Genomic DNA, 230,686 nt, shown 5'->3' with positions numbered 1-230,686 from the left:
CGGTTACCTCCTGATCGGGCGAGGGGACTCGGCCCGCCGGCGGTTCGGGGTCGTCCGGCCGGCGCCGGACAGGCAAGGCACCCGGACGGTCCAGGGATTCCGCGGTTTCCCGACCGGACGACGGATCAGTGCCGGGCAACGATCCCGGATCGTCCGTCTGATGCGGACCGGGATACAGATCAGTGGCGGGCCACGATCCCGGATCGGCGGCCTGATACGGACCGGGATCCGGATCACTACCGGTCGGCGATCCCGGATCGTGCGCCCGTTGCGGCCGGGAGCCCGGTCCGGTCGGCGCGCCGCCTTCGGGATGTGGGAGCGGGTCGGGTGCGGTTCCGGGCCGGAGGCCGTGTTCGGCGAGGCCGCCCAGCGCGCGAACCCAGTGCTCGGCGAAGGTTTTCACATCATCACCGAGGAAAACCGCGGTCGCGTAGTCGAAGCGGCACAGCAGGCCCTCGTCGGTGACATCGACCGTCAGCGCCAGCGGTACGCCGTCGGCGGGGCCGTCCGTGTGTACCCGGGCGGGGCGAAGATCGCGGTAGCGCAAGGTGAACCGGCCCGAGTCGGCGGCGGCGAATTCGGCCGCGGTCTCCGCGTTCAGATAGCGCAGCAGGGCGTACCCGGCACCGTCGGCGGGTACCGAACGCATGAGGTCGCGGATCTGGGTGAGCGCGGCACCCGCGGCGGAACCGCCGACCAGGGCGTCGTCGGTATCGATATCGGCCAGCTGCACCGACAGCGGGAACTCGGTGGCGAATCCGCCGACCAGGCCGTCCCCACGGCTCACCAGGGAGCGGGCGTCGGCATCGCAGCGCACCAGCGATCCCAGCGCCTGGGCCACCGTTCCTTGCCGGCCGGTGCGCAGCGCCATGGCGACCGCCGTCAGCAGTACCTCGGGCACGGTGGCCCGGTAGGCGTCGGCCGCGGCGGTGACCGCCGCGGTGCCTTCGGCCGTGATGGCCAGCGAAACCCGGCGGCGCGGCCGGAGATCGACCGTTCCCAGCGGGGCCGCGGTCCGGGCGCTCGCCAGGTTCCGGCGCCACCAGCCCGCCTCGTCGAGGAGGTCGATCGACCGGGCACGCTGGTCCAGTGCCTGCACGAGTTGCGGCAGCCGGGCTTCCGGCGCGGCCGGCGTGGTGTCACCGGCGACCAGTTCGTCGACTATGACGCGCCAGGACCGGTCGTCGACCACGAGTCCGTTCGCCACGACCACGAGCCGCCGGGCCGGTTCGGGTCCGGTGACCACGAAGTGGATATTGCGACCGGTCGCCGGATCGAGGGCGTCGGCGGCCGCCTGCACCACATCGTCGGTGGCCACCGTGTTCTCGCCGGTTTCGGGTCCGAGCCACCAGTACTGCCGGTCACCGCGCTGTTCCCGGGGCGGAATCCACAGTGCGGGTGTCTGATCACTGCTGTCGAGCCGGGCCGACAGCATCGGATGCCTGCCCACCAGGGCCCGCACCACGGCTTCGGTCCGGTCGAGCGGCTGATCGGCGGGCAGGTCCAGCACAATGGACCGGACCTCGACGCCGGGCAGCGGATTGTCGAGCAGGCGGATCGCCGTGGGTGTCGCGGGTAGTTCCCCGGAAACTTCGGCACCGCCCGATATCTCGGTGCCGCCGGCGCCCCGCGGCGATCCCGCGGCAGGCGAAGGCACCGCTTCGGCCTCCGCGTCGAGCGCCTGCGCGGCGGGATCCGAGCCACTCGCGTCGATGCGGTCGCCGACACCACCACCGATCGCGTGGCGGTCGCCGGCGCCATCGCTGAGCGCGTAGCCGTCGTCGACGCCACTGATCGCGCCGGTTTCCCTGTGCCTGAGGCCGGCACTGCCGACTACGTCGGGGCCCTGATCGGGGCCGTCGGTGCCGATGATCGCCGTGGGCTCCTCCGGAACCACTTCGAGGGCGGGTTCGAGCACCGGCACATCGTCGGGATCCGGCAGCCGGCCACGGTCGGGCACGCCGGCGGAGTCCACCGGAATACTCTCGACCGCCAGGTATGCCACCGGCACCAGCGACGCCGGCAACAGCCGCGCGAGCGAGGCGCGGACCGCGGTGAGATCCAGGTCGTCGACGCCGTGTCCGGGAACCAGGTAAGCGACCAACCGGCCGCCCGGTGTGGTCGGATCGGCGCCCGCGGTGGAGGTTCGCGGCAGCACCGCGGCCGCGGCGATACCCGGCACGGTGTGCAGGGCGGCCGCGATCGCATCCGGACGAATGCGATGGCCACGGAAGCGGAGCTGATGGTCGGACCGGCCCAGCAGGTCCAGGCGTTGCGGCGTGGTCGCGGTGGCGTCGCGCCACAGCACCAGATCCCCGGTGCGGTACATCCGCTGGCCGTAGCCGAAGGGGTTGGCCACGAACCGGTCCGCGGTCGGCGCCGGCCGGTCCGCGTAGCTCCGGGCCAGCTGGTCACCGGCGAGATACAGCTCGCCGGGCACCCCCGGCGGGACCGGACGCAGGCGTGCGTCCAGTACGTACACGCGGGTGTTCCACTGCGGCAGGCCGATCGGCACCGGCCGTTCCGCCGAGCCCGCGGCGGGCCAGGTCGTCGCCGACACCGCGGTTTCGCAGGTTCCGTACAGGTTGTGTACTCGGGCACCGCACCGGGCCCGCAGGGCGGACACGATATCCGGCGACAGCGGTTCCCCGGTCACGAAGATTTCGCGCAGGCTCGTCACCCGATCCGGCTCGACCAGGCCGGTGAATTCGGCGAGCTGAGCCGGCCCGAAATCGGTGACTGTTACTCCGTGCGCGGCGATCGCTTCGGCGACCTGCCCGGTATCGCCGGAGACGGCGGGGTCGGCCAGCACCAGCTGGGCGCCGGCCCGCAGCGGCAGGAAGAAACCCCAGAGCGAGGTATCGCTGGTGGCCGCATTGCGCTGCAGGTAGACGTCGGTGAATCCCAGCGGATTCTGGGCGAGCATCAGGGTGATCTGGTTGTTGAGGGCGCCGTGCGAGAGCACCGCGAGTTCCGGTCCGTCCGCACCGGCCGACGCGCAGATCATGCAGGCCGCATTACCCGGCAGCACCGGACGGATCAGTTCCTCAGGGCGCACCGTTTCCGCGGAATACTGCGCAAGATCACCGGCATCTGTCACGAGAACGGGCGTGGACTGCCCGGTCGCGCGCAGCGCCGCGGTGAGCCGGAGCTCACCGGCCCGGTCCGCCAGCAGCAGGGCCGGGCGAGCGGTATCGAGGATCTGCGCGGTCCATGCCGCCGGATCGTCCGGATCGAGCGGCAGGTAGACCCCGCCCGCGGTCAGCACCGCGTAGATCGCCACCACCAGATCGGGCGAGCACCGCAGGGCCACACCCACCGGCGTTTCGGCGCCGACACCGGCGTCGATGAGCCGGCGGGCCAGCCGGTTCACCCGGGCGTCGAATTCCTGATAGGTCAGCTCGGCGGAAGCATCGGCGACGGCAACGGTATCGGGCCGGATCGCGACGGTCCGGCGGTAGCCGTCGAGCAGCAGTTCCGGCGGCACCGGATAGCGGGTGTCGTTCCACACCACCAGCAACCGGTCCAGATCGGCACGCGACAGCAGGTCGATATCGCCGACCGGCCCGTCCGGATCGCCGCCGGCCACGGTGAGCACCCGCTGGAACCGGCGCGCGATTTCGGTGACGGTGCTCCGGCCGATCCGATCCGCGGCGAAATGCAACGCGGCCGCGATCCCGTCCGGGGAACCGTCGGGCGAGCGATGCGGATCGATGACCAGCCGTAAACCCTCCCCCGTCGGCGAACCGTCGACCTCGACCGGTTCGGTAGCCAGACTCGGCATCTCCAGGCGGGGAATATCGTTGTGCCGCAGCGCAATCGCCACATCGAACAGCGGCCCGTCGACACCGAGCGCCGCGGTCAGCAGTTCGAAGGGCAGATCCGCGTTGGCGAAGGCACGGCGATCCGATTCCGCGACACGCTGGACGAGTTCGAGGAAGGATTCGGCCGGATCGATCCGGGTCCGCAGGACGACGGTGTTGGCGTAGGGCCCGATCGCGTCGTCGAGTTCCCGCTCGTCACTACCGCGTACCGAACTGCCCAGCACGATATCGGTGGCGGCCGCCGAACGGGCCAGCAGGACCGCGAAGGCCGCACGCAACACGATGAATTCGGAGGTTCCGGCCCGCTGGGCGATATCGGCGATCCGGCGATGGGTCCGGGTGCCGATATCGAAAGCGTGCACAGCGTCCCCGGTGGCACCCGGAGGGGCGGTGTCGGGCGCGAACTCCAGCTGCGGGGGCAGGTCGGCCAGGTAGTCACGCCAGTACGTGAGCCGCCGGGCGGCGAGCGATCCCGGATCGCCGATATCGCCGAGCTCGGCCCGGCGCCCGAGGAAATAGTCGAGATACTGGAACGGCAGCGGCTGCCACAGCGGCCGCGACCGGTTGCGCCGGCCGAGGAACGCCCGCAGCAGATCCCGCAGCAGCAGCCCGGCCGAAACTTCGTCGGCGAGAATCCGGTGGACCACCACCGCGACGACATGTTCCCGCGGCCCCACTTCGGCCAGCGCGAACCGCACGGGAACCTGTTCGGGGTCGGCGGCGTCGAAGTCCGTCTGCGACAGCGACCGGAGCCAGCCGGCCAGTTCGGCGGCGGGAACCGGTTCGGCGACCACTTCGGGCACGGCCAGCTCCCGCGGCAGTACCACCTGATGTGGTGCGCCGTCGGACGCCGGGTAGACGGTGCGCAGGGTTTCGTGCCGGTCGACCACATCGGCGACCGCGGCCTGCATGGCCGCGCCGTCCAGGCTCCCGGTCAAGCTCATCGCGGCGGTGATCGTCTCGGCGGCCGTCCCGGGCGCGGTCTGGTTGCGTTCCCAGAGCCGCAGCTGGCCGGGCGACAGCGGGATGGACTCCGGCCGTTCCACCACGGGCGGCTGGTCGGCGACCGGGGCCGGTTCCGGGCCGGGAGCCGGGGACGACGGCGCATCGGGCACGGTCGACCCGAAACCCGGTGTGGCGGTGCGGCTCGGCAGCCCCGGTTCCGCCGGACGCACGGCGGGCCCCCGGCCCGGGAGGCCCGTGGCACCGCGCTCCGACGGCCGGTACGGGTCCTCCTCCGCGGACAGCGGGTTTTCGTAGAACGCTGTGGCATCGCTCGGGATCGGTGCCGTCCCACCGCGGGCCGGGCGCGGATCCGCGGGACCCGGCAGCTGACGACCACTGTTCAGCCACGCGTCGGACGCCGAATCCTCCGGCTGCCGCGAGACCGCCGCGGTGGGCTCGGACACCGCCGGCTCGGACGGATCGAGACCCGCGCGCCGCGGTAGACCGGAAGCTGGGGAACCGGACCCATCGAAACCCGCGCGCTCCGGCACCGCAGACTCGGACAGATCGAGACCCGCCCGCCGCGGCAGACCGGAACCGGACCGATCGACACCCGCCCGCTCGGGCAAACCGGAAACTGCGGACCCGGACCGATCGAAGCCCGCCTGTTCCAGCGACCCCGAATCCGCTGTGCCCGGGGAATAGAAACCCGCCCGCCCGGTGTCGGCGGGCGCAAGGGAATCGGTGTCCACCGGGTCGAGGGGTTTCCCGGCGCCGCGCTTACCGCGGCCGGGCAGCGTATGCTGCCGATCCGGCATCTCGAGGTAGCCGCGACCCGGTAGGTCGAGGTCACGCTTTTCGGATGCCAGCCGGTTGTCCCTCTCGGACAAGGCATCCAGGGAAACCCGCTCGGGGATGTTGCGCGGGCCCGGATCCGGCTCGGACACGCCGTACCCGTGACCCCGCCCTTCGTGAGCCGGCGGCCCAGGATCTGCCGCCGGGACCCGAATCGGCAGGCTCTGTTCGTAATCGGGGAGCTCACCCGCCGGCCACCGGTTCGGCGGAACGGCCGTATCCCGCGGCTCCTCCGGCCACGGCGCAGCGGAGTCGACCGCCGGAGCCGGCCCGGCGTCTTCCGAACGCGAGCGCTGCCCGGCGTCGCTGGGCCACACGTCCGGGCCGGCATCACCCGGCCGCGACACCGGATCGGCGACCATCGATTCGGCGGCACCCGGCGAACCAGGCTCGGTATCGCCACGCCGCGAGAACGATTCTGCCTCGCTGCGCCCCGGCACCGGCTCGCCCTCGTCCGGCCACGGCACCGGCTCGGTACGGCTCGGCCGCGAGCGTGCGGCCGGACCGTCGAGCGCCGGCAGGGCAACCCGTCCGACATATTCCATTTCCCCGTCGGCGGAGCGACGGACCAGGTCACCGGTGCGATAGAGCCGGGAGCCGTCGTCGGCGAACGGGTCGGCGACCAAGAGCTGCGCCGTCCGGCCGGGGCGACGATGGTAGCCGCGGGCCAGTTGCGCGCCACCCAGGTACAACTCGCCCACCGAGCCGTCGGGGACCAGGGCGAGCCGGTCGTCCAGGATGCGAGCCGTGACTCCGCGGATCGGTACGCCGATGGTGCGCGGTCCGCCCGGCGTCAGCGGTGAGCTGATGCTGGTCATGACGGTGGTCTCGGCCGGGCCGTAACCCTGGTACAGGGCCCGGGCCGCGCCGCCGGCCACCGGAACGGCCCAGCGGACCACCAGTTCGGGCGGGCACGGCCGGCGGCCGGTCACCACGACGCCCAGTTCGTCGAGACCGGCCGGATCGATCAGCCGTAGCGCGTCCGGGGGTAGGTAGGCATGGGTCGCGCCGGTGCGCCGCAGCAGCGCGGTCAGTTCGTCGGCCTGCGACACCAGCGGTGAGACCACGACCATGGTCGCGGCGCCGCCGAGTGCCAGCAGCAGTTCCAGCACCGCCGAATCCGAGGGCATCGGCGCGAAGTTCAGCGTGCGATCCTCGGGTTCGACCCGGTATCGGCCCTGCTGTTCGGCACACAGCCCGGAGAGTCCGGCCTGGGTGACCACGATGCCGTCGGGCGAGGTCTCACCGTCGCTGACATAGCTGACATAGGCCGGGTGTTCGGCGCGCAGTGGGCGTACCCGGTCGGCGTAGGTGACCGCGTCGGCGGAGAACTGCTCCAGCGAACGGGCCGTGTCGACCGTGTCGACCTGCAGCCATTCGATCTCGTCGGGTAGTTCGTTGCGCACCCAGGAAACCGCCAGGCCGTACACGGCACCGGCGTCGCCCAGCAGGTGCGCGACCCATCCCGGCGGATACGCGGGATCGATCGGAACGAACCCGGCGCCGGTCTTGGCGACGGCCCAGACCGCCAGCACCGCGTCCAGTGAACGCGGAATCGCCACGGCGACGAGGTCCTCCGGGCCGATACCCCGGGCGATCAGCGAACGGGCCAGCCGGCTGGACCAGGCATCCAGATCGGCGTAGCCGACCTGTTCCAACGGGCCGGTGCCGTCGGCGAGGACGAGTGCGACGCCGTCGGGATTGGTTTCGACAGCGTTGGCGATCAGTTGCGGCAACGTGGTCACGCGGGGCCGCCGGGTTCGATGCGGCCTGGTCCGGACTGGCCGCGTCATACCGCCCTCGCCCTCCGGAGGAGGTCATACCGCTGACCGACTACCGCATCCATCTGTCCGCCTCGCCTGCCTATCGCACTTCACCGCCGCGCCTACCGTGGCCGCGGCACGATAGGCAGCCTGCCACAATGCGCCGGTACCCGGTATGGCACCCGGCAGGTTACCGCCCGAGCTGCTGTTCGACCATCCAGTGACCGAGATCGGCCACCGGCAGCCGGCCGGATCGTCCGGCTCACCCCAGCAAGGTGGACAGTTCCAGCACCCGGGCGGCCCCGGTCCAGGCTGCTCCGGGTGCGGCGGCCTCGTCCACGATCACTGCGGTGAGATCGACCAGCGTGTCCGGATCGAGCACGGCGAGGCCCTCGGTGTCGGACCACAGGTGCGTGACCCATTCATCGGCCGGCGTCACGCGCTGGATGGTGTCCGGGATCAGTACTATCGACGCCCCCGCGGCGCCGGCCGCCACCACCTCCAGCACCGCCGCCGGACCGTCGCCGCGACCGTAACGGTAGCTGCGGGCCTCGTAGGTCAGGTCGGTGGCGTTGTGCACCCGGGTCACCGCGGCCGCCAACTGGTCGTACCCGGTTCGGTACCCCGCTGCGTCCACCACGACGACGTCGCCGCCGCGGAGCGGCCGGACCCGGTGCGCGTGGGTGACCGGCCGCGGCGACCGCCGGGCGACCGCGGCCGCCACCGCCGGATCGCCGAGCGTCAGCCAGTGCACGTTCGGCAGTTCCGGTTCCGCCGTCACCGTCAGCCCGACCTCCACCACCAGACCGGCCGCCGCGGCCGCCGCCACCGCGTCGGCGGGCACCAGCGCCGCACCCGCTTTGAGGACCGCCCAGGTGGCGACCACACCGTCGACACCGCGTCCGAGTGCGGTCACCACCCCGGAACCCGGGCCGCAGCCGCGGGCGATCAGCTCTCGCGCCAGTTGTGACGAACGCGCGTCCAGCTCCTGGTAGGTCATCGCGTTCTCGCCCCACACCACTGCGGGACCGGACGGATCGTCTTCGACCGAGGCACCGAGGGTCTGGGCCAGCGCGGTTCCCGCGGTGACCGCCGGTACGGCCGTGTCGACCGTGAATGCGGCCGGATCGACGGTGAATACAGCCGGGTCGACGGTGAATACAGCCGGGTCGACGGCGAGTACTTGCGAGTCCACAGCGAGTACTTGCGAGTCCACAGCGAGTACTGCCGAGTCGACGGCGAGTACTGCCGCCGAGTTGTTTTCGGAGTCGTCGATGTCGATATCGCCGATCCGGACCCGCGGGTCGGCGGCCACGGCGGTGAGGATCCGGGCCAGCCGGCGACCGAACGAGCGCACGGTCTCCTCGTCGAACAACTCCGTGGCGTAGGTCAGAGCGGCCCGGAGTTCTCCCGGGGGACCGCCGGTTTCGCGTCCGGGATCGATATCTATCCACAGGTCGTATTCGGCCACCGGTGTGCACTGCGCCGGTCCGTGCACGATGAGACCGGGCAGTTGGAGGGTCACCTGCTCGTCCCCCCGGAACGACAGCACCACGCCGAACAGCGGATCACGCACGATATCCCGTTCGGGCGCCACGACCTCGACGACCTGCTCGAACGGAATATCGGCGTGGGCGAATGCCGCCAGATCCGTTTCGCGGGCCGCGTCGAGCAGTTCGGTGAAGGTCTGCGCCACGTGTACTTCGGTCCGGAGCAGGAGCATGCCGGCGAACAGGCCGACCGAGTTCGCCAGGTCGGGTTCGCCGCGCCCGGCGTTCGGAGTGGCGATCGCGATATCGCCGGAGCCGGTGAGCCGGTGCAGCAGCACAGTCACCGCGGCATGCACCACCGTGAACAGAGTGGCATCGCGGTCGCCGGCCAGCGCGGCCAGGCCGTCGTGCACCTGCGCGTCCACCGTGAAGTCGGTGGTGTCAGCGTGTCGCGACGGCAGGTCCGGGCGCGGCCGGTCCAACGGCAGTTCCGGTCCCCCGCTCGCTCCGTCCAATTGTTCGCGCCAGAATTCGACTTGCTGCGCCCCGACCGTGTTCTCGTCGTCCTCCCCGCCGGCCACCGCGCACTGCCAGATCGCGTAGTCCGCGTACTGCACCGGCAGCGGCGACCAGCGCGGCGACTCACCGTTGATCCGGGCGAGGTACGCGGTCATCAGATCACGGGTCAGCGGCGCCAGCGACGTTCGATCCGCGGCGATCGCGTGCACAACCAGCGCCAGCACATGCTCGTCCGCGCCGGTGGCGAGCAGCAGCCCCCGGATCGGGGCCGCGCCTGTCAAATCGAAACCGGCCGAGAGCAATTCGCCGATCCGGCCGGGCGCGTCCTCGGTGGTGTCGGTCTCCATCCCACCGCGCAGCACCTGGGCCACCGGCAGGATCTCCTGGTACGGCACACCGTCCGGGTCCGCCGGATAGCAGGTGCGCAGAATTTCGTGCCGTTCCAGTACATCCGAGAGCGCATAGCGCAGCGCCGAGGTATCGAGCGCGCCGGTGAGACCGATGGCCAGCGCGATATTGCGCCCCGCCGCCCCGGGTTCGTCCCGGTCGAGCAGCCACAGCCGATACTGGGCCGGCGACAGCGGGATCCGCTCCGGCCGGTGGACCCGCTCCAAGGTGGGCCGCGGCACGGGGACGACGACCCGGGGCGCCGCTGTCCGGGTACGCCCGGCCGGCGTCGCGTCGTGCTCCCGGCGCACGGACGCCGGGTCGGGCAGCGCCGCACGGTCGAGTTTCCCGCCGGGGGTCGACGGCAGGGCGTCGAGCAGCACGACGAGATCGGGCACCATGTACTCGGGCAGAAACTCCCCGGCCCGTTCGCGTATCCGCTCCGCGTCCACCGCAGGATCCTGATCCGCGACCGGCACCACGTAACCCACGAGCCGGTCCCCCGCAATTTCGTCGCCGCGCAGCACCGCCGCGGCCCGACCCACTCCCGGATCCCGCAGAAGTGCCGCCTCGACCTCGCCGAGTTCGATCCGGAACCCGCGCAGTTGCACCTGCGTGTCCGCGCGACCGGCGTATTCCAGCCCGGCCCGGCCGGCGAATCCGGCCCAGCGGCCGATATCCCCGGACCGGTACATCCGCGACCCGGGCGGGCCGAAGGGGTCGGCCACGAATCGGGTCGCGGTGCGACCGGGACGGCCGAGATAGCCGCGGGCCAGTTGTGCACCTGCCACATAGATTTCGCCGGGCACCCCGAATGGAGCCGGTTGTAGCCGATCGTCCAGGACGAACGCGTCCAGGCCGGGCAACGCGCGGCCGATCACACTCGCCGGGTGGTCCATCAGCTGTTCGTCCAGGGCCAGGAACGACACGTGCACCGTAGTTTCGGTGATCCCGTACATATTCACCAGCCACGGTGCCGCGGACCCCGTACCACCGGGGGTCCCGTGACGTTCGTACCAGTGGCGCAACCGGCGAATATCCAGCGCTTCGCCACCGAACACGACGTAGCGCAACGACAGCGCGCCGCTCCCGCCCGCCGTCTGCGCGACCCGATCCGCCTCGGCGAGCCGGTAGAACGCCGAGGGGGTCTGGTTGAGGACGGTGACCTTTTCGCGAATCAGCAGCTCGCGGAACTGTTCCGGCGACTGCGCGGTCGGCCGGTCCACCACCACGACGGAGCCGCCGCTGGCGAGCGCGCACCACAGTTCCCACACCGAGAAGTCGAAAGCGGACGAGTGGAACAGGGTCCACACATCGGTGTCGTCGAATTCGAACATCAGCTGGGTGTTCGCGAACAACTCCACCACGTTGCGGTGGGTCACCGTCACTGCCTTGGGCGCGCCGGTGGAGCCGGAGGTGTAGGTGGCGTACGCCGGATTGCCGGGTCGCAGGGGCGCACGCCGGTCGGTGTCGGTGACCGCGGTCGCGGCATAGTGCGCGGTGTCCTCGATGAGCACCACCGGCAGGTCACCGGAGGGCACCGCGGCCCGCTCCGGCCCGGTGGTGAGCACGGCGACCGGGCGGGCGTCGGACAGGATGTACTCCAGCCGCTGCCGCGGATAGGTGGTGTCGATCGGCAGGTAGCCGGCGCCGGACAGCAGCACCCCGAGCAGCGCGACCGGCAGTTCCTCGCTACGGGGTATCGCCACCGCCACCAGGTTCTCGGGCCCGGCACCGGCGTCGATCACACCGCGCGCCACCCGATATGCGCGGTCGAGTAGTTCCTCGAAGCTCAGTGTGGTCGCGCCGGATCGGACGGCGGCGGCCGTGGGCCGCAGCCGGGCCTGGGCCTCGATCAGATCGGCCAGCGTGACGGCCGGGACCGCGACACCGGCGCTGTTCCATTCGCGCAGCACCAGGTCGCGTTCCCCGCGGGCGAGCAGGTCGATATCCCCCACGGTGACACCCGGATCGGCGGCCACCGCGGCCAGGATCCGGACCAGCCGGTCGGCGTGATCGCCGATGGTCGGCGCGTCGAACAGGTCGCGGGCGTAGGTGAAGGTCAGGGTGGCGCCGGCAGCGGTGTCCACCAGATCCACTCGCAGATCCAGTTTTTCCGGTAGATCGCCGGGTTGGAGTTCGTCGGACAGCATCACCCGGAAAGGCGGGTGGCCGGCCACCGTGCGGACCGTATCGATCAGGTAGCCGAGCCGTTCGCCGCCCACTCCGGCGGGACCGATTCCCGCGCCTGTTCCACAGGCGGCATCCAGCAGTGCCCCGAAGCCGCGTCCCGGGTCCACCTCGGTGTGCAGTACCGACAGCCCGGCCGCGGAATCCCGGGTGGCGAAGGCGCCCACGGCGGTTTCCCGTTTCCCCGACAACCGCGCCAGTAATACGGCCAGCGCGGCCTGAACCACCGTGAGCTCGGTCGTATTCCACTGTGCGGCGACTATGTTCAAGGCATCGCACAGGTCCCCGTGCAGTTCCCGGGAGACCTGCCCGCAGTGCCGGGACGGAGCGTCGGGCCGCGGCCGGTCGGCGGGTAACTCGCCGTGCCCGGTGAGCGAGCCGGGCGCGCGCCACCAACCGGGAGCCGGCACCTGCGCCCGGGCGGGCACCGCCAGCAGTTGACCCACGAGCGCACGCAGCAGGCCGGACAGCGCCTGTGCGGAGGCTTCGGCGACCGTCTCGCGGTGGTAGCACACCCGCACCCGCAACCGGTCGGCCGGTTCCACGACCAGTGTCACCGGATAGCCCGCGGAGATCCGCGCGGCCGGGCCCGCGATCACGTGGCCGGGCATCCCGTCGCTCGTCGCGTCCACGGGATGCGGTTCGTAGACCAGCACCGTGTCGAAGAGGCCCGCGGCGGGCCCGATATCGGCCGGCAGGTGGTGTTCGAGCAGGGTTGCCTGCTCGGTCTGGATGCGGACCAGCAGATCCTGGACGGTCCAGCCGGGATCGAAACTGACCCGCACCGGAATCGGGTCGGCTGTTTCTCCGGCCGGATCCAGCGGGCGTCCCGGTACGACTGCACCGAATACGACATCCGCGCGCCCGGTCAGGCTTGCCAGCAGCAGCGCCCACAGCGCCTGCGCCACAGTGCCGACGGTGACACCGGCCGCGGCCGCATACGCCGCCATCGCAGCCGTCTCGGCCTGGCCGAGCGTCAGGTCCAGTTCCCCGATCCCGGTTCCCGGCGGTTGCGGCGGAGCAAGCACCGCGGCCAGCTCGGTCGGCCGGGCACCGCGCAACATATCCTCCGGCCGCGGACCGGCCGGCCAGGCGTCGAGTCGGTCGGGGACCGCGGCGGAACCGGGCAGAGCCCGCCCATCCGCCTGCGGGTCCTCGCTGAGCCCGGCCAGTGCGCGCACCGCGGTCAGCCAGTCCTCGGCCAGTTCGCGCACGGCAATCTCGGGGACGAGATCGGCCGCGTAATCGAACGACACCGCCAAACCACCGTCCGCGCGGGCGACGGCATCGATATCGATGACCAGCTGCACCGGCATCCGGCGATCGAATTCGGCCTCGGCACCCGGATCGCCGACCGGTGACCATGCCGTATCGCCGGGCCGGGCGGTTACCTCACCGGCCGGGATCGGCCCGCGGCAGCGGAACCCGATCTGCGCCGGGACCCCGTCGAGTTCCTCCGCGATCGCACCGGTCACCGGCAGCCGCAGCAGGCCGAAGCCGATCCCCTGGTCCGGGACGGCGCCGAGCTGCTCCTGAACCGACCGCACCAGCGCCCCGGTGTCCGCACCACCGCGCAGCGCGGCGTCGGCGTCGATATCGGACAGGTCCAGTGCCACCGGATACTCGGTGGTGAACCGTCCGACGGTACGGGTGAAATCGGCACCGGGCACGACGGCGGCGGCACGCCCGCTGCCTTCCAGCTGGATCCGGGCGACCGTGCACTCCACCCCGCGCCGGGCCCGCCAGTTCCGCAGCGCCAGCGCGAGCGCGGCCACCAGCGCCTCGTCGACGCCGGCGCGATACCGGATCGGCACCTCGGTCAGCAATCGGCCGGCAACTCCGGGGGGCACCTCGGCCGCGAACCGGCGCACCGTCGCGTAGGTATCGGCACCGGGAGCCGGTGCGCGGGAGCCCAGCAGCGGGTCGGGGGTGGCCAGAACCTTGCGCCAGTAGGCGAGTTCGGTTTCCCGTTCCGGCTGGGTCGCCTCGTCGGCCAGTGCGTGGGCCCAGCGACGGAAAGAAGTTCCGACAGCAGGCAATTCGATACGCAGCCCCGCGGCGATCTGCGCCCAGGCCACCCTCAGATCCGCGACGACAATGCGCCAGGACTCCTGGTCCGCCACAGACTGATGGACGGCGAGCAGCAGGGCGTCGCGGGCATCCGGGCGGCGCAGCCAGGTTGCCGCGACCATCCGGCCGCTCAGCGGATCCAACTGCGTAACAGTAGGATTCAGCGCGGCCGCGGCAACCTCGGCCAGACCGGCCCCGCCACTGCCCGCGGGCACCTCGACCTCGGAGATCAGCACACCGGCGGCCGGCGCGGATTCGGCCACCTCGAGCCGGTATCGGCCGCCCTCATCCAGCAGCCGTGCCCGCAACATATCGTGCCTGGCCGTCACGGCCCCCAGCGTCGCAGCCAGACCGGCGCGATCGATGCCCTCCGGCAGCGACAGTACGAGGTGCTGCGCGGACGCCGGATACGCTCCCGCCACCGAGTGCAGGTCGAGGAACAGCGGCACCTCACCGTCAGCGCCCCCGGGCAGTTCCACCGCCGGGTAGCCGCGGACCGCCACCTCGGGGTTCCCGGCGTCCGCGCGGTCCGCTACCGGAACCGGGTCGCCGGCGCGCACGGGCGATCCGGCCGGCCGGGAAACCGGCTCCGCGTGGGCGGCGCGGCCCAGCCCGCCCATCCGGCTGCTCCCGGGCAAGAGCGGGGCAGGACTCCTCTCGGCGGCCAGTGTTTCACCGGGCAAGACGGCCACCTCGGCCGCGCCGTTGCTCGCGGCGAAGCCGTCCGGCGGCACTCGGGTACCGGCGCGGCCCAGATATTCGAACTCCGCGCCATACGGGGTTTCGATGCGGCGCACCAGATCACCGGTCCGGTACATCCGGGCGCCGGGCTGACCCATATCGGCGCCGAACGGCGCGGCCACGAACCGCTCGGCAGTGTGCGCGGGCCGGTTCACGTACCCGTTCGCCAGCGCCGGGCCCGCCAGGTAGAGCTCGCCCACCGCACCAGCGGGCACCGGGCGCAACCGGGTGTCGAGAACTAACGCCCCGGCCGCGTTCAGTGCGGCGCCGATAGTGATCGGATCGTCCGCGTACATCACTCCGGTGCTGGTGGCGATGGTCGCCGCCTCGGTATGGCCGTAGGAAAGGACGATATTGTGCTCGCGCGCCCAGCGGCCGGGAAGGCCGCGGCCGAACTCCTGCACCACCGCGGCGACGAGCACCCGATCGCCGAGCCCGGCCGGATCCACCCGCGCGAGCACGGCAGCGGTGGTGATCATATGGGTCACTCGCTCACGGGCGACCAGACCGGCCACGTCCCGGCCGTCGGGCGCACCCGCCGGGGCGATCACCAGGGTCGCGCCCGAGGTAAAGGTGAGCAGTAGCTCCAGGATCGAGATATCGAGGTTCGGCGCGCACAGGTGCGCCACCCGGGAATCGCTGGTGATCCCGTAGATCTCGGCGATCGCCGCGACCACCGTGGCCGGCCCGCTGTGCGGGATCGCGACGCCGGGGCTGCCGGCAGCGTCCGGGGTGTAGACGATATACGCGGGATGCCGTTCGTCGAGCGTCCGGACCCGATCGGTGTAGGAGATGGGGTGCCGGGGCCGCTGGGCGATCCGGGCGGCCTGCACCGGGTCGTCCAGTTCGATCCAGTAGAGGGTCCGGCCGAGCGCACCCCGGAACCGCGAAGTGGTCAGGCCGAACGCGGCCCCCGAGTCGGTGGCTATGTGCTCGATCCGGTCGGCCGGGGCACCGGGATCGATCGGCACATGCGCGGCGCCGGTTTTGGCGACCGCCCACACCGCGAGCACCGACTCCGGGCTGCGCGCGATCCCGATGGCCACCACATCACCGGGACCGATACCGCGTTCGATCAGTTCCCGCGCCACCTGCGAGGACGCCTCATCGATTTCCCGGTAGGTCATTTCCCGCTGATCCGCGGGATCACCCGTCGGGTTGTAGCGGATCGCCACCTCGTCGGCGGCCGATTCGACCGCGGCGGTCAGCAGCTGACCGAAAAGTGGATGGCCCGAGCGGCGCCGGCGACTGCCACGAGAAAAACGGCGGGCAGTTTCCATTCGAGTGCATTCACCTCTCGCATCGCACCGGAACCCGGCCCCCGCGTACCCGTCTGGTGGCGCGCCATGTCGACCGGGCCGAGCACGGTCCGGCCATCATATCGACAGCACTCGATAAAGCGCGGGTTACAACCAGCCGCGACGGATGGCCTGCACCCCGGCCTGGAATCGGGTGCTGGCGCCGAGCCGCTCGAGCAGCCGGGCCGTCCGGCGGACCACCGTGCGCCGCGACATTCCGAGCCGGCGTGCGATCGTATCGTCGGTCGCGCCCATGCTCATCATGGTGAGGATGGCGCGGTCGCGTTCGTCGAGTTCGTCGGCGGCCGGCTGTACCGAGATCGGGGCGGACAGCGTCCACAGCACGTCGAAGCTGCGGATCAGCAGCTCCAACAGCGGTGACCCGCTGATTCGCAGGGCCATCGGGTCCGGACGGCGTTCATCCGTGTGCAGTACGAGGCTGGCGCGTTCGTCGTCGGCGACGATGAGTTTGAACGGCGGATCGGGCAGGGTGCGGGCCTGGGCGCCGCGCGCGTTGGTGGCCAGCGTATGCCGCAACCGGTCCGCGTCCTGATAGATCGTGTCCTGGTAGAGGATCCGGTACCGGACCCCTTCGGCCATCCGGGCCTGTTTCAGGTCGGTGATCCGGCTGTCCCGTTCGGCATCGCTGATATGCGGGCTGCGATCCACCATTTTCACGCTGGATCCGGCGCCGGCGTGCAACGCCTCGAAATCCGCCAGCAGCTCGGCCCGTTCGAAAACAGGCACTACCGCGCCGTTCCAGCCCTGGGCGCGGCGCACCGACCGGAAGGTTTCGCTGAGCCGCGCCGCGGCGGCATGCATGGTGCTGATCTGTTGCCGGCGCCGCCGGGCTTCGGCCTCCGACAGCGATTCCGGTGCGTGTGCGTCCCAGCGCGCGGTGCCGTCGGCATCGACCAGCCGGAGGACCGCGCGCAATCCGCACAGTTCGTCCAGCGCCGATTCCACGGCGGACTCGGACAGTCCGGTCTGCCGCGCGATATCGGCGACCCCGGACCGCGGCCGGTGCACCAGGGCCGCGTACACGCGGCCGTGGATCGAGTCGGGTTCGAAAATTTCCGCCAGTTCGGTCACGCCGGGAGTTCGTAGGTCTCCTTGCAGGCCGGTGGGGCCGGGAAGGATCGGACGGTCGAGCGAGCTTGTCGAACTCAGTGCGAGGGACCCCACTCCAGCGGCACCCCCTTCGATGCCATCCAGTTCATCGGATCGATTTTGTTCCCGCCCTGATCCCAGATCTCCAGATGCAGATGCGGGCCGGTGGACTGGCCACGGTTACCGACGGTGGCGATCACCTCGCCGGCCTTCACCCGCTGCCCCTGCGTGACGTAGATATCGTTCACGTGGCCGTAGACGCCGGTGGTGCCGTCGTCGTGCAGAACGCGGACCCACATTCCGAAGCCGGACGCGGGCCCGGCCTCGATCACCGTGCCGTCGGCCACCGATTTGATCGGCGCACCGAGGGCATCGGCGAAATCGACCCCGTTGTGCATGGCGCCCCAGCGGCTGCCGAATCCGGAGCTCACCGCGCCGGCCACCGGGCGCACGATCGGCGCCGGAGCGAACTGCTGGTGCAACTGTTTGAGGGTCTGCTCGGCGTGCGCCAGCGGCGCCGCGACCTCGGGCGGCAGATTGGTCAACCCGAACGGTGCGGCCACGGGAGCCGGCGCGGCGATCTCGGCGGCCTGAACCGGAGCCGGGGCCGGGGTGGCCACGGGCGCGGCCTGAGCGACCTGCTCGGCTGCCGGGGCGGCCTCCGGAGCCGACGGGGCGGGCTCGGCTTCGACAGCGTCGTCACCACCACCGGGCAGCAGCGGCGCGGCATAGGCGATGGCCGGAGCGATCTGCGAGGCGGTACCGATGAGCGCGCCGGCCGCAACAGCGGCCCCGGCGGCTGCCCGGACCTTCTCCGCCGCGGTGGCTTCGGCACGATGGCGGCGCGGGCGGACCTGTACCTCGTCACCGATGAGGCTCATAACGGTGATGGAACTGGGGCCTAGTCGATGGTGGGCCAATGTCCGTCCTCGCTATCCGGTCAACATGTTCACGAACACCGCGTGCGGTCCCAGACTCGAGCCCGGTAAACGTAACGTTTAGGCATCCGTTGTGACGGTAACTCTACCGGCCCGTGACCATATCGCAACCTTTTCCCTAAAACCCCAGCTCAAAGCCCATGCGTGCCATTGTGAAACGGTTACGATCGCCACCGTTTTCGTGACCTTGGCAGAGATATTGCCGCATCCCGGAAACACCCCGGCAACCCGCCCGCCCACCGGCAGGCCCGGCACCATACGGCGGCACAGCGAGGCACGCGGCCCGTTCGCGGCACCCACTCACGGCAGGGCAATAACCCGGCAATCCGTGAAAGTTCACCCGCTCGAAAGGCTTTCACACCCAATCCACTGTTATTGACAACCAGTTTCGATTAGACTCGGTCCGGCAGATCTGCCGCGGAGTTCCGCATCACCTGTCGCACAGACGAGTTGACCCCAGGAGGTCGCCGTGTCCTTAGATGTCCCCACCGCCTTGCTCGAACGTGCCGAGCGCGGTGAGATCACCGACGCCGAATTCGTCGAATGTGTCCGCACCTCGCTGCCCTACGCATGGGAGGTCGTGAGTCGGGTTGCCGACGAATTGGCTACCGGCACCGCGGAATTCGCTGACAACGAGGTGGCGCCGCCCGACGAGACCGCACGCGGCCAGTTGCTGCGCGCATTGGCTTCCGACGCCATCCGCGGCGGCCTGGAACGGCATTTCGGCGTGAAACTGGCCTTCCAGAACTGCCACCGCGTCGCGGCCTTCCCGCTGGCCGCGGTGGGCGGCGAGACCTATAGCCGCTTCATCAGCCCGCGCAACCAGTTACTCAACCAGAGCCCGGAACTGCGTAACTGCTGAAATGCCCGGTCCCCGGCGCAAAACCGCGCCGGGGACCGCGCATCCGGGGTTCAGTGCACCGTCGTCACGTCCAGCTCCCCGTCGGCGTGCTGCGCCCGCAGCCGCTTCTTGTCGAATTTGCCGACGCTGGTCTTGGGGACCTCCGTAATGAAAGCCCAGTACTCCGGCAGCTGCCATTTCGCGAATCGCCCGGCCAGGAACTCACGCAGCTCCGCCGGCTGCACCGAGGCCCCCTCGGCCACAACGATCGCCGCCAGCGGACGCTCGTCCCATTTCTCGTCCGGAATACCGATAACGGCCGCCTCGGCCACCGCCGGATGGCCCATGACCGCGTTCTCCAAGTCCACCGACGAGATCCACTCGCCACCGGACTTGATGACATCTTTGGACCGGTCCACGAGGGTCAGATAGCCGTTCGGGGTGATCTTCCCTACGTCACCGGTGCGCAGCCAGCCGTCGTCGAATTTGCCGGGGTCCACGGCAACACCGTCGGGCGCGTAGTACGACCCGGTGATCCAAGGTCCGCGCACCTCCAGTTCGCCCAGCGATTGTCCGTCGTTGGGCACCACGTTCCCGTCGTCGCCCACCAGCCGCGCTTGGACGCCGGCCGGGAACTGCCCTTGAGTGACCCGGTACTCCCAGGCCTCCTCCGCACTGAGCCCCCGCGGTGGGTGGGCCAGACTGCCCAGCGGGGAGGTTTCCGTCATTCCCCAGGCATGCACCACCGTCACCCCGTGTTTTTCCTCGAACGCCTTCATCATCGACGGCGGCGCGGCCGAACCGCCGACCACCACCGAGCGCAGATGGGTGATGTCCTGCGGGGCCGAAGCCAGCGCGGCGAGCACACCGCCCCAGATGGTCGGCACCGCCGCCGCGAACGTCGGTTTCAGCGCGTCCATGATCTCCAGCAGCGGCACCGGCTGCAGGAACCGGTCCGGCATGATCACGTTCGCGCCGGTCATCAGCGCCGCGTACGGCAGCCCCCAGGCATTCGCGTGGAACATCGGCACGATGCCGAGCACCGTGTCGTCGCTGCGCAGCCCCATACCGGACGGGGTGATCGCCTGCATGGCGTGCAACCAGTTGGACCGGTGCGAGTACACCACACCCTTCGGGTCGCCGGTGGTGCCGGAGGTGTAGCACATCGCCGCCGCGGTCCGTTCGTCGACAACCGGGAAATCGTAGGTGGCCGGGTATTTCGCGATCAGCTCGGCGTAGTCGTGCACGGTGACGCCGTCCGGCGCCGTCACCGCGGCGACGTCTCCGTTGACCACGATGACGTGCCGCACCGTCTTCAGGTGCGGCAGATACTGGCCGAACATCGGCACCAGACTGCCGTCGACCAGCACCACCTGGTCCTCGGCGTGGTTGGCCACATAGATCAGCTGCTCGGGCGACAACCGGATGTTCAGCGCGTGCAGCACCGAGCCCATCGCGGGGATGGCGATATACGCCACCAGGTGCTCGTTGTTGTTCCACATGAAGGTGCCGACCCGATCGCCCCGCCCGATGCCGAGATCGGTCAGCGCGTTGGCCAGCCGGGCCGAGTCCGCGCCTATCTCGCGGTAGGTCATGGTGCGCACCCCGTCGCCGGTCCAGGTGGACACCGTGGAATCGCCGACGAAGGTGGACGCGTAGCGCAGCAGCGTTGCCAGCGAGAGCTGGTCGTCCATCATGGTGCTCAACATCGGAAATACCCCTTACTGATATGGGTGGCGATCGGTTGGCGATATGAGGCGGACCGCAGCCGGTGAGACACAGAAGCGGGCATGACTCACATCACAACGCCGAAGACTACCGTGCGGTAGCCGGACGTGGTGAAGGTAGGACAAAACCGGCGAAATTCAGCGACGCCGCTGGTCAGCGGGCGCGAGAAGCGGGGAGGCGACCGAGACGGCCGGACGGGATGAGACGCAATGCCCGCGACGCCCCCTGCGGGCCACCGGCACTGCGCCATCGCCGCCGAGCACTCCCCTGTCTTAGCTGGGAATCCGGCCCGTTGCCAAGTCAGATAACGAAATGACATCGAAACGAGACACGGTCCGTGTATGTGTCCCGAATGATGGGATGAATACGACGCGCAAGAAACCCCGCAGCCACCTGTTATTCCCGATGCGAACCGGGCAGACCGGGAGAAGGCGGGATCACTTACAAATGCACGGGCAGCCCAGTTCGAAGCCGAAATTATGGCCGAAAGTATTGATTCACTGTCCTTCGTTCCCTTCGGGCGCACCGGTCGGCGACCTACCCTTGGAGCATGACAACGCCGTCGATCATCATCATCGGAGCCGGGTTCGGTGGGCTCGGTATGGGACTGGAACTCGTGCGGTCCGGGATCGACGATTTCACCATCGTCGAACGTGCCCAGGACCTCGGCGGCGTATGGCGGGAGAACACCTATCCCGGCGCCGCCTGCGATGTGCCGTCCCCGCTGTACTCCTGGTCCTACGCACCGCGTTCCGATTGGCCCCGGCGTTTCTCCGAGCAGGCCGATATCCACGACTACATGCGCGGCGTGGTCGCCGAATACGATCTCGAACGCAAGATCCGCTTCGGCACCGAGATCAGCGACGCCGAATACGACGAAGCGTCCGCAACGTGGCAGATCCGCACGACCGACGGCGACGTGCTCACCGCCGACGTCCTCATCTCCGCTGTCGGCCAGCTCTCCCGCCCCGCCATGCCCACCATCCCCGGTATCGACACCTTCGCCGGCCCGGCCTTCCACTCGGCCGAATGGGACCACTCGGTGGACCTCACCGGAAAACGGGTCGCCTGCGTCGGCACCGGCGCCAGCGCGATCCAGTACATCCCCCGGATCCAGCCGCTCGCCGAACACCTCACCCTCTTCCAGCGTTCCGCCGCCTGGGTACTGCCGAAAGCCGACGCCGAATACGTGGCCCGTCACCACGCCGTATTCAAGTACCTGCCGCCGGTCCGCTGGGCCGAACGCTTCGGCTGGTGGATCTTCTTCGAAGTGATGGCCCTGGCCCTCACCGACCTGAAAGGCATCCAGGCTCCCGTCCTGAAGGTCGCCGAGAGCCACCGCGCCAAACAGATCCCCGACCCGATCCTGCGCGAAAAACTCACCCCCGACTATGCGGCCGGCTGTAAACGCGCCCTGTTCTCCAACGACTACTTCCCCGCCCTCGGCCGGCCCAACGTCACCGTGGAAACCAACGCGATCACCGAGATCACCCCGACGGGCGTACGCACCGCCGACGGTATCCACCACGAAGTCGACGTCATCATCTACGGCACCGGCTTCAAGGGCACCGAATTCCTGGCCCCCATGAACATCTACGGCACCGACGGCCGCAAACTGGCCGACGCCTGGGCCGCCGAAGGCGCCCGCGCCTATCTGGGCATCTCGGTCCCGAAGTTCCCCAACCTGTTCATGATGTACGGCCCGAACACGAACGTCGGCTCGGGCTCCATCATCTACATGCTGGAATCCCAGGCCCGCTACATCCGCCAGGCCGTCCAACACCTCCGCCACCACCCCCGCCGCGGCCTGGCGGCCCGCGTCGAAACGGAACAGCGCTGGGACAACTGGCTGCAGAAACGCCTGAAGGACACCCCCTGGAACTTCTGCTCCAGCTGGTACCGCAACGCCTCGGGCCGCATCACCAACAACTGGCCGGGCGCAACGGTCCTCTACCGCTGGAAAACCCGCACCTTCGACCCAGCCGACTACGAAACCACCCTCGCATCCTGACCCCCACCGGCCGCCCACCCTACGATGCGGCCCCCCAGCCGCCGACCCGGTAGACTCCTGCCCACCGGCCCCCGGCCCGGCCCTCGTAGCTCAGGGGATAGAGCACCGCTCTCCTAAAGCGGGTGTCGCAGGTTCGAATCCTGCCGAGGGCACAGACCTGCGACAGCATTTCCGCAGGTCAACTGGATTTCTCGATCTGCGGCGGGCTTGTAAATCAGCAGCAGAACCGCATATATGCAGGTCGAACGGTTGCCCTGGTTCGATCCTCCATCGAAACACAAAACAAGGGCAACTGGACCGCCACGTCACCGGAATTCAGGGTCAGCCAACTTCGGAACGGCCTGCCTGCCACCTCAGCAGTGCAGCAAGAGCCTTCGCCTGAGCGGCAGCGATGCGTTCTGCTTCCGCACCACTGACATAGTGAATCGCGAAAGACGCCGTCACCCCGTCACACACCACGTCCACAGCATGTTGGACAGGTACGTCGACCTGATTGCCGTCCAGTCCCGATGTTGCCGGGCCGACAGCTCCGTCCCGGTCGCCGATCGAGGCCCCACTCACCAGAACAACCGACTCGGGCACCACCGAGACAGGATCGACGTCGTTGCTTCCAGCCATTCGAGGGATTCTCGCCCAAACCACACCGCAGCTCGGGCAGGCGCGCTGGCCTCTTGCTCGACGAGAGAACCGGCTGGTCACCGTTCGGCGGTGGGCCGGTGGCACCGGTTCCTATTGGACCGGCGTGAAGTCGGGAATTGTGAAGGTCTTGTCGTTGAACTCTGCGGTGGGCCCCATAGAACCGGACGGCGGGTAGCCGACGCTTGCCGACGGTCGGGATCCAGTTCGATTCCATACCTTCCTGCGCGGCCGGCCCGACATAGAGTCCGGGTTCTTCCTCATCGACTCCAGGCCATAGCTCGACAGTGTGGTGCGCGGCGAGTCTGGCGCCTGATCCACCTCTGCTCGACGGTCGACCGACCCGCCAATGCCGTTACATGCCGCCGGGCCGGTCTGTCCAGTTTCAGGTGTAAGTCCGTCTCCTTCCTCGGGTTATTCGGTTACGTGCGGGCGGCGGACAGGCGTCCGTCGAAGGTGATCTCGAATGCGTTCAGGGCGGCTTTCCAGCGGTTGGACCAGCGTTGCCGGGCGGTGCCGGTGGGGTCCAGGCTCATGATGGCCATGTAGACGCACTTGAGCGCCGCGGACTCGGACGGTGCGGTGTAGACGGGTTTGAGGTCTTTGGCCAGCGCTCGGACCAGTCCTTGCGGCTGGCGTAGGCAAACGAACTACGCAGAAGGTGCACGACGCAGCCCTGGACCAGCGCTTGCGGTCATACCTGGGCGATGGCGTCGGGAAGGCCTTTGAGCCCGTCGCAGACGACGATGCAGACGTCGGCCATGCCGCGGTTCTTCAGCTCCGCCAGCACTCGCAGCCAGTATTTGGCGCCGTCGCCGTGCTCGCCGGCCCACACTCCCAGGATGTCGCGGGTGCCGTCCACGGTCACGCCCATCGCCACATAGATCGGGCGATTCGCGACGTTGCCGTCTCTGATCTTCACGTTCACGCAGTCCAGAACAGCACGGGATACACCGGGTCCAGGGGCCGGTTCTGCCAGTCGGCCATGGCGTCCATGACCCGGTCGGTGATGGTGGAAATGGTTTGTTTCGATACCTCGGCGCCATAGACCTCACGCAGGTGCGCCGAGATCTCCCCGGTCGTCAATCCCTTGGCCGACAGCGAGATCACGATGTTCTCCACACCGTTCAACCTGCGTTGACGTTTCTTCACCATCTGCGGTTCGAAGCTGGCGGCGCGGTCCCGGGGCACCGTGATCTCCACCGGTCCGGCCTCATCCGGGCCAGCAGCCCGCCCTCGCCGACCAGCTGCAGCCCGTCACGGCGGGCTTCGGCAGCCCACCGCCGGATCTGCTCGTCCATCGACGATGCCACCGACCCGGCTGGATCGCCTTCCGACTTCTCTTCAGTCACAACAGCATCCATCGTTCCCAGGACTTACACCGGAGAACTTACAGACCCGCTCCACGGATACAGTGGCACGTCCGGAATGTGGTATCCGGTGGTCGGCTCGCTGGCCGAGGCGCACACAGTGATTCTGCCCGGTGCGGGGCACGGCCTCCTGGCCGACGTCGAACCTGTCCGCAGCCTCGTCCTCGAACACCTCCGGCGAAAGGACGCGCCGGCCTGATACCGCGACAGCGAACCCCGAACAGGGCCGAGAGGGCCTCACACCGCGGGGTGCCCGGTGGCGGAACAATATTCACCGCCGCAGCGGAGGTGTCACCTCTGTGAACGGTGGTGCTGGACGAGGGTTGTGCAACACCGAGGACAGTCACCACTCGTCACTCTCACCCTCGGCGTCCACAGCGAACTCAGAATGGAAAAGCTCGGCACCCAAGGCGTCGAGGACCCGGGCCGTGATGCGGTCGACATCGACGCGCTCGGCCTCCGGCAGCGGCGCGCCGGCCGACTCGCGGGCCCGCGCGGCCGTGCCCAGCAAGCGAGCGGCCAGTTCCGGACGCCCGGCGAGAATATGAGCACCGGCGAGACCCTCCTGAGCGAGTGCGACGGCCCGAGGATCGCCGCCCGCACGCGCGACGGCGAGCGCTCGACGGTGCAGGGCAAGGGCTTCGGAGGCGTCACCGCGCTCCTCGGCCAGGAAACCCAGCTCGGCGAGAAGGAGAGCGGGGCCGGGCCCGAACTCGACCTCGCGGTGCCAGGTGAGGGTTTTGTCGAGCAGCCGGGCGGCGACCTCGAAGTCGCCCTGCCGCCGAGCACCGAGGGCGAGACCGATCTCGGCGTGGATTTCACCCGCCGTATAGCCGTGCTCGGCGGCCAGAGCCTGTGCCTTGCGGTGCAACTCGGTGGCCCGAGCGAAATCTCCGGTCAGGAGAGCGACCCGGCCGAGTCCGGTGATCCGGTCAGCGGCATCGGCGAAGAACCCCAGTTCCTCCGCCAGCCGAAACCCGTCCTGGTGCAGTTGCGCCGCGAGCGCGTAGTCACCGGCGACTGCGGCCAGCGCGGCGAGCGGATAGGTGGTCTGCAATCGGCCCCAGCTGTCGCCGAGTCCGGAGAAGATAGCGTGCCCCTCCTCCGCGCAGTCCTCGGCCGCGCGGAGATCGCCCCGCAGCAGGGCCTGGACGGACCGGGTGCTCTGCGCGGCAGCGACACCCCACCGGTCGCCGGCCGCACGGGCGCCCCGGAGCGCGCGGTCCACCAGGAGCTCACTGTGCGCGAGGTCCCTCCCCGACGCGAGAAATGCGTAGCCCAGGAACCACTCGGCGCGCGCACCCTCCGCTCCGCCGTCGGCCGCCGTCTCGGACATCGCCGGCAGGCCGTCGCCTCCTTCTCCGGTGAGCAGGGCGAACCCGGCGTGCCAGAGAACGGCGCGGGAACGGAGGATGCCCTGGCGGCCTGCGCCGAGGCGCAGAACGGCTGCCAGCGAACGCCGGGCTTCGCGCAGCCTGCCCCGCAGGAACCAATACCAGGTCGAGTCGAGCGCCAGACGCAGAGCCTCGTCGACGTCCTTCCGCTGTACAGCGCGGTCCAGCGCGGCGCGGAGGTTGGCGTTCTCGGGGTCACGATGGGACAGCCATCGCTGCTGCTCGGGACCGTACAGCCCGGCCGCGGTACGGGCGGCCAGCCCGGCGAAGTAGACGTGGTGTCTCTGCCGGAGAGCCTCACCGTCGCCCGTTTCGGCGAGGCGTTCCCGCGCGTAGGCCGCGATCGACTCCGGCAAACGATATCGAGGACCTTCGGCCGGAGTGATGACCGAGCAGTCCACCAGCCGGATCAGCGCCCCGAGGACATCCGAGTCGCCGGCGCATACCGCCTCGGCTGCTTCGAGCGTGCAGCCGTCGGTGAAGACCGCCAGGCCGCGCAGCACCGCCTGCTCGTCGTCACGCAGTAGCTCCCAGCTCCAGTCGATCATTGCCCGGAGGCTGCGCTGGCGGGCCGGCACCCCGCGGTTGCCGCCGGACAGCAGCCGGAACCGGTCGTCCAGCCGGGCCGGCAACTCCATGACTCCCAGGGCGCGGACTCGGGTGGCGGCGAGCTCCAGGGCGAGGGGGATGCGGTCCAAGCGGCGGCAGACCGTCGCGACGGCCTCCGCGTTGTTACCGGTGACGGTGAATCCGGGGGCACCGGCAGCGGCCCGTATTACGAACAGCCGCTCGGCGTCCCGTTGCGACAGCGGGGGCACAGTCCACACGGATTCCCCAGCCACTCCGAGAGGTTCCCTGCTGGTAGCAAGGATTTTCAGGCCCGGCGCGGCGGCCAGGAGCCGACGCACTGCCGCGGCGGCCGACTCTATGAGGTGCTCGCAATTGTCCAGCAGCAGGAGGAGCCGCCGCGCGCGCAGTGCGTCCTCCAGCCCCGCCGGCCCCTCTTCTCGTAGGCCGAGGGCGGCACCCACCTGCTCGCCCACGCCGGTGGATCCGGCGAGGCCGACCACTCGGACACCGTCGGGGTAGTCGGCGGCTGTCCGGCGCGCCGCCTCCTCCGCCAGCCGAGTCTTACCGACTCCGCCAGGGCCGGTCAGCGTCACCAGCCGGTGGGTGGCGAGCAGGTCGCATACGGCGGGCAGCGCGTTCTGTCGACCGATCAGGCCGGTGAGTGGGGCTGCCAGTTCGCCCCGCATCGGCCGTCTCGGGGCGGGCGCGGCCAGGTCCGGTTCTGTTCCCAACGCCGCGTCGTGACTGAGGACCGCTCGGTGGACAGCAGCCAGGTCCGGCCCGGGATCCACACCCAGCTCATCCGCCAGCCGGTTTCGTACCTCGGTGTAGACGGCCAGGGCCTCGGACTGCCGCCCGGCTCGGTACAGGGCCGTGATCTGAAGTGCGCGCAGCCGTTCCCGCAGTGGATAACGGGCAGCCAGGTCCCCCAACTGCCCTACGAGGGTGCGGTGCTCGCCGAGTTCCAGCCGGGTCTCGGCGAGCACCTCGAGGGCGGTCAGCCGCTCTTCGGTCAGCTGTGTTGCCGCAGCACGCACGAACTCCGGGTCGCCGAGGCCGGAGAACGGCTCTGCCTGCCACAATGCCAGCGCTGTCGTCAGCAGATCGGCCCTGGCCGAGGGGTCCCGCTCGCGGGACGCGGCGGCGGTCAGATCGGTGAAACGCCGGGAATCCAGGTCCTGAGGGCCGATCCGGAGCCGGTATCCCTGGTGCACCGACTCGACCAGCGCCTCCGCGCCCGGCTCGGCTCCCGCCAGCGCACGACGCAGCCGTGAGACCTTGGTCTGCAGGGCGCCGCCCGGGTTCCGCGGCAGCCGGTCGCCCCACAGGTCATCGACCAGCCGGTCCGCGGAGACCGGATGCCCCGCGTCGACGAGCAGGGCAGCCAGCAGGACGCGTACCTTCACCTCCGGTACGTCGACCTCGAGTCCGGCGGTGGTCCGGGCAGTGACGGGGCCGAGCACCGAGAAGTACATGCGTGCACGGTAATCGGACCCGATGATCGGGCCCGGCCCCGACAGCGGTCCGACAGGGTTCCGACAGCCCCGGCAGGCACGGTGGAACACATCGCACGCACCGCTCAGGTGCGGCACCGAAGGAATCGGGAGCCACCACATGTCACGCAACGAGAACCCTGATCAGTCCGCGGTGTCGGTCATCGGCCTGGGCCAGATGGGGACCCGGCTCGCCCAGGCGTTCCTGGCCGCCGGCTACACCACCACGGTCTGGAACCGCTCCACTGCGAAGAGCGACGCCCTCGTCGCGCAGGGAGCCCTCCGCGCTGCCACCGTCCAAGCGGCCGTCACCGCGAGTCCGCTGGTCGTGGTGTGCCTACCGGACTACCCGACCGTGCAGGGTGTACTCGGACCGGTGGCGGAGAACCTGCGCGGCCGGACTCTGGTGAACCTGACTTCGGGGACACCGCAGGAGGCTGCCGACGCGGCGGATCGGGCGGCCGGGCACGGTGCCGCCTACCTCGACGGCGCCGCCATGAGCGGTACCCGATTGGTCGGGCGGCCCGAGGCGCTGTTCGTCTTCAGCGGCTCGCGGGATGCCTTCGACACATACGAGCCGGTGCTGCGCAGCCTCGGAAACTCCGTCCACCTCGGCGCCGATCCCGCACTGGCCCCGGTGTACGACACCGCACTGTTCGGCCTGGCCTGGGGCACGCTGGCCGGCTTCTACCACTCCCTGGCGCTCGTGGGCTCGGCCGGAGTCGACCCGGCCGCGTTCGCCACGGTGGCAACCGCCCACATGCCGTTCATTACCTCGCTGCTGACGGAGCATGCCCGGCAGGCCCAGAGTGGTGTCTTCCCCGACGACGACGGCACCGTCGAAGTGCACCGGGCCGCGATAGCACACCTCGCACACACCAGTGCAACCCACGGCATTCGCACCGAGGTGCCCGGGCTGTTCCGATCCCTGCTGGAACAGGCGGCGGCCGACGGCCACGGTGCGAGCGGTATCGCCAGCGTCGTCGAGACGATCGCGAAGGGTGCGCACAATGAGTGAACCGAGAACCTTCCGATCGGCCGAGCAGCCGAAGCCCCGCGTGGCCGTCCTCGGCCTCGGCCGGATGGGTACACCGATCGCCGCCGCGTTCCTCGACGCCGGGTACGAGACGGTCGTGTGGAACCGCAGTCCGGGGAAGACCGCCGCGCTCGCCGCGCGGGGTGCCGTCCCCGCAGCTACCGTCGCCGAGGCGGTCGCGGCCGTGCCCCTGGTGGTCGCTCCGCTGCGCGACCACGACGCGGTGTGTCAGACGCTTGCGCCCGCCACCACCGCACTCCGTGACCGTACGGTGGTGAACCTTGCCAACACCACGCCGGACCAGGCTCGGGAACTCGCCACATGGACCGCCGAGTACGGCGCCGACTATCTCGACGGCGCCCATGCTGGCGCTGCCCGAGACTGTCGCCACCGACGCCGGATTCTTTCTCTACAGCGGTACCGAGGCGGCATTCACCGCCTACCGGAGCGTGCTGGAGGTGATGGCGCCCGCACACTACTTCGGCGCCGACCCCGGCTCGGCAGAAACCCATGACCTGGCCCTGCTGGGTACCGGATACGGGGCACTCGCCGGATTCCTGCACTCGGCTGCGCTACTACGCCCGGTGGGCACCGACCCCGAGGTCTTCGCGCCGCTGGCGGCCCGCTGGCTGAACGGTATGGCCGATTTCCTCCCCGAGTTGGCCCGCGAGATCGGTTCCGCGCAGTATGCGAATGGGGTCTCCACCGTTGACCTGAACCGGGCGGCCGTCGACAGCCTCATCGAGCTCAGTAGAGCCGGCGGGATAGCCGCCGACATCCACGAGCCCCTCCGGGATCTGCTCCACGGGCGCTCGATCGACGGGTACGGTAGCGACAGCTTCTCCAGTGTGTTCGAGCTGATCCGGCCGCAGGACGGGTCGTCGAGATGATCCGGGTGCGGGCCTCACCAGGCGAGGCCGCGGTCGGCACGAACCGCAGTGGCACTCCACTATCGTGGCGTGGTCGGGTACCAGAACACGACATTGCTGGTGAGTGTGGAGGAGACCTGGATGGAGCTGCGTGATATCGAGGTCTTCCTCACGCTCGCCGAGGAGCTCCACTTCGGGCGCACCGCGGAACGGCTGCGCCTCACCCCGGCCCGAGTGAGCCAGGTCGTCAAGAAGGCCGAGCGCACAGTCGGTGGCACACTGTTCGAGCGGACCAGTCGGCGCGTTGTGCTGACACCGCTGGGTGAGCAATTACGCGACGAACTATCCAGCACGTACTCGGAGTTGCAGAATGTGCTCGAGCGTGCCGGCCGCACCGCCCGCGGCACGACAGGTGTGCTCAGACTGGGAATGATCAGCTGGAATACCGAGGTGCTCCGGCCTGCTCTCGATACCTTCGCCGAGAGCAGGCCGGGGGTCGAAGTGAAGATCCGGTCGGTGAGCTTCGGGGATCCCTTCGGCGGGCTACGTTCCGGTGATATCGACGCGGCGGTTCTCTGGCTTCCTGTCCTCGAACCCGATCTGACGGTCGGACCGTCGGTGTATACCGAGCCGATTTTGCTCGCCGTCTCGGCCTCGCATCGTCTCGCCGCGAAGGTATCCGTCTCGTTGGAGGATCTCGCGGACGATGTGGTGATGGCCGGCGCCCGGCCCGCTTACTGGCGAGAAGCACTCGTTCCGCATCGGACACCCAGCGGCACTGAGATTCCGGTCGGACCGACGGTCACGACGTTCGAGGAGATGATCCCGATCCTTGCCACCGGCGAAGCGGTCTCACCTGTTCACGCGCACGCCACCCAGTACGCACGGCGACCCGACGTCGTCTACCTGCCCATCCATGACGCACCTGTCGCCGAGTGGGCACTGGTCTGGCGCACCGCTACCGCGAATGACATGATCCGCGCTCTCGCAACAGCAATTACATCGGCACCGCGCCCCATGGTCTGAGCGCGACTCGGACGTCGCGGGTCCCTCGCTATCGCACTACGTCGTAGACGAGCTTCGCGACATCGTTCGAGTAGGTCGCGGACTCCCGGAGCCGAAGATTCCGCTTATCCCGATCCTCGCGGCCGAAGATGCTCTTCCCCGCTCCCAGCAGCACTGGGAAGACGAGCAGATTGTACCGGTCGATCAGGTCCGCGTCGGCCAGGCGACGGGCCAGTTCGGCGCTCCCGTGGATGAAGATCGCTCCGCCATCGCCCTGCTTGAGCGTCGCGACGTCCTCGGCCGAGCGCAAGATCGTGATGGGCCCCCAGTCGTCGATCAGATCGTCTTCCGCGAGTGTCGTCGACACGATGTACTTCGGCAGATCCTTGTAGGAGGCATGATCCTCGGACCCCGGCCAGATCGGTGCGAAAACGTCGTAGCTGCGGCGCCCGAACATCAGTGCCGTCGTCTCGGCCAGCTCCTCCCCTTTGAGCGAGTACGCCTCCGGCACGAATTCGGTGTGCATCACCCAGCCGCCGCTGCGGTGCCCCTCGGCCTCACCTCCTGGCGAGTCCACCACACCGTCCAGCGATACGAATCCCGTATAGACCAGCTCTCGCGTCAAGACATTCTCCTTACCGAAACAGGTGTCTCCACCTTCTGCCCATAGCTCGAGTTGATCAACGAGAATTCGGAATACGATCGTGAACTCAGGCTTAATGAAGCGACGTCCGGAGAGATGGGTGCCTGGGGTGCGCGACTCGGCTGTCACTCGAAACGGCACCCCACCCATCAGGACTTACTTGTGAGTTAGATCACTATTGAGGTTGACCTCGGGTCAGGCTGGAAGCTCGTCGCAGCGGCACAACGCCGATTCGGGCGCAACAGATTCGAAGGAGCAACCATCATGAACGTCAACCTTTCCGCCAGGACAAGAGCACCGCAACCCTCGACACCGTTGGAATGACCGCCGCAGAGAGCGGGGCTGCACCGGCGGCTGATGCCGGGCCTGATCGCCCGGAGCTACAGAAGACGATCGAGGAGATCGCCGATTCCGGTTTGACCGGGATTGCGCTGCGCGTGCACGACGAGCGAGGCGAGTGGGCCGGCAGCGCCGGGGTATCCGAGCTCGGCGGGACCGCGAAGCCGCCGGTCGACGGGCATGTCCGGATCGGCAGCAACACCAAGACCTTCACCGCTACCCTGGTGCTGCAACTGGTGGCCGAGGGCAAGCTCGAGCTGGACACCCCGGTCATGAGCCATCTGCCCGATTTCGAGCCGGACGAGCGGATCACGGTGCGAATGCTGTTGCAGCACAACAGCGGGCTGATCGACTTCACCGGCGAGGTCTACGCCGACGGGACGGTCGTGTACGGGGTCCCCGTCCCCTTCGGCACCACGGCCGGAGTGGATGCAGAACCGGTTCAAGACCTACCCGCCGATCCTGGACCGCATGTCCGCCCTCGGCTTCGGTCCCGACTACGTGGCAGCCCAACGCGAGGCCCTGGTGCTGACCCGGGAAATGGTGCCGGAGGGCTTCGACAACTTCCTGGCCCAGCTCGAACACCGGCTCGAAGACCCCGGGTACATCGATTTGACCAAACGAGCTGCGGAGGCCGAGATCTGGCAACCGGACGACCCCCGGATCGAAGAACTCGCGGCCGCCATAGCCGACCACTACCTCGCCAACCCCACACTGCTGGGAGATCTCACCCGCGCGCATATCTGGACCAACGCCTCCACCCAGCACCGGCTGATCAACAACCACCGGCAGGACCAGGCACCGATCTCAGCCCGGCTGACAGCGTTCACCGAAACGAAACTCCGCTCCGCCGGCATGCAGATCCCCAGGCCGGACTCCTACTGACCGCGCCTGACTCCGGCCCTTCGCCCCGGCGATCGGGGGTTCCGGCAGTAACCGCGTATCCGCAGGTCGCCGAGCGTCGCACTCATTACAACCCGCCGAGTGAATACACCGCCACGATTACCAGGCGTTTTCCGGTTGCCCATGTTTTGCGTTTCCTGCCGAGGGCACAATCATGGGCAACTGTGGTGGTTGCCCGTTTGTCGCTGTGCTGCATGTTGCCGTGGTTCGGGGCTGGTGGCGGTTCTGCAGCCGGTTCCGGGGTTGCGGCAGCGCTCAGCGCCGCGGCGGCGCCTGCGCGGCGGGAAGTGTTTCCGTGGTCAGCGTGGCGTGGATGGTCGCGTGTTTGTTGGTGTGGCATGCACTCGTTGAGGTAGCCGTAGCAGACGATATGTATCGTCGGCCTTTCGTTCACTCCTCGCGGGGGAGAATGACCTCGGCACGCATCCGTTCATCCGGAGTATTGATATCCCAGAAACGAGCAGTCCCGGTCGCACTCCTATATGCGCCGGTACCACCGGTAATCGCCAAATCGAGCGGGCTGGTCCCCTCGAGCCACACCGCCTGCATGGTCAGCGATCCCCGCTCCATCTGCGCGGTGAGCACGCACTGCATGGTGATCTCATCACCCTCGATGTAAATATTCTGACATGAACCACCACCGTGTCCGATCTGACGACCATCTTGTTGAATGCCGCCCGAGTAGACGACCATATCGCCGAGACTCGGTCCCGGTTTATCGAGATCTAGAGCCGCAAGTTGATCGGTCAACGCGGCTGCTTCGATGATCTCGACTCGCTGCGCCGACCCGTCCTCGCCACCGTTGTCAGCACCACAAGCGCTGAGCCCGCCACCGATGATCAGGACTCCTGCAACTGCAGCCAACCTGGTTCTGAACGGCGAGTTCGCGTAAAGCATGATCTTCTCCTCTTAAGTGGGGACTTTCGGTATCTCTCATCGAGCGGCGTCGTGACGCCCCGCCACGCCGTGTTTTCGATCGCACACACGATTTGTCTGGTCTCTGGCTACCAACTCGCGGTCAGGTGATCTCTAGGTTTGCCATCATTCCCATGTCCTCGTGCTCGGCTGTGTGGCAGGAGAACAGGTCGCGGCCTCGGTACCCGTCGAGGCGAGTGATGATCTCCACGGCTTCGCCGGGGTTGAGGGCGACGGTGTCTTTGAGGCCGGCGTCGTGGGGCGGGGGTGGGCCACCGCCGCGGGAGAGCACTGTGAACCCCACAAGGTGTAGGTGTACCGGATGGTGGACGTCGGCGATGAGCCTCCAGATCTCGATGTCACCGAGTCGGGTTGTCACATCGGTTCGCGCTGGGGCGAACACCTTGTCGCCGATCAACCATCCATGACCGCTACCCATCTGCCCCACTCCGAACGACATGTCCCTGATCTCGCGGGCCTCCGAGCGCTCCCCGGTGGGGAGATCAGATGCCAAGTGATCGGGGACCCGCACGCATACCAGAGCGGCGAGCTGATTCTCATCGAAGTGCTGGGCCGCACCCGTTCCGCAATGGTGACAGGCAGCGCCCCAGTACGGGCTTGACTGGGGCGTTCGGATCGACAACAACAGCGCGCATGCGCGATTGCTCCTGTCCGTAGACCAGCCGAGCTTGCGCCCACACTGGGGACGCGTCGAAATGCATTGCGGCACAACATGCAGGCTTCGTACGAAGCCTGCCACTCCCGGCAAGCCGGAACCACCGTGGCAGAAATGGGCCACTATGCTGCGGACCCGCTGGGGAAGCTGTCCCTGGTGGTTGCCAAGTGGTACTTGTGGTTCGGCTTGCCGAAAGTCGGGTGGCCGACGGCCCAGGCGGCGGTATCGATGATCGCCATTTTGACGCGTGCGGCTACCCGGCCGCGGAGTGCTCCCGGTTTGGCTCGCGCGTCTCCGTCGACCAGTTGGAAGAGTCCGTCGTGGCGGCCGAGGCTGATGTGGTTGCCGATGTAGGAGAAGGTGGTGGGTGCGACTGTGCGGCCGGTGAGGTGCGCGATGATCGCGGCTGTGGCCGCCTTGCTGGTGGGTCCCGCCGATGCGCACGACATGGGGTACGGCAGGCCGTTGTCGCCGATGACGAAGGCGCTGTCACCGGCGGCGTAGACGTCCGGATGGGAGGCCGACCGCATCTGCCGGTCGACGGTGATCTGTCCGTTGGGTTCGACTGCGAGGCCACTGGCTGCGGCGATCGGATGGACGGCGAAGCCGGCGGCCCAGACGATAGCGTCGGCGGGGAACACGCTCCCGTCGGCGGCGATCGCCCGGCCCACCTCGACGCGTTCGATGGGGAAGTGCTCGTGGACCTGGATACCGAACCGGTCGAAAGCGCGCCACAGGTGCTGGCAGGCCTTGTCGCCGAGCCAGCCGCCGAGTTCGCCGCGGGTGACGAGGCCGACTCGAAGCCGGGGGCGGGATTCGGCGAGTTCGGTGACGGCCTCGATCGCGGTCAGATTGCCGCCGACCACCAGCACGCGCCCGCCTTCGTCCAGCTCGTCCAGGCGTGCGCGCAGACGCAGCGCGGCCGGTCGTGCCGCCACGTGATAGGCATGCTCGCGGACGCCGGGAATGCCACGGTCGTCGATTGTGCTGCCCAGCGCGTAGAGCAGGGTGTCGTATTCGATTCGGCCGGGACCGTCGACGCCGGTCACGGTGACGGTCCGATTCTCGGCGTCGACGCCAGTGACGCGGGCTACCCGCAATCGGATTTCGGTGCCGGCGAAAATTTTTGCGAGTGGCCGGTGGCGCAGCTGCTGTCCGGCGGCGAGCTGATGCAGGCGCAGCCGCTCCACGAAATCGGGTTCGGCGTTGACGACCGTGATCTCGAAGTCGTCGGAGTGAAGCTGTCGGGCAAGAAACGTCGCGGAGAAGGCTCCGGCGTATCCGGCCCCGAGGATGACGATGCGGTGTTTCATGGTTGCGGCTCCTGTCGGTTTCGCGTGCTCGCCAAACAAGACACCGGTGGGCACGATTTCCTGACAGCGGCGAGTTGGTGACATGCATCACTCCATGGCGTCGATCGCCGAGAAAATCCGCGCACCAAAGTTCTGTGACCTGATTCACACTTTGTCAGGATTCGCGGGGTTGCGGTGTCTTGTTATCGACCCGTTCGGAGCGAAGGAGACACCATGGGCAACAGTATCGAGGTTGTCGTGGTCGGCGGTGGATACGCCGGGGTGACGGCGGCCAACCGGTTGCGGCAGCGCGATGACGTATCCGTGACCGTGATCAATCCCCGGCAGGTCTTCGTGCCACGGCTGCGTCTGCATCAGCTGCGGGCACCAAGGGCCCAGTGGTGCGGTGCGGCAGTGCACGAATCCGGCGCCCCGCACCGCGCATGGTGCATCCATAGCCGGGCCCACGATCCACTCGCGGAGAGGAAATCATGCACATAGCGGGCGAACCCGACGAACGGCAGCCGGCCGAGGACGAGGCCGTCGGCCCGAGCGACTCGCACGCCGTTCTCGCGGCGACGAGAACTTTTGTTGCGCACCGTAATTTATTGTTCACCGTCGCATACGAGATGCTCGGATCGGCGGCGGATGCCGATGATGTCCTGCAGGAGACCTGGTTTCGCTGGGTCGGCGTCGACACAGCGCAGGTCGATGACCAGCGGGCCTACCTGGTTCGGATCACCACGCGGCAAGCGCTCAACCGGCTGCGGTCGGTGAAGCGGCGACGGGAGGCATACGTCGGTTCCTGGCTTCCGGAACCGCTGCTCACCACCCCGGACGTGGCCACCGATGTGGAACTCGCCGAAAGCGTATCGATGGGGTTGATGGTCGTGCTCGAGACCTTGACTCCGACCGAACGCGCGGTCTTCGTGTTACGCGAGGCGTTCGGACTGGGCTACGACGAGATCGCGGCCGCGGTGGAAAAGTCAACCGCCGCCGTACACCAGATCGCCCACCGCGCCCGCCGCCACGTCGAGGCCCGCCGGCCGCGCCGTACGGTCTCCGCGGGCGAGGCCCGAGCGGCTGTCGACGCGTTCCGGCGCGCGCTCGAGACCCGGGACCTGCAGGGCCTGCTCGATGTCCTCGCCCCTGAAGTGGTGGCGATCAGCGACGGCGGTGGCATCAAACAGGCCAGCCCCCGGCCCGTTATCGGCGCGGACAAGGTGGCACGTTTCGTGGTCGCGGGCCTCACCAAGCACAATGTCGCGCTCACCGTCGAACCGGCCGCGATCAACGGCAGCCCCGCGCTGGCGCTGCACATCGACGGGGAACTCGACAGTGTCCTCGCGCTACGGGTCGAGGACGCCCGCATCGTCGGTCTCTATCTCGTGCGCAACCCGCACAAACTCACCCATATCGACTCCGAGACCCACCTCACCCTGCGCTGACTTCAGCGACGTAACCAAGGAGCAGACATGACCACGCGAGCACCGCTCGCCATTGACGCGCTTCCGTCCCGATGGCCGACCGTGGCCGGAGCGGTCGTCGTGCTCACGACGATTACCAGCGTCTTGCTGATCGCGTTCGCCTGGCCGTCGGTGCGGTCGTCGGTGCACGATGTCCCGATCGCCGTCGCCGGGCCGGCCACCGCCGTCGACCGGATCCGGACCGCGCTCGAGCAGCGTGCGCCGGGTGCCTTCGATATCACCGAAGTCGCCGACACCCCGACCGCCGAACAACTCATCCGCGACCGGAAAGTGTACGGTGCCATCGATGTCGGCTCTGGCACGCCGCAGGTCATAATCGCCTCCGCTGCCGGCACCGCGGTCGCCCAAACCCTGCAGACCATGGCGACCGGATTCAGACAGAACAGTAATGCCGCACCATCGGTGGTGGTTCGCGACCTCGCTGCCCTGCCCGCCGGTGACGCCCGCGGCGCCGGCCTGGCCGCGGGCGCGCTCCCGCTGGTCATGGGCGGTCTACTCGCCGCCGTGCTGCTGACCAGGCTGGTGCGCGGCACCGGCCGCCGGGTCGCCGGGGCGCTGGCCTTCGCGGTCACCGGCGGGCTGGCGATCACGGGGATCCTGCAATTCTGGTTCGGCTCGCTCAGCGGCTCCCACCTCGCCAACGCCGGTGCCGTCGCACTGAGTATCGCGGCGATCGCGCTGACCGTTCTCGGGCTGGAATCGCTGTTCGGATACGCCGGGATCGGGATCGGTGCGGTGATCATGATGCTCATCGGGAATCCGCTCTCGGGCACGGCCACCGCTCCGGAGATGTTGCCCGGCCGGTCCGGCGCACTCGGGCAACTGCTGCCGCCGGGGGCCGGTGGTCAACTGCTGCGCTCGACCGCGTTCTTCGACGGCCGCGGCGCGACCTCCGCGCTCACCGTCCTGCTCACCTGGGCCACCCTCGGCGTGGTGCTTTGCCTGATCGGCAGCCTGCGCGCACACCGCGCGGCGGCCTGGAACCCCGGACATGCACCGGTCCGTGCCCTGACACTCAACGCACAGTGATGGGCGCTTCGGCGTATTCATGGGGACTATCTCGCTAAAGGCTCTGGCCCACTTTCGGTGGTGCCTGTGAGGTGACAGCGGCACGATAGCCCGGTGGCTGAGGTGAGTGTCGGTGTCGGCGTGATGTTTTCGGGTTTGTCGCCACTGGTTGTCGAGGATGTGGGTGTGGCGGGTACACGGTTGCTGGTCCGAGCGAGGACTCCTGGTGGTGTGGCCGAATGCCCGGGCTGTGGTGCGAGATCGAGCCGGGTTCATGGAATTCACGAACGGCGGCTGGCCGATCTGCCGGTCGACGGCCGCAGCGTGGTGGTGCGGGTGCGTGTCCGGCGATTGTATTGCCCAACGCAGGGATGCCAGCGCACGTTCCGGGAACAGGTCCCCGGTGTACTGGAACGCTATCAGCGGCGCACTACCCGGTTGACCGGGCACGTGCGTGCGGCGGTGCGGGAGCTGGCCGGGCGGCCCGCGGTCCGAACGCTCGGGCGGTGGTCGGTGCAAATGTCGCGCCAGACCGCGGTGCGGGTGCTGCTCGGCATCCCGCTGCGAACCCAGAAAGTGCCGAGAGTGCTCAGCGTGGACGATTTCGCTGTACTGCGCCGCCACCGATACGGGACCGTGCTGATCGACGGCGCGACCCACCAGCGCGTCGATGTCCTGCCCGACCGGCGCTCGGCCACCCTGGAAACCTGGTTGCGGGCCCATCCCGGCGTGGAGTTCGTCGTGCGTGACGGATCGGCGACCTATGCCGAAGCCATTCGCCGCGGGGCCCCGACAGCGATCCAGATCGCCGACCGCTGGCACCTGTGGCACAACCTGGTGCGTGCGGCAGAGAAGGCGGTCGCCGCCCACGCCCGCTGCTGGGCCGCTGCCGGCCCGAAACGCCGGCAGCTGACCCGCGAAACCACCACCCTGGCCCGCTGGCACGCCGTCCATGATCTCCTCGACCACGGGGTCGGACTCATGGACTGCGCCCGCCGGCTCGGCCTCGGCTTGAACACCGTGAAACGGTATTCCCGCGTCAGTGAACCGGAGAAGCTGCGCCGCCCACCGCAATACCGGGCCAGTCTGGTCGACCCCTACCGTGATCACCTGCGCGCCCGCCGCGCCACAGAACCCGGCGTGCCGGTGACTACTTTGCTGGCCGAGATCACCGATCTCGGCTACACCGGCAGCCTGAATCTCCTGCACAAGTACCTGAATCAGGGCCGCGCCGAGTCCGACCGGGTCATGCCCTCGCCTCGGCGGCTCACCGCCTGGATCACCACCCGCCCCAGCGAACTGGGCCAGCAGCGCCACGCTCACCTCACTGAACTATTGGCAACCTGCCCGGACCTGACCGCTCTCGCGGAGCTGGTGAGCGGGTTCGCCCGCATCGTCACCGAACACCGCGGCCGTGACCTCGACGACTGGATGAGCAGCGCCCGGTCACCGTCCGCCGACGGGATCGACCTCGCCCGCCCCGCTCATCCCGGCCGGCCGAGCGTTGGCGACCCCTCATCTGTGGTTGCTGCCTGGCTGACGTCGTGTGTCGGGCCATGCCCAGACCTTCCGAATCGTGTCGTCTCCCCCCGAACGGCCGGCACCCGTCGGCGTGCATCTGCCATATCCATGCCTTGCAGCCACCTCGGCAACTACCAGCTCCCGACTGTAGCTCTGCCCGAACGTGTTGAACACGTTTCAGGTCACATGGGGCACCCGAGCCGGTATTTCCTTTCGGGCGTGTATAGGCGGCTGAGTCAAGCGTTGACCGAGCAGTTCAGCGCGAAGCGGCTCGCTGATAACACAAACCCGACTCCACGACCGCACTAACCCCTGGCAGCAAGAATCCAGCAGATAGACGTAGAATTACCGAGAAAGTTTCTCGTCCGACTGGCGATTTATTCGGCGGCGCGGCAAGTATGTGTATGCCCGGTTTAGGTGGGCGGCCGCCCTTGTTCCTTTTCTACCGATCCGTTCGGGAGGTTTGGGTCGTGCGAACCGATGGAGACACCTGGGATATCGTGACCGGTGTCGGACTCACCGCGTTAGGAGTGGCGACCTTCCGAGCACTGGAATCCGCCGCACCGGATCCACTCATCCAGGACAGTTACGCAGAACTGTTCGTCCGTGCCGCCGGTGAACCAAAATTCATGGACATACTGGCGGACCCGCCAACTCTGGCCGGCGCTCCACTCGTACCCGGATTCATGGGGATCCGGACCAAATTCTTCGACGAATTCTTCCTGTCGTCCGTCGCGGACGGAATCACACAGGCGGTGATACTGGCCGCCGGATTGGACGCACGGGCATACCGGCTCGACTGGCCCCCGGGAACAATTGTCTACGAGATCGATCAACCCGATGTGCTCGAGTTCAAGAACCGGGTGCTGGCCGAACACTCGGCGACACCGCGCACCGAACACCGCACAGTGGCCGTGGACCTGCGTTCGGACTGGCCGGCCGCGCTGGCAGCGGCCGGAGCGGATCCGGCCGCACCCACGGCGTGGTCGGCCGAAGGCCTGCTGCCGTACCTGCCCGGAGCGGCTCAGGACGCCTTGTTCGCCCATATCGGTGAACTGAGCCCGGCCGGTAGCCGGATCGCTGTGGAGGCCGCCCCTGCCGATGCGGCGAGCAGTGGTCTCGCCGAGATCGAAACAAAGTACCTGAACAAGAACCCGTTCGGAGATATCGACCCGGCCGAACTGTTCTACTACGACGACAGAACCGATCCGGAACAGTGGCTGCGGGACCACGGGTGGTCGGTGCACGCAGCCACGCCTGCCGATCTGGCCGCCACCTACGGGGTGTCGCTACCGGACCTTCCCGAAGAACTGGAACAGCACTGGCAACGACCGCGGTACCTGTCTGCGGTACGGGACCCTCACTGACCGCCACCGTGGGTGGCCTGCGCGCGATCCGGAACTCGGCGGCCTGCTGACCGGGTACAGCCGGCTGCTGCCGTTCGGCTTCGACTAGCTGTCCAGGGTAGATGCCCAGGTCGCGCGTGTTCCCATCTTCCATGTGCCCCGCCGAGGGCACAAACCTGCGACGACGTTTCCACAGTCCAGCGGCTTCGCCCCAGCGATCCCGTCGATCCCGAATCATGAAAACCCAGGTCAGTCGTGTTGCTCCGGGTGCCGTGTAGAGCACAGCAAACATGGGAACGCGCGCGCCCAGTGCGGAAATGGCCCTGCCCGACCACCGACTTCTGGGACGGCCTGCGCGGTTCTACCGGATTACCGTAGGTCTGAGGTGTGTAGCGGGTCGTCCACATTGCCTACGACTTCGATCCCTTCTTTCCGTGCTGGTCACGCACCATGCCGTGCAACGCGACCGTCTTGAACGAGGGGTTGCCCCTCGGCAGTCCCCGCCTCACTGGCCGGGACGTTGCGATGTGCCGTCGAAAAGTCTGTCGAGGTAGTAATCAATGGCGGCCGACGCGGCGTCGGGATCGATGACGCCGAGGTCGAGAAGCGGGGTGAGGCCGGTCAGCGCAAGCAGGAGGTTCGTCTCTATGACCGGATCGCGATCCGGTGGGATGCGCCCTTCGGTGATTGCTTGCCTGATCAGGCGTTCGGTCAGCGCTCTGCCGTTCCGGAGTCCGAGGCGGGCCCGGTCGTGCAACTCCGGGTCGTGCAGTGCCTCGAGAGTGTAGGCGGCACTCATGCGGCTGGTGGCGCGGGCGTCCGGGTGCAGGGGGAGCATTTCCATGAGGGTCACGCGCAGTGCGTCTCGGGGGTGCAGAGGTGAGCCGAGTCGGTCGAGGTTTCGGGTGACGCGCTGCGAGGTCTGTTCGGAAGCGAACTCCATCGCGAATACGAGCATCGCTGTCCGGGAGGTGAAATAGTGCTGGACCTGTCCGAGGGAGACGTCCGCCTCGCGGGCGACCTCACGCATCGTCGCCCGGGTCCAGCCTTGTTGTTCCACTACGCGCCACAGTGCGCGTGCGATGGTTTCGCGGCGTTCTCGGTGGTCGACCTGTTTCGGCACGAGAACCCCTTTCATTTGTTTCCATACATCTGACATAATACAGACGACTTGGAAAAAGTGGTGAGTAATGCCCCTCCGGCCGAGGAACGTCGAAGCACGCACCGAAGTCCGCTACCGGTCGAGCCGGGCGGAGGCCGACACCGCGCGGCATGCCCTCCCCTTCCCGGGCGAGCGCAGCCGATTCGACTCGAGGAGTGCGCGATGACCACATTCGCCGCCGCTGAGCTGGAGACAGCATATTTCGCGGCCTACGACGCGGTGATGGCATATTGGCCGGTACAGGCCGAGACGGTAGACCTTGCGGGTCGGTACGGAACGACACGAGTCACGTCCGCAGGCCCGACCGGAGCGCCGTCGCTGGTCCTGCTCCACGGGTACAGTGGCACGTCCGGAATGTGGTACCCGGTAGTCGGTTCGCTGGCCGAGGAGCATCACGTGCGGGCCGTGGACACCATAGGCGAGCCGGGCCGCAGTCGGCACACCGGCGCCGCCTTGACCAGCATGGACGATCTCGTGGACTGGCTGGCGGAGACTTTCGATCTGCTCGGGCTACCCGCCGCAGACCTGTGCGGCCAGTCCCTGGGCGGGCACCTCGCGTTCCGGTTCGCGCTCGCCCATCCCGAACGGGTGCGGCGCCTGGTCCTGCTCGATCCGCCGCTGGTCTTCGCCGGGCTCAGCCCCGAGTTCGAGGAGTTGGGCCGGAACCGCAACCCACACCCGACTTTCGAGGAGGCCCGCGCCGTGCTGGCACCGGGTGCCCCCGGCAGCGGACCGGCGCATGTGGAGGCATACCTCGACCTGCTCGCTCACGGAGCCGCGCACTTCCCGGCCTCGCCGATCGTTCATCCCCACCTGCCGGACGAGCTGACGCGCCTGCCGGTCCCGACCCTCGTCGCCCTGGCCGGGGCGAGCCAGGTGCACGATTCGGAGGCGGCCGCGGAGGTCGCGCGGCGTGCCGGGGCGGACACGGTGATTCTCCCCGGTGCGGGGCACGGCCTCCTGGCCGACGTCGAACCTGTCCGCAGCCTCGTCCTCGAACACCTCCGGCGAAAGGACGCGCCGGCCTGATACCGCGACAGCGAACCCCGTTGCCAACGCGACAGCAGCCGGGACGCTCCCCGATCTGCTGAATTCGCTGCAGTCGGAGACGGTCCGATGACCGGTGCACTGGTAACCGGCGGCACCGGAAAGACCGGCAGCGTAGTGGCGAAACTGTTGCGCTACAGCGCAATACCCGTCTGGGTAGCCACTCGCAACCCGGTAGCCGGCAGACCGACGAAGTGGCCGCCTTTCCGGCGTTCCGGAGCCCGTTCGACGATCACCGGCTGCCGGCCGGCCTGCCGCAGCCCGAGGGCCGCGGCCATGCCGGCGATCCCGAGCCCGACGACCGATGCGCGTTTGCGCATGATGCCGATTCCCTTCCGCTCGAATCTTCCCGGTCAATCCGGGACGATGACGGCCCGGGTACGACCCTCATGCGCCCAGGCTTCGCCGACGCGGCTGAGCGGGTACGCGGTGTACGGCGTGTCGAAGGTGCCGTCGGCGAACCGGGCGAGCATGGCGGGAACCTCGGCGATCATCTGCTCCTTCGAGACCGAGCCCAGGCCGCTGCCGCTGATCCGGATCCGGCGGCTGCGCAGTAGTGCCGCGGGCAGCAACGCCTCGGTTCCGGCGAGCGAGCCGATCTGCACGTAATCGACCGGCACGCTGTTGTCGGACGGGCCGGAACTTCCCAATGCCGCGAAGGCTGCCTCGGCGACGGTGCCCCACACATAGTCGAGGACCAGGGTGGGCTGCGCCTCGGCGACGGCCGCACCGAGGGTGGCCGACCAGGCGTCGGGTGCGTCCGGTGCGAGAGCAACGGTCACTACCCCCGGGCCGTTCAGCCGCTCCAGCGCTGCGCGGTTGCGCCCGGCCGCGACGACCTGTTTCGCTCCGAGGGACAGCGCGGCCCGCACCGCCAGGCCGCCGGATGCGCCGGTCGCGCCGAGCACGAGTACGGTGCCGAGCTCGCCCGCCTCCTCGCGCCGGGCGACCAGCGGCATCCAGCCGGAGAGGGCGGGGTTCATACCGGCGGCGACAGCGAGCGGATCGGCCCCGGCGGGAAGCTCGGCCTCGAACGGCGTGACCATCCGTTCCGCCATAGTCCCCCACGGCGCCCGGGCGAAGCCCGTGTAGACCAGCCGCCCGTCCTCGGACCGGGCCACGGCATCGACGCCCGGCACGAGGGGATGTGCCCGGCCGCTGCCGTAGTGGCGGCCGGATGCCTGCCCACGAACGACGTGGTGCAAACCGGCGCCCACCAGGCTCAACGGCGCGCGGCCCGGCCGCTGTTCCGGATCCGGGAAGTCCGCGCAGACGGGTGTCGCGTCGGGGGTGTTGACGACTGCAGCACGCATGGGATGACTCCTTAACTAAGTTAATCTCCGATGGCGGCAACAGTGCCTTAACTTTGTTAAAGTGTCAACCGTGGCAAAAGGAATCACGCGGGAGCAGATCGTGACGGCGGCACTCGAACTGCTCGACGAGCAGGGCATGGACACCCTCACCGTCCGCGCGCTCGCCTCCCGGCTCGACGTGAAGGCCCCCGCCCTGTACTGGCACGTCCGCAACAAACAGGAACTCCTCGACGAGATGGCCACATTCGTCATGCGACGCGTCACCGACGCCCTCGCGACGATCCCGCGCGGCGAAGACTGGCGTGACGACATGGCCGCCTACGCCCGCGTCCTGAGGTCGGAGTATCTGACGCACCGGGACGGGGCGCGCATCTTCAGCGGCACGCGTTTCGCCGACCCCGAAGTGGTGAAGGCGAAAGAATCGTGGCTCGAGCGCTTGACCGCGGCCGGATTCTCACTGCCCCAGGCCGACGACGCCCTCGACCTGGTCACCGCCTTCGTGGTCGGCTTCGTCATCGAAGAGCAGGAGCGCAGACCGTCCGCCGGCGCCGACCCCGCTCGATACTCGCTCGCCGGACGTGATGCGTGGCTCGGCGAAGGGGCCGAACTGGTCAAGGCCGCCGGGCATCTCCGCGACGACGGCGACCCGAGGTTCGAACGGCAGCTCGGCGTTCTCCTCGACGGGCTCGCGACCCGGCTGCACTGACGGCCGGTCAGCCGATCCGACCGTCACAACAGGCGGCTACACCGGGGTCGGAGAACTCCGCGCGCACCGGCGCGACATCGGATCCGATGACGACTGCCGCCTGCATCCTCCTTATCTAAGTTCAGTCGACTGATTGCCACCGCTCCTTAACTTAGTTAAGGTATGCCCGTCGGGGAAGGGAATCCCCCGGGAACGGACCGTGGCGGCAGCGCTGAAACGGCCCGGCCATCGCAAAGGAGCTTCCGTGAACACCACGCCGGACACCGGCCTGCCACCTGGCACGACACGGCACAGACGGTGGAACACGCGCCTCGCCGCACAGATCGCCGCACTCCTCATCGGGAACCTGATGGCGGATACCGTGATCGTGGCGCCGCTGCTCTTCCTCCCGCAGATGCTCAAGCACTTCCAGACAGATCAGGCGGCCTGGATCAGCTCCAGCGCCGTGCTCGCCGGCGCACTGTGGGCCCCGCTGCTGGGCCGGAGCGCCGACCTGCGCGGCAAACGCCGGATGCTAATCATCACGCTGCTTATCGGCTGTATCGGCTCCGTCATCTGCGTGATGGCTCCCAACCTGCTGGTATTCACCCTCGGACGCCTGGCCCAAGGCGCCGTCATCGCGTCGGTCTTCCTCTCCGCCACGATCGTCCGCGAACTCTGCGAACCACGGATCGCGATGCCCGCGGTCGGGATCGTCACCACCGGCACCGCAGTGCTCAACTTCGGCGCCGCCTTCCTCTACGAGAATCTGGTTGCCGAGTTCGGCTTCCGCGTCATCTTCGTGACGGCAGCCGCACTGGGCGCCGTCGCCGCCGTCGCCGTGCGCGTCGTCATCCCCGAATCCACGACCAGGACGTCGGGTCGGCTCGACGCCGGCGGGGCCCTGCTACTGGGCGCCGGCCTGACCGCGGTGCTCGGCTATATCAGCCTGGGGCCGGAGATCGGCTGGTTCGGTGTTATCCCGTTCACCCTCCTCAGCGCCGGTCTGGTCACGCTGGCGTACTGGGTACGGCACTCCCGGCGGACCGCCGATCCCGTGATCGACATCAGCAACCTCGGGCGGCCCCTCCTGCTCACACTGCTCGTCATCGTGCTCGCTACGGGAGCGACGCAGAGCATGGACCAGCTCCTCAGCCTGATCGCCCAGGTCTCACACGAGCAGCAGCTCGGTTACGGGCTCGACGCCCAGGGCATGCTGGGGCTGCTGTTCGGGATTCCCGCCGTCGGGGTTGTCGTCGGTGGAGTGCTCTCGGGCTGGCTCGCCACCCGGATCGGACCGGCGGCCACGCTGGCCGGCGCCACGACGGTCGGCACCGCCGGCGCCGCCGGGATGCTCACCGGGGCCTCGTGGCTGCCCGCCGCGATCGCCTGCTCTTTTCTGCTGCAATGCACAATGGGTGCGCTTCTGACCACCGGCTTCAACCTGGCGGGGTCGCTCGTGCCGGCCGATCGTCAGGCCGCGGTCTCGAGCATGGTCTCGGTCGTGGGCGCGGTCGGCTCGGTGGTCATGACGTTCGTGGGTGCAGCCGTGCTCTCGTCCACCCGGACGATCATCGACGGGACCGCGGTGAACTCCGCGACGGGCGTGTACAGCTACATCGTGATCGCGACCGCCACGCTGGCGATCGCCACCGTGCTCGCCGTCGGCCTGACCCGCCGGCGATTGTCCCGGTTCACCGCCGCCGATGGCCGGCGGGGAGTGTCACTCACGAGCCTCGGCGAGTGATCGCGGCGATGAGGCGACGTTCCGGGGTCATGATCGTGCGCAACACGGGGTCGGTGATCAGGACGGTCGGCACGACCCGCAGCGGCGAATCCGGTTGCCAGGACGGCAGTGCGTTCCGCAGTTCGGTCCAGGCCTCGTCGGGACGCCCGAACTCGACGAGTTCCCGGGCGACGGCGCAGGCGCGGCCGAAGGGCCCGGGATCGGGAACCGGATCGCCGGCAAGTGCCGCCGCGAAGGCGTCCCATGCCCGGTCGTCCTGCTCGTCGTCACCGGCCGGCCGGTCCGGTCGCGCGGCGAGGCGGGGGACGAACGAGGTGAGCCACCGCGCCCACGCGGCGGGGGGCCTGACCTGGTCGGGCCGGGTCAGGGCCAGGTACATCGGGATGAGGTCGCCGCGGAGGTGATCGTCGTCGATGGCCGCCATCACGTGGTCGTTGCCGAGTACGCCGTCGCGCAGGGTTGCCTCGTACCAGTCGCCGGGGAACGCGAACAGCCGGACCTGCGCATCGAGATAGGCCGCTACCGCCGAACCGGCGTTCATCGCGCGGTTCAGGGTTTCGTGCGCTGCTACCACGTCACCGGCCAGCGCCAGGTGACGCCCCTCGGCGAGGAAGATGCCGGCGCCCTCCGGGTGGGCGGGACGGCCCTGGTGGGCGCGGACCCGTTCGAGGGTCGTTCGTTGATCGGCCAGCATGGCGGCAAAGCTGTCGTGACGTACGGGGTCGGCGCCGTGCGCGGGATGCCAGGTGTAGGCGGCCCACTCGCCGTCGCGGACGTCGGCGGGGTCGAGGAACCAGTAGTCGCCGTCGTCGTTCGCACCGATCTGCAACGCCCGCGCCTGCGGACCGGTGTCCTCGACGAACACGCCCCAGAGGTCGAGCAGATCGGCATTCGTCTCCCGCATCCAGTCCAGCTCGGCCAGCGACCACACCTGCTCGCCGAACGCTCCGGCCTCGAGCAGGCCGTCGGTGACCTGGTAGAACGACCGCAGCGACGCGGGTAGCCGGTGCCCCAGCCGGGCCTCGGCCCGCTCGATCGCCGTAATGCCGGCCGGCGGCCGGACGAGCCCGGTGGGTGGCAGCCCGGCGACTTCGAGGTCTACATCGCTCGCCGTCCGGAACCATTGTTCGCTGTAGCCGGTGATCCAGTCCTGCCATCGCGGTGGAGCCGCCCGTACCGCTTCGGCTGCGTCCTCGGCGGGACCGGGTGGCAGCGGTGTGGACGCTGTCTCCTGCCGCACCAGGAATCCGTGCAGCGGGACGGCGGCTTCGCCGGGTCGCTGGTACCAGCCGAGGAACTTCGGTGGCGGCTCGGGCTTTTCCGCCGTGAAGAACCGCAGTCCGCCCAGCTGCAGGTGCGGCGACCCGGCATTGCCGAGGATCCGCAGCCAGTACCGTTCGCAGGTGCGCGGCCGGGCGACCGTGAACGTCCGCGACGTGCGCCGCCTGCCGAATCGTTCTCCGTGGCGTTCGTCGAGCGCGATCCAGTGACCGTCGCAGAAGCCGAGCAGTTCCCAGTCGCCGGGATCCCGGTCCGGGGCGTCGTCGGCCGAGTCCAGCTCGTAACTGACAACTGTGCGCTTCGTGGTCAGCCGCAGCACCAGGTCCGCCTCGGGGACCGGCGCGAACCACTTGGTCGCCATCGAGCCGTCGAGGAGGTTGCGAGCCACCTCGCCGACCTCGGGGTGCTCCGCCGTGGCCTGGATGTCGGCCACCTGCGCGGTGTGACCGTCCTGAAAGGGTGGCGCGAAGACGACGTGTCCGCTCTCCCCGCCGGCCGACCGCCACGACAGCCGGACGGGATGCCCCTCCCCGGTGTCCAGCAGCAGTCGCAGCGGATTCTGCGGGTGCTGTGCCAACGGCTGCTCGTTGTCGCCCTCGAACAACCGGTAGACAACAGGATCCACGAGCTCGCCCACCCTTCCCGGCGCCGGCTCGCCGCGAAGCTCCCATACCTCGCCGTCCGGTGACCGGTAGCTCCCCACGAGCTCCGGCAACGTCAAGGAAGTCTCGGCGCCGTCCTCGGCGCGCCAGCCGACTTCCGTCAAGACGGCGGCGACCCCGCCCCGCTCGATCCGGACCGAGAGCTGCCCGGCGCGAGTCCAGCCGTGCCGAGCGTCCAACGGACGCCGGAACAGCCTGCAGTGCAGAATGTCTGATCCCATGGTCTTCGATCTTTCCTCCGCCGTCCGACGTCGCCGTCGCGGGTCCCCCCGCCTGACGAACTCGGTGCACGCCGAGCACCGCCGGCAGCGGGCCGTTCCGAAGGCGCCTCGTGACCTGTCACCACCCGCGTCGCCTCGGCCGGCAGACTCGTGCGGCTACGACCCGGGCTCAGCGCTCAGCTCGCCGCCGCCAACGCCCTCCACGGCTTTCTGGAACGCGATCGAGCTCGCGGAGCGGCGCATTCGATTCGCCGGCGCGCCTCGGAGGTACTGATCCGCAGCAGATCACTCAACAGCTCCGCCGTATCGCGGTAGCCGGTGTCGGCGGCGAGACCACGGCGCTCGGCCTCGGCGACCGCGGCGACCATGGCCGCACCCAGTCGCCGCCGGTGGCGCTCGGTTTCGACGAGAGTGCGCAGCAAGTCGACATCGGCCAGTTCCGACCATCCCCGCGCCGGCGCATGCGGTGCCAATGCAGTCGAATGTGTGTTCACCCCGCCGACCCTACCCCATGAATAGAACATATGTTCGACAAACCTCCGTCAGGATATGTCGTGTCCGGGCAGCCGCAGCGGCACTACCAGAACTCGCCGCCGAAGCCGTCGTGAACGGCGCCACGCTGCCCAGCCGTGCTCAGGCCCGCGCAACTCGCCCATCGAGTCGGGCACCGCGTATGGCCTGGCCTCGCTGTAACCGAACCTCGCACGACGCCGTAAGCCCGTCTCGTACCGGACTCACACCCCTGCGGCCCAGAGACATTCGCGGGTTCGTCGAGCGGCGCCGCCGCCGACCGGGGCGCGGGTGTACAGGCCCAGCGAGAGCGGATGTTCGGAATGGTCGCCGGGCCCGCCCGCGCTAATCGCGCGGGAGCAACCTGGAGTTCGGTAGCGGCGGAGCGGGCAGTGGCGACAGATTGCCGGGCGGGAACTCGCCGAACAGGGCAGGTTTGCCGGCATCCCTCGGGTCGGCAGGTTCGAAACCGAGTTCGGCCTGGTAGCGGCGGCGGAACTCGGCGATCTCGTCGTGATCGCGTCCGATGAAGTTCCACCACATCACGATCTGCTCCCGCAATGGGACGCCGCCCAGGAGGATGACGCGGGCTTCGGTGTCGCCCGCGGCGATGACCAACGTCTCGGATCCGGGCGGTATGTAGGCGAGCGATCGATGGTCGACGGCGGCCGAGTTCACCGTGACCGCGGCGTTCTCCGCGAGGACCGCGTGTTCGAAGTCGGCCCGCACGGTGAGCCGTGCCGAGGCGCCGGGCTCGAGTATCAGTTCGGCACCGAGCAGGTCAGGGGTTCGTGTGGCGACCGGGGAGACCGATCCGAGGAGGGATCCGATGAATACCCGCGCCGTGACACCGGGGAACGTCACCGGCTCAGGTGCGTAGTGTGCGAAGGCGTTGTCGCTGAAGCGGGTTTCGTCCGGCAGCGCGTACCAGAGCTGCACGCCGTGCAGAGTGCGCGTCCCGGGGTCGCTGAGCTCCTGATGGGTGATGCCACGGCCCGCGATCATCAGGTTGAGCTCCCCCGGCACGACCGAGGCCGCGTTGCCGCCGGAATCGAGATGCTCGACGCGCCCGGTGAACAGCCAGGACACCGTCGCGAGCCCCGTGTGCGGATGCCGCGGCATCTGCATGCCACCGGTTACCGAGACGTCATCGGGACCGTAGTGATCCAGAAAGCACCACGCCCCTACCAGCGACCGCTGCCGCTGCGGGAGGGTCCGGTACACGGTCATCTCCCGCACGCCGCCGAGGGGCACGAGGCGCGGCTCGAGGATCTCGGTCGCCGTGCACGGTTGCCCGGGATCCAGGACTTCCAGGTCGGGGCGGGTGTCGAGATTGGTCATCGAATGATCTTCCCTTCGTTATCGCGGGGGCGCACCGAATGCCGGCTGAGGATCGAGATCCGGTTGAACGCGTTGATCGTGACCGCCACCCACTCGGCCGCGACGAATGCCTCCTCACCGAGAACCGATCGGGCGCCTACGAGATCGGCTTCCGACTCGTCGGTGGTGGGGAGCGAGGTGGCGGCTTCGGCCACCGCGAGCACCGCCCGCTGCCGATCATCGAACAATCCGGTCTCCCGCCACACCGGCAGCAAGTCCAGCTGCTGCTGCGCTATCCCGGCCCGTCTCGCCGCGCGCGAATGCAGATCCACGCAGAACGCGCACCCGTTGATCTGCGATGCGCGCAACTTGATGAACTCGGACTCCTGGACCGAGAGTCCGCGCTGCAACGTCGCCTCTCGAATCGCCGACGAGAACGCTTCCGCGGCCTTCCACGCCTCGGGCATCACCTTGTCCAAGGACGGACGCATCGTGTCTCCATTTCCGCGGCGACAGCACACACCCGTCTTCCGCTCTCGAGTATGTCTATCTCGACGCCGGTGCCGGATCCGTGAACATCGGGGTTTCGGCGCCGTGCTCAGCATTCTCGTCGAGCGCCGTCCACGCTCTTCAGGGTCCACCGGGGCTGTTCTCATCCCCGGTGGTGAGGTAACCCATGATTTTCCTTTTCGGCTTGTTCGATATTTCTTACGACGGTGACTCGGCCACCCTCGCCGGGATCGGGATCGGGCACGATCGCTTCCGGGTCGACGAGGTAGACCTCGTGACCGTCCAGCGTGAGCCGGCGCACGACCTCCAACAGCATGCGCCGGCCCACATCGTCGATCGAATAGACCATCGTGAGGTCCAAAGCCACCTTGGCTTCTACGGGCGCGGTGTCCACTGCCTCGCGAACTATTCGCTCGGCTGCGGCAAAGCCGATCCCGCCCTGCAGTTGGAGGACTCGGATCGCGTCCGGTCCACGGCCGACGACGTGGTTGGATCGCACGACCGCGCGCGCCGCTGCCGGGACCTCCATCACATGCAGACCCATATCCGAGGAGAATCGTTCGAACAGCGCCACCCCGCGAACGCTGTTCCCATGACGGTCCAGTCGTGGTGAGAACGTGGCGATGCCGATCTGGCCGGGGAGCGCGCCGATCAGGCCCCCGGCCACCCCGCTTTTCGCCGGAATACCGACCTGGGTCGCCCAGTCACCGGCCGCGTCGTACATTCCGCAGGTGAACATGACGCTCAGCACTCGGCGCACCACCGGTTCGGGTATCACCCGCTCACCCGAGAGCGGATTGACCCCGCGGTTGGCCAATGTCGCGGCCATCACGGCCAGGTCTCGTGTGGTGACGAGCACGGAGCACTGGCGGGTGTAGCCGTCGACGACGGCCGTCGGATCCTCGGTGAGGATGTCGTAATTGCGGAGCATATGTGCGATGGCGAGGTTGCGGTGCGCGTGCTCCAGCTCCGACGCGCACACCGCCTCGTCTATCGTCAGCCGGCGACCGGCAAACGCCGACAGGCCGTGGACGACCCGCTCCACGCGCTCTGCCGGAGTCAGTTCCGCCGAGCCGGCCAGCGAATGCGCGGTGATCGCCCCGGCGTTGATCATGGGGTTGTAGGGGCGACCGGTATCGCTTTCGAGGGAGATCTGGTTGAACGCCTCTCCCGACGGCTCGACACCGACTTTGGCGAGCACCGGCGCGAACCCGCGATCGGCCAGTGCCATCGCGTAGGCGAACGGCTTGGAGATCGATTGGATCGTGAACTCGGTATCGATATCGCCGGCGCCGTAGACCGCGCCGTCGACGGTGGCGAAGACCGCGCCGAGGCGCTCGGGGTCCGCTGCCGCGAGTTCGGGGATATACCCCGCCCGCTCTCCGGAGATGTCCGGCTCCACATCGCCGAGTGCCTCGATCAGGTAGTCGGGAACAACCGACCGCATTCGTGGTCCTCCCTGCAGGCGTGTGACCTGCTGCGCTGTGACGTCAGCGCCGAGGTCGTCATGTGCCGTCCCGACGTCGGTAAACCGCGCACCGAATCACGGCGTCGATGTGTAAAGCTAGCGGATCTCATGCCCGCTCCGGGTAGCGCGCGTGACCAGGGCGATGTCGGTGGGTGCCGGCCGACGGAACTTACCTCCGGCCGCGACGAATTCATCGCCGTGCGTCCGCAGATGGCGAGCGAACAGCGGGCACACCGGCACAACGGTGAGGTTGTTGCGAATGCTGTCTGCCAGCGCCGCACGCACCAGCAGCCCGGCCAGTCCCCGTCCGCCGAATTCCTCATCTACTTCGGTGTGAAAAAAGATCCGCTCAGCGGCTGCTCCGGGCGGGTCGACGAAATCGGCCCTGCCGACGGGTGCTCCCTCGGCGAGGCTCACGGAATAGGAGCTGACCGGGTCGGCGATATCGAGTTCGATCGTCACGGATGCACCGGTGTTGTCGATCAATACCTCGGCCATCTGGGTCTCCTCTCGTAAGACGGCGTCGCGGCTCGGGCCATGGTGTGCACCGTTGCCGAGTCGTCGTGTGGGAACCGGGAACAGACCGGATCCGGTTCGGCCTCCGGCAGCGTTGCTGACTGTCGGCTCATGGGTGCCGGGCGGGAGAACCCCGGTGATCAGCGCGATCTTTCCCGGCCCCAGGATCCCGATCGTCGTGACGGGCGGTCACCGTGTCACCCCCACTGTGACGGTGGGCTGTTCGGCCAGAATCTCGCGGACCCGGGGGATGACCCGGGTGCCGTACAGCTCGACCGACCGTAACCGGGCGGTGGCGGAAACTGTGCCGGCGGCGGAGTAGATCATGTCGAACCGGCCCACATCCAGCGCCCGGATCGCCTGGGCGATCTTGGTCGCGACCGTATCCACCGAACCGACGTGGAGCGACCCGTGTGCCACCTCGGCATCGAATTCTTCCCGGCTCAGCGGTGACCAGCCGCGCAACGCACCGATGCGGTCGCGGATTTCCCGGTACCCGGGGTAGAACAGCTCTTTGGCCTCTTCGTCGGTGGCGGCGACAAACCCGGGCGAGTGCATCCCGACCGGCTGTGCGGTGGTGCCGAGTTGCTCGTGCGCCCGCCGGTACAGGTCGATATAGGAGGCGAACCGGCTGGGGTCGCCGCCGATGACGGCGAGCATGAGCCCGAACCCGTAGTAGGCGGTGCGGAGCACGGACTGGGGTGATCCGCCGACCCCCACCCAGGTGGCGAGTCGTCCCGATTCGGTCTTCGGGTACACGTCCGCATCGTGCAGGGCGGCGCGGGTAGTGCCCTCCCACGTGACCGGCGTCTCGTCCAGCAGCTTGTGGAACAGGTCGATCTTCTCCTCGAACAGCACCTCGTAGTCCTTCAGGTCGTACCCGAACAGCGGGAACGACTCGGTGAAGGACCCCCGTCCGAGGATCACCTCCGCCCGGCCGCCGGAAAGTGCGTCCACGGTGGCGAACCGTTGGAAGACCCGCACCGGATCGTCCGAGGACAGCACCGTCACGCCCGAGGCGAGCCGGATCCGCTTCGTGGCGGTCGCGATCCCGGCCAGGACCGTTTCCGGGCTGGAGATCGCGTAGTCCGGCCGGTGGTGCTCACCCAACGCGATCACGTCGATGCCGGCCTGATCGGCCAGCACCGCCTCGGTCACCACGGCGCGGATCGCCTGCGCATGCGAGACGATCTCACCGCGATCGTTGCGGGGCAGGTCGCCGAAGCTGTCGATACCGAACTCGAGCTGCGAAACGTCCATCGTGTGCAATTCCTCCGGTTCAGCGGCCGCCGACCCGACCGGCCGGCAACGTCTCGCGTGGCCTGAAAACGACCGTACGGCGGCCATCCAGCGGGCGTCCAAGACTTGTTCGGACGCCCATCGGTAGGATTTGCCTATCGATATCAGCCCCCGCCTGCTCCGCTACTTCATGGCCGTAGCCGAGGAACTCCACTTCGGTCGCGCGGCCACGCGTCTCTACATCGCCCAGCCGTCCCTGAGCCATCAGATCCGCAAACTCGAAGAGACCCTCGGAACCCCGCTCTTCACGCGTTCCAGCCGCCGGGTGCAGCTCACCGCCGCAGGCCGGACACTGGTCCGCGAGGCACCGAAAGCCCTGGCAGCACTGGAACAAGCCGTCCAACTCACCCGGCTGGCCGGGTCCGGGATCGCGACAACGATCCGGCTGGGCTACACCCCCGTTACCGGCTTCGACACGCTCACCACACTTCTGGACGCCCTCCGCGAAGACCACCCCGATCTCGTAGTTGACCCGCGAGAGTACTTCAGCGCCGAGATTCCCGAACGAGTCCGGGCCGGCGACCTGGACATCGGTCTCGCCCTCTCACCACAGCTCGTCGACGGGGTAGCCGGCGAGATCCTCCGCGAAGAGCCCGTTTCCGCACTCCTCAGCACTCGACACCGCCTCGCCGGCACACCGCGAATCCCGGTGACCGCCCTCCGCGACGAGACGCTGCTGCTCTTCCCGCGCCAGCTCGCGCCCGCCTACTACGACGGCATCGTCACCGCATTCCACGAAGCGGGCTTCACACCCGAGATCTGCGCGTTCGAAGAACCGCCGGTATACGCCATGCTCGCCCGGCTCGCCGGCGGACGCGAGGTCGGCTTGGCCCCCGCATCGTTCGCCGAACACGCCGCGAAGACCGGAACCGGCATCATCCTCCGCGATATCGTCGACCCGCCGATCCTGGCGGAACTCTCGGTGGTCTGGCCCGCGAACGATCCCTCGCCCGCCATTGCCAACGTCCTCACCACCGCCCGGCGATGCGCCGAACACAACAAGTGGCTACGCAACCCGATCACGGCGCCACCCCGGTAACGGGTGAACGGTCACTGCAGCAGGTCGCCGGCGCCGTCGGGGTGCAGGGTGTCCCGGCCGGGTCACGCGGCCAGGTGGTTGCGGTAGAAGGGGACGAGGCGGGCGATCGCTCGGTCGATATATTCGGGCACGTCGTACATTTCGTAGTGACCCGCACCTTCGACCACGTACAGGTCGACGGGGTTCGGTGCCATCTCCCAGAGCCGCATACCCGCTTCGTAGGAGCCGGTGTTGCCTTTGCGTCCGGCCAGGACGACCGCGAGCGGCTGCGTGAGCAACTCCGCCACGTGCGCGAACGCGTCGTAGCCGAGGGTGAGTGATTCGCTGCGTGCGAGGCGCCGGTTGGTCGAGTGCGGGCTGTGGCCGCGCGGGGTGCGGTAGTAGGTGATCGCCTGCGTGGTGTCGATATCGGTGATGCCGGCCGCCTGGGCGTCCGCGAGCGTGTCGGGTAGCCAGTTGACGCGGTTCAACTGGCCGGCGAGGACCTCCCTGGTGCGCGCCTCGGCCAGCTCGTCCAGCGCTGCGGCCGGGCCGTTCGGGGTGAAGCTCCGGAAGGCGGCGCCCATATCGGCGGCCACGACAGTGCCGACGGCTTTGATGCGGTGGTCGGTGCGGGCGGTGTGCACGGCGTAGCCGCCGCCCGCGCAGATCCCGAGAACGCCGATACGGGCCGGGTCGACGCCGGGGACCAGGGTGAGGGCGTCGATGGCATAGGAGATGTCCTCGCCGCGGCGGTACGGGTCTTCCAGGTCGCGTGGCTCGCCGCCGCTCTGTCCTTGGTAGGCGGGATCGAATACGAGCGCGACGAGGCCGTTGTCCGCGAGCCGGGCGGCGTAGTTCGCGCCGATCTGCTCTTTGACGCTGCTTCCGGGCGTGGCGAGCACGACGGCGGCGTGCGGTCGGGAGGCATCGAAGTCGCCGGGGAGATGGAGATCTGCCGCGAGATCGAAGGAGCCTCGCGGAATGGCGATGTGCTGCAGCGGCATGAGCCGGGAACCTTCCCCTATCCTGTACAGGAAGTAGACAGTTCACTGTCAAACTTAGTTCATTATCGAACTAGTTTAATACTGTACCACTTCGAGAGGGGCGGGCCATGCCGGCGGACGATGCGGCGCAACTGTGGAAGCTGAACCAGCGGCTCCTGACCGTGGTGATGAACTCCTGCGTTGACACCTTCGACGAACTGGGACTGGAGACAAAGGAATTCTTCGTCCTCGACGAGGTGGACAGCTGCCGATACCCCGCGGTCCTGGCGGCGAAGCTGATGCTCCCGAAGGCGAGCGTGACCATGTATCTGCGCAGCCTGGTCGGCAAGGGTTTCGTGCAGCGGGAAATCGACGAAGAGGACCTGCGCCGCCACCGCCTGGCGACCACCGAACGCGGCCGTCAGGTGCTCGACCGGGCACTCGACGCTCTCGGCGCGGGATTCTCCGCCATCATGGAGCCCCTCGATCAGCGCGACCGCGACGAGCTGCGCCGGATCCTGGTGACACTCCTCGAGCCGGCCGAAACATGATCCGCGACCGCGCCGCCACCCGTCGCCCTGTCCGACCAGGGCGACGCCATCGGCATTCGCGACGTCAGTGCGAGTAGTCCCGGAAGGTCATCACGCCACCGACCAGGAAAACCAGCACCGCGAGGATGTACACGGTGACGCGGAACCAAGTCGGCCCGTAGTAGCTGACCGCCATCGCCGCACCGAGCGCCACGAGAATCAACACCACCCCGTAGAAAGGTGTGCGCTGCTCTCTGTCAACCATTCCTCCAGTGTCCGCCCACGACGCCCCGGGTAGCAATGCCGCCGCACGGATCGTGTCCTGGACCTGGGGTACGCAAACGGCCCGGCTCTCGCATCGACGAGAGCCGGGCCGGCGTAGTCACTGCGGTCAGGCCGCGGACAGGCTCGACAGCATTGTTGCCAGCTGCTGCATCGCCTGCGCTTCGTTGGCCGAGGAGCCCGGCGCGGTGGGCAACTGCACCGCTTCGGCGGACGGTGCGGTCACATTCGTCGCCGGCTGCAGCGGCAGCCCGGTACCGGCACTGGCCTGCGCCGCACCGGCTACGGCGCCGATCGCGATCGCCGCGACGGCGATGCTGCCCGACAAAAGACGTGTCATCGTGGTATCTCCCAATGGTTCTTGCCGCGGTTGCGGAATATTCCCGACCCGTTCCCATCCAACCCGCTCGGCCGTTGCCGGGCAACCGACTTCAGCTCTCGGCGTAACACCGGCGCCCCCCGTGGAACGGCGCCCCGGCCGGTGAGCGCCCGCGCCGGTCGGGACTACGCGGCAACAGGTTCACCGCTGTGTGCGTTGACGCTGGGCGATGCTTGCGGGCGCCGGCTGGGCCCACCGGCCGCTCCGGGGAGCGGCCGCGCCGGTGGCGGGCTGCGGTGTGGCGGACGCCCGGTTCGCGGGGCGCGGCCGAGCACGCCGAGCGGTCGGCCGTTCACGACGGGTTTGACCGGCCTGGTTGTCGTTGCGGCGGGCTACAGCTGCCCGCGGCAGGATTCGCTGCTTGCCGGCTTCACCCGGCTGATCATCCAGGTCGGCCCGAACCGGGTGCGAGGCGTGACCGAGCGGCACGGCAAGTTCGAGCCGCTTCAGAACGTCCTCGACATCATGGGCCGCCTCCCGGCGGCGGGCCGGCGGTTCTCCGGTCCTGGACCGCTGCGAAACCTCGTTGCGGGTGCCGGCACCACTGACGATCGAACGGAACCGGTTACCCATACTGATGGCGATCACGGCCGTGACCACCGCGACCAGACCGCACGCGAATCCTTGATTCGTCAGAGCGGCGGTTGCCTGCTGAGTCGCGCCGGCTCCGGACTCCGGGCCGCCGCCGAGGAGAGTGGTCACGATATCGCCCAGAGCGGTCCGCAGTTCGTCGTGCTCTTCGGTCATCGCACGTATCTCCGGTGCCTTGTCGTGGAGATACAGCAGTGTGACCGGGACGAATACGGCGTTGGCCACGCTGGCGCCGATCATCAGCACCAGTCCGGCAGCGGACCTCCGGGACAGCCACACCCCGAAGACGACGGCCAACGCGGCGGCGCCGGACAGCACGCCCCACAGCCCGCTGAGGGAAACAACACCTTCGGTCAGGCGCTCGCCGACGGTGCGCAGTGCGGGAACCGAGCCGTCGATCCGGCCGAAAGCATCGGCGCGCACGTCACCGTGCGGGCCCGAGGCCGTTAGCCAGGGCTGGAATAGAAGGGCGAAAGTGAGCAGGCTCAGGGTCGCTACGGACCAGCATTTCCAATCGAATCGGAATTCGGAAGCCGGTCGCTCGACATTTCCGTCCCGGCCGTGGGGTGAATATTCCGACGTATTTCTGGTCTCGACCTCGAGGTCCACCGTTTCGCCTTACCGCGCGAATTGTCAGGGTGCGCATCGCATCCCGGATGAGCTCTTGTCGCTCATCGACATTCACCAGACTAGAACACCACTCTTGCAGGTCAAGTGGCATTCGGGCGATAAGAGAGCGGCGCCACAATACCTTTCGGTAACATAGCAACGGACCCGAGGTTGCCGGCTCTGCCACCACCGATCGAAACACCGTGCACTCGAACAGTTTTCACCCGGATACGAACTCCGAAATCCGCCGCGTGCCGAATAGAGCCTGTGACCGGACCCACGTCGAGTACTCGAATTCGTTTCCGTGAGCAGGCGCACTGCGGACAGGACGCGTCGGTATGCGGTGCGGTTCACCCGGCGGCGGCCCGATCGGCTGTCGGGCGGCGGCGCAGATCCGGGTGCTGAAGCTGCGGCGGGACATAGGCCACGTCGACCGGCCCGGTGTCGGTTCCCGGGGGCACGATTTCGTCGATACGATCGAGCAGGTCGGCGTCGAGGGCGACGCTTGTTCCCGCGAGCAGGGACATTGATCCCGGCATCGAGCGCCCGGTGGACGATGCGCACGCACTCGTCGTGGTCGGGATTACCGAATCGCCCGAACTTCATGGTCCCGAGGGCATAGGGACTGATTTGGATACCGGTGCGGCCGAGTGGGCGAGTGCGCATGGGGTAGCTCCTGTGGGGTCTTCGAAACGGTCGCCCGCCGGGGGCGCGGCCGCGCCCCCGGCGGAGTGAGGTGGGCGTCAGGCCCGGTCGTACTCGGCCGCGACATCGAGGACCCAGGTGATACCGAAGCGATCGGTCAGCATCCCGAAGGCGGGCGCCCACCGGGCCGGGCCGTATTCCTCGATGACCCTGGCGCCGTCGGCGAGGCGTTTCCACAGCGCGCCGACCTCGTCGACGGTCTCGCCGCGGACGGAGAGGAAGAACGGCTCCTCGGTGATGGTGGCGCCGTTCTCGCGGCGGGTGGTGGGCGTACCCGGGGCCTCCGGAGCGTCCGTGCCGGGCACGTCGTAGGCCATGACCCGGAAGCCGTTGTCGGCGACGACCTGGCCGAACGCCACATTGGGGGCGTCGGGAAGCTCGGCGGGCATCCCGAAATCTCCGTAGGTGACGACGGTGGCCTGCCCACCGAACACCGACTGATAGAACTCCAGGGCCGCACGCGCCCGACCGTGGAAGTTCAGGTGGGCAACAGCGTTTACCGACATCGTGATCCGTCCTTCGGAGGTGGTTTCGCCGCCGGTGATCTCCGGCGCCGAAAGCCACCCTGTCACCGGTACAGGACAGGGAACGTCCGCTACTTCTGGCAGTCTGACGGCATGCCGACCGCCTCATCGACGGGGACCTCCCGCCGCCTGCTTTCGCTGCTTTCGCTGCTGCAGGTCCGCCGTGACTGGCCGGGCGGGCTGCTCGCCCAGCGGCTGGGTGTCAGTGAACGCACGGTGCGCCGTGACATCGATCGACTGCGCGAACTCGGCTACCCCGTCGCGGCGGCCAAGGGGCCCGACGGTGGTTACCGGCTCGGAGCAGGCAGCGAACTACCGCCGCTGCTGTTCGATGACGAGCAGGCGGTCGCGCTGACCGTGGCGTTGCGCAATGCCGCCGGGACGGGCGCCGGTATCGAAGAGGCGGCCGCGCGTGCCCTGGCGACCGTCCGCCAGGTCCTGCCGTCCCGGCTGCGGCAGCGCGTCGACACCTTCGAGATCACCGCGATCGGCCCGGGCGGGCGCGATACGCAGGCCGATACCCAGGTCCTGCTCGCGCTGAGCGCCGCCATCCGATCCCGGGAGGAAGTGCGGTTCGACTATCGGTCGCCGGCGCAGCCGGCAGATACCGGCGCGGCACCGCCTCGCCGGATACAGCCCCACCACCTCGTTGCCCGGAGTGGCCGCTGGTACCTCATCGGATGGGCACCCGACCGTGCGGACTGGCGGGTCTACCGCGCCGACCGGATGACCCTCCGGGTCCCCAACGGCCCCCGCTTCACACCCCGGCAGCCGCCGGGTGACGATATCGCCGCATTCCTCGCCGCCCGGTTCAAAGGCTCCGGCAGTGCGAACACCTGGCCGTGCCGCGGTGAGGTGATCCTCGACCTCCCCATCACCCGGGTGGCGCCGTTCGCCGGCGACGATGTCGCCGAGGAACTGAGTCCGACGCGGACGAGGCTGCACACCGGTTCCTGGTCCTGGGCCGCACTCGCCGCCGAACTGGCGCGCTTCGACGCCGAGATAGAGGTCGTCGGCCCGCAGCAACTCCGGGACGCTTTCGCCGATCTCGCCCGTCGTGCGGGACGCGCAGCAGACCGGGCACAGCGCTCGCCGAGGCGGTCCCGTACCTGACGCTTCGCGCGCGGCGGCAGCGGTACGCTGCGGATCATGGCAGCCGAATCGAGCCGGCCGGCCGGTCGTTTCCTGCGGCCGGCACTGTGGGTGGGAGCCGGGCTCGTCATCGCCACGCTCGGTGCCCGCACCCGGCCGTTCGATTGGGCAGCAACGGCTTTGATCGCCGGCATCGCCGGTGTCCTGCTCGTGCAGGCGGTCCGCGGGCCGGCCGAACCGATCTCGGTGGGTCCACGCTTGCGTAACGGCTTGCTGCTGTGGTCGTCCCTGCTACTGGCGGTTACGGTCTGGGAGCTGTTCGCCCTGTCGCGGCAAGAGTCCTGGGACGTACCGGATCCGTCCCACCCCACCTTGTCCACGCTGCTGGACCCGGCGCTCGACCAGGGCCCGGGCCGCTGGGCGGGCTGGTTGATATGGACGGCCATCGGGTGGCGGGTGCTGCGATGACCGACCGGACACTCGTTCTCCTCGGGTTCGCGGCCCTCGCGCTCGCGGCGGTACTGGCCGAGCTCACGGCCCGCCGCCATCCACAACGGTTCACAACTCTCGGTGAAACCCTTGATCTGCTGCGGCGATCCCGCATGGCGCGAGTACTCACCGTCCTGGTGTGGGCCTGGCTGGGCTGGCATTTCCTGGCCCGATGACCGTGCGCCGCGACCCCGCTCGAGGCGCTGGTCAGCGCTCGATCCGGTCCGCGACCCGGTGGTAGCGTTTTTGTATGAACGGTGCTCGGTCGCCGGGCCGGGCCGGTAGGTACGGGTGAACCGATGTCGCCGGAACCGGCGCGGCCATGACGGTCACGGTCCTGCTGGGCGGTGACGTCATGCTCGGCCGTGGCGTCGATCAGTTGCTGCCACGATCCGGGCACCCGCGATTACAGGAGCCATGCGTCCGGGATGCCCGGCGCTACGTCGAACTGGCCGAGCAGGCCAACGGGCCGATTCCACGACCCTACGGTTTCGCCCGCCCCTGGGGCGAGGTGCTCCCCATCCTCGATGAACTCGCACCCGGCGTGCGCCTGGTCAACCTGGAAACCGCCATCACCGCGGACGGCAGTTTCGCAGACGGCAAAGGGGTCCACTATCGGATGCACCCCGGCAATCTCCCGGCGCTGGCCGCAGTCCGTCCCGACGCCTGCGCTCTGAGCAACAACCATTCTCTCGATTTCGGTATCGGCGGACTGGACGACACTCTCGACGCGCTGTCCGGTGCGAATATCCGCGCCGTCGGTGCGGGCGCGAACCTCGCTGCCGCACAGCAACCGGCGACAGTACCGGCCCCGGATGGGCACCGGGTACTGATCGCGTCGATATCGACCCTGTCCAGCGGCGTTCCCGCAGGCTGGGCCGCGGGCAGCGATCGCCCGGGAATCTGGCTGATCCATCACCCCTCCGCCCACCACGCGGATGAGGTGGCCGACCTGTTCTCGCACTGGTCCCGCAGCGGTGACGTCACCATCGTGTCGGTCCACTGGGGACCCAACTGGGGGTACGGCACCGGCCTGAGCGAGCGGCAGTTCGCCCACCGGCTGATCGACGCCGGTATCGATATCGTGCACGGCCATTCCGCGCACCACCCCCGCCCGATCGAAATCTACCGCGGCAGACCCATCCTGTACGGCTGCGGCGATGTCGTCGACGACTACGAGGGTATCGGCGGCCACGAGTCCTACCGGCCGGAGCTGCGGCTGCTGTACCTCGTCACCCTCGATCCCGGCGGACCCGCCGCCGTGCGCATGCTGCCGTTGCGTATCCGGCACATACAACTCGATCGGGCCGGGCCTGCCGATACCCAATGGCTACGAAGCATGCTCGGCGAGATCAGCCGCCGATTCGGCACGCGGATCTCCATCGGTCCCGACGGCCTGCTGACCGCCCATCGGTAACGCCCGGGCACCGGCCCGCAGTCTCACTACCTCGGTCGCGAATATCCTGGGCCTGCCGGAGGTGCGGTCAGGCCGCGATCGGGGTGTAGGTGCGGGCGTCGCTGACGAACTCGGGGCTGCCGTAGTCCGCCAGCCGGCGCTCGACGAGCCTGGTCAGATAGCGGTCGACGGCCGGTTCGAGAATCGGGATACGGCTTGCGCCGGTCGCGAGCAGCAGCCGTCCGAGGATGAACGGGGCGGTCACGGCGATCCGCGCGTAATCGGCCGGGCCGAGCGTGACCCCCATTCCCCGGGCGACCCGCCGGCTGCCGCGGCAGAACGCTATGACGAAGCCCGCCCTGCTGTAGCTCCGCTCGACCGCGTCGGCGATTCGGTCGAACCGGGTGTCGCGCGGCCGGAGGTAGGCCGCCATCGTCGACCGGATCAGCTCGCCGCAGGTGGCATCGTCGAAGCCGGCCCGCAGGAGGGCGCCGCGGGCATGGAATACGTCGATGATCGCCTGGGGCGTGGTCGGCAGTAATTCCTCGGGTAGCCCGAGCAGGAAGCATCGGTAACGACTGAATTCCACCTGGGCGCGCTCCCCCTCGGTGAATTCGGTGCGGCCCTGTCCGCGGACGCGGAGCGCGAGGAGATAGAGGTCGATCATGCCGGCCGGCATCTGATCGACCTGCGGTACCGGCACACCGTAGATATCGGGATCCCACCGGTCGGACCGCTTCAGTGCGTTGTAGCGGACCATCGAATGCATCAGCCGCACCATGGCCGCCGCCTCGAACCCCGGACCGTGCCGATCGAGCGCTCCGGGCAGCGTGGTGACCGCGAAGAAAGAGGCCGTTTCGTTGACGCGGCGGGCCGCGCGCCGGCCGGACAGCGCTCCGGTCAGTGCCATCGGCAGCGCGGCATAGGTATTGGTGAAGGTGGCGATGAACGCGCCGCGGGTCACGAAGGGCGCCAGCAGGGCGGCGGGGATGCGCGCTTCCCGGGCGCCGCGCCGGACGAGATCCGCATCGAGCCAGTCGGGTGCGTCCTCCATCGCGGAGATGAACGCCACCAGCTCCGGTGGCGTGTCGGGCACCGCTTCCAGGCCTTCCCGGCAGGCTCGGCGAACCATGGTGACCAGGCTGGTCACGCTGTGCTCGGCGGAGAGGGCCGCGAACGGGTCGGCGACGATATCGCCGAGCATGGTCGCCGTCGACATCAGTTCGACGATGCGGTCGTCGGCCAGGATCGCCGTCCGGTCGGCGGCCCAGCTCGGCAGGGACGACGGATCGTCCGGTCCGGTCGCGAGACGGTACGGCTGCTTGTCGAGGTCGAGGTCACCGTAGAGGCCGGGCTGTAGCTCGCGCTGACTGCGCACACGCTGCGCAAGCCCCGGATAGTACGTAGGCATCGCGCCCTCCAAATAACTAACAGTGTGTGAGTTAATACTCACGGACTGTTAGTTAAGCTGTCAAGTATGGATTCGCAACGCCGGCGACGGATGCCCGCGGAAGCACGGCGCGGGCAGATCCTCGATGTCGCGCACGCGATCATCGACGCCGAGGGCTTTCATGCCGCCACACCGCACCGCATCGCCGACTCGGCCGGTGTCAATCGCTCACTCCTGTATCAGCAGTTCGGCGATCTGTCCGGCCTCTTCGTCGCATTGATCGACCGCGAAGCGGAACGCGCGGCCGCCCAGTTCGCCGATGCCGTTTCCGCGGGCGGCGACGATAATCCGGAGCGCAACCCCGTCCTGCGCGCGTTCGACAGCCTGCTGCACGCGGTCGACGCGCGCCCGGCGACTTGGCGGCTGTTCCTGTTCCCGCCGCAGGGCGCGCCACCGGCGCTCTACGAACGCCTCGGCCGGTCCGAGGCCGTGGTCCGCGAGTTCTTCATCCAGCAGCTACTCCGGGTCAACCCCGAACTGGAGGACCCGGAATACACCGCGCGGGTTCTCCACGCGTCCGGCCGCGAACTGCTGCAACTACGACTCAGCGATCCCGAGGACGCCTCGCACGAACGCCTGCGCGCCCTGGTACGACGACTCAACACCGAACTCCTGCAAAGGATTCGGTAGATCCGTCAGGATACACCTGTCCACTTGCCCGAATCCGGCGCGAGCGCCCGGCGCCGCCCCCGGAATCACGGCGCAAGGCTGGAAGTCGTATACGAGTTGGCTCGCCACCGACCGGTCCGTGCTGAAAGGCGCGAACAAGATGATCGACGCGGCCCTGCGCGATCCATTCGCGGGTATCGGCAAACCGGAACCGCTACGGCACCAGCTCGCCGGGCACTGGTCGCGAAGAATCACCCAGGAACACCGATTGATCTGCTTGGTCACAGACACCGAAATCGTTGTGGTACAGGTCGGTTCACACTGCGAAAGCTGAATACCCGGCCCGGGAGGACCCGGCGGCCGAGCCCTGGGAATTCTCCCGGGCTCGGCCGGACCGGCGTCACCGGCGCGGTAGCAGCAGGGCGGGTATCACGGCGAGGGCCATCAGGATCGGTGCGATCAGGTAGGCGTCCCGGAAGGCCTCCGCCAGGGCGGGTGCCAGGGCGGCGTGCTCGGCGGGGCCGAGACCGTGCAGCGCCTGCAGACCGCCGGAGATCGGCAGCAGGACGGACAGCACCACCGCGACGACGGCGGTCCCGACCGCCATGGCCGTGGTACTGATCAGATTCACCGTGGTGCTGCCGCCCGCTTGCTGCTCGGGCGTCAGTGCGCGGGTCGCGGTGGTGATGGCGGGCATCATGGTGCCGCCACCGCCGGCGCCCATCAGCAGCATCGCCGCGCACAGGCCCCAGTACGAGGCGTCGGTGTCCAACTGGGCGCGGAAGAGCAGGAAACCCACGATTCCGACCGTGATCGAGACGGGCAGGTAGCGGCCCGGCGGGAACCGGTCGATGAGCCGGCCCGCAACCTGCATCGTTATTCCGGAGGCCAGCGCGAACGGGATCCCGAGCGCCCCGGCCACCAGCGCGGATTCACCACGCACCACCTGGAAGTACAGCGGCTGCAGCAGCATCGCGCCGAAATAGCCGGCCGCGAACAGGCCGAGCAGGGCGGATGCCGCCCCGACCTCGCGGCGACGGAGAATCCGCAGGTCCAACAGCGGCTGCGGGACGGTGAAGCCGCGGTGCACGAACACCGCGACCAGAACCGCACCGAGCAGCAGCGGCAGCACGACCTGACCGAACGGCAGTCCACCGTGTTCGCCCGCCGCGGTGACTCCATAGATCAGCAGCGCCAGGCCGGGCGACATCAACGCCAGCCCGACCGTGTCGATACGCCGCCGTGGTTGTGATTCGTCGGCCGGGAAGACCCGGACGGCAAGGAGCAGCACCACGACAGCGACGGGAACGTTCACGAAGAACATCCAGCGCCAGGACATCTCGTCGATCAGATAGCCGCCGAGGACCGGGCCCGCGAGCGGGCCGACGAGGATCGCCAGCCCCATGGTGCTCATGGCGCGACCCAGCCGCTCCGGGCTCGCCGCGCGCAGCAGGACGGTCATCCCCACCGGCATGAGCAGTCCGCCGCCGAAACCCTGGAGCACCCGGAAGGCGATCAGCGACTCGATGTTCCAGGCCGCACCGGCCAGCAGCGAACCGATCGAGAAAATCGTCACGGCCGCCAGGTACAGGCGTTTCGCCCCGAACCGGCCCATTGCCCACGCGGCGACGGGGACCACCCCGGCGACCGCGAGCGCGTATCCGGTCGACACCCACTGGATAGTGGCCAGCGGCGCCGCGAACTCGGCGGAGAGCCGGTTGATCGCGACATTCACGATGGTCTGGTCGAGGGTGGCCATGATCGAGCCGACCACCAGGACGAGGGCGACCGTCATCGGGTTACGGGTGGCCGGCTCCGGCCGGGCACCGGATTCGGGCGCCGTCACACTCTGTCGCATGGTGACTCTCACTGCCCGTAGGGGCGGGCGGCGCGCGCCGCGCGGAGCGCCTCGCCCCACCAGACCAATTGATCCAACAGGGTTTTCGCGGCCGTCTCCGCCTCCGCGCCGCCCAGCGCATCCGGTTGCCCCCACGGATTGTGGAAGCTGACGGTGTCGCGCACGGTGACCGCGTGGAGTTCGGCGAAAACGCCCCGCAGATGTTCGACCGCCCGCAGACCCCCCGATATCCCGCCGTAGCTGACGAAACCGATGGGTTTCGCCTGCCACTCGCGGCCATGGACATCGATCAGGTTCTTCAGTGCCGCCGGATAGCTGTGGTTGTACTCGGGCGTGACGACCACGAAAACGTCCGCTTCGGCCAGCGCGGCCCGGGTGCCGGCGGCTCCGGGTGCCGGTGCACCGAAGGTATGTGGCAGATCCAGTTCGCCCACGTCGACGACGCTGACCGTCAGGTCTTTTCGCGTATTCGCCTGCTTCAGGAACCATTCGGCCACGGTCGGCGCGAAGCGGCCCTGCCTGCTGCTGCCGATCACCACGGCCAGCCGCAACGGTGGTGCGATGGTGGGGGTGCCGGTCGATATCGTCGTCATGGGTCTCACTCCCTGGTGCGTTCGGCGTCCCCGATCGGCCGCCCGCACATCACCTTGCTTCCTCAACTAATGTTGAGGTCAAGATTTACGATGGAGAAGTTTCGCACCGTGGCACCGACGACCCGGCGGCCCGGCGGGGCAACGGCAGCCGCGGAAATCCGATAGCCCTTGTTGTCGGCTGTTCTGTACCGTTCACGCAGGAGCTGCCGAAAGAGGAAAGCTGATGGAGAAGATCCCTACCCTTTTCGTCCGGGATTGGGACGGCAATCCGAAGTACGTGAGGCGAGAAAAGAACCCTGAGTGCCTCTGGGTTTTCGCCGGTGAAGGCGTCGCTACCCGAAAGTTCGATGGAACCTGTGTCCGCTATGACGGCGACCGCTGGTGGGCCCGACGCGAGATCAAACCGGGCAAAGCTCAGCCGCCCGGCTTCATTGCTCTGACCACCGACGGGGAGACCGGCAAGACCATGGGTTGGGAACCGGCCGAGCAGTCCAGCTTCGCCAAATTTCTTGTCGAGGCACTCGACAACGAAGGATCCTGGGAACCTGGCACTTACGAGCTGGTCGGTCCGCGCGTCAACGGCAACCCTGAGCACCAGCAGTGCCACGTCCTTGTCCCGCACGGCCGGGAGATCCTCGGACCGGATGTGCCGCGTGACTTCGACGGGCTCGCCGCCTGGCTGCACGCCCACCCGTGGGAGGGCATCGTGTGGCACAACTCCGATGGCCGCATGGCCAAGCTGAAAGCCCGCGATTTCCCACGTTGACATCGATATTTGCGCAAGGACGACAAGCAGTATCGCCGCGCCACCGGGCCAGCTCCGCCGAGCTGGCCCGGCCCGTCAGGATCGGACGGCCGACCGAGCGAGCGAGCGAGCGTGATGGTGGCTGGCACCCGCCGGTCCGTGTCACGGCGTGGGGCCGGTCGGCGGGTTCAGCAGGGCGCGGGGCAGACGGCAGCCGACCTGGGCGGCGATCACTGAGTTGACATCGGTCGCCACCTCGAGTGTGGTTCCGTTGTCGGGGTTGCTGAACCATACGTCGTGACGGTCCCCGGTGTCCTGCATGGTTTCCGGAGCGGTTCGGCGCCGTCCGCGGCAGCGGGTCAGGGTCGCGGTGTGCCGGGAATGGGTCTGGGGATGATGCCGCGGGTTCACCCGGCGAGCGTGACGGTGGCCAGTTCCTTCCAGTCCGCCGCCGCGCCCACCCGCATCGCCTCGGCGAAGTCCGCCGCACCGAGGCGATCTCGTACCGTCCGCTCGACCCGGGCCGCGTCCGGCTGGGAACGGTCGCGCACCCCGTGCACCGCGGCGCTCACCGCGAGCAGCCGCGCGGCCTCGGCGTTCCGGTCCGCGCGCAGCGCCAGATCCGCGATCCCGACGACCACCTGGGCCACCAGTAGCGCATGCCCCGCATCGACCACTGCGCGGAAGGCCACGGCAAGGTGCTTGCGGGCCTCGTCGAGATCGCCGGCGAGGTAACCGAGCAGAGTGTGGATCGCCGCGGCCATCTGCGGCGTCTCCGCTTCGCTACCCAGTACGGTTCTCGCGATATCGATCTGCTCGTAGGCATGCTCGGTATCGCCGCGCCACCGGGCCAGCTCCGCTTTCGCCAGGGCCAGTTCGGCCAGTGCGACCGGCCACGCGACCCGGTCCGCGCACCGCTGCGCCTCGGCGATCGCGGCCGCGCTCGCCTCGGTATCCCCCGCCAGCCAATACAACTGCGCCTGCCGCGACAACAGTGCGACGATGTCCTCGGCCGACCCGATCTCGGTGACCACGGCGGCCGCCTGCTCGAAGAGTTCGCAGGCAGCGGCGAATTCACCGCGGGTGGCGCAGCGGTTCGCCGCCTCGGTCAGCGCGAACGATATCCCCCACCGCTCGCCGACGGCCCGGAACTCGGCCAGTGCATCCTCGAGAAACCCATCCACGTCCGGTCCGTCCCGGCCCAGAACGATCCGCATCTTGCCCATCTGCAACCGCGCCAGGGCACGGACCCAGGGGTCCGCATCGGTGAGCAGCGGCTCGAAGGCGGTAGCCATTGCTTCCGGACCGTGCAGCATACGTTCCAGTGCGGGGACGAACGCCAGCGCCGGATGACCGCCCCGGGCACCTCGGCTGAACCGGTACGCCTTCCGGATCCATTCCCCCAGCTGATTCGCGTCACTGCGGCCGGAACTCAGGAAATGCACGACCAGTGCGTACACGAGGGCCCGGGTCCCGTCGTCCACCTCGGCGGGCACGTCGGCGACGGCGGTGACGAACTCCAGCCCCTCGGCCTTGTGCCCGCCGAGCCACCAGTACCAGCCGGCGTCCGCGGCGAGCCGCATAGCCCCGGTGCCGTCGCCGGCGGCGAGCGCGCCGCGCATGGCGGCAGCGATATTGTCGTGCTCACTGTCGAGAACGGCGAGCCACTCCAGTTGGTCGGCACGGCGCAGATGCGGTTCCGCGGTGGCGGCGAGGCCGGTGAAATAGGCGAGATGCGCGCGCCGCGCCGCATCCGACTCACCGGACTCGTCGAGCCGGTCGCGGGCATACTGCCGGATCGTATCGAGCATCCGATACCGCAACTCCCCCTGCGGGGAGCCCGCGACGATCAGCAACGACTTCTCGGTCAGCGCGGTCAGTAGCTCCAGTACGTCCCACTGCGCGACCGTCTCGGTGTCCGTGCCGCCGATATCCGCGCACACCTGCTCGGCCGCGTCCAGGCTCGCACCGCCGGAGAACACCGCGAGCCGGCGCAGGACCATCCGCTCGGCGTCGCTGAGCAGCTCCCAGCTCCAGTCGACCACCGCACGCAAGGTCCGGTGGTGCGGCAGCGCGATCCGGCTGCCGCCGGTGAGGAGACGAAATCGATCGTCGAGGCGGCCGGCCAGCTGGTCGAGGGACATGGTGCGCAATCGCGCCGCGGCCAGTTCGATCGCCAGCGGGATTCCGTCGAGCGCCCGGCAGATCCGCGCCATGGTCGCCAGGGTCCGGGTGTCGGAGGTGAGCTCCTTGCGCACCGCACCGGCGCGATCCCGCAACAGCCGAACAGCCGGGGAGGACTCGATCTCGGCGGCGCCCGCGCCCGCGGCGGGTAACGCCAGCGGCTCGACCTGCCACAACGCCTCACCCGTGATACCGAGCGGTTCCCGGCTGGTCGCCAGGATCCGCAACCGCCGGCACTCCCCCAGCACCCGGTGCGCGAATTCCGCCACGGACCCGATCACATGCTCGCAGTTGTCCAGGATCAACAGCGTTTCACGGTCGCGGACCGCCGCGATCAGCCGGTCCACCGGTTCCGCGTTCGGGGCGCCACCGAGCAGCGCGTCCCGGAGCCCGAGCGCGGCGATCGCCGACTGGGCGATGGTCACCCCGCTGCCCTGTCCTTCGGGCCCGGCGCCCTGGTGACCGTCCGCGCCGGCACCTGCCAGCTCCACCAGCCAGGCGCCATCCGGGAAGTCGTCGAGCAGGGTCCGCGCGGTTTCCAGCGCCAGCCGGGTTTTCCCGGAGCCACCGGGTCCGGTCACGGTGGTGAGCCGATGGTTAGCGATGAGCTCACGCAGGGCGGCGATATCGGCGTTCTTGCCGATGTATTCGGTCAATTCGCCCCGCAGGTTGGTCTTGCGGTCGTTCTCCCGCTCCCCCACCTCGCCGCGCAGCAGCGCGACATGCAGTGCGGAAAGCTCCGGGGAGGGGTCCACGCCCAGCGCGTCGGCAAGGGTCTCGCGCGCGGTCTGATACACCGTCAGCGCCTCGGAACCACGGCCGGCGGCACCGAGTGCGCGCATCAACGCGGCGACCAGCCGCTCCCGCACCGGATTCCGGGCCACCGACTCCGTCAGCTCGGGCACCAGCTCCGCGCCCCGGCCGAGCTGGATCTCCGCTTCGTAGAAATCCTCCAGCGCGGCGAGCTGCAACCCCGCGAACCGGGTGATCACGGCATCGACAGCCGCGCTGTCGCGCACCTCGACACCCTGCATCGGCGTCCCACGCCACAGATCGAGGGCCTCACGCAGCAAGCCGGACCGCTGCGCGCCCGCACTGCTGCGCGCCCGGTCGAGAAGCTGTTCGAAGCGAACGGCGTCGACGGCGCGCGGTGCCACCGCCAGCCGGTATCCCCCCGCCTCCCCGTCGAGTGTCCCGTCCGGCAGCACCCGCCGCAGCCGGGACACCAGGGCCTGCAGCGCATTCGCCGCGTCCGCGGGGGGCTGTTCACCCCAGATCCAGTCGACCAGTGTCGCTTTCGGCACCACGCGTCCGGGTTCGAGCGCGAGCGCGATCAACAACGCCCGCAGCCGGGCACCCGGTATCTCTACCGATCCGCCGTCCTCTGCCCGGATTTCGAGCGGTCCAAGCAACCCGATCTGCACCGGACCATTCTGCCGTGTGCCGGGCGCGGCGGCCGGGCCGCCTTCGACAGCACCCGTCACAACCGCATATGAGCAGGTACAACCCCTGTCAGCGGCCGTGTCAGGCGGATGTCAGGCCGGTATCAGCCGGGCCCGCGACAGTACTCACATGAACAGCCACCGCAACGGCCGAGAGCCACTGACGGAACTCAGGGTGGACCGGGAACGCTGCATCGGGGCCGGAATGTGCGTACTGACCGCCCCCGCAGTATTCGACCAGGACGGCGACGACGGCCGAGTGATCGTCTCCGCCCACGCACCCGCTCCCGACCAGGAAGCGGCCGTCCGCGAGGCCGTCCACCACTGCCCCTCCGGCGCGATCACCGTCGTCTCGGTCCGCTAGCCCGCCGCCCACCCGGCAACCACAACGAAAAGGAAACTCGATGTCCCGCACAGTCCCCGTTCCGCACGGCCTTCCCACCGAACGCAACGCCGGTCCCTTCGACCCGCCCCAGGAGATCACCGAGCTGCGCGCCGCCCGTCCCGTCAGTCCGCTGATCTTCCCCGACGGCCACGAAGGCTGGCTCATCACCGGCTACGACGCCGCCCGGCAGGTCCTGGCCGATACCCGGTTCAGCTCCCGCCTGGACATCGGCATTCTCCACGCGCTGGACGCGACCCCCGATATGCCGGTCCAGACCGAGCCGTCCCCGCAGATCCCCGGCCTGTTCATCGCCATGGACCCGCCGGACCACACCCGGCTGCGGCGCAAACTCATCAGCGCTTTCACCGTCAAACGCATGAAGCAGCTCGAAGAGCACATCGTCGAGGTCGCCGAGCAGCAGCTGAACGCGATGGCCCAGTTGACTCCCCCGGTCGATCTGGTGCGGGAATTCGCGCTGCCGCTGCCCTCCCTGGTGATCTGTGAAATGCTCGGCGTCCCCTACGCCGACCGGGCCATCTTCCAGACCAACTCCGCCAAGTTCCTGATCAAGGACCAGCCGCTCGACGAGAAGATGGCCGCCTACGGCGCGATGATGACGTACCTGGCCGAACTGGCCGCCGGCAAACGCGCCGAACCCGGCGACGACATCCTGTCCGACCTGGCCCGCGACGACGATCTGAGCATCGAGGAACTGACCGGCATCTCTTTCCTGCTGCTGCTCGCCGGCCACGAAACCACCGCGAACATGCTGGCCCTGGGCACCTTCGCGCTGCTGGAGAATCCAGGCCAGCTGGCCGAACTGCGCGCCGATCTCGACCTGGTGCCCGATGCCGTCGAGGAACTTCTGCGCTATCTCGCGGTCGCCGATATCTTCTACCGCTACGCCACCGAAGACATCGAACTCGGCGGCGAAACCATCCCCGCGGGTTCGACCGTCGTCGTCTCCCTGCTGGCCGCCAACCACGACCCGCAGCGTTTCGACGACCCCGACACCCTCGATATCCACCGCAAGGCCCGCGGCCTGGTGTCCTTCGGCCACGGCGTCCACCAATGCCTGGGCCAGCAGCTAGCCCGCGTCGAGATGCGCGCCGGTTTCGCCGCCCTGATCAGCCGGTTCCCCACCCTCGCCCTGGCCGTCCCCGCCGGCGACGTGAAACTCCGGACCGATATGAACATCTACGGCGTCCACGAACTGCCGGTCACCTGGACCGAGACAACGGCCCGGTAGGGCGGTCAGCCGGCGCCTCGAACGATGCGGCGCAGCGCCGGAAGGTAGCGGACCAGCGGGTCGCGCTGGAACGACAGTGGTCCGGTTCTCCGCCGCCGCTGTGAGCTGATTCAACGAATGCACGCCGGCTCCGATGCCGGGAATGAGGACAACGACATACTTCGCGTTGTCCGGATTGTTCCGGGCGATCACCATCCGCCCCTCGTCGGGGTGATAGCCCAGGAGCAGAATTCGCTTGTCGTCGAGCATGGTCCACAGTCTGAACGAGACACACCGGGAGGGGTCCCGGCGAGAACCGCCGGTGGCCCCCTTCACCTGCCGTACCGACATCACGTGGCCAGGTCGTCGATCGTCCCGAACCTACGAGTCGTCAGCGGATGTGATATCGCCGGTGACGGCCGCGACGACCTCCTCCTGGAATCGCGGGCATTCGGTGAAATCCTCGTGCCGGCAAGTGAGTACGTGGGCGATCAACTGCTGCGAGGTCCGGATCCGGTCGATTTGTTCGTCGAGTGCGTCCAGGTGGGACTGCAGGATGCGGCGGCGTCCACTGCCGTCGCAGGCATCGAGGAGCTCGCGGGTCCGGGCGAGGCTCAGGCCGATCTGTTTGCTGCGCAGGATCATGGCCACGCGGGCGAGTTGTGCCCGGGTGTAGCGGCGCCGGCCACTGATCCGAGCGGCCGGGGTGAGCAGACCGACGGACTCCCAGTGCCGGAGCACATGCGGTGCGAGGTCGAAGTAACCAGCGATCTCACCGATCGAGTAGGTCTCGCCGGACGGGCTTGACTTCATGTCCACATTAACTTGCACAGTGGGTCCTGTCGTCAAGACGACGACCGAGATCGAGGAGTGGCAGATGAAAATCCGTACACCGGCCGAACTGTGGAACGCGCGCTACGCCGAACCGTTCGCGTCCTACGGCACCGAACCCAACGACTACCTGCGCACGGTCGCCGAGCGGATTCCCGCAGGACCCGTGCTGTGCTTGGCCGAAGGCGAAGGACGTAATGCCGTCTACCTGGCGGGCCGGGGTCATCAGGTCACCGCCGTCGACCTCTCCGATGTGGGCCTGGCGAACGCCCGGGAGCTCGCGGCCCAGCACGGTGTCACCATCGATACCGTCGTCGCCGACCTCACCACCTACGACTTCGGCAACTCACAATGGGCCGGGATCATCTCCATCTGGGCCCATACACCCTCCGCGATGCGCCCGGGATTGCACGCGGCCTGTGTGCGCGCCCTGCGCCCCGGCGGCGTATTCGTCCTCGAGGCCTATACACCCCGCCAGTTGGACCGTCCCGGTGTCGGCGGCCCACCGGACCCGGACGCGCTGCCCACCCCTGCCGAGCTCCGCCGCGATCTCCCCGGCCTGCGGCTGGAGCATTGCGCGGAGGTGGACCGCGAAATCACCGAAGGGAAGTACCACCACGGCCCCAGCACCACAGTGCAGATTCTGGCGATCAAACCGGAAAGCGGTGCCCCACAGCGCTGACGGAACACCCCGAATGGCCGGGTGCCCCCATCGACAGCGTCCTATGACAAGTACAACAAGATCGCGTACACACCGGTGCGACCCGGGCCTCTTCCGGATCGGGATCTCCGCGCCGCACAGCTCACTACACTGGGACGCCCCTGCCCACACGTCCCAGGAGCCCTTGTGCCCCCTGCCGAGGTGACCGTTTCGCACCCGATCGTCGACGTTGTGCTCGACCATTACCGTCCGGCGCTGGGTTCACAGGAAGTGATGTACCGCAACCACGTCTACCGATGCCTGAACTATCAGCGCCTCCTGCTCGGTGAGATCCCCGATACCGCGGCCCTGGCCTGGGCCGTCCACGACCTCGGTATCTGGACCGCGGAAACGGTGGACTATCTCGAGCCGTCCGCCGAGCTGGCCACGCAATGGTGCGACTGCCTCGATATCGATGACGCCCCTACCGTTGCCACGCTGGTTCGCGACCACCATCGGATCCGGCCGGTACGGGACGAACTCGCCGAAACATTCCGCCGCGCCGACCGTATCGATGTGTCCTACGGGCGAATCCGTGGCCGGCTGTCCGCGACAACTGTTTCCCGGGTGGTGTCGGAGCTGCCCTACGCCGGGTTCCACCGGTTCCTGGCAACTCGGATCGGGTCCTACGCACTGCGTCACCCGCGCCGGCCACTACCGATGCTGCGGTGGTAACCGGCGAGTAGACGATCCGCGCGCCCGGGCCGCCTGCTTCACACCAGCCGGCCCCGCGCCGACATCACGTGTTCGGCCAGGTCTTCGATCGTCGCCATGTCCGGATGGCTGTAGTACATCAACTCGAATCGGCGTATGCGCCACTGCACCGGGTCCGTACGGCCTTCGTCGCTGGTATCGCACAGCGCTTCGAGCCGGTCGAGGTCGAAGGGTTCCTTGCCCCGCGCATGCGCGTCCGCTTTGACGGCCGCCAGCCGTTCGGACCCCGTCATATCCTGGCGGCCCCATATTTCCGCCGCGAACCGGCGCGCCTTCTCGACGTCCATACCGCTCCCTTGTCTGCCTGCGCCCGTGTCCGTCCGGCGGATCCTCCTGCAGGATAGAGCCGGAAGTCGCGACAGGACAGCAATACCGCCACCGGACGCGGAAACCGCGCCGGTTCAGGAGGCCGGCCGGTCGAACAAACTGGGCAGAAATTTCCGCCCGCACGCCAACTCGCGGGCGAGGGTTTCGTATGCGGCGTATTCGCGGGCCAACTGCCTGCGGCTCCGCCCCTGGGGGCCGTCCAACACGAATCGGTCGTGGCTGATCGTGTACAGATGCGCCATCCGGCCGAAGATCGCCCCGAGCCCCTCGTGATGCGTCACCGCATCGGCCGGGGGTTGACCGAGAACCCGCCGGGCCTCGAGATCTATCGACAACATATGACGCTGCACCTCCTCCCAGGCGCGGGTGAAGCCGTCGGTGCCGGCCGCCGTGGCCGACAGCACCGGGGTCCGGCCGCCCGGATCCCAGGTCAGCACGACCTCGTCCCAATCAGGCCGAGCCGCTGCCATTCTGCGATGCGCCACCACGAGACCCGCCAACGGCTCGAGCATCCCGCAATCGAACTCCGCCGCGGCAGCCGCCCTGTCGAACCGGTCCGCCCGGGTGAATACCATTGATATGACCCGGCTGCTCGGGAACCGCCCGAACCGGTCGGCGTCGCTCACCGCACCCCCTTTCCGTCCCGGGCGAACCCCGCTCGAATCGCCCGGGTTGCCTGGGACGCGCTCCACGGCCGGCGACCCGATCGCCGGCACCCCTCGCAGATTGCCGCGTACAGATTAGCCATCTCCAGGGGAGAACGAGCACTGTTCGACTGTTGCGGAAAATTGAATTCTTCGTTGCGGCAGTGATTTCCGTGCGTCGGCCGGCGGGATCACCGAGTTCGAACAGGCCGATTCAGCGGTGCCGCTGCCCGCAGCGGTGTTCGATCACGGGCGAAGGATCCGGGTTGCGTTCGATACCGGCGTCAGCGGGAGCCCGCACCACTCCTGCCGGCTGTGTAACGGATACCCCAGTGGCCTTCCCAGCGCTCACCCGGTGCCAGCCATCGCAGGCCGTCGCCGGAATTCAGGGCATCCGGAGCCGCGGTCATCGGTTCCAGCGCGACCGCGAGCCCGCGGCCCGCCGCTCGCGGGAAATCCCGGGCGGTGAAAACCTGGAGATAGCGCCATGCGGCGTCGTGCAGCAGTTCCACCGTCGCCCCGTCCGGGGCAGTGAGCCGCGCGGCCACACCGGGCGCCACCCCGCCGAACGGGGTGTCGAGGGTCAGCTCCGCCAGCGGGGCGCCGGTGCGCAAGTCGTACGGCGTGCCCTCGACAGAATGCGCCGCAACAGGATTCATGCGCGTGTCGACCTCGTAGTAGACGCTCGCGGCCACCATGAGTTCGAGCTCGTCGACCGGGTTCGCACCGATCCGGAAATACGGATGCGCGCCCGTCGCGTAGGGCGCGGTCCGGGCGGAACGGTTGACGACTCCATGGGTCACCGCCAGCCCGTCCGGGCTCAGTTCGTAGCGCACCCAGGTGTCCAGCAGGAACGGCCAGCCGTGCTGCGGTGGAATGAGAGCGCCGAGGGTCACCGCGCCCGGCGCCTGCTCCCGCACTTCGTAATCGGTATTGCGCAACAGCCCGTGGATCGCGTTGGCGCGCGATACCTCGGTGATATCGAGCTGCTGACGTTCCCCGTCCAACGTCCAGACCGCATCGCGCACCCGGTTCGGCCACGGCGCCAGCACGATCCCGGCGGCCATCGGCGGGGCGGATCCGGCCGGAATCGATTCAGTCACCTCGACACCGTCCACGGTGAGACCGCGCAGCACAGCGGCCACCGTACCGAGTTCGGCGCGAACACCGGCCGCTTCCAATACGATCGAACGTCCGGTCGGGGTGAGGTCGGATGCGGTCACGCCACCAGAGTAGATTCCCGGCCCGCCGGATCGGTGCCACGCGGCGGCCCGCGGTGAGTCGGCTATCTCTCGGACCGGAGCATGTTCCCGGGGTGACGGTCCGATTACCGCCTGCCCCCGGAACAACTCACCGATCTCCCCGGCCGAGGTCCAACTGAACAGCCGAAAGCAGTTACAGACCGTTGATGATCACCGCATTACAGTCCGCGGCGGCCTGGCGTAGCGGGATCGCGGCCTGGTATTCCTCGGAGTCGTACCAGGCCCGGGCTGCCTCAGGGGACTCGAATTCCAGGACCACCGTCTGCGTGGCGGGCCATTCACCCTCGAGGACCTGCGGTTTCGTATCGACCGCCAGGACGGTCACCCCTTTGGCCATCGCCTTCGCGGCCGCTTTCCCGTATTCGGCCATACCCGCCGGATCCTTGATCGACTCGGTCACGATGACATAGCCCTTGGCCATCCTGGTCTCCTTCTCCACACTCGGGCCACAATCAGCCCGCCGCCGACGATACCCAAAACGCCATTTCCGAAATAGAGAATCCCACATCCTGGACGCGGTGCGGGTGCCGCGGAACCGTCGCCCGGCCCCGGGACGGCCGGGCGGCTCGTGGTCAGAACTTGCCGTTGCGCCGGAGCAGATGGGGCCGCAACCGGTTGAATCCACGGACGCGGACGCTGCGCAGGTGCCGGATGGTGAACTCCTTCTCGCCGTCCAGTTCCGCCGCGGCGCCGTCGTCGACCAGGATCGTGCCGGGCCGGGCGACACCGGTGAGGCGGGCGGCGATATTCACCACCGACCCGTACAGGTCACCGAAACGCTGCAGCACCGGGCCGTAGGCCACCGCGACCCGCAGCTCCGGTGTGGTACCGACGGTCATCGTGGACTCCTGGATCGCCAGGGCGATCCGTGCGGCCGCCAGCGGGGATTCGGCGGCGAACATCACTTCGTCGCCGACGTTCTTGATCACCCAGCCGCCGTTCTCCGCGATCGCGGCGGTGGTCGTGGATTCGAACGCCTCCAGCAGCGTGGACAGCTCGTCGGGGTGCAGATGCCGGGTGAGCCGGGTGTAACCGACCATATCGGCGAAGCCGACGGCCAGGGTCCGGGTCGAATCCTGGGTGGGGCCGGTCTCCTCGAGATGGCGGGTGAGGGCCGCGTCGAGGTGCCGGCGCCACGCATAGGACAGCAGGCTCTCCAGCAGTTCCACCGTCTCCGCGGTGGCCGTGCGGGTGATCTGATCGGGGTCCGCGCCAGGTCCGGCCGCGGCGACCCGGCGGTCGATCTCGTCGAGCACCAGATCCACCTGCCATTCGGCCAGCCGGGCCATGGCCTGCCCGATGGTGCGGGCGGTCGCGGCCTGCTGCCGGGTATCGGCACCGGCCAGGACACCGACCTCCCGGAAGCGGTGGATCGCGGCGATATCGGAATCGGTGTAATCGGGCGCGCTGTCGTCCTCGCTGGCCGGGAATCCCAGCGAAACCCACAGCCGGCGCGCCAATTCGGGTGCTACCCCGGCCTTTTCGGCCACCTCCAGGCGGTTGTAGCGCCGGCTGCCGGCGAGCAGGCTCGTCTCCGCCGCCGATCGAACCAGTCCGGACCTCTCCTGCGACACCATGGGCGAAACCTTACGACGTAGTGGCGACCACACGGACGGCCCGGGCAAATCGGGCGGTGATCTGCGTCATGCCGACGACAGCCGGCTGTGTTTTCGGCGCGCTGGCGCGCGCGGGTTCGGGGCCCCCTCGTGTCTCGAACCATGTGAAGTGTGCGATCCGGGTGCTATGTCGCAGCGACGCGGACGTGGGTGTACGCCGCGGGTCCGGCGGGTGCGGGCGGGATCCCGGGCCGGCGTGGTTGGGGTTCGTCGAATCTACGGCTGCGGGGTCGCTGATCGTGGCGACGTGTATTGCGGAATCGGTGCCGGACCGGTCGTCGGAGCCGCGGGTTGTGCAGGCTGCGGCGATTCGGTGCCCGGCGCGGCAGGAACGGGCCGCGGAGCATCCCGCACGACGGGAGGTTCCTGAGGTTGGGGAGCCTCGGCCGGTCGAGGAGCCCCCGCGGGACGGGACGGTTCCTCGGACGGAGTACCGGCCGGGGCACCTGAGGAACTCGGCGCGGGTGTCTCGGCCGGGGTTGCGGCCGTGGTCGGGCCGCCGGGCACAGCCGGGGCGGCGGGCGATCCCTGCGCCTGCGCCGGACGGGTAGTGGGGGCCGCCGGGCGGGCCGGTGCGGTGGCGGAACTCGGGGCCGCGGGTGCGGTCGGGACGGCCGCGGGTTCCGGATCGGCGGCCGGTCGGCCCGATGCATCCGGCAGGGGCCGGTCGGTGGGGAAGTTGATGAAGCTCGGCGCCGCCGGGTCCAGCGCCAGATGCTGGGGTTTGAGTTCGGTGTCGTTGAGCATGGGCCGGAACGCCAGCGCTTTGGGGGCGTTCGCGGCGAAGACATCGAGGCGGAGCCGGTGGCCCGGTTCGAGTACCGCCTGGGTGGGGATGACCGCGATATCGAGCGCGACCGGCTCACCGGGAGTCACCGACTGCACGCTCTCCAAGGTGATCGGGTTGAACGGCGCGGTGAGATCGCCGTTCGGCGAGCGGGTGCTGCGCGACTCGTCGATGGCGCGCAGCGAGGCGGTGAGCTGCCCGGTGCTCAGTACCCGCGAGGTGCCGTCGGGCGAGACATCGTTCACCGTCACACTCCAATACCCGTCTGCGGCGTCGTGGACGGTATTCAGGTGCACATTGATCGGACCGGACACGACGGTCCGTTCGGCGACCTCCCCGCTGGTGAAGGTGAGCGCGCCGCGCTCGGCGATCCGCGAGTCCTTGGCGCAGGCGTCGAAGGCCGCGGTGATCCCCGCCGACCCCTGCGCCGCATCGCGGGAGCACACCGTGGTCAGCCCCGGGGCCACGGTGAGCCGCGCCCTGTCCCCCGGCTGTCCGATCAGCGATCCGTCGTGCACGCTCTCGCCGGTGGTACCGCTGGGCGTGGCCGACAGGTACACCCGCCGATGCGTCATTCCGGGCTGTGGGAACTGGTCGAGCGACACCCAGCCGCCGCCCTGTTCCCACACGATCACCGGACCGTATCCGGTGATGCCGTTGTCGATATCTTTGAGCCAGTGGTCGAACCAGGCGCGCTGCAGCACATCCAAACGGGGTGGGGCGCCGGGCCTTCCGGTCCCGGCGCCCGGATTGGCGTGATAGGTGTCGCCGACGATCAGCTGTTTACGTCCCGGCGCGAGTGGGATCTCGTTGTAGAGCTTGGTGGCGCTGTTGGCGAAGATATCGTGCCAGCCGCCGTAGACGAAGGTCGGAACGGTGACCTTGCCGGGATGGCCCGTGATGCCTTCCCGGAAGGGACTGTTCTCGTCGAGTGCCGCGGCCAGGGTGGGCGGCATATCGTTCAGTGACGGGGTGAGCAGCGCTTGCGCGAGCAGGTCGTAGTTGGTCGCGGGATCGGCCAGCCGGTCGGCGAGCCACTGCCAGTCGAAGGTGCCGTTGAACATGGCCTGCACATCCGGCACGAGCTTGGCCCGGTTCACCTGGGTGAGCCACAGCGGCAGGAAGGTCACGCCCACACCGCCGCCGGGGGCCACCACATCGCGCATCAGATCGCTGCCCGGTTCCACCGGGAAGATGGCCTGCAGCGGTTCCGGGGCGTTCTCCGCGGCACGCAACTGATTGATCCCGGAATAGGACCCACCGCTCATCGCGACCCGCCCGTTGGACCACGGCTGTGCCGCCGACCATTCGATGACCTCGCGGGTGTCGAGTTGTTCGCGCGCCCCGAGGGTGTCCCACAGCCCTTGCGACTGCCCGGTGCCGCGCACATCCACCGAGACCACGGTGTAGCCGGCCCGCACCAGTTTGCTGTCCAGTCCGAGCACGGTGGCGACGGTACCGCCGTCGAGGGCGTGCAGCAGATCCTCGAATCCGCTGATCGGGGTGCCGGACAGGTTGATCCGGCGGACCAGGTCCATGGTGAACCGCTGCGCTTCGGGGTTGTTGATCGCCGAATCGATGAGGCTGTTCATCATTTTCGAGTACGGCGTCATCGTGACGATGGTGGGCAGCGGTCCGGTTTCCACCTGCCCCCCGCGCGCGGGGTGGTACACATCCGCCTTCAGCACCACCCCGTCGCTCATGCTGATGTGCACGTCTTTGTCGATATGCACATCGGGGTAGGGCTGCGGGCCGTCATGCAGACCGGTCCATTGCTGAGCCAGTTCCGCCGGCGAGACGGCAGGTGCGGTGTCCCGGTGCACCGGGTGCCGGGCGGCCTGCGCCACCACCAGGATCACGGCCAGCACAACCGCGATGACGGCCGCCGCGGCCGCGAGCACGTGAACCCGGTACAGCCGCATGAACACCCTCCACCTCATGGTTCCGGTTTCCGCGCACAGGTCCCGCCGACGATAGCAATCAGCTCTCGTCGCAGGCGGGACCGACGCGCGGTCTCCGGTAGCACACGGGCGGCAAGGTTTCCGGGCACGCCCCCCGGGCCGGTCAGCTCACGCGCCGCACCCGCAAGACGAGATCCAGGACCTGGTGGCCGGCCGCCGGACGATTACGGTCCCGTTTGTCGTCGACCTCTACCGTCCATCGGTCGTCGAGCAGCGGGACGATATCGACGGGGAGGTAGTAGGCGTAGGGGTCGAAGTGGTGCGGATGCTCTTCCGGCGCGGGCATTTCGGTCGGATCGTGGGTGACGAACAGGAGCGTTCCGCCCGGCGCGACCGTATCCAGCAGGCCGAGCAGCGTCGCGTGATCGGGTTCCTTCTCGATCGGGAAATAGTGCGCCGACACCAGATCGAACGAACGAGCCGGCAGCGGCGTGACGGTGATATCGGCCTGCTGCCACGCGATCTCCGGATGCCCGGCCGACGCGCGCTCGATCGCAACCTTCGAGATATCCACCGCGGTGACCTGCCAGCCCTGCTCGGCCAGCCAGTAGGCGTCCGCGCCCTCACCGCAACCGAGGTCCAGCGCCTGCCCGGGCGCCATCCCGGCCACCTCCGTCACCAGTGCGTCGTTCGGCAGGCCGCTGAAGCGCTGCTCGGTCTCGCCGTACATATCGTCCCAGAACTGCTGGTCCATCCGTGTCTCCTGATCTCCTCGCGGGGTTGCCACCAAGCATCCGGAGAAACCGGAAACTTGACAAATTTATTTGCCAGAACTGCAATAGTGACATGCTCGAGGAATTCGGCGATGTCATCGACGCGATCGGACCGCGGCTGCGTGAGCTGCGGCGACGCAACGGCACCACCTTGGCGGCCCTGTCCGAGGTCACCGGCATACCGGTCAGCACGCTGTCGCGGCTGGAATCCGGCCAGCGTAAACCCAGCCTCGAACTGCTGTTACCCCTGGCCAAGGCCCATCATGTACCGCTGGACGAACTGGTCGACGCCCCGGAGACCGGCGACCCCCGGGTGAATATCCGCCCGGTCACCCGGCACGGCCAGACCTTCGTCCCGCTCACCCGCAAGCCCGGCGGCCTGCAGGCCTATAAACAGATCCTGGCCGGCCGCGCCGCCGCCGAACCCGACCTCCGCACCCATGAGGGCTATCACTGGCTCTACGTCCTCAACGGAAAATTGCGCCTGATCCTCGGCGACCGGGATATGGTGCTGACCCCCGGCGAGGTCGCCGAATTCGATACCCATCTCCCCCACTGGTTCGGCAATGCGGACGAGCATCCGGTCGAATATCTGAGCATCTACGGACCACAGGGCGAACGGTTCCACATCAAGGCCCGGTATCGCCCGTCGTAATTTCGATATGCCTCATACGCTGGGCGAACACATATAGTTACCGTTTCGTTAGGCATCTTGTCCGTGTCGTTTCCGAAGCATCGGCGGCGGACGGCGAAACATGACTCCCCGGGTTTGCAGGACCGACATATAGCTGTGGTGTATTTCCAACGCTGTTCGAGCAGTCGGTGATGTTCTCGCCGTGCACGATGCGGTGAAAGTTGTTGCGATCCACCGGCGCTCGACCTGAGCACGGAGGACCGCAATTATGGAGTCAGTACCGCTAGTCCGAAAACGCATGGCCGTCATGGCCCTCTTCGCCGCCGCGGCCGGCACCATCCTCTGTACAGCCGCCCCCGCCGAGGCACGACCGGTCGAAGTGCCCGGTCTCGGCATTTTCGAAGTTCCCGATCACATCCCCCTACCGGCCGGAATCCCCGGTATCGGAACCCCGCCGCCCCAATTCGCCCCCGCCCCCTCGGTCGGTGATATCGCGGTGCAGGCGGCACGCAGCAAACTCGGCGCACCGTACGTATCCGGCGGCACCGGCCCGAACACCTTCGACTGCTCGGGGCTCGTGAAATGGGCCTACCAGCAGGCCGGAGTGGACGTACCGCGCACGAGCTGGTCCCAGCTCTCCGCCGGCACCCCGGTATCACTCGACCAACTACGTGTCGGCGATGTGCTCTCCTACAGCGGCGGCGGACATTCCGCCCTGTACGCCGGCGACGGCCAGGTGATCCACGCCGCGACCACCACGGTGGAGATCTCGCCCATGTCCTATTCGCCCGTGGTCGGAGCACGCCGCTTCTGACCCGCGGCCGCGTCGTGGTCCCGATATCCGGCGGCAAGCCCGAACCACAGCCCGGGCCCACGACGCACCCACCCACCCGCTACCCCCGGGCACCCGGCCCGGGGGTAGCGGTCCGTTCGATTCAGAGGCGTTCGATGATGGTGGCGTTCGCCAGACCGCCCGCTTCGCACATGGTCTGCAGCCCGTAGCGACCCCCGGTCTGTTCCAGATGGTTGACCATCGTCGCGAGAATTCGCACACCCGAAGCGCCCAGCGGATGCCCCAGCGCGATCGCGCCGCCCCGCGGATTCAGCTTCTCCGGGTCGGCCTGCAGTTCGTGCTGCCACACCAGCGGCACCGGGGCGAACGCCTCGTTCACCTCGTACGCATCGATCTCGTCGATCGTCAGACCGGCCCGGTCCAGCACCTTCTTCGACGCGGGAACCGGCGCGGTCAGCATGAGCAACGGATCATCGCCCAGCACCGCAAAGGAATGGAAGCGGGCCCGCGGCGTGAGCCCCAGTTTCGCCGCCATCTGCTCGCTCATGATCAGCGCCGCCGACGCGCCGTCGGACAGCGGAGACGAGTTACCCGGCGTAATGGACCAATTGATCTCCGGAAAGCGCCGCGTGTATTCCTCATCCGCGAAGGCCGGCTTCAGTCCCGCGAGCTTCTCCGGGGTGGACCCGGCACGGATGGTTTCGTCCGCGGTCAGTTCACCCGCGGCCACCAGCTCCCGGTCGAACCCGCCCGCCGCCGCGGTCTCGGCGGCGAGCCGATGCGAACGCGCCGCGAACTCGTCGAGGGTCGCGCGATCGAACTTCCACCGCGCGGCCAGGATCTCGGCCGCGATCCCCTGCTGCACCAGCCCCTCCGGGTACCGGTGTGCGATCGGCCCACGGTTGGCGTCCTGCCCCTGCGCATTGGAGAACATGGGCACCCGGCTCATCGACTCCACCCCGCAGGCGATCGCGATATCGTAGGCCCCCGATATCACGCCCTGGGCCGCGAAATGCGCCGCCTGCTGACTGGACCCGCACTGCCGGTCCACGGTGGTCGCCGGAACCGATTCGGGAAACCCGGCCGCGAGCACGGCGGTCCGCGAGATATTGAACGCCTGCTCGCCACTCTGCGTGACGCAGCCGCCCACCACATCGTCGACCAGCGCCGGATCCAGGTCGTTGCGCTCGATCAACTTCCCGAGCACCCCGGCCAGCAGGGTCGCCGGATGCACCCCCGACAAACCCCCGCCCATCTTGCCTTTCCCGGACGGCGTGCGAACCACATCAACGATGACGGCGGATGGCATGGGCCCCTCCTGAACTGCTCGTTACGGTCGACCGAGTTAGTGACCGTTCCAGGATAAGTTAACACGGATTCGCATCGCGGGACCAGAGCCGCAGCGTCACACAGGCTTGCCGAGAGACATCTGCCCGACACAGGCTCGTCGCCGTGCCGATTCGACAGACAACTGGTGGCCGACCGGCCAGAGCTACCCGGCCGCGTAGGGATCGGTCAGTGTCGTCGGCGTCCGGGCTACCTCGAGCGCCGCCTCCGGGAATCGCGGCCCGGCGACATAGGTGCGAGCACGCGTACGTCCCATCGGCTCCAGGATCTGCCTTCGCGCCAGCTCGCGCAGATCTCGTTGCGCCTGTTGAAGATTGAGATTCTCGTTCTGCTCGTAACGACTGCGGCGCACCCGGCCCGACATCGCCACATCGTGTAGCGCGCTCACCAATCGCTCGTCGAGCGATTCGGTACCGGCGAATTCGGACAATCGCTCCCAGACCTGCCCGGAGCGAACGAATCGCGCGTGCACGGTCTGCGCCTGCTGGTGATAAGCGATCAGATTGAAGCGGACCCACTCGGAGACATCCTGGTCCGGCTGGTACTCACTGCCGCGACGGCCCAATACCTGGTAGTACTCCCAGGTATTGCCGGGACGGCCGAGCCATGCCTCGATCGAGGAGAACTCCGGCGCCAGCACCCCTTCGCGCGCGATCATCAACGTTTGCAGCGACCGCGACATCCGGCCGTTCCCCTCGGCCCAGGGATGGATGGACACGAGATGCAGATGGGCCATCGCCGCACGCACCAGCGGGTGGGTTTCGTCCTCGGCACCCAGCCACTCCGCCAGTTCGGCCATGAGCGCCGGAACCGCACCTGCCTCCGGTGCTGTGTACGCGGCGATGCTCGGGTCGCGAGCATCCGTCACATAGACAGGGCCGCGCCGCCACTGTCCGGCGGGTTTACGTGGTGAATGCCTATGTCCCTGCAACATCCAGTGCAGGGCGTTGAGCATCTCTTTGTTGTAGGCGAAGTCTTCGACATCGTGGAGCGTTTGGATGTAGGTCATCATCTGCTCGTAGGCGAGCGTCTCGGCCTTGTTCTCCTCGGAGACCTCCACATCGCGCTCACCGGCTATCAAGTCCTCGACATCAATGGTCGCGACCTTGAATCCTTCGATCGAGTTCGATGCGGCCACGGCGTCTGCCGTGAGGAACTTCCGCAAACCGCCGGCCCACTTGCCCGGCACTTTCTGCAACTGATGCCGCAGCTCATCGCGCATACTGTCGACCTCGGACAGCACGCGTTCATCGCTCGTGGTCAGCGTCGGAGTCGGGAACAACACCAACCAACGATATGATGACGCAATCATTACGTCAACGCGCGGGTGCCGTGTCGCGTGACCAGCCGTCGCGGGTGAGCCGGTCCAAGGCACGACATACAGGCTCTGGAAGAGGAGGGGCGGACCAGATTCGTCTGGCACACCGATGTCCTGCCGGACGAACTCGCCGAACAGATCGCCGGATTCGTCGAGCAGGGATCGGCGGTCATGGCCCGCGCGCTGGAGACTGCCGGCGAAGTATCGGCCACGCCCGGGCCCGAGTCCTGACGAAATCAGGCCCGAGCCGGTGCCGGTCAGCGAGCGGTACCGCTCGGGCCCGCAGGATGCACCGGACCCGAGACGGACAGTCAGACGAGCACGCCCAGCGCGAAAGCACCGAGGCCGACCAGAACCGCGCCGGTGAATACCTGCACGCGGCGGTCGACCAGGCACATCAGCGACAGGAAGCCCGGCATCGAGCCGCCGCGCCGGGTGTAGACGATGGCGGTGGCGCTCGGCAGGCAGCGGCCGAGCGCCACCGTCACGAACAGCGCCGCGCCCAGGGCCGGCGACCCGACGGCGGCGACTCCGAGCGCCAGCAGGTAGTACGCACTGGACCGGATGTAGATCAGGAATCCGGGGCCGATGATCGCCCCGAACAGCAGCGATACCTTCCACGGCGCTGTGCTGCGCCGCAGGTGCCGGGGCAGCTGCCGGCGCCGCATGGGCGTCGGCATAACGAGCAGTCCCAATTCGTGCAGGCCGTATGCGGCGGCGAGTACGGCCCAGGCACCGAGCACGAGTGTGATCGGCACGAGGCCGAGGGCGAGCCCGCCGAGCGCACCGATCAGCGCGCCGGTGATCGAAGCGGTTGCCGTCGAACCGAGGGCGTGCCAGCCGAGCCGGCGCAGCGGCGTGGACGAGCCGCGGCGGTCCGGTTGTTTGGGTGCGACCACGACGCCCGCCACGGACATACCGCAGGTCGACCAGTTCGCGGCGAGCGCAGTGATCAGACCGGCACCGACGACCGCGCCGGTGAGGCCCGCGGCCGCACCGGGCGCGGCCACCAGCGCCGCCACGATCCCGGCCCCGGCGGCGATCGCGGGCAGGGCGAGGCGGGAGCCGATCCCGACCGAGCGCCGCAATTCGGGCCGGATCTGCGGCATATCGACCGGCAGGGCTTCGTGATCGAGCAACGTTGTCATGGTGTACCTCCTGGTGGTGACCGCACGTCAGCCGACGTGCACGGTTCCGGACATGGTCGGATGGATCGAGCACCGGTACGCCACGTCGCCGGGCGTCGTGAAGGTGAACCGGAAGGTGTCCTCGCTACGGACACCGCTGTCGAAGACGCCGTCGGCGCGCAGATCGTGCAGCAGGAGGCCGTCGTCGAAGCGCCATTCGACGGTACCGCCGACGGGGACCCGGACCTCCCGCGGCTCGAATCGGATCTGACTGATGTGCACGACAGCGTCGGCCCGCGGCGGGCCGGAACAACCGCCGGCAAACGCCAGAAGTATGAGGGCGGCCGAGTAACTCAGCCCTCGACGACGACGGTGCCGACCATCATCGGGTGCGGGGTGCAGTGGTAGCTGAATGTGCCGGCTTCGGTGAAGGTGTGGGTGAAGCTGCCTTCGGTGAGCAGTTCGCTCTCGAACGCTCCGGTGTCCTCCACGACATCGTGCGGGAGGCCGTTGTCGTCGAAGATCCATTCGACCGTCTGGCCCTTCTCGATCGTCACCGAGGCCGGGCTGTAGCTCATGTTCGCTACCTGGACCGTCACCGCGGGGGCGCCACCGCCGGAATCGCCGCAGGCCGTGAGCGGCAGAAACGCGAATACGGCGACGACCAGGACCAGGAACTTTCTCATCGATACCTCTCATCGGACATACATCAGGTTGGCCGTCATCCCGGCCTCGAAGTGATAGGCGTTGTGGCAGTGGAACATCCACTCACCCGGGTTGTCGGCGTCGAACTCGATCGCCAGCGAGGTGCCGGGCAGGACATTCACGGTGTCGCGGCGGAGTCCGCCGTAATCGGGGATCGCGAAGGTGTGCCCGTGGGTGTGCATGGGGTGCCACATGGTCGACCGGTTGTGCATGGTGATGCGGACCCGCTCGCCCTGTTTCATCACCAGATCGCCCGCGTCGGCGCCCGCCATCGCCCAGACGTACCGGTCACCGGCTTGGAGCAGATCCACCGCGTAGTCGCGGTCGGGTGAGCGGTTCGGAAGTCGCGTGTGCTGTGCGGGGCGCAGTTCGCTTTCCGGCACCAGGTGCCCGCGGAGCTCCGGGATCACGCCGCCGATATCGGGATCCGCGAGCGGAGCCGCGTCCGAACTGCGCAGTACGGTCGAGGCGTAGCCGGGACGGCCTTCGACCGCGGCCACGACCGGCCACGCCCCCGATGCGACAGTCACCAGGACGTCGTAGCGCTGGGCCATACCGATCAGGATCGTGTCTGCCTCGACCGGGACCACATCGAATCCGTCCACCGCCACCACGGTCAGCCGGTGGCCGGCGACGGCGAACCGATACGGCGTCTCCGCGCCGGCATTGATGATGCGCAACCGCAGCCGCGAACCCGGAGCCGCCGTGATGACCGCGGGGTCGTTCGGTGGGCGGCCGTTGATCAGATGCAGCGGATAGGCGATGTGCTGGGTCATCCCGCCGAGTTCCCGCGATTCACCGTGCCCGGCCGCGGTGAGCGAGGCCGCCACCGCGGCCTCCCCGGCACCCACCTGCACCGGGGCGGCGCCACCGTGACCGGCGTGACCGCCGTGCAGATCGGGGTTGAGGGCGGCCATCACCGCATCCGGTGTGGTGCCCAGCCCGTCGACCCAGTCGTCGAGAACCAGGACGGCGTCGGCGTCGGCACCCGACGTATCGCGCGGGTCCTCGACGACCAGGGCGCCGAAGAGCCCCCGATCGGCCTGTAACCCGGAATGCGAGTGGTACCAGTAGGTGCCCGGGTCGGGCGCGACGAAACGGTATTCGAAGGCGCCACCCGCGGCGATGGGTTTCTGGGTGACCGGCGGCACCCCGTCCATATCGTTGCGGATCCGGATCCCGTGCCAGTGGATACTGGTCTCCGCCGGCACCGTATTGCTGACCCGCACCGCGAGGGTATCCCCGGCGGAGAGCCGCAACTCCGGTGCGACGGCCCCGGCCCCGTACGCCCATGTATTCACCAGTCGCCCACCGAGATCCACGGTCGCCGCACCCGCGGCGAGCGCGTAGGCCGCCGTTTTCCCGGTCGAGGCACGGGCGGCCTCGGCGGCTGCGACCTCGGGATCGCCGGGTTTTATGTAGTCGAGCCGGGCGGGGCCGGAGGTGGTGCCCGCCGACGATCCACACCCCGTGGCGCCGAGGGCGCCGATTCCCGCCAGTCCGGCGCCGGCCGCCGCGAGGGACAGGAACCGGCGTCGACCCAGCAGCGCGGACGTCATTCCAGCACCTCGGGCGTGATCAGCCCGGCGACCGGTTCGACATTGCCGTCCAGCGTCACCGCGCTCACCTGGTTACCGGTGGCCACATCGAACCCGACCAGCCGCTGCGGCGCCTCGCCGTCGACCTCCGGCGCGTCCCCGAGGATGTAGAACTTCGTGCCGTCCACGCTGTAGGCCATCGACGTGTACGCGGTGATACCGGCGTCGGCGAGTGTGTAGGTGCGCAGCGGTTTCAGGTTCGCCGCGTCGTACACCACCACCTTCGCAACCGAGCCGCCGCGAGCCGAATCCGGGTGCACGATGCTGTCGGTGTAAGCGATAGCGATGCGGGTCCCGGCGGAGTTGATGACGTTCTCGGCGAAACGGCCCGATGGATCACCCGCGTTGCCGACGGGTTTCACCGGTTCGGTGGGCAGTCCGCCGGCGAAATCGAAGACGAACACATCACCGTTCTCGCTCACCAGCAGGGCCTTGTTCGCCTCGGCGGCGAACGTGGTCTTGCGAGTACTGACGAAATCCTCGGGCAGCACCTTCGCCCGGCCGGCCTCCTCCGGGACACCCTCGTCGTTGATCGCGACATGCAGCAGTTCGCGGGTCTCCTCGCAGACGCTGTAGAGATCGTGCCCGACCATCCAGGTGAACGGCCCGCAGCCGACAATGCGGACGGCGCCGCTTTCCCGCCCGGATTCGAGATCGACGACCCGAATGCCGTACAGCCCGTCATCCCAGGTCACGAAGTATTTGCCATCGGAGGTCACGGCATTGGAACCCGGCCGCGAATGCACCCGCGCCACATCGGGAAGCGCGACCTCGGCGGGTTCGAGCAGATTGCCCGAATAGGTGCTGACCGTGAAATCGGCGTCACCCCGGGAGCCGCGGGGCCGCCAGACCTCGGCGGCCAGCACCGCGGGATCGTCCGGGGTCTTCCCGACGAAACCATGGATGACCGGGTCCCAGATCCCGGGCCCGACGATGACTCGGGTCGTGATCTTCCCGGTCGCCGGATCGATGGCGTCGACCTTCATCTCGAGACTGCCGAAATCTCCTTCGACGCCGAGGATCTGGTCCGCGCCGATCGGCTTGATCTTCCCGACGTGCAGGGGCTCCGGGAACTGCCCGGTGATCGCTTGGTCTTGCTCCCCCAGGCCGATCCCCGGCCCCGGGTCGCCGAATTCGACGCTGGGATAGGTGACCTCGGTGGACGATTCCGGGTCCGGCGACCCGCACGAGGTCAGGGTCAGCAGGGCGGCCAGCGGTACGGCGGCCGATACCACCCTGCGGCGATTCGATGTCATGATCCGGCCCCCACCTTCGGCCGGTCCGCGGGACGGGCCTGGCAGTCGGCGCCGATGATCGGCGCCATGGTGCACGTATAGGCCTGCGACTGATCGGAGACGCACCAGATGATCTCCTGATCGGTGCTGCCGCTGACCGGGTTGTACATGGTCGCCTGCATATCCGGCTCACCGCAGAAGGCGTTGGAACAGCTGGGGGCACCGCAGCAGTCGTAGTAGGCAATGAGGTAGGTCTTGCCGTCGGCCGGATTGGTACAACAGCCGACCCAGAATTCCGCGCCCGGTTTCGAACCCGGCGCGCAGGTGGTGAGCCCGCCGCCTTCACATGCGGCACAGGATGTTCCGTCCATATTGCACCAGCGCCAGTAGTCGCATTCGGCGGGATTGCTGCCGTCGTACTCCGGTACCTGCGGTTCCGGCGCCGGCTCGGGCGCGGCCGACGCCCGGGACACCGGCAACGCCCCGATCACCGCGACCCCGGACGCTCCGACGGTCCAGCGGCCGATCCGGGAAAGCATCGAACGCCGCGAGGAGCGTTCGGACAGGCGGCGTCCCGCGCGGCTGACGAGCCCGCCGCCACGACCGGCCATCCATTCGGCCTGTTCGGCCACCGTGTTCTCGTCGACCGGATACCGCTGTTCGGTACCTCCGTGGTCGTGAGGATGACTGTTCTGATTCATCTGCACTCCGTTCCGGGAATCGAAGAAAGGAATTCGCCTACGTCCGGCCGTACGCGGCGGGGTTGCGACCGGCGCCCATCAGGCGGCGCCGCGTTCGGCGGCCCGGGCGTGCAGGTGCTGGAGCGAGGGCGTATCGGTTTCCAAGGCGTTGAGCAGGCTCTCCACCTGCGCCATGTGATTGCACAGCCCCTTGGCCCGGACCTTGCCGTGCTCGTCGAGCATCACGCCGAACGGTGTGGTGCCGACCTGGTAGGCGATACCGACATCGCGCCCGTCGACATAGCTGAGTTCGGCGCCGATCCCCGCGCCGGCGAGAAATTCGGCGTGCTCGCGCTCGGTGCCGTCGGAGATCAGGACGATATCGATATCGCCCTCACCCTTCGCCATCGATTTCATCCCGGGCAGCAGCGATTTACAGGTGGAACAGTTCGGCGCGGTGAACAGCAGCAGCTGCGGGCGTTCGCGATGCCCGCCGACGCTGACGCTGCGGCCGAGCTGGTCGGTGAGTCCGTGGAAGGTGGGCCCGATCTGCTGCACCTTCGGGCCGGTGTCCATCATCCGGGCGCCGAGCGGCCCGAGGCGCACCTGCACCCGGCCGATCTCCCGGGCGAGCCCGAGGATCATCAGCAGCTCGGCGCAGACCGCCGCGCTCAGAAGCAGGACCATGGTGACAAGGAAAACGGTCAAGGATCAGTCCTTTTCGAGTGGTCAGTAGCGGCTGGAAGACGAGACGGCACGAATTTCGACGGCCGCGGGGGTCAGGTAGTCGTCGACCGGCCGGCGGCCGAACGACATCACCGATCGCGCATACAGTCCGACGGCGACCACGGCGACGGCGAAAACTCCGATACCGGCTCCGGCGGCGCGTTCGGCAACCGTGAGCACCGGTGCCACGGCGACCAGTACCGCGGCGACCGCCGGCCCGGCCGCTCGGAGCGCGTGCCACCATCCGATACGCGCGATCTCGTCCTTGCCCGCGGCGAACGCGAAACATCCGCAATCCAGGTCGCGCCGGCCACGCAGCAGGTTCACCGTGAGCGCGAGGAAGAAGACGACGAACAAGGCCGCCGCCGCGAAACCGGCGACGCGCGGTACCAGGCCGAGTACCAGCGCGGCACCGAGCACGATCTCGGCCCACGGCAACGCCGCGGCGACGACCGGCACCAGCGGATCCGGTAACAGCCGGTACCCGCGCACACTGCGTTCCGTCCGGGCCCGGTCGGCCACCTTCGGCACCCCCGCGATCACCAGAACGGTGCCCACCGCACCCGCCAGAGCTGCCCACACCATCGGCGCCCTCACTTCCCTCTGTCGAACCGCCGGCCTCGCGGGCGGTGAGCAAAGTATGGAAAGCCGATGCGACGGAACCGCTTCCCGCGGATTACCGTCCGCGCAGTACCGAATGGAATCGTCGCCGCCATGGTTTGCCCTGTTCAGCGGCAATCACCCCGCGGCGGCAGTGATGCCGGTCACAGTACCGGTCGATGCCGCGGCGATTTTCGCGACCGATTCCCACTCGGTGATCGCTTACCTGTCACATGGGAAACATCGATGCAATCCGGCCCTCGTAGATTGCAATTCCCGAAGTAGATTTCTCACCCCAGGTGGCCTATGAACACCAGCGCTCTTCAGGCCGCGCTCCGGCACGCCGCAGTGGCCGACCCACCCGTGGAACCGGTGTACTCGCCACTGCGCGCCCTCGGCCGCAGTCAGCTCACACCATTGGATCTGGCCGGGCAATCGATGTCGACCATGGCGCCGGCCACCTGCATGGTGTTCACCGCGCTGTGGATGTCGGCGGCCGGATCGCACGGCGTGCGCGGGCTGTCCGCCGTTATCGGCGCGGTGCTGGTGATGGCGCTGGTCGCACTGTGCATCCGCCAGTTCACGGTACGGCTCGCGGCATCCGGTTCGCTGTACAGCTTCGTCGCCCACGGTCTCGGGAAGCGCGCGACGCTCACCGCGGGAGCGGCATTATTGGTGGGCTACCTCGGCGTATCGATCTCGGTGCTGTCCAACGCCGGCGCCGATCTCGCGCAGGTGGGCGAATCGTTCGGGCTCCCCCGGTTTCCCGCCGCACTCGTCTGCGCGGGCATCGCGGTGGCCGTCGCACTGATCGCGATCCGCGGGGTGCGGTTCGCCACCCGGCTGATCCTGCTGATCGAGGTGTGCACCATCGGTTTGATCCTCGCCCTGCTGCTGCAGACCCCCGAGCCGCTGGCCTTCGACCTGACGGTGACCTCCCTACCCTTCGGCCTCCTCGTGTTCCTGGCGATGCAGACCGTACTGAACCTCGCCGGGTTCGAAAGCGCCGCCTTCTTCGGTCCCGAGGCGCAACGCCCGTTGCGCACGGTGACGCGAACCGTCCTCGGCACGCCCCTGCTGGTGGGCGCGCTCTACATCGTCGCGGGCTGGGCCGGGATGACCGGGCATGCCGGCACCCTGCTCAACGCGTACTTCGGCGGCACCGCCTCGGGTGCGAGCCCGTTGCTCGTGCTCGTGGTGAATATCGGCGTCTGCTCGTCGTGGATCGCCTCGACGCTCGGTTTCGCCCAGGCAGGCTCGCGGTTGCTGTACTCGATGAGCCTGGAACGCCTCATCCCCGCGGTCTTCGAGAAGGTGCAGCCCCGGTTCCGCACCCCCTACGCGTGCGTCGCGCTGTTCGTCGGTATCTCGTTTCTCGGCACGCTCTGGCACACCCCGGGACACGGCGGCTCTACTGCCTTCGACGCCGTCACCGAGATCACGCTGCTCCTCGGCTACACCCTGGTCGCCTTCGCGGCATTGCGTTTCCTGCATCGCATCGGCGAGCACACTCCGGGAACCCGCGCGGCGGGCCTGGCAGCGGCGGCCGCGGGTAGTGGCCTGCTGGTGTTCGCGGCCGTGGATGCCGGCCGCTCGGGTGGGTGGCTCTATCTGGCATGGTGTGCCGCGCTGTGCCTGTCCGGCACCCTCTGGTACGCCGTGCTGCGCCGATATCGGCCCGCCAGTATCGACGCGATCGGCGTATTCGACAGTGTGGAGACCGCCGACCTGCTCCCCGGCGCCGCCTCACTACGGATCGACGAAAACGGCCGTCCCGTGCTGAGCCCACCCGGACGGTAACCATGGTGGCCGAGCGACACCCCGCCCGCCCGGGCGCGGCGGGCACCGGGTTCGGGGGACAGCAACCCAAAGCCGTACAGCGCGCATTGGCGATGCTCGAAGCGGTCGCGCACCTGGGCGCCGGTGTCTCTGCCAAACAGATCTCCACCTACACCCGCGTCCCCCCGGCCACGGCATACCGAATCCTCAACCTCCTGGTCGCCGACGGTTTCCTGGTCCGCACCCCCGACCTCACCGGTTTCGCCCTCGGCCGCCGCACCTCGGAACTCGCCTACGCCGCCGCAACCACCCAGCCCGCCCGCACCGTCGCCGAAATCCTGGAAGACCTCCGCGCCGAAACCCGCCACGGCCTCTACGTGACCTCGTTCCGCGGCGGCACGCTGCGAATGGTCGACACCGACCCCGACCACGAAATCGTCCCGGCGGCAACGATCAGCCGCAACCCCCACGCCCACGCGGTCGGCAAGCTGCTGCTCGCCTACCGACCCGGACTGCTGGAACACATCGAACTCCGACCCGTCACCGCACACACCGTCGCGGATCCGCTGGCCCTGAAATCCCAGCTGGCCCACATCCTGGCCACCGAGGTCTCGTTCGAAGACCAGGAGTCCCGCATCGGCCGCGCCGCACTGGCAGTTCCGGTGCGCGAACCCGGATCCGAGGTGGTCGGCGGACTGTGCGTCCAGGGTTCCGTCGGCCGGGTATCGGTGCACAATGCGGAACTGATCGCCTTCCTCCGGCACGGCGCGGCCGAACTGACCGGTCTGCTGTGATCGGCCCATACGGCACCCGCAGGGAATTCAGCCGATCAGCGGAGTCCGGCGAAAAGGTCGGCCTCCGCAGAGGGTGCTGCCGCGACACGATTGAAATGGCGGACGAAGCTCTCCGTGCCGAAGATCATCTGCTGTAGTTCGGTGGGCATCCGCAGAAACGGGATGCTGTCACCCTGACTGCCGTGGGCTTCCAGCGCCTTGACCTTGCGCTGGGTATAGGCGGCCACGTCCACCACCGTGGTGATCTGGTCCATCGGTGTGCCGAAGTCGTCCGGCGGTTCGAAGTCGACAGCACCGCTCGCGCGCAGCGCCGAGAACACTTCCAGCGAGCTTTCTCGCGGAATCGCGGTGTAATAGAGCTTGTCCGGGATATCCGTTGCTGTTGCCGCCGCCTGTGCGATGCGGTTGGCCTGGATATGGTCGGGGTGGCCGTAGTTGCCGTTTTCGTCATAGGTGACGACCACCTGGGGACGGTAGTACCGCATGAGGCCTGCGAGCCGGGCGGCCGCCTGCTCGACGGGAATATTCCAGAAGGCATCGGGGTCGTGGTTGGCGTCCCAGCCGTCCATTCCCGAATCTCGATAGCCGAGCAACTCGATATGCGCGATATCCAGCAGCGCTGCCGACTCCCGGAGTTCGGAGAGCCGTTGTTCCCGCACCGCCTCGGCATCGTGACCCGCCTGGCCGGGTTTGATCCCGCCGGGTGCATCACCCTGCTCGCCGTTGGTGCAGGTCACCAGCACTGTTCGGATACCTTCGGCGGCATAGCGCGCAAAAATTCCACCGGTGCTGATCACTTCGTCGTCGGGATGGGCGTGTACGGCCATGATCGTCAGTTGGTCGGCCATGTATCCCCATCGGTCTGTGTCCGGCAATTCGAAGTCTTCACTCCAGGAATGAACACCGACACCCGGAACATTGATTCCGCGGCCGGCCCCGACACCATCCGCCACTGGCAGGTCGACTGGACCGAATTCCGCCGCACCCACCCCGAGATCCACGGCGACCTGGACAGCCGGCTCGGTCGGCTCGGTCGGCTCCCCCGCACCATCCCGATTCCAACCACTCGATCCAACTAACTGACCGATTCGGCCACCAAGCGCACCAACTCTCCGGCAAGTGCTGGGTTTGCGGCAATGGTGTGGCGAGCGCGGGTGCTGTGATCGGTGCCGTCGGAATCGCGAACGACGGCGCCACTCTCCCGCGCGATGATCACGCCTGCCGCCATATCCCAGGGCTTGTTGGACAAGATGACACACCCATCCGTCCTGCCTTCTGCCACCCATGCCAAATCGATTGCGGCCGAGCCGAACATGCGCACCCGTTCCACGGATTCGGCAAGTTCCCGCGTGAGGGCGAGCCGGTCGCGGTTCGCGGCGCCGGCAGCGGTTCCGACGGCGTAATCACCGATCGAGACAATGGCCTCGCCGAGCCGCTGTGCCGTACCTGTGGCCAGGATCGCTTCATTGGCGAAGGCGCCTGATCCTTCGGCTGCGTAGTACTCGAGCCCGAGAAAAGGTGCCCGGATGACACCGACCTTCGGCCATCCCCCACAGACAAGAGCCAGCGATACCGCACAGAGCGGAATCCCGTGAATGAAGTTCGACGTGCCGTCGATGGGGTCGAGAATCCATACCTGCTCGGCATCCGGGTCGGCGGTTCGGCCGGTACCCGATTCTTCGCCCAGAAACCCGATCTGCGGTGTCGCGGCGTGCAGGTAGTCCTGAATCTTCCGCTGAATCTCCAGGTCCAGCTCGGTGACGAAATCCCGGTCGCCCTTCGCCTGCACTTCGCCCGGGACAGCGCGCGCAAGCAAACCGGCCCCCACCTCGACCGCCCTACGGGCAATGTCCACCAGGGCCGCGAGTTCGGTCATGACCGAACCTCCTTTCCGCGGGTCCATATGCCATCGAAGACACCGGCAAATGTATCGAATATTCCTGCAGTCGCCGACTTGCGTGCGACGAAGGTGGGCGATTCGAGACCACGCGCAAGCGGCAGGTAGGGCTGCACGACACATAGCTCTGAGTCGACAAGGACGATATTGAACCGCGCAGTTTCGTCATATGTCCGAATTTGCATGGATCCCGTTGACGCAGCGCTCAAATTCTCACAGATCCGCTGCAGCACTCCTATGTTCAACGCGGTCAGACCCGACAACGCCCCAGGCGCCTGATCCTCTTCCACTTCACGCCGCCTGATCTCGTCCCCTTGGGGATCCAGGAACAGGCACCGCATCGCTGTCCCGGACCCGAGGAGTTGGACGATTTCACGATCGGAGTACTGCTGACACAACATGTTCAGAGAGATACCGGCGATGTCGATGGTTGTGGCGCCCCCGAACAACTGCTGCGGCGGCATCTCCTGGGCGAAAGCAATTCGGGTCGGAAACACAGCTTCGACATCTGCAGTGGACGATAGGAGCTGCTGCCGCGGCGGCAGCTTGCCGGGCCGATCCCGCTTCGCGGCACTCCGGTCCCCCGCGGGTTCGTACTTCCTGAACAATTCGTCGACCGAACTGTCCGGGAACATCGCCTGCAAAATTCGGCAGTGATGGGGGTACGGCAGTCCGGTGAGATCCCCCGATAGCCATCGATAGAACTGCGCTTTCCGCGGGCCGGCGCCGACAAGCGCGGGGTCGACCTTTATCGCATGCCTGTCGTACTCCCTGTTGAACGCCGACAGCGTTTGAATATGACGCTGCTGCAGAAGAGCTTTCAGAACTGTCGCCATGTCCTATCTCCAGGATTATGCGGCCACCAGGAAAGAAGAGACCTAGAAGATACCATCGGAGTCGAGGTGATACCCCGGCAGCGGCGAGAAGATACTTCGCTTCCCAAGATTCTCGATTCAGGCCCCGCCGTCGGGTAGAACACATCGCTTCCTCGACGGCGGGTGCTCGCCAACAAGAGCGAGACAGAACCTGAACGGGAGCCATCATGAAGTCACAGCAGAAGGCAATCGGCTACATACGAAGAGACGTGCGCACCAGTAGTTTCGATCTATCAGCGCTCGCCGAGCGGTGCGGCTACCGGCATGTCTACACAATTGTCACCGACACAGGTCCGATGATCTCGGGCCTTGTTATCGCACAGCATCTTCATGAGCACGACGCCGAGGCGGTCGTGGTGCCAGGGTTCGAACATGCCGAAATGATCCGAAGCCTGATCACCGATCTCGCCGACCTCATTACTCCGATGCAGGTATACCCGCTCGGTTACCGGTGGCCGACATCGGGCTTCGATGGTGAGACTCGATGATTTGGGATCTTCGGCTGATTGTGTTGGCGCTCGGGTTGGTCTGCCTGACCATTGTCCTGGCTATGCCGCCTCGGGAGAACAGACCGACCGATAGCCGACCTCGGCGGCCGGAGAAGGCTTCGCGCTGCAGCGGGAACTATCTTCCTGCACCCCGCAATGGCTCGACGCTTCGCCGAACCTCCCGGCCGTTGACAACTTCGGGTGCCGGGGAGCAGTGTCAAGGACACTGTCCTACCTCGGGGGTTACTCGGATGCGGAAGAAGTTCGCCGCCACGGCCGCCAGAGCGGTGGCGCGGATCGCGTCCGCCGCGGGTCAGCGGCGTATGCGTGCGCTTGCACGATTCAACCGGTATGTCACAAATCCGGTCCAGCGCCTCTGGGCCCCCTATCTGCCCTACGTGGCGGTCCTCGAACACACGGGACGCAAGTCCGGCAATTCTTACCGCACCCCGGTTCTGGCGTTCATCGAATCCGGCGCGTTCGTCGTCCCGCTCAACTACGGCACGGAATCGGACTGGGTCCGCAATATCGAGGCCGCGGGTGCGGCCGGTGTCGTTCACCGGGGTAAGCGCTACCGGTTGACCGATCCGCGAGTACTACCCGCCGACTCTCCGGATCTGTCGCCAGTTGTTCGCGCGGCTGGAATCCCCGGTCGCAGTGTGCTTTCCGGCGTTCTTGCTCCAGCCGGAGACAGCTGAGCAACGCGCGGTTCTTCTCGAGACGATCGGTGGCTGCCCCTGGTGTCAGGGCATGGCACGTTGCACCAGTATCGCGCCGAGGAGCAATATCGCGGCTCCGGCCAGTTGCGCCGGCCGGAGCGCTTGGCCGAGCAGCAACCAGGCCAGCGCGGCGGCGACGAGCGGTTCCACCAAGCCCAGCACACCGGCCAGGGGCGCGGGCAGATCGCGTAATGCCCGCAGCCCCGCCAAGTACGGCAGGACGGTGCCGACCACGGCCAGCACCAGCAACACCAGCCACACGGGAACGTGCAGACCACCCAGGACCGCGGAGGCAGGGAGCAGGTCGAACGGCAATGTCCACGGCGGAGCGACCGCCGCCACCACTACCGCGCCGATCATCAGCCCGGCCGCGGTCATACCGAACGGATCGTGCCGACTCGCGCCGTGCTCACCGAGCAGGAAGAACCCGGCCGAGCAAGCCGCCGCGCCCAACCCCGCCGCGACACCCACCGGGTCCAGCCGGGCGCCGTGCCAGATTTGCGCGATCAGAGCCAGACCCGCCAGTGCCAGCCCGATACCCAGCCAGACCTGCCCGGGCAGCCGCGTCCCCCGCACCACCCGCACCCACAGTGCGACCAGTGCCGGCGCCACGTTGACCAGCACCATCGCCACACCCACCGGTACGCGGGCCACCGCCACGAAGAACAGCAACTGCACCCCCGCGACCCCGAGCAGCCCATACCCGAGAAGGAGCCAGATATCGCCGCGGCCGAACCGCAATGCCCGCGGCCGCAATACCGCGACCACCAGAACCAGCAGTCCAGCGGCCGATCCGATCCGCACCGAGGTCACCGCAGCGGGCGACCAGCCCACCACCATCACCGCAGCCGCCAATGACCCGGAACTCGCGAACAACACCCAGGACAGCAGGCTCAGCCCGGTCGACCGAACCCGTCCGGACGCCTGCACAGCCCTCTCCTCAATGGCCACGCGTGCAGCTTCGCCGAGCGATCACCCGCGCGCCAATCAATATCCGGCGATACCTCGGTAGAACCCGCGGTGACTGCGGGAGGTGCCCGCCGGCCAGGACGGCGTCCCGGAACCAGTCCGGCTCCCGTAGCCTGACCCGCGTGGTGCGCAAGGAATGGGAAGCAGTCCTCGATGACAACCGCGAAGCCCTGATCCGAGCCGTCGGCGCCCTCACCGACGAACAGAGCCGCCGGCGGCTGGTCCCATCCCTGACCACACCGATCGGGCTGGTCAAGCATTGCGCCGCTGCCGAGCGCATCTGGTTTCAGCGCACCGTCGGCGGACTTCCCGAGTTCCGGTGCGACGGCTATGCCCGCGGCGACGACGAGAGTTGGACGGTCCCGCCGGAGCAAACCTTGGCCCAAGTGATAGCCGAATATCGGGCTGCGGCCGTACGGTCACGCGAGATCGCCCAAACAGCGGCGGACGACAATGTTTTCGTGCATTACCGACGAGGCGCAGTGACGTTCTCCTGGATCTGCGCACACATGATCGAAGAACTCGCCCGGCATGCCGGACACGCCGACATCCTGGTCGAACAGATCCTCGCGACCGGATCAATTTCTGGCTGACCGACAACAGATATGCCGGTCGGGCACCGCGCCCCCGGCTACCACCTCGCTGGACCGTGGGACAGCCCAAAGTCACCGCACCTCGCGTCGAGTGGTGTAACGAGACTTCCGCCGGTGATCGAATGCCCAATAGCCGCAGGCGATTAGGCGCTGCGATCCGCAGCAGCATTGTGCGCCGGTTCAGCCGGGCGGGCACGGAGTGCGGCGCACGCCACCTGCCGCCCCGGGCGAACAGGCGGACCGATGCGCTACCGCAGATCAATACTGTGTGTTGATGTGTCCCGGCGTCCACAGTCCATTTCGGCGAATTCGTTCGACACTGGCAACTCCGGGGCGGGTGGCCCGTTCGATCGGCACGAACTGTTCGATCGAACCCCAGTCGCGACCCCAGTCCTGATCGAGATAACTAGGGAGTTCTCGTGAGGAGAGAAGAAGCTGGGTCCAGCCGAGCGGGCCACCGCCGTCGTGTCCTTGCCACAGGTTGGTGATGGTGGCGCCGTTACGGTCGGGCAGGATGCGGTACTCCGGAACCTGGGCGATTCCGGCGTGCGTGTCGACCAGGTTCTGGCACGGGAAGTTCAGGCCGACCGCCCAGTCGAGAAGAACTGGCGTCCGGGTTCCGACCAGCTCGGAAAGGCTCTGTGTGCGGGGCACCCGGGGCGGTGTCACCGCCAGCCACTGGTCGGGGCCGAGATCTTTGTCCGATGCGATGATCCGTACGGTGTCGGCGCCTGCAGGGACCCGATCGAGAGGAACACGCAGATTTCTCCAGGACGGCGCCGGACCGATATCAATCGGTTCTACGAGGCCCAGCACCTGTACCGATCCGTCGGACACCGAGCGGCCGAATTCCAGGTGGAGCGGCTGACCGGGCCTGACCACACCGTCGGCATCGGTCGAGGCGACCCGCCCGGCGACGGCGACCGCGATGAGGTCGCCCGTATCGACTGTCGGCAGGTGGTACCAGTCGGTTACCAGGTCGGCAGGGGCCTGATCGTGGCCGCGGAAGCTACCGGCGACCGGTGTCGTGGCAGGGTCCAACCCGAACGGCAGCGGGACAGGGCTTCCGTTGATCCCGGTACCACGGGACGTCGCGGTGCCGGATCCGGCCGCCTGCGATACCGAGCCCTGGTCGATCGGGTCATCGGAAACGGAATTCGCCCGGCCGGTGGTGGATTCGGTCTCCTCCGAAGTCAAGTCCGGTCCGACCCCATCTGGGATGAATCCGGAGGAACCGGCGGCCGCGATCGCGCCGGCGATATCGCCGCTCACCGGAGTCAGCATCGAAGCGCTGGGGTCGGTTTCCACAAGTACGTCGTCGGCGAGGCCACATCCGCCCGAGACCGCCGCCAGATTGGATTTGGTCAACGAGTAGGCCGGATACTGCGATACCGCAGCTTTGGCGAAGGACAGTACTTCGAACAGCACCATTGCCGCGGAGACAACGGCCAGGACCGGAACTCGAGCCAGAGCTCGGCTCACGTACCCGCCAGGGCGGTGAGGTGGGCGAACATGCCACCACCCGGCGGCCACGAGCGCCGCTACGGTCAGAGCGGCGGCAATACTCGACAGCCCGAACCCGGCGAGAGTTGGCGGCTTGTCCCACCACGGGATGCCCCAACTCGAGACATACCAGTATCCGTTCGCGCCCACGAACGACAGTGCGAGGGCGAAGAACACAGCCGCGGCGAACAGGGCGCGATTCCGCGAGGGTCCGGTGACCTTCGGGCCGACCGTTACAGCCGTCAACGCGGCGACCGCCGCGGCGAGACCCGCGTAGACGCCGAAGTGATGGGTCCACTTCGTCGGGGTGAACATCATCAGCACCATCGCGCCGACCGTGATACCGATCAGGCGCAGCGCGGGACCTGCCGCTGTACCAGGAATCCGGCCGCCCCGGCGCAGCATCGTAACCAGGCAGACCACCACCCCGAGCACCATGACGAAGACTCCGAACCGCCGGGTGAGCCAGCCGTCGGAATTGATCTGCAGCAGATACTGATAGCGCAGGTATTCGAAAAACCACGGCTCACCCGGACCGATCGCGCCGTGCACATGGATCATCTCGAGCACCGCGGCGAGTGTCTGATCAGCGAACACTGCGGCGAGCACGACCAGCCCGGCAGCGCCCAGCGGCAGCAGCAGCGGCAGATAGCCCCAACTGCGGGACCGCTGCACAACGACCTGCGTGAGACTACGCGCGCCGGCCAGCAACGGAGCGAAACAGATCAGGCCCGAGGGTCCGACGGTCAGGGTCAGGGCGGCGATCATCAGCGCCACAGCGGCCGGTAGCAGACGCCTGGTCGCGATGGCGCGCTCCACCGATACCCAGGTGAGCAATACCCCCAGCGCCTCCATCGGCTCGGGGCGTAACCCGTTGTTGTAGGGAAGCCAGAACGACACGAAGACCAACGCGGCCGTCCAGACGACCACACCGTCCCGCCGACCGGCGACACCGAGCCTCGGGATGACCTCACGGCTGATGATCCACCAAATGAGCAGCCCTGCGGCCAAGGCGGGTAGTCGCATCCACGGGCTGGCGGTGGATATTTTCGCCATCCACGCCAGCAGGTCGTAATACGGTGTGCCGAAAGGACTTTCCGGGACACCGAACCAGCGGAAGAAGTTGGCTGTGTACCCGGAGCTGTCCGAAGCTCGCGCCATGCCCAGCTGATACCCGTCATCGGAGGTGTTGGCTCCGATGAAATGCCACACCACCAGTGTCGTGGCCACCACCGCGTCCACCGGCCGCACCGACCACCACCCACACGGCAGCAGCCGGCGACGGCACCGGCCGTCGGCACGATCGATCCGGTGCAGTGCGAGCAGCGCCGCGGCGGTCGCCAGCAGGCACAACAGCCCCACCGCGAGTTTGAGCACCGTCGGCGACGAGGAGAACCTCGAGTCGACTACCAGGTCCACACGCAGCTCCGGTGGCGCGCCACCGACCAGATCGGTGAACACTCCGACAACCTGCGGCCGCAGATCGCCTGCACGAGCGCCGGCCGATGCGCCCAGTACCTCGACACTCGCGCCGCCGGCTCGGATATCGACAGTCACCGAGCAGGTGCGGTTCACTACCGTCTGCAACGGGGTCGACCACAGCAGGCTGTTGCGGACAACCACATCCACCCGTGCGGTCTCCGTGGCAGATTCCGGCACGACTTTCACCACGAGTCCGTAGCGTTCCGCATCGGGCGACTGCACCGGAACGGTCGACACCACGACCCCACCGGTACCGGCGAGGCGTTCGAATGCCACGCAAGGAATCTGCGCCGACAGATCGGTGGGCGCATACGTCACCAGCGGAGCCGCCACCGGCGCAAGGTCCGCGGACTGCGGCCAGGTGATCCGGGATTGCTCCTGCTGCACCGGAAGGAACGGGATTGCCAGTGCCGCGGCCGCCGCGACGATCCCGGCCACAATCGCCACAATCCGCGGACACCTCGCAATCCCGTCACTGCTGTGGGATGCCCCGGGCGAGGACAGGCGCGGGGGACTTTCCTCGTCGTCCGCCGGGCCATCTGCACTCCTGGTTCCGGAGACGATCACCATCGCGTTACTCCAGCCCCGGGCCGGGTCGCCACACGCCTCTGCACGTGCCAATATTTAGTTGAAACAATTGTTACAGTCAAGCAATGGCACGCCAGATCGACCAACAGAAACGCGACGACCTGCTCGAAAAGGCCGTCGAAGGTCTCGCCTATACCGGCGTGACGGATACCGCGCTGCGAACCCTGGCTGCCCATATGGGCACCAGCGCACGAATGCTGATCTACTACTTCGGCTCCAAGGAGAGCCTGATCCTCGACGTCCTGGCACACCAGCAACGCCTTTTTGCCGCAGCGGAACCCGACGTCGAACCGGCAATCGACACGTTGCGCACCTATCTGCTGACCGATTGGGAAGCGCTCACCCGAGGGCACAAGAAGCCCGGCGTACGCATCCTCGAACAGGTCTTCGGCGCAGCCTGCGCCGAAAACAGCCCCTACCGCGACTACGCCGCCGAAACGCTGACCGGCCTGACCCGCACACTCGCCGCGCGCTTCACCGCCGCCGGTATGCCGACCGAAATCGCCGACCTACGTGCACACCTGGCGCTGTCCTCGCTCCAGGGCCTGCTCATGATGCATTTCACCGCCGACGATCCCGAACACATCGACGACATCTTCCGGCGCCTCGTCGACGAAGTACTTCTCGCTCCCTGGTGAGCCGGCAATAATTGCCGGCCGCGCCGAAGTCGAGGTTCTGACCGAACGGTACCGAAGGTCCTAGGACGACTACAGGTCGTCGGGGAGCAGCCGGAATGCCTGGTGGCAGGTCAAGGGTGTGAGCGCCCGAAAGTCACGGCGGTCGAGCGTGAGTACCGAATTCGTTTCGTATTCGGCGGCAAGGGCGACGCTGACAGCGTCAGCAAGATCGAGGCGCAGCGCTGGATAGAGTGTGCGTACCGCGTTGGCCTGATCGAGAATGTCCGTTGTCACCGCGGCAATTTCGAATGCCCCCCGACGCGCTTCGGCGGCGATATCCTCGATCATCGATGTTGCGTGTCGTTGCCCGAGCGCGCGGCGGCCCACGTGGTCGAGTTCTGCCAGGACCAGCGGCGACAGGACCACGAGCCCGGCCGACTCGAGGGCCGTGAAAGCCCCATCACTGTCGGGTGAGGATGTATCGAAGGCGGCGATGAGGCCGGAGGTGTCCGCGATGATGATCCCCAGGCCCGTCGGCGATGTGGGACCGGTCATTCTGCGTCGTCATCGGCGAGGATCTCCTCGACCCGGTTCGCCAGGGTAGGGTCGCCGCTGGCGAACCGGCGCAGTCGTAGCGGCTCAGAGCGTCGGCGCACACGCAGGGCCGCCAAGTGAATACCTTCCCGAATGATTTCGGCCTCACTCTGGTCGGTGCGCGCCGCGGCTTCCTTGATTGTCGCCAGATCGTCGGCGTCGGCATAGACCATGGTTCGCTTGAGGGCCATATGCGTATGGTGTCATATATGCACTGGACCGGCAAGGGGCGGTACGCCGAGTTGTCCCGGCAACGACTCACCCGATACACGCTCAGCGAAACATTCTGGCCAGTGGCTCGCGAAATGGAGCCGCCTACTGCACCCGTTCCCGGCCCCGCCGCTCCGGGCGCGACCCCAGTTCCATCGGGGCTGCGGTAGACGATGTAGGGCCTGGTCAGGTAGCCGAGGGGCATAGAGAAGACGAGGACCAGGCGGGTGAAGGGCCTCGTCAGCGCCGGGAGGAGCGGGTCCAGCCGAGCTTGTCGTAGCGGTAGCGCCAGTAGTGGCCGACCAGGAAGCACGTGATGGACGCGTAGGGCAGCGCCACCCACAGCAGAATGTCGAGAGTCTCGAGCTGTTCGCCTGCGGCGGCGTGAATGACGGTATTCATCGGCGCGCCTCCGTGATGTCGGCGGACCGTCGGGGAACTACGGGGTCCGGGAGGTACTGCGGCGGGGCGAACGGTGCCAGGCCGACGGCTTCCTCCGGCGGACCTTCGGCGATGAGCCGGGCGATCGTGTCCTCTTCGCGGACGGCCAGCCCGGGCAGGGTCGCAACGACCGAGTCGAGTACATCCGCCCACGGCGAACCGGTTTCGTACAGTCCACGACGCATCGCCTCCAGGCCCGCGCGATGCTCGGTGAGCAACCGCAACCCCGTCTCGGCGTGACCCGAGGCGGCGAATTCCAGGACCACGCACAGGTGGTCGGGTAATTCCTCATCGCCCAACCGCAGCCCTGCAGCCTGGTATTCCTGTTTGAAGCGCAGCAGCGCGACTCCGCGTTTGCGGGTGTCGCCGTAGGCGAAGTAGGTGAGGTAGGGGCTGAAACGTTTGCGGTGGTCGAAGGTCGCCACATAGTCGGCGGCGAGTTCGAACAGTGAGCTCGTCTGCACATGGGCGAGGAACCGGGCGAGCGGATCGCGGACCGGGGGCGGCAGGGTCGCCGCGACCCTGCCGAGCAGATCCAGGTTGCGATGCAGCGTCTCGTCCGGGTAGCGGAGCAACAGTGATTGCGCCTGCCAGGCGGCAATCCGGACTACCGGGTCCATCGTCACCTTATTCACTGCCGCTCCGTTTCGACGCCGGAACCTGATGTGTTTTGCGCGGCGGGCGGGAACGGGACACCGGGGGCTTCAAGCGTCCCAATTGAGCAGGTTCACCCGGTCCTGGCCGCCGACCGCGGTGGTGGCGGCCGCGGTCTGCCAATCGCGGACGGGACGACATTTCACGCCCCGCCGCCGTGTTGCGCTATCGGTCACTCACGGCCGTACAGTCGCCTGAGAGGGCCCGCTGGGAAGCCCAGCCACGGCCCGCCTACGGCAAGACAGGCTCATTCTGCCTGCACCGAGGTCGAGGGACAGCCATCCGCGATTCCGGGAGTTTCGCGACACCCACCGGGAGCCGGGTGCGGCCTCTGGTACCTGACCGATCCCGCCACGGCGGGCACTCCTAGGCTCGACCGGTGGATATCGACTGGCCCGAGCTGCGCGCCCGCTGCCGGATCACCGAGGACGAGGCGATTCTGGCGCTGAACAAACCCGCCGGGATCTCGGTCACCGGGGAGCGGCACGACACCGATATCGTCGCCGCCGCCGAGGACGCCGGCGAGAAACTGTATCCGGTGCACCGGATCGACAAGGTCACCTCAGGGCTGGTGCTGCTGGCCAAACAACTGCCGGCCCACGGGCAGCTGACCCGCCAGTTCAACAAGCAGACTGCCGCCAAGAGCTACCTGGCCATCGTCGCCGCCGGCACGGATCCGCTGCCCGGCCGCGGGGTCATCGAGCTCCCGCTGAGCGTCGGCCGCAAGAACCGGGTGCGGGTCGCGGCCCCGCGCGAAACCATCCAGCGCGCGGACGACCGCTGGTTCGTCGCCGACACCGATCTGCTGTCGACGAAGAATTATCCGTCCCGCACCGAGTTCACCGTGCTGGCCCGCCACCCCGAGCACACCGTTCTCGCCCTGCATCCGGTGTCCGGCCGCCGGCATCAGTTGCGGGTGCATCTCGCCTGGATCGGCCACCCCATCGTCGGCGACCCGCTGTTCGACCGCAGCGGCGCTCAGGCCCGCACCCATCTCCACTCCTGGCGCCTGCGTCTCGCCGCCGAGTGGCGCCCCGGCGGCCGGCTGGATGTGGAAGCCGCGCCGGATGACGCCTTCTGGTCCCCCCTTCCCCACCCACCGGAAACCCTGCCCTCCTGACCGCCGCCACCCGGCGCCATACGCTCCCGGCGTCGTAGTGGCCTACCTCATACCGCCGATGTTTCCCCTGGCCCTCTCCTCTAGGCTGACAGGGTGATCCTGGTGGCTCAGGTCAGCGATACGCATTTCGATCTCGGTACTCGCAACACCGAGCGCGCGCAGCGGGTCATGGCCTATCTGGCGGAGCTGCGGCGGCGGCCCGACGTGATCGTGGTGACCGGCGATATCACCGATTCCGGGAAACCCGAGCAGTATGCCGAGGCCCGGATGTCGCTGCAAGCCGATCTCCCGGTCCTCGCGATACCCGGGAACCACGACGAACGCGCCGCGTTCCGTGAGGTACTGCTGTCCGGCACGCCGTCCGACGATCCGGTGAACCATGTCCACCGGATCGGGGATCTGACCCTGATCCTGCTGGATTCCAGTGTGCCCGGACAGTCCGCCGGCCGGCTGGCCGATGAGACCTACGACTGGTTACGCGAACAACTCGCCGCCACCCCGCCCGATGCCGCCGTCCTGCTCGCTCTGCACCATCCGCCGGTCTTCCTGCACAGTCCCATCGTGGATCCGATCGCGCTGGCCGAGCCGGGCCGGCTGGCCGCCGTGATCGCCGGTGACCGGCGCATCATCGGCACCCTGACCGGTCACGCCCATACCGCCGGGGTGAGTACGTTCGCCGGCCGGCCACTGCTCATGGGGCCCAGCACCGCGTCGGTCCTGGGTGGTGAATGGGAGCTCGCGCCGCCGGAACGAGTGATGGACTACGGGCCGGACCCGTCGGTCGCGTTGCACGTCATCGACGACGACCATCGGCTGACCACGCATTTCCGCAGCGTGCCGATGGGCGGCTGGATCGCCACCCCGTACTGATCGGTCAATATCGTCCGGCGCGGGCCCGGCGATAGGCGGCGGGAGTCGCGCTGGTCCAGCGTTTGAAGGCGTAGATGAAGGTCGAAGCCTCCGCGTAACCGAGCCGGATCGCCACATCGCTCACCGACAGCGGTGTCGTGGTCAGCATTTCCTCGGCCAGGGCTTGGCGTACCTCGTCCAGCAAGGCGCGGTAGCTGGTGCCGGCGGCATCGAGATGCCGGCGCAGGGTCCGGGTGCTCATATTCAGATCGGCGGCGACGGTGTCGATACCCGGCGGCGCGGTGAAACCGTCCATCCCCCCGCGGGGCACCAGCCGGGCCCGGACTTCGGCGGCGATACCGGTGCGGGCGCGGCGCCGGTGGACCAGGTCACGACATTGCGCCAGACAGATGGCCAGGGTGTGCTCGTTGGCCTGCGGGAGCGGCTGGTCCAGGATGGCGGGATCGAGGGCGACGAGATTCTCGGGCCGCCCGAACCGCGGCCGGGCCACCGTGACCGCGGCGAGCAGATCGGCGTACGGCGGTTCCGGGAAACGGAATTCCGCCCGCACCAGCTCCACGTGCCGGCCCAGCAGATCACTCATCACCTGATGCATGGCGACCACATCGCGTTCCACCAGGAACTGCCGGACGTCGGCCGGCACGGATTCGTCGAGGATGCGGCCCACGAACTCGCCGTTCTCCCACTGCGTCACCGGCAGGCAGAAGGCGAAACTCAGTTCCATGTAGCGCAGCGCGAAATCGATCGCCTCGGCCAGCGTGGGACTGCTGATACAGGCGAAACCGAAGATCCCGAAGGTGGTGATGCGGTAGCGGCGGCCCAGCTCGACCCCCATACCGGGGCGATCCAGCTCGCGCACCAGATTGCGGACCACCGCGAGTTCGGTGTGCGCGTCGATCTGGGCGTCGGGGTCGTGTAAGCGGGCTTCGGTGAGATCGGTGCCGCGCAGTAGCGCCGCGGCGGGGACCCCGTATTCGGCCCCGTACCCCGCCATGAGGGCGACGCTGGCGATACCACGCGGGAAGTCCCAGTCCCGGACCGAAGGACGCTGCACCATGCCGACATTATGGCCGAATATCTCTATCGGACCAGCGGGGGCTACCAGGACAGTTCGGCGCAGCGCCGGGCGGTATCGGCGGTCTCGATCTGCAGGGTGGCGTGCTGGATGTGGAAACGTTCGGCGAGCAGTTCCTGAGCGGCACGCAGGATTTCGTCGCCGGCATCCGCTCCGGAGGTGGTGATGTGCGCCGAGGCGACCTCCATACCGGACGTCAGGGTCCAGACGTGCAGATCGTGCACATCGCAGACCCCGGGAACCGCGGCCAGCTCCGCCGCCACTTTCTCGACGTCGAGCTCTTCCGGACTGTGCTGGAACAGGATCCGCAGGGAGCGGCGGGCCAGCAGGTAGGTCCGGGGCAGCACCCACACACCGATCGCGACGCCGACGACCATATCGGCGTAGTACCACCCGGTGGTCAGGGTTATCGCGGCCGAGGCCAGCACCCCGACCGACCCCACCATATCGGCGAGCACCTCGAGGTAGGCGCCGCGCACATTCAGGCTCTCCGCCGCGCCGCGGCGCAGCAGCAGAAAGGCCGCGATATTGGCGACGAGCCCGATCGCACCGGCGATGAGCACCGGCCCGCCGGGTACCTCCGGCGGTTCACCGAAGCGACGCACCGCCTCTATCAGTACGTAGCCGGCGACCCCGAACAGCAGGACGGCATTGGCCAGCGCCGCGATCACTTCGGCGCGGTAGTAGCCGAAGGTACGGGTATAGCTGGGCCGGGTATTGCGGGCCAGCATGATCGCCGAGAGCGCCATGGCGATACCGACGACATCGGTGAGCATATGGGCGGCGTCGGAGAGTAGCGCCAGCGAGCCGGTGACCAGCGCGACCGCCAGTTCGATGAGCATGAATCCGGCGCCGATGGCGAGCGCCAGCGCCAGGCGGCCGATGTATTTCCCAGAGGTGCTCTCGGGTGATACCCGATGCGTATGATCATGTCCCACGCAGACAACATATGCGTCAATGCGCATGCTTGCAATACCTTCGATTCGCGCACTGCCGCCGGACTGGCAGACTTGACGTCGTGAGTGACCAGTCCGCTACCCCCCGGCCCGGCACACCGGACCGGCCCGCCGGCGACCCGAAGGGCGCGGCGCTGCGGCCGATCGAACTCGCCACCGGCGCTGTTCTCGGCGGTGTCACCGTCGGACTAGTCACCGTCGGCTCCGTGGTGCCGTTCGCGGCGGCACTTCAGCTCGTCGCGGCGGTTCCCATGGGGCTCCTGGCCCACCGGTACCGCTTCCGCACCCTGCTCACCGCCTCGATATCCGCGGCCCTGGTCACCTTCGTCGCGGCGGGTCTCACGGCCGCCACCGCGATGGTCGCCACCGCCACCATCGGCGGAATCGTCGGCAGCGTCAAACGTCGCCGGGGCGGCCTCATCGCGGTCACCGGGCTGTCGATCATCGCGGGTATCGCCTGGGGCGCGTTCTCGATCGGCTTCCTGCTGACCTTCTCCGCCACCCGCAATCTGATCTTCGACAACATCCGCAACAGCGCGACCGGCCTGGCCGACCTCACCTCCCGGCAAAGCCGGCTGGAGCCGCTGGGCCGCGGCGTCCTGAACCTGGCCGAGGTCGTCCTCGACTGGTGGTGGGTCTACATCGGCGGAACAGTCGCGGTCGGCACCGTGGTCACCGCGGTGGTCTCCTGGTTCGTGCTCGGCTCCGTCCTGGACCGGCTGACCTGGCTCCCCGGCACCGACCGGCTCGACGCACCGGCCGACGACCGCCCGATCGCGCCGCTTCCGGTGACGATGCAGGCGGCCGGGTACCGCTATCCGGGTGCCCCGGACCCCGCCCTGACCGATATCGACCTGCGAGTCGAGGTCGGCGAATTCGTCGCGATCGTCGGGCACAACGGGTCCGGCAAGTCCACGCTCACCCGTTTGCTGGCCGGTCTGCCGCCGAGTAGCGGCACCGTCGATCGCCCCGGGTCCGCCGGGCTCGGACACCTCGGCGGCACCGCCCTGGTACTGCAGCGACCGGAAAGCCAGACCCTGGGTGTGCTGGTCGCCGATGATGTCGTCTGGGGGCTCCCCACCGAACTCGCGGCCGAAGTGCAGATCGACGACCTGCTCCATGAAGTCGGGCTGGACGGGATGGGCACCCGGGAAACCGCGACCCTGTCCGGTGGCCAGCAGCAGCGGCTCGCGGTGGCGGCCGCGCTCGCCCGGCGGCCCGCGCTGCTCATCGCCGACGAAGCGACCTCCATGATCGACCCGGACGGCCGCCGCGAACTGGTGGCGCTACTGGCCGGGCTCCCGAAACGCCATCGGATGGCGGTCGTGCTGGTCACCCACCATGAGGCCGACGCGGCCGCCGCCGACCGGGTGGTGCATCTGGCGGCCGGCCGGATGGTCGGCCGGCTGCCCGCCTGGCCGAAACCGGCCCGTACCCGGCGCCGGCGTCCCATGGGCGATCCGATCCTGGAGCTGCGCGGGGTCCGGCACACCTACAACCGCGGGACGCCGTGGGAGGCGCCCGCGCTGCACGGGGTCGACCTGTCGGTGCGCCGTGGGGAGGCGCTGCTGGTGGTGGGCGGGAACGGGTCCGGGAAATCGACCCTGGCCTGGATCATGGCCGGGCTGATCGCGCCCAGTATCGGCCGCTGCGAACTCGCCGGAAAACCGGTCAGCAAACAGATCGGCCGGGTGGAGCTGGCCTTCCAGCATTCCCGGCTGCAGCTCCAGCGGCACACCGTCGGTGAGGAGATCGCCGACTGGGGCGGGGAAGGCACCGGATCGGGCACCGTCGGAAAAGCCCTCGACGCCGTCGGCCTGGACCGCTCCCTGACCACCCGCTCCATCGAAGAACTCAGCGGCGGGCAGGCGAAACGAGTCGTGCTGGCCGCCATCGTCGCCGCCCACCCGCAGGTGGTGGTGCTGGACGAACCGCTGGCGGGACTGGACCCGGAAGGCCGCGCCGATATCGTCGACCTGCTGGCCCGGCTGCGCGACTCCGGGCTCACCCTGATCGTCATCTCGCACGATATCGAGGATGTCTCGGCCATCTGCGACCGGACGGTGCACCTGCGGGCCGGGCGGATCCCGGAGACCGAGGCCGCCCGGGTTCCGGTGCCGGAGCCGGAGGACGACACCGCGCCGATCCCGACCCTCCGCCCGGCCGGACCGGCCCATCACCCCGCCCCCGGCACGGCGTGGCGCCTGCGCGGCGACGCCCACGGAATCGATCACGGAGGCGCCCGATGAGCACGGTACTGCTGCGCCAGGTCCCGGTATCCAGCCCGATCCACCGGCTCTGGGCCGGGACCAAGATGATCGGCGTATTCCTGATCAGCCTGCTGCTGATGTTCCTGCCGACCTGGCCGATCCTCGGCATCATGATCGTGTTCCTGATCGCGACCGGGATCGTGGCACGGCTACCGCTGGGCGTACTCCCCCGGCTGCCCTGGGTGATCTGGCTGCTGATAGCGGTCGGTGCACTGTTCGCCGCACCGGTCGGCGGTGCCGCGCTCCTGCGCTACGCCCAGATCGTGGTGTTCGGACTGATCGTGCTCACCGCGTCGATGATGATCGCCTGGACCACCCCCATGAGCGATATCGCGCCGGCCCTCGCTACTCTCGGCCGCCCGCTGCGCAAACTGCGCGTACCGGTCGACGAACTGGCGGTGGTGGTAGCGCTGACGCTGCGCGGACTGCCCCTGCTGCTGGAGGAGATCCGCATCCTGCGCGCGGCGCGCCGGCTACGCCCCAAACCCGACCTGCTGCACCGCACCACCGACCCGCTGATCGATATCCTCACCGCCGCCATGGCGGTATCGACCCGCCGGGCCGGCGAACTGGGCGAGGCCATCACGGCCCGCGGCGGTACCGGCCGGCTCACCGCACGACCGGCCGCACCCGGCCGCAACGACGCCGTCGCCCTGGCTGTGGTCGTCGCCGTATGCGCCGGGGCACTGACCCTGGAACTACTGCTCTGACGCGAGCCCGGTCATCGAGGAACGCAAGTAGCCCGCGGCCGGGACCCGCTCACTTCTGCTGGTCGCGCACCGCTTTGCGGGCCGCTTCCTGCGCCTTGTCGACCTGCCCGGCGTACTTACCGCCGGTCTTCTTGTCCACCGCGTCGCCGACCTTCTCGATCAGCGGGTCCACCTTGTCGGCGTTCTTACGTGCCAGTCCCAGCGCTTTGTTCGCCAGCCCTTTGAAATCCATGATGTGCTCCTCGCTCGAACTCGCTACGGCGCTAACGATACCCAGCGAGGTCGACGGGAGAGCGGTAACGGCGGCGGCGACGGCGGTCACAGTTCGCCGAGCCACGCCGGATGCCAGAAGCGGCCGCCGTCCGTCCAATCCATGTAGCGGACAGTGCCTTTGACCTTGGGTGTCACCCAGATCGCGTCCCGGGTCTCGTCGGCCGACATCTCGTTGACGAACGGCGTCGTCTTGCGTTCGAGCCGGCGTAAGCGCGCCGCCAGGTCGTTCATCCCGGCCTCGTCGAATCCGGTGCCGACCCGGCCCGCGTACACCAGACCGTCCTCATCGGGTATCCCGACCAGCAGCGAGGCGAACGGGCGCGCCTTGCTGCGCCGCATTCCGCCGATCACCACCTCCTGGGTGCGCCAGTTCCGTTGCTTCACCCAGGAATGACCTCGGGTGCCGGGCAGGTACACCGAATCCAGCCGTTTGGCGATCACCCCCTCGGCTCCCTCGTCCCGGCTGCGCCGCAATGCCTCCGCCCCGTCGCCCTCGTAGCGCGGCGGCACCCGCAGTTCGCCGGTCGTCGCCGCGAGCGCTTCCAGCACCTGGCGGCGGTCCCGGTAGCGTTTACGCAGCAGCGATGTGCCGTCGAGGTACAGCAGATCGAAGGCAAGGAACTCGGCCCGCCGCGGATTCGCCTTCAGCAGCGCGATATTCACTTCACCCTCCGGACCCCGGACGATGATCTCACCGTCGATCACCGCCTGGTGATCCGACAGCTCTTCGGCCAGTACCGCCAATTGCGGGTACCGCGCGGTGACATCGTTACCCGCCCGGCTGCGCAGCCGCAGCTCACCCGCATCGATTTCCACGATCAGCCGGTAGCCGTCCCATTTCCGTTCGAAAGCCCATTCCGATTCCGGCAGGCCGGCCACCTCGCCGCCGGTGGCCAGCATCGGAGCGAGGCCGCGCGGCAGGTCGGCGGTCGAGGGCTGGTCCTTCATCAGATGCATCAGCCACTGGTCGCCCTCGGTGCGGATCAACGCGTACCGCCCGTTGAGCCGGTCGCCGCGCAGCACCACGATCACCTCGTCGTCACGCCATTTCTCGGTGCGGTAGGTACCGGCATCCCACACCGACATCTCGCCCGCCCCGTACTCACCGGCCGGGATCGTGCCCCGGAAATCCAGGTATTCCAGCGGATGGTCCTCGGTGTGCACGGCGAGCCGGTTCTGCCGCGGGCTGTCCGGCGGCCCCTTGGGCACCGCCCACGACACCAGCACCCCGTCGCGTTCCAGCCGCACATCCCAATGCAGTCGCCGGGCGTGATGTTCGTGCACAACGTAGCGGTTACCGAGTCCCGGTCGGGGGGCCTGCGCAGGCACCGGTTCCGGGGTGCGTGCCGGATCGCGCATGGACCGGTACTTCGTCAGCGAGTCGTTCAGCGACGGATCCAGCTCGGCCAGCAGATCCCCATCGGACCGGTACCGCTGCAACACCTCGTCGAACCGGAGCTGCCGCAGCTCGCGGGCATCCCCGAGCTCCGCCCAGTGGCGCGGCGCGGCGGCGTTCGGCTGGTCCCGGCCGCGCAGCGAATAGGGCGCGATCGTCGTCTTCGACGGGTTGTTCTGGCTCCAGTCCAGGAACACCTTCCCGGCCCGTACCTTCTTGGCCATCGTCGCGGTGACCAGGTCGGGCAGCACCTTCTCCAGGTTCGTGGCCACCTGTTTGGCCACCGTGGACGCCCCGCCGGGGCTCAGCGCCCGGTCCAGCGGGACATAGAGGTGGATACCTTTGCTGCCGCTGGTCAGCGGGTAGGCCCGCATACCGATCTCGGCGACCATATCCCGCACCCCGAGGGCCACCCGCGCGCATTCGACCAGGCCGGCGCCCGGACCGGGGTCCAGATCGAACACCAGCCGGGTCGCCGGGCCACGCGCGTCCCCGTCGAAGCGCCATTGCGGTACGTGGATCTCCAGGGCGGCCTGCTGCCCCAGCCAGACCAGCCCGGCCTGCGAGGAGATCACCGGGTAGTGCGCGGTGCGGTCGGAGTGTTCCTGGGCGCGGCGCGGTATCCACGAGGGCGTGCCCGCACCGAGGTTCTTCTCGAAAAAAGAGGGTTCGGCCACCCCGTTCGGCCAGCGTTTCCGGGTGACCGGGCGTCCCGCGATATGCGGCAGCATGGCCGGAGCGATCTCGGCGTAGTACTCGATCACCTCGCCCTTGGTGGTACCGGACGCCGGATAGAGCACCTTGTCCAGGTTGCTCAGCCGTACCTCGATATCCGGCTGACCGGGCTCACCGCCGAATGCCGCGGGCACGCCTGGTCACCCCCGCGGGCGGCCGAACCCGTCCGGCATCCGGCCGCGGCTCACGGCCGCGGGCCCGGCTCCGGTCCCGGTCCGCCGGGCTGCTGCCCCGGACTCCCGCCCGGATGTTCGGGCGGGACCACCTTACGGGCGGCTTCCTTACCCTTCTGAATCTTGTCCGAATACTTGCCCTTGGTCTTCTGGTCTAGGAAATCCCCGGCCTTGTCGACCGACTGGTTGATCTTGTCGGAGTTCTTGGCCGCGACTTCCTGGCCCTTGCCGACCAGGTTCTTCAGGTTGTCCATCAAGCTCATTGCCGGATTCCTTCCTGTCGCCGTGCGGAAGTGTTCACCCCATATCCTCCCACCAGGAACGCCCCGGCGGGAGATCACGCAGATCGAGCCGTTCCCCGGGTACGGGCACCACGATCTCGGTACCCGCGCCGGCGGCCGCGGCCACCAGCCGCCGCACCGGTTCGTCCCAGGGGTGCGGCGCCAGATTGAAGGTCGCCCAGTGTATCGGCAGCAGCACACCGTGGGCCGGATCGCCGCCACAGAGGTCGGCGTGCGCGCGGACCGCCTCCTCCGGATTCATATGGATATCGGCCCAGTGCTGGTTGTAGGCCCCGATGGGCAGCAGCGTGAGGTCGAAGGGACCGCATTGCGCCCCGGTCTCCGCGAAGGCCTTGGTGAACCCCGTATCACCGCCGAAGTACACCCGATGCGCCGGGCCGGCCAGCGCCCAGCCCGCCCACAGCGTGGTGTTGCGGACCAGTCCGCGCCCGGAGAAATGACGGGCCTCGGCGCAGGTGATCGTCAGTTCCCTGCCCGCGGCATGCGGAGCGGTCAAGGAGTACGTACCGCCCCAATCCAATTCGACGATCCGGGCTTCGGGCACACCCCAGTGCCGCAGATGCGCACCGACCCCGAGCGGCACTACGAACACGGCCCGCTGGGTGGCGACCAGCGTCGCGACGGTATCGGCGTCGAGATGGTCGTAATGGTCGTGGGAGATCACCACCGCGTCCACCTGTGGCAGGTCGGTGAGTGCCACCGGCACCGGATGGATCCGGCTCGGCCCGACCAGCCGCGACGGCGAAACCCGATCGCTCCACACGGGATCGGTGAGTACCCGGAATCCGTCGATCTCGATCAGCGCACTGGCATGCCCGTACCAGGTGACGGCGAGATCCGCGGCCGCCACCGGCGGATCCGGTTCGGCCAGCGGCACAGTGCCCTTCGGCCGTCCCGCCCGCATCGCGGTCACGATCGACAACATCCCGGCCGGATTGTCCGTGACGACGATCGGCGACGCGGGTTCGGTGTTGTGGAACTGGCGATTGCGGTAGCTCCGCGCCCCGGTCACGGTGGGCGCGATCGCGGAAACGGAGGCGCCGAGTGCCGCCGGCAGCCCGTCCAGCGCCCGCAGCACCCAGCCCAGCGCGGTCATTCCGGCCAGCCCCGCCACCGTGGTGGAGAGCACACGGGGCCGGATCACCGGCCCACGAACTTCGCCGCGCGCTTCTCCTTGCGGGCCAGCCGGCCCTCCTCGGCGTCCTCGCTGTTCCATGCTGCCTCCAATGCCGCGTGCTGCTCATGGGGCGCCGGCTCGCGGGTGCCGTCGTCATTGAGCTCCAACTTCAGATGACGCAATGACAGTGGCGCCAGTTCGGCGACGGATTTCGCCCAACTCTGCGCGTCGGCCGGCGTACCGAGACGGTTGGCGAAGCCGAAGGTGTACGCGTCCGCGGCCGAGATCGGTTCCGCGCCGAGCAGGACGGTCCGGGCCTGGCCGCCACCGAGCAGCGAGACCAGCCGGCGGGTGGTCCAGCGATCCACCGAGATACCGAGTTTCGCCGCGGGGATCGCCAAATAGGAATCGGGCGCCATCACCCGCAGGTCCGCGGCCATTGCCAACTGCACACCGGCACCCAGGGCGGGCCCGTTCAAGGCCGCGATCACCGGCACCGGCATCGCCTCGACCTCGTGCAGCATCTCCAGGAGCGCGTCGAGGAATTCGGTGGAGTAGACGCCGTCCAGATCCGCGCCGGCGCTGAACACCGGTCCCCGGCCGGTGATCACGATGGCCCGGGCGTCCTGCCGGGCCTGTGAGAACGCCTCACGCAGGCGGATCACCAGATCCAGGTTCAGCGCATTACGCCGCTCTTCACGCTGTAGTTCGATAGTGGTGACGTGGCCGTCGCGGCTGACCCCGAGCATGTGTGTCCTTCCCCGCTGAAACGAATACCGATACCAACAGCCGATACGATGCGTTACTGCCCACTCTGCCACAGCGCGGGGACGGGCCCACGGAATGCGACGCGGGTCATGGCCACCCGGCCGTGCGGGGAAGGTCCGCGGTTCAGGTGTCGAGACCGACGGCGAAAGTGTCGGGATCCGCTCCGGTCCGGGTGCCGCTGTCCAATGCGGAGATCGCCCGCATCTGCTCGTCGGCGAGTTCGAACCCGAAGACATCGAAGTTCTGCGCGATCCGCTCCGGGGTCACCGATTTCGGGATCACCACATTGCCCAGCTGCAGATGCCAGCGAATGACCACTTGGGCCGGGGAGCGGTCCACCTCCCCGGCGATCCGCGTGATCACCGGGTCCCCGAGCAGGGCGCCCTGCCCCAGCGGGCTCCAGGCCTCGGTGGCGATGGCGTGTTCGGCGTGATACTCGCGCAATTCCCGCTGACCGAGCAGGGGATGCAATTCGATCTGGTTGACCGACGGGGTCTCCCCGGTTTCGGCGATAACCCGGTTCAGATCGGCGATACGGAAATTCGAGACCCCGATGGACCGCACGTGACCGTCCGCCTTCAAACGCTGGAAGGCACGGAAGGTGTCGACGAACTTGTCCGCGGCGGGAACGGGCCAGTGGATCAGGTACAGATCGAGGTACTCCAGCCCCAGCCGTTCGAGGCTCGCCTCGCAGGCCCGCAGGGTGGATTCGTAACCCTGATCGGCATTCCACAGTTTGGTCGTGACGAAGACCTCGTCCCGGGGCAGGCCGAAGTGGCGGATGGCGCGACCGGTGCCCTCTTCGTTCTGGTAGGCCGCCGCGGTGTCGATACTGCGGTATCCGGCGCGCAGCGCGGTGGTGACGGTGTCGAACACCTGATCCGGGGGCACCTGGAACACCCCGAAGCCGAGCTGCGGGATCAGGCTCCCGTCGTTCAACACGATGGGAGGGACTACACCGATCTCGCGTCTAGTGGTCACCGCTCCGACGGTAGGAGCGGTTCGCCGAGAGGTCAACGAGCGCTTGCCCCGTGTCCGCACAAACTTGACAGATCGTTGTGTTTTTACAACACTTCTTTGTGTGAGCCCAGTTAGACGCGGGGAAACCCTACCGATCTTCAATCGCATCGCGGTACTGCGCGCGGAACATCGGATGTCGCGGGCCGGGCTTGCGGAGGCGGTGAACGTCAATCCGCAGACCATCGGCGCGCTCGAACGCGGCAACCACTATCCGAGCCTGGACCTGGCCCTGCGGATCTGCGAAGTCTTCGGGCTACCGGTGGAGGCGGTGTTCTCCCGCACCGAGTTCACCCCGCTCTCCGCCGAGGTCTACCCCCGCGAGAAAGGACAGCTGCCGTGACCGCAGCCACCGAACCGTCCACCCTCCTCGATCGCTATCAGGCCTATCGCGTCCGGCGCTGGCTGGCCCGGGAAAAGCAGCTCACCGGAATGCTGCCCGGCTGGCGCACCCGTGGACGCCGCCGCGCCCTGGTGGTCACCGTCGTCGCCGCGCTGACCGCGCTGTTCGTCACCGGGGTGCTGTGCGCCTGCGGACTCGAATGGGCCGCATTGTTCGCCGGGCTGAGCGCACTGATCTTCCTACCCTCGTGGACCATGTTGCGGATCGTCTCGCAGAGCCAGGACAACGCCCCCGCCGAAACCCTGGACGAACTGGAAATGGCCCAGCGCGAAACGGCCCGCTCGATCGGCCTCACCGTCACCCAGACGCTCTGCGTGTTCCCCATGATGTATCTGGTGTGGAGCGGCGCGATCTTCCCGGAGGCCGACGCCTTCCGGACCGCCTACGCGGGCGGCGTCATGATCCTGGCGACACTGCTGGCCGGCGGTTGCGCGCCCGCCATGATCCTGGCCTGGTCCAAACCGGACCCGGAACCGGAGAACTGAGCAGGAGCAGCCGCAAGACCCGGTGCGCCCCCGGTCTTGCGGCACCGCCCGCGCGGCCGGTGGGCTGCCCGCGCGAGATTCTGCGCCACAGCCTGCGGGAGGCAAGCCGCAGGCAGAGCGATACGTCGATCCACCACCGCCCGCACACCGACCCGGCGCGAGGCTGGGGCGGCCGTGCGGGAACGACCTCCACACCAACCCAGGGGGCGCGTCCGTTGTCCCCCGCAGTTCCCGGCTTGCACCCGGCGGCAGCCCGCTCCGATCTCGTCGGGGTCTGATGGGACCTCAGTCCGGCAGTCCGAGGCGGCGGTAGCGACCGTGCCGGGCCTCTCGTAAACGCTCCGGAGACCAGGCACCGAGCGCGGTGAGTTCCTCGGCGATGGCGTTGATCATGCGATGCGAGAACTCCACCGGTTCATCGGCGGCGTCGGGGCGCTCCGGCACGATTCGGTCCACGATTCCGTCGGCGAGCAGATCCGCCGAACGTATCCGCTGCCGCGCGGCCAGTTCCGCGGCATGCTCGGTATCGCGATGGACGATCGCGCTGGCGCCCTCGGGCGGCAGCGGGGCGAGCCAGCCGTGAGTGGCCGCCAGCACCCGGTCCGCGGGCAGCAGCGCCAGCGCGCCGCCGCCGGTTCCCTGACCCAGCAGCACCGAGACCGTCGGAGTCTCCAGAGTTACGAGATCGGCGATACAGCGGGCGATTTCGGGCGCCAGCCCGCGCTCCTCGGCCTCCTTGGACAGCGAGGCGCCGATCGTGTCGATGACCAAGACAAGCGGCAAGCGCATATCGGCGGCGAGCTGCATACTGCGCCGGGCCTCCCGCAGCGCGGCCGGGCCCATCGTGCGCTCGGGGTCCTGGTGGGCGCGATCGTGGCCGAAAACCACACACGGCCGCCCGTTCAGGCGGGCCAGAGCCAGCACCACCGTCCGATCGGTCTCCCCCTGACCGGTCCCGCTGAGCGGCACCCGCTGGGTACTACGGCGGAGGAGTTCGCGAATTCCGGGCCGGTCGGAGCGCCGTGAGATGCGCACCGAATCCCAGGCATCGACCGATCCGGCAGCGTCCGCGGGCCCGGCACCCGCGGCCGGGACCGCATGAGTGGGCGCCGGGGCGCCGGCTATCGGAGCGGCACTCGTAGCGGATCGGCCACCGCCCACCGGTGCCGTACCCCGGGCTGGTTCGGCGGCGAACCGGTCCACAGCTTTCGGTTTCGGCTCGTCCGGCACCCCGCCGAATACGCTCAGCGCGCGGTGGGCGATCCGGCGGAAGACCCGCACATCGACCACACCGTCGATCACCCCGGTGCGGTACAGATTCTCCGCGGTCTGCACACCGGGCGGGAACGGATGCCCGTACAGCGCCTCGTAGACCCGTGGCCCGAGGAAGCCGATGAGCGCGCCCGGTTCGGCGAAGGTGATATGCCCGAGCGACCCCCAGGAGGCGAAAACACCTCCCATGGTCGGATTGCGCAGGTACACCACATACGGGTGACCGGCCGACTTATGGGCGGCGACCGCGCCGGCGATCTTCACCATCTGCACGAAGGCGAGAGTGCCCTCCTGCATCCTGGTGCCCCCCGAGGTCGGGGACGCGACCAACGGCAGACCCGCGGCGGTGGCCCGCTCCACCGCGGCGACTATCCGTTCGGCCGCGGCGACCCCGACCGAACCGGCCAGGAAAGCGAATTCGCACGCGACAACGGCGATACGCCGCCCCCGGAGCAGGCCCTCCCCGGTCAGCACGGCTTCATCGGTACCCGCCGCATCGGCCGCCGCGGTCAGCGCAGACCGGTACGTACCGGTCTGCGCCACCGGAACAGGCGCAACATCCCAGCTCACGAATGTGCCGGGATCGAGCAGCGCAGCGAGCAGGTCGCGGGCGCCGATTCGCCCGGATACCCGCGTCATCCGAGCCACACCGGGCAGCCCGGCACCACCACTGTCCTCACCGGCACGCCGATCAGTATGACGGGCGCCGGGTCAGTAGCCGCGGGTGACCTTTTGCAATGCGTACTCGGTGAGCCGGACCAGCGCCTCCTTGGCGGGCTCCCGGCGCCGGGCGTCGATCGGCATGATCGGCACATCGGCGGGAACGGCCAGCGCCTGGCGAATATCCTCGATCGGGTACTGCGGAGCGTCGTCGAACTGGTTCAGCGCGACGAGGAACGGCAGGTTACGCGCCTCGAAGTAGTCGACCGCCGCGAAGCTGTCCTCCAGCCGCCGGGTATCGATCAGCACCACCGCACCGATGGCGCCGCGGATCAAGTCGTCCCACATGAACCAGAAGCGATACTGGCCCGGGGTACCGAACAGATACAGCACCAGATCATCGGCCAGGCTGATCCGGCCGAAGTCCATTGCCACCGTGGTGGTGGATTTGCTCTCGATACCCGCGAGACTGTCGATCCCGGCACTGGCATTGGTCACCAGCGCCTCTGTTCTCAACGGGACGATTTCCGAAACTGCCCCCACCAGCGTCGTTTTGCCCACGCCGAACCCGCCCGCGACCACGATCTTCGCCGAAGTCGGCTTACTACTGCGGGTATCGACCTGCGCCGTCGAATCATATACGCCGGAGTCCACTGAGAACCCTTTCGATCAGCTCGCGACGTTCATCGTCGCTGGAATCGTCTTTCAAAGTCGCCGAAACGCGGACATGCCCGGCTTCGATCAGGTCCGCTACAAGTACTCGCGCCACCCCGATCGGTATACCCAGTCGCGCCGCTAGTTCGGCGACCGACGGCGACTCCCTGCACAACTCGACTATCGAATTCTCGATATTGCTCAGTTCGTACTGGCTTTCGAGCGATATGGGATGGGACGCGACGAGAGCCTCGAGCGCCAACTCCACCTTGGGTCTGGTACGACCTGCGGTCAGCGAGTACGGGCGCACGAGACTGGGCTCGGAGCCTCCCACGCGGTGATCTTCTATGTCCATCCCACCATCAGGAACCCATCGTGACGCGTGGAGTGGCCTGAACTGTCTGGCCCACGCGTTCGACCAACAAAGCCATCTCGTATCCGACCTGTCCGATATCGCAGGACGTGTTGGTCAGGACTGCGAGGTATGACCCGTCACCCACCGCCATCAGCAGCAGGTAACCGTGCTCCATCTCGACGACGGACTGCAGTACGGTCCCGCCCTCGAACAGATTGGACACACCCACCGAGAGACTGGCCAGGCCGGCCGTGACAGCGGAGAGCTGTTCGGCCCGGTCGACCGGTAGCTGGGCGCTCGCCGCCATCAGCAGGCCGTCGGCCGAAACCAGGACGGCATGGGCTACGCCAGGAACCTCGCCTGCGAAGTTCGAAACCAGCCAATCCAACTGACGGTTCGTACCACCTAGTTCGGGGTTCATCGGTCTCCTTTGTCTCCGGTTAGGTTCATTGCTCGCATTGCACGGCCATCCCGAACACCTTGCTGATGCCGACTCAAACTAGACCGGATCGTCTCGGGATTGCGACTCGGCGTCCGTTCCTGGGCGCCGTTGACGGCGCCGGGCACCAGCCGGCCGCCTGGATTACGCTGCGGAAGACCGGCCGCGGTGCGGGTCTCGGGCTCGGCTTCGCTGGCCCGCCGGGCAGCGGTCCAGCCCTCGTCACCCGGGGATTCGAAGGATGCGACAGCCTGGGACCGATCGGTGTTCGGATCCGACAGCCACGCCGACATCATCTCCGCGAAAATGGGCGTACCACCCATCACGCTGTCGTTCTCCTCCGCCGGCTGCAACCGCGTCTGGAAGAAGGAAGCCGTCTTCGCGGGGTTGGACTTGTAGCTGTGCCGGCCGGGCTCGCGGGCGGGTGCGGCGGAATCCTCGACGGGTTCCGGCTCCCGGGGCAGCGCGACACCCGGTGGGTTGTCGAACCGTTCGGCGGTGTACCCACCCGGCTGCCGCTGTGGCAGGCCGCCCGGTTCCTCGGACCGGGACCGCCGCGAGGGAGCGGTGGCGTCCCGCTGCGGCAGGCCGTTCCCGGCCGGACCGCGCTGCGACAACCCGCTGTCGGGCGTACCGCGCTGCGGCAGACCGTTGTCGGGTGCATTCCGCTGCGGCAGACCGTTATCGGGCGCACCGCGCTGCGGCAGACCGCTGTCTGTCCGCCCGCGCTGAGGAAGACCGTTATCGGCCGGAGCCCGCTGCGGCAGACCGCTGTCCGTCTGTCCACGCTGAGGAAGACCGTTATCGGGCGCACCCCGCCGTGGCAAACCGCTGTCCGTCTGCCCGCGCTGAGGAAGACCGTTATCGGCCGGAGCCCGCTGCGGCAGACCGCTGTCCGTCTGTCCACGCTGAGGAAGACCGTTGCTGCCCCGCTGCGGCAAACCGCCGCCCGGAGCTTCGTGCCGCGGCGGTGCGCCGGGTCCGCGCTGGGCGGGAAGTTCCCCGGAGGAATCCCCGGACGGTAGGTCGGCGGCCGGACCACGCTGCACCGGTAGCTCACCGGAGGGGGCTCGGCCCGGGAGACCGTTACGAGTCGGCTCCCGCCGGGTGGGCGCGCCGGAGGCGGTATCGGTCGATTGCGGCGGCTCCTGCTCACGCCCGGTTGCGTCGCCCACCGTGGACCGGCGCTGCGGCAGACCCGGAATACCAGGCTCGCGGGCACTGCTTCCGCCGGTCTCCCGCTGCGGGAGCCCGTTCGGCCCCGGCTGGGCCGGTCGGCGCGGAGGCACGGGACCGGACGGACGCGGCGGCGCGGCGGTCTCCGACGCGGTCTCGGTGGGCCGCTCGGTGTCCGAACGCGAGCCGGCCGCATCCCGGGAACCCGCGGGGGCGCCGTTCGCGCCGGGGCGACGCTGCGGCAGTCCACCGGACTCCTGCTGCGGCGCCCCACCGGCGCCCGGCTGCCGCTGCGGCAGACCGCTGAGGCCGGCCTCGGTGGGGCGTGCGGGCGGGCCGCCCGCGGACGAGTCGCCCGGGGTACGCGGCGGGAGGGTCGGGGTGGCACCGCCACCACCGGGGCCGAGGTTGCGTTTGGGCAGGTTGGCGGCGGCCAGCTTGCCGCGTTGCGGGGCACTGCCCGCGCTCGCCTGCCGGAGGCTGGTGGTTCCTTCGCCGTCGCGCAGGCCACCGGACATGGCGGTACCGGGCTGTCTCTGCGGCAGTCCGCCCGGTCCCGCGGAAGCCGGGCGCTCCGGCGGTTTGGGACGTTCGACGGCCGGTAGCGGCCCGCTCATTCCCGGATCGACGGTGACCATCATGTTGCCGTCGGCGGTACGGCTGATTCCGCGGGTCTGCATGGCCGGTCCCCCGGCATTGCGCAGGGCGGCCGCGGCAGCCTCCTCGGGCGACTCTTCCGGCTTCGCCTTCTTACCGGCATCACTCGGGACCAGCGCCTGCGGACCCGAACCGGTCGCCAACGGCAGGATCTGCGTTTCGCCGGCGACGATCAGGCTCATCGGTACGTGCACGGTCACCGTGACGCCCGGATCGCGCGCAGTATCGAACGTCGGCCGCAGCCGGACATTGAGACCGTGGCGTTCGGCGAGCCGGCCGACCACGAACAGACCCATATGGCGGGCGGTGTCCGGGCCGGGTTCGGCGGTGTTCTCGAGCCGGCGGTTGATCTCGGCCATTTCGCTCGGCGGCATACCGATACCGCGGTCGGCGACCTCGATCAGCAGGCCTTGGTCGTGCGCCTGCGCGAAGGTGAACTTCACATCGGTTTCCGGCGGCGAGGCGCGCAGCGCGTTGTCCAGCAACTCGGCGAACAGGTGCGCCATATCGGAGGCGGCCGGTTCGATCAGCGCACCGCGCGGTGTGGCACCCAGCTTGACGCGTTCGTAGTCCTCGACCTCGGAGATCGCGGCCCGCAGCACGTCGGCGATCTCCACCGGCGCCGACTTCGCGCGGCGCTGTTTGGTACCGGCGAGAATCAGCAGGTTGTCGCCGTTCCGGCGCATACGGGCGGCGAGATGGTCCAGCCGGAAGAGGTTCTCCAGCAGGCGCGGATCCTTCTCGTCGTACTCCATCGCCTCGATCAGGCTGAGCTGATGGTCGACCAGCGATTTACTGCGCCGGGCCAGGGTCTCGAACATATCGTTGACCTGGGAACGCATCTGCGCCTGATCACTGGCCAGGCGCAGTGCCTGCCCGTGGATATCGTCGATCGCGCGAGCCAGCTGGCCGATCTCCTCCTCGGACCGGATGGGCATCGGTTCGAGCGGAACTTCCTCCGGCGCGGCACCGGTCCGGAGCTGGGCCACCTCGTCGGGCAGATCGCTTTCGGCCACGCGCAGCGCCGCCAGGCGCAGCCGGTGCAGCGGCACGATCATCGAGCGGGCCACGAAGACGGCCAGCAACAGCGCCGCCAGGATGGTCAGCAGCACGACGATCGAGTAGACGACGGCATCACGGAGGGCCTTGTCGGCCATCTTCTGCACACCGGTGTCGATGGCCGTGGTGGCCTCGCCGATCAGTTTGTCGGTGGTCGCGGTGCTGTCCAGCAGCGAGGCGCGGGCTTCGCCCAGCGGCAACCGGCCTGCTTGCGCCTCCGGCGATTCGAGCATGGCCTGGCGGTTGGCGACACCCTCGCGCAGGATGGTGATATCGGAATCTTCGGCGTTGTAGCGCTGGCTCAGAATGTTCAGCAGCGCGAGTTCGGTATTCGTCGCGGCCCGGTAGGCCTGCTCGCCCGCTTCCTGGTTGCGCAGCAGTTCGGCGGCCGCGGTGATCTCACCGACCATGGTGGACCGCAGGTTGAGCGCGTCGACGAGGCGGAGTTTGTCCGGGTCGACCGACGGGTCGCCGATTTCGCCGACGATCTCCTCCACCGTGCGGACACCCGCGTTACGGGCCCGGTCCAGGACGGCGACGGCTTCGTCCGGCGAACCGGACGGCGCCAGTCCGCCGGTCCGCACCTGTTTCGCCTGGTCGATCATCTCCGACAGCGACTGGTGCGCGCCGGACAGATCATCGAGGTCGGTCAGCGCGCCCTCGGCCGCCGCGATCGCCTTGTCCAGGTGGGTCAGGTTGTCCTCGGTGACCATGGAACGGTTCGGTGCGATGGCGATGGCCTGCGAGCCCGCGACCGTCGAGGTGGCGGAGCTGAGATCGAGCACGGCCGGTACGAGGCTGACGTTCTCGGCCGCCGAGCCCAGCCGGTTCGCCTCGCCCCATTCGGCCGATATCCTGGACACACCGAGTCCGACCGCGACCGCCAACGGCACAGCCAGGACGGCCGTAACCTTCCAGCGAAGGTCCCAGTTACTCAGCGCCCAGCGCTTCGTGCCGGACCTAGCGGCGTCACGCATTCCCACTCACTTTCCAACCTGGCCCCAGCCATGCACCACAGCAGAACTCCACACTCGCATAGTGGCTCGACGGGTGGAGCTGCCCGTGGGTCGCGGCTGGCCGAGAAATTGCGTCTACGACGGACCGAATTCGTGTCATCAGATTCTAACGGATCAATAACTTCTTGGTGTACTCAGCCCGGGTTTACGCACTCTGACCAGCCCATTACAGACATAAGCCATGGTCGCGACACCCGACGGGGGGTCGCGTGAAGTCTGCCACAATCGTGCTGATCTATCGAGGCGAGGATTGCTGCGAGGCTAGGGAGCACGGGTGAACGCGAGGAACGAGTATCGACCGGTCTATCAGACCAGCCTGGTCGATCCGGCCGAGTTCTGGACCCGGGCGGCGGCCGAGATCGACTGGGATGTACCGCCTGAGCAGGCCGTTGATACCGCCCGTCCCGTCTCGCGGTGGTTTCCCGGCGCCCGCCTGAACACCTGCTACAACGCCCTCGACCGGCATGTAGCCGCCGGCCGGGCCGGACAGGCCGCCCTGATCTACGAGTCGGCGATGACCGGCGAAAGCGGCGTTTACAGCTACGCCGAACTCCTCGACCGGGTCGCCCGATTCGCCGGCGCCATGCGCGACCTGGGCGTAACCGTCGGCGACCGGGTCGTTATCTATCTGCCGATGATTCCCGAGGCGGTGGTGGCGATGCTGGCCTGCGCCCGGATCGGGGCCGTGCATTCGGTGGTTTTCGGTGGGTTCGCGGCGCCGGAACTGGCCGCTCGTATCGACGACGCCGAACCGGTGCTCATCGTGACGGCGTCCGGCGGGCTGGAACCGAACCGCACCATCGATTACCCCCCTATCGTGCGCCGGGCGCTCGAATTGGCCGCCACCCCCGCGCCGCACACCGTGCTGGTGAAACAGCGATCCGGATTCGACCAATACGATTTCGGTGCCGATCTGGCGCCTGCTCGCTGGATCGACTGGGATACCGCGGTACACGACGCCGAACCCGCGGACCCCATCTCGGTGGCCGCGACGGACCCGCTGTACGTCCTCTACACCTCGGGCACCACGGGTAAACCGAAAGGCGTGGTCCGGGACAACGGCGGTCATGCTGTCGCGCTGACCTGGTCCATGCGCAATATCTACGATGTCGGCCCCGGCCAGGTGATGTGGGCCGCGTCCGATGTGGGCTGGGTCGTCGGCCATTCCTATATCGTCTACGCGCCGCTGCTGGCGGGCGCCACCACACTGCTCTACGAGGGCAAACCCGTGGGTACCCCGGACGCCGGCGCGTACTGGCGAGTGGTCGCGAAGCACCGGGTGCACACCTTGTTCACCGCCCCCACCGCACTCCGGGCCATCCGCCGGGCGGACCCCGCGGCCGAGTTCGCCCGCGACCGGGACCTTTCCTCACTGCGTTCCCTGTTCTGTGCGGGGGAACGACTCGACCCCGCCACCTACGAGTGGGCGGCGAACATCCTGCTGGCCGGACGCGACGACTGCCCGGTCGTCGACCACTGGTGGCAGACCGAAACCGGCTGGCCCATCTGTGCCAACCCGCTCGGGCTGCAGCAGCTGCCGATCAAACCGGGTTCGGCATCGGTGCCGGTCCCCGGCTACCGACTGCGGGTCCTGGACTCCTCGGGCAACCCGGTCGCGGCCGGCACCGAGGGCAATATCGTCATCGGCCTCCCGCTACCGCCCGGGGCGCTCACCGGCCTGTGGCAGGACGAGGACCGATTCCAGCGCTCCTACCTGGCGGCGTATCCGGGTCATTTCCTCACCGGCGACTCCGGGTATTTCGACGAGGACGGTTATCTCTTCGTTCTCGGCCGCAGCGACGATGTGATCAACATGGCCGGGCATCGCCTGTCCGCGGGCAGTATCGAAGCAGCCGTCGCGGGGCACGATTCGGTAGCGGAATGCGCGGTGATCGGGCTCCCGGACGAACTCAAAGGGCAGCGGCCGATCGCTTATGTCGTACTGAAATCCGATGCCCGGATCGATATCGAAACGCTGCGCGACGAACTGAGTGAGCGCGTGCGGACACAAATAGGCCCGGTGGCCGGGCTGTACGACGCAATCGTCGTACCCGCCCTGCCCAAAACCCGGTCCGGCAAGATCCTGCGCAAAACCATCCGGCAGATGACAGCGGGCGAACCCTACGAAATACCCTCCACCATCGAAGATCCCACGGTCCTGACCGAACTCGCCCGGATCATCGCGCCACAGCAACACACAAACTCCTCTTAAGAAATCCTCAGAGCCGGGCCAACCCTGCCCAATACGGTCTGAGGAGTCCACGAGCCCCCGGCTCGACTCGACACGGTAGGAGGCACTAATCCCCATGGCACACTCCACGAACCGCCGGTTCGGCAAGTTCGGCCTCACCACGCTCACCCTCGGCGCGGCGGCCGCCGCCACCGCTTTCCTCAGCCCCGCCATCGCCTCGGCGGGACCGATGGAAATGGCGGAACCATTGCTGACCAGCGATTGCTCCTTCGCCCAGGTCGACGCCGCCCTGCACGACCAGGCCCCGGAGCTGGCGGCGATGCTGGACAACAACCCGGATGCGAAGGCGCAGTTGCAGGCGAAGTTCGATCAGCCGGTCGAACAGCGCCGCGCGGAATTCCAGCAGTACCTCGACGAGAACCCGCAGGCGGCCCAGCAGGCGCAGGACGACCCGCGCGCGCAGCAGCTGCAGGCCACCTTCCAGGGCGTAGCCGACACCTGCCACAACTACTGATGGTGAGCATTATTCATCGGCGGCACCGCCGGTGCCGCCGATGAATAATGGCGGTGTGGCAGAGCGCATCAAACCGGCGGTTCTGGTTGTCGATGACGACGAGGATGTGCTCGCGTCTGTCGAGCGGGGTTTACGGCTGTCCGGGTTCCAGGTGAGCATCGCGCGGGACGGGGCGGCGGCACTGCGGGCGGTGTCCGAGGCGGCACCCGATGCGATCGTGCTGGATATGAATATGCCGGTGCTCGACGGCGCCGGGGTGGTGACGGCGCTGCGGGCGATGGGAAACGAGGTGCCGATCTGTGTGCTCAGCGCGCGGAGCTCGGTGGGTGACCGGATCGCCGGACTGGAATCGGGGGCCGACGACTACCTGGTCAAACCCTTCGTGCTGGCCGAACTGGTGGCCCGGATCAAAGCCCTGCTGCGCCGGCGGACCGATACCGCGCCGGCCGGTGCGCCCGACACCATCTCGGTCGGTCCGCTCCAGGTCGACACGGCCGGGTATCGGGCCCTGCTGAACGGCCAGGAGATCGAGCTGACCAAACGGGAGTTCGAACTGCTCTCGACGCTGGCCCGCAATGCGGGAGTGGTGCTGAGCCGGGAACGGTTGCTGGAACTGGTGTGGGGCTACGATTTCGCCGCCGATACGAATGTGGTGGATGTTTTCGTCGGCTATCTGCGCCGCAAACTGGAGTCCGACGGCACCCCACGGCTGCTGCACACGATCCGCGGGGTCGGGTTCGTGCTCCGGGATACGAAGTGAGCGACGACGGTCCCCGCCGACGGCGCCGCAGATCGTATTCGCTGCGCACCCGGGTCGCCGGAGCGGCCGCCGCCGGGTCGGTGCTCATCGTCATGCTGGTGAGTGCCGTGGCGGTACCGGCCATCGAGCGCAACAACCTGCAACAGGCCGACCAGCAACTACGAATCGCCTCGCGGCTGGTCGTGATCGAACCGGTGATAGCGGTCGGCATCGTCAACCTGGTGGGCCCGGACAGCGAGATGGCCCTGACCGTTCGCGACAACGGCCAGGTCACAACCTCCAGCGGCACCCAGATCCCGGAGCTGGATCCCGGATCGCGGACGGTCACCGTGGACGGCACCCCGTACCGGGTCCTGACCACCACCGAGAACCAGCCCGCGGGCCGGACGGTATCCCTGGGCATCCCGGCCACCGAAGCCGCGAAGGCGACAGCCGATCAACAGCGGTGGGTGCTGTTCGGCGGGCTGGCGGCGATCGCCGCGTCGGCGGCCCTGGGCTGGCTGTTCGGGGGCCGGGCGGTCCGTCCCATCGTCGTCCTCACCCGGCAGGTCGGGGCCCGCACCGGCTACCGCGACGCCACTCCCGAACCGGTCGACAGTTCCGGTGTCCTGGAGGCCGAACAACTGGCGGACGCGGTCAACACCATGCTGCGCCGGGTCGACGACGCACAGTCCGATACGGCGGCCGCACTGGAGACGGCCCGGGATTTCGCCGCCGTCTCGGCACACGAACTGCGCACACCGCTCACCGCGATGCGCACCGACCTCGAAGTCCTGGCAACCCTCGACCTGGACGAGGCGCAACGCACCGAAATCCTCGCCGACGTGCAGCGCAGCCAGGAACGCGTGGAAACCACACTGGCCGCGCTGGAACGATTGGCCTCGGGCGATCTGACCTCCGAACGCGACCATATCGACACCGATATCGCCGAACTGTGCGATCAGGCAGCGCACGACGCCATGCGCCACTATCCGGGCCTCACGGTCCGGATAGACACCGACGCCGAACTGGTCACCAGGGGCCTGCCCGCGGGGCTGCGGCTGGCGGTCGACAACGCGCTGAAGAACTCGGTGAAACACGGGGAAGCCACCGAGGCCCTGCTCTCGGCCCATCGCCACCCGGACAACACCATCGTCATCTCGGTCGACGACAACGGCCGCGGGCTACCTCGCGACGAGCGGGAACCGGTGTTTGCCCGGTTCGCCCGGGGCAGCGGCGCCCACAAGGGCGGATCGGGACTGGGCTTGGCGCTGGTGGCGCAGCAGGCTCAGCTCCACGGGGGGCGCGCCTACTTCGACGACGGCACCCTCGGCGGAGTACGGCTGGTCCTCGTACTGCCGGGTGTGTGATCCGGGTGCGCACCGTACGCGGACGTCACCGGGCGCGCCGGACCGCGCCCTCGTAACGCTCGGCACTGCCGCTGGGCAGTGGCACCCATTCCGCGAGGGTGCCCGGGTCTTCGGTGTACTCCATCGCGGAGAACAGCGGCAGCGTCCGCAGTGTCTCGTACCGCGATACCGGGCGGCGCCACGGGTTCGCTCGGGGCGCGTATGTCCTTCAACGGGTTCGGCGCGCCTCCTGTGGAGGCGCGCCGAACATCGTGTTCAGGGGTACTGGCCCTACTTCGCGTCGAGCAGGTCGATGACGAAGACCAAGGTTTTACCGGAGAGCGGCTGCCCACCGCCCGCGGGGCCGTAGGCCAGTTCCGGCGGAATGGTCAGCTGGCGACGGCCGCCGACCTTCATTCCGGGAATTCCGTCCTGCCAACCCTGGATCAGGCCGCGCAGCGGGAAGGTGATCGATTCGCCGCGGTTCCACGACGAATCGAATTCTTCGCCGGTATCGAATTCCACACCGACGTAGTGCACTTCGACGGTGCCGCCGGGAACTGCTTCCGGACCGTCACCGACCGTGATGTCCTTGATGACCAGCTCGGTGGGCGCGGGGCCCGCCTGGAATTCGATTTCCGGTTTGCTCATGCCTTGAATCCCCTTCGATTCAATCGGTTCAGCGGTTGGTGATTTCGGAGTAGTCCCGTGCACCATAGCCGGTGTAGATCTGCCGCGGGCGGCCGATCTTGATGGCTTCGCTGTGCATTTCCCGCCAGTGCGCGATCCAGCCGGGAAGCCGGCCCATGGCGAACAGCACGGTGAACATACGGGTCGGGAAGCCCATGGCCTTGTAGATGACGCCGGTATAGAAGTCGACGTTCGGGTAGAGCTTGCGCTCGACGAAATAATCGTCGGTGAGCGCGGCCTCTTCCAGTGCCTGGGCGATATCGAACAGCGGGTCGCTGCCGAGTTTGCTCAGAATGGTGTCGGCGTGTTTCTTGGCGATGGCGGCGCGCGGGTCGTAGTTGCGGTAGACCCGGTGCCCGAAGCCCATCAGCTTCACACCGTCTTCTTTGTTCTTGACCTTGCGGATGAACTCCTTGACATCCCCACCGGCGGCGAGGATACCGTCCAGCATTTCCAGCACCGCCTGGTTGGCGCCGCCGTGCAGCGGGCCCCACAGCGCGTTGATTCCGCCGGATACCGAGGTGAAGAGGTTCGCATCGGAGGAACCCACCAGCCGGACCGTGGAGGTGGAGCAGTTCTGCTCGTGGTCGGCATGCAGGATCAGCAGCATGTCCAGGGCGGAAGCGATTTCCGGGTCCACCTGGTAGGGCTCGGCCGGGAAACCGAAGGTCATCCGCAGGAAGTTCTCCACCAGCGAGAGCGAGTTGTCCGGGTAGAGGAACGGCTGGCCCACCGACTTCTTGTACGAATACGCGGCGATGGTGGGCAGTTTGGCAAGCAGCCGGATGGTGGACAGTTCGACCTGTTCCGGATCACGCGGGTCCAGGGAGTCCTGGTAGTACGCCGAGAGCGCGTTGACCGCCGAGGAGAGCACCGGCATCGGGTGAGCGTTGCGAGGGAACCCGTCGAAGAATCGCTTCAGATCCTCGTGCAGCAGGGTGTGCCGGCGGATCTTGTCGGTGAAATCCTCGAGCTGGTCCTGGGTGGGGAGCTCGCCGTAGATGAGCAGGTAGCTGACCTCGATGAAGGTCGAGTTGTCCGCCAGCTGCTCGATCGGGTAGCCGCGGTACCGCAGAATGCCCTGTTCACCGTCGATGTAGGTGATCGCCGATTTGGTCGACGCGGTGTTGACGAACCCGGGATCATAGGTCGTATATCCCGTGCTCGACAGCAGCTTGCCGAGATCGATACCGTCGTTGCCTTCGGCGGCCTCGGCGATCGTCATGGGGTATTCGCCACCCGGATAGGTCAGAACCGGTTTGGCGTCATTGATGTGATTCTCCGGCACGGAAGGTTCCCTCTCAGGCTTATGACCGTCGGCATCGCATGCGGTCGGCACACGGTGCGTTACCGGTAGACGCTAGACCTTCCCTCGCAGGCTTCGGCGGGGAGGGTACCCGCGCGTCGATCTCACAATCGGGCCGCGCGGACGTGAGATTCAGCGGGATAGTTACCGGACCGTATCGCTGTGACCGGCCGAATTGCGAGTCCGGGCCGCCGCCGACCGGCCGGGGCGGACCGAGCCGCGAGACGCGGGAGAACTGCCACCTCACGGGCTAGCCAAACGGTACCCACGGCTGCCGTATCGAAACCGTGCGGAATATCACCGAGTCACCTGGAAAGGGTGTAACAGGCCATGCCTGCCGGGCGGATTCACGGCTGCAGGCGCTGCACCGACATCCCGGACTCAGCGATCCGGACCAGGATCCGGTTGTGCAACCGTCCGCGCCGGCCCTGCCAGAACTCCACCTCGTCGGGGCGCAACAGATATCCGCCCCAGTGCGGCGGCACCGGAATCTCGGCCGCCGTAGCGAACCGGGCGGTGGTCCGGGCCAGCTGCCGGTCCAGTTCCTCGCGCGAGCCGATCGGCCGCGACTGGTCCGAAGCCCAGGCCCCGAGCTGGGATTCCCGGGGCCGCGACCGCCAGTACAGCTCGGTGACCGCGGCGGGCACCCGCTCCACCACGCCGCGCACATGGGCCTGCCGGGCGAGTTGCGTCCAGAGGAATGTCGCCGAGGCGTAGGGCGCCGCGGCCAGTTGTCTCCCCTTGGCCGAGTCGTAATTCGTATAGAAGATCACGCCGTCGGGCGAGAGCCCCTTGCAGAGCACGGTGCGCGTCACCGGCCGCGGCACCGGACCCTCCTGGTCCAGGGTGCCGAGCACCATGGCGTTGGATTCGGCGATACCGGCCGCGGTGGCCTGTTCGATCCACTGCCGCAGCAGCGGCTCCCAGCCGCCGGCCACCGAGTTCTCGTCGAGTTCGCTGTCCCGTGCCCCGAGCAGCGGACCCGATTCCGGCGAACCCGGATGGGCCGCACCGTATTCGGCGCGCAACGCCGCGAGACGGGCGTCCGACTCCTCCACCTCAGCCATGGGCCAGACGTTACTCCTGAGTAGTAAAGCGCTAGAGTTCTGTTGAAAGGAGAGTCGCGTATGACCACCAATTCCGGCGTAGCGGGGGGCGGCGCGGTCCCCGAGGGTTTCGTCAGCGGCCTCGAGGGGGTGGTCGCGTTCACCACCGATATCGCCGAACCCGACAAGGACGGCGGCGCGCTGCGCTACCGCGGCGTGGATATCGAGGATCTGGTCCGCAACCGAGTCACCTTCGGTGATGTCTGGGCACTGCTGGTCGACGGCGAATTCGGGCACGGTCTCCCCCCGGCCGAACCTTTCCCGCTTCCGGTGCACACCGGCGATGTCCGGGTCGACGTGCAAGCCGGCCTGGCCATGCTCGCGCCCATCTGGGGCTATCAGCCGCTCCTCGATATCGACGAGCCGACGGCCCGGGAGAACCTGGCCCGCGCCTCGGTGATGGCGTTGTCCTATGTCGCGCAATCCGCGCGCGGGATCTATCAACCCGCCGTGCCGCAGCGCCGGATCGACGAATGCACCACGGTCACCGAACGGTTCATGACCCGCTGGAAAGGCGATCCGGACCCGCGGCACACCGAGGCCATCGACGCCTACTGGGTATCCGCCGCCGAACACGGTATGAACGCCTCGACCTTCACCGCCCGGGTGATCGCGTCCACCGGCGCGGATGTGGCAGCCTCGCTCTCGGGTGCCATCGGCGCCATGTCCGGCCCGCTGCACGGCGGCGCCCCGGCCCGGGTGCTGCCGATGATAGAAGAAGTGGAACGCGCCGGCGATGCGCGCGCCCTGGTCAAGGGGATCCTGGACCGCAAGGAAAAGCTCATGGGCTTCGGCCACCGGGTGTACCGCGCCGAAGACCCCCGGGCACGGGTACTGCGCGATACAGCCGCACGCCTGGCCGCACCCCGCTACGAGGTGGCCGCCGCCCTGGAACAGGCGGCGCTGGCCGAGCTGCGGGAACGCCGCCCGGACCGCGCCATCGAAACGAATGTCGAGTTCTGGGCGGCGGTCATCCTGGACTTCGCCGAGGTACCGGCCCATATGATGCCCGCCATGTTCACCTGCGGCAGGACCGCGGGCTGGTGCGCGCACATCATGGAACAGAAGAAACTGGGCAAACTGGTACGACCGGCCGCCATCTACACCGGGCCGGGCCCACGGGCCCCGCACGAGGTCGTGGGCTGGGGGAACGTGTCGGTGGCTCCGCCCTCCGTATGACATAAGCGGCCGGACCCACGTCAGACACAGTCCGGGTCGGACTCCCAATCAACAGCTACCGAGTCGCCACCGTCCACCGCGAAGAAGGCGACCTGCAGTTTGGCACCCAGGTCCAGTTGCCCGATGGCGGACAGCGGCACCGATTGCACGATCCGCACCCGCCAGGGGTCCGGTTCGTCCCAGGTGCGCAGCTCCAGGTCCATGCGCATCACCGGATCGTCGCAGCCGCAGTAGTCGGCGGCGACCGAGGTCACTGCCAGGACGGTGGCGGTGGCCCGGCGGCCGTCGGCCAGGATTTTCGCGAGGGCCGCGCGGCCGGGATCGGCGTCGCCGGGTAGATACAGCACCATGCGGTCACGGTCGTCCGGGTCGACCCGGCAGCAGACCAGGTCGCCGGGACGCATCCGGTCCAGTTCTGCACCCGATACGCGCTGCCGGACCTGGGCTTCGTACGGCGCCAGCCCGGGCAGGCGCACCCGGACCCGGAAGGTATAGCCGGGCTCGCGGCGGCGGGTGCGGGTGGCCAGTACCGTGGCCGAACCGGCGGCGCCGTGCGTCAGCAGTTCGCGGCGGTCGGCGCCGGTGGGCGCCTCGCCACGCCGCCGGAAGCGCCGCGGCAGGAGGTCGCGCACGCGCCAGGGTGGAGCGGGTAGGCCCGGTCCGTCACTGTGACCGTGCGCGCGGCCATCGTCGGATGGATCTCCGGCAGCGCCCCTTGACGACCGCATGCTCATACCCACTCACGTTAGCCGGAGTGTGGTACGCGGCACAGCAACGGCGCGGCTACGCTGTTCGCCATGACCAGTGCGTTCCCGACCATCCCCGATGACCTCAAGCCCGCCGACGGTCGTTTCGGTTGCGGCCCGTCCAAGGTTCGCCCGGAGCAGCTGCAGTCCCTGGTGGAGGTGGGTGCCTCGGTCTTCGGCACCAGCCACCGGCAGAAACCGGTCAAGGATGTGGTCGCCCGGGTGCGGTCCGGGCTGCGGGACCTGTTCTCGTTACCCGAGGGCTACGAGGTGATCCTCGGTAACGGCGGCACCACCGCGTTCTGGGATGCCGCCGCGTTCGGCCTGGTCCGCGAACGCTCCCTGCACCTGACCTACGGCGAGTTCAGCTCGAAGTTCGCCAGCGTTACCAAGAAGAACCCGTTCCTCGGTGAGCCGATCGTGGTGTCGGCCGATCCGGGCAGCGCGCCGGACCCGGTCGCCGATCCGGCCGCCGACCTGATCGCCTGGGCGCACAACGAAACCTCCACCGGTGTCTCGGTCCCGGTGCAGCGGCCGGCCGGATCGGACAACGCGCTCATCGCGATCGACGCGACCTCCGGCGCGGGCGGGCTGCCGGTGAACATCACCGATGCCGATATCTACTACTTCGCGCCCCAGAAATGCTTCGCCGCCGACGGCGGCCTGTGGATCGCGCTGATGAGCCCGGCCGCGCTGGCCCGGGTCCAGGAGATCAAGGATTCGGGACGCTGGACCCCGGATTTCCTGTCGCTGCCGATCGCCATCGAGAACAGCCTCAAGGATCAGACCTACAACACTCCGGCGCTGGCCACGCTGCTGCTGTTCGCCGACCAGATCGATTGGCTGAACCGCAACGGCGGCCTGGACTGGGCGGTGAAGCGGACGCTGGATTCGTCGTCGCGCCTGTACTCGTGGGCCGAGGCCAGCGAGTACGCGACGCCGTTCGTCACCGATCCGGCGCACCGGTCCCAGGTGGTCGGCACCATCGATTTCGCCGACTCGGTGGATGCCGCCGCGGTCGCCAAAACGCTGCGGGCCAACGGCATCGTCGATACCGAGCCGTACCGCAAACTGGGCCGCAACCAGTTGCGCGTCGGCATGTTCCCGGCCATCGACCCCGAGGACGTGGGACAGCTCACCCGCTGCATTGATTGGGTGGTCGGAAACCTCGGCTGACCCGAGATCACCTGCGAATTCGGGCCCGCCGCGCGTGTTGCGCGGCGGGCCCGCCGCTATCCTGCCCGGGTAGTCCGGAATCAACTTGATACACAAGGGAATAGAGAAGATTAGCGGTAGACGACGGCCACAGGGTACATTTCGGTGCCGCGTGTCTTGCCACACGAATCCCAGAAGTGCACTACTGTTCCAGAACGTGGGCGGTATCGCGAGCGACGCGATAAGGAGGTAGTGGTGCGTGAACTTCGAGTGATCGGGGTGACGCCCGACTCCGCCCATATCGTGTGCGTCGACACGGAAAGTGGCCAGAAATTCCGGCTTCCCGCCGACGACAAACTCCGCGCCGCGGCCCGCGGCGACCTTGCCCGATTCGGCCAGATCGAGATCGAAATGGAAGCAACTATGCGTCCTCGCGATATCCAGGCTCGAATCCGCGCCGGCGCCTCTGTGGAACAGGTGACCCAGGAATCCGGGATGCCGATGAGCCGGGTGGAGCGTTTCGCGTATCCAGTACTGCTGGAACGTGCACGCGCCGCCGAACTCGCCCAGAAGGCCCATCCGATCCGGCCCGACGGCCCGGCGGTGGAGATCCTGATCGATGTCGTGACCGCGGCGTTCAGCGCCCGCGGGCATACGCTCGACAACGCCGAATGGGACGCCTGGAAGGATGAGAAAGGCGTCTGGGTCGCCCAGTTGCAGTGGCAGAACGGCCGTTCCGAGATCGCCGCGCACTGGCGCTACCAGCCCGATGCCCACGGTGGCACCGTATCCCCGCTCGATGATCCGGCCACCGATCTGATCGATCCCGATTTCGGTCGTGCGCTGCGCGGGCTCGCCTCGATCCTGCCGGTCGAAGCGGAAACTCCGCCCGCCCCCGAACCGGTTGTGGCCGAACCCCGTCGCGAGCCCGCCCGGCCGGCCGCGGTGGACGACTACTACGAGCAGCGCGCGGTCGCGGGCGGCAGCGCAACCCTGCCCGCGACGGCCCCACTCCCCCCTGGCGCCAACCGGTCCCCCGCGTTGCCCGCGGGAACCAGTCCGGCCAACGCCCCGGCACCGGCCGAACCGTACCGGCCTCCTGAGCCGGAACCGTATCGACCGCCGGCGGCCGAGGCTCCCCCGGCACCCGTCGAAACTCCGGCACCTGCGGTAGCACGCCCGGTTCCGCCACCGGCCCCGGCCGTAGCGCAACAACCGCAGGCACCGGCTCCAGCACCCGAGCCGGCGGCACCCGCCGCACCCGAGCCGATCCCCGCGACTGCCGCGCCGGTTGCTGTCGAGCCCACACCGGCCCCGGCCGCACAGCCCGAGCCCCCTGCCGTCACGGCCGTCCGGCCCGAACCCTCCGTTGCGGCAGCCGTCCAGCCCGAGCCTGCCGCCGCTCCGACCGATCGGCCGGAACCCGCCGACGAGGCAACAGCTCGACCCGAGACGCTCGCGGTCCAGCCGGAACCTCCCGTCGTCGCGGCGGTGCCGCCCGCGGCGGCCACCGATACCGGAACCGGTGCGGCCGCCGAATCCACAACCCCGCAGGACAGCGAGGCACCGCGCGCGGCTACCGAAGAGCCGGCCCCCACCTCCGAGGTGGCCGAGCAGGCTCCCGGCACCGAACCGGCCGACGCTCCGGCGGCGAAGCCCGCCGCCAAGAAGGCACCGGCCAAGGCAGCGAAATCGACGGCGCGCAGCAAACGGGGTAAGGCACCCATGCCGTCGTGGGAGGACGTCCTGCTCGGGGTTCGCAGCTCAGGTAACTAGACAGCCGCGAACCGGCGTGTTTCCCGCGACAACCGCCCGATTCACCGGATCGGGCGAGTAAGTTCCGCTGTACGGCGACACGGTTCGATGCGGGGCCGGTTCGGCCGCGGCCGCGGTGCGCGCCGAGAAGTTCACGACCCGGTTCGTGCGCTATCGGAGGTGGGTGGATGCTGTCCAAGATTTCCTCGGTGTGGTACGTCGACACGCCCGATCCGCTCGAGGTGCTGCGGGCCGGCCGCGGTCCCGATCCGGATGCGGCATACGCGCTGGCCCGGCAACTGCACCCCGGCCTCGATATCCAGCCGACCGTGCCCGCCACCCTCGCCGACGCGGCCGGTCCAGAACCCGATGAACTTTTCATCGGCTGCTACCCCGGTCTCACGCTGCTGTGCAGCGCCTACGCGGCCCGGGTGCACCCGACCGAGATCCCGGAACTGCTCGTCCGGCCGCTGGCCGAGGAGCACACCTATCTCGTTTCCTTCGATCTCGAATACGGCTGGGGTTCCTTCGCGCATTGGGAACGCGGCGGGTTGCGCCGGGCATTCAGTTCCACCCGGCTCAATATCCTGCAGGACCAGGGTCTGCCGCATATCTGGGAGCGACCGCACTGGGCCGGCGAGCACCCCATCCAGTGGCGAGCCGGCGAGCTGCCGGATCCGCTGGTGCTGCCGTTCGATCCGCCCGGTTTCGCGGATACCGCGAACTACGAATGGCTCGGTTTCCGATATTTCCCGGAGGTCATCGGTCCGCCCGGCCCCGAGGACAGTTCCGCCGCTGCCCACGATCGGCCGACCCCGGACGATATCCGGGTCTTCGGTTTCCGTCTCCATCCCGACGACGACGCTGCGAAACCACATCATGATCCCCACCCGCCGCACAACCGGATGAGCCATGAGCGCAAAGGACTGCTGTCCTGGCTGCGCGGCCACGATGCCGCGGTGGCGGCCGAAAAGTAGGGCGGGGTCAGGCCGCGAACAGCAACCCGATCCAGGCGAGCAGCACACCCACGCCGGCTCCGGCCAGCACCCAACGGGTCACCGGGCGAGTCCGCCACCGCCAGGCGGTGGGCGCGATACCGATCGCCGCGACCAGGTTCACCGCCAGCGAGAGCAGCGGGTGCACCTGCGTCAGGGCCGCGCCGAATGCGTACACACCCACCATGGTCAGGGCCGCCACCAGCGCGGCGACCGTGATCCCGGCCGCCCACGGGGTGGGTTCGCTGGGCGGGGTCGAGTACCTGCCGTATCCGGGACCTGCCGGGTTCATGCGGTCCGCACCCGTTCGTAGAACGCCATGGCCGCCGCGGTCGCCACGTTCAGTGAATCGGTACCCGGTGTCATCGGAATCCGGGCCCGGATATCCGCCGCCGCCATCGCTTCCTCGGTGAGGCCCGGTCCCTCGGCGCCGAGCAGCAACGCCACCCGCCGGCCGGTGAGCGCGGTGGCCAGGGTCGCGGCCGCCGGATCGGGACTCAACGCGACCACCTGGAAATCGCTGCGGCGCAGCAGATCCAACCCGTTCGGCCAGTCCGGTACCTGAGCGAACGGCACCCGCAGCGCATGCCCCATCGAAACCCGCACCGATCGACGGTACAGCGGATCGGCGCAGCCGTCCCCGAACAGCACCGCGTCCACTCCCAGACCCGCCGCGTTACGGAACATCGCACCCAGGTTCTCGTGGTCGTTGACGCCCTCGAGCACCGCGACCGTCACGGCGCCGGAGATCAGTTCCGCGAAATCGCGCGCCGCCGGCCGCCGGGCCACGGCGAGCACCCCGCGGTTGAGATGGAAACCGACCACCTCGGCCATCAACTCGGCCGGAGCCCGGTAGAACGGGATATCGGAACCCGCGAGGTCGGCGGCGAGTTCCTGCCACCGCCTATCGACCCCGAGCAGGGCATGCGGCCGGAACGGCGATTCCAGCATGCGCCGGACCACGACCGTGCCCTCGGCGATGACCAGGCCTTTTCCTCCCGGACGGTCGGGTCTGCGATCCGCTGCCTTCAGATCCCGGAAATCGTCGACCCGCGGATCGGCAGCACTGTCCACATCGAGAACCACGGCCACGGGACTCATCCTGCCAAGCCGCGCCGCGCCGTCCACGCTGTGGGTGCGGATACCGGCGCACTGGGGCATGCTTGATGTATGAAGCTGATCCAGCTGTTGCTCAATATCCTCTGGCTGATCTTCGCCGGGTTCTGGATGGCACTGGGATACTTCGTGGCCGCCCTGATCTGCTTCATCCTCATCATCACGATCCCCTTCGGCATCGCCGCGCTGCGCAACGCCGCCTACGTGCTGTGGCCGTTCGGCCGCACCACCGTCGAGAAACCGGGCGCGGGCGCGGGCTCACTGCTGGGCAATATCATCTGGTTCATCGTCGCGGGCTGGTGGCTCGCACTGGGACACCTCACCACCAGCATCGCGCTGGCCGTCACGATCATCGGTATCCCGTTCGCCTGGGCCAATCTGAAACTGATCCCGCTGGCACTGTTCCCCCTGGGCCGCGAAATAGTCGACAGCGACCAGCCCTTCGTATCGAGCTACGGCGCCGCCCGCTGACCACCTCCACGGCGCCGGGCCGGTCGGCCGCACCCGATCGAATGTGCCCAGCGGCAGGGCCGAGCCGTACGAGGTCCTATTCCGAGTCGGCGACTATCTCGTTGAGAATTTCGACCGCTTGCTCGAGGACGATGAGCTGGTCGGTGTCCAGACCGGCGAGCTGGTCGCTCATCCAGGCCTCGCGGGCGCTGCGCTCGTCGGCGAGCAGGGCGTGGCCGGCCGGGGACAGCGAAACGATGATCTGACGACCGTCGGTCGGGTGCGGATCGCGGGCGACCAAGCCGAGGTCGGTCAGCGAGGCGATCACCCTGGTCATCGAGGGGGGCTGGACGCGCTCCTTGGCCGCCAGTGTGCCGGGCGTCAGCGCGCCCTCGTTACCGAGAGTGGCCAGAACCGAGAGCTGGGTCAGCGATATCTGCGATTCCGCACGCCGTCCCCGCAGATGCCGCGTCAAGCGCACCACCGCCAGCGAGAGGTCGCTGGCGAGCGCCCGCACATCCGAGTGGGTATTCACAAAGTGAACCATACGTGACACACCCCGGATCGGTGCGCGTACTGCGGTTAGGCTGAACGGATGAACGCGCAGCTCCCGCAGTTCCCACCGCGGCTGACCGATCCTCGTCCGGTCCTGGCCGTCGGCTGCGTGTTGTTCGCGATCGCCACCGCGGTCGTCTGGTTCGGCGGCGAGCGCTGGGAGTCGGCGCGGCCGGTCTGCCTGATGGGTCTGGCGGTCGGCTTACTCGGCTACGTGATCTTCGCCGTCCAGCGTCGAGGTGCCCGCCGCGGCGACAAAGGCGCCCAGACCGGGCTCGGATAGCCGGCCGCAAAGTACGAGGCAGTGAGGCCGGACGGCGTTCGGGCCGACCTGTCACGGCGCCGGTCCGCACCGGCGCCCCGGGGAATTGACTGTTGGGAGGTATGCGGCCAAACTCGCTCGTGTGTCCTCCCGATTGAGCGTCGAAGAACGACGGGCCCATCTGATCGAGGCCGCGATCGGCCTAGCCGAGAAGAAGGGAGTCGCGGGCGTGACCACCCGCGATGTCGCCCAGGCGGCGGGCGTCTCGCTAGGCGTGGTGCACTACTGCTTCGAGAACAAGGACGCGTTGATGACCGAGCTGGTCAAAGCGCTGTCGATGGAATTACGCGATTCGGTGGACGCCAACGAATCCGTCTGGCACGAGGCCGGTAGCGGTAACACGGCGCTGCGCGATCTGCTGCGCGCCGGCCTGGAACTCATGTGGCTGAATATCGAAGCCACACCGGAACGCCAGCTGCTCACCTACGAGACGACGACCTACGCCTTGCGCGAAGGCGAGCAGACACCCGCGAAACTCGCGATCGCCCGGGAACAGTACAGCTTCAACGATTCCACGGTCGCCGATATTCTCGACCATGCCCGCGACGCCACCGGCAGCACCTGGAAGGTTCCGGTGCACCAACTGTCCCGTTTCACGCTCAGCATGATCGACGGCATCGTGTTGCGCTGGCTGGTCGACAACGACAGTGAAAGCGTGCGCACCCAATTGGATCTGCTCGCTCGGGCGCTCGCGGAACACGCCGGCTAGCGGCACGGACCCGGACGCGTGGATCAGCGCGGCGGACCGGGCCGCAGAATATGCGTCGTATCGCCGTCCTGCCACCACGCGACGTTCACTGTCCGGGTGACCGCGCCGGAGAGCCGTACCCGCAACTCGTCGTGCAACACCAGCGTTCCCTGCTGCGGCGGGAGCGCGTACAGCCGCCGGACGACCACACCGAGCGGCTCCCGCGCCCAGTCGGTTTCGTGTCCGGATCCGAGCACCTCGGCCGTCACCTGCTCCGATACCAGGGGCAGGTCCAGCAGCACGGCCAGGTCCGCCGCTGTATCCCGGTCCGCGACCACCAGCCGGTCCGACGGTACCGCCAGACCGAACCAGGGCTTGTCCAGCACGAGCGCGTCCCCGGCGTCGATCACGGCACCGGACAGCGCCCGCACCTGATCCGGTAGTTCGAGCTCGGTGAGATCGAGCCGGTGCACCGCCGCGCCCAACCGGGCATGCGCGCGCGAAACCACTTCCGGGGAAGGTGTTTTCCCGGTATCGGCCAGCGCCTCCAGCAGGGTCGCGGCGAGCGCCTGGTCGATGGCGTCGGGGTCGGCCAGGCATCCGCCGAGCGCATCGAGATCCGCGCCGGAAAGACCGGTGATCGGGAGTTCCGGTAGCAGTCCGGCGAATTCGGTATCCGCCGGGTTCCGGTAGCCGCCCAGCGGGACACCGTCGATCCGCGCGTACCGGCGCAACCACCACGCGGTATAGCCGTGGGGGTCGCCGAGGAGCGGGCGCGTCCGTTCCTCGGACAACAACCGCCACAGCGCTTCCGGCCACGCCGCGTCATCCACCAGGTCCAGGTCGCGCACCGCGACGAGTTCCGGGGGATCCTCGGAAAGACCGGACCACCAGGTCTCTTCGTCGTCCAGGTGATGATCCGGCCCGGTGGGATCGATTTCGGTCACGATTCCGAAATCCCAGCCGGCACCGATCGCCCGTAGCGCATCGGCACCGTACTCGGCGGCCACGTCCTGGGATACGACGCCGAACGGCGAATCGGCCACCAGCAACTCGATCAGCGGGGCATCCGGGAGCAGTAGTTCATCGGCCGGTCGCGCACCACCCGTGCTGTCGGGTAGTTCGAGCATGCCGAGCCAGGCCGGTAGCGCCGACGCGTCGGCCACCGCCGCCAGGCGCAGCACCGACTCGACCGTATCGGGGTCGTCGGGGTGATCGGTCAGCAACGCCTGCAACGCGGGATCGGACAGCAGGTCGGCCACTGTGGCTCGGCGCGCGCCGAGCCGGGCGAGCAAGGGGTGCGCCGCAGCCGGATGTACCAGGCGCGCCCAGTGCACCGGGACCGGCGTGGGTAGTGCCGCGAGTTCGTCGTCCAGCAGCACTGTCCGCGGACCGGTCACCGACCGCCCGTCGGCCAGCGGGACGGACAGCGCACCCAGTTCCTCGACCGCCAGCTGATCGGTGACGAACGGCTCGAGCGCCGTGTACAGGGCCGACCACCACGACGGCGGCCGATCCAGCCCGGCGGACAGTTCCGCCAGCCGCGCCAACCCGATCCGGTGCACCCCGAGCACCGCCAGCACCTCGGCGTGCCGCGCACCGGACAGTTCCGGGATGAGCAGCGGATCGAGGACATCACCGAGGAGCTCGGCCAATTCCGCGGTGAGGTCCGGAAAGACGCTGGTCCTGGTGGGTACCGCGACCCGGTCACCGGATCGGTCCGCGGCATCGGCCGCGACGGCCGTCCGGTCGGCGGCGGGCTGCTCAGCGTCGGTCCAGTCGACACCGGTCTGCTCAGCGTCGGGCTGGTCGACGCCAGTTCGGTCGACGCCGGGCCGATCAGCGCCGGGCGCCGCGGCGAACACCGGGAGCCAGGAAGCGGCTCGCAGTTCCTGCAGGATCGCTTCCCGCAGCAGACCGTCGACCTCACTGCGCGCGAAACCCGGCGCCGGAACCAGCACCGGTCGCGAACCCGGTGGCAATGCCCGGGCGAAATCGGCATAGCCGGTGACCAGCTCAGCCAACCTGCCTCCCGGCAGCACCCGGCGACGGTCGGGCTGCATGGGGATATCGGCGATGAGCACGGCCGGCAGGGACAGTTCCTCGTCCGAGCGGGTCGGCGCGCGCAGGACATCCGGCCGCGCGGCCACCGGACGGCCGTCCCGCACCGGCACCAGCCAGCGGGCCCGCGCCGTCCGGTACTCCCACCAGTTCTGTTCGGCCTGGTCTGCACTGATCCGGATCTCCCGCAACCCCGTCTGCCCGAGATCCCGGGCGGTGGAGTGCGCCGTGAAATCCTCGATCCGGATCTCGCTCAGCGCGGGCAATTCCAGCAACAGATCGGCCGCTTCGGCGCGCATGGATTCCAGCAGCGCCGCGGGATCGATCTCCGGCCGCAGCGATAAAACGATCTCGGTATCGGCGTCCGCTCGCGGACCCGCGGCCTGCGGCCAGGCCAGCCGCAACACCGGCGGTAGGAATTCTTCCCCGGTCTCCGGAATCGGCACGCCGCGCGCCACCAGCTCCGCCCGGGTGAGCTCCCGGGAGAAACGCAGCGAGCCACTGGTGGACCGGAATTCGATCTCTTCGCTCGCCGTCAGCACCGCGGTGAAACCGACCCCGAACCGCCCGACCTCGCCGGTCCCGCCGGCCTTCCCGGAGGACCGCAGCGCGGTCAACGCGTGCACCCCCGCGACATCGAGCGGGGCACCGGTATTGGATATCGACAGCGTCCGGCCGGTGCACCGCACCGCGATCCGACCCGGCACGCCGGCGGCGACGGCCGCGTCCGCGGCATTCTGCGCCAGTTCGGTGAGCAGCCGATCGCGGTAGCCGGCCCGGACCAGATCCGCTTCGGCCGCCGCGTCCTCGCGCAGCCGGGTCGGGGAATCGCGCCAAGCGGCCAGCACCGCGTCGCGGAGCCGGGCGGTGCCGAACGGGTCGGAGGTGGCGGAATCCCGTTCCGCGGGTGTTCGCGCCGAATCGCTCATATCGCCCACCGCACCGGTCTCACTCACCGCCTCAGCGTACGTGCCCGCCGATCCGCGCCGAACCCGAGCCGAGCCGGGCCGGGCCGCTCGGCCACCACCCACGGCGCAGGGCCGGATCATTTTCGAACTTGTTGCGGCCCAACATGATAGGGCCCGATCAGGGGGCTTCGAGATGCCCCCGCCCGTCCAGTGGGCCGCCGCTACGAGCCGAGTCCGCTACCTCGGGCCACAGACCGAGGCGGCCTCCGTCCGTGCTCCTGAATAACACCGCCGGCGACGCACGAACCATCGCGGTATGCCCGGCCCGCCGGCACGACATTGCCGGGCTACTCCAGCGCGCCGCCCGGACCCCGGTTTCCGCAGCGTTTCCCCGGGTACCGGGCGGATATCCGCCGGACCCGACTCCACGACCCCGGAATCCCGCCCGGATTCGCCCGCGCTCTACCGAGCATCCAGTGGCCCGCCCGGGCCGAGGGCCCCGGCCCGGACTCTCTCTACTCCTGCACAGCGTCACCGGACACGGGCGGGACAGCACCGCCCGCAGGCCCGGATTCCCGCTCGACCTCACCCGGTTCCGCTCCGGTGCTCAGGGGTTGATCCGAGTTCCCGGACTCCTGCGGCGCATCCTCGGGCACCGACGGAAGGTCACCGGAATCCGGCTCGGCGGACGCGGTCTCTCGCACCTCCGCCTCGGCTACCTCCGCGGCATCCCCCGGCGCATCTCCAGGCTCATCCACGATTCGTCCGGATTCCTGCAGCCCGGCTCCGAAGGCTTCCTCATTCGATTCGGCGGCCGCGGGCTCGAACAGAGCCGCACCGGTCCGCTGCACCGGATCCCCGGACTCCTCCGCCCCGGGGGCCGAGCCTCCGGACACCTCAGGAGAGTGCCCCGAATGCGGGGCGACATGCCCGGGCTCTCCCGCTGATTCTTCAGGTTCCGGCGATACGCCGGAGAGTCCCTGCTCGACTTCCTCCGCCGCGGTGCTTGTCTCCGGTCCCTTCGCGGCGGGCTGTGCCGCCGCCGATGGCCCGCCGACAGCCGCAGTGTCGGTAACGACCGGATCGGGCGCCAGTTCCGGTGCGGTATCGGTCGAGAGATTCTGCGGAGAACCGGCGGTCTCGGACCGGCCGGATGCACGCTGCTCGGCGCCCTGACGCCCTGCGGAAGCCGGCGCGTCGACCGCCTGCGCGGTGGCTTCCGTGGTCGTGGCAGAGGCGGTGTCCCCGGACTCTGCCGGCACGCTCCCGGCGTCCGGTGATTTCTGCGGTTCCGCCGGATAGACCTCGACGGCGGCGTCGTCATAGGCCTCGTACAGCGGTGACCCAGCTCCCGTCGGCATCGCTGTGTCCGAATGGGCCCCGCACCCGTATCCCATGTGCACGACATGCCCGTCGGCGCCCATGGTGTTCGCGCAGACCCCGAACGCGGCGCGCAGCGCGCCGGACAGCGGCAGGTAGAACCCGCAGCTTTCACAGGACGCGGGGGCGGCCTTGGCCATATCGCTGTCCGGGCCGTATTCGCCGTACCAGCGCTCCGCGGCATCGGCGCGGCCCTCCAGGCTGAGGACCTGTTTGCGGCCCAGACCCACCTGGTAGGCCACCTCGTCGATTTCCGGATCGCCGGTTGCGGTGTAGCCGGGCGCCAGGCGCGAATCGTCCGCCGGTGGCGCGAGCAGATCGCCGGGGGCCAGATCGCCCGGGCGGACACGCTGATCCCACGGGACGAAGTCGGGCGCGATCAGCGCGTCGGGGCCGGGCAGCAGCGCAGATTCGCTGACCGTCACCCGGTCGGTATCCGGGGCGGCGGCGACCACCACCGCCCACTGCCAGCCGTGGTAGCCGGGGAGGGTGGCCTCGAAGCAGTGCGTGACGGCGCACTCGTCCTCGGCCCGCACTCCGAGATGCGCCCCGACCCCGGCCGGTTCCAGGTCCAGGAGCGCACCACGAGCCAGGTCGACGGCCCGGCTCAGGATCGACCGCATGTCGGGGTCAGAAACAGATACTGCGCTCACGGTCTACATTTTGCCGTATGAAGCACACTCGGCGTACCTGGGTCGGTACCGCGTTGATCTGCCTGCTCGCTCCGGGCGCGTGCGCAAACGCCGATGAAGGCGCTCAGCCCCTCGCCGTCGAGGTGGTCGCCACCCATCCGCACGACCCGTCGGCATTCACCCAGGGCCTCGAAATCGACGGTGACATCTTGTACGAGGGCACCGGCATGGTCGGGCAGTCCGGAGTGCGCAGCACCGACCGGCGCAGCGGCACGGAACTGGCGCGCACCCAGCTACCGCTGCCGTTCTTCGGCGAAGGTGTCACGCTCGCCGGCGACACCCTGTGGCAGCTCACCTGGAAAGAAGGGGTGGCCTTCGCCCGCGACCCGCGTTCGCTCGCCGAAAAGCAACGGGTGCCGTACCAGGGTGAGGGGTGGGGACTGTGTCACCAGGACGGGCGGCTTGTCATGAGCGACGGATCGGCGACTCTCACCTTCCGGGATCCGGGCACCTTCGCCGTGACCGGTTCGGTCACGCTGACCAGCCACACCGATGCCCGCCTCAACGAGCTGGATTGCGCCGAGGACGGGTCGGTCTACGCCAACGTCTGGCCCACCGACCAGATCCTGCGGATCGATCCGGAGTCCGGGCGTGTCCTGTCGGTGATCGATGCGGCAGGCCTGCTGACCCCGGAGCAGCGCGCGGGCACCGATGTGCTCAACGGTATCGCCCAGATCCCGGGTACCGACCGCTTCCTGATCACCGGAAAGTACTGGCCGGCGACCTTCGAGGTCCGTTTCGTCCCGGCCTGATCGCCTCGCGCCGGAAGGCGATACAGCTCACTTTCCGGCCGCCCCGAACAGGGCGGGGTTTCGCCGCGCCCGCCGTGGGCCAGAATTGAGTAGTGCCCACTTCCCGCGAGCCCTCCGATTCCGATCGCGGTCAGTGGCCCGCCGGCGAGTCTCCGCCACCCCAGCGGCATCCAGGTTTCGACCGCTACCCCCCGCCGAACGTGCCACACCGCAATCGCGAGCCCGACCCCGGCAACACCCGCCCGGCCCCGCCGCCGACCCGCCCGTTCCCGGTCGGCGAATCCGGTCCGGCGCACGATCGCGCCGCATCGGCCGAGCGCGGGAGTGACCGGATACCTCCGGTAGCGCACGACCCGGCCCCCACACCGGGCCGGATGAGCCGATTCGCCCGGGTCTTCGGCGCTCTGGGTGGTTCGCGCGGATCCGCGCCGCAGGCCGAACCCACGGCGGCGCGAGAGCCGGCCCCGCCCGAGCAGAGCCACCGGCGGGCATTCACCGAACCACGCCCGGGCGAACCTACGCATCGCGCCGCCGCAGCGAGCGCCGACTACACCGCCCCGCCGCCGCGCGCCGACTACGAGGCCGCACGCACGCGGACGAGGCCGGGCGCAGATACCGGACAACCCGGGTGGGGCGTGCGCGCACGTTTCGGCGCATCGGGCCGGGGTACGGAGGTGCCCATCGCGGGCGCCGACCGGCGACACAGATCGTCCGCGACGCCGGATCCGGCGTCGGATAGGCCGGCCGCACGCGGGCGCGATATCGAATCCGGCCGCCGCGCCGGGGAGACGGCCCGCCCGGCCACCGGCCCGAGCGCGACAGCGCAGGGGGGCAGCGCCGAATACCGTGCCGAGAACCGATCTTCGCCCCGCGGCGAAACCGCGCGCGACCGCTGGGCGCCCGCCGCGGCAGCCGATCCGTCCGACCGCTCCCGCCCAAGGCCGGAACAGGGCGGCGGGGGTGAACGGCACGACGCCGGCGCGGAGCATTCCGGAACCGAGGAGCCCGCGGCGACGAAGGAATATCCGAGCGGCGAACCCGGCCCCGAATCCGACACGGACGGCCGCCGCGCCCCCCGCAAACTCACCGTCACCCGGGTTGCGGCGATGCGCGGTCGCGAGCTCACCGGAAAGGGCATCGCGACCTTCCGGCGAGCCGCGGAAGCCGACGGCGCGGACAAATCGGGACTCACCGCGCTCACCTACGCCACCATGGCCAATTTCGCTTTGGATGCGGCAATCGCGGTAGCGCTGGCCAACACCCTGTTCTTCGCCAGCGCGACCGCCGAGAGCAAATCCAAGGTGGCGCTGTACCTGCTGATCACCATCGCGCCGTTCGCCATCATCGCGCCGCTCATCGGCCCCGCGCTGGACCGGTTGCAGCGCGGCCGCCGGCTGGCACTGGCCGGATCGTTCGCCGTCCGCGCGGTACTGGCCGTGGTGTTGATCTTCAGCTTCGACAGCTGGGTGCTCTATCCACTCGCCCTCTGCATGATGGTGCTCAGCAAATCGTTCGCCGTGCTCAAGAGCGCGGTGACGCCGCGGGTTCTCCCACCGGATATAGACCTGGTCCGCACCAATTCCCGGCTGACCGTATTCGGCCTCGTCGGCGGCACATTGGGCGCCGGTGGACTGGCCGGGGTCACCGCCGCCCTCGCCGGCTCGACCGGCGCACTGATCCTGGCCACCGGTATCGCGGTGGGTGGCGCCTACCTGAGCTGGCATATCCCGCGCTGGGTGGAGATCACCGAGGGTGAGGTCCCCGCGACCCTGAGCTACCACGGCGACGACCCGCAGACCGAAATCCTCGAGCCGGGCCGCGAATCCGCGGTGCCGCCCCGGAAACGCCGTCAGCCGCTGGGGCGCGCGGTGGTCACCGGATTGTGGGGCAACGGCAGTATCCGGGTGCTCACCGGGTTCCTGACCTTCTATATCGCCTTCGTCGCCAAAGCGACCGAGCATCGTCCGGTGCAGCAGGCGGCGATGCTCGGGCTGGTCGGCGCGGCGGCCGCCGTCGGCAACTTCACCGGTAACGCCACCGGCGCGCGGTTACGGCTCGGCCGGCCCTCGTTGATCGTGGTGAACTGCACCCTGGCCTGCACCGTCGTGGCACTTGTCGCGCTGCTGCTGGACAACTTGCTCGGGGCCGCACTGGCCGCTCTGGTCGCGGCCGGCGCCAGCGCGCTGGCCAAGGTCTCGCTGGACGCCTCGATCCAGGACGATCTGCCGCCGGAATCGATTGCCTCCGGGTTCGGCCGCTCCGAGACCGTGCTGCAGTTGAGCTGGGTGATCGGCGGGGCCGGCGGGGTCCTGCTGCCGACCGACTACTGGAAAGGGTTCGCGGTGGTCAGTGGACTGCTCGCCGCGGGCCTGGTCCAGACTGTGCTGAGTTCCCGCGGGCACAGCCTGCTGCCCGGCTTCGGCGGCCACCGCCCGCTGCACGCCGAACAAGAAGTCCCCCACCACGACCCCCAGCCAGGAGGCGCCACCCGGTGAGTACGAACAGAATCCGCACGACCCTCGCGCTGGCCCTGGCCGGGATCCTGGTGCTGGTGGCCGGAACCGCCGGTGTGGTCTGGTTGCTGGCGCGCGATGCCGAACCGCACGAGCCGGAGCTCACCGCCTATTCGCACGGGCGGGCCGTGACGGTTCCACCGTTCTACTACTGCACGATCCGGATGGAGAACTGCCGGCAGGGCGACACCGTGTTCCTGGAAGTGCCGACCGGCGATCCGCTGCAACTCTCGCTGCCGTCCGAGGTCGTGGGGACGCCGTGGGAGCTGCTGCCGCTGTACGCACGCGACAACGGCGAAGTGGTCGAGAAACCCAGCAGCTGGCGGGACCATCCGGAGGATATCCGTGCCCTGACCGTCGATTCGCAGCCCGAGCCGGGGCTGGAGCTGATCGGCGTGGAGTTGCAGGTCATGATCATCGCGATCGACGAGACCGGACGAGAATTCTCGCTCCCCCACGCGATCTGGTCGATCAAGACCGCCTGAATACCGAGGGGCCGGCCCGGACGAACCGGACCGGCCCCACCTCCGGTGCTGCGCTCGGCTCAGCGATCGAGTTCCCGGGCCACCGCCCGCACCACCTCGGAGATCCGCTGCGCCGTCTTACGATCCGGGTAGCGGCCCTTCCGGAGATCGGGCTGCACTTTGGCTTCCAGCAGCGTGATCATGTCCTCGACCATGCCGTGCAGTTCGTCCGGGTTGTGCTTGCGGACCGGGGGCTCCTTGCGGGCGTTACGTTCCTGGTTCTGCCGGACCGACGGGGGCGCTTCGACCAGTTTCACGCTCAGGGCCTGCGGGCCGCGGCGGCCGGCCGCCATTCCGAATTCCACCCGCTGGCCCGGCTTCAGCGTTTCCACACCCTGGGGCAGCGCGGACGAGCGGACATAAACGTCCTCACCCTCGTCCTGGGAAAGGAAGCCGAAGCCCTTTTCCACGTCGTACCACTTCACCTTGCCGGTCGGCACTGCGCTCACCCGTTCGTCTGTTCGGCGCCCGGCCCACGGGCCCGGACACACATGTCTGCTGAAACCCGCCGGTGGCAGGTTCTGCCTTTACTCGAAAAACGCGCCCCACAAGCATGCAGGACGCGAGATCGGTGCCGAGTCTACCCCGGTGGGCAGGACGCCAGCACATCAGTTTTACCGTCGAAAGGTGACCAACCCTGCCGATCCCCGGCCTTCCACCCCACCGCCCGGGCGCACTCCCGGCAACTGGCTCCTGTATGCCGCGCTGGGTGTGTTCGCCGTCGGACTCCTCGCCATCGTGGCGATCTTCCTGACCCCGATCCTCACCGACGGTGAGCCGGGATTGTGGTTGTACCTGGGGGCCATGCTGGCTCCGGTCGGTTTCGTTCTGGCGCTGATATTCGCGCTGCGATCCGGCCGCCGATCCAGGTGACAACTGCTCAGTACCCCGCCGACACACCCTCCAACCGTTATGTGATGATAATCACATAACGGTTGGACAACGGCTATTGCGCCGGGTTACGGGCCCACAGCGCGAGTCCACTAGCTGCACAGAGTCATCGAGAGCCGGCCGTGACCACTCCGCAACCCCGCCGCACACGCCGGTTACCAAAAAGTGATTTTTCGCGGGATCCGTCGTACCGTCTTACCCAGCCGGGCACACCGGCCCACCGGCCCGCCGCACCGAACCTCGCCCCGCGGGTACCGGAACCCCAAAGAAACGACAGGGGCGAGGGCGGGACGGGCACCCTCTCAGCCCTGACCCGAGCGAAACCCTCGCAGGTGCGTACGAGAGGAAGACGAACCCGAATGAGTGGACGCCATCGCAAGCCCACCAACACCGGTCGCACTGTCGCGAAGGTTGCCGTCACCGGCGCCATGATCAGCGGCGCGGGTGCGGCCCTCGCCGGTAACGCCAGCGCGGCTCCCGACTCCGACTGGGATCGACTCGCACAGTGCGAGGCCGGTGGCAACTGGGCCATCAACACCGGCAACGGCTATCACGGCGGACTGCAGTTCTCGCAGAGCACCTGGCAGGCACACGGCGGCGGGGATTACGCGCCGACCGCCAACCAGGCCAGCCGCGAACAGCAGATCACCGTCGCCGAAAAGGTCCTCGCCTCGCAGGGCTGGGGCGCCTGGCCCTCCTGCTCCTCCTCGCTGGGCCTGAGCAGCGGCTCGACCCCCCGCGAAACCCCCGCCGATACCCCTGCCGTGCAGACGGAAACCCCGAGCACTCAGGCCGCTCCGTCCGCCCCCGCTGCCCCGCAGCAGGCGCAAGCTCCCGCGCAGACCCAAACCCAAGAGGTCTACACCGCGGTGGATCGCGCCCTGGCCGCCGTCCAGGCGCAGGGTGTCCAGGTCCCGCAGCCCGCGCTGGATCTTTTCGAGGCCGTCAAGGCGAGCAATGCCCAGCTGGATCCGTCCATCCTGGGTCTCTACGAGGCCAACAAGGGCCTGCTGCCCTCCTGAGCGGCACCACCCCGCTACTACGAAAGAACCCCGCATCCCTTTCTTCGGATGCGGGGTTCTTTCGTTCGTCCGCTCAGCGGTTGATCACCGTATGCGGATGGACGTACGGCAGCTGCTCGGCAGCCACCGGGAACTCGGTGTCCTCGCCGAAGGGCGAGAGGTTACCGGAGCGGGCCGACGACAGTTCGGTGACGGCGTGCTCACCGTCGGCCACCTGGGGCCAGCCGTTGTCGACGTAGGGTTTCTTCGATTTGTTCACCACCTCCTCATTCTGGCATGTCCCGGCGGCGGCCCGGCAGGACAACCGCCGCTCGGCGGGCCCGCGCCCAGTGCGCAGGCCGGGATAGGCATAATCTGGACCGGATGACCGGCCCAGACTCGTACACCGCCTGGCTCGGCGGCCGATCCGACGCCCAACTGGTGGCGCTGCTCGAACGGCGACCCGATCTCGCGGTGCCGCTGCCCGCTTCGATGGCGGTGCTCGCCACCCGCGCCGAACAACGTGCCTCGGTGCTGCGTGCCGCCGACGATCTGGATACGACCGTTTTCGGGATCGTGGAGGCACTGGCGGTCCACACGGCGTCAGGGCACGAACCGCTGACCCGCACCGAGCTGAGGCGTGCACTCCGCGGGCGCGCCAAGGCCGCGGCGGTGGACGCGGCGCTCACCGAACTGGCCGACCGCGCCCTGGTCTGGTTCGCGGGCGACCGTATCCGGCTGGTACCCGCTACCGCCGAGGCGCTGCCGTGGCCGCTGGGCAGCGGTACGGACGCTGCCGGTTCGCTGAGCGAACAGGAGATCGCCGCGGCCCTCGCCGAACTCGCCCCGGCCGAGCGCGCCCTGCTGGACAAGCTGGCCGAAACGGGCCCCCGGGGCCGGACCCGCGACGCGGCACCGGACGCTCCGGCCGACCGCCCGGTCCCCCGGCTGCTGGCCCGGCGGCTGTTGCGCCGGATCGACGACGAGACGGTCGAATTGCCGCCCACGGTCGGTCAGCTGCTGCGCGGCGAACCCGTCACCGATCCGCACCGCCTGACCCCACCCGAACCGGTGGCCACCGCTCATGCGGTGGACGAGGTGAACGGGGTCGGCGCCGGCGAGGTCGGCGAACTGCTGCGGCATTGCGCCGCGATCATCGAGGTGGTGGGCCAGGCACCCGCCCCGGCGCTGCGGGCGGGTGGGCTCGGGGTGCGGGAGCTGCGCCGGATCGCCCGAGCCGCCGGTGTCGAGGAACCGCGCGCCGGCCTGCTGGTGGAGCTGCTGGCCGCGGCGAAACTGATCGAGAAGGGTTTTCCCGATCCGGCGCCCGAGAGCGACGCCGACGAATTCTGGGCCCCCACCCCGGCCGCCGACTCGTGGTTGGAGGCCCCACCCGCACGCCGGTGGATACTGCTGGCGCACGGCTGGCTGGAACTGGACCGCTATCCGTGGATGATCGGCCTGCGCGACGCCGCGGACAAACCGATGGCCGCGCTCGCCCACGAACTGCGCGTGCCCTACGCGGTCCGCGAACGCCGGACCGTCCTCGCGGCCCTGGCCGAACAGCATCCGGGCACTGCCCTGGCCGCCGCCGATATCGGACGGCTACTGGCCTGGCGCACACCACGCCGGCGGCGGCTCTACCGCGGTCAGGTCGTGGACAACACCCTGCGTGAGGCCGCCGCCCTCGGCGTGATCGGCCGCGGCGCGCTCACAGCCGCCGGCCGTGCCCTGCTGACCGATACGCTGTCGGCGGCCGAGGCCGAACTCGAGGCGGCGCTGCCCGATCCCGTCGATCATGTCCTGGTCCAGGCGGACCTGACCGTGGTGGCGCCGGGACCGCTCACGGCCGAGTTGCAGCAGCGCATCGCGCAGGTCGCCGATGTGGAATCGGCCGGCGCCGCGACGGTGTACCGCCTGTCGGAAACAACGCTGCGCCGCGCGCTCGATGCCGGACTCACCGCCGCGGAATTGCACAGCCTCTTCGACCGCCACTCCCGCACCCCGATTCCGCAGACACTGACCTACCTCATCGACGATGTGGCCCGGCGGCACGGCCGGTTACGCGCCGGAATGGCGCAATCCTTCGTGCGCAGTGAGGATCCCGCACTGCTGGCCCAGGTCCTAGCCTCCCCGGTGGCCGACACCCTGGCACTCCGCGGAATCGCGCCGACGGTCGCGGTATCCCAGGCTCCGCTCGGCGAACTGTTCGACGAGTTGCGCACGGCCGGATTCGCCCCCGCCGGCGAGGATTCCTCCGGGGCGATCGTCGACCTGCGGCAGCGCGGCGCGCGGATCAATGTGCGCCCGCTCGCCCGCCAGCCGTACCGCCCCTCCCCGCCGACCACCGAACAGCTCGAACTCCTGGTCACCGAACTCCGGGCGGGCGAACGCGCCGCCGGCGCGTCCTCCGGGCAGGCGGTCCGCAGCGACGGCAGCCGCACCAGCACCGCCGCCGCGCTCGCCCTGCTGCAGCTGGCCGCGCGGGTGCACCGGCAGGTGCATATCGGCTATGTCGATGCCAAGGGCACGGCGATCCAGCGCGTGGTCGAACCCGTGCGCGTCGGCAACGGGCAGTTGGAGGCGCTGGATCCGGTCACCGGGGCCGTCCGGCAGTTCACCCTGCACCGGATCTCGTCGGTCGCGCTGCTCGAGTAGTCCGGAACCTCGGCCACGTATCCGGAGCGCCGGTCCGGTTACTCTCAGCCACGCAGGTTGCCCGGATAGAGGTACTGGTCGGGCGGCGCTGTGGTGCCGTGGAGCCAGGCGTCGAAGAATCCGGTCAAATCCGTGGCCGATTTGGTCTGGATGAAAGCGCGGAATTCCGGCATCGAGGCGTGCCCGTAGGCGTGGGTTGTCACGAATTCCCGGAGCGCATCGAAGAAGACCTTGTCCCCCAACTGTTTACGCAGGGCGTGCAGGAACAGGGGGCCGCGGTAGTACACCGAGGTGAACATTTTCTCCGGTCCGGGATCTTGCAGAGGGACCTTCCAGAATGCGGGTTTCGCCGCGGCCTTACGAATCGTGTCCCGGTATTCGGCGTCCACATCGACGCCTTCCATACGTTCCGGCCACAGATAGTCGGCGGTGTAGCTGGCGAGGCATTCGTTCAGGCAGATATCGGACCAGCTGTACACCGAGACCGAATCACCCCACCACTGGTGCGCCACCTCGTGCACGACGGTGTTCAGGTCCGCCCACACCGCGTAGGTGGGCCGGGTCTGCGTTTCCAGGGAGAACGGGAGCGGAGCGGACAGGTAGATACCGCCGGCGGTATCGAACGGATAGGGCCCGTAGAGGCTTTCGGTGAAATCGAGAACTTCCGGTAGGCGCTGCTCGTGTTCCCGGAGCTCTTCGGCGCCGGGCGCGAACGCGCTCAGCAACGGAGTACCGTCGGCGCGGCGCTGCTCCAGATATTCGAACCGGTCGATCGCGACGGTGGTCAGGTAGCCGATCACCGGATGGCGCTGCTCCCAGCTGACCGTGCGGAAACCGTCCCGCACCTCATCGCGGACCCGGGCGCCCCCGGAGACCACCTCCCAGTCCGCGGGCACGGTCGTGTGCAGGGTGAAGGTGGCTTTGTCGCGCGGGGAATCATTGAGCGGGTACCAGGTCGCGGCCGAATGCGGTTGTCCCGCGGCGAAAGCGCCGCCGCTCGGCGCATAGGTCCAGCCTTCTCCCTCGGTATCGGCGGCGACCCCCGCATATTCGACCGTGACGGTGAAAGGGAGACCGGGCAACAGCGGTAGCGCCGGCGTGACGACGAGTTCGTGCGGTTCCCGCCAGACGAAACCCGCGGGCAGATTGTTCACCCGCACCGCGTGCACCGGTGGCCCCGCGAAATCGAGATCGAAGGAGGTGAGCGGCTGGGTGGCATGGGCGTCGATCCGGGTGGATCCGGTGAGATGGTGCCCGGCCGGATCGTAACCGAGCGTCACTTCGTAGTGCCCCACGTCGTAGCCGCCGTTACCGTCCTGCGGAAAATAGCTGTCCCCCAGCCCGTCCGCACCGGCCAGCGGACCGGGCGGCGCCTGTGCCGCGGCCGGTCCGAGGGACAGACTCGACAGCACCACCACCCCGGCGATCAGCCAGCGGGCGAGTCTCATGCGATTCCACCTTCCGCGGTCGGTGTGCGATCCCTGCGATAGCCCCCGACCGACGACGTTAGTCGTAATCGCTCGCCGATGGGCGCACCGGAACCTCCGGCGCGCGGCCGTTTCCCGAAACCCCGCACCCCGGCGGCGGATCAGGCCCCGAGGCCCTCCGGCAGTTGACCCGGATCGAGCAGCAGGCGTTTGGTGGCACTGCGCTGGACCCGTTCGGCCAGCGCGAGATTATCGGCGAGCAGGCGCCATTCGATCTCGGCGATGGCGGCACGGGCGCGTTCGATCACGGCAATATCCGGTGTGCCCCAGGCGATCGGCATGGCATCGACCGGTAGCCAGCGTTCGCCGATCGCCCGCGCTGTCCGGTCGCCGCGCACTGCGATCGCGGGCACGCGCTCCCCCGCCGAGAGCCGATGCCCGGGCAGTCCGCGCACATTCTTGGTCACCAGGGCGTACCGGAACTCGCCGGTATCCCGGCGGGCCACATTGACCAGCGCCAGCAGCACCGCACCGCGGGAATGGGTCCCGGAGACGACCGCGGGTACGAGTTCTCCCTCGGCATAGAGCCGGGCGATAGCGGTGCGGCGCGGGGCCCACAACGCGACCCACAACGCGGTCGCGGCGACCAGCGCACAAGCCACCGCCAGCGGATAGGACCAGGCCCGGCCGAGCCACACCAGATACGCGGTGGCGGCGGCGCCGAGCAGCATCGCGACCACCGCGGCCAGCCGCACCCGGCGCCGTCCGGCGACTACCTCGTTGACCGCCTGCGCATGCCGGCGATCCACCGCGAACTCGAAGCTTCGCACCTCGCCACCCCTTACCCAGTCGGTCGGATTCGGTCGCCGCTATTGGTCACTCGCCCCGAACGCGGGTCCCAGGAGATCGTCGGCATCGGTTATCCGATAGGCATATCCCTGTTCCGCGAGAAAACGTTGCCGATGCGCGGCGTAATCCGCATCGAGGGTGTCGCGGGCCACCACGGAATAGAAATGGGCCTGACCGCCGTCCTGTTTGGGCCGCAGCAACCGGCCCAGCCGCTGGGCTTCCTCCTGCCGGGACCCGAACGTTCCGGAAACCTGTACCGCCACCGATGCTTCCGGCAGGTCGATGGAGAAGTTCGCGACCTTGCTGACCACGAGCACCGGAATCTCGCCGCGCCGGAACGCGTCGAACAGCGCTTCGCGCTCCTTGTTCTTCGTGGAGCCCTGGATCACCGGCGCGTCCAGCGCGGCGCCCAGTTCGTCCAGCTGATCCAGGTAGGCGCCGATCACCAGCGTCGGCGCGTCGCGATGCCGGGCGAGGATGGATTTCACCACCGCGATCTTGGTGTGCGCGGTGGAGCACAGTTTGTAGCGCTCCTCCGGTTCGGCGGTGGCGTAGGACATCCGCTCGGCATCGGTGAGCGTCACCCGGACCTCGATACATTCGGCCGGCGCGATCCAGCCCTGGGCCTCGATATCTTTCCACGGCGCGTCGTAGCGTTTCGGCCCGATCAGCGAGAACACATCGCCCTCGCGACCGTCCTCGCGGACCAGCGTCGCGGTGAGGCCGAGGCGGCGCCGCGACTGCAGATCCGCCGTCATCCGGAAGACCGGAGCGGGCAGCAGATGCACCTCGTCGTAGATCACCAGTCCCCAGTCGCGGCTGTCGAACAGTTCCAGGTGTTTGTACTCGCCCTTCGATTTCCGGGTGATCACCTGATAGGTGGCGATGGTGACCGGCCGGATCTCCTTGCGCTCGCCGGAGTATTCACCGATCTCGTCCTCGGTCAGCGAGGTCCGGGCGAGCAGTTCGCGCCGCCACTGCCGGCCGGCGACGGTATTGGTGACCAGGATGAGAGTGGTGGCCTTGGCCCGTGCCATGGCGGCCGCGCCGACCATGGTCTTACCGGCACCACAGGGCAGCACGACCACACCGGACCCACCGGCCCAGAAGGAATCGGCGGCCATCTCCTGATAGTCGCGTAGCTGCCAGCTCGCACCGTGCCCGTGGTAGTCCAGGTCGATGGGATGGGCCTCGCCGTCGACGTAGCCGGCCAGATCCTCCGCGGGCCACCCGATCTTCAGCAGCTGCTGTTTGATATGCCCGCGTTCGGCGGCGTGCACGATCACGGTGTCGTCGTCGAGCCGCTCACCGAGCATCGGGGCGATCTTCTTGTGCCGGAGCACCTCGGCAAGGACCGCGGGGTCGAGACTGATCAGGGTCAGCCCGTGCGCCGGATGTTTGACCAGCTGCAACCGCCCGTACCGGGCCATCGTGTCGACGATATCGACCAGCAGTGGCTGCGGTACCGGATACCGGGAATGGCTGACCAGCGCATCCACCACCTGCTCGGCATCGTGCCCGGCCGCCCGCGCGTTCCACAGGGCCAGCGGGGTGATCCGGTAGGTGTGCACATGCTCGGGTGCCCGCTCCAGCTCGGCGAACGGGGCGATCGCCTGCCGCGCCACGTCCGCGAGCTCGTGATCGACCTCCAGCAGGACCGTTTTATCGCTCTGCACGATCAGTGGCCCGTCCACCACGGGACACCTCCTCACCTCGACTTCTGCCCATTGTCCCCGAAGCCACCGACAACGCCGTTCCGGCGGGGCCAGTGGATATCAACTGGCCCGAGACACAGCCGCTGGTCACGGCGAGTATCGACACCATGATCGAAACCTCGGCGGTGGCAGGTGTCGCAGTGGCGGCACTCGGACTGGTTCTCACGCCCGGCCCGAACATGATGTACCTGGTCTCGCGCACGATATCGCAGGGACGACGCGCCGGTCTGATATCGCTGGCCGGGGTCGCGGCCGGTTTCGGGGTGTATCTGGCGGCCGCGGCCACCGGGATAACAGCGGTGTTCACGCTGGTCCCCGAGCTGTACACCGCACTGAAAGTGGCCGGCGCGGCCTACCTGCTCTGGCTGGCCTGGCAGACCCTCCGCCCGGGGGCGGTCTCGGTGTTCGCGCCGGAGACCCTGCCCCGGGACGCGTCCGGGCGCCTGTTCACCATGGGCCTGGTGACAAATCTGCTGAATCCGAAGATCGCCGTCATGTACCTGGCATTGATTCCGCAGTTCGTCGCGCCCGGCGCAGGCCCGGTGTGGTCACAGAGCCTGTACCTCGGAGCGGTGCAGATCGCGGTGGCGCTGACGGTGAACGCGCTCATCGTGTGCACGGCGGGCGCCGTGAGCAGCTTTCTGACCGGGCGGCGCCTGTGGCTGCGCGCTCAGCGGTTGCTGATGGGCACGGTACTCGGCACCATGGCGGCACTTCTGCTCACCGACCGGGCCCGGCCGGTTCCCGCGTGAACACGATCTGCGCGGCGGCCCGGCGGCGATCGTGACCGCGCTGTCGGGCCGGCTCCGTCCCGGCTACCCGCCGCGACGCTGCCCCGTCACCGGCGCAACCCGCAGGTCACCCTGGCCGGAAACCGCTCAGTTTCGCCGGATTGGCGATATCGTAGGCACCCCGGATCAAGCCGTCCACAACGGTGAAACCCATTACCCGCGAAGGAAATCCGGGGTAGACCCCATCGCCGGGCCGGGCCCGGAAAAAAGCGCCGAGCTGGCCGTTGACCCGGACGAACTCCACACCGTCCGCCACGAAATCCTCCCCGGGCCGATCCATCCCGTAGCGGTGGAGGAGGCCGAGGAACAGCCGGGCCACCTTGTCCGGCCCGAAGATCACATTGCGTGCGGTCGGCGTGGTGCCACCGGAATCGCCGATCATCACCGCGTCCGGGTGCAGGACGGCCGCCACGGCGTGTGCGTCGCCCGTGGAGAGCGCCGCCAGTAGTTTCTGCACCGCGGCCTCGTGCTCACTGTCCGCCACGGGCTGCGGCGTCTGGTCCCGCACCGCCTTGCGCGCCCGCGCCGCCAGCTGCCGCGCCGCCTCGGCGGTGATATCCAGGATGGTGGCGATCTCGCCGTACGGCACCCCCAGTCCCTCGTGCAGCACGAATGCGACCCGCTGCGGCGGGGTGAGCTGGTCGAGCACCACCAGTGCCGCCATCCGGAATTCCTGCCGCAGTACCACCGTGGCCAGCGGGTCCGAGCCGCCGGCCTGGGCCAGCGGGGTAACCACCGGTTCCGGAAGCCACTGCCCCACATAATTTTCCCGCCGGACCACGGCGCTGCGCAGCCGATCGAGGCACAGCCGGGAAACCACCGTGGTCAGCCAGGCCCGCAGATCCTCGATCTCCCATTGCGCGGCCCCCGCCAAGCGCAGCCAGCTCTCCTGGACCGCGTCCTCGGCATCGGCCACACTGCCGGTCATCCGGTAGGCCACCGCCAGCAGATGCCCGCGATGAGATTCGAACTGGTCGGCGAGAAGCGCGGCTACCATCACCCGGATTCTACGGAGCGCCACGCGACACGGTTGCGCCGGACCTGGAAAAACAGATGGCCGGATCACGGACGGCAATGCCACCATCGAGCAGATGGAGGAACGCACGCTGACCGATGGCACGATCTGGCTGAGCCGGCCGGTGGAGGCCGATATCGAGGCGATGGTCGAAGGCTGTCGAGATCCGGCGATCATCGAGTGGGTGACCGTCCCGTACCCGTACGGCCGCGCCGACGCGGAGGAATTCCTCGGTACCGCCGTCGCCGACGGCTGGGCCGGCCACAGCCCGGTCTGGGGGATCCGGACAGCCGAACACGGCCGGCTGATCGGAACGGTGGGCCTGGGCACCCCGCCCCGCGACGACACCGCCGCGGAGATCGGTTTCTGGCTCGCTCCCGACTACCGCAAACGCGGGATCATCTCCCGGGCGGTCGCTCTGACCTGCGATTTCGGATTCGACCCGGCTGGGATGGGCCTGATCCGTATCCAGTGGCGGGCCTTCGCCGGCAACCATGCCTCCGCGGCCGTCGCCCGCAAGAGCGGGTTCCGCTACGAAGGGCTGGCGCGGCTCGCCGGCCTCCAACGCGGTATCCGGCGCGACTTCTGGGTCGCCGCCCGCCTGAACACCGATCCCCCGGGGCCCGCCCCGGGCTGGGATGTGATTTCGGCGCGCTGACGCTTGCGCATGCACCCGCAGAACAGCGCACTGCACAGCGGTCACAGCCAGCGAGCGCTGCTGACCAGGCGGTCACCGGTGGTCGGGGCCGGCCCGGTTCCGGAGCGACCGGCGGGAGTGAAGAACACGCCCGACAGGGCCCCGACCCGCGCCGCCGAAGGCGCAGCGACCCGTGCTCCTCAGCGCTCTCGGCGCCGGCGGACCGCTTCGGCGAGCCGGTCCAGCTGGGCGGCCGTGGTCTCCCAGTCCATGCAGGCGTCGGTGATGGACTGACCGTAGGTGAGGTCGCCGGCCCGGCCCAGTGTCAGATCTTGGCGGCCCTCGACCAGGAAACTCTCCAGCATCACCCCGACCACGCCCGGCTCGCCCGCAGCCAGCCGATCCGCGATATCGGCGACCACGAGGGACTGGCGCTTGTGGTCCTTGTTGCTGTTCCCGTGGCTGGCGTCGACCACGATCCGCTGCGGCAGCTTGGACTTCTCCAGCCGGGCGCACGCGTCGGCGACCGAGGCGGCGTCGTAGTTGGTGCCGTTGGACCCGCCGCGCAGGATCACGTGGCAGTCCTCGTTACCGGCGGTCTGGATGAGCGCGGACCGCCCTTCCAGATCCGTGCCGGGGAATACATGGCTGGCCGCCGCCGCGCGGACCCCGTCCACCGCGACCTGGACGTCACCGTCGGTGCCGTTCTTGATCCCGACCGGCATGGACAGCGCACTGCTGAGCTGCCGGTGGACCTGACTGGCCGCGGTCCGCGCCCCGATGGCCCCGTAGGACACCAGATCGGAGATGTACTGCGGAGTGATCGGGTCCAGGAATTCGCAGGCCACCGGCAGTCCCATGGCGGTGATATCGAGCAGCAGCTGACGACCGATACCCAGCCCGGTATTGACATCGAAGCTGCCGTTGAGATGGGGATCGTTGATGAGGCCCTTCCAGCCCAGCGTGGTCCGTGGTTTTTCGAAATACACCCGCATGACCAAGTGCAGCCGGTCGGACAACGCGGCCTGCGCGGCGGCGAGCCGCTGCGCGTATTCGAGCGCGGCCGCGGGATCGTGCACCGAGCAGGGGCCGACGATCACCATGAGGCGGTCGTCGGTGCCGTCGAGTACCTCGACCGTGGCCCGGCGCCCGGCGCGCACGGTGGCGGCGTGGTCATCGGTGATGGCATGAACCCGGCGCACTTCCGCCGGGGAACGTAACGGGCTGATACTGACGGTGCGTTGATCGTCCAGATCGCAATGGTCGGCATCGATATCGACTGCGATTGTCATCGTGGGTGGTGTCCTTCTCGTTCAGGCCGACCCACGGAATACCTCCCCGTCGAGCCGGTCGTTATCCGGCTCTGGGGAAACTGGTCAGCGCGCGTGGTTGCCGCAGACCGACCCACCCCGGGCCGGCTTGCTAAACCAGAAATACACGCGCTGCACGATTGCTGAGGCTACCAGGCGGTGAACCGCGGATGTGCGTCCGGGGCAGAATTTGCCGAAAGAAAGTGATGCTCAGCACAATTCCGCCCCGGACCTATTTCAGAACTGGCCGGGTTCGTAGCTGCCGGCCGGAGTATGGGCAATGGCGTTCATCCGGTTCCAGGCATTGATCGCGGCGATCGCGGCGATCAACCCGCCGATCTGCTCGTCGTCGTAGTGCTTGCGCACCCGCTGCCAGGTCTCCTCGTTGATGCCGCCGCCGTCGGCCAGCCGGGTGGCCGCCTCGGCGAGCTCGAACGCGGCACGTTCGGGTTCGGTGAACACGGTGGCTTCCCGCCACGCGGCCACGAGGTTGATCCGCACCGGGGATTCCCCGGCGTGCGCGGCGTCCTTGGTGTGCATATCCACGCAGAACGAGCAGCCGTTGATTTGGCTCACCCGGATCTTCACCAGCTCATGGACGGTCTTGGGCAGACCCGAATCAACGACCACTTTCTCGGCGGTCATGAGGCGCTTGCTGAAGCTCGCGGTGACCTTGTTGGCGAAGATATCGACGCGGGGTTCCATAGTCTCGTTCCTTTCGTTGCTGCGGTCTCGTGGTGTCGACGACACGCGCACTTCAGGTGTGACATCCGGCGAAGAATCCGCCCCTGCCCGGCCTCCGCACCGGGCCCGCCGCTCAGCCGGCGAAGTCGAACTTCACCCCGGTGAGCCGCTCGGACAGGTCCCACAGGGAGCGGGCGGTGAGCTCGTCCCTGGCTCGTTTGGAACAGCCGGAGGGACCGGGGTAACCACGCGACCCGCCCAACCCGGTGGGCCCGTAGTAACCACCGGGTTCGACCGGCGCCGTGGCCGCGAAAAGTTCCGGCAGTGCGCCCATCTCGGCGCTCTGGGCGGCCAGTTTGTTACCGAGGGCCATCACCTTGTCCAGGAACGTCTCGGTATGCGATTGCAGGCCGGTGGCCGCATACCCGGGGTGTGCCGCGACGGCGAGTTTCGCCGAACCGGCCGCGGTGAGACGACGCTGCAGTTCGAAGGTGAACAGCAGGTTGGCCAGCTTCGACTGTCCGTAGGCCGGCCAGCGCTTATAGGGCCGGCGCTCCCAGTTGAGGTCGTTGAGGTCGATCGCCCCCGCGGTGTGGGCGCCGCTGGAGACGGTGACGATCCGCTCGCGGATCTTGCCCAGCAGCAGGCCGGTCAGCGCGAAATGGCCGAGATGGTTCGTACCGATCTGCATTTCGAAGCCGTCGGCGGTGCGGCGCAGCGGGACAGCCATCACACCCGCGTTGTTGATCAGGACATCGGCGCCGTCCACCGTGGCGGCGAACTCGCGGACAGAGGACAAATCGGCCAGATCCAGCCGCCGGACCTGCGCCCGTTCCCCGATCTCCCCGGCGACGGCCTGCCCCTTGTCCACGTCCCGGCAGGCCAGGACGACCTGGGCGCCGGCACCCGCCAACGCCCGGGCGGCGACCGCACCCAAGCCACTGTTCGCGCCGGTGACGATAACGGTCCGGCCCTGTTGATCGGGGATGTCCCCGACGCCCCAACCACTCATGCGGCGAGTCTAATCCGCGTGGCCGCCGAGCACCGGGCACAAAGGCATCCGGTGACGATCCGGCGGTCGGGTGCACCCGCTCGTACCGGCACCCGGACCAGCGCGGCAGCGACCCGCTCTTTCCAAATTAAATAGGGTTGCCTAACCTATTGAAGGACCAGAACGCGCCGCACACGTTTTCCAGTCCCTGTTCCACGATGAGGCATATTGCGAGTTCCCCGCCCGCCGGTACCCACCGTGCGGGTCGTTCTCCCTACCCACCGATCCCGGCAGCGTCGCCCGCACCGGCCCGGCGCGGCCCCCCGGTTGATCGGCGGCCGAATGCATTTGCCCCGGTGAGTGGTTCCGGTCCGGCCTGCCGCCCACCGCGGCACCGTCCGGTCCGAGCAGGGCCGCGTGATTCACCCGTATCCCGAACGACACAGCAAACCGCCCCCGTGCGGCGCGCGGGCCGTCCATAGTGTTCGCATGGAGTAGTTTCGGATTTCACCGCCGCCGGCGACCGGCTTCCCGGCGAAGGAGTCCCACGCAGACCACAGCGGGCAAGAAAGCCGTGAGCCCCGATCGGACGCAGAGGATCCACACACCATGATCGAGAACCACGGTGGCGCACCGACGCCCTCCGACGACCCGCCGGAATCGGTGGTTGCGCTGGTGGATTCGGCCTCCGGCACCGAACGGGAACTGGTCGGCCGCTGGATCGCCGACGGCGGATTGTCCGCCGAACTCGGCGTCCGCGTCCCGGTCACCCAACTCGATCTCGATGCCGGAGCCGTGGCCGACCGGCTCACCGGCCGCACCGACGATCCGCTGGTGATCCCGGTCCGAGTGCTCTGGCTGCCACCCGAGCGCGACGGTGTCCGGCGCGTGACCTTCGGTGATCTGGCACTGCTCACCAACCCCCGCCGTCCCAACCGGTTCGCCCAGCGGCGGCTGATCGCGCGCTCCCCGGACCGGCATATCGTGCTCACCGGTGCTCCCGCCCGGCTCAGCGAGTTGCGCACCAATCATCCCGAGGCCGCGGCGCTGCACCACACCGGCAATACCGAACCCTTCGCCCGCGCCGTGGTACGGGCGGCGGTCGTCGCGCTGGAACGCGCGGAACGCACCGTGATCGGCGACCGGTACAAGGTGCCGCGACTGGTGACCGAGGAGATCCTGGACTCCCCCGATTTCCTGCGCCGGCTGGAACATATCGCCGACGAGACCGGGACCGACCCCCGGGAAGTCTGGCGACGCGCCGAGAAGGCGCTGAACGAATTGGTCGCCGCGCAGAGCCGCACGGTCTCGGATCTGTTCACCCAGGCGATGCGCCCGGTGCACGCGTCGACCTGGAAGGTGAACTGCGACCGATCCGGGCTCGCGGCGTTACGTGACCTCAACCGGCGTTATCCGCTGGTTTTCCTGCCGTCGCACCGTTCCTACGTGGATGCTTTCGTGCTCGGTGATGTGCTGGCACGCAATGATTTCCCACCCAACCATGTCGTCGGTGGGGCCAATCTGGGTTTCTGGCCGATGGGCCCGATCGCCCGGCGGACCGGCACTATTTTCATCCGGCGCAGTTTCGGCGGCGATACGGTCTATCAGGCGGTTGTCGAGGAGTATTTCGGCTATCTGCTCGCCCGCCGATTCAATCTCGAATGGTATTTCGAGGGTGGCCGCACCCGCACCGGAAAACTGCGGCCGCCGCGGTACGGACTCCTGAACTATCTGGCGGCGGCCGTGCGCCGGGGCCGCGTCGCCGACGCACTCCTCGTACCGGTGTCGATCACCTATGAGCGGCTCAACGAACTCGGCGCCATCGCCGACGAGCAGGTGGGTGGCCGGAAGAAGCCCGAAGGTCTGGCCTGGCTCGCCCGCTATGTGCGCAACCAGCAGCATTCGGCCGGTCAGGTGTACGTACGCTTCGGCGATCCGCTCTCGGCGCGCGACCGGCTCGCCACGCACGGCGACCCGCTCACCGAGCCGCCGATCTCGATTCCGCTGCACCGTACCGATACCACCGGACCCGCGCCGCGCGCGGAACTGGACACCCTGGGCGAGCATCTGGGCAAGCGGGAACGCCGGGCGGTCCAGCGGCTCGCCTTCGATGTGGCCGTCGGGATCAACGCGGTCACCCCGATCACCGTGAACGCACTGGTCGCGCTGGCCCTACTCGGCGTGCACGACCGCGCGCTGACCCGGGCCGAAGTCTGCGAGGTACTCAACCCGGTCCTGGACTACATCGAGAAGCGCGATCTCCCCAGGGGCGAGATCGCGAAATTGCGGGACGAGAACAGCCTGGCTGTCGTCCTGGAACAGCTGTCCCTGGCGAAAGTGGTCACGGTCTATCGCGGCGGCGTCGAGCCGGTGTACTCGATCGAACCCGGCGCCCATCTCGAAGCCGCGTTCTACCGCAACAGCGCCGTCCACTGGTTCGTCGACCGGGCAATTCTCGAATTGGCCATCCTGGCCGCGGTCGAGGCGGCGCCCGATGATCCGGCCGCCGGCGCCATCGGACCGGATGCCGATGCCCTGGATATCGGCTGGGCGGAAGCGTATCGCCTCCGGGATCTGCTGAAATTCGAATTCTTCTTTCCCGACCGGGCCGAATTCGCCGAGCGGATCACCGCGGAAATGCTGGTGGTGGATCCGGCGTGGCGAACCCGTCCCCGCGATACGCTCGGCAGTGAAATCCTGGCCGGTCTCACCGGTACCGGTTTCATGATGGCCCATCGCGTGCTGCGCTCCTTTTTCGATGCGCAATTGGTTGTCGCCGAACGGCTGGCCGCACGGGATCCGATCGTGGATATCGACCGCAAAGAGTTCATCGCCGAATGCGTATCGGTCGGCAAACAGATGCTGCTGCAGAAACGTCTGCACAGTACGGAGTCGGTGTCCACCGAACTTTTCGGCAGTGCGCTCGAATTGGCCGCGAACCACGGGCTGGTCGACGCCGCCGATCCGGATTCGGCGGAAGCAGTGGCCGCGCTGTCCGCGGCCCGGCGGGACTTCGCCCACCGGCTGGGCACCATCGGAATCCGCATCTCCCGTGCCGCCACCCTCGACCCCTCCAACCTCACCGCCGGGCGGACCCGATGAGTACCCGGGAAGCCGGGAAGCTCCCGGCCTCGCGGACCGTGCATCCGGACACACTGGTCAGCTCGATCCGGTCCGGCCCGCAGGGCGCGGATATCGGCGCGATCTTCGACCTGTCCGCGATCGCGGACCTGCGCACCATGCCCGCCCGCCGGTTTCGCGGCCCCGACCGGGAACTGATCGGTCTCCTGTTCGAACAGCTGCGGCACAGCGGCGCGGAATCGGGGCCCGATTTCCTCGGACGCATCGCCCAGCAGGCCGCCGGCCGGGCACCGGACGACTTCACGGCACTGGGTGAGCGCGTTTTCAAACGAGGCTGGTACGACCGGCTGTACCCGGAAGTCTGGCGCCTGGTGCAGGAACACATCGCGGCCGGGCACACGGTGGTCCTGGTCGGGACCGCGACCGACGGCCAACTCGGGCCCGCGGCCGCGGCGCTCGGTATCACCCACGTCCTCGGCGCCCGGCCGGAAGTAGCCGCAGGCCGCCTCACCGGCCGGCCGGCCGGTCCGGTGCCCTACGGCCCGGACAAAGCCGCGATCGTATCCGGCTTCGCCACCGACCAGGGCGTGGACCTCCGGCGGTCCTACGTCTATGCCGGCGCCGCTGCCGATGTCCCCCTGCTGTCGAGCGGCGGAACGCCGACCCCGATCGCACCCGATCCGGCCCTCGCGGCCGCCGCGGCGGAGAACGGCTGGTCCGGGGTCGACGTCAGCGCACGGACCGCGCCCGCCGCCGTCGACTACCCGCGCACCGTGCTCGGATTCGCCGCACTGCTCGGTGGCGCGCTCTTCGGCGTGCTCTGCCGGGCGCACACCCGAAGCCGCCGTGCGATGGCCGATGCCCTCTTGCGGTACGGCACCCGCTGGCCGCTGTGGTTGTGTGGAGTCCGGCTCCGGGTCACCGGCACCGAACATGCCCGCGACCCCCGGCCGGCGGTGTTCCTGTTCAACCACCAGAGCCAGTTCGACGTACTCATCGTTCCGGCCGTGCTGGGCCCGGGAGTCACCGGGGTCGGCAAGAAAGAACTGATCCGGAATCCGATTTTCGGCCCGCTGATGCGATTCGTCGGCGTCACCTTCATCGACCGCTCGAATACCGACCGGGCCAAGGCCTCGCTTGCGCCGGTGATCCACACACTGCGCGACGGACTGTCGATCGCGATCGCGCCCGAGGGCACCCGGTCCTACACCCCGCAGCCCGGCCGGTTCAAGAAAGGCGCGTTCCATATCGCCGCGCAGGCCGGGGTCCCGGTGGTCCCCGTGGTGATCCGCAATGCCGCCGAGGTCGGCCGCCGCGATTCCATGATCGCGCGTCCCGGGACGGTCGATGTCGCGATCCTGCCGCCGATCGATGTCTCCGGCTGGGATCCCACGGATATGGGCCGTGAGGTCGCCGCGGTCCGGCAGCTCTACCTGGACACCCTGCGCGAGTGGCCGGCGGGTGGCTAGAGCGACCGTCCGAACAGCAGTTTCCACGGCATGAGCGCGGATTCCAGCTGTACTGCCAGGCTCATCTTGGAGGCACCCAGGGTGCGTTCCTCGAAGCGGATCGGTACCTCGGAGATCCCGAAACCCTGTCTCTTGGTCCGATAGTTCATCTCGACCTGGAACGAATACCCGTTGCTACGGATCGACTCGATCTCGATCGCGCGCAGCGTATCGGCCTTCCATGCCTTGAACCCGGCGGTAGCGTCTTTGATGCCGAGCCGCAGGATGGCGTTGACATAGAAGTTCGCCCAGGCGGAGAGCGCCTTGCGATACCACTTCCATTCGGCGGCGGTCGAGCCGCCGGGAACGTAGCGGGATCCGAGCACCACCCCGGTACCCGGCTGCGTCAACCGATCCAGCATGGCCGGAATGACCTCGGCCGGATGGGACAGGTCGGCGTCCATCTGGATCACCACATCGGCGCCCTCGTCGAGCGCACGGGTGATCCCCGCGATATAGGCGCGGCCCAGACCGTCCTTCTCGGTGCGGTGCAGCACCGAGACGACATTCGGCATATCGACGGCCAGTTTGTCGGCCACCTCGCCGGTGCCGTCCGGGGAGTTGTCGTCGACTACCAGCACGTGCAGGTCGGGGACGGGTAGCTCCGTCAGCCGTTCCACCGCAACCGGCAGATTGTCCCGCTCGTTGTAGGTCGGCACAACAACGGTAACCCTCAAGGGTCGCCCTCCCTGCTGGTCTCGCCCGTCGGCCGACCGATCAGCCGCAGGCGTCGCTACGTATTACTCGTGAACGGTAGCCCAACCGCGTACCCGCAGCCGCAGCGCACCGGTCATACCGGCCACCACGGGCAGCCTGCTACCTCATTGTCCTTCGCGCCAAGCCCGGTCCGCCGCGTCCTGCGATGCGTTGCGCTGCCGCACTATGTCGAGCGCGCGTTCGGCGGTCGCACGATCCGGATAGGGACCCATCCTGTCGCGAAACCAGCACTGACGCCCGCGCTCGGCACGCTGATGCTTCAGACAGTAGTACCACCGTTCGGCCATGACTCCAGCATCCCACCCGCACCGGGTCCGGACGAACAGAAACCCCCGACCGCATGCGATCAGGGGTTCATTGTGGCCAGGGCCGGGATCGAACCGGCGACCTTTCGCTTTTCAGGCGAACGCTCGTACCAACTGAGCTACCTGGCCGCAGGCACCCGGAACGAATGCCATCCGATGGATGGCGAATCGCTCCGACATCCACTGGCGACCCTGACGGGACTCGAACCCGCGACCTCCGCCGTGACAGGGCGGCGCGCTAACCAACTGCGCCACAGGGCCTTGCTCTGTGCAACCTACTTTCGTAGGTCGTACCCCCTACGGGATTCGAACCCGCGCTACCGCCTTGAAAGGGCGGCGTCCTAGGCCGCTAGACGAAGGGGGCTCGTCCCGGATCTCTCCGGACCGGCTGTTCAACGGCTGTCCGTTGGGAGCTCGCATAGCTTATGTCAGGGTGCGCACAATTCCCAAATCGGCTGGTCAGGTAGTCGAACCCAGTTCTTCCAGGCGTGCGTACGCCCGCCACCCGTGCTGCCCGAACTTCTCCGACCACTCCGTCGTGCAGCTCGCCCGCACCACGACCTCCAGCGACTCCCGGAACCGCGTACGCAGATCGGGTCCACCCGCATGCGCATCGACGATGTAGCGCTGACCGATCAGCGCGCCGGCCAGTGTTCGCGTGAAACTGTCCGGATCGGTGTCGGGTCGCAACTGCCCTTGGTCGATCGCCCCGGCCGCCAGACCCCGGATGGTCGAGGAGAGCATCCGGCAGCCGCCGCGATTCTGCTGCCCGAAACCCGGATCTATGACGAGACGGAACTCCGCCTGAACGATGATGTCGTGCTCGAGCCGCAATGCCAGTTCGTCGAAGACGCCGTGCAGAATATCGAGCGGTCCCAGTTCCGCGCGAACGAGCCAGCGGTCGATGGTGTGGCTGTAGTGTTCGATGGCGGAATCGAGTACAGCACGTGCCAGATCTTCCTTCGAATCGAAATGGAAGTACATGGCGCCCTTGGTCGCCCGCGACCCTTCCAAAATGCGGTTGAGTGAAGCCGCGGCATAGCCGCTCTTCCCGAACTCAACGGCGGCGGACCGGATAATTGCTGCCCGTGTCCGACGGGCCCGCTCTTGCTGCCGTGCCATGCTCGAAACGCCTCCGAAGCCTTGTGCATCCGCTGGAATTTCCACCTGCGGAATGCCCGCGACCGATCAGCTGCTTTGGACGAGCGTGCCGACGGTGCGAACTTATCCTGTTGTATCCGACCAATGGTCGGTTTATTGACCCGTATCGAACTTTTGGTTCGAAACCCAGCCCGAAGACAAAACACACCGGCTGGTATAATTTGAACGCCCGGGTGCGCCGCAGGGGGTGCGCATCCGGGCAACTCCGTTGCGCTCTGACTCGTCCCCGATCCGCCTCCCGCAGCGTCGACCCGAGTAACACCCCGAATTCGTTGATTCGTCACGGTACTCGGAATCCGGTACCGACACGCGGTAAACCGATAGAGCGGGCTATGATTCGGCGACTCGGATTTTGCGAACATGCGATGGCTCGCCGAGCCCCGAATGGTCGAGCGAAACACCGGAGACAGCACCGGATGTCCGCCCGCGCGGGCAGGTTTCGGACCGGAGTTCAGCCGGCCACTCCCATCCCTCGGCGCCTGCCGTCCCGCTCACGAGCAGCCGTCAACCGACACTCCGGGAAATACGCTCCGAGAACCCACTTTTGCGAGAACTCCGCCTTTACCGATCCAAAGGCATTGGTATCCAACATATTTGGATCGTATCGTGCCACCCGTTGTATCAACAATGCCGGAGGTACCGTAATTCGATACCTATAGGTATGGTTTTCCGCCGCCGACCTCACCCGAGCCGACCCCGGAGCCGCCCGACCTCGCCCGACCTCGCGGCCGTGGCGATCCCGGACGGAGCGTGGACACATCGGCCGAAGCGGGATGAGTGACAGAAAGCACCAGCGTAACCACCCGATTACGAAATAGCGCGCGCTTCCCAGTACACTTGCGCCCGCGCCCCTATAGCTCAGTTGGTAGAGCTACGGACTTTTAATCCGCAGGTCCCAGGTTCGAGCCCTGGTGGGGGCACCTCGGGCGCCCGGTCCACGACCGGGCGCCCGTCGCGTTTCCGGGCAGGCGGCCGGCCGGAACCACCCTGTCGGCAGTATCACACCGGCCTGTGACTTCCACCAGGGTTACCCCGCCGCCACTGTGATTTCAATCGGCCCGTATGATCCCCGCTCACCCCGGAGCGCACCCCCTCGGCGCCCGCCTGCCCAGCCTGGAAAGACCTCCGTGAGCAGCGGCGCGAGTCCGGCGCTCCGGCCGGACCGGTACCTCCAGCACCCCGAGGATGTGCCGTTTCCCACCCCGGCTAACACAATTGGGAAGGCGCTCGATATGCCCATAACCGAGTTTCGGGCCATACACTCTCTGTGACGGCCGGTGGCAGGAAAATGTGCACCACCGTGCACTCTTTGTCCGTCGGATGCGTTTCGCATCACACCTACGGTGCCGTAAGGTAGGGCCGCATCGGCAGCGGTCTACATCAAGTGACCGGCACGAACGCAACATATGAAGGGCTTGATCACATGGCAAGGGATCTGACTCAACTCGAGCTGCTCACAGAGTTGGAGCCGGTTGCCGAGCAGAATGTCAACCGGCACCTCTCCATGGCAAAAGAGTGGCATCCGCACGACTACGTCCCCTGGGACGAAGGCCGCAACTTCGCCGCCCTCGGCGGCGTCGACTGGGACCCCGAACAATCCAAGCTCAACGAGGTCGCCAAAGCGGCCATGATCACCAACCTCCTCACCGAGGACAACCTGCCCTCCTACCACCGCGAAATCGCCGAGAACTTCTCCCAGGACGGCGCCTGGGGCACTTGGGTCGGACGCTGGACCGCCGAAGAAAACCGCCATGGCATCGCCATGCGCGACTACCTGGTCGTCACCCGTGGCGTCGACCCGGTCGCCCTGGAACAAGCCCGCATGGTCCACATGACCAACGGCTTCGCCTCCCCCGCCGAAGCCGACGCCGGATTCCTGCACTCGGTCGCCTACGTCACCTTCCAGGAACTCGCCACCCGCGTCTCCCACCGCAACACCGGCAAAGTCTGCGACGACGCCATCGCCGACCGCATGCTGCAGCGCATCGCGGCCGACGAAAACCTGCACATGATCTTCTACCGCAACATGTGCGGCGCCGCCCTCGACCTCTGCCCCGACCAGGCACTCGACGCCATCACCCTGATTCTGGAGAATTTCCAGATGCCGGGCGCCGGCATGCCGAATTTCCGGCGCAACGGGGTCCTGATGGCCAAACACGGCATCTACGATCTGCGCCAGCACCTGGAAGAGGTCGTCCAGCCGGTCCTCAAGAAGTGGAACATCTTCGGCCGCACCGACTTCACCGCACACGGTGAACAGACCCGGGAACGGCTCGGCGATTTCCTGGACAAACTGTCCAAGGACGTCGTCAAATTCGAGGAACAGCGCGACCGCATGCTCGCCCGTGAAGCAGCCAAACGAGAGAAGGCTCTCGCCTCGGCCAGCAGCTGAGAACGGACCAGTTCAGCGCGAACCACCAACGGGCCGCCGGGAAACCGGCGGCCCGTTGCATTCGCTGCCCGGTCGCGGCGCCACGTTCAACCAGGCCTGCCCAGCGGGTTACCCGGCGACGCTCCCTGAGGGTTCAGCCGCTCCCGACTCGGACATGCCCGGTGCCGGGCCAGGGTCACAGGTTCCGCACTCAGTTCGTGGGGAGGGCCCCGTCCACGCCACCCACGTCCGTGACCTGCCAGCCTTCGTTCTCGTCGAGCGTCACCGTGTAGGTGACCGTGGTCTGCGTACCGTCCGGGTTCTGGGCGTTGGTCGAGGTCACGTTGACGAAAACATTCAGCTTGTACACCCCGTCCTGCTCCGACATGACCTTGGCGGTGATGGGGGTCGCCGTCGAGGTCCACTGCAGCGGTACCAGGATCTGTTCCAGCTTCGGCGCTGTCTCGTCGAACTTGCCCGCGAGCTGCGGCGTGGTGTTCGTCTTCAGTGCGGCGATCCAGGCGTCGAGATCCTGGAAGTTCACCGTGGCCGCGCCGACCGCGTACTCGGTCGCCAGCTGTTCGGCACGGTGGTCGTCGGCGGCGCGTTCGTCACGGTCGGACAACTCGCCGCGTGCCGTGAAGTACAGGACGGCGAAAACGATCGCCGCCACCGCGAGCACGGCAATGAGTACGCCGCGTACCAGGCTGGACACGTGGATGGATACGGTGCCCGGCCTGTCCGCGGGCCGCTCCCCGGTGCCCTTGCCCGGGGAAACGGTCCTGCCGCCTTCGCCCTCGCTCGGCGTACCGGCGGATTCTTCGGTCTGGTCGGCCATGATGCTGTCGTCCTCTTTCGTTCGTCCGCGGTTCGATGCGCTCCCGGGAAGGTTCTGTCAGCGGAAATAGGTGGCCGCCTGTGCCGATTCCGACCGCGGTCCGGGGTGACCGGGTTCGCTCCACAGGCCGGTCGCTGCTGTGTTCACTTGCGTAGCTCCGGCGGCGGTTCGATCACCTCGCCGCCGGCAGCGCGGATAGGCTGCCCGGTGATCCCGAGGTCCACACCGCCGGTCGTCACCGCCCGGGTCGGGCCGCGAACTCCGGTGGTTCGGCGCAGACGAGGCTAGCGGTGGCCCGCGACATCACCGGCCGGCACCCACCTCGAATGCCCAGCAGATCACACGACAGCCGGTATCGGCCGGCCGCCCCCTGACCACCTCGGGCACCGCACGGTGAGGCACCCGATAGTGACTACCCCCGCGGCAGCAGGGAAAATAGGACCTTGTGCAGGCAGAAGTGGAACAGGAGACAGGTTTGCGGATCGGCCCCTACTCGGTCGATCCGCCGGTAGTGCTCGCCCCGATGGCGGGAATCACCAACCTGGCCTTCCGGAAACTGTGCCGGGAGTTCGGCAGTTCGACGGCGATCTACGTCTGCGAGATGATCACCGCCCGTGCGGTCGTCGAACGGAACGAGAAAACCCTGCACATGATGTCTTTCGACCAGGGCGAGTCGCCGCGGTCCATGCAGTTGTACGGCGTGGACCCGGCGACGCTCGGCGAGGCGGTGCGGATCATCGTCGGTGAAGGCTGGGCCGACCATATCGATATGAATCTCGGCTGCCCGGTACCGAAAGTGACCCGGCTCGGTGGCGGCGCCGCACTGCCCTACAAACGGAACCTGTTCGCCTCGATCGTCCGGGAGATGGTCCGGGCCGCCGAACCGGCCGGTGTCCCGGTGACCATGAAGTTCCGCATCGGGATCGATGACGAACACCGTACCTATCTGGACACCGGGCGGATCGCCGAAGCCGAGGGCGCCGCGGCCGTCTCGCTGCACGCCCGCACAGCCGCCCAGCGCTACTCCGGAACGGCGGACTGGTCGGCCATCGCGCGGCTCAAGGAGGCCGTGACCACCATTCCGGTGCTGGGCAACGGCGATATTTTCAGCGCGGGCGACGCGGTCGCGATGATGGCGCAGACCGGCTGCGACGGCGTCGTGGTCGGCCGCGGATGCCTGGGCCGGCCCTGGCTGTTCGGGGAACTGAGTGCCGCCCTGCGTGGTGAGCCCGCCCCGACACCGCCCGCCCTCGGCGAAGTGGGCAAGATCCTGGCCCGTCACGCGGGGCTGCTCGCCGAACATCACGGTGAGGACAAAGGTATGCGCGATCTCCGCAAGCATATGGCGTGGTACTTCATGGGCTTTCCGCTCGGCGCCGATCTGCGGCGGAGTTTTGCCACGGTGTCCACGCTGGACGAACTCGACGGACTGATCGCCCAGCTCGATCCGGCCGTTCCGTTCCCCCCCGATGCCGAGGGACCGCGCGGCCGCCAGGGCTCACCCGGCAAGGTCGCGCTGCCGCACGGGTGGCTCGACGATCCGGACGACGGAACCGTCCCGACCGCGGCCGATGTGATGCACAGCGGCGGCTGACCGGACCGACACGCCGAGACCCCGGGTAGGCGAAACCGCCGCTCGGGGCATGGAAACATACCTCCAGGCAACTTTCCAGCATTACCCGCACCTCTCACCCGCTCGAGACGTCCGAGTGGCTCTCAGTGGCGAAATCGTTATCATTGCGGAATCCCGTTACAGCCTTTCGAGCACGGCTGTGACGGCAGCGAGTTGCGAAAGAGCGAGGTTCATTGGTGGGTGACGATCGGAACGGGCGTTCACCACGGCCCGGAGGTCGCGCACCGTGGGAGCGATATCCCGCGGCAGAGCCCCCCGAAATGGACGGCGCACGAGGGGCGCGGCGGCAACGGCAACCCGAGACGCCGGCGGATCAGGCGCCCCTGACGGTGCAGGATCTGGTCGATCGGGTGGACAGCGAGCGGACGACCCGGCGGCGGGCGGGCGATACGGGACGACATGCGTCGCCGCCCGCACCCGGACAACCGGCTGCGGACCGCCCCACGCCGGCGGCGGGGCCGCCACCCCGGCACGGCGCCGATCACCGGGCCGGACCGGATCTACCCGGTCCCGCGGCACCACCCCCCGCTCGATCGGCCCGTCCCCCAGCGCAACCCACCCGGCCACCCGCCGGCCCGGCCCGGCAGCCCGGGCCACCGGCACCCGGACCGGGCGCTCCCCCGGACCTGCCCGGCGGGCCGCCACCACGGCAGGCACCGCGGGGCGGACCGGACCCGCGACGCCCCGACCGGCCGCAGCCACCGGCGGCCCGGCCGCAGCCCCCGGCAGGCCCCGCCCCGCGCGCCGATCCCGATCAGGGCGCACCGGCTCGTCCCACTCCCCGGCCCCCGGATCCCTCCGCCCGCCCCGGCGGCGATCTACCACCCGGCCGGGGCGCGATCAGGCCACCGACCGAAGGTCGGCCCGCCGTACCCCCGGCCCCGGGCGCACCACAGAACACAGGCGCACCCCCGAACTCCGGAAAACCGGCCCGGGATACCTCCCGGAACCGGCCACCCAATGGCCGGCGACCCGCCCCCGCGCCGGTCGGCGAGGCCGACGGCGAGGCCGCGGCCGCGATGCCGCGGCCGCCTGCCCCGATGCCCGATGAGCCCCGAGCCGACGATGAGCGGGCCTCGAAACGCTCCCGGCAATCACGCAGCACACTCCGCCGCGGCGGTAAGCGCGCCGCGCCTGTAGTGACCGATGAGAACGTCACCGATGTGCTGGCGCCCATCGCCGAGAACGGCGCACGCGTCGGCGGCCGAACCGATACCGGCGGCTGGCCCACCTCGGAGGTCGCCGAGTCCGAAACAGTCGGCAAGCCGAAACGACGGTCGGCCGGGCAGTCGCGGCGCGAGAAGCGAATGCGTATGGCCGTACGCGCCGGCGTCGCTTTCCTCTCGGTGCTGGCGCTGCTGATCACCGGCGGCGGCTGGAGCTATCTGCGCGCCACGAACAACGGATTCACCCAGGTTTCCGCGCTCGCCGACAACGAAGACGATGTGATCGATGCCAATGCCCAGCTCGGCGACGAGAACTATCTGATCGTCGGCACCGACACCCGCGCCGGCGCCAACGGGGATCTGGGCGCGGGCACCGTCGAAGACGCCGAGGGTGCGCGCGCCGACACCACGATGCTCGTACATATCCCGAAGAACCGGCAGCGAGTGGTGGTGATGTCCTTCCCCCGCGACTTGGACGTCACCCGGCCCGAGTGCAACGGGTGGGACAACGAGAAACCGGGTTACACCGAAGACGTCTACCCCTCGGAAATGGGGGGCAAGCTCAATGCGGTGTATGCCCTCGGCGGTCCGAAGTGCCTGGTCGGCACGATCCAGCGGCTGACAGGCAGCACGATCAATCACTTCATCGGTATTGATTTCGCCGGGTTCGAGCAGATGGTGAACACGGTGAACGGGGTCGAGGTATGTACCGCTCAGCCGCTGGAGGACGGCGTGCTCGGCACAATCCTTCCCGAGGCCGGCCGCCAGCGCATCGATGGCGCCACCGCGCTGAATTATGTGCGGGCCCGGCACATCTACGGCGAAGAGCGCAGCGACTATGACCGCATCAATCGGCAGCAGAAGTTTCTGGCTTCACTTCTCCGCGGGGCATTGTCGGGCCAGGTTCTGCTGGACCCCGGGAAGCTGAACGGGTTCATCAAAGCCTTCACCAACGCGACCTTCGTCGACGGAGTCGAGCCCAACGACCTGCTGATGCTGGGCCGGTCGCTACAGGACCTGGAATCCGGGGCGGTGACCTTCCTGACCGTCCCCACCGCAGGCACCACGTCCTACGGCAACGAGATCCCCCGGACCTCGGATATCCAGGCCATCTTCCGCGCTATCCGGGACGACCAGCCGCTGCCGGGCGAGAAAACCGCTCCGGCCCCACCGCCCACGTCGGAAGCCCCGGTGCCGCCGTCGCTCATCGCGGTGGACCCGAGCACCGTCTCACTCCTGGTTTCCAACGGTTCGGGAATCGGCGGCCTGGCCAACACCACCGCCAGTGAGATGGCCAATGTCGGTTTCGGCATCTACAACGTCGGCAACTACACGGAGGGGAACGCACCCGAGACCAAGGTCCGTTATTCCACCGGTTACGAGGCCGAGGCGGCGACAGTAGCGAGCTCGATCCCCGGGGCCACGATGGAGCTCGACGATTCGCTGGACAGTATCGTCGAACTAGTTCTCGGCGAGAACTACCAGCAGACGGTGAACGAGCCCACTCCGGTCGGCAGCCCGATCACCGATGTTCCGGCCGCCAGCACTGCGCCGGTGGAACTACCTTCCGACCTCGAGCATGTGAATGCGGGAGACGACCCCTGCGCCGTGCAGTGAACCGGGCCCGTACAGCCCGGTGACCGGGTTATTCACCCACTGTTGGTGACGTGGACAGTAGTGCGAACTAGTCTTCTGTTTCATGCGTGTCATCTACAACGAGCAAATGGCCGATCTCGCCCACCTGCTGGGCGAGATGGCCGGTCTTGCCGGTTCGGCCATGGATCGCGCCACGCAGGCTCTGCTCCAGGCCGACCTGCCGCTGGCGGAGCAGGTCATCAGCGAGGGCGATCGGATCGCCGAGATGATCGCCGATGCGGAGGAGAAGTCGTTCGCGCTGCTCGCACTGCAGGCCCCGGTCGCCGGTGACCTCCGGCAAGTGGTCAGTGCGATCCAGATCGTCAACGATGTCAACAGGATGGGAATCCTCGCCCTGCACGTGGCCAAGGTGGCCCGGCGCCGGCATCCCAACCACGCCCTTCCCGAGGCGGTCAACGGCTACTTCGCCGAGATGGGCCGGGTCGCGGTCAGTATGGGCCAGAGTGCCAAGGAAGTACTGGACTCCCGCGACCCCGAGCGCGCGGCGCAGCTGAACCAGGACGACGAGGCGATGGACGATCTGCATCGCCACCTGTTCACCCTGCTGATGGACCGGGAATGGAAGTACGGAGTGGCGGCCGCGGTCGATGTCACTCTGCTCGGCCGGTACTACGAGCGTTTCGCCGATCACGCGGTGGAGATCGGCCGCCGGGTCGTCTTCCTGGTCACCGGTGAGCTGCCCCCGGACACCGACACCGAATCCTGACCCGGATCGCCCGCCGAACCAAGACAGTGGCCCGAGGAAACCCTCGGGCCACTGTCTTTTGTCCGGATTTCCCGTCACGACCGCTACGCGCGGCTGAGCCGGCGGAGCGGCCAGCGGGCAACCACCCCGACCACGACTGCCTGCTCCCCCACCTCAATGGTTCGGGGCCCGTCTCGGATCTGGACTGACGGAGCGGGGGAGCGAAGCGGAGGAGCGGAGGAGCGGAGGAGGGAAGATTCGAGACACGAGGGGGCCCCGAACCCGCGACGCCGGAGGCGGCGCCAAAAATACAGCACCCGCGACGCCGGAGGCGGCGCCGATAATTCAGCCGAAGCGGCCGGAGATGTAGTCCTCGGTGGCTTTTTCGCCGGGGTTGGAGAAGATCTTCTCGGTATCGTCGATCTCGACCAGTTTGCCCGGCTTGCCCTGGGCCTCCAGGTTGAAGAAACCGGTCTTATCGCTCACCCGAGCGGCCTGCTGCATGTTGTGGGTGACGATGACGATCGTGTATTCCTTCTTCAGCTCGGTGATCAGGTCCTCGATCGCCAGGGTGGAGATCGGGTCCAGTGCCGAACAGGGCTCGTCCATCAGCAGCACGTCGGGCGACACCGCGATTGCCCGGGCGATGCACAGTCGCTGCTGCTGACCACCCGACAGCCCGCCGCCAGGCTTGTCCAGCCGGTCCTTGACCTCGTTCCACAGGTTCGCGCCGCGCAGCGAGCGCTCGGCGACCTCGTCGAGCTCCCCCTTGTTGCGCACGCCCTGCAATTTGAGGCCGGCCACCACGTTGTCCCGAATGGACATGGTGGGGAACGGGTTCGGCCGCTGGAACACCATACCGATGGTGCGGCGCACGCCGACCGGATCCACCTGGGAGCCGTAGATGTCCTCGCCGTCGAGCATGACGGCGCCGGAGACGCTGGCGTTCGGGGTCACCTCGTGCATCCGGTTCAGCGACCGCAGCACGGTGGACTTACCACAACCGGACGGGCCGATGAAGGCGGTCACGCTGCGCGGCAACACGTTCAGCGAGACATCGGCGACGGCATGGAATTTGCCGTAGAAGATGTTCAGGTCTTTGATATCGATGCGCTTGGCCATGTTTTTCCGTTTCCGCCTTATCGGTTCCGCATCAGGAACTTGTTGACACCCGCAGCCGCCAGGTAGAGCACCGCGATCAGCAGGATGAGCGTGAGCGCCGCACCCCATACGCGCTGGCGCCCCGCGTCTTCCGCGTTCGCCAGCTCCTGGTAGATCAGCAGCGGCAGCGAGGCCATATTGCCGTCGAAGATATTCGTATTGATCGACTTGCTGTAGCCGACCAGCACCAGCACCGGCGCGGTCTCGCCCATCACGCGGGCCAGCGCGAGCAGGATGCCGGATATCATGCCCGGCAGGGCGGTCGGAATAACGATCTTGACGATCGTCTTCCATTTCGGGATACCGAGCGCATAGGAGGCTTCGCGCAGCTCGTCGGGAACAAGTTTGAGCATTTCCTCGGTGTTGCGCACCACCACCGGCAGCATCAGCAGCACCAGTGCCAGGGCGACCGCGAAGGAACTCTGCGGGAAGCCCAGCGTCGCGATCCACAGCGCGAAGATGAACAGCGCCGCGACGATCGAGGGGATACCGGCCAGGATATCGACCATGAAGGTGGTGACCTTGGCGAAACGGCCGGTGCCGTACTCGATCAGGTAGATCGCGGCCATGATGCCCAGCGGGACCGCGATCACCGCCGCCACCGCCGACTGGACGATGGTGCCGTAGATCGCGTGGTAGACACCGCCGCCGGTCTGATCGGGCAGGATGCCCTTCTGCGAATTCTGCCACCAGTCCAGCGACAGGATCGCCTCGAGACCGTTGGTGACCACCATTCCCAGTACCCACACCAGGGGGATGAGCGCAATGATGAAGCACAGCGCGAACAGGCCGGTGGCGATATTGTTCTTGACCTTGCGGGCGGTACTCACATCCCGGAAGGTGGGTGGCTTGATCGGCTGATCGAACTTGGTCATGGTAGCCATCAGCCGTTCACCTTTCCGCCCGCGACGAACCGGGCCAGCGCGTTGACGACGAAGGTCAGCACGAAGAGCACGAAGCCCGCCGCGATATAGGCACCGGTCGGCAGCGGCGCGCTGAATTCGGCAGCAGCCGAGGCGATTTTGGACGCGAAGGTGAAGCCACCGTCGAACAGTGACCAGCCGCCGGCATCCGCGGATGTTTTCAGGATGATGAGCACCGCGATGGTCTCACCGAGCGCCCGGCCCAGGCCGAGCATGGAGCCGGCGATCACACCGCTGCGCCCGTAGGGCAGCACGGTCATCCGCACGACTTCCCATTTGGTGGCGCCGAGTGCCTGCGCGGCCTCGATATGCGCCATCGGGGTCAGCGCGAACACTTCCCGGGCCACCGAGGTGATGATCGGCAGGATCATCACGGCCAGCACCACGCCGGCCGTGAAGATCGTGCCACCGCCGGCAATCGACACATTGCCGTCGGCGAACAGGAAGAACCACCCCAGGTTGTCGTTGAGGAAGTGCTGGAGCGGCTTCAGATAAGGCGCCAGGACCAGCAGCCCCCACAGGCCGTACACGATCGACGGCACGGCGGCCAGCAGATCGGTCAGCATCGAGAAGGGCCGCGCCAGCTGCTTGGGGGCGTAGCGGGTGAGGAACAAGGCGATACCGACACCGATCGGCACCGCGATGATCAGCGCGAAAGCGGAGCTCAACACCGTCACCATGAACAGGTCACGGATACCGAAGCGGAGGTTGTCCGCATCGCCGGTGTTGAACTCCGTACTGGTGAAGAAGTTCACCTGGTCAGCCCCGAGCGAAGGCACCGCACGGATCAGCAGGAACAACGCGATCAGCGCGATCGAGCCCACGATGATCGCGGCGGCGGCGACGGCCAGCGATTTGAAAACCATTTCGGCCCGCTGGCCGCGTGCGCCACCGTCGCTGCGTAACGGCGGCTTGTTCGGGTCGCTCGACATGGATGCGGTGTCTCCGGCCTTCCGCAGGCTCGTCCCGGTGGACGAGCCCGCGGAGGCTACCTCTGGGTTGACTGTCATTTTCGCGCTATCAGGAGATGGCGTCGATCGCCGCGGTCAGTTTGGTCTTGAACTTCTCCGGGATCGGAACGTATCCGTTGTCCTCCAGGCCTTCCTGGCCGTTGCTGATCGCGGAGTGCAGGAACGCCTTGACCGCGGTCGCGACCTCACCGTCGGTGTACTTCGAGCACACGATCTCATAGGTCGGCAGGATGATCGGGTAGGCGCCGGTCTCGGTGGGCTTGTAGAACGACGAGGTGTCGAGCACCAGGTCGTTGCCCTCGCCCTTGATCTTGACGCCGTCGATGGCCTTGCCCGCGGTCGCCGAGGTCAGCTCGACCGGCTCGGGGCCGGCGGAGGTGATGACCCGCGTGACGGACAGGTTCTGCGCCTTGGCGAACGACCACTCGTTGTACGAGATGGAGTTCGGGGTGGACTTCACCGCGGCCGAGGTGCCCTCGTTGCCCTTGGCGCCTTCGCCGACACCGCCGTTGAAGACCTTGCCGGCTTCCTTGCCCCAGGCACCGTCGGAGGCGGCGTCCAAGTAGAGCTGCAGGTTGTCGGTGGTGCCGGACTCATCGGACCGGTAGATGACCTTGATCGGCTCGGCGGGCAGCTGCGCGTCCGGGTTCAGCGCCTTGATTTCGGGAGCATCCCAGGTCTTGACGGTGCCGTTGAAGACCTTGGCCAAGGTCGGGCCGTCGAGCGCGAGATCGGTGACACCGTTGACGTTGTAGGTGATGGCGATCGGGCCGAAGACGGTCGGCAGGTTCCACGCGGGCGATGCGCAGCGCTTCGCGGCGTCGGCGACCTCACCCTTCTTCTCGCTCAGCGGCGAGTCGGAACCGGCGAAATCGGTCTGACCGCCGAGGAATTCCTTCACACCGGCGCCCGAACCACTCGAGGTGTAGTTGAGGGTCTGACCATCACAGTTGGTTTCGTAGGCGGCGGCGAAACGCTCGACGGCGTTCTTCTGCGCCGACGAACCGCTGGCCTTGAGCGCCTGCTTGCCACCGCACTGGATATCGGCATTGGCTTCGACACCGGTCGCACCCGCGTTGTCGTCGCTGCCACAGGCAGCCAACGGCAGGATCGCGGCGGCGAGTACGCCGACGAGGGCGCTGCTGCGCTTGAACTTCACTCCAGTTCCTCCGGATACGTCCTACTCGCCCGGTCCCTCACCGGCCCGGGCGGTGTGATGGTGCGGCCGTTCGCGGGGAACTTGCACACCAGGCGGCCCACGACCGCCCAGAATCAACCTAGGTCCCGTCGGTAGACAGCCGGACCAGGGTGAGTGAACGGAAGGTGAACAGGCTGGCGTGATAACGCCCGATATGTGTGATGTTTGCCGCGTTGTTACTCCGCGCACCCCCAACCATCGCCGCCAGGTCGCCTCGGCGGCCCACCGCACGAGCCGAACACCCATCGGCAGTCGTGCACGCGACCGGGGCAGAGAACCGCGCCGGGATATCCCCGGTGCCGTGCCCTGCCGCTACTCGCCCGGCGGGCGCCCGATTCCGTCCGGTGCCGTATAGGCGATATCGATATGCGCCGGTGCGAAACCGAGCCGGTTGTATGTGTGGACCGCGGCGGTGTTATCGGCCTCGGTGTACAGCAGCACCTCGCCCAGACCCGCATCCCGCAGGTGGTGCAGGCCGATCAGCGTGAGCAACCGGCCGAGTCCGCGCCCCTGCGCAGCGGGATCGATTCCCACCACGTAGACCTCACCGGCCGGCGGACGCTCGTCGTGGTGGATCTTGGTCCAGTGGAAGCCGAGCAACCGGTGCGGATCGTCCGCGGCGAAGGCCAGGAAAACGCCGGCCGGATCGAACCAGGATTCCGCACGGCGCGCCGCGAGCTCGCCGTCGGTCCATCCGCCCTGCTCAGGGTGCCAATCGAAGGCCGCGTTGTTGACCCGGAGCAGCTCGGCGTCGTCGGCGGGGCCGGCGTAGGTGCGCACGATGAGATCGTCCGGAATCACCACATCCGGTAACTCGGGTGTTGCCAGCGACCGCCGCATCTGCCAGAGTTCGCGCGCGGCGACCAGATCCAGCCGGTCCGCCACCGCCTGTGCCGCCGGCAATTTCCCGTGCGCCCAGATCCGGGCCCCGGCACCACCGGCAGCGAGCGCGGCGGCCACCAGTTCCCGGCCGATACCGCGACCGCGCTGCGCGGGCGCCACCGCCGCCTCCGCCATGGCGGGATGCTCGTCGTGCGCCGGGGTCAGGCTCGCGTAACCGGCGACCGCGCCTTCCCGCAGCGCGAGCAGATGACGGACGGGTGCGTCGCCACGCAGCGCCAGCAATCCCTGTTCGGAGACCGGCGCGACACCGTCGGCCGCGGCGGCGGCATCCAGCAACGCACTCACCTCGCCGGCACGCCCGCCGGCCGGCTCATCGGCACTGCCGCCGAGCCGGCCCTCCACCCACTGCAATTCGAGATCGGACATTGCCGCGGCACTCACTGCGCGGTGCCGTTGACCGGCGCCATCGAATCCTCTTCCACACCGTCGCGTTCACTGTTCGCGGCACGGGAATCGGCATCACCCTTGTTCGCCGACCGGGCCGGGCGGACAGCCTTGTACCCCACATTGCGGACGGTACCGATCAGCGATTCGTATTCACTGCCCAGTTTCGCGCGCAACCGCCGTACGTGCACATCGACCGTGCGCGTACCACCGAAGAAGTCGTACCCCCACACCTCCTGCAGCAGCTGGGCGCGGGTGAAAACTCGGCCGGCATGCTGCGCGAGGTATTTCAGCAGCTCGAATTCCTTGTAGGTGAGGTCCAGCGGACGCCCGCGCAACCGCGCGGTGTAGGTCCCCTCATCGATCACCAGCTCACCGAGGGTGATCTTGCCGGTGTTCTCCGGGCTGGCCGCACCGCCGGTACGGCCGACCAGCAGGCGTAGCCGCGCGTCCAGTTCGGCCGGGCCGGTACTGGGCAGCAGAATATCGTCGAGACCCCAGTCCGCGTTCACCGCGACCAGACCGCCCTCGGTAAGGACGGCCACCACCGGCACCGACGACCCTGTACTCCCGAGCAGCCGGCACAGTCCGCGCGCGGCCGCCAGATCGGTCCGGGCGTCCACCAGCGCGACATCAGCGGTACCCGCCTCGAGCAACGACGCCACCTCGGTCGGCGCGGGTCGCACATTGTGTGCGAGCAACGACAGCGAAGGCAGAACCGAATCGGGGTCGGGGTCGGAGGTCAGCAGGAGTAGCTCCACAGCACTCCTCCCATCTCGTAGCTACGCGAAAGCCAGCTTCGTCGCCGTCGCCACGTTGCTCATCCACAACTAATCGCTGCAAGATTAGCGCGCTCTGTCTATTGCGCGGCCTCCGGCCGCGCGGGTCGGGGCCGTCGATCACGGATCTCCCGAATCCGAGCGGTGTGGCCGGGCGTCGTCGGAGGCGGCGCTGGGGAAACAACGGCGTCTACTAGGGTGCATGGCATGCGGAAGCTCATCATCGGACTACTCTGCCTGGCCGGCCTGGCAGTGGTTGCCGATTTCGGGGCGGCCGCATATTCGGAGTACCGGGTATCGCGATCGCTGCGGGTGGGCGCCGAACTGAGCGCCGACCCGGAGGTCACTTTCCACGGTTTCCCGTTCCTGCGTCAAGCGTTCGAGGGCCGCTACGACAATATCGAGATCAATGCCGACAGTGTGCGGGCCGATATCCCGGGTGAGATCGCACTCGAGGCGACCCTGCACGGTATGCGGCTCCCGCTGAGTGATCTGGTCGACGGCCGGGTGCGCAGCCTGCCGGTCGACCGGGTGGATGTCCGGATGCGCGTCGCGCCGACCGAACTCGGCCGCCTGTTCGGTATCCCCGATCTCGAGGTGCACTCGCGACCCGCGGACAAATCCGACGGCACGGGCGGTTCGGGTGGTTCGGGAATGACCACCGCCGGTGCCCTGGTGCTGACCGGAACGCTGCCCGCGGCACCCGGTGGACAGCAGGGCGCGAGTTTCACCGGAGAACGGGTGAGCGTCGCGGCCGAACTGCTGCTCGACGGTGATCAGGTGCGCATCGTGGCCACCGGCCTCTATTCCGAGGAGATCTCACCCGTACCGTCGCAACCGGTGGTCGACGACGCGGATATCCCGGCGGTGCTGGCAATGTTCACCCGTACCATCGATACCAAGGAACTTCCGTTCGGCATCCGGCCCACCGAGGTCACCGCTCTGGGCGGCCATATCGTGGTGGAGGGCCGGGGCGAAGATGTGACGATCGACCTGAACAGATTGCGGCGACCATGATCGAGATAACCATCCTTGCGGTGATGCTGCTGGCGGGGCTGGCAGTCGGCCTCTACCTGCGGCACCGCGAGGGCGCGGTACGTACGGCTCCGGTCACGCTGGATCGCGATGCCGCCGACCGCGACGATCTGCTGCTGGCCGCCGGAGTAACCGGATCGGGCCCCGCTGTCCTGCACTTCTCGGCCGACTGGTGCGGACCGTGCGCCGCGGTGCGCCGGGTGGTCGCCGACGCCACCGGTGACCTGGCCGATTCCGCCCAGCCGCCGCGGGATATCGAGATCGATATCGATGCCGACCCGGCCCTGGCCCGGGCCCTGAACGTGTTGTCACTGCCCACCACCTTCGTCTTCGACGCGGAGGGCCGGGAGCGGTTCCGGATCTCCGGCGTCCCCAAGACCAGCGACCTGCGCAGTGCCTTGACTCCGTTGACAGCCGGCTCAGGGGCACACTGAGCCGTGTCTGTCGCGCCCCCCGGCGTCGCAGGGATAGGGGCCCTGGCAACCCCGTTCTTCACTTCTCCGCTCCAGAACCGGGCGGGCCGGTTGACCGACCTCGGAGGCGCCGAAAGCCGACTCGTAGAAGCCCGGCTTCGATCCGGCCGGCCGGGTCTCGCGGGCTCGGACTCTCGGCGGCTCCGGCTGGTAAGGCCCCTGACCAGGTGATTGCCCCCTACCCATTGGATCCGCGGCGGGATTGGGTAGACTGCCCGATGTGCAATCCCACCGCGAGCTGATGCTCACCCGTCGCCGCACAGTCGATCTGTGCCGCCTCGGTGGTTGTTGCTGCCTGTGCCGCTGAGCGGTCGGGTCATTTCCTGACGCCGACCACGGTTCGTCCGCGCGAGCGATCTCATCCCCCGGCGAACCGGCCGAAATCCGCCGAACAGTTCGAGCGCAGGAGTTTCGTTCATGTCCTCTACCACCACATCCGGAAGCGGCCCGGGGCTCGCGGCCGGGCATGATGTCCGCGGCCCGCGCTTCGTCGCTTGGGTCACCACCGGGGTCCTGGTCGTGGTACTGTTGCTGGCCGCGGTCGCCCCGCCGGCCGCCGCGGTGCTCATCGCGGTGCAGGCCGTGGTGTTCGCGCTCGGCGCGGCACTCGGGCCGCGTCGTCATCCGTACGGCCTGATCTACGCCCGGCTCGTCGCACCGCGCCTGGGCCCGGTCACCACGACCGAACCCACCCCGCCGCTCCGGTTCGCCCAGCTCCTGGGCTTCGTCTTCGCTGCCGTCAGCCTGCTGGGTTTCCTGCTCGGCACCTCGGTGGTGGGCGGCGTTTTCGCCGGGTTCGCCCTGTTCGCGGCCTTCCTGAACGCCGCGTTCGGCATCTGCCTCGGCTGCAAGCTGTACCCGCTGGTCACCCGGCTGGTCCCCCATTCCCTGTCCACCGTATCGAACTGAACTGATCGCTAGTCACCACTGAAAGGAAACAAATGGCTCGCTCCGATGTCCTGGTCTCCGTCGACTGGGCCGAAGAGAATCTCAAGACCCCCGGCGTCGTCTTCGTCGAGGTCGACGAGGACACCACCGCCTACGAAGGCGGACACATCGAGGGCGCCGTCCGGCTCGACTGGAAGAAGGACCTGCAGGATCAGGTTCGTCGTGACTTCGTGAACCAGGAGCAGTTCTCCACGCTGCTCTCGGAGCGCGGGATCGCCAACGACGACGAGGTGGTCCTCTACGGCGGCAACAACAACTGGTTCGCCGCCTACGCGTACTGGTACTTCAAGCTGTACGGCCACAACAACGTCAAGCTGCTCGACGGCGGACGTAAGAAGTGGGAGCTCGACGGGCGCCCCCTGTCGCGCGACGAGGTGAGCCGCCCGGCCACCCAGTACAAGGCCGCCGAACCGGACAACACGATCCGCGCGTTCCGCGACGAGGTCATCGCCGCCATCGGTACCAAGAACCTGGTCGATGTGCGCTCCCCCGACGAGTTCTCCGGCAAGATCCTGGCTCCCGCGCATCTGCCGCAGGAGCAGAGCCAGCGGCCCGGCCATATCCCCAGCGCGATCAACGTGCCGTGGAGCAAGGCCGCGAACGAGGACGGCACCTTCCGGTCCGACAAGGAACTCGCCGAGATCTACGGCGACGCCGGCCTGGACGGCAACAAGGACACCATCGCCTACTGCCGGATCGGCGAGCGTTCCTCGCACACCTGGTTCGTCCTGCAGGAGCTGCTCGGCCACCAGAACGTCAAGAACTACGATGGCAGTTGGACCGAATACGGTTCGCTGGTCGGCGCACCTATCGAGTTGGGAGAGTAACCACCATGTGTGCAGCACCTACCCAAGGTCAGGCCATTCCGGCCGGCGTCGATGTGGAGAAGGAAACGGTCATCACCGGCCGCGTTCTCGGCACCGACGGCGAGCCCGTGGCGGGCGCGTTCGTGCGGTTGCTCGACGGCAACGGTGATTTCACCGCCGAGGTCGTCGCCTCCGGAACCGGTGACTTCCGTTTCTTCGCGGCGCCGGGCGCCTGGACGCTGCGGGCACTGTCGTCGTCGGGTAACGGCACCTCCGAACTGCGGCCCGAGGGCCCCGGCATCCACAACGTGGACGTCACGGTCGCGAAGTAGCAGCAAGCCACACAGCCCAGAACCGGCCTCCCCGCGAGCCGGTCCTGGGCTGTTCTGCGTTCCGGGGGCCCGGACACCCACCCGGGGGGTTGAAGAGGGTGATCCGGCGCTGGCTAAACTCCCTACTGTGGTCCTCTTCTTCGAGATTCTGCTGATCGCCGTATCGATCCTCATCGGATGGTTCGGCCTGTACGTCTTCTACCGGCTGTTCACCGAATCATGAGTGGTCTCGCGAGCGAGGGTCCCGATCCGGCCGAGCGAGCGAGCGACACCACGAACGGCGAACCGGCGACCGAGACCTCCGCACAGAACGGAAACGGCCGGTCGGCGGGGGATCAGCCGCATCTGAGCGGCGATCGGGCGGTGGCCGACGCGGCCGAACGTGCCAAGGAGACCGCCGGTCGTAATATCCCGGTGCTCCCCGATCTTCCGCTGCCCGACGATACGGCGAATCTGCGACTCGGCCCCGATCTGAATCCGGCCATGCTGGCGCTGCTGCCGATGGTCGGTGTCTGGCGCGGTGCGGGCGAGGGCAACAATCCCGAGCGCGGCGACTACCGTTTCGGGCAGCAGATCGTGGTCTCCCACGACGGCGGGGATTTCCTGAGCTGGGATTCACGCACCTGGTTCGTCGAATCCGACGGTAGTTACGGCGGTCCGGACCTGCGGGAGAGCGGCTTCTGGCGCGTCGGCATCGAAGGCAACGACGAGGTGCTGGAATTGCTGCTCACGCACAGCACGGGCATCGTCGAACTGTTCTACGGCACCGCCCTCACCCAATCGTCCTGGGAACTGGCCACCGATGTGGTGATCCGCACCCAGACCGGCGCGGTGGTGGGTGGCGCAAAACGTCTCTACGGCATCGTCGAGGGCGGCGATCTGGCCTATGTGGAAGAGCGCGTGGTGGCCGATGGACCGCTGCAGCCCCGCCTCTCCGCACGCCTGCAGCGCTATATCGGCTGAATCCCTTCCCGGCGCCCCGGCACGCTCACATGCCGATCGGGGGCCGAGCAGACGACGCTCCGCCGAAGGACCGGCGAGCACCGTGCTCCGCCGCCGGCGTGGCCGGCCGGGACGCTCCGCTGCCGGAAACGGAACGACCCCCGAGCCGTATCGGCGCGATCCTCGGTACGGGTACCGAGGATCCGCGGCCGATCCCGATCGGACAGATCGGGGACTCGGGGGCCGGGTGGCTGCCTGGAATTCGCTCAGCACATACGGGTGAACGGGTTCCGTGCACAGCCGGCTTCAGCGCTCAGCTGACAGCCACCTCACGCGTCCGTTGAATTTCCATTCGTTGGATCACCTCCTTCCTTGTGTACCGACGAACCTAGCCGCGGGAGGCCGGAGTCGGCAACGGAATTTCGTCGACGGCGTAATGGGTGGCCGCCCCATCCGGAAAAGCCGCCCTGACTTGGCCGGATTCATCGACGGTGATCACCAGCCCGGCCCGGTGACCGGCCGGGAGCTGGTGAGTGACCACCACCACATCGCGGCCGGGTGCGACCAGTCCGCTGCCGGTATCGAGCAGAGCGCGCAACAAGCCGGCGCCGTCCGCGGCGTCCAGATGCTCGGTGGGCTCGTCGAGCAGGAGGGTCCGGGCGGGCGAGACCAGGGCGCGCGCGAGCAGTATCCGCCGCCGCTGTCCACCCGATACGGCCGCGGCACCGCCGGGCAGATCGGTGTGTACACCGTCGGGCAGGCCGTCCAGCCAATCCCCCAGTCCGACCGCCCGCAGGGCCCGCTCGGCGCCGGCCGGGTCCAGGTCGCCGCGGGCCACCCGCAGGTTCTCCAGCACACTGGTGCCGAACAGGTGTGCGTCCTCGGCGAAGAACCGCACCTCGTCGTCCGGGACATCGAACAGTCCGGCCCAGGCCATCAGCAGGGTCGTTTTCCCCGCGCCGCTCGGACCGACCACAACCACCCGCGATGCCTGCGGGCGTTCCGGAATCTGCCATTGGCCGTCCCCGACCCAGCCGATCACCACCCCGTCGGCGCGGCTGTCGGCGTACGGGAAGGGGTGCGGGTCCCCGCCGGTACCGAACCGTTTGCGGGTGTCGGCCGGTGTGGTCGCGGTGCCGGGACCCGACGTTTGCGGTGCGAGCGGCTCGCTGTGGCCCGGCGCGACGGCACGCAGCCGATGCAGCGCCGCACGGGCAACCGTGAGGGCCTGCGCGGCAGCGGGGAGTGCGCCGGTCGCCTCGAACGCGGAGAGCGGCAACAGCACGAGGACTGCCAGCGCCATCGGCGTCATCGCCCCCGGGTTTCCCGCATCGGGACCGTAGAGGGTGATCCCGATGAGCAGGGCGGCAAATACGCTTACTCCGGTCGCGAGCGGTGTCGCGGCCGCCGCCCAGGCATTACGCCCGGCGGCGCGGTCCTCGGCCGCGAGCACCCGATCGCCGGCCGCGACGGCCGTCGCGAGCGCGCTGTCCAGCTTCCCCGCGACGCGTAGTTCGGCGGCGTGGTCGAGAACGGTGAGCGCGTGCGCGGTGAATTCCGCCCGGTCCGCCCGGGCCGCCCGTTCGGCCCCGGAGGCTGCCCGCGCGGACAGCCACGGCGCGACGACGCCGGAGACGACCAGCGCGACGGCCAGGACGCCGGCGGCCGCGAATGAGATGAAGGCCAGCATCGCGACAGCCGCCGTCGCCAGGACCAGGGCCACCGCGATGGGTACGAAGGTACGGACCACCACGGCGCCGAGGTCGTCGATATCGGTGCCCGCGCGGACCAGCACATCACCGCGACGCAGCCGGCCGGGCCCGCCCGGGCCGCCGGGGAGGGTGGGTGCGGCGACCCCGCCCGGTCCGGGTGTGTCCAGCGCGGAACGGCGGGTCAGCCACAAGGGCGCGCGCGCGAGAGCCCGGTAGACCGAGGTGCGCGCCGCGGTCATCGAACGCAACGCCACATCGTGGGTGGCGAGCCGCTCCAGATAGCGGCACAGTCCCCGCGAGATCCCCAGCGCCCGGACCGCGACCACCGCGACCGTCAGGTCCAGTACGGGCGGCATCTGCCAGGCCCGGGCGATGAGCCAGGCCGCGAGTGCCGCGAGCCCGAGCCCGCTGCCCAATGCCAGCACTCCCCAGGCAACCGCCGCCACCAAGCGCCGGCGGGGGATCTCGAGCAACTCCCACATCTGCCGGGTGTCGCGCACCAGCAACCGGATCCGCGCCCAGCGGCGCCGCGGCCAGGATGTGCCCGCGACCCCGCCCGGCCGGGACCGGCCGGCCGGATGGCGGGTAACTGTGCTTCGGGATTTCATCTCGGTATTCGGTGGGTCGACGGTAGCGTGACGATCTCGTCGGCGGCGGACAGCAGGGCGGGGCGGTGTGCGACCACCACCACAGTGGCGCCCGTGCGCGCGAGAGTGGTGAGCGCCGCCGCCACCGCGACCTCGCTGTCGGGGTCCAGATGGGCGGTCGGTTCGTCCAGTAGCAGGATCGGCCGGTCGGCGGCGAGTACCCGGGTCAGGGCCAGGCGCTGCCGTTGGCCCAGGGAGAGCCCGACCCCACCGGACCCGACCACGGTATCCCATCCGGCGGGCAGCGCTTCGAGCACGGCGTCGAAACCGGTTACCGCACAGGCGGCGTCCAGTTCACTGAGCACCCGGGCCGCACCCCGTCGTGACGAACCGGCGACGGTGGCACCCAGCAGTTCGAGGTTCTCCCGCAGGGTGCCCGGCACCAGGACGGGGCGTTGCGGAAGCCAGGCCAGGCGGTCCCACCACTGGTCCGCGGGAAGCTGCCGGATATCGAGCCCGTCGACGAACACTGCGCCCCGGGTGGGCTCGAGCAGACCCAATATCGCCTGCAGCACAGTCGATTTTCCGCTGCCGTTGGGCCCGGTCAGCGCGGTGACCCGACCCGGTCGCAGCTCGGCGGTCAGGCCGTCGGGCGCCGCACCGTCTCTGGATTCGACTGTCAGGTCGCGTAATTCGATAACACCGGCGCGGGACGTATGGCCGTTCGCGGTTGCGTACGCCCCCGGCTCGCCCGCTTCACTGGCAGTAGACGAACGCCGGACTTCCTCGCCGCCGCCACGTGAGTGCGGCACTTCTTCGTCGCCGATACCGATCACCCCCGCCGGGAATCCCGCGGTGCCACCGTTATCCGGTGCCGGACCTGCCACGTTGCGAGCCCCGGCCCCGCCTGTCGAGTGGCTCCCGGAGGGGTCCGATTCCAGCGTCGGGGGGCGCTCCGGGTCGAGGATCGCGAAAGCCTTGTCCGCGGCGGCCATACCGTCCTGCGCGGCATGAAAGCGCTCGCCCACCGTTCGCAGCGGCAGGTATACCTCGGGCGCAAGGACCAGCGCGACCACACCGGCATACAGGCTCATATCGCCGTGCACCAGGCGCATCCCGATCGCCACGGCGACGAGCGCGACCGACAGGGTCGCCAGCAGTTCCAGCACCATCGAGGAGAGGAACGCGATCCGCAGCGCGCTCATCGTGCGCCGGTGCAGTGATTCGCCCAGCTCCCGGACCCGGCCGCTCATGCTGTGTCGATCGGGCCTGAGCGAGGGCCCTCCGTGGTGACGCTCCGCTGCCGCCTCCGGGCCCGACTCGCTCATGCCGTGTCGATCGGGCCTGAGCGAGGGCCCTCCGTGGTGACGCTCCGCTGCCGCATCCGGGCCCGACTCGCTCCCGCCGGGGTCCGGGGTGCCGGTCTCCCGGCCGAGCGCGCGCAGGGTCGGCATCCCGGCGAAGAGGTCCAGCAGCTGGTCGGACAACCGGGTGGTGGCGTCCAGGGTGGCGCGGGCGCGGCCCTCGGTGAGCAGGCCGATGAGGATCATGAAGATCGGGATCAGCGGCAGGGTGATGATCACGATGATCGCCGAGGTGAGGTCGTGGGCCGCGATCACCGCGAGCACCACCGGCGGCACCAGTACCGCGAGTAGCAGCGCGGGCACGTATCCGGTCAAGTAGGGACGTAATCCGCTGAGCCCGCTGCTCACCACGACGGCAATTTCGGTGCGGCGGGTTTCCAGCTCACGCGGCGGGAGCTCGGCGCCCTTCGCGAGGACCGCCTGTTCCAGTTCGGCGACAACGCGGGCACCTGCCCGGTGCGCGATCCGTGACTGCCACCAGGTGGCCGGCCCGCGCACGGCGACCGCGGCCGCGAGCAGGATCAGTTCGGTCGCCCACGCACCGGCCGTGCGCTGCCCGGGATCGGTGATGACACCGGCCAGCACTCGTCCCAGCAGCACGGCGGAGGCCACGATGGCCACCGTGGTCACCAGCGAGAGGCCGACACTGAGCGCCAGGTAACTCCGGGCCGAGTGTGCGTACCGCCACAGGCGTGGGTCCACAGGCGGGCGGGCCATCGCTGGTCACTCCTCGGTTGCGACGCGGGGGGAAAGCCCGATTCCGGGCGGGATCTGCTCGACACTAATGCGTTTGCGGAAAACCCAATACGTCCAGGCCTGGTAACCGAGGACCACCGGGGTAACCATCAGCGCCGCCCAGCTCATCACTTTCAACGTGTACGGGGTGGACGACGCGTTGTCGACCGTCAGGTTGAAGGCCGGATCGATGGTGGAGGGCAGTACATCCGGGAACAGGGCACCGAACAGCAAGGCAGAGGCGGACAGCACGGTGAGCGCCGTCCCGGCGAAGGCCCAGCCGTCACGTCCGGCGAAGAGCGCCGCCGCCCCGGCGAGGAGCCCGAATACCGCCAGCGCCACCAGAATCCAGGTCCAGCCGGAACCGTAGGCGAGCTGGGTCCAGAGGCCGAAACCACCGACCGCGGCCGCCGTGGGCCCCAGCAGCAGCTTGGCGATACGCACGGTGTCCGCCCGGACCTCCCCGGCAGTCTTGAGCGCGATGAACACCGCGCCGTGCAGAGCGAACAGCAGCCCGGTGGTGAGACCACCCAGCAGGGCGTACGGACCGAACAGGTCCGCGACGGCGCCGGTGAACTGCTTATCGGAATCCAGCGGCACCCCGCGCACGATATTCGCGAAGATCCAGCCCCACGCCAGTGCAGGGACCCAGGAACCGATGCCGATGCCGAGATCGCAGCGCGCCCGCCAGCGCGGGTCGTCGATCTTGCCGCGGTATTCGATCGCGCAGATCCGCAGAATCAACGCCACCAGCAGGAGCAGCAGCGGGAAATAGAAGCCGGAGAACATACTCGCGTACCACTCCGGGAACGCCGCGAACAGCGCGCCACCGGCGGTGATCAACCAGACCTCGTTGCCGTCCCATACCGGCCCGATGGTGTTGAGCACTACCCGCCGCCGATTATCAGATCGCTTTCCGAGGATCGGCATGAGCATCCCGACCCCGAAATCGAAGCCCTCCAACACGAAGTACCCGGTGAAGAGCACCCCGATCAGTACGAACCAGAATTCCTGCAGTTCCATCCCCGGCTCCTAGTAGGCGAACGAAAGCTGCTCGGCGGCAGGTTTTTCCGCGGTGGGCCCACCGTCGGCCGACTCGTCGTGCGGCTGTTCGGGACCTTCCCGCACATAGCGGCGCATCAGGTAGAACCACACAACGGCGAGCAGCCCATAGACCACGGTGAAGGTGATCAGCGAGATCCACACTGTCGCGGTCGCGTGATCGGACACGCCGTCCTGCACCATCAAGCGCAGGTCTTGGTCCCCGGTCGGATTGGGTACCACCACCCAGGGCTGCCGCCCCATCTCGGTGAAAACCCAGCCGGCCGAATTGGCCAGGAACGGTGCCGGGATGGCGAGCAGGCTCAACCAGGAGTACCAGCGTTTATCGGGTACCCGGCCGCGTCTTGTCATCCAGAATCCGGCGAATACGAGCAGCGCGGACCCCGCGGCCAGACCGATCATCGCGCGGAACGACCAGTAGGTGACGAACAGGTTCGGCCGGTAGTCGCCGGGCCCGAACTTCTCGTTGAATGCCTGCTGCAGGTCGACGACACCCTCCAGCTCCACCCCCCTGAACTTGCCTTCGGCCAGCCAGGGCAGCACGAAGGCCACCTCCAGCACATGCGTGACACTGTCGCAGTTGTTGTGTGTCCCGACGGTGAGGATCGAGAAGTCCGGATCCACCTCCGTATGACACAACGACTCCGCCGAGGCCATTTTCATCGGCTGCTGTTCGAACATCAGCTTGCCCTGGACATCGCCGGTGTAGACCAGCGCGACACCCGAGATCACCGCCACCAGCAGCGAGACCCGCGCGGCCGGACGCCACATGCTGCGGGCCTCGGCCAGTTTTCCGGGATCACCGCTGCGCGCGTTGCGGACCATCCACCAGCCGGCGATACCGGCCACGAAGGTGGCGGCGGTGAGGAACGATCCCGCCACCACGTGCGGGAACGCCGCCAGCGCGGTGTTGTTGGTGAGAAGTTCGACGATGCTGGTGAGTTCGGCCCGGCCCGTTTCCGGGTTGTACCTCGCGCCGACCGGATGCTGCATGAACGAGTTGGCCGCGATGATGAAGTACGCGGAGGCGTTCACTCCGATCGCCACCATCCAAATCGTGCCCAGATGCACGAGTTTCGGCAGCCTCGACCAGCCGAATATCCACAGCCCGATGAAGGTGGATTCCATGAAGAAGGCCACCAGCCCCTCCAGGGCCAGCGGCGCGCCGAAGACATCGCCGACGAACCGCGAGTACTCGCTCCAGTTCATCCCGAACTGGAATTCCTGCACGATTCCGGTGGCGACACCGAGCGCGAAGTTGATCAGGAAGAGTTTGCCGAAGAACTTGGTCAGCCGGTACCAGTGGTCTTTACCGGTGATCACCCATGCCGTCTGCATCCCGGCGACCAGCGGCGCGAGGCCGATCGTCAAGGGTACGAACAAGAAGTGATAGACGGTCGTGATGCCGAACTGCCATCGCGAGACATCCAGGGCGTCCACACCGAACCTCCTGTTACTACGACATGTCGTAGTACAAGATTACGCACCGAACCAGCCGAATCAATGTGTCCACCGCCACGACATGCCCGGCAATCCCGCAACAATTCCCGGCCGCAAACAACCCGCCGGGTCGGCAGGGCCCCGACCTCGCGGATGCGGCGCCGGAACACAGCTACCAGTCCGCGATGGTCCCGGTCCGCTCGATCCCCCGGTTCACCATATCGCTGATCTCCGCGGCCGAATCCGACGCCGACATCCGCACCCCGTCCAGCGAATTCACCCGCGCCGCCAGAGTCACACTGCTCAGCATCCAGATGCTGTCGCAATCGAACAGATCGGCGCTGAACAACGGTTCGTAACGGCAGTCGTAGCCCTTGCGCTCGGCCTCGGCGTAGAGCGCCCGCTGGGTTATCCCGGGCAGGATGCCGTTCTTCGCGGGTGGAGTGATCAACTGCTTGCCCCGGGCGATCACCACAGTGGACCGCGGTCCCTCCAGCACCCGGTGTTCGGTGCTGGTGAAAATGACGTCGTCGGCACCCATTCGGGCCGCGAACCGCAGCGCGGCCATATTGGTCGCATAGGAAAGGGTTTTCGCGCCGAGCAACTGCCAGGGCGCGGCTTGGGCGAGGTCGATCGAGATACCGCGGGTCAGCGTCACTACCGCGACACCGTCGGTTCTGGCCGCGGCCACCCGCTCCGGTAACGCGGTGACCATCACATAGGTCGTCGGCACCGGAACCGCCTCGGACAGGTCACCCGAACGCACCGCCGACTTCGGGCCACCGAGCGCACTTTCCCGGCCGCGGGTCAGCACCAGCCGCATGACCCCCTCTGCCTCGGCGCCCCATTCCTTGGCGCCGGTCTCCATTGCCGCGCGCCAGCGGGCCAGATCGGGCTCGGGTAGATCGAGTGCCTGCGCGGAACGGCGCAATCTGGCCAGATGGAAATCGAGCGCACAGACCGTGCCACCGCGGACCAACGCCGTCTCGAATATTCCGTCCCCGCGCAGGACGCCGATATCGTCGGCATACAGCAACGGCTGGTCCGCGTCGCGGACCTCGCCGTCAAGTGTTACAAGAACTCGATCCACCATGGCCACGAGCGTAGGCCAACACCGGCCCCCGTGGCGGGCAGAAAAGCAGGCAGGCTCCACAGTGTCGGTGCCCCCTTGTCTCCAGGTCGCCGGTTCCGCGGTCGGGTGATCGGCGATTCGGCCGGGTCCGGCGTTAAGGTCCGATGATGGCTCGACGGACCGAAATCGACCCGGCGGCGGTGCGTTCGGCGGTGGCCGCGGTGCGCGCGTGGCTGCTCGACGACACCCGGCCGGCCCCGGCGCGAACCGAACTGGCCGCCGCGGTCCGCGGTACCGCGCGCGCCTTGGCCGCCGCGGCGCCGGGGCATTCGGTGGAGGTCAGGGTGCCGCCGTTCGTGGCCGTCCAATGCGTCGAAGGCCCCCGGCACACCCGCGGCAATCCGCCGAACGTGGTGGAGACCGATCCGCGCACCTGGTTGCTGCTGGCGACCGGCCTACAGGAATTCGCGACGGCGGTCGCCGCGGGCACGGTCGACGCGTCGGGCGGCCGCGCTCCCGAAATCGCCCGGTGGCTGCCGCTGGTACCGCTGCGTCCCGACCGGGAGTGACTCGAATCGCCTGGTGAACACCCCGACCGTGCGCGCGGGCGGCAACAGCTCCTAGAGTGGAAGCCGTGTCCGTGGTCGTCGCACCCAGCCCTGTCCTTGCTGTACCGGGAGCCGTCGCCGCTGTGCCCGGGTCTCCCGATGCCTCCGTTCCCTGGCATTACGGTGATCCGCTCGGCGAACAACGCGCCGCGACCGAACGGATCGCGATCGTGGATCGCTCCCATCGCTTCGTCGCCACCATCACCGGCGCCGAACGGCTGAGCTGGCTGCACACCGTCACCAGCCAGCACATCGCCGAACTCGCCGACGGGCGCAGCGCGGAGAACCTGGACCTCGACCTCAACGGCCGGGTCCTGCATCATTTCGTCCTCACCGAACTCGCGAGCACCGTGTGGATCGATACCGAGGCCGAGCGGGGCCCCGGCCTGCTGGATTTCCTCACCAAAATGGTGTTCTGGGCCGATGCGCAGCCACGGGAGGAGTCCGGCTACGCGGTGCTGAGCCTGCTCGGCCCGCTCGCTCATACGCTGACGGCCGCGCTGGGCCTGGATCGGCTGCCCGAGACCTATCAGGCGCTCCCCCTCGCGGGCGGCGGCTTCCTGCGCCGGATGCCCTGGCCCACCGCGGACTCGTTCGACCTGATCGTCCCGCGCGACCAACTGATGTCGTGGTGGACCGAACTCACCGCCGCCGGTGCGCAACCGGCCGGTTCCTGGGCCTACGAGGCGTTGCGCGTCGCCGCGGCCCGCCCCCGGATCGGCGTCGATACCGACGACCGGACCATCCCGCACGAGGTGAACTGGATCGGCGGACCCGACGAGTACGGCGCCGTCCACCTGGACAAGGGGTGCTATCGCGGCCAGGAAACCGTGGCCCGGGTGCACAACCTCGGTAAGCCACCGCGCCGCCTGGTCCTGCTGCACCTGGACGGCTCCGCCGACGAACGTCCCGCCCCCGGCGATCCGGTGACCGTGGGCGGCCGGACGGTCGGCGTGCTCGGCACCCTCGTCGACCACTACGAGCTCGGCCCCATCGCGCTGGCGCTGATCAAACGCAATATCCCGGCCGACACCCAGCTCACCGTGGGCACGGCAGCCGCCGCAATCGACCCCGACTCGGTGATCGCCGACGACAGCCCCCAGCCCGGTCGCCAGGCCATCGAACGACTCCGCGGCCGCTGACCCGCCACCGAGCACATCGATCCGAGAGGAGCACCGATGCGGGTTGGGGATACCGGCCGGGTGCTGGCCGTCTGCGTGGTGCACGCGGAACTGGAGGTGCCGGGCCGCGTCGGCCGCAGCGCCATCGACAAACGCCCGGTCGCCGGACCTGTCCGGGCCCACCGGCTCGGCCTCGAAGGCGACCATGTGTGCAACACCCGCGACCACGGCGGGGTGCACCAAGCCGTCTACGGCTACGCCGAAGAGGACGCCCTGAACTGGTCGGCCGAACTGGGCAGGGAATTGCCCGCCGGCTGGTTCGGCGAGAACCTGCGGATCGCGGGGCTCCCCCTCAGCGATGCCGTCCTCGGTGCGCGCTGCGCCATCGGTAACGCGGTGTTCGAGGTCAGCGCGCCGCGGGTGCCGTGCGCGACATTCGGGCACTGGTCGGGCGAGCGGCAGTGGGTGCGCCGGTTCACCCAGCGCGCGAACACCGGATGCTATTTCCGGGTCCTGACCGAAGGCAGTATCGGCGCCGGTGACCCGGTCGAGGTGGTGTACGTACCCGACCACGGCATCACCGTCCGCGATGTCTTCACCGGCGCGGATCCCCGCCGGCTCGAACTTCTGCTCACCGCGGAACCCACCGTCTCCGAGGAGATCCGCGCCCAGATCACCCGCCACGCGAAGCGCCGCACCGCGGTGAACCAGGCCGACGGACACGGCGCCCCGGGAGCAGCCGCGACCGCCCCTGCCGGGACGGAGGCGACCCGATGAGCGTCGACCTGGTCGAGGTAGTGCGCTCCGGTTTCCGGGAATGCGTGCACCGGGGATCCGTGGTGATCATCGGGCCGGACGGGGCACCGGCCTTCGAGGCCGGTTCGGTGCACGTCCCCATCTATCCCCGGTCAACCAACAAACCGCTGCAGGCGCTCACCCTGCTGAAGTTCGGCTTCGACCCGGTCGACGAGGCCGAACTCGCTATCGCCGGTGCCTCGCATTTCGGCGAACCCGGACATATCGAACTGGTCGAACGGCTGCTGGGCCGCTTCGGGTTCCGCGAGGACGATCTGGCCTGCCCACCCGATCTGCCGATGGACGAGAAAACCCGGGCGGGTGTGCTCCACCGGGGCGAAGAGCCCGCCAAACGCTATATGAACTGCTCCGGCAAACATGCCGCCATGCTGGCCACCTGCGCAGTGAACGGGTGGCCGACCGCCGGCTACACCGACCCCGGCCACCCCCTGCAGCAGGCCGTCTCGGCACAGGTGATCGCACTCACCGGCGAACCGGAAACGGATCTGGGAATCGATGGGTGTGGGCTGCCCATAGTGCCGGTCGCACTGGTCAACCTCGCGCGTGCCTTCTCGGCCTTGGCCACCGCCGCGCCGGGCACACCCGAACGCCGCATCGCCGACGCCATCCGCGCGGAACCATGGGTGATTTCGGGCACCAACGGACCCGATCTGCTGGCCATGCGGGCGGTCCCCGGACTGCTCTGCAAGATCGGCGCCGACGGTGTGCACGCGGGCGCGTTGCCGGACGGCAGTGCCTTCGCCTACAAGATCGATGACGGCGCGGACCGCGCCAGAATCCCGCTGACCATGGCGATTCTGCAGCGTATGGGGGTTCCGTGGTCGGCGGCGCTGACTGAGCTGGCCGCGCCCGCGGTACTCGGCGGCGGCAGCCGGGTGGGTGTGATCCGCGCCATATCGGAGGCTCTGGCGACTAGCAGCTGAGCGGCGAAACATCGGCAAACCGGTCGGTCGATCCGGCCGATAGCCGACTCGTGGGAGCGCGACGGCCGGACACGCGCTAAAGTGTCTGTCAGGAAGATATTAATTCGAACGGGGCCGCCACCAATCCCCAGGCCGCCCCGCTGTGACGCGAGGGGGTCAGCCATGGGCCGTGGCCGGGCTAAGGCAAAGCAGACCAAGGTCGCTCGCGAGCTGAAGTACAGCTCGCCGACGACCGACTTCACGAGCCTTCAGCGCGAGCTATCCGGTAGTGACAACGCCCGGCGCGGCGGTGTTCTGTCGGACGAGCACGACGCGGACGACTCGTTGTCCAAATGGGACGACGACACCGACGACTGGCGTCGCTGACCAGGTGCACAGCTCGGGGAGGCCGATGAGCCTCCCCTTGGCCGTTAACGCCGGTTCGCGCCGTTCCCCGCCAGCCGCGCGGTGGATGACGTGAACCGGCGATCCGGTCCGGTCGGCACCCGGCAGTAACGTCGTCTCCTGCACACTGTGTACCGACGGTCCGCCCAGCGGGCCGTCGGCGCACAATCGCCGCCTGTTTCTCGCCTCTATGGGTAATCGACAAGCGGTAGGTTCGGGCGCGTACCGACCGATCGGCGTGATCATCTTCAGGGAATTTCGGCGCCGGTCGCAATCTCATCGGCTGGGCCCAGGTCGTACACATACGGCCGTTCGCCCTTGCGGCTCACCCACCCACCCTCAGGTGGAAAATCCCTGACCTGCGTCGTCGAAGGACGGCTCGTCACCTCCGCGGCGTCGCTCACCGCCCGGCCGAAGCCGGGCAATCGGCGACGCCAGATATCGAGGCCGGCCCGCGTATAGGACGGGAACCCGTGCCCCTGCCCGTCGCAGACGAACATAGGTCAAACCGTCCACGCACCACCGGAATCGCACACCGGGCATCACGCCGTTCTCGCCCACGACCCCGATCCCCTGCTGCCGGAGGCGATGCCGAAAATTCAGAAGCGAGGATGGTCACCCACGAGGACCGCGCGCGTCGCATCCGCATCCTTCGCCTTCTTCACACTGCCCAGCGTCCAGCATTCGATATGCCGGGCGGTGAGCACTGCCAGGGCTCGGTCGACATCCTCCGGAGCCACCACGGCGACCATCCCGACGCCCATATTGAACGTCTTCTCCATCTCCGCGCGATCGACCCGGCCGCGCTGGGCGATCAGTTTGAACACCGGCGCCGGGCTCCACGAGCCGCGATCCAATTCGGCCACCAGACCGGGCGGCAGCACTCGCGCCAGGTTCGCCGCCAAACCGCCTCCGGTGACATGCGAGAACGTGCGGACGTCGGTCTCGGCGATGAGCGCGAGGCAGTCCTTGGCGTAGATCCGGGTCGGCTCCAGCAATTCCTCACCGAGGGTGCGGCCGAATTCCTCCACATGGCCGGTCAGCGACATGCGGTCGATCTCCAGCAGCACCTTGCGCGCCAGGCTGTAGCCGTTGGAATGCAGACCGGAGGATCCCATGGCTATCACCACGTCACCGGGGCGTACCCGATCCGGTCCGAGCAGCTCGTCGGCCTCGACCACGCCCACGCCGGTGGCCGACAGGTCGTAATCCTGGTCGCCCATCATCCCCGGATGTTCGGCCGTTTCACCGCCCAGCAGTGCGCAACCGGCGCGGACGCAGCCGTCGGCGATCCCGGATACGAGTTCGGCGACCCGCTCCGGCACCACTTTGCCGACGGCGATGTAGTCCTGCAGGAACAGCGGTTCGGCCCCGCACACCACGAGGTCGTCGACAACCATCGCCACCAGGTCCAGGCCCACCGTGTCGTGTTTGTCCATGGCCTGCGCCACGGCGATCTTGGTGCCGACACCGTCGGTGGAGGAAGCGAGCAGCGGCTCCCGATAGCTCTTCTTCAGAGCGAACAGCCCGGCGAACCCACCGAGACCGCCCTGCACCTCGGGGCGGGTGGCTTTACGCGCGAGCGGGGCGAACAACTCGACGGCCCGATCACCGGCCTCGATATCCACGCCGGCTTCGGCATAGGAGGCACCGGCACCGGTAGCGTTCTGCTCAGTCATTGTCGGGGGAAGCTCCAAACCGAATCCGCGGATAATTTGCCTGGTAAGAGTCTATGGCGCGGCTGCCGCGCGCGGTGTTCCGGGATGTGTTTCATGCCTGCCGGCCGAGGTCACGGGCTCCGGCCCACAACGGAGCGCAGCGCGAGCTTCGCGAGCCGCCCGCTGGTGACCGCACTGCAGAATGCCCGCTGGTCACCTCTGCGGACCAGCGGGCCGACCACACGTCACCCGCGGCTGAGGGCGCTGGCGTTGGCGTTTTCGGTGAGCAGCGCTGGGGAGCGGCCGCCGAATTCCAGGAGATTCTTGCCGATGGCGGCTTCGGTGGGCAGCGGAATCGGGTAGTGGCCGTCGAAGCAGGCGGCGCACAGGCGGGAGCTGGGCTGATCGGTGGCGGCGATCATCCCGTCGAGCGAGATGTAGCCGAGCGTATCGGCGCCGATGGACCGGCGAACTCCCTCGACCATGTCGCGCATTGCCGCGGGGTCGACAGGCTCCCCGGTGGGGCCGTCCGGGTCGGTTCCGGCATTGTTGGCGACGAGTTCGGCGCGGGAGGCGAAATCGATACCGTAGAAACACGGCCACTTCACCGGGGGTGAGGCGATCCGGACATGGATCTCGAGCGCGCCCGCCTCGCGGAGCATCCGGATCAGGGCCCGCTGGGTGTTGCCCCGGACGATCGAATCGTCGACCACGATCAGCCGCTTACCGCGGATGACCTCGCGCAGCGGATTGAGTTTCAGCCGGATACCCAGTTGCCGGATGGTCTGGCTGGGCTGGATGAAGGTGCGGCCCACATAGGCGTTCTTCATCAGCCCCTGCCCGTAGGGCACACCCGAGCCCTGGGCATAACCCACCGCGGCCGGGGTACCGGATTCGGGGACCGGGATCACCAGGTCGGCGTCGACCGGATGCTCGGTGGCCAGGCGGCGGCCGATCTCGACCCGGGTCGCATGTACCGAGCGGCCGGAGATGGTGCTGTCCGGGCGGGCCAGATACACGTATTCGAAGACACAGCCCTTGGGTTCGGGGTTGGCGAACCGCAGTGATCGCACGCCGTCTGCGTCGATGGCGAGCAGTTCACCGGGTTCGATCTCCCGGACGAAGGAGGCGCCGACGATATCGAGGGCGGCGGTTTCGCTGGCCACCACCCAGCCGCGCTCCAGCCGGCCCAGCACCAGCGGGCGCACACCGTGCGGGTCGCGGGCGGCGTAGAGCGTGTGCTCGTCCATGAAGGTCAGGCAGAACGCGCCGCGCACCGTGGGCAGCAACTCCATGGCCGCCTGTTCGATACTCGAATCCGCGGACGCGTGCGCCAGCAGGGCGGTCATCACATCGGAATCGGAGGTCGCCGAGACAGCACCGGGACGGTGTGGGCTCACCAGCCCGAGTTCACGCGCGCGGTCGGCCAGTTCGGCGGTGTTGACCAGATTGCCGTTGTGCCCGAGCGCGAGACCGGATCCGACGGTGGTGGTCCGGAAGATCGGCTGGGCGTTCTCCCAGGTGGTAGCGCCGGTTGTCGAGTACCGGCAGTGGCCGATGGCTACATGACCGGGCATGGCGGCGAGGGTTTGCTCGTCGAATACCTGGCTCACCAGGCCGAGATCTTTGAAGACCAGCACCTGCGAACCGTCGGAGACGGCGATACCGGCTGCCTCCTGGCCGCGGTGCTGTAGCGCATACAGGCCGTAGTAGGTGAGTTTGGCCACGTCCTCCCCCGGAGCCCAGACTCCGAAGACTCCGCATTCCTCGCGAGGCGGGTTCTCCGTCTCCTCGGTTGCGGTGGGATTGCTGAGGGCCGATCGATCGGCGAGGGTCACCGTGCGCTCCCTGGTCGGGCGGGTGTGGGGGCACTCGACATTCTACGGGTGCGCGACCGCGAAGCGGCAGCGGATCAGCAGTCCGGCAGCAAGCGCGGTCGTACCGGTCGAATACCGATCCCAGCAACCCCGCACCGGGTCCCGGCAACCGCGGGCCGGCAAACCGTCACAACCAGTTGACCGGACGTTCACCTGCGGAAACAGGGTTCGGCCACGATATGTACGACCCACGCAGGATTGATGGATCGGCCCGCCGGCCACACCGCTGCCGACCGCCGCACATAAGCCGCGCGCCCCCTCCGGCGCAACGTGGGCGATATCACCCGCCGCAGCACTCCGGGCGCAACCACCGGTTCGGATCAGCGGGCGCGGCCGGGCAAGCGGCCGTTGGGCGGCAGATAGCCGTCCACCTCGGCGCCGAGATCCTTGGCCGCCGTCGCGATATCGGCCGCGGCGAGTCGCGCCGTGACCACCACCGGGCTCCCGGCCGTGACCCGGCGGTTCCAGGGCGGCGAGAATTCCAGGTCGAGCCCGATCCGCAACTCCACCGCACCGGGGACCGGCGTCGCGGTGAAACTCAGGTTGGGTTCGGTGAAAACCAGCCGGGCAGGGCCGGGCGGCGCATCACCGGACGGTTGCGCCTCGGCGGCGATACGCCGTAGCCATTCGGCCAGGTCGACCGCATCGTCGAGGGTCAAAGCCTGCCAGCGGAAAGACCAGTTCCCATCGGGGCAGTTGGCGGTACCGGCGATTATCAGCCAGCTGTACCGGATTCGCGGATCGATATGGTCCGGAAACTGATATCCGGCAACAGAGAGTTCCACACCGTACCCGTCGCTGTCGATCAACCTCACCGGCGCAGTTTGTCACTTTCGGGACGCCCGCGCCCGCTGGACGCGATCAGTCGCGGAACTACACCTCACAAAACAGACCCGAGGCCACTTCACAGCCGGGACATCAGGGCACCGCCGGCGTTCACCGCCCAGTGCGGCAGGGCGGGTGCGGTGGCGCTGCTCGTCCACCGGCGCAGGGCGCCGAACACGAGCCCGGCGGCGCCGGTGAACACCACGGTGACCAGGATGTTGTCGCCCGCGGCGCGGGCCGGAAATACATGCCACAGACCGAAGGCCGCGCTGCCCAGGAGTGCACCCGCGCAAGTCCCGAATTCCGTGTCCAGCAGGGGATCCAGGGTGCCGCGGAAGATCAGTTCTTCGGTATAGACCGTACCGAGTGGGATGTGCAGCGCCACCCATTCCAGCGTGCCCACGTCCGCGGCGCGATCCTCGGCGCCGGCCAGGGAGCGGCGCACCGCCGGCACCGCGACTGCCGCCGTGTACGCGGCAGCGACGACCGCCGCACAGCCGAGGCCGATCCGGGTTCCGGGCCCGGACAACCAGTTCGGGCGACCGCGGAACACCAGCGCGTAGCCGGTAGCGGCGACAGCGTTGGCGGCAGTGCGACCGCGGTGGTCCAGTGCCAGGCGCGGCAGCAGCCAGTTGTTCCACAGCAGCGGTAGGCCCACCGCGGCGACAACCCGGATTCTCATTTCACCTCGCGCTCGTAGGCTTCGTACGCTTCGATCTCCAGTCTGATCCGTTCCGCCAGTTCGGGATTCCAGTCCGGTGGCCGGGTGACGGCGGCCCAGGCATCCATGACCAGACTGCCGTAGCGGTGCCCGTGTCCGTCACGGACGCCCTGCGCATTGGTGAGGTCCGCCGTGACCTGCCAGAAGGTGACCAGCGGCGCCCAGCGCATCCGCGGCGAGACATCCGCGCCGCGCGGTTCGGATAGCCAATCCGGCTGGGTCAGGGCGAGATCCGGTGACCACCAGACGATCGGGTCGGAGGCGTGCTGCAGGTAGGCGATCCGCGGTTCCCGCCATTCCGGGCCGGGTGCGGCGAGATCCGCGGCGTCGTCGGCGAACCGGATCACCAGGCCGTCGGCGTACACCGGCTGGGTTTCCGAGGTTCCCGGGTCGCGCCGGCTGACGAACTGCTGCCACAGCCGGTTGGAGTTGGGCGGGCCCACCCAGAGCGCACCGTCGACTTTCGTGCGCAGGTCCGCCAGGCCGTCGAACGCGGCTTCCGAGCCCTGGGAACCGAGACTTTCGCCGTATACCAGCAGCTTCGGCCGGTCGTCGGGTGCGCGGGTCCGGGTCCGGTCGTACACAGCGTCGAAGAGTTCCCGGCCTGCCCCCGCCGTCTTGTCGCGGTCCGCCAGGAAGGACAGGGCGCTGGGCAGGTACGAATATTGGGTGGCCACTATGGCGGTATCGCCGCCGTACATGTACTCGATCGAGTTGGCCGCCATGGAGTTCACCCAGCCGGTGCCGGTGGTGGTGACCACGACCAGCACCTTGCGATCGAAGGCGCCGGTCCGTTCCAGTTCTTCGACAGCCAGCTCGGCCTGGCTCTGCTCGGTGTGGGCCACGGATTCGAGTCCGATATAGGCCCGGATCGGTTCGCGGGCCGGACGACCGGTCACCCAGGAGATCCGTTCCGCGCTGGGGCCGTGCGAGACGAACCAGCGGCCCTCGAAGCCGAGGGTGTTCCAGGGCGCCAGCGAATCCGGGCTGCCGGAGCGTTCCGGGAGCTGGGGTTGCACGGCATATTCGGAGGTGTGGTCGTTGCGCACGCTGAACGCGGAATTTGCCGCGGCGAAGAAGGCCCGGGTGGCCACACCGTTGAACAGGGTCACCACCAGCAACACCAGCACCAGCGCCCCGGCCGCCGGCGCCAGTTCCCTGGGTACCCGGACCCAGCGATTCAATTCCCGGGCGAGAAACAAGATGATCTCGCGGACGGTCCGGTACGCGGCGACGACGATTATCCCGATGGTGAGACTCAGTCCGCCGGTGCGCAGATACGCCGGGGTGGTGGTTCCCTCCATCCCCATCAGCGCCGCGATCTCGCGCTGCCAGTGCGCGGACTGTACGAGCATGTATCCGGCGCTCAGCACCGCGCTGATCAGTACCGCGGATTTCAGTGCGTAACGGGTCCAGGTGGGCGGGGCGGGAATCCGGGTGAGGCGGGGCCGGATCCACAACCGGAACAGCCATTCCAGCAGGCATCCCACCCCGTACCCGATGGCCGCGTTGATCCCGCTGATCAGGCCCTGGAACATCCAGTCACGGGGAAGCAGCGACGGTGTCACCGACAGCGCGAAGAACACCGTCGCGACCACCAGGCCCACATAGTTCAGGTCGATGATCCGCTCGGTGCGCTTGACCACCGCGACACAACGCGACCGCAATCGGGTCATCGTGTCGGCGGTTTCCAGCACCCATCCAGTATGGCGGGCAGAACCGGCACCGGCGGGTGGCCCGGGTCACCCCCGGCGTGGCACGCCCGTCCCGGAATCAGTCGTGGCCGCCGAACAGGGCCGGCAGAGTGCCCTCGTGGGCGGCGCGGAGTTCGGCCATGGTGACCGTGAACTGGCCCTGCACCTCGATCGAGTCCGATCCCTGATCCACCACACCGATCCGCACCCACGGCAGTTCCCGGGCCGTGCACATCTTGGTGAACCGCGTTTCCTCCGAGCGAGGGACGGCGACCAGCACCCGGCCTGCGGATTCGGCGAACAGCATGACGAACGGGTCGGCATCTTCGGGCAGCAGCACCCGGCAGCCGGTTTCGCCGGCCAGTGCGGCCTCGACCACGGCCTGGGCCAGGCCGCCCTCGGAGAGATCGTGGGCGGCGCTGATCATGCCGTCGCGGGACCCGGCGGTGAGCACCTCACCGATCAGCTTCTCGCGAGCAAGGTCGACCTGCGGGGGCAGGCCGCCCAGATGACCGTGGGCAACCTGTGACCAGACCGAACCACCGAATTCGTCGCGGGTATCGCCCAGCAGGATGAGGGTCTCCCCCGGCTCCAGGCCGAGCCCGGTCGGGATGCGGCGGTGCACATCGTCGATCACGCCGAGCACGCCGACCACCGGCGTGGGCAGGATGGCGTTCTCCCCGGTCTGGTTGTAGAAGCTGACATTGCCGCCGGTGACCGGGATTCCGAGTTCCACACAGCCGTCGGCGAGGCCGCGCACGGCCTGCTGGAACTGCCACATCACGCCCGGGTCTTCCGGGGACCCGAAATTCAGGCAGTTGGTGACGGCCTTGGGCGTGGCGCCGGTGCTGGCCACGTTCCGGTACGCCTCGGCCAGCGCCAGCCGGGCGCCGGTGTAGGGATCGAGCTTCGTGTAGTGGCCGTTGGCGTCGGTGGCCAGCGCGATACCCCGGCCGGTTTCCTCGTCCACCCGGATCATGCCGGCGTCGGCGTGTTCGGCCAGGACGGTGTTACCGCGCACGTAGCGGTCGTACTGTTCGGTGATCCAGCGGCGGCTGCACAGCTGCGGGCTGGCCACCATTTTCAGCAGGGTCTCGCGCAACTCCTCGGCGGTTTTCGGCCGCGGGAGGTTGTCCGGGGTGTCGGCATTGAGCGCGTCCTGGCCGGCGGGGCGCTGGACGGGCCGCTCGTACACCGGGCCCTCGTGCGCGACGGTGCGCGGCGGGACATCCACCACGGTCTCGCCGTGCCAGGTGACCTCGAGCCGCTCACCATCGGTGACCTCGCCGATCACCGTGGCCAGCACATCCCATTTGGCGCAGACCTTCAGGAACGCGGCCACGTTCTCCGGGGTCACGACCGCGCACATCCGTTCCTGCGATTCGCTGGACAGGACTTCCGCGGGGGTCATATCGGCCGCCCGCAGCGGGACCCGGTCCAGTTCGATCCGCATCCCGCCGTCGCCGGCCGCGGCCAGCTCGGAGGTCGCGCAGGACAACCCGGCGCCACCGAGATCCTGGATACCGACGACCAGCCCGGCGTGGTACAGCTCCAGACAGCATTCGATGAGCACCTTCTCGGTGAACGGGTCGCCCACCTGCACGCTCGGCAGCTTCTTGCGGCCGGTCCCGGATTCGTCGCCGGAGAACGTGTCCGAGGCGAGCACCGAAACGCCGCCGATACCGTCGAGGCCGGTGCGCGCACCGAAAAGAATGATCTTGTTACCGGCGCCGGACGCGAACGCCAGATGCAGATCCTCCACCCGCATGACCCCGGCGCACAGCGCGTTCACCAGCGGATTGCCTTGATAGGAGGCATCGAAAACGGTTTCACCGCCGATATTCGGCAACCCCAGCGAGTTGCCGTAACCGCCGACCCCGCGCACCACGCCGTCCACCACGCGGCGGGTATCGGCGGCATCCGCGGCACCGAAACGCAGCTGATCCATCACCGCGATCGGCCGCGCCCCCATGGCCATGATGTCGCGGACGATCCCGCCGACACCGGTGGCCGCGCCCTGGTACGGCTCGACGTAGGAGGGATGATTGTGGCTCTCCACCTTGAAGGTGACCGCCCAGCCGTCACCGATATCGACCACACCCGCGTTCTCGCCGATCCCGGCCAGCATTTCCGCACGCATCTCGTCGGTGGTGGTCTCGCCGAAATAGCGCAGATGCACCTTCGAGGATTTGTAGGAGCAGTGTTCGCTCCACATCACCGAATACATGGCCAGTTCGGCGTCGGTGGGCCGGCGGCCCAGGATGTCCCGGATCCGGGCGTATTCGTCGTCCTTGAGGCCGAGCTCGGCGTACGGCTGCGGCGTATCCGGGGTTGCGGCGGCGGTGGCGACCGTATCGACCTGCTCAGTCACGGGAGTACCAGGATCCTTTCGTAGGTTGGCGCGCCGGCGCGCGCGGGCTCCGGTCCCGGTGGCGTATCCGCGCACCCCGTGGCTGCGTATTCGTGTCGACGCCGCGGGATATCGGGAACACGGGTGGGGCCGGAACACGAGGCCTCGACGGCGGGGCCCCGACAGATTTGATCCAGCACGAATCTTACGTTCACCTGCGCCGCGCACACCCCCGGCCCCATCGCCGACGACGTCCACGGCAGCCGGACAGACAACCGGCCGCCCGTCGATCCCCGCCGATCCGGCCCTGCCCGGCCACGAACCACCGGAATCGGCCGGTCAGTCCTCGGGAGCGAGAAAGGCGGCCAGCGCTGCCGCGTAGGCAGAGATATCGGCGGCGCCCATCAATTCGCGCGCCGAATGCATTGCTAATTGCGGAGCGCCGACATCCACCGTCGGCATCCCGGTTCGCGCCGCGGTCATCGGTCCGATTGTGGAGCCGCAGGGCAGATCGGCCCGGTGCACATAGCGCTGCATCGAGACCCCGGCCCGGGCGCAGGCCAGCGCGAACGCCCCGGCACCGACCGCATCGGTGGCGTAGCGCAGGTTCTGGTTCACCTTGAGCACCGGACCGCCGTTGATCTCGATCCCGTGCGACGGTTCGTGCCGTTCGGGATAGTTCGGGTGGGTGGCATGCGCCATATCACCGGACGCACACACCGAACCCGCCATCGCGGCCAGGAAATCCGACCGGCCGCCGCCCCGGGCCAGCACGATCCGCTCGAGGACCGTCGGCAGCAGCTCGGATTGGGCGCCACGGTCGGATTGGCTGCCGACCTCCTCGTGGTCGAACACCGCGAGCACCGGAACCGCCCCGCCCGGGTTGTCCACAGCCGTCCGGAACGCCTGCAAACCTGCGTAGCAGGTGCCCTGATTGTCCAGCCGCGGCGCACTGATCAGGTCCTGGCCGACGCCGATCACGCGGCTCGCTGCCAGATCATGGGTCATCAGCTCCCAGCCCAGCACCGCCGCCGGATCCACGCCGGCGGTATCGGCCACATAGCTCAGGAAGGACGCGGGTTCGCTGCCGACGCCCCAGATCGCGTTCACATGCCGCTGCGGGTCGAGAGTCACCCCGCGCCGGTCGTCGGAAAGATGGATGGCCAGCTGCGGCACCCGCAGGATCGGTTCGTCGATCCGCACCAGCCGCTCGGCCAGGCCGTTGCCCTCGCGCACGCTGAGCCGCCCCGAGATCCCCAGCTCACGATCGAGCCACGAGTTCAGCCAGGCCCCGCCGTACGGCTCCAGCCGCACCAGCTGCCACCCCGCCACCGACAGATCGGGATGCTGTTTCACCCGGAGATTGGGGCTGTCGGTATGCGCCCCCACCACCCGGAACGGCCCCGCCTGTGCCGGATCGGCCCAGGCGACCAGTGATCCACCGCGCACGATGTAGTACCGGCCACCGGCCGCGGGCCAGGGCTGGGTCTCGTCGAGCCGGGTGAACCCGTCCGCGTCCAACTCCCCGGCAATAGTCCGGCACACGTGAAACGGTGAGGGCGAAGCGTCGATGAAGGCACACAGCCCAGCGGCCGAAGCCGCTACTGCAGAACTCGGCATGCTGTGACTCTATGCGCGGGCCGAGGAGGTCAGGAAGCGACCAGGACGTCCAGCGCCGACAGGAACAACCCGAGCCCATCGTCACTCGGCCCCGTGAGCGGTTCCGTGGCGTGCTCCGGGTGCGGCATGAGACCCACGACCCGCTTGTCGGCCGAGGCGATACCCGCGATCGACCGCTGCGACCCGTTCGGGTTGTCGCCGGCGTAGCGAAACACCACCCGGCCCTCACCCTCGAGCTCGTCGAGCACCGACTGCGGGGCCTGGTAGCGGCCTTCGCCCGATTTCAGCGGGACCAGGATCTGCGCGCCCGGTTCGTAGCGGGAGGTCCAAGCGGTATCCGTGGCCTCGACCTTCAGCCACTGGTCGCGGCAGATGAAGTGCAGGCCCTCATTGCGCGTGAGTGCCCCGGGCAGCAGTCCGGCCTCGCACAGCACCTGGAATCCGTTGCAGATACCGAGAACCGGCATCCCTTTCCCGGCCGCCTCGATCACCGTGCCCATCACGGGGGCGAACCGGGCGATCGCACCGCAGCGCAGATAGTCGCCGTAGGAGAAGCCGCCGGGGACCACGACCGCGTCGACGCCTTTGAGGTCGGCGTCGGCGTGCCAGAGGTTCACCGCGTCGGCGCCGGCCAGCCGCACCGCGCGGACGGCGTCCACATCGTCGAGGGTGCCCGGGAAGGTGATGACCCCGATACGGGCGGTCACGAGACGCGCACCACCTTCCAGTCCTCGATCACGGTGTTGGCCAGCAGCGATTCCGCGATCGCGGCGAGCTGGTCGTCGCTCATATCGTCGCCGACCTCGAGCTCGAACCGCTTGCCCTGCCGGACATCGGTGACGCCTTCGAATCCCATGCGCGGTAACGCGCCGGCTATGGCCTGCCCCTGCGGATCCAGGATCTCGGCCTTCGGCATCACCTCGACCACGACACGTGCCACGGGTTGCTCCTCACGAAAAGGGGTGAGCTGCGTCCGGCGCTGCTGCGGGCCGGAACGTTGATGGGTTACCTGAGCAGCCTAATTGCCGGGTCATCCGGAGGTCGCGGCGGGTGAGGTGATTCCGGCCGCCGGTACTAGCCTGGGGCCATGCATGTAGCCCATTTCGGTCACTCCTGCGTACTCGTCGAACTGCACGGCAAGAAGGTTCTCTTCGATCCCGGCGCCTTCTCGCACGGTTTCGAAGGGCTCACCGGACTGGATGCCATCGCCGTCACCCATCAGCACGCCGACCATATCGACGCGAACCGGATCGAGGCGCTGGTCGCCGCCAATCCGGATGCCCGGCTGCTGTCGGATCCGCAGACCGCCGAGTTGCAGGAGGGTCCGTGGGAGGCGGTGCACGCGGGCAATGTCATCGAACTCGGCGAGCTGCGGATCACCGGTGGCGGCGGCCGGCACGCGGTGATCCACCCCGACCTCCCGGTGGTCGACAACACCGTGTTCCAGCTCGGCAGCGGCGAGAACCCGACCCAGTTCGTCCATCCGGGCGATTCGCTGTGGGTCCCGTATACGCCGGTGGATGTGCTGGCGCTGCCCGCCGCGGCACCGTGGATGAAGATCAGCGAAGCGGTCGACTATCTACGTTCGGTCGCGCCGCGGGTGGCGTTCCCCATCCATTACGGAATCATCGCCGAGCAGGCCTGGGGAGTGTATTTCAGCCGTTTCGACGAAATGCGTAAAAACGAAACGGAGTTCAAGACCCTACGGCCGGAGAACGATATCGACTTCTGACGCGCACACACCGAACACACTTCGAGACCCTGAACCCGCCGCCCCCGCTATCGCCGATCAGGGGCGGCGGAGCCTCAGGCCGCGCGCACGGCGATGAGCGGCTCCCAGCGGTACACCTCGCTGCGCGCCCCGTGATAGAGCGCGAGATCGACCGCGTCCAGCATCGCCTGGCGTGGCCCCGGCCGGCCCAGCTGAGCGGCCGAGACCGCCAGCCGCAGCACCCCGCCGCGGCGGGCGGTCCGGGCGGCACCGAGTACCAGCGCCCGGCACCACCAGGGCTCGGCCCGGAAACCTTCGCCGATGCCGTAGACCCGCGCCTTCTGCACCGTATTGCGTTCCAGGTCGTGCATACTGGTCAGTCCGAGCGATAACCGGAATCCCAGCTCGGGCAGCGCCGCCAGCGCGCCCGCCGACGCGTCCCAGCGCGGGGCCGCGAACAGCCGGGTGCGCAGTCCGACCTGTTCCATCGCCCGGTCGGCGGCGGTGAGCCGCAGCAGCGCCTCGTGTCTGGGGAGCGTCGCGAACTCGGCCCGGCGGCGTTTGGTGGCGGCCTGGTCGTAACCGTGCAGAACGACGGCGTCGCCGCGTTCGCGGCGGCCGCGCAGCCAGGTCTGCGTGGTGGGATCGTCGGCCAGCCGGTATTTACCCTTCAGGCGGGGCGCCACCAGCAGCGACAACCGAACACCGCGCTGATCCATCTCCTCGGCGAATCCGATCGCCGCGTCCCGGGTGGCTTCCCGGACCCCGGATACCGATACGAGCAGCTCAGCGTTCATGTACCAACGGTGGCAGACACAGGTGACCGCCGTATGCAGGACCGATGACCTGTACGTGCAGGTCGGGTGACCATCCCGTGCAGCAGGGATGTCCACCGAACGAACATCCGGACACGGTCCGGTAGCGTCCGTCCGACGGGGCATACCGGACGAAAACCACCCGGCACGACGCCTGCGGCACGGCCGGAGCGAACGCGCAGGGTACGCACAATGCGCACGGCCGGAGCGAACGCGCAGGGTACGCACAATGCGCACGGCCGGAGCGAACGCGGAGGTTACGCACAATGCGCACGGCCGGAGCGAACGCGGAGGTTACGCCTACCGGTCCCCGGCGCCGACCGTATCCAGTACCCAGGCGTACTCGAACGCGACCTCACGCCACTTCTCGTAGCGCCCGCTGACCCCGCCGTGGCCCGCGCTCATCTCGGTTTTGAGCAGCAGCGGCGCATCGCCGGTTTTGGTGGCCCGCAGTTTCGCGACCCATTTCGCCGGTTCCACGTACAGCACCCGCGTGTCGTTGATGCTGGTGATCGCGAGAATGGCCGGATAGTCCTGCGCCACCACGTTCTCATAGGGCGAATACGATTTCATGTAGTCGTAGACATCGTTGTCCGCCAAGGGATTCCCCCACTCGTCCCATTCTATGACGGTGAGCGGCAGCGACGGGTCGAGGATGGAGGTCAGTGGGTCGACGAACGGAACGTTGGCCAGCACCCCCGCGAAGAGTTCCGGCGCCATATTCGCCACCGCACCCACCAGCAGACCACCCGCGCTCCCGCCGTCGGCGATCATCCGGTCCGCGGCGGTGGTCCCGTTCGCGATGAGATGCCGTGCGCAGGAGACGAAATCGGTGAAGGTGTTCTTCTTGGTGCGCGTTTTACCGTGCTCGTACCACAGCCGGCCCATTTCGCCGCCGCCGCGCACATGAGCGATGGCGAAGACCATCCCGCGATCGAGTAGCGACAGCCGGGACACCGAGAACCCCGGGTCGATACTGGCCTCGTAGGACCCGTATCCGTAGAGCAGCAACGGTTTCGGCCCGGTGGCAAGGTCCGTATCGCGCCGGGCGACGATCGAAATCGGGATCCGCGTGCCGTCGTCGGCCGCGGCCCAATCCCGGTGCTGCACATAGTCGTCGGCGTTGTAACCGCCCAGCACGGGCTGTTCCTTGCGGAGCAGCAGCTCGCCGGTCGACATCACGTAGTCGAAGACCTGGGTCGGGGTGATGAACGAGGTGAGCCCGAGCCGCAGGGTGGGCTGGTCCCATTCCGGGCAGGACCCGAGTCCGGCGCTGTAGAGCTCCAGATCGAATTCGAGCTCCTTCAGCTCCCCGTACCCGTCCGGGCCGAGCGGCCAGATGGCGACCCGGGGCAGCGCGGCACGGCGATAGCTGAGCACCAACTGGCCGGCGAACGCATCGATATCCTCGAGCCGCACATCGTCGCGGTGGCCGATCAGGGTACGCAGCCGGGCCGGATCATCGGCCGGGGCCTCGGCCAGCACGAAGTTCTCCGCCTTCACCCCGTCGACCACATCGTTGTGCAGGATCAGGAACCGGTCCTCCCCCGCCACCACCGCATGCTCGGCGGAATACTCCACGCCTTCCCGGCGTGGCAGCAGAACCCGGAACTCACCGGTCGGATCATCGGATTCCAGCACCCAGCCCTCGGTGGTGATCTTGGACCCGACCCAGATCATCAGGTACTTCTCCGACCGGGTACCGCCGATACTCACCCAGTACCGCTCATCCGGTTCGTGGAAAACCTGCACGTCGGTATCCGTGGCGGCGCCCAGCCGATGCCGCCACACGGTATCGGGCCGCCAGGATTCGTCCACCGTCTGATAGAAGACATGGCTGCCGTCCAGCGACCAGGTGGCGCCGGGAGCGGTCCGCACGATCTCGTCGCCGAGCAGTTCGCCGGTGCGCAGATCCTTGAACCGCAAGGTGTAGCGCTCGTCACCGGCCGTATCCACCGAGAAGGCCAGCAGGTTTCCGTCGTGGCTCACCGAGAACGCGCCGAGCGCGAAGAAGTCGTGGCCCTCGGCCAACTCGTTGCTGTCCAGCAGGATCTGTTCACCGGGAATCTCGGTATCGGCCTCCAGCCGGGGCGGGGTCCAGGCGTCGATCCCCGCGGCAGCGCTGTCGATCGGGCACCGGCACTGCACGCCGTACTGCTTACCTTCGTAGCTGCGCGAGTAATACCAGTACTCGCCCAGCCGGGTGGGCACCGACAGATCGGTCTCCTGGGTGCGGGATTTGATCTCGTCGAAGATTTTCTCGCGCAGCGGAGCCAGATGGGCGGTCTGCGCCTCGGTGTAGGCGTTCTCGGCCTCGAGATGGGCGATGACCTCCGGGTCGTCCTTGTCTCGCAGCCACTCGTATTCGTCGACGAAACGATCACCGTGGTGCACCCGCTCCTGCGGCACCGTTTTCGCTGTCGGCGCCGTCACCGCCGCCTCGGTCACCGGACTACCACCACTGTCAGCCATGGCCACCACCGTAGCGGCCCCGCCCGCGCGCCGGAGACGCTACCGAGGCTCCGGCGCGGTAGCCGCCGCTAGGCCCCGATCGCGGCGCCGACCGTGGGCCAGGAAGCCTTCAGGTGATCGTTCCAATACGACCACGAATGGGTCCCGACCGGCTCGTAATCCACCCGGATCGGCACCCCGGCCGCCCGGGCACGCCGCTCGAAGGCGATCACACAGGTGTCGACCGCGAATTCGATCGGCCCGCCGAGCACGATGTTCTCCGGTAACTGCGGCTTCAGTTCCAGCTCGTGCGGGCCCGGCAACCCGGTCCCGGTCGACAGGTACAGGGTTTTGCCGCGCAGCCGGTCGAGCATGAGCGCCGGATCGTGCGCGGCCCATTCCGGGCTGCCACCGGGGCCCCACATATTGTCGGGATTCCCGCCCCTGGTGAGGATCGAGAACTGCACCGCACCAGTGGCCAGGCCGGTGTCCGGGCAGGCGCTGTATCCGGCGACTGCCGTGTACAGCGCCGGATGGCGGGCGGCGAGAATGTAGGCGGCATGCCCACCCATGGACAGCCCGCCGATCGCGTTCACGCCGTTACCGGCGAAGTGGGCGTCGATGAGAGGCGGCAGCTCCTGGGTCAGGAAGGTCTCCCACTTGTAGTGGCCCAGTACCGGGTCGTCGCGGCGCCAGTCGGTGAAATAGCTGGCCTTCCCCCCGACCGGCAACACGACATTGACGTTCTTGCCCAGGAAGAAGGGTTCGGCGTCGGTGGCGTTGGTCCAGGTGCTCTGACCGACCCCGGGATCCAGCCCGTCGAGCAGGTAGTAGCTGGGCCGGGAGCCACCGCCGCTCGGATGCAGAACCTGTACCTGCACGACCTGGTTCATCGCGGGCGAGGCGATGAACACCGCGGACCGCGTCGGGCTGAGCGCGTCGATTCCGACGACCTCCGCCGCGGCGGCCGGTGCGGGATGGAGCACAGGGAGTCCGGCGACCAAGCCGACCACCCCCAGCATGAGTACAGCTAACCGAGACAACCGCACGTTCACACCTCCCTATCCCCACCCAGAACTCGGCGTAGGTCAACTCGCACCATCATGCCCCGGAAATGGCGCCGGCGTTCAGCATTCGAGCAGCAAACGTATTGAACGTTATTGAGACACGATCTTACGTGTCCCCGTCCGTGCGGCCTGTGAAACGCTCCGCGCGTGGGAATCCCGTCCGATGGGCGGTGTGGACACCACCCATCCGCAGCCCACGACCGGCCGGATCGGAAGCGAAGGTGCGCCTACCGGGCTCCCCGGTCCAGGGCACCCCGGATCGAGCCGGCGAGATAATCCAGGTCGGCCCGGGCCGGGCTCCGCGGCCGGGCCCGCAACCCGAATCCGTCCCCGGGAGTCCGCGGAATCACATGCAGATGGACATGAAATACCTCTTGACCTGCGGTTACACCGTCAGCCAGGAAGAAGTTCACCCCGTCACAAGCGACTTCGCTCGCCCGCAGCGCCGCGGCCAGCCGCTGACCCACCTGGAACAGCTTGCCGCCGGTTTCCGGGTCCAGTTCGGCCAGATTCCGAGCCGGGGTCTTCGGAACGACCAGCAGATGTCCCGGCGTCACGGGGCGGATATCCATGAACGCCAGCACATCGTCGTCCTCGTACACCGGGCTGGCAGGAGCACGGCCCGCGATGATGTCGGCGAAAATCGTATACGGATCCATGGGCCTACTATGTCGGCTGCGCTTTCGGCGCGCTCAGGGTTCGGCCTCGCTGAACTCGGCCCCACCGCCGGCCACGTCCGGTAGGGCGGCGCCGAGACCTCAGAGGATCGGCGCGGGGGTGTAGCCGGCCGCGTCGGGGTAGGCCTCGGCCAGCTTGCCCACCTGGGCGACCACGTCGGCGACCTGGGCGTCCGCCGCGCCGATGAACGCCGACTTCTCCGCCAGTGCCGCATCCAGGGCGGCTCGGTCCAGTGGGAGGCGGTCGTCGGCGGCGAGCCGGTCCAGCAGATCCGGTTCCCGGCCCTGTTCGCGCATCGCCAGCGCGACCGCCACCGCGTGTTCCTTGATCACCTCGTGGGCCGCTTCCCGGCCGACCCCGGCACGGACCGCGGCCATCAGAATGCGGGTGGTGGCCAGGAACGGCAGGTAGCGGTCCAATTCGCGGGCTACAACGGCCGGGTAGGCGCCGAATTCGGCGAGGACGGTCAGGAAGGTCTCGGTCATACCGTCGAGGGCGAAGAACGCGTCCGGGAGCGCGACCCGGCGCACCACCGAGCAGAACACATCGCCCTCGTTCCACTGCGCGCCCGCGAGTTCGGCGGCCATCGACCCGTAGCCGCGCAACACCACCTGCAGCCCGTTGACCCGTTCACAGGACCGGGTGTTCATCTTGTGCGGCATGGCCGAACTGCCCACCTGACCCGGCTGGAACCCCTCGGTGACCAGTTCGTGTCCGGCCATCAGCCGGATGGTGTGCGCCAGCGAGGACTGCGCGGCACCGATCTGCACCAGCGCGGAGAGCACATCGTGGTCGAGCGAACGCGGATAGATCTGCCCGACACTGGTCAGCACGGTGGTGAAGCCGAGATGGCGGGCCACTTGCTGTTCCAGGGCGGCCAGTTTCGCGGCGTCGCCGCCCAGCAGGTCCAGCATGTCCTGGGCGGTGCCCATCGGGCCCTTGATCCCGCGCAGCGGATAGCGCTCGATCAGTTCCCGCAACCGGGTCAGGCCGATGAGCAGTTCGTCGGCGGCGGAGGCGAACCGTTTGCCGAGAGTGGTCGCCTGCGCGGCGACATTGTGCGAGCGGCCGGCCATCACCAGCGCCTGGTATTCGGCGGCGCGCTCGGCGAGCCGGGCGGCCACCGCGACACCGTGGGCGTGGATATGTTCCAGCGACAGCCGGATCTGCAGCTGTTCCACGTTCTCGGTGAGATCACGGCTGGTCATGCCCTTGTGCACGTGTTCGTGGCCGGCGAGGGCGTTGAATTCCTCGATCCGGGCCTTCACATCGTGGCGGGTCACCCGCTCACGTTCGGCGATCGATGCCAGATCCACCTGTTCGACGACCCGCTCATAGTCTTCGACCACCGTGGCCGGGACTTCGACGCCGAGTTCGGACTGGGCGCGCAGCACCTCGAGCCAGAGCCGCCGCTCGAGCACGATCTTGTGCTCGGGAGACCACAGATGCACCAGCTGCGGGCTGGCGTAGCGGGTGGCGAGGACGTTGGGGATCAGGTCGGAGGTCACGTCCGGTCAGTCTAATGACCGGTACCGGTCCACCGGCTGGTGCGTCGCCGGAGCGACGATATCGATGACCTCCAGCAGGGCTCCGCGGGCCAGCCGCCGGGGTTGCGGATCGGGTTCGCTCAGGGCCGCGACCACCGCACCGTCGACCACCGCGACCAGTCTGCGAAGTTGTTCGGGCCGCACCATCCGATCGGATCGGCGCAGCACATCGGCAAGCAGCTCGTCCAGCTGCCCGCGTAGTCGGAGCTGGACCTCACGTAACTCCGGATGCCGCGCGGAGGCGACGGTGCGTTCGTAGCGGGCGATCAACCGGCCGCGCGCGCCCTCGTCCACACCGTCGGTACCGATCAGTAGATCGAGCACCAGTTCGACGGTCGCTTCCGCACCACGGCGGCGGTGGGTCACCTCGCCGACGCGGCGCCGCATCGTTTCGAGTTCGGCGTTGCCACTGAATTCCACCGCCCGCGCGATCAGATCCTCGAGCGATTCGAAGTAGTAGGTCGTCGAGGCCAGTGGCAGTTCGGCGCGGGTGGCGACCGAACGATGCCGCACCGCGTCGAAACCACCTTCGAGCAGCAATTCGGCGGCCGCGGCCACCAGCGCCTGGCGACGCCGTTCACCTTTCGGAGTCGTCGCGGTTATCACCGTGCCATCGTGCCAGTCGTCATCAGTACATCCGTACGAAATCAGGGAAAGGGGAAACAACCATCGATGTTTCTACCGCATCCTCGCAGCAATGGTGTCGTACTGTGCAAAGTTGTTGCCCTACAGAGAAATTCTGTCAAGGCTGCTTGTGCAGATAGTGACCCAGGCGAGTGAGTGCGGTTTCGATATCGGCGGTGGCCCCGGCGAACGATACGCGGATGGTGCGGTGCCCGTTCACCGTGTCGAAGTCCAGGCCGGGCGCCATCGCCACCCCGGTATGTGCCAGCACGTCCGCGCACCATGCCATCGAATCATCGGTGAGGTGCCCGATATCGGCGTACGCGTAGAAGGCGCCGTCGGCGGGGGCGAGATCCGTGATCCCCAGTCCGGCGAGACCGTCCAGCAGTATTCGCCGGTTGACGGCGTAACGCCGCACATGGCCGTCGAGTTCGGTTCGCGAATCGGCGTCGAACGCGTGCACCGCCGCGTACTGCGAAATCGCGGGCGGGCAGACGGTCATATTGGACGCCAGCCGCTGCAGTGCCGGGCGGATCGCCGCCGGTACCAGCATCCAGCCCAGCCGCCAGCCGGTCATCGAGAAATATTTCGACACCGACCCGATCACCACCGCCGACCGGGTGGTCTCCCAGGCCGACGCGGTGCGCTCACCGCCGTAGGTGATGCCGTGGTAGATCTCGTCGGAGATCAGCAGGGTGCCGTGCTCCTCGCACCAGCGGGCCACGGCGGCGAGTTCGGCGGGTTCGATCATAGTGCCGGTGGGGTTGGCCGGGCTGGCCACGATCAGGCCGCGCGGTGGTTCCGGCAGGCTGTCGAGCATGGCGACGGTCGGCTGGAACCGGGTTTCGGCGCGGCAGTCCAGTTCGATCACCCGGCAACCCAATGCCGTCAGCGTGTTGCGATAGGCCGGATACCCGGGGCGGGCGACAACGACGGTGTCACCGGGGTCGAAGGCCGCCAGGAAGATCAGGGTGAAGGCGCCCGACGAGCCGGTGGTCACCACGACATCGTCCGGATCCACCGGGTATCCGTACATGCGCCGGTGATGTTCCGCAATCACCTCGCGCAGCGTCAGGATGCCGAAAGTCTCGGTGTAACCGAATAATTCGGCATCGATCGCGGCCTTGGTGGCACGCAACACCGGAGCCGGGGCCGGAGTCGAGGGCTGACCGGCGGCCAGGCTCAGCACATCGCCGTGTGTGCGGGCGCGTTCGGCGGCGGCTTTCCAGACATCCATGACGTAGAAAGGGGGAATGGTCGAGCGCCGAGATTCAGTGGACACCCGACCGACGGTAGAGCACCGCTCCGGCCGGTTCGACGGCTATGGTCTGCACTGATGCTCGACAAGGCCAGCCGGCCGGCCGCCGGCCCGCCCTCCGCCGAGCCCGGATCCACCGCTTCCGGTAGCGGTCCCGGGCCCCTGCGCCGTCGCTGGACCCGGGCGCTGCGCCCGATGTCGGCGGCAGTCCGCAGTCGTGGGCGAGTGGCCCCGCCTGCACCACACGACAACCGAGGCACCCGGTCCCCCGTCGCCACATCAGATGATTCCGCCGAGCCCAACACCGGCGGGTGCACCACATCAACCGGTCCGGACACGCTGAAGTACGGCGACCCGGACGAAATCCGGGGTGAAACCGCGGCGGGGGCGCACCCGGATCCCGGCTCGACCGAACCCGAAACCGTCCAGACAGGGGCCGAAGCCCAGACCGCATCGGACGCGGGGACCTCCCTGACAGTGCCGCGAACCGGCATCGACCCGGCAGAACCTGAAGCCGCGATCGAGCCGGCCAGGGCCGTGGTCCGAAATACCTCGACCCCGCCTGATTCCCAGACGCCTGGCGACACCGTCGATCCGGTGGAGAATCCCGGCGACCAGCGGGGACTCTTGCAGCGCGCAGCAGCGGCCAACGGTGGTCCGGTGATCGCGCCGGGCTGGCGGGAACGCGCCGCGCGAGCCGGGGCGGCCCACCGGACCCCCAGGCAACAGCTGGTCGCCGGATACGAGTGGACGATCCGGCAGCTGACAGCGTTGCGCTCTCGCATCCCGACCCGCGCCGAACTCACCGACCTTCTCGCCCGCCGCCCGTCCACCCAGGAGATCGCCGATACCGCCCGGCGGCACCGCTTCCTCCTCGGCGGACTCGGGCTCACCCTGATACTGGCCACCGGCGACGCGACCGCGGGCATCCTGGTCGCCGAACAAGCCCCGGCGCCGGGCATCGCACACCGCGTCGCGGTGGCGTATCCACTGCAGCTGTCCACCCCGGTGCCTTCGGTCCGCCGCTACCTCGACGCCATCGCCAACGGTGAGCGACTCCGCGAACAGGCCGTGGTCGCCGCCGCGGCCCGCGCGACCCTGGAGCGCGCCAAAGCGGAGGCCGCGGCCGCGGCGGCGGGTCAGGAGCAGCCGTGGATCAACAGCATGCCGGCACCCGAAGGCGGAGTCATACCGCCCGGGGCCATACCGCCCGGGGCCGGTGGCTACGTTCTTCCGGCACCCGGCACCTTCACGTCCGGCTTCGGCAGCCGGTGGGGCACGTTCCACAACGGTATCGATATCGCAGGCCCGATCGGATCACCGATCTATGCCGTGGCGGCCGGAACGGTCATCGACGCCGGTCCGGCCGCGGGGTTCGGCCTGTGGGTCCGGATCCGGCACGACGACGGCACCATCTCCGTCTACGGCCATATGTACGACTTCTTCGTATCGGTCGGCGAACGGGTGCCCGCCGGTATGCAGATCGCCCGGATGGGCAACCGGGGCGATTCCACGGGACCGCATCTGCATTTCGAGATCATCATGGACGGCCGGCACGTCGACCCGCAGCGCTGGCTGGCCCTGCACGGACTCTCCTACGGCTGATCGGCCGACCGCAGCCAGCAAACACGCGGTATCCGGATCCGGTCAAGATCCAGGTGGCAACGCACTGTGATCGATTCCGCAGAAATTGCTGTTCCAGCGATTTCTCTCAGGAGAATAGAACCGTAGGTTTGCTGTTAGTTCATCTTTTGTTCATGTTTCGCAACCATTCTGTGATTCGCCAGAGAACAGACCGCAAGTCTGTAACCCGAGCGGAATCGCATTCGTCCGAATGTTTCGCCGCGACGGCGCCGCCCACTGCCGCCGGCCCCACGGCCGGCGCGCGGCGCACCGCGTCACTGGCCGCGGACAACTGAATCTTCAGATTCCACAACCCATTCACAAAAGAAACAGCGCAACGACGGCGCCTGCGGCGATATCCCGCGGCGGCGTGGTGATCCCGCGCTGCCGGAGCCCCTCATGCGTTTACGAAAACTGTTGCCCCTGGCCGTTATTGCCGCCGCCGTCGCGATCCCCGCACAAGCCCACGCCGACGCCCCGATCGCCGGTGTCCCCGCGGAGGTGCAGGGACCCGCACAGCAGCTACAAGATCAGGCCCGCCAGTGGCAGCAGCAACTGCCGCAGCCGCAGCAGGACCAGCTACAGCAGTTCCTCCAACCGCTGCCGCAGCCGCTGCCGCAACTTCTTCCGCCGAGCTACCCGGACAACTTGGACGGCTGGATCCGCAACGCCCTGCAGATCCTCGGCCAGCGCGGTATCCCTGCCAGCTACGACGGCATCCACCGCAATGCCCTGCGGGAATCCGGCGGAAACCCGCGCGCGATCAACCTCTGGGACTCCAATGCCGCGGCCGGCATCCCCTCGAAGGGGCTCATGCAGGTCATCGATCCCACCTTCGCCGCCTACCACGTGGAAGGCACCTCGTGGGATATCTACGACCCGGTCGCCAATATCACCGCCGCGTGCAACTATGCCGCCCACCGCTACGGGTCCATCGACAACGTCTTCGGCGCGTACTGACCGCCGAGCGGTAGCCGGATGCGGTGCGCGCCGCGCCTCGCATCCGGCTACCGGTCAGAGCTGGATCCGGCCCTCGACCGCGGCGAGACCGATATCCGACCGGTAGTGTCCGCCGGTCAGCTTGACTCCGGCCAACCGGTCGTAGGCAGCCTCCCGAGCAGCGGTCAGGTCGGCCCCGGTACCGACGACACTGAGCACCCGGCCGCCCGCGGAGACCAGGGCGC

Annotated in this window: 201 protein-coding genes, 5 tRNA genes and 7 pseudogenes (2 of these 213 running past the window's edge); 85 read left to right on the top strand and 128 right to left on the bottom strand. The window is 68.2% G+C overall.

Annotated elements, in window-relative coordinates; genetic code table 11:
- The 4 genes from ACIA75_RS06975 to ACIA75_RS06960 all read right to left on the bottom strand — a co-directional run.
- Window positions 1-7,369: part of an AMP-binding protein coding region (locus ACIA75_RS06975; RefSeq protein WP_397100703.1), annotated on the bottom strand (this coding region is incomplete at its 3' end). The annotated region extends 683 nt beyond the left edge of the window; the window shows 7,369 of its 8,052 annotated nt.
- A gap of 280 nt (window positions 7,370-7,649) precedes the next feature.
- Window positions 7,650-16,064: an amino acid adenylation domain-containing protein gene (locus ACIA75_RS06970; protein ID WP_397100701.1), complete on the bottom strand. Its 8,415-nt coding sequence runs from the start codon at window positions 16,062-16,064 to the stop codon at window positions 7,650-7,652.
- Between the two features lie 126 nt (window positions 16,065-16,190).
- Window positions 16,191-17,174: a LuxR C-terminal-related transcriptional regulator gene (locus ACIA75_RS06965; protein ID WP_397100699.1), complete on the bottom strand. Its 984-nt coding sequence runs from the start codon at window positions 17,172-17,174 to the stop codon at window positions 16,191-16,193.
- Between the two features lie 74 nt (window positions 17,175-17,248).
- A complete protein-coding gene (locus ACIA75_RS06960) occupies window positions 17,249-18,073 on the bottom strand; it encodes a M23 family metallopeptidase (protein WP_397100697.1) in 825 nt (274 codons plus the stop codon).
- Between the two features lie 526 nt (window positions 18,074-18,599).
- On the opposite strand from ACIA75_RS06960, the gene ACIA75_RS06955 reads away from it, so the two are divergent.
- Window positions 18,600-18,992, top strand: coding sequence for an SCO5389 family protein (locus ACIA75_RS06955; protein WP_397100695.1), 393 nt, complete (start codon window positions 18,600-18,602; stop codon window positions 18,990-18,992).
- A 50-nt stretch (window positions 18,993-19,042) separates the two neighbouring features.
- Here the strand turns inward: ACIA75_RS06955 and ACIA75_RS06950 are convergent, their stop codons facing one another.
- On the bottom strand, window positions 19,043-20,680 hold the full coding sequence (locus ACIA75_RS06950) for a long-chain fatty acid--CoA ligase (RefSeq protein WP_397100693.1): 1,638 nt from the start codon (window positions 20,678-20,680) through the stop codon (window positions 19,043-19,045).
- 569 nt (window positions 20,681-21,249) lie between these two features.
- Between ACIA75_RS06950 and ACIA75_RS06945 the strand changes: the two genes are divergently transcribed.
- Together ACIA75_RS06945 and ACIA75_RS06940 are read left to right on the top strand one after the other, a co-directional pair.
- Window positions 21,250-22,710, top strand: a complete 1,461-nt coding sequence (locus ACIA75_RS06945) for a flavin-containing monooxygenase (RefSeq protein ID WP_397100691.1) — start codon at window positions 21,250-21,252, stop codon at window positions 22,708-22,710.
- 79 nt (window positions 22,711-22,789) lie between these two features.
- Window positions 22,790-22,862, top strand: a tRNA-Arg gene (locus ACIA75_RS06940).
- A 169-nt stretch (window positions 22,863-23,031) separates the two neighbouring features.
- Here the strand turns inward: ACIA75_RS06940 and ACIA75_RS06935 are convergent.
- The 3 genes and pseudogenes from ACIA75_RS06935 to ACIA75_RS06925 form a co-directional block, all read right to left on the bottom strand.
- Window positions 23,032-23,328 carry a hypothetical protein gene (locus ACIA75_RS06935; protein ID WP_397100689.1) on the bottom strand — a complete coding sequence of 99 codons (297 nt, stop codon included), beginning with the start codon at window positions 23,326-23,328 and terminating at the stop codon, window positions 23,032-23,034.
- A 440-nt stretch (window positions 23,329-23,768) separates the two neighbouring features.
- Window positions 23,769-24,603, bottom strand: a pseudogene (locus ACIA75_RS06930) (IS256 family transposase); the annotation flags it as partial.
- A gap of 456 nt (window positions 24,604-25,059) precedes the next feature.
- The gene (locus ACIA75_RS06925) at window positions 25,060-28,155 is read right to left on the bottom strand and encodes a BTAD domain-containing putative transcriptional regulator (protein ID WP_397100687.1); all 3,096 of its coding nucleotides are present in this window, start codon (window positions 28,153-28,155) and stop codon (window positions 25,060-25,062) included.
- Between the two features lie 139 nt (window positions 28,156-28,294).
- Between ACIA75_RS06925 and ACIA75_RS06920 the strand changes: the two genes are divergently transcribed.
- The 4 genes and pseudogenes from ACIA75_RS06920 to ACIA75_RS06905 all read left to right on the top strand — a co-directional run bounded on the left by ACIA75_RS06920 (window position 28,295) and on the right by ACIA75_RS06905 (window position 31,104).
- Window positions 28,295-29,191 carry an NAD(P)-dependent oxidoreductase gene (locus ACIA75_RS06920; protein ID WP_397100685.1) on the top strand — a complete coding sequence of 299 codons (897 nt, stop codon included), beginning with the start codon at window positions 28,295-28,297 and terminating at the stop codon, window positions 29,189-29,191.
- A pseudogene (locus tag ACIA75_RS06915) lies at window positions 29,184-29,510 on the top strand (NAD(P)-binding domain-containing protein); the annotation flags it as partial. The gene ACIA75_RS06920 and the pseudogene ACIA75_RS06915, both read left to right, overlap by 8 nt.
- Window positions 29,511-29,571: 61 nt before the next feature.
- Window positions 29,572-30,099, top strand: coding sequence for a hypothetical protein (locus ACIA75_RS06910; protein ID WP_397100683.1), 528 nt, complete (start codon window positions 29,572-29,574; stop codon window positions 30,097-30,099).
- 69 nt (window positions 30,100-30,168) lie between these two features.
- Complete coding sequence (locus ACIA75_RS06905; RefSeq protein WP_397100681.1) at window positions 30,169-31,104, top strand: LysR family transcriptional regulator; 936 nt, start codon at window positions 30,169-30,171, stop codon at window positions 31,102-31,104.
- A gap of 28 nt (window positions 31,105-31,132) precedes the next feature.
- On the opposite strand, the gene ACIA75_RS06900 is transcribed toward ACIA75_RS06905, so the two are convergent.
- Window positions 31,133-31,708, bottom strand: coding sequence for a dihydrofolate reductase family protein (locus ACIA75_RS06900; protein WP_397100679.1), 576 nt, complete (start codon window positions 31,706-31,708; stop codon window positions 31,133-31,135).
- 338 nt (window positions 31,709-32,046) lie between these two features.
- Here ACIA75_RS06900 and ACIA75_RS06895 point away from each other — a divergent pair.
- Together ACIA75_RS06895 and ACIA75_RS06890 are read left to right on the top strand one after the other, a co-directional pair.
- Window positions 32,047-32,367: pseudogene (locus ACIA75_RS06895) on the top strand (serine hydrolase); the annotation flags it as partial.
- 127 nt (window positions 32,368-32,494) lie between these two features.
- Window positions 32,495-32,950: a hypothetical protein gene (locus tag ACIA75_RS06890; protein WP_397101026.1), complete on the top strand. Its 456-nt coding sequence runs from the start codon at window positions 32,495-32,497 to the stop codon at window positions 32,948-32,950.
- 408 nt (window positions 32,951-33,358) lie between these two features.
- Here ACIA75_RS06890 and ACIA75_RS06885 read toward each other — a convergent pair whose 3' ends face one another.
- The 3 genes from ACIA75_RS06885 to ACIA75_RS06875 form a co-directional block, all read right to left on the bottom strand.
- On the bottom strand, window positions 33,359-33,865 hold the full coding sequence (locus tag ACIA75_RS06885; protein ID WP_397100677.1) for a hypothetical protein: 507 nt from the start codon (window positions 33,863-33,865) through the stop codon (window positions 33,359-33,361).
- A 121-nt stretch (window positions 33,866-33,986) separates the two neighbouring features.
- On the bottom strand, window positions 33,987-34,397 hold the full coding sequence (locus tag ACIA75_RS06880; RefSeq protein ID WP_397100675.1) for a multicopper oxidase domain-containing protein: 411 nt from the start codon (window positions 34,395-34,397) through the stop codon (window positions 33,987-33,989).
- A 284-nt stretch (window positions 34,398-34,681) separates the two neighbouring features.
- Window positions 34,682-35,872, bottom strand: a complete 1,191-nt coding sequence (locus ACIA75_RS06875; protein WP_397100673.1) for an NAD(P)/FAD-dependent oxidoreductase — start codon at window positions 35,870-35,872, stop codon at window positions 34,682-34,684.
- A gap of 213 nt (window positions 35,873-36,085) precedes the next feature.
- Between ACIA75_RS06875 and ACIA75_RS06870 the strand changes: the two are divergent.
- The 5 genes and pseudogenes from ACIA75_RS06870 to ACIA75_RS06850 all read left to right on the top strand — a co-directional run.
- Window positions 36,086-36,238: pseudogene (locus ACIA75_RS06870) on the top strand (FAD-dependent oxidoreductase); the annotation flags it as partial.
- Window positions 36,239-36,342: 104 nt separating this feature from the next.
- Complete coding sequence (locus ACIA75_RS06865) at window positions 36,343-37,299, top strand: RNA polymerase sigma-70 factor (protein ID WP_397100671.1); 957 nt, start codon at window positions 36,343-36,345, stop codon at window positions 37,297-37,299.
- Between the two features lie 27 nt (window positions 37,300-37,326).
- Window positions 37,327-38,367 (top strand): hypothetical protein, encoded by a 1,041-nt coding sequence (locus tag ACIA75_RS06860; RefSeq protein WP_397100669.1) that lies wholly within the window; start codon window positions 37,327-37,329, stop codon window positions 38,365-38,367.
- 123 nt (window positions 38,368-38,490) lie between these two features.
- Window positions 38,491-39,795 (top strand): annotated as a pseudogene (locus ACIA75_RS06855) (ISL3 family transposase); the annotation flags it as partial.
- A 542-nt stretch (window positions 39,796-40,337) separates the two neighbouring features.
- Entirely contained in the window at window positions 40,338-41,234 is an 897-nt protein-coding gene (locus ACIA75_RS06850) for an SAM-dependent methyltransferase (RefSeq protein WP_397100667.1), read from the top strand.
- A gap of 484 nt (window positions 41,235-41,718) precedes the next feature.
- On the opposite strand, the gene ACIA75_RS06845 is transcribed toward ACIA75_RS06850, so the two are convergent.
- Window positions 41,719-42,351: a TetR/AcrR family transcriptional regulator gene (locus ACIA75_RS06845; protein WP_397100665.1), complete on the bottom strand. Its 633-nt coding sequence runs from the start codon at window positions 42,349-42,351 to the stop codon at window positions 41,719-41,721.
- Between the two features lie 186 nt (window positions 42,352-42,537).
- Between ACIA75_RS06845 and ACIA75_RS06840 the strand changes: the two genes are divergently transcribed.
- On the top strand, window positions 42,538-43,404 hold the full coding sequence (locus ACIA75_RS06840) for an alpha/beta fold hydrolase (protein WP_397100663.1): 867 nt from the start codon (window positions 42,538-42,540) through the stop codon (window positions 43,402-43,404).
- 152 nt (window positions 43,405-43,556) lie between these two features.
- Here ACIA75_RS06840 and ACIA75_RS06835 read toward each other — a convergent pair whose 3' ends face one another.
- Window positions 43,557-43,742, bottom strand: coding sequence for an FAD-binding protein (locus ACIA75_RS06835; RefSeq protein WP_397100661.1), 186 nt, complete (start codon window positions 43,740-43,742; stop codon window positions 43,557-43,559).
- 33 nt (window positions 43,743-43,775) lie between these two features.
- Window positions 43,776-44,735, bottom strand: a complete 960-nt coding sequence (locus ACIA75_RS06830) for a zinc-binding alcohol dehydrogenase family protein (protein ID WP_397100659.1) — start codon at window positions 44,733-44,735, stop codon at window positions 43,776-43,778.
- Between the two features lie 70 nt (window positions 44,736-44,805).
- Between ACIA75_RS06830 and ACIA75_RS06825 the strand changes: the two genes are divergently transcribed.
- Complete coding sequence (locus tag ACIA75_RS06825) at window positions 44,806-45,441, top strand: TetR/AcrR family transcriptional regulator C-terminal domain-containing protein (RefSeq protein WP_397100657.1); 636 nt, start codon at window positions 44,806-44,808, stop codon at window positions 45,439-45,441.
- Window positions 45,442-45,685: 244 nt separating this feature from the next.
- The gene (locus tag ACIA75_RS06820) at window positions 45,686-47,167 is read left to right on the top strand and encodes an MFS transporter (RefSeq protein WP_397100655.1); all 1,482 of its coding nucleotides are present in this window, start codon (window positions 45,686-45,688) and stop codon (window positions 47,165-47,167) included.
- Here ACIA75_RS06820 and ACIA75_RS06815 read toward each other — a convergent pair.
- The 7 genes from ACIA75_RS06815 to ACIA75_RS06785 form a co-directional block, all read right to left on the bottom strand.
- A complete protein-coding gene (locus ACIA75_RS06815; protein ID WP_397100653.1) occupies window positions 47,148-49,331 on the bottom strand; it encodes an SMI1/KNR4 family protein in 2,184 nt (727 codons plus the stop codon). The genes ACIA75_RS06820 and ACIA75_RS06815 overlap by 20 nt on opposite strands.
- Before the next feature lie 176 nt (window positions 49,332-49,507).
- The gene (locus ACIA75_RS06810) at window positions 49,508-49,825 is read right to left on the bottom strand and encodes a DUF222 domain-containing protein (protein WP_397100651.1); all 318 of its coding nucleotides are present in this window, start codon (window positions 49,823-49,825) and stop codon (window positions 49,508-49,510) included.
- Between the two features lie 361 nt (window positions 49,826-50,186).
- Complete coding sequence (locus tag ACIA75_RS06805; protein ID WP_397100649.1) at window positions 50,187-51,182, bottom strand: pirin family protein; 996 nt, start codon at window positions 51,180-51,182, stop codon at window positions 50,187-50,189.
- Window positions 51,179-51,652: a carboxymuconolactone decarboxylase family protein gene (locus tag ACIA75_RS06800; protein ID WP_397100647.1), complete on the bottom strand. Its 474-nt coding sequence runs from the start codon at window positions 51,650-51,652 to the stop codon at window positions 51,179-51,181. The genes ACIA75_RS06805 and ACIA75_RS06800 overlap by 4 nt, the downstream gene beginning before the upstream one ends.
- Window positions 51,653-51,813: 161 nt before the next feature.
- Entirely contained in the window at window positions 51,814-53,118 is a 1,305-nt protein-coding gene (locus ACIA75_RS06795; protein ID WP_397100645.1) for a glutaminase, read from the bottom strand.
- Window positions 53,119-53,235: 117 nt separating this feature from the next.
- On the bottom strand, window positions 53,236-53,637 hold the full coding sequence (locus ACIA75_RS06790; protein WP_397100643.1) for a GNAT family N-acetyltransferase: 402 nt from the start codon (window positions 53,635-53,637) through the stop codon (window positions 53,236-53,238).
- Between the two features lie 207 nt (window positions 53,638-53,844).
- Window positions 53,845-54,915 (bottom strand): LLM class flavin-dependent oxidoreductase, encoded by a 1,071-nt coding sequence (locus ACIA75_RS06785; protein ID WP_397100641.1) that lies wholly within the window; start codon window positions 54,913-54,915, stop codon window positions 53,845-53,847.
- A gap of 130 nt (window positions 54,916-55,045) precedes the next feature.
- Here ACIA75_RS06785 and ACIA75_RS06780 point away from each other — a divergent pair, with 130 nt between their 5' ends.
- Window positions 55,046-55,993 carry a LysR family transcriptional regulator gene (locus ACIA75_RS06780; RefSeq protein WP_397100639.1) on the top strand — a complete coding sequence of 316 codons (948 nt, stop codon included), beginning with the start codon at window positions 55,046-55,048 and terminating at the stop codon, window positions 55,991-55,993.
- Between the two features lie 62 nt (window positions 55,994-56,055).
- On the opposite strand, the gene ACIA75_RS06775 is transcribed toward ACIA75_RS06780, so the two are convergent.
- Window positions 56,056-56,979, bottom strand: a complete 924-nt coding sequence (locus ACIA75_RS06775; RefSeq protein ID WP_397100637.1) for an alpha/beta hydrolase — start codon at window positions 56,977-56,979, stop codon at window positions 56,056-56,058.
- A 107-nt stretch (window positions 56,980-57,086) separates the two neighbouring features.
- On the opposite strand from ACIA75_RS06775, the gene ACIA75_RS06770 reads away from it, so the two are divergent.
- Window positions 57,087-57,509: a MarR family winged helix-turn-helix transcriptional regulator gene (locus tag ACIA75_RS06770; RefSeq protein WP_397100635.1), complete on the top strand. Its 423-nt coding sequence runs from the start codon at window positions 57,087-57,089 to the stop codon at window positions 57,507-57,509.
- Between the two features lie 64 nt (window positions 57,510-57,573).
- Here the strand turns inward: ACIA75_RS06770 and ACIA75_RS06765 are convergent, their stop codons facing one another.
- The 6 genes and pseudogenes from ACIA75_RS06765 to ACIA75_RS06740 all read right to left on the bottom strand — a co-directional run bounded on the left by ACIA75_RS06765 (window position 57,574) and on the right by ACIA75_RS06740 (window position 60,560).
- Complete coding sequence (locus ACIA75_RS06765; RefSeq protein ID WP_397100633.1) at window positions 57,574-57,753, bottom strand: hypothetical protein; 180 nt, start codon at window positions 57,751-57,753, stop codon at window positions 57,574-57,576.
- Window positions 57,754-57,879: 126 nt separating this feature from the next.
- Window positions 57,880-58,110 (bottom strand): hypothetical protein, encoded by a 231-nt coding sequence (locus tag ACIA75_RS06760; RefSeq protein ID WP_397100631.1) that lies wholly within the window; start codon window positions 58,108-58,110, stop codon window positions 57,880-57,882.
- Between the two features lie 180 nt (window positions 58,111-58,290).
- Window positions 58,291-59,163, bottom strand: a complete 873-nt coding sequence (locus ACIA75_RS06755) for a hypothetical protein (protein ID WP_397100629.1) — start codon at window positions 59,161-59,163, stop codon at window positions 58,291-58,293.
- Window positions 59,164-59,699: 536 nt separating this feature from the next.
- The gene (locus ACIA75_RS06750; protein ID WP_397101024.1) at window positions 59,700-59,888 is read right to left on the bottom strand and encodes a hypothetical protein; all 189 of its coding nucleotides are present in this window, start codon (window positions 59,886-59,888) and stop codon (window positions 59,700-59,702) included.
- Window positions 59,872-60,015: pseudogene (locus ACIA75_RS06745) on the bottom strand (aldo/keto reductase); the annotation flags it as partial. The pseudogene ACIA75_RS06745 and the gene ACIA75_RS06750, both read right to left, overlap by 17 nt.
- A 77-nt stretch (window positions 60,016-60,092) precedes the next feature.
- Entirely contained in the window at window positions 60,093-60,560 is a 468-nt protein-coding gene (locus ACIA75_RS06740; protein ID WP_397101015.1) for a VOC family protein, read from the bottom strand.
- Between the two features lie 111 nt (window positions 60,561-60,671).
- On the opposite strand from ACIA75_RS06740, the gene ACIA75_RS06735 reads away from it, so the two are divergent.
- The 4 genes from ACIA75_RS06735 (at window position 60,672) to ACIA75_RS06720 (ending at window position 63,576) form a co-directional block, all read left to right on the top strand.
- Window positions 60,672-61,691, top strand: coding sequence for a helix-turn-helix transcriptional regulator (locus ACIA75_RS06735; RefSeq protein ID WP_397100627.1), 1,020 nt, complete (start codon window positions 60,672-60,674; stop codon window positions 61,689-61,691).
- 36 nt (window positions 61,692-61,727) lie between these two features.
- Window positions 61,728-62,138 (top strand): hypothetical protein, encoded by a 411-nt coding sequence (locus tag ACIA75_RS06730; RefSeq protein ID WP_397100625.1) that lies wholly within the window; start codon window positions 61,728-61,730, stop codon window positions 62,136-62,138.
- The gene (locus ACIA75_RS06725) at window positions 62,135-62,335 is read left to right on the top strand and encodes a DUF6186 family protein (RefSeq protein ID WP_397100623.1); all 201 of its coding nucleotides are present in this window, start codon (window positions 62,135-62,137) and stop codon (window positions 62,333-62,335) included. Before ACIA75_RS06730 ends, ACIA75_RS06725 begins: the two co-directional genes overlap by 4 nt.
- A gap of 146 nt (window positions 62,336-62,481) precedes the next feature.
- Complete coding sequence (locus ACIA75_RS06720) at window positions 62,482-63,576, top strand: CapA family protein (protein WP_397100621.1); 1,095 nt, start codon at window positions 62,482-62,484, stop codon at window positions 63,574-63,576.
- Between the two features lie 67 nt (window positions 63,577-63,643).
- Here the strand turns inward: ACIA75_RS06720 and ACIA75_RS06715 are convergent, their stop codons facing one another.
- On the bottom strand, window positions 63,644-64,966 hold the full coding sequence (locus tag ACIA75_RS06715; protein ID WP_397100619.1) for a DUF2236 domain-containing protein: 1,323 nt from the start codon (window positions 64,964-64,966) through the stop codon (window positions 63,644-63,646).
- Window positions 64,967-65,056: 90 nt separating this feature from the next.
- On the opposite strand from ACIA75_RS06715, the gene ACIA75_RS06710 reads away from it, so the two are divergent.
- Window positions 65,057-65,635: a TetR/AcrR family transcriptional regulator gene (locus ACIA75_RS06710; RefSeq protein WP_397101013.1), complete on the top strand. Its 579-nt coding sequence runs from the start codon at window positions 65,057-65,059 to the stop codon at window positions 65,633-65,635.
- On the top strand, window positions 65,556-65,948 hold the full coding sequence (locus ACIA75_RS06705; RefSeq protein ID WP_397101011.1) for a Txe/YoeB family addiction module toxin: 393 nt from the start codon (window positions 65,556-65,558) through the stop codon (window positions 65,946-65,948). Before ACIA75_RS06710 ends, ACIA75_RS06705 begins: the two co-directional genes overlap by 80 nt.
- Window positions 65,949-66,014: 66 nt before the next feature.
- Here the strand turns inward: ACIA75_RS06705 and ACIA75_RS06700 are convergent, their stop codons facing one another.
- Both ACIA75_RS06700 and ACIA75_RS06695 read right to left on the bottom strand, forming a co-directional pair.
- Window positions 66,015-67,472 carry a DHA2 family efflux MFS transporter permease subunit gene (locus ACIA75_RS06700; protein ID WP_397100617.1) on the bottom strand — a complete coding sequence of 486 codons (1,458 nt, stop codon included), beginning with the start codon at window positions 67,470-67,472 and terminating at the stop codon, window positions 66,015-66,017.
- An 8-nt stretch (window positions 67,473-67,480) separates the two neighbouring features.
- The gene (locus tag ACIA75_RS06695; protein WP_397100614.1) at window positions 67,481-68,065 is read right to left on the bottom strand and encodes an NADPH-dependent FMN reductase; all 585 of its coding nucleotides are present in this window, start codon (window positions 68,063-68,065) and stop codon (window positions 67,481-67,483) included.
- A 223-nt stretch (window positions 68,066-68,288) separates the two neighbouring features.
- Here ACIA75_RS06695 and ACIA75_RS06690 point away from each other — a divergent pair, with 223 nt between their 5' ends.
- Window positions 68,289-68,831: a DUF5565 family protein gene (locus tag ACIA75_RS06690; RefSeq protein ID WP_397100612.1), complete on the top strand. Its 543-nt coding sequence runs from the start codon at window positions 68,289-68,291 to the stop codon at window positions 68,829-68,831.
- A 141-nt stretch (window positions 68,832-68,972) separates the two neighbouring features.
- On the opposite strand, the gene ACIA75_RS06685 is transcribed toward ACIA75_RS06690, so the two are convergent.
- Together ACIA75_RS06685 and ACIA75_RS06680 are read right to left on the bottom strand one after the other, a co-directional pair.
- A complete protein-coding gene (locus tag ACIA75_RS06685) occupies window positions 68,973-69,221 on the bottom strand; it encodes an LppA family lipoprotein (RefSeq protein WP_397100610.1) in 249 nt (82 codons plus the stop codon).
- Window positions 69,218-72,418, bottom strand: coding sequence for a BTAD domain-containing putative transcriptional regulator (locus ACIA75_RS06680; RefSeq protein ID WP_397100608.1), 3,201 nt, complete (start codon window positions 72,416-72,418; stop codon window positions 69,218-69,220). Before ACIA75_RS06680 ends, ACIA75_RS06685 begins: the two co-directional genes overlap by 4 nt.
- Window positions 72,419-72,566: 148 nt before the next feature.
- Between ACIA75_RS06680 and ACIA75_RS06675 the strand changes: the two genes are divergently transcribed.
- Window positions 72,567-72,800 (top strand): ferredoxin, encoded by a 234-nt coding sequence (locus ACIA75_RS06675; RefSeq protein ID WP_397100606.1) that lies wholly within the window; start codon window positions 72,567-72,569, stop codon window positions 72,798-72,800.
- 40 nt (window positions 72,801-72,840) lie between these two features.
- On the top strand, window positions 72,841-74,070 hold the full coding sequence (locus ACIA75_RS06670) for a cytochrome P450 (protein WP_397100604.1): 1,230 nt from the start codon (window positions 72,841-72,843) through the stop codon (window positions 74,068-74,070).
- A 360-nt stretch (window positions 74,071-74,430) separates the two neighbouring features.
- Here ACIA75_RS06670 and ACIA75_RS06665 read toward each other — a convergent pair whose 3' ends face one another.
- On the bottom strand, window positions 74,431-74,862 hold the full coding sequence (locus tag ACIA75_RS06665; RefSeq protein ID WP_397100602.1) for a MerR family transcriptional regulator: 432 nt from the start codon (window positions 74,860-74,862) through the stop codon (window positions 74,431-74,433).
- A gap of 64 nt (window positions 74,863-74,926) precedes the next feature.
- On the opposite strand from ACIA75_RS06665, the gene ACIA75_RS06660 reads away from it, so the two are divergent.
- Window positions 74,927-75,562, top strand: a complete 636-nt coding sequence (locus ACIA75_RS06660; protein ID WP_397100600.1) for a class I SAM-dependent methyltransferase — start codon at window positions 74,927-74,929, stop codon at window positions 75,560-75,562.
- 165 nt (window positions 75,563-75,727) lie between these two features.
- Window positions 75,728-76,255 carry a hypothetical protein gene (locus tag ACIA75_RS06655; RefSeq protein WP_397100598.1) on the top strand — a complete coding sequence of 176 codons (528 nt, stop codon included), beginning with the start codon at window positions 75,728-75,730 and terminating at the stop codon, window positions 76,253-76,255.
- 38 nt (window positions 76,256-76,293) lie between these two features.
- On the opposite strand, the gene ACIA75_RS06650 is transcribed toward ACIA75_RS06655, so the two are convergent.
- From ACIA75_RS06650 to ACIA75_RS06620, 7 genes are all read right to left on the bottom strand, one after another.
- Complete coding sequence (locus ACIA75_RS06650) at window positions 76,294-76,581, bottom strand: hypothetical protein (RefSeq protein WP_397100596.1); 288 nt, start codon at window positions 76,579-76,581, stop codon at window positions 76,294-76,296.
- 114 nt (window positions 76,582-76,695) lie between these two features.
- On the bottom strand, window positions 76,696-77,133 hold the full coding sequence (locus ACIA75_RS06645) for a hypothetical protein (RefSeq protein ID WP_397100594.1): 438 nt from the start codon (window positions 77,131-77,133) through the stop codon (window positions 76,696-76,698).
- 416 nt (window positions 77,134-77,549) lie between these two features.
- Complete coding sequence (locus tag ACIA75_RS06640; protein WP_397100592.1) at window positions 77,550-78,488, bottom strand: aldose 1-epimerase family protein; 939 nt, start codon at window positions 78,486-78,488, stop codon at window positions 77,550-77,552.
- Window positions 78,489-78,660: 172 nt separating this feature from the next.
- Window positions 78,661-78,948, bottom strand: coding sequence for a DUF1330 domain-containing protein (locus ACIA75_RS06635; RefSeq protein WP_397100589.1), 288 nt, complete (start codon window positions 78,946-78,948; stop codon window positions 78,661-78,663).
- A gap of 151 nt (window positions 78,949-79,099) precedes the next feature.
- The gene (locus ACIA75_RS06630) at window positions 79,100-80,104 is read right to left on the bottom strand and encodes an adenylate/guanylate cyclase domain-containing protein (RefSeq protein ID WP_397100587.1); all 1,005 of its coding nucleotides are present in this window, start codon (window positions 80,102-80,104) and stop codon (window positions 79,100-79,102) included.
- A 255-nt stretch (window positions 80,105-80,359) separates the two neighbouring features.
- Complete coding sequence (locus ACIA75_RS06625; protein ID WP_397100585.1) at window positions 80,360-82,870, bottom strand: CocE/NonD family hydrolase; 2,511 nt, start codon at window positions 82,868-82,870, stop codon at window positions 80,360-80,362.
- 124 nt (window positions 82,871-82,994) lie between these two features.
- Window positions 82,995-83,585 carry a class I SAM-dependent methyltransferase gene (locus ACIA75_RS06620; protein WP_397100583.1) on the bottom strand — a complete coding sequence of 197 codons (591 nt, stop codon included), beginning with the start codon at window positions 83,583-83,585 and terminating at the stop codon, window positions 82,995-82,997.
- Between the two features lie 92 nt (window positions 83,586-83,677).
- Between ACIA75_RS06620 and ACIA75_RS06615 the strand changes: the two genes are divergently transcribed.
- Entirely contained in the window at window positions 83,678-84,259 is a 582-nt protein-coding gene (locus ACIA75_RS06615) for a helix-turn-helix domain-containing protein (RefSeq protein ID WP_397100581.1), read from the top strand.
- 277 nt (window positions 84,260-84,536) lie between these two features.
- On the top strand, window positions 84,537-85,052 hold the full coding sequence (locus ACIA75_RS06610; RefSeq protein ID WP_397100578.1) for an NlpC/P60 family protein: 516 nt from the start codon (window positions 84,537-84,539) through the stop codon (window positions 85,050-85,052).
- A gap of 121 nt (window positions 85,053-85,173) precedes the next feature.
- Here ACIA75_RS06610 and ACIA75_RS06605 read toward each other — a convergent pair whose 3' ends face one another.
- From ACIA75_RS06605 to ACIA75_RS06560, 10 genes are all read right to left on the bottom strand, one after another.
- Window positions 85,174-86,340 (bottom strand): thiolase family protein, encoded by a 1,167-nt coding sequence (locus tag ACIA75_RS06605; protein ID WP_397100576.1) that lies wholly within the window; start codon window positions 86,338-86,340, stop codon window positions 85,174-85,176.
- 183 nt (window positions 86,341-86,523) lie between these two features.
- Window positions 86,524-87,663, bottom strand: coding sequence for a Fic family protein (locus tag ACIA75_RS06600; RefSeq protein ID WP_397100574.1), 1,140 nt, complete (start codon window positions 87,661-87,663; stop codon window positions 86,524-86,526).
- A gap of 344 nt (window positions 87,664-88,007) precedes the next feature.
- Window positions 88,008-88,844: a methylamine utilization protein gene (locus ACIA75_RS06595; RefSeq protein ID WP_397100572.1), complete on the bottom strand. Its 837-nt coding sequence runs from the start codon at window positions 88,842-88,844 to the stop codon at window positions 88,008-88,010.
- Between the two features lie 27 nt (window positions 88,845-88,871).
- Complete coding sequence (locus ACIA75_RS06590) at window positions 88,872-89,105, bottom strand: biphenyl 2,3-dioxygenase (protein WP_397100570.1); 234 nt, start codon at window positions 89,103-89,105, stop codon at window positions 88,872-88,874.
- Between the two features lie 71 nt (window positions 89,106-89,176).
- Window positions 89,177-89,509 (bottom strand): plastocyanin/azurin family copper-binding protein, encoded by a 333-nt coding sequence (locus ACIA75_RS06585; RefSeq protein WP_397100568.1) that lies wholly within the window; start codon window positions 89,507-89,509, stop codon window positions 89,177-89,179.
- Between the two features lie 9 nt (window positions 89,510-89,518).
- Window positions 89,519-91,087, bottom strand: a complete 1,569-nt coding sequence (locus ACIA75_RS06580; protein ID WP_397100566.1) for a multicopper oxidase family protein — start codon at window positions 91,085-91,087, stop codon at window positions 89,519-89,521.
- Window positions 91,084-92,382, bottom strand: a complete 1,299-nt coding sequence (locus ACIA75_RS06575; RefSeq protein WP_397100564.1) for a hypothetical protein — start codon at window positions 92,380-92,382, stop codon at window positions 91,084-91,086. The genes ACIA75_RS06580 and ACIA75_RS06575 overlap by 4 nt, the downstream gene beginning before the upstream one ends.
- Window positions 92,379-93,062 (bottom strand): methylamine dehydrogenase light chain, encoded by a 684-nt coding sequence (locus tag ACIA75_RS06570; protein WP_397100562.1) that lies wholly within the window; start codon window positions 93,060-93,062, stop codon window positions 92,379-92,381. The genes ACIA75_RS06575 and ACIA75_RS06570 overlap by 4 nt, the downstream gene beginning before the upstream one ends.
- Before the next feature lie 78 nt (window positions 93,063-93,140).
- Entirely contained in the window at window positions 93,141-93,749 is a 609-nt protein-coding gene (locus ACIA75_RS06565) for a methylamine utilization protein (protein WP_397100560.1), read from the bottom strand.
- A gap of 21 nt (window positions 93,750-93,770) precedes the next feature.
- Window positions 93,771-94,352, bottom strand: coding sequence for a MauE/DoxX family redox-associated membrane protein (locus tag ACIA75_RS06560; protein ID WP_397100557.1), 582 nt, complete (start codon window positions 94,350-94,352; stop codon window positions 93,771-93,773).
- Window positions 94,353-94,673: 321 nt separating this feature from the next.
- On the opposite strand from ACIA75_RS06560, the gene ACIA75_RS06555 reads away from it, so the two are divergent.
- Together ACIA75_RS06555 and ACIA75_RS06550 are read left to right on the top strand one after the other, a co-directional pair.
- On the top strand, window positions 94,674-96,167 hold the full coding sequence (locus ACIA75_RS06555; RefSeq protein ID WP_397100555.1) for an APC family permease: 1,494 nt from the start codon (window positions 94,674-94,676) through the stop codon (window positions 96,165-96,167).
- 2 nt (window positions 96,168-96,169) lie between these two features.
- Window positions 96,170-96,940 carry an IclR family transcriptional regulator gene (locus ACIA75_RS06550; protein WP_397100553.1) on the top strand — a complete coding sequence of 257 codons (771 nt, stop codon included), beginning with the start codon at window positions 96,170-96,172 and terminating at the stop codon, window positions 96,938-96,940.
- Window positions 96,941-96,975: 35 nt separating this feature from the next.
- Here the strand turns inward: ACIA75_RS06550 and ACIA75_RS06545 are convergent, their stop codons facing one another.
- Window positions 96,976-97,788, bottom strand: a complete 813-nt coding sequence (locus ACIA75_RS06545; RefSeq protein ID WP_397100551.1) for a PIG-L family deacetylase — start codon at window positions 97,786-97,788, stop codon at window positions 96,976-96,978.
- 48 nt (window positions 97,789-97,836) lie between these two features.
- Here ACIA75_RS06545 and ACIA75_RS06540 point away from each other — a divergent pair, with 48 nt between their 5' ends.
- Window positions 97,837-98,019: a hypothetical protein gene (locus ACIA75_RS06540; protein ID WP_397100549.1), complete on the top strand. Its 183-nt coding sequence runs from the start codon at window positions 97,837-97,839 to the stop codon at window positions 98,017-98,019.
- Here ACIA75_RS06540 and ACIA75_RS06535 read toward each other — a convergent pair.
- Window positions 98,016-98,816 (bottom strand): inositol monophosphatase family protein, encoded by an 801-nt coding sequence (locus tag ACIA75_RS06535; protein WP_397100547.1) that lies wholly within the window; start codon window positions 98,814-98,816, stop codon window positions 98,016-98,018. The genes ACIA75_RS06540 and ACIA75_RS06535 overlap by 4 nt on opposite strands.
- Window positions 98,813-99,673, bottom strand: a complete 861-nt coding sequence (locus ACIA75_RS06530) for a DUF5919 domain-containing protein (protein ID WP_397100545.1) — start codon at window positions 99,671-99,673, stop codon at window positions 98,813-98,815. Before ACIA75_RS06530 ends, ACIA75_RS06535 begins: the two co-directional genes overlap by 4 nt.
- A 206-nt stretch (window positions 99,674-99,879) precedes the next feature.
- Here ACIA75_RS06530 and ACIA75_RS06525 point away from each other — a divergent pair, with 206 nt between their 5' ends.
- Together ACIA75_RS06525 and ACIA75_RS06520 are read left to right on the top strand one after the other, a co-directional pair.
- On the top strand, window positions 99,880-100,200 hold the full coding sequence (locus ACIA75_RS06525) for a hypothetical protein (protein WP_397100543.1): 321 nt from the start codon (window positions 99,880-99,882) through the stop codon (window positions 100,198-100,200).
- A gap of 251 nt (window positions 100,201-100,451) precedes the next feature.
- Window positions 100,452-100,898, top strand: coding sequence for a nitroreductase family deazaflavin-dependent oxidoreductase (locus tag ACIA75_RS06520; RefSeq protein ID WP_397100541.1), 447 nt, complete (start codon window positions 100,452-100,454; stop codon window positions 100,896-100,898).
- 45 nt (window positions 100,899-100,943) lie between these two features.
- Here the strand turns inward: ACIA75_RS06520 and ACIA75_RS06515 are convergent, their stop codons facing one another.
- On the bottom strand, window positions 100,944-101,849 hold the full coding sequence (locus tag ACIA75_RS06515) for an EamA family transporter (RefSeq protein ID WP_397100538.1): 906 nt from the start codon (window positions 101,847-101,849) through the stop codon (window positions 100,944-100,946).
- A gap of 161 nt (window positions 101,850-102,010) precedes the next feature.
- On the opposite strand from ACIA75_RS06515, the gene ACIA75_RS06510 reads away from it, so the two are divergent.
- Window positions 102,011-102,481 (top strand): DinB family protein, encoded by a 471-nt coding sequence (locus ACIA75_RS06510; RefSeq protein WP_397100536.1) that lies wholly within the window; start codon window positions 102,011-102,013, stop codon window positions 102,479-102,481.
- A 258-nt stretch (window positions 102,482-102,739) separates the two neighbouring features.
- Here ACIA75_RS06510 and ACIA75_RS06505 read toward each other — a convergent pair whose 3' ends face one another.
- Window positions 102,740-106,036, bottom strand: a complete 3,297-nt coding sequence (locus tag ACIA75_RS06505; protein ID WP_397100534.1) for an arabinosyltransferase domain-containing protein — start codon at window positions 106,034-106,036, stop codon at window positions 102,740-102,742.
- 83 nt (window positions 106,037-106,119) lie between these two features.
- On the opposite strand from ACIA75_RS06505, the gene ACIA75_RS06500 reads away from it, so the two are divergent.
- A complete protein-coding gene (locus ACIA75_RS06500; protein ID WP_397100532.1) occupies window positions 106,120-106,692 on the top strand; it encodes a TetR/AcrR family transcriptional regulator in 573 nt (190 codons plus the stop codon).
- Window positions 106,693-106,761: 69 nt separating this feature from the next.
- Here the strand turns inward: ACIA75_RS06500 and ACIA75_RS06495 are convergent, their stop codons facing one another.
- The 5 genes and pseudogenes from ACIA75_RS06495 to narJ all read right to left on the bottom strand — a co-directional run bounded on the left by ACIA75_RS06495 (window position 106,762) and on the right by narJ (window position 108,551).
- Window positions 106,762-107,226: a PIN domain-containing protein gene (locus tag ACIA75_RS06495; protein ID WP_397100530.1), complete on the bottom strand. Its 465-nt coding sequence runs from the start codon at window positions 107,224-107,226 to the stop codon at window positions 106,762-106,764.
- Window positions 107,223-107,456, bottom strand: coding sequence for a ribbon-helix-helix protein, CopG family (locus ACIA75_RS06490; RefSeq protein WP_397100528.1), 234 nt, complete (start codon window positions 107,454-107,456; stop codon window positions 107,223-107,225). Before ACIA75_RS06490 ends, ACIA75_RS06495 begins: the two co-directional genes overlap by 4 nt.
- A gap of 191 nt (window positions 107,457-107,647) precedes the next feature.
- Window positions 107,648-107,719: pseudogene (locus ACIA75_RS06485) on the bottom strand (respiratory nitrate reductase subunit gamma); the annotation flags it as partial.
- Window positions 107,716-107,877: a respiratory nitrate reductase subunit gamma gene (locus tag ACIA75_RS06480; protein ID WP_397100526.1), complete on the bottom strand. Its 162-nt coding sequence runs from the start codon at window positions 107,875-107,877 to the stop codon at window positions 107,716-107,718. The pseudogene ACIA75_RS06485 and the gene ACIA75_RS06480, both read right to left, overlap by 4 nt.
- Complete coding sequence (gene narJ / locus ACIA75_RS06475; protein ID WP_397100524.1) at window positions 107,874-108,551, bottom strand: nitrate reductase molybdenum cofactor assembly chaperone; 678 nt, start codon at window positions 108,549-108,551, stop codon at window positions 107,874-107,876. The genes ACIA75_RS06480 and narJ overlap by 4 nt, the downstream gene beginning before the upstream one ends.
- Window positions 108,552-108,949: 398 nt before the next feature.
- Between narJ and ACIA75_RS06470 the strand changes: the two genes are divergently transcribed.
- Both ACIA75_RS06470 and ACIA75_RS06465 read left to right on the top strand, forming a co-directional pair.
- Window positions 108,950-109,690, top strand: a complete 741-nt coding sequence (locus tag ACIA75_RS06470; RefSeq protein ID WP_397100522.1) for an RluA family pseudouridine synthase — start codon at window positions 108,950-108,952, stop codon at window positions 109,688-109,690.
- 93 nt (window positions 109,691-109,783) lie between these two features.
- Window positions 109,784-110,560: a metallophosphoesterase gene (locus tag ACIA75_RS06465; RefSeq protein WP_397100520.1), complete on the top strand. Its 777-nt coding sequence runs from the start codon at window positions 109,784-109,786 to the stop codon at window positions 110,558-110,560.
- 4 nt (window positions 110,561-110,564) lie between these two features.
- Here the strand turns inward: ACIA75_RS06465 and ACIA75_RS06460 are convergent, their stop codons facing one another.
- Together ACIA75_RS06460 and ACIA75_RS06455 are read right to left on the bottom strand one after the other, a co-directional pair.
- Window positions 110,565-111,617, bottom strand: coding sequence for an AraC family transcriptional regulator (locus ACIA75_RS06460; protein ID WP_397100518.1), 1,053 nt, complete (start codon window positions 111,615-111,617; stop codon window positions 110,565-110,567).
- 41 nt (window positions 111,618-111,658) lie between these two features.
- Window positions 111,659-112,573, bottom strand: coding sequence for a cation diffusion facilitator family transporter (locus ACIA75_RS06455; RefSeq protein ID WP_397100515.1), 915 nt, complete (start codon window positions 112,571-112,573; stop codon window positions 111,659-111,661).
- An 80-nt stretch (window positions 112,574-112,653) separates the two neighbouring features.
- Between ACIA75_RS06455 and ACIA75_RS06450 the strand changes: the two genes are divergently transcribed.
- Both ACIA75_RS06450 and ACIA75_RS06445 read left to right on the top strand, forming a co-directional pair.
- On the top strand, window positions 112,654-114,840 hold the full coding sequence (locus ACIA75_RS06450; protein WP_397100513.1) for an ABC transporter ATP-binding protein: 2,187 nt from the start codon (window positions 112,654-112,656) through the stop codon (window positions 114,838-114,840).
- Entirely contained in the window at window positions 114,837-115,571 is a 735-nt protein-coding gene (locus tag ACIA75_RS06445; RefSeq protein WP_397100511.1) for a CbiQ family ECF transporter T component, read from the top strand. Before ACIA75_RS06450 ends, ACIA75_RS06445 begins: the two co-directional genes overlap by 4 nt.
- 49 nt (window positions 115,572-115,620) lie before the next feature.
- Here ACIA75_RS06445 and ACIA75_RS06440 read toward each other — a convergent pair whose 3' ends face one another.
- The 6 genes from ACIA75_RS06440 to ACIA75_RS06415 all read right to left on the bottom strand — a co-directional run bounded on the left by ACIA75_RS06440 (window position 115,621) and on the right by ACIA75_RS06415 (window position 121,316).
- Window positions 115,621-115,803, bottom strand: a complete 183-nt coding sequence (locus ACIA75_RS06440) for an antitoxin (RefSeq protein ID WP_397100509.1) — start codon at window positions 115,801-115,803, stop codon at window positions 115,621-115,623.
- An 86-nt stretch (window positions 115,804-115,889) separates the two neighbouring features.
- A complete protein-coding gene (locus tag ACIA75_RS06435) occupies window positions 115,890-118,109 on the bottom strand; it encodes an ATP-dependent DNA ligase (RefSeq protein ID WP_397100507.1) in 2,220 nt (739 codons plus the stop codon).
- A 50-nt stretch (window positions 118,110-118,159) separates the two neighbouring features.
- Complete coding sequence (locus ACIA75_RS06430) at window positions 118,160-118,411, bottom strand: antitoxin (protein WP_397100506.1); 252 nt, start codon at window positions 118,409-118,411, stop codon at window positions 118,160-118,162.
- A gap of 34 nt (window positions 118,412-118,445) precedes the next feature.
- A complete protein-coding gene (locus ACIA75_RS06425) occupies window positions 118,446-119,546 on the bottom strand; it encodes an MBL fold metallo-hydrolase (protein ID WP_397101009.1) in 1,101 nt (366 codons plus the stop codon).
- 44 nt (window positions 119,547-119,590) lie between these two features.
- Entirely contained in the window at window positions 119,591-120,316 is a 726-nt protein-coding gene (locus tag ACIA75_RS06420) for an enoyl-CoA hydratase (protein WP_397100505.1), read from the bottom strand.
- A 142-nt stretch (window positions 120,317-120,458) separates the two neighbouring features.
- Window positions 120,459-121,316: an aldo/keto reductase gene (locus ACIA75_RS06415; protein ID WP_397100503.1), complete on the bottom strand. Its 858-nt coding sequence runs from the start codon at window positions 121,314-121,316 to the stop codon at window positions 120,459-120,461.
- Between the two features lie 100 nt (window positions 121,317-121,416).
- Between ACIA75_RS06415 and ACIA75_RS06410 the strand changes: the two genes are divergently transcribed.
- Both ACIA75_RS06410 and ACIA75_RS06405 read left to right on the top strand, forming a co-directional pair.
- Window positions 121,417-121,695, top strand: a complete 279-nt coding sequence (locus tag ACIA75_RS06410) for a helix-turn-helix transcriptional regulator (protein ID WP_397100501.1) — start codon at window positions 121,417-121,419, stop codon at window positions 121,693-121,695.
- Window positions 121,692-122,240 (top strand): hypothetical protein, encoded by a 549-nt coding sequence (locus ACIA75_RS06405; RefSeq protein WP_397100498.1) that lies wholly within the window; start codon window positions 121,692-121,694, stop codon window positions 122,238-122,240. The genes ACIA75_RS06410 and ACIA75_RS06405 overlap by 4 nt, the downstream gene beginning before the upstream one ends.
- A 285-nt stretch (window positions 122,241-122,525) precedes the next feature.
- Here ACIA75_RS06405 and ACIA75_RS06400 read toward each other — a convergent pair whose 3' ends face one another.
- The 5 genes from ACIA75_RS06400 to ACIA75_RS06380 form a co-directional block, all read right to left on the bottom strand.
- Entirely contained in the window at window positions 122,526-124,151 is a 1,626-nt protein-coding gene (locus tag ACIA75_RS06400; RefSeq protein ID WP_397100496.1) for a carboxyl transferase domain-containing protein, read from the bottom strand.
- Between the two features lie 72 nt (window positions 124,152-124,223).
- A complete protein-coding gene (locus tag ACIA75_RS06395; RefSeq protein ID WP_280402740.1) occupies window positions 124,224-124,826 on the bottom strand; it encodes an ATP/GTP-binding protein in 603 nt (200 codons plus the stop codon).
- Entirely contained in the window at window positions 124,807-125,181 is a 375-nt protein-coding gene (locus tag ACIA75_RS06390; RefSeq protein ID WP_397100493.1) for a DUF742 domain-containing protein, read from the bottom strand. Before ACIA75_RS06390 ends, ACIA75_RS06395 begins: the two co-directional genes overlap by 20 nt.
- 7 nt (window positions 125,182-125,188) lie before the next feature.
- Window positions 125,189-125,602, bottom strand: coding sequence for a roadblock/LC7 domain-containing protein (locus tag ACIA75_RS06385; protein WP_030522784.1), 414 nt, complete (start codon window positions 125,600-125,602; stop codon window positions 125,189-125,191).
- The gene (locus tag ACIA75_RS06380; RefSeq protein ID WP_397100491.1) at window positions 125,599-129,489 is read right to left on the bottom strand and encodes an ATP-binding protein; all 3,891 of its coding nucleotides are present in this window, start codon (window positions 129,487-129,489) and stop codon (window positions 125,599-125,601) included. Before ACIA75_RS06380 ends, ACIA75_RS06385 begins: the two co-directional genes overlap by 4 nt.
- Window positions 129,490-129,802: 313 nt before the next feature.
- On the opposite strand from ACIA75_RS06380, the gene ACIA75_RS06375 reads away from it, so the two are divergent.
- The 4 genes from ACIA75_RS06375 (at window position 129,803) to ACIA75_RS06360 (ending at window position 134,342) form a co-directional block, all read left to right on the top strand.
- On the top strand, window positions 129,803-131,740 hold the full coding sequence (locus tag ACIA75_RS06375) for an AMP-binding protein (RefSeq protein WP_397100489.1): 1,938 nt from the start codon (window positions 129,803-129,805) through the stop codon (window positions 131,738-131,740).
- Between the two features lie 94 nt (window positions 131,741-131,834).
- Window positions 131,835-132,233: a hemophore-related protein gene (locus ACIA75_RS06370; protein ID WP_397100486.1), complete on the top strand. Its 399-nt coding sequence runs from the start codon at window positions 131,835-131,837 to the stop codon at window positions 132,231-132,233.
- 55 nt (window positions 132,234-132,288) lie between these two features.
- A complete protein-coding gene (locus ACIA75_RS06365; protein ID WP_397100484.1) occupies window positions 132,289-132,993 on the top strand; it encodes a response regulator transcription factor in 705 nt (234 codons plus the stop codon).
- A complete protein-coding gene (locus tag ACIA75_RS06360; RefSeq protein ID WP_397100482.1) occupies window positions 132,990-134,342 on the top strand; it encodes a sensor histidine kinase in 1,353 nt (450 codons plus the stop codon). Before ACIA75_RS06365 ends, ACIA75_RS06360 begins: the two co-directional genes overlap by 4 nt.
- 270 nt (window positions 134,343-134,612) lie before the next feature.
- On the opposite strand, the gene ACIA75_RS06355 is transcribed toward ACIA75_RS06360, so the two are convergent.
- The 3 genes from ACIA75_RS06355 to pdxH form a co-directional block, all read right to left on the bottom strand.
- Window positions 134,613-134,972 carry an FKBP-type peptidyl-prolyl cis-trans isomerase gene (locus ACIA75_RS06355; protein ID WP_397100480.1) on the bottom strand — a complete coding sequence of 120 codons (360 nt, stop codon included), beginning with the start codon at window positions 134,970-134,972 and terminating at the stop codon, window positions 134,613-134,615.
- 28 nt (window positions 134,973-135,000) lie between these two features.
- Window positions 135,001-136,299, bottom strand: a complete 1,299-nt coding sequence (locus ACIA75_RS06350) for a citrate synthase (RefSeq protein ID WP_397100477.1) — start codon at window positions 136,297-136,299, stop codon at window positions 135,001-135,003.
- 365 nt (window positions 136,300-136,664) lie between these two features.
- On the bottom strand, window positions 136,665-137,384 hold the full coding sequence (gene pdxH / locus ACIA75_RS06345; RefSeq protein ID WP_397100475.1) for a pyridoxamine 5'-phosphate oxidase: 720 nt from the start codon (window positions 137,382-137,384) through the stop codon (window positions 136,665-136,667).
- A 60-nt stretch (window positions 137,385-137,444) separates the two neighbouring features.
- On the opposite strand from pdxH, the gene ACIA75_RS06340 reads away from it, so the two are divergent.
- Window positions 137,445-138,602 carry a citrate synthase 2 gene (locus ACIA75_RS06340; protein ID WP_397100472.1) on the top strand — a complete coding sequence of 386 codons (1,158 nt, stop codon included), beginning with the start codon at window positions 137,445-137,447 and terminating at the stop codon, window positions 138,600-138,602.
- Window positions 138,603-138,622: 20 nt separating this feature from the next.
- Here ACIA75_RS06340 and ACIA75_RS06335 read toward each other — a convergent pair whose 3' ends face one another.
- Complete coding sequence (locus ACIA75_RS06335; RefSeq protein WP_397100470.1) at window positions 138,623-139,234, bottom strand: hypothetical protein; 612 nt, start codon at window positions 139,232-139,234, stop codon at window positions 138,623-138,625.
- Between the two features lie 165 nt (window positions 139,235-139,399).
- Here ACIA75_RS06335 and serC point away from each other — a divergent pair, with 165 nt between their 5' ends.
- From serC to ACIA75_RS06320, 3 genes are all read left to right on the top strand, one after another.
- Window positions 139,400-140,524, top strand: a complete 1,125-nt coding sequence (gene serC / locus ACIA75_RS06330) for a phosphoserine transaminase (RefSeq protein ID WP_397100467.1) — start codon at window positions 139,400-139,402, stop codon at window positions 140,522-140,524.
- A gap of 234 nt (window positions 140,525-140,758) precedes the next feature.
- The gene (gene sepH / locus ACIA75_RS06325) at window positions 140,759-142,279 is read left to right on the top strand and encodes a septation protein SepH (protein ID WP_397100465.1); all 1,521 of its coding nucleotides are present in this window, start codon (window positions 140,759-140,761) and stop codon (window positions 142,277-142,279) included.
- Between the two features lie 167 nt (window positions 142,280-142,446).
- Window positions 142,447-143,235, top strand: coding sequence for a DUF6928 family protein (locus ACIA75_RS06320; protein WP_397100463.1), 789 nt, complete (start codon window positions 142,447-142,449; stop codon window positions 143,233-143,235).
- A 7-nt stretch (window positions 143,236-143,242) separates the two neighbouring features.
- On the opposite strand, the gene ACIA75_RS06315 is transcribed toward ACIA75_RS06320, so the two are convergent.
- A complete protein-coding gene (locus ACIA75_RS06315; RefSeq protein WP_397100461.1) occupies window positions 143,243-143,545 on the bottom strand; it encodes a DUF2537 domain-containing protein in 303 nt (100 codons plus the stop codon).
- Window positions 143,542-144,345: a TrmH family RNA methyltransferase gene (locus ACIA75_RS06310; RefSeq protein ID WP_397100459.1), complete on the bottom strand. Its 804-nt coding sequence runs from the start codon at window positions 144,343-144,345 to the stop codon at window positions 143,542-143,544. Before ACIA75_RS06310 ends, ACIA75_RS06315 begins: the two co-directional genes overlap by 4 nt.
- 78 nt (window positions 144,346-144,423) lie before the next feature.
- Here ACIA75_RS06310 and ACIA75_RS06305 point away from each other — a divergent pair, with 78 nt between their 5' ends.
- Window positions 144,424-144,840 (top strand): YccF domain-containing protein, encoded by a 417-nt coding sequence (locus ACIA75_RS06305; RefSeq protein ID WP_397100457.1) that lies wholly within the window; start codon window positions 144,424-144,426, stop codon window positions 144,838-144,840.
- 76 nt (window positions 144,841-144,916) lie between these two features.
- On the opposite strand, the gene ACIA75_RS06300 is transcribed toward ACIA75_RS06305, so the two are convergent.
- Entirely contained in the window at window positions 144,917-145,366 is a 450-nt protein-coding gene (locus ACIA75_RS06300) for a MarR family winged helix-turn-helix transcriptional regulator (protein ID WP_397100455.1), read from the bottom strand.
- A 48-nt stretch (window positions 145,367-145,414) separates the two neighbouring features.
- On the opposite strand from ACIA75_RS06300, the gene ACIA75_RS06295 reads away from it, so the two are divergent.
- Window positions 145,415-145,657 carry a DUF2530 domain-containing protein gene (locus ACIA75_RS06295; RefSeq protein ID WP_397100453.1) on the top strand — a complete coding sequence of 81 codons (243 nt, stop codon included), beginning with the start codon at window positions 145,415-145,417 and terminating at the stop codon, window positions 145,655-145,657.
- 121 nt (window positions 145,658-145,778) lie between these two features.
- Window positions 145,779-146,405 carry a TetR/AcrR family transcriptional regulator gene (locus ACIA75_RS06290; protein WP_397100451.1) on the top strand — a complete coding sequence of 209 codons (627 nt, stop codon included), beginning with the start codon at window positions 145,779-145,781 and terminating at the stop codon, window positions 146,403-146,405.
- Between the two features lie 23 nt (window positions 146,406-146,428).
- Here ACIA75_RS06290 and ACIA75_RS06285 read toward each other — a convergent pair whose 3' ends face one another.
- Both ACIA75_RS06285 and ACIA75_RS06280 read right to left on the bottom strand, forming a co-directional pair.
- Window positions 146,429-149,374, bottom strand: coding sequence for a sacsin N-terminal ATP-binding-like domain-containing protein (locus ACIA75_RS06285; protein ID WP_397101007.1), 2,946 nt, complete (start codon window positions 149,372-149,374; stop codon window positions 146,429-146,431).
- A 494-nt stretch (window positions 149,375-149,868) separates the two neighbouring features.
- The gene (locus ACIA75_RS06280; protein ID WP_397100449.1) at window positions 149,869-151,386 is read right to left on the bottom strand and encodes a DUF3027 domain-containing protein; all 1,518 of its coding nucleotides are present in this window, start codon (window positions 151,384-151,386) and stop codon (window positions 149,869-149,871) included.
- 17 nt (window positions 151,387-151,403) lie between these two features.
- Here ACIA75_RS06280 and ACIA75_RS06275 point away from each other — a divergent pair, with 17 nt between their 5' ends.
- From ACIA75_RS06275 to ACIA75_RS06265, 3 genes are all read left to right on the top strand, one after another.
- Window positions 151,404-152,177, top strand: coding sequence for a glutaminyl-peptide cyclotransferase (locus ACIA75_RS06275; RefSeq protein WP_397100447.1), 774 nt, complete (start codon window positions 151,404-151,406; stop codon window positions 152,175-152,177).
- A 761-nt stretch (window positions 152,178-152,938) separates the two neighbouring features.
- Window positions 152,939-154,672, top strand: a complete 1,734-nt coding sequence (locus ACIA75_RS06270; protein ID WP_397101005.1) for an MFS transporter — start codon at window positions 152,939-152,941, stop codon at window positions 154,670-154,672.
- On the top strand, window positions 154,669-155,175 hold the full coding sequence (locus ACIA75_RS06265) for a DUF2771 domain-containing protein (RefSeq protein WP_397100445.1): 507 nt from the start codon (window positions 154,669-154,671) through the stop codon (window positions 155,173-155,175). Before ACIA75_RS06270 ends, ACIA75_RS06265 begins: the two co-directional genes overlap by 4 nt.
- A 59-nt stretch (window positions 155,176-155,234) precedes the next feature.
- Here ACIA75_RS06265 and ACIA75_RS06260 read toward each other — a convergent pair whose 3' ends face one another.
- Entirely contained in the window at window positions 155,235-155,654 is a 420-nt protein-coding gene (locus tag ACIA75_RS06260) for a cold-shock protein (RefSeq protein ID WP_397101003.1), read from the bottom strand.
- 187 nt (window positions 155,655-155,841) lie between these two features.
- On the opposite strand from ACIA75_RS06260, the gene ACIA75_RS06255 reads away from it, so the two are divergent.
- Together ACIA75_RS06255 and ACIA75_RS06250 are read left to right on the top strand one after the other, a co-directional pair.
- Complete coding sequence (locus ACIA75_RS06255) at window positions 155,842-156,087, top strand: hypothetical protein (protein ID WP_397100443.1); 246 nt, start codon at window positions 155,842-155,844, stop codon at window positions 156,085-156,087.
- Window positions 156,088-156,464: 377 nt separating this feature from the next.
- Window positions 156,465-157,127, top strand: a complete 663-nt coding sequence (locus tag ACIA75_RS06250; protein WP_397100441.1) for a transglycosylase family protein — start codon at window positions 156,465-156,467, stop codon at window positions 157,125-157,127.
- 73 nt (window positions 157,128-157,200) lie between these two features.
- Here ACIA75_RS06250 and ACIA75_RS06245 read toward each other — a convergent pair whose 3' ends face one another.
- Window positions 157,201-157,389, bottom strand: coding sequence for a hypothetical protein (locus ACIA75_RS06245; RefSeq protein WP_397100439.1), 189 nt, complete (start codon window positions 157,387-157,389; stop codon window positions 157,201-157,203).
- Between the two features lie 101 nt (window positions 157,390-157,490).
- Between ACIA75_RS06245 and ACIA75_RS06240 the strand changes: the two genes are divergently transcribed.
- Window positions 157,491-159,764 (top strand): helicase-associated domain-containing protein, encoded by a 2,274-nt coding sequence (locus tag ACIA75_RS06240; protein ID WP_397100437.1) that lies wholly within the window; start codon window positions 157,491-157,493, stop codon window positions 159,762-159,764.
- Window positions 159,765-159,808: 44 nt separating this feature from the next.
- Here ACIA75_RS06240 and ACIA75_RS06235 read toward each other — a convergent pair whose 3' ends face one another.
- The 3 genes from ACIA75_RS06235 to ACIA75_RS06225 all read right to left on the bottom strand — a co-directional run bounded on the left by ACIA75_RS06235 (window position 159,809) and on the right by ACIA75_RS06225 (window position 163,737).
- A complete protein-coding gene (locus ACIA75_RS06235; RefSeq protein ID WP_397100435.1) occupies window positions 159,809-161,212 on the bottom strand; it encodes a M1 family metallopeptidase in 1,404 nt (467 codons plus the stop codon).
- 140 nt (window positions 161,213-161,352) lie between these two features.
- A complete protein-coding gene (locus tag ACIA75_RS06230; RefSeq protein WP_397100433.1) occupies window positions 161,353-162,021 on the bottom strand; it encodes a DUF3239 domain-containing protein in 669 nt (222 codons plus the stop codon).
- A gap of 39 nt (window positions 162,022-162,060) precedes the next feature.
- The gene (locus ACIA75_RS06225) at window positions 162,061-163,737 is read right to left on the bottom strand and encodes a DNA repair helicase XPB (RefSeq protein ID WP_397100431.1); all 1,677 of its coding nucleotides are present in this window, start codon (window positions 163,735-163,737) and stop codon (window positions 162,061-162,063) included.
- Between the two features lie 125 nt (window positions 163,738-163,862).
- Here ACIA75_RS06225 and ACIA75_RS06220 point away from each other — a divergent pair, with 125 nt between their 5' ends.
- Entirely contained in the window at window positions 163,863-164,507 is a 645-nt protein-coding gene (locus ACIA75_RS06220) for a LysE family translocator (protein WP_397101000.1), read from the top strand.
- A gap of 106 nt (window positions 164,508-164,613) precedes the next feature.
- On the opposite strand, the gene sigJ is transcribed toward ACIA75_RS06220, so the two are convergent.
- Complete coding sequence (gene sigJ, locus ACIA75_RS06215) at window positions 164,614-165,543, bottom strand: RNA polymerase sigma factor SigJ (protein ID WP_397100429.1); 930 nt, start codon at window positions 165,541-165,543, stop codon at window positions 164,614-164,616.
- A 94-nt stretch (window positions 165,544-165,637) separates the two neighbouring features.
- Here sigJ and ACIA75_RS06210 point away from each other — a divergent pair, with 94 nt between their 5' ends.
- Window positions 165,638-166,219 carry a GNAT family N-acetyltransferase gene (locus tag ACIA75_RS06210; RefSeq protein ID WP_397100427.1) on the top strand — a complete coding sequence of 194 codons (582 nt, stop codon included), beginning with the start codon at window positions 165,638-165,640 and terminating at the stop codon, window positions 166,217-166,219.
- Window positions 166,220-166,398: 179 nt separating this feature from the next.
- Here ACIA75_RS06210 and ACIA75_RS06205 read toward each other — a convergent pair whose 3' ends face one another.
- The 3 genes from ACIA75_RS06205 to ACIA75_RS06195 all read right to left on the bottom strand — a co-directional run bounded on the left by ACIA75_RS06205 (window position 166,399) and on the right by ACIA75_RS06195 (window position 169,204).
- On the bottom strand, window positions 166,399-167,490 hold the full coding sequence (locus tag ACIA75_RS06205) for a 3-deoxy-7-phosphoheptulonate synthase (RefSeq protein ID WP_397100424.1): 1,092 nt from the start codon (window positions 167,488-167,490) through the stop codon (window positions 166,399-166,401).
- Window positions 167,491-167,745: 255 nt separating this feature from the next.
- Complete coding sequence (locus tag ACIA75_RS06200) at window positions 167,746-168,213, bottom strand: carboxymuconolactone decarboxylase family protein (RefSeq protein WP_397100422.1); 468 nt, start codon at window positions 168,211-168,213, stop codon at window positions 167,746-167,748.
- A 112-nt stretch (window positions 168,214-168,325) separates the two neighbouring features.
- Window positions 168,326-169,204 carry an oxidoreductase gene (locus ACIA75_RS06195; RefSeq protein ID WP_397100420.1) on the bottom strand — a complete coding sequence of 293 codons (879 nt, stop codon included), beginning with the start codon at window positions 169,202-169,204 and terminating at the stop codon, window positions 168,326-168,328.
- Between the two features lie 588 nt (window positions 169,205-169,792).
- On the opposite strand from ACIA75_RS06195, the gene ACIA75_RS06190 reads away from it, so the two are divergent.
- Window positions 169,793-172,285, top strand: coding sequence for a glycerol-3-phosphate 1-O-acyltransferase (locus ACIA75_RS06190; protein ID WP_397100418.1), 2,493 nt, complete (start codon window positions 169,793-169,795; stop codon window positions 172,283-172,285).
- On the top strand, window positions 172,282-173,733 hold the full coding sequence (locus ACIA75_RS06185) for a 1-acylglycerol-3-phosphate O-acyltransferase (RefSeq protein WP_397100416.1): 1,452 nt from the start codon (window positions 172,282-172,284) through the stop codon (window positions 173,731-173,733). The genes ACIA75_RS06190 and ACIA75_RS06185 overlap by 4 nt, the downstream gene beginning before the upstream one ends.
- On the opposite strand, the gene ACIA75_RS06180 is transcribed toward ACIA75_RS06185, so the two are convergent.
- The 5 genes from ACIA75_RS06180 to ACIA75_RS06160 form a co-directional block, all read right to left on the bottom strand.
- Window positions 173,730-174,449, bottom strand: a complete 720-nt coding sequence (locus ACIA75_RS06180; RefSeq protein ID WP_397100414.1) for a polyprenol monophosphomannose synthase — start codon at window positions 174,447-174,449, stop codon at window positions 173,730-173,732. The two genes, ACIA75_RS06185 and ACIA75_RS06180, sit on opposite strands and share 4 nt — an antisense overlap.
- Window positions 174,450-174,849: 400 nt before the next feature.
- Window positions 174,850-174,923: transfer RNA gene (locus ACIA75_RS06175), tRNA-Phe, on the bottom strand.
- A gap of 55 nt (window positions 174,924-174,978) precedes the next feature.
- Window positions 174,979-175,055: transfer RNA gene (locus tag ACIA75_RS06170), tRNA-Asp, on the bottom strand.
- Between the two features lie 30 nt (window positions 175,056-175,085).
- Window positions 175,086-175,158 (bottom strand) — tRNA-Glu (locus ACIA75_RS06165).
- Between the two features lie 95 nt (window positions 175,159-175,253).
- Window positions 175,254-175,916 carry a TetR family transcriptional regulator gene (locus ACIA75_RS06160; protein ID WP_397100412.1) on the bottom strand — a complete coding sequence of 221 codons (663 nt, stop codon included), beginning with the start codon at window positions 175,914-175,916 and terminating at the stop codon, window positions 175,254-175,256.
- Between the two features lie 886 nt (window positions 175,917-176,802).
- Here ACIA75_RS06160 and ACIA75_RS06155 point away from each other — a divergent pair.
- Together ACIA75_RS06155 and ACIA75_RS06150 are read left to right on the top strand one after the other, a co-directional pair.
- Window positions 176,803-176,875: transfer RNA gene (locus ACIA75_RS06155), tRNA-Lys, on the top strand.
- 503 nt (window positions 176,876-177,378) lie between these two features.
- A complete protein-coding gene (locus tag ACIA75_RS06150; protein ID WP_397100998.1) occupies window positions 177,379-178,347 on the top strand; it encodes an acyl-ACP desaturase in 969 nt (322 codons plus the stop codon).
- A 190-nt stretch (window positions 178,348-178,537) separates the two neighbouring features.
- Here the strand turns inward: ACIA75_RS06150 and ACIA75_RS06145 are convergent, their stop codons facing one another.
- A complete protein-coding gene (locus tag ACIA75_RS06145) occupies window positions 178,538-179,164 on the bottom strand; it encodes a hypothetical protein (protein ID WP_397100410.1) in 627 nt (208 codons plus the stop codon).
- 445 nt (window positions 179,165-179,609) lie between these two features.
- Between ACIA75_RS06145 and dusB the strand changes: the two genes are divergently transcribed.
- The 3 genes from dusB (at window position 179,610) to phoU (ending at window position 184,325) form a co-directional block, all read left to right on the top strand.
- Window positions 179,610-180,758, top strand: coding sequence for a tRNA dihydrouridine synthase DusB (gene dusB, locus ACIA75_RS06140; protein ID WP_397100408.1), 1,149 nt, complete (start codon window positions 179,610-179,612; stop codon window positions 180,756-180,758).
- Window positions 180,759-181,837: 1,079 nt separating this feature from the next.
- Window positions 181,838-183,580: an LCP family protein gene (locus ACIA75_RS06135; protein ID WP_397100406.1), complete on the top strand. Its 1,743-nt coding sequence runs from the start codon at window positions 181,838-181,840 to the stop codon at window positions 183,578-183,580.
- 82 nt (window positions 183,581-183,662) lie between these two features.
- Window positions 183,663-184,325: a phosphate signaling complex protein PhoU gene (phoU, locus tag ACIA75_RS06130; protein ID WP_397100404.1), complete on the top strand. Its 663-nt coding sequence runs from the start codon at window positions 183,663-183,665 to the stop codon at window positions 184,323-184,325.
- Between the two features lie 324 nt (window positions 184,326-184,649).
- Here phoU and pstB read toward each other — a convergent pair whose 3' ends face one another.
- From pstB to ACIA75_RS06100, 6 genes are all read right to left on the bottom strand, one after another.
- Complete coding sequence (pstB, locus tag ACIA75_RS06125) at window positions 184,650-185,426, bottom strand: phosphate ABC transporter ATP-binding protein PstB (RefSeq protein WP_397100402.1); 777 nt, start codon at window positions 185,424-185,426, stop codon at window positions 184,650-184,652.
- A 17-nt stretch (window positions 185,427-185,443) separates the two neighbouring features.
- Entirely contained in the window at window positions 185,444-186,349 is a 906-nt protein-coding gene (pstA, locus tag ACIA75_RS06120; RefSeq protein WP_397100400.1) for a phosphate ABC transporter permease PstA, read from the bottom strand.
- Window positions 186,349-187,320, bottom strand: coding sequence for a phosphate ABC transporter permease subunit PstC (gene pstC / locus ACIA75_RS06115; RefSeq protein WP_397100996.1), 972 nt, complete (start codon window positions 187,318-187,320; stop codon window positions 186,349-186,351). The genes pstA and pstC overlap by 1 nt, the downstream gene beginning before the upstream one ends.
- A gap of 88 nt (window positions 187,321-187,408) precedes the next feature.
- Entirely contained in the window at window positions 187,409-188,518 is a 1,110-nt protein-coding gene (gene pstS / locus ACIA75_RS06110; RefSeq protein ID WP_397100398.1) for a phosphate ABC transporter substrate-binding protein PstS, read from the bottom strand.
- 351 nt (window positions 188,519-188,869) lie between these two features.
- Entirely contained in the window at window positions 188,870-189,826 is a 957-nt protein-coding gene (gene mshD / locus ACIA75_RS06105) for a mycothiol synthase (RefSeq protein ID WP_397100396.1), read from the bottom strand.
- A gap of 11 nt (window positions 189,827-189,837) precedes the next feature.
- Window positions 189,838-190,605, bottom strand: a complete 768-nt coding sequence (locus ACIA75_RS06100; RefSeq protein WP_397100394.1) for a winged-helix domain-containing protein — start codon at window positions 190,603-190,605, stop codon at window positions 189,838-189,840.
- Window positions 190,606-190,830: 225 nt separating this feature from the next.
- Between ACIA75_RS06100 and ACIA75_RS06095 the strand changes: the two genes are divergently transcribed.
- The 6 genes from ACIA75_RS06095 (at window position 190,831) to ACIA75_RS06070 (ending at window position 195,180) form a co-directional block, all read left to right on the top strand.
- On the top strand, window positions 190,831-191,640 hold the full coding sequence (locus tag ACIA75_RS06095; protein ID WP_397100392.1) for an LmeA family phospholipid-binding protein: 810 nt from the start codon (window positions 190,831-190,833) through the stop codon (window positions 191,638-191,640).
- Complete coding sequence (locus ACIA75_RS06090) at window positions 191,637-192,092, top strand: thioredoxin family protein (RefSeq protein WP_397100390.1); 456 nt, start codon at window positions 191,637-191,639, stop codon at window positions 192,090-192,092. Before ACIA75_RS06095 ends, ACIA75_RS06090 begins: the two co-directional genes overlap by 4 nt.
- A gap of 456 nt (window positions 192,093-192,548) precedes the next feature.
- On the top strand, window positions 192,549-193,040 hold the full coding sequence (locus ACIA75_RS06085) for a DUF4395 domain-containing protein (RefSeq protein WP_397100388.1): 492 nt from the start codon (window positions 192,549-192,551) through the stop codon (window positions 193,038-193,040).
- 32 nt (window positions 193,041-193,072) lie between these two features.
- Window positions 193,073-193,906 (top strand): sulfurtransferase, encoded by an 834-nt coding sequence (locus ACIA75_RS06080; RefSeq protein ID WP_357244349.1) that lies wholly within the window; start codon window positions 193,073-193,075, stop codon window positions 193,904-193,906.
- Between the two features lie 5 nt (window positions 193,907-193,911).
- Window positions 193,912-194,217 (top strand): DUF1416 domain-containing protein, encoded by a 306-nt coding sequence (locus ACIA75_RS06075; protein ID WP_397100385.1) that lies wholly within the window; start codon window positions 193,912-193,914, stop codon window positions 194,215-194,217.
- A 219-nt stretch (window positions 194,218-194,436) separates the two neighbouring features.
- On the top strand, window positions 194,437-195,180 hold the full coding sequence (locus ACIA75_RS06070; protein ID WP_397100383.1) for an FABP family protein: 744 nt from the start codon (window positions 194,437-194,439) through the stop codon (window positions 195,178-195,180).
- A gap of 367 nt (window positions 195,181-195,547) precedes the next feature.
- On the opposite strand, the gene cydC is transcribed toward ACIA75_RS06070, so the two are convergent.
- The 5 genes from cydC to ACIA75_RS06045 form a co-directional block, all read right to left on the bottom strand.
- Window positions 195,548-197,353, bottom strand: a complete 1,806-nt coding sequence (gene cydC, locus ACIA75_RS06065; protein ID WP_397100993.1) for a thiol reductant ABC exporter subunit CydC — start codon at window positions 197,351-197,353, stop codon at window positions 195,548-195,550.
- A gap of 122 nt (window positions 197,354-197,475) precedes the next feature.
- Window positions 197,476-199,539, bottom strand: coding sequence for an ABC transporter ATP-binding protein/permease (locus ACIA75_RS06060; protein WP_397100381.1), 2,064 nt, complete (start codon window positions 199,537-199,539; stop codon window positions 197,476-197,478).
- 6 nt (window positions 199,540-199,545) lie between these two features.
- Window positions 199,546-200,580, bottom strand: coding sequence for a cytochrome d ubiquinol oxidase subunit II (gene cydB, locus ACIA75_RS06055; RefSeq protein ID WP_397100379.1), 1,035 nt, complete (start codon window positions 200,578-200,580; stop codon window positions 199,546-199,548).
- 9 nt (window positions 200,581-200,589) lie between these two features.
- Window positions 200,590-202,059, bottom strand: a complete 1,470-nt coding sequence (locus ACIA75_RS06050; protein WP_397100377.1) for a cytochrome ubiquinol oxidase subunit I — start codon at window positions 202,057-202,059, stop codon at window positions 200,590-200,592.
- Between the two features lie 172 nt (window positions 202,060-202,231).
- Complete coding sequence (locus ACIA75_RS06045) at window positions 202,232-203,152, bottom strand: aminodeoxychorismate lyase (RefSeq protein ID WP_397100375.1); 921 nt, start codon at window positions 203,150-203,152, stop codon at window positions 202,232-202,234.
- Window positions 203,153-203,298: 146 nt separating this feature from the next.
- Between ACIA75_RS06045 and ACIA75_RS06040 the strand changes: the two genes are divergently transcribed.
- From ACIA75_RS06040 to ACIA75_RS06020, 5 genes are all read left to right on the top strand, one after another.
- Window positions 203,299-203,700, top strand: coding sequence for a sterol carrier family protein (locus tag ACIA75_RS06040; RefSeq protein ID WP_397100373.1), 402 nt, complete (start codon window positions 203,299-203,301; stop codon window positions 203,698-203,700).
- A gap of 65 nt (window positions 203,701-203,765) precedes the next feature.
- Window positions 203,766-204,881: a YgfZ/GcvT domain-containing protein gene (locus tag ACIA75_RS06035; protein WP_397100371.1), complete on the top strand. Its 1,116-nt coding sequence runs from the start codon at window positions 203,766-203,768 to the stop codon at window positions 204,879-204,881.
- Window positions 204,882-204,917: 36 nt separating this feature from the next.
- Entirely contained in the window at window positions 204,918-205,637 is a 720-nt protein-coding gene (locus ACIA75_RS06030) for an MOSC domain-containing protein (protein ID WP_397100369.1), read from the top strand.
- Window positions 205,634-206,599, top strand: a complete 966-nt coding sequence (locus ACIA75_RS06025) for an asparaginase (protein ID WP_397100367.1) — start codon at window positions 205,634-205,636, stop codon at window positions 206,597-206,599. Before ACIA75_RS06030 ends, ACIA75_RS06025 begins: the two co-directional genes overlap by 4 nt.
- A gap of 162 nt (window positions 206,600-206,761) precedes the next feature.
- The gene (locus ACIA75_RS06020) at window positions 206,762-206,965 is read left to right on the top strand and encodes a DUF3073 domain-containing protein (RefSeq protein WP_397100365.1); all 204 of its coding nucleotides are present in this window, start codon (window positions 206,762-206,764) and stop codon (window positions 206,963-206,965) included.
- Window positions 206,966-207,231: 266 nt separating this feature from the next.
- Here ACIA75_RS06020 and ACIA75_RS06015 read toward each other — a convergent pair whose 3' ends face one another.
- The 10 genes from ACIA75_RS06015 to purS all read right to left on the bottom strand — a co-directional run bounded on the left by ACIA75_RS06015 (window position 207,232) and on the right by purS (window position 218,668).
- Entirely contained in the window at window positions 207,232-207,483 is a 252-nt protein-coding gene (locus ACIA75_RS06015; RefSeq protein ID WP_397100363.1) for a hypothetical protein, read from the bottom strand.
- Between the two features lie 99 nt (window positions 207,484-207,582).
- On the bottom strand, window positions 207,583-208,662 hold the full coding sequence (gene purM, locus ACIA75_RS06010) for a phosphoribosylformylglycinamidine cyclo-ligase (RefSeq protein ID WP_397100361.1): 1,080 nt from the start codon (window positions 208,660-208,662) through the stop codon (window positions 207,583-207,585).
- Between the two features lie 224 nt (window positions 208,663-208,886).
- Window positions 208,887-210,479: an amidophosphoribosyltransferase gene (purF, locus tag ACIA75_RS06005; protein ID WP_397100359.1), complete on the bottom strand. Its 1,593-nt coding sequence runs from the start codon at window positions 210,477-210,479 to the stop codon at window positions 208,887-208,889.
- A gap of 359 nt (window positions 210,480-210,838) precedes the next feature.
- The gene (locus tag ACIA75_RS06000) at window positions 210,839-211,333 is read right to left on the bottom strand and encodes a hypothetical protein (RefSeq protein WP_397100357.1); all 495 of its coding nucleotides are present in this window, start codon (window positions 211,331-211,333) and stop codon (window positions 210,839-210,841) included.
- 89 nt (window positions 211,334-211,422) lie between these two features.
- Window positions 211,423-212,025 carry a lysostaphin resistance A-like protein gene (locus tag ACIA75_RS05995; RefSeq protein ID WP_397100355.1) on the bottom strand — a complete coding sequence of 201 codons (603 nt, stop codon included), beginning with the start codon at window positions 212,023-212,025 and terminating at the stop codon, window positions 211,423-211,425.
- Window positions 212,022-213,740, bottom strand: coding sequence for an alpha/beta hydrolase (locus ACIA75_RS05990; protein WP_397100990.1), 1,719 nt, complete (start codon window positions 213,738-213,740; stop codon window positions 212,022-212,024). Before ACIA75_RS05990 ends, ACIA75_RS05995 begins: the two co-directional genes overlap by 4 nt.
- Before the next feature lie 97 nt (window positions 213,741-213,837).
- On the bottom strand, window positions 213,838-216,129 hold the full coding sequence (gene purL, locus ACIA75_RS05985; RefSeq protein WP_397100353.1) for a phosphoribosylformylglycinamidine synthase subunit PurL: 2,292 nt from the start codon (window positions 216,127-216,129) through the stop codon (window positions 213,838-213,840).
- 318 nt (window positions 216,130-216,447) lie between these two features.
- Window positions 216,448-217,728 carry a M18 family aminopeptidase gene (locus ACIA75_RS05980; protein ID WP_397100351.1) on the bottom strand — a complete coding sequence of 427 codons (1,281 nt, stop codon included), beginning with the start codon at window positions 217,726-217,728 and terminating at the stop codon, window positions 216,448-216,450.
- A 29-nt stretch (window positions 217,729-217,757) separates the two neighbouring features.
- Window positions 217,758-218,435, bottom strand: a complete 678-nt coding sequence (gene purQ, locus ACIA75_RS05975; RefSeq protein WP_397100349.1) for a phosphoribosylformylglycinamidine synthase subunit PurQ — start codon at window positions 218,433-218,435, stop codon at window positions 217,758-217,760.
- Window positions 218,432-218,668, bottom strand: a complete 237-nt coding sequence (gene purS / locus ACIA75_RS05970) for a phosphoribosylformylglycinamidine synthase subunit PurS (protein WP_397100346.1) — start codon at window positions 218,666-218,668, stop codon at window positions 218,432-218,434. The genes purQ and purS overlap by 4 nt, the downstream gene beginning before the upstream one ends.
- Before the next feature lie 147 nt (window positions 218,669-218,815).
- Between purS and ACIA75_RS05965 the strand changes: the two genes are divergently transcribed.
- Entirely contained in the window at window positions 218,816-219,460 is a 645-nt protein-coding gene (locus ACIA75_RS05965; protein ID WP_397100344.1) for an MBL fold metallo-hydrolase, read from the top strand.
- Between the two features lie 74 nt (window positions 219,461-219,534).
- On the opposite strand, the gene ACIA75_RS05960 is transcribed toward ACIA75_RS05965, so the two are convergent.
- The 7 genes from ACIA75_RS05960 to ACIA75_RS05930 all read right to left on the bottom strand — a co-directional run bounded on the left by ACIA75_RS05960 (window position 219,535) and on the right by ACIA75_RS05930 (window position 227,903).
- Entirely contained in the window at window positions 219,535-220,236 is a 702-nt protein-coding gene (locus ACIA75_RS05960; protein WP_397100342.1) for a DUF2334 domain-containing protein, read from the bottom strand.
- Between the two features lie 318 nt (window positions 220,237-220,554).
- Window positions 220,555-222,726 (bottom strand): S9 family peptidase, encoded by a 2,172-nt coding sequence (locus ACIA75_RS05955; protein ID WP_397100340.1) that lies wholly within the window; start codon window positions 222,724-222,726, stop codon window positions 220,555-220,557.
- Window positions 222,727-222,794: 68 nt separating this feature from the next.
- The gene (locus ACIA75_RS05950; RefSeq protein ID WP_397100338.1) at window positions 222,795-223,754 is read right to left on the bottom strand and encodes an alpha/beta hydrolase; all 960 of its coding nucleotides are present in this window, start codon (window positions 223,752-223,754) and stop codon (window positions 222,795-222,797) included.
- Window positions 223,755-223,999: 245 nt separating this feature from the next.
- Complete coding sequence (locus ACIA75_RS05945) at window positions 224,000-224,431, bottom strand: HIT family protein (RefSeq protein ID WP_397100336.1); 432 nt, start codon at window positions 224,429-224,431, stop codon at window positions 224,000-224,002.
- 99 nt (window positions 224,432-224,530) lie between these two features.
- Window positions 224,531-225,958, bottom strand: coding sequence for an adenylosuccinate lyase (gene purB / locus ACIA75_RS05940; protein WP_397100334.1), 1,428 nt, complete (start codon window positions 225,956-225,958; stop codon window positions 224,531-224,533).
- Between the two features lie 6 nt (window positions 225,959-225,964).
- A complete protein-coding gene (locus ACIA75_RS05935) occupies window positions 225,965-226,603 on the bottom strand; it encodes a TetR/AcrR family transcriptional regulator (RefSeq protein ID WP_397100332.1) in 639 nt (212 codons plus the stop codon).
- 136 nt (window positions 226,604-226,739) lie between these two features.
- A complete protein-coding gene (locus ACIA75_RS05930) occupies window positions 226,740-227,903 on the bottom strand; it encodes a pyridoxal phosphate-dependent aminotransferase (protein ID WP_397100330.1) in 1,164 nt (387 codons plus the stop codon).
- Between the two features lie 573 nt (window positions 227,904-228,476).
- Between ACIA75_RS05930 and ACIA75_RS05925 the strand changes: the two genes are divergently transcribed.
- Both ACIA75_RS05925 and ACIA75_RS05920 read left to right on the top strand, forming a co-directional pair.
- Entirely contained in the window at window positions 228,477-229,484 is a 1,008-nt protein-coding gene (locus ACIA75_RS05925; RefSeq protein WP_397100328.1) for a M23 family metallopeptidase, read from the top strand.
- 417 nt (window positions 229,485-229,901) lie between these two features.
- Window positions 229,902-230,462, top strand: coding sequence for a transglycosylase SLT domain-containing protein (locus ACIA75_RS05920; RefSeq protein ID WP_397100326.1), 561 nt, complete (start codon window positions 229,902-229,904; stop codon window positions 230,460-230,462).
- A gap of 54 nt (window positions 230,463-230,516) precedes the next feature.
- On the opposite strand, the gene purD is transcribed toward ACIA75_RS05920, so the two are convergent.
- Window positions 230,517-230,686 carry the final stretch of a phosphoribosylamine--glycine ligase gene (gene purD / locus ACIA75_RS05915; protein WP_397100324.1) on the bottom strand. Its footprint extends 1,102 nt past the window's final position, so only the last 170 of its 1,272 coding nucleotides appear in the window; its start codon lies beyond the right edge, outside the window; the stop codon is at window positions 230,517-230,519.

Source organism: Nocardia sp. NPDC051750 (assembly GCF_044453135.1).
Taxonomy (GTDB): Bacteria; Actinomycetota; Actinomycetes; order Mycobacteriales; family Mycobacteriaceae; genus Nocardia.
Note: the sequence above shows the minus strand (reverse complement) of the source record. Positions and strands in the feature narration are given on the sequence as shown.

What these genes read in the sequence shown, in the direction of transcription:
- ACIA75_RS06460 (WP_397100518.1), bottom strand. Translation starts at nt 111,617, where the DNA reads ATGGTGCAGCGTCCTTCGGTCCGGGACTGGGACTTCCCGCGTGGTATC.
- ACIA75_RS06185 (WP_397100416.1), top strand. Translation starts at nt 172,282, where the DNA reads ATGAGTACCCGGGAAGCCGGGAAGCTCCCGGCCTCGCGGACCGTGCAT.
- ACIA75_RS06720 (WP_397100621.1), top strand. Translation starts at nt 62,482, where the DNA reads ATGACGGTCACGGTCCTGCTGGGCGGTGACGTCATGCTCGGCCGTGGC.
- ACIA75_RS06285 (WP_397101007.1), bottom strand. Translation starts at nt 149,374, where the DNA reads ATGAGCGATTCGGCGCGAACACCCGCGGAACGGGATTCCGCCACCTCC.
- ACIA75_RS06770 (WP_397100635.1), top strand. Translation starts at nt 57,087, where the DNA reads ATGCCGGCGGACGATGCGGCGCAACTGTGGAAGCTGAACCAGCGGCTC.
- pstB (WP_397100402.1), bottom strand. Translation starts at nt 185,426, where the DNA reads ATGGCCAAGCGCATCGATATCAAAGACCTGAACATCTTCTACGGCAAA.
- ACIA75_RS06020 (WP_397100365.1), top strand. Translation starts at nt 206,762, where the DNA reads ATGGGCCGTGGCCGGGCTAAGGCAAAGCAGACCAAGGTCGCTCGCGAG.
- ACIA75_RS06505 (WP_397100534.1), bottom strand. Translation starts at nt 106,036, where the DNA reads ATGGTGATCGTCTCCGGAACCAGGAGTGCAGATGGCCCGGCGGACGAC.
- ACIA75_RS06220 (WP_397101000.1), top strand. Translation starts at nt 163,863, where the DNA reads ATGATCGAAACCTCGGCGGTGGCAGGTGTCGCAGTGGCGGCACTCGGA.
- ACIA75_RS06645 (WP_397100594.1), bottom strand. Translation starts at nt 77,133, where the DNA reads ATGCTCGAGCCGTTGGCGGGTCTCGTGGTGGCGCATCGCAGAATGGCA.
- ACIA75_RS06835 (WP_397100661.1), bottom strand. Translation starts at nt 43,742, where the DNA reads ATGCGCAAACGCGCATCGGTCGTCGGGCTCGGGATCGCCGGCATGGCC.
- ACIA75_RS06495 (WP_397100530.1), bottom strand. Translation starts at nt 107,226, where the DNA reads ATGACCGGTCCCACATCGCCGACGGGCCTGGGGATCATCATCGCGGAC.
- ACIA75_RS06790 (WP_397100643.1), bottom strand. Translation starts at nt 53,637, where the DNA reads ATGGCCGAGGTATTGATCGACAACACCGGTGCATCCGTGACGATCGAA.
- ACIA75_RS06160 (WP_397100412.1), bottom strand. Translation starts at nt 175,916, where the DNA reads ATGGCACGGCAGCAAGAGCGGGCCCGTCGGACACGGGCAGCAATTATC.
- ACIA75_RS06890 (WP_397101026.1), top strand. Translation starts at nt 32,495, where the DNA reads ATGCAGAACCGGTTCAAGACCTACCCGCCGATCCTGGACCGCATGTCC.
- ACIA75_RS05920 (WP_397100326.1), top strand. Translation starts at nt 229,902, where the DNA reads ATGCGTTTACGAAAACTGTTGCCCCTGGCCGTTATTGCCGCCGCCGTC.
- ACIA75_RS06320 (WP_397100463.1), top strand. Translation starts at nt 142,447, where the DNA reads ATGCTGTCCAAGATTTCCTCGGTGTGGTACGTCGACACGCCCGATCCG.
- ACIA75_RS06750 (WP_397101024.1), bottom strand. Translation starts at nt 59,888, where the DNA reads ATGCCGGGATCAATGTCCCTGCTCGCGGGAACAAGCGTCGCCCTCGAC.
- ACIA75_RS06805 (WP_397100649.1), bottom strand. Translation starts at nt 51,182, where the DNA reads ATGACCAATCTCGACACCCGCCCCGACCTGGAAGTCCTGGATCCCGGG.
- pstC (WP_397100996.1), bottom strand. Translation starts at nt 187,320, where the DNA reads ATGTCGAGCGACCCGAACAAGCCGCCGTTACGCAGCGACGGTGGCGCA.
- ACIA75_RS06085 (WP_397100388.1), top strand. Translation starts at nt 192,549, where the DNA reads ATGTCCTCTACCACCACATCCGGAAGCGGCCCGGGGCTCGCGGCCGGG.
- sigJ (WP_397100429.1), bottom strand. Translation starts at nt 165,543, where the DNA reads ATGGTAGCCGCGCTTCTCGCCGACCAGTTCGAATCTCATCGCGGGCAT.
- ACIA75_RS06610 (WP_397100578.1), top strand. Translation starts at nt 84,537, where the DNA reads ATGGCCGTCATGGCCCTCTTCGCCGCCGCGGCCGGCACCATCCTCTGT.
- ACIA75_RS06740 (WP_397101015.1), bottom strand. Translation starts at nt 60,560, where the DNA reads ATGTCGGTAAACGCTGTTGCCCACCTGAACTTCCACGGTCGGGCGCGT.
- ACIA75_RS06090 (WP_397100390.1), top strand. Translation starts at nt 191,637, where the DNA reads ATGATCGAGATAACCATCCTTGCGGTGATGCTGCTGGCGGGGCTGGCA.
- ACIA75_RS06845 (WP_397100665.1), bottom strand. Translation starts at nt 42,351, where the DNA reads ATGAAAGGGGTTCTCGTGCCGAAACAGGTCGACCACCGAGAACGCCGC.
- ACIA75_RS06945 (WP_397100691.1), top strand. Translation starts at nt 21,250, where the DNA reads ATGACAACGCCGTCGATCATCATCATCGGAGCCGGGTTCGGTGGGCTC.
- ACIA75_RS06910 (WP_397100683.1), top strand. Translation starts at nt 29,572, where the DNA reads ATGCTGGCGCTGCCCGAGACTGTCGCCACCGACGCCGGATTCTTTCTC.
- ACIA75_RS06625 (WP_397100585.1), bottom strand. Translation starts at nt 82,870, where the DNA reads ATGAGGTGGAGGGTGTTCATGCGGCTGTACCGGGTTCACGTGCTCGCG.
- ACIA75_RS06305 (WP_397100457.1), top strand. Translation starts at nt 144,424, where the DNA reads ATGAAGCTGATCCAGCTGTTGCTCAATATCCTCTGGCTGATCTTCGCC.
- ACIA75_RS06795 (WP_397100645.1), bottom strand. Translation starts at nt 53,118, where the DNA reads ATGCGGTCGGTTGTTCCCGACTACCTGATCGAGGCACTCGGCGATGTG.
- ACIA75_RS06885 (WP_397100677.1), bottom strand. Translation starts at nt 33,865, where the DNA reads ATGCTTTACGCGAACTCGCCGTTCAGAACCAGGTTGGCTGCAGTTGCA.
- ACIA75_RS06145 (WP_397100410.1), bottom strand. Translation starts at nt 179,164, where the DNA reads ATGGCCGACCAGACCGAAGAATCCGCCGGTACGCCGAGCGAGGGCGAA.
- ACIA75_RS06195 (WP_397100420.1), bottom strand. Translation starts at nt 169,204, where the DNA reads ATGAGTGGTTGGGGCGTCGGGGACATCCCCGATCAACAGGGCCGGACC.
- ACIA75_RS05980 (WP_397100351.1), bottom strand. Translation starts at nt 217,728, where the DNA reads ATGCCGAGTTCTGCAGTAGCGGCTTCGGCCGCTGGGCTGTGTGCCTTC.
- ACIA75_RS06095 (WP_397100392.1), top strand. Translation starts at nt 190,831, where the DNA reads ATGCGGAAGCTCATCATCGGACTACTCTGCCTGGCCGGCCTGGCAGTG.
- cydB (WP_397100379.1), bottom strand. Translation starts at nt 200,580, where the DNA reads ATGGAACTGCAGGAATTCTGGTTCGTACTGATCGGGGTGCTCTTCACC.
- phoU (WP_397100404.1), top strand. Translation starts at nt 183,663, where the DNA reads ATGCGTGTCATCTACAACGAGCAAATGGCCGATCTCGCCCACCTGCTG.
- ACIA75_RS06250 (WP_397100441.1), top strand. Translation starts at nt 156,465, where the DNA reads ATGAGTGGACGCCATCGCAAGCCCACCAACACCGGTCGCACTGTCGCG.
- ACIA75_RS06785 (WP_397100641.1), bottom strand. Translation starts at nt 54,915, where the DNA reads ATGGACGTTTCGCAGCTCGAGTTCGGTATCGACAGCTTCGGCGACCTG.
- ACIA75_RS06875 (WP_397100673.1), bottom strand. Translation starts at nt 35,872, where the DNA reads ATGAAACACCGCATCGTCATCCTCGGGGCCGGATACGCCGGAGCCTTC.
- ACIA75_RS06725 (WP_397100623.1), top strand. Translation starts at nt 62,135, where the DNA reads ATGACCGACCGGACACTCGTTCTCCTCGGGTTCGCGGCCCTCGCGCTC.
- ACIA75_RS06730 (WP_397100625.1), top strand. Translation starts at nt 61,728, where the DNA reads ATGGCAGCCGAATCGAGCCGGCCGGCCGGTCGTTTCCTGCGGCCGGCA.
- ACIA75_RS06920 (WP_397100685.1), top strand. Translation starts at nt 28,295, where the DNA reads ATGTCACGCAACGAGAACCCTGATCAGTCCGCGGTGTCGGTCATCGGC.
- ACIA75_RS06765 (WP_397100633.1), bottom strand. Translation starts at nt 57,753, where the DNA reads ATGGTTGACAGAGAGCAGCGCACACCTTTCTACGGGGTGGTGTTGATT.
- pstA (WP_397100400.1), bottom strand. Translation starts at nt 186,349, where the DNA reads ATGGCTACCATGACCAAGTTCGATCAGCCGATCAAGCCACCCACCTTC.
- ACIA75_RS06555 (WP_397100555.1), top strand. Translation starts at nt 94,674, where the DNA reads ATGAACACCAGCGCTCTTCAGGCCGCGCTCCGGCACGCCGCAGTGGCC.
- ACIA75_RS06970 (WP_397100701.1), bottom strand. Translation starts at nt 16,064, where the DNA reads ATGGAAACTGCCCGCCGTTTTTCTCGTGGCAGTCGCCGGCGCCGCTCG.
- ACIA75_RS06500 (WP_397100532.1), top strand. Translation starts at nt 106,120, where the DNA reads ATGGCACGCCAGATCGACCAACAGAAACGCGACGACCTGCTCGAAAAG.
- ACIA75_RS06150 (WP_397100998.1), top strand. Translation starts at nt 177,379, where the DNA reads ATGGCAAGGGATCTGACTCAACTCGAGCTGCTCACAGAGTTGGAGCCG.
- ACIA75_RS06490 (WP_397100528.1), bottom strand. Translation starts at nt 107,456, where the DNA reads ATGGCCCTCAAGCGAACCATGGTCTATGCCGACGCCGACGATCTGGCG.
- ACIA75_RS06315 (WP_397100461.1), bottom strand. Translation starts at nt 143,545, where the DNA reads ATGAACCCGGCAGGTCCCGGATACGGCAGGTACTCGACCCCGCCCAGC.
- ACIA75_RS06615 (WP_397100581.1), top strand. Translation starts at nt 83,678, where the DNA reads ATGCTCGAGGAATTCGGCGATGTCATCGACGCGATCGGACCGCGGCTG.
- ACIA75_RS06550 (WP_397100553.1), top strand. Translation starts at nt 96,170, where the DNA reads ATGGTGGCCGAGCGACACCCCGCCCGCCCGGGCGCGGCGGGCACCGGG.
- ACIA75_RS06300 (WP_397100455.1), bottom strand. Translation starts at nt 145,366, where the DNA reads ATGGTTCACTTTGTGAATACCCACTCGGATGTGCGGGCGCTCGCCAGC.
- serC (WP_397100467.1), top strand. Translation starts at nt 139,400, where the DNA reads ATGACCAGTGCGTTCCCGACCATCCCCGATGACCTCAAGCCCGCCGAC.
- ACIA75_RS06025 (WP_397100367.1), top strand. Translation starts at nt 205,634, where the DNA reads ATGAGCGTCGACCTGGTCGAGGTAGTGCGCTCCGGTTTCCGGGAATGC.
- ACIA75_RS05960 (WP_397100342.1), bottom strand. Translation starts at nt 220,236, where the DNA reads ATGAACGCTGAGCTGCTCGTATCGGTATCCGGGGTCCGGGAAGCCACC.
- ACIA75_RS06015 (WP_397100363.1), bottom strand. Translation starts at nt 207,483, where the DNA reads ATGTTCGTCTGCGACGGGCAGGGGCACGGGTTCCCGTCCTATACGCGG.
- ACIA75_RS06420 (WP_397100505.1), bottom strand. Translation starts at nt 120,316, where the DNA reads ATGCTCGGGGTCAGCCGCGACGGCCACGTCACCACTATCGAACTACAG.
- ACIA75_RS06580 (WP_397100566.1), bottom strand. Translation starts at nt 91,087, where the DNA reads ATGACGTCCGCGCTGCTGGGTCGACGCCGGTTCCTGTCCCTCGCGGCG.
- ACIA75_RS06840 (WP_397100663.1), top strand. Translation starts at nt 42,538, where the DNA reads ATGACCACATTCGCCGCCGCTGAGCTGGAGACAGCATATTTCGCGGCC.
- ACIA75_RS06585 (WP_397100568.1), bottom strand. Translation starts at nt 89,509, where the DNA reads ATGAGAAAGTTCCTGGTCCTGGTCGTCGCCGTATTCGCGTTTCTGCCG.
- ACIA75_RS06605 (WP_397100576.1), bottom strand. Translation starts at nt 86,340, where the DNA reads ATGCCATCCGCCGTCATCGTTGATGTGGTTCGCACGCCGTCCGGGAAA.
- ACIA75_RS06650 (WP_397100596.1), bottom strand. Translation starts at nt 76,581, where the DNA reads ATGGACGTCGAGAAGGCGCGCCGGTTCGCGGCGGAAATATGGGGCCGC.
- ACIA75_RS06960 (WP_397100697.1), bottom strand. Translation starts at nt 18,073, where the DNA reads ATGAGCCTCATCGGTGACGAGGTACAGGTCCGCCCGCGCCGCCATCGT.
- ACIA75_RS06210 (WP_397100427.1), top strand. Translation starts at nt 165,638, where the DNA reads ATGGAGGAACGCACGCTGACCGATGGCACGATCTGGCTGAGCCGGCCG.
- ACIA75_RS06040 (WP_397100373.1), top strand. Translation starts at nt 203,299, where the DNA reads ATGGCTCGACGGACCGAAATCGACCCGGCGGCGGTGCGTTCGGCGGTG.
- ACIA75_RS06380 (WP_397100491.1), bottom strand. Translation starts at nt 129,489, where the DNA reads ATGCGTGACGCCGCTAGGTCCGGCACGAAGCGCTGGGCGCTGAGTAAC.
- ACIA75_RS06340 (WP_397100472.1), top strand. Translation starts at nt 137,445, where the DNA reads ATGACCACCAATTCCGGCGTAGCGGGGGGCGGCGCGGTCCCCGAGGGT.
- ACIA75_RS06205 (WP_397100424.1), bottom strand. Translation starts at nt 167,490, where the DNA reads ATGACAATCGCAGTCGATATCGATGCCGACCATTGCGATCTGGACGAT.
- ACIA75_RS06675 (WP_397100606.1), top strand. Translation starts at nt 72,567, where the DNA reads ATGAACAGCCACCGCAACGGCCGAGAGCCACTGACGGAACTCAGGGTG.
- ACIA75_RS06240 (WP_397100437.1), top strand. Translation starts at nt 157,491, where the DNA reads ATGACCGGCCCAGACTCGTACACCGCCTGGCTCGGCGGCCGATCCGAC.
- ACIA75_RS06370 (WP_397100486.1), top strand. Translation starts at nt 131,835, where the DNA reads ATGGCACACTCCACGAACCGCCGGTTCGGCAAGTTCGGCCTCACCACG.
- ACIA75_RS06295 (WP_397100453.1), top strand. Translation starts at nt 145,415, where the DNA reads ATGAACGCGCAGCTCCCGCAGTTCCCACCGCGGCTGACCGATCCTCGT.
- ACIA75_RS06710 (WP_397101013.1), top strand. Translation starts at nt 65,057, where the DNA reads ATGCCCGCGGAAGCACGGCGCGGGCAGATCCTCGATGTCGCGCACGCG.
- mshD (WP_397100396.1), bottom strand. Translation starts at nt 189,826, where the DNA reads ATGTCCGATCTCGAATTGCAGTGGGTGGAGGGCCGGCTCGGCGGCAGT.
- ACIA75_RS06540 (WP_397100549.1), top strand. Translation starts at nt 97,837, where the DNA reads ATGAACACCGACACCCGGAACATTGATTCCGCGGCCGGCCCCGACACC.
- ACIA75_RS06665 (WP_397100602.1), bottom strand. Translation starts at nt 74,862, where the DNA reads ATGAAGTCAAGCCCGTCCGGCGAGACCTACTCGATCGGTGAGATCGCT.
- ACIA75_RS06760 (WP_397100631.1), bottom strand. Translation starts at nt 58,110, where the DNA reads ATGACACGTCTTTTGTCGGGCAGCATCGCCGTCGCGGCGATCGCGATC.
- ACIA75_RS06275 (WP_397100447.1), top strand. Translation starts at nt 151,404, where the DNA reads ATGAAGCACACTCGGCGTACCTGGGTCGGTACCGCGTTGATCTGCCTG.
- ACIA75_RS06355 (WP_397100480.1), bottom strand. Translation starts at nt 134,972, where the DNA reads ATGAGCAAACCGGAAATCGAATTCCAGGCGGGCCCCGCGCCCACCGAG.
- ACIA75_RS06950 (WP_397100693.1), bottom strand. Translation starts at nt 20,680, where the DNA reads ATGTTGAGCACCATGATGGACGACCAGCTCTCGCTGGCAACGCTGCTG.
- ACIA75_RS06670 (WP_397100604.1), top strand. Translation starts at nt 72,841, where the DNA reads ATGTCCCGCACAGTCCCCGTTCCGCACGGCCTTCCCACCGAACGCAAC.
- ACIA75_RS06520 (WP_397100541.1), top strand. Translation starts at nt 100,452, where the DNA reads ATGCGGAAGAAGTTCGCCGCCACGGCCGCCAGAGCGGTGGCGCGGATC.
- ACIA75_RS06830 (WP_397100659.1), bottom strand. Translation starts at nt 44,735, where the DNA reads ATGCGTGCTGCAGTCGTCAACACCCCCGACGCGACACCCGTCTGCGCG.
- ACIA75_RS06545 (WP_397100551.1), bottom strand. Translation starts at nt 97,788, where the DNA reads ATGGCCGACCAACTGACGATCATGGCCGTACACGCCCATCCCGACGAC.
- ACIA75_RS06385 (WP_030522784.1), bottom strand. Translation starts at nt 125,602, where the DNA reads ATGAACCCCGAACTAGGTGGTACGAACCGTCAGTTGGATTGGCTGGTT.
- ACIA75_RS06535 (WP_397100547.1), bottom strand. Translation starts at nt 98,816, where the DNA reads ATGACCGAACTCGCGGCCCTGGTGGACATTGCCCGTAGGGCGGTCGAG.
- ACIA75_RS06060 (WP_397100381.1), bottom strand. Translation starts at nt 199,539, where the DNA reads ATGGCCCGCCCGCCTGTGGACCCACGCCTGTGGCGGTACGCACACTCG.
- ACIA75_RS06525 (WP_397100543.1), top strand. Translation starts at nt 99,880, where the DNA reads ATGAAGTCACAGCAGAAGGCAATCGGCTACATACGAAGAGACGTGCGC.
- ACIA75_RS05955 (WP_397100340.1), bottom strand. Translation starts at nt 222,726, where the DNA reads ATGGCTGACAGTGGTGGTAGTCCGGTGACCGAGGCGGCGGTGACGGCG.
- ACIA75_RS06200 (WP_397100422.1), bottom strand. Translation starts at nt 168,213, where the DNA reads ATGGAACCCCGCGTCGATATCTTCGCCAACAAGGTCACCGCGAGCTTC.
- ACIA75_RS06690 (WP_397100612.1), top strand. Translation starts at nt 68,289, where the DNA reads ATGGAGAAGATCCCTACCCTTTTCGTCCGGGATTGGGACGGCAATCCG.
- ACIA75_RS06570 (WP_397100562.1), bottom strand. Translation starts at nt 93,062, where the DNA reads ATGAATCAGAACAGTCATCCTCACGACCACGGAGGTACCGAACAGCGG.
- ACIA75_RS06030 (WP_397100369.1), top strand. Translation starts at nt 204,918, where the DNA reads ATGCGGGTTGGGGATACCGGCCGGGTGCTGGCCGTCTGCGTGGTGCAC.
- ACIA75_RS06860 (WP_397100669.1), top strand. Translation starts at nt 37,327, where the DNA reads ATGACCACGCGAGCACCGCTCGCCATTGACGCGCTTCCGTCCCGATGG.
- ACIA75_RS06865 (WP_397100671.1), top strand. Translation starts at nt 36,343, where the DNA reads ATGCACATAGCGGGCGAACCCGACGAACGGCAGCCGGCCGAGGACGAG.
- ACIA75_RS06595 (WP_397100572.1), bottom strand. Translation starts at nt 88,844, where the DNA reads ATGACAACGTTGCTCGATCACGAAGCCCTGCCGGTCGATATGCCGCAG.
- ACIA75_RS06425 (WP_397101009.1), bottom strand. Translation starts at nt 119,546, where the DNA reads ATGACCGCGCTGGGCTGGGTGCTGCGGGCGCTGGACGGGCTGCCGGCG.
- ACIA75_RS06635 (WP_397100589.1), bottom strand. Translation starts at nt 78,948, where the DNA reads ATGGCCAAGGGCTATGTCATCGTGACCGAGTCGATCAAGGATCCGGCG.
- pdxH (WP_397100475.1), bottom strand. Translation starts at nt 137,384, where the DNA reads ATGGCTGAGGTGGAGGAGTCGGACGCCCGTCTCGCGGCGTTGCGCGCC.
- ACIA75_RS06190 (WP_397100418.1), top strand. Translation starts at nt 169,793, where the DNA reads ATGATCGAGAACCACGGTGGCGCACCGACGCCCTCCGACGACCCGCCG.
- ACIA75_RS05995 (WP_397100355.1), bottom strand. Translation starts at nt 212,025, where the DNA reads ATGAGAATCCGGGTTGTCGCCGCGGTGGGCCTACCGCTGCTGTGGAAC.
- ACIA75_RS06390 (WP_397100493.1), bottom strand. Translation starts at nt 125,181, where the DNA reads ATGGACATAGAAGATCACCGCGTGGGAGGCTCCGAGCCCAGTCTCGTG.
- ACIA75_RS06400 (WP_397100496.1), bottom strand. Translation starts at nt 124,151, where the DNA reads ATGACGCGGGTATCCGGGCGAATCGGCGCCCGCGACCTGCTCGCTGCG.
- purM (WP_397100361.1), bottom strand. Translation starts at nt 208,662, where the DNA reads ATGACTGAGCAGAACGCTACCGGTGCCGGTGCCTCCTATGCCGAAGCC.
- ACIA75_RS06575 (WP_397100564.1), bottom strand. Translation starts at nt 92,382, where the DNA reads ATGACATCGAATCGCCGCAGGGTGGTATCGGCCGCCGTACCGCTGGCC.
- ACIA75_RS05965 (WP_397100344.1), top strand. Translation starts at nt 218,816, where the DNA reads ATGCATGTAGCCCATTTCGGTCACTCCTGCGTACTCGTCGAACTGCAC.
- ACIA75_RS06815 (WP_397100653.1), bottom strand. Translation starts at nt 49,331, where the DNA reads ATGGGATCAGACATTCTGCACTGCAGGCTGTTCCGGCGTCCGTTGGAC.
- ACIA75_RS06630 (WP_397100587.1), bottom strand. Translation starts at nt 80,104, where the DNA reads ATGGTGTCGCAGGAGAGGTCCGGACTGGTTCGATCGGCGGCGGAGACG.
- ACIA75_RS06075 (WP_397100385.1), top strand. Translation starts at nt 193,912, where the DNA reads ATGTGTGCAGCACCTACCCAAGGTCAGGCCATTCCGGCCGGCGTCGAT.
- ACIA75_RS06045 (WP_397100375.1), bottom strand. Translation starts at nt 203,152, where the DNA reads ATGGTGGATCGAGTTCTTGTAACACTTGACGGCGAGGTCCGCGACGCG.
- ACIA75_RS06800 (WP_397100647.1), bottom strand. Translation starts at nt 51,652, where the DNA reads ATGCGTCCGTCCTTGGACAAGGTGATGCCCGAGGCGTGGAAGGCCGCG.
- ACIA75_RS06715 (WP_397100619.1), bottom strand. Translation starts at nt 64,966, where the DNA reads ATGCCTACGTACTATCCGGGGCTTGCGCAGCGTGTGCGCAGTCAGCGC.
- ACIA75_RS05945 (WP_397100336.1), bottom strand. Translation starts at nt 224,431, where the DNA reads ATGGATCCGTATACGATTTTCGCCGACATCATCGCGGGCCGTGCTCCT.
- ACIA75_RS06430 (WP_397100506.1), bottom strand. Translation starts at nt 118,411, where the DNA reads ATGAGCTTGATGGACAACCTGAAGAACCTGGTCGGCAAGGGCCAGGAA.
- ACIA75_RS06445 (WP_397100511.1), top strand. Translation starts at nt 114,837, where the DNA reads ATGAGCACGGTACTGCTGCGCCAGGTCCCGGTATCCAGCCCGATCCAC.
- ACIA75_RS06135 (WP_397100406.1), top strand. Translation starts at nt 181,838, where the DNA reads ATGCCCGATGAGCCCCGAGCCGACGATGAGCGGGCCTCGAAACGCTCC.
- ACIA75_RS06620 (WP_397100583.1), bottom strand. Translation starts at nt 83,585, where the DNA reads ATGGACCAGCAGTTCTGGGACGATATGTACGGCGAGACCGAGCAGCGC.
- ACIA75_RS06080 (WP_357244349.1), top strand. Translation starts at nt 193,073, where the DNA reads ATGGCTCGCTCCGATGTCCTGGTCTCCGTCGACTGGGCCGAAGAGAAT.
- ACIA75_RS06925 (WP_397100687.1), bottom strand. Translation starts at nt 28,155, where the DNA reads ATGTACTTCTCGGTGCTCGGCCCCGTCACTGCCCGGACCACCGCCGGA.
- ACIA75_RS06935 (WP_397100689.1), bottom strand. Translation starts at nt 23,328, where the DNA reads ATGGCTGGAAGCAACGACGTCGATCCTGTCTCGGTGGTGCCCGAGTCG.
- ACIA75_RS06735 (WP_397100627.1), top strand. Translation starts at nt 60,672, where the DNA reads ATGCCGACCGCCTCATCGACGGGGACCTCCCGCCGCCTGCTTTCGCTG.
- ACIA75_RS06775 (WP_397100637.1), bottom strand. Translation starts at nt 56,979, where the DNA reads ATGCCGCTGCAGCACATCGCCATTCCGCGAGGCTCCTTCGATCTCGCG.
- cydC (WP_397100993.1), bottom strand. Translation starts at nt 197,353, where the DNA reads ATGTGGGAGTTGCTCGAGATCCCCCGCCGGCGCTTGGTGGCGGCGGTT.
- ACIA75_RS06700 (WP_397100617.1), bottom strand. Translation starts at nt 67,472, where the DNA reads ATGCGACAGAGTGTGACGGCGCCCGAATCCGGTGCCCGGCCGGAGCCG.
- ACIA75_RS05990 (WP_397100990.1), bottom strand. Translation starts at nt 213,740, where the DNA reads ATGACCCGATTGCGGTCGCGTTGTGTCGCGGTGGTCAAGCGCACCGAG.
- ACIA75_RS06695 (WP_397100614.1), bottom strand. Translation starts at nt 68,065, where the DNA reads ATGACGACGATATCGACCGGCACCCCCACCATCGCACCACCGTTGCGG.
- ACIA75_RS06660 (WP_397100600.1), top strand. Translation starts at nt 74,927, where the DNA reads ATGAAAATCCGTACACCGGCCGAACTGTGGAACGCGCGCTACGCCGAA.
- ACIA75_RS06530 (WP_397100545.1), bottom strand. Translation starts at nt 99,673, where the DNA reads ATGGCGACAGTTCTGAAAGCTCTTCTGCAGCAGCGTCATATTCAAACG.
- ACIA75_RS06070 (WP_397100383.1), top strand. Translation starts at nt 194,437, where the DNA reads ATGAGTGGTCTCGCGAGCGAGGGTCCCGATCCGGCCGAGCGAGCGAGC.
- ACIA75_RS06440 (WP_397100509.1), bottom strand. Translation starts at nt 115,803, where the DNA reads ATGGATTTCAAAGGGCTGGCGAACAAAGCGCTGGGACTGGCACGTAAG.
- ACIA75_RS06235 (WP_397100435.1), bottom strand. Translation starts at nt 161,212, where the DNA reads ATGAGACTCGCCCGCTGGCTGATCGCCGGGGTGGTGGTGCTGTCGAGT.
- ACIA75_RS06480 (WP_397100526.1), bottom strand. Translation starts at nt 107,877, where the DNA reads ATGAATACCGTCATTCACGCCGCCGCAGGCGAACAGCTCGAGACTCTC.
- ACIA75_RS06560 (WP_397100557.1), bottom strand. Translation starts at nt 94,352, where the DNA reads ATGGTGTGGGCAGCTCTGGCGGGTGCGGTGGGCACCGTTCTGGTGATC.